General features: G+C 25.3%; 200 protein-coding genes, 7 tRNA genes, 1 rRNA gene, 2 other RNA genes and 10 pseudogenes (2 of these 220 only partly in view). 86 read left to right on the forward strand and 134 right to left on the reverse strand.

The window, feature by feature from the left end; genetic code table 11:
• On the reverse strand, positions 1 to 122 hold the 5' portion of the coding sequence (gene tadA, locus DD681_RS01750) for a tRNA adenosine(34) deaminase TadA (RefSeq protein ID WP_158341300.1). The gene continues 352 nt to the left of window position 1, outside the view; the window shows 122 of its 474 coding nt (coding positions 1-122); it begins with the start codon at positions 120 to 122; the stop codon falls past the left edge of the window.
• 7 nt (positions 123 to 129) lie between these two features.
• Positions 130 to 597: pseudogene (gene smpB / locus DD681_RS01755) on the reverse strand (SsrA-binding protein SmpB); the annotation flags it as partial.
• Positions 598 to 692: 95 nt separating this feature from the next.
• Here smpB and DD681_RS01760 point away from each other — a divergent pair.
• Positions 693 to 971, forward strand: coding sequence for an RnfH family protein (locus tag DD681_RS01760; protein ID WP_158341302.1), 279 nt, complete (start codon positions 693 to 695; stop codon positions 969 to 971).
• 71 nt (positions 972 to 1,042) lie between these two features.
• Here DD681_RS01760 and grpE (DD681_RS01765) read toward each other — a convergent pair whose 3' ends face one another.
• The 5 genes from grpE (DD681_RS01765) to dnaQ form a co-directional block, all read right to left on the reverse strand.
• Positions 1,043 to 1,600, reverse strand: a complete 558-nt coding sequence (grpE, locus tag DD681_RS01765) for a nucleotide exchange factor GrpE (protein ID WP_158341303.1) — start codon at positions 1,598 to 1,600, stop codon at positions 1,043 to 1,045.
• A 93-nt stretch (positions 1,601 to 1,693) separates the two neighbouring features.
• Entirely contained in the window at positions 1,694 to 2,164 is a 471-nt protein-coding gene (gpt, locus tag DD681_RS01770) for a xanthine phosphoribosyltransferase (protein WP_158341304.1), read from the reverse strand.
• A gap of 93 nt (positions 2,165 to 2,257) precedes the next feature.
• A complete protein-coding gene (lpcA, locus tag DD681_RS01775; RefSeq protein ID WP_158341305.1) occupies positions 2,258 to 2,845 on the reverse strand; it encodes a D-sedoheptulose 7-phosphate isomerase in 588 nt (195 codons plus the stop codon).
• 50 nt (positions 2,846 to 2,895) lie between these two features.
• Positions 2,896 to 2,969: transfer RNA gene (locus DD681_RS01780), tRNA-Asp, on the reverse strand.
• A gap of 69 nt (positions 2,970 to 3,038) precedes the next feature.
• The gene (gene dnaQ / locus DD681_RS01785) at positions 3,039 to 3,740 is read right to left on the reverse strand and encodes a DNA polymerase III subunit epsilon (protein WP_158341306.1); all 702 of its coding nucleotides are present in this window, start codon (positions 3,738 to 3,740) and stop codon (positions 3,039 to 3,041) included.
• 49 nt (positions 3,741 to 3,789) lie between these two features.
• Here dnaQ and rnhA point away from each other — a divergent pair, with 49 nt between their 5' ends.
• On the forward strand, positions 3,790 to 4,275 hold the full coding sequence (gene rnhA, locus DD681_RS01790; protein ID WP_158341307.1) for a ribonuclease HI: 486 nt from the start codon (positions 3,790 to 3,792) through the stop codon (positions 4,273 to 4,275).
• 18 nt (positions 4,276 to 4,293) lie between these two features.
• Positions 4,294 to 5,061, forward strand: coding sequence for a hydroxyacylglutathione hydrolase (gene gloB, locus DD681_RS01795; RefSeq protein ID WP_158341308.1), 768 nt, complete (start codon positions 4,294 to 4,296; stop codon positions 5,059 to 5,061).
• Here gloB and DD681_RS01800 read toward each other — a convergent pair.
• From DD681_RS01800 to DD681_RS01810, 3 genes are all read right to left on the reverse strand, one after another.
• A tRNA-Ala gene (locus DD681_RS01800) sits at positions 5,043 to 5,115 on the reverse strand. The two genes, gloB and DD681_RS01800, sit on opposite strands and share 19 nt — an antisense overlap.
• 12 nt (positions 5,116 to 5,127) lie before the next feature.
• Positions 5,128 to 5,204 (reverse strand) — tRNA-Ile (locus tag DD681_RS01805).
• A 59-nt stretch (positions 5,205 to 5,263) separates the two neighbouring features.
• Positions 5,264 to 6,817 (reverse strand): 16S ribosomal RNA (locus tag DD681_RS01810).
• A gap of 247 nt (positions 6,818 to 7,064) precedes the next feature.
• Here DD681_RS01810 and argS point away from each other — a divergent pair.
• Positions 7,065 to 8,801 (forward strand): arginine--tRNA ligase, encoded by a 1,737-nt coding sequence (argS, locus tag DD681_RS01815; protein ID WP_158341309.1) that lies wholly within the window; start codon positions 7,065 to 7,067, stop codon positions 8,799 to 8,801.
• 103 nt (positions 8,802 to 8,904) lie between these two features.
• Here argS and flhA read toward each other — a convergent pair whose 3' ends face one another.
• On the reverse strand, positions 8,905 to 10,995 hold the full coding sequence (flhA, locus tag DD681_RS01820; protein WP_158341310.1) for a flagellar biosynthesis protein FlhA: 2,091 nt from the start codon (positions 10,993 to 10,995) through the stop codon (positions 8,905 to 8,907).
• On the reverse strand, positions 10,995 to 12,143 hold the full coding sequence (gene flhB / locus DD681_RS01825) for a flagellar biosynthesis protein FlhB (protein WP_158341311.1): 1,149 nt from the start codon (positions 12,141 to 12,143) through the stop codon (positions 10,995 to 10,997). Before flhB ends, flhA begins: the two co-directional genes overlap by 1 nt.
• A gap of 161 nt (positions 12,144 to 12,304) precedes the next feature.
• On the opposite strand from flhB, the gene DD681_RS01830 reads away from it, so the two are divergent.
• Positions 12,305 to 14,032 carry a proline--tRNA ligase gene (locus tag DD681_RS01830; RefSeq protein ID WP_158341312.1) on the forward strand — a complete coding sequence of 576 codons (1,728 nt, stop codon included), beginning with the start codon at positions 12,305 to 12,307 and terminating at the stop codon, positions 14,030 to 14,032.
• Between the two features lie 34 nt (positions 14,033 to 14,066).
• On the opposite strand, the gene dnaE is transcribed toward DD681_RS01830, so the two are convergent.
• The 9 genes from dnaE to rpsB form a co-directional block, all read right to left on the reverse strand.
• Positions 14,067 to 17,558: a DNA polymerase III subunit alpha gene (dnaE, locus tag DD681_RS01835; RefSeq protein WP_158341313.1), complete on the reverse strand. Its 3,492-nt coding sequence runs from the start codon at positions 17,556 to 17,558 to the stop codon at positions 14,067 to 14,069.
• Between the two features lie 30 nt (positions 17,559 to 17,588).
• On the reverse strand, positions 17,589 to 18,041 hold the full coding sequence (gene fabZ, locus DD681_RS01840; protein WP_410002856.1) for a 3-hydroxyacyl-ACP dehydratase FabZ: 453 nt from the start codon (positions 18,039 to 18,041) through the stop codon (positions 17,589 to 17,591).
• Positions 18,042 to 18,162: 121 nt separating this feature from the next.
• Entirely contained in the window at positions 18,163 to 20,577 is a 2,415-nt protein-coding gene (bamA, locus tag DD681_RS01845; RefSeq protein WP_158341315.1) for an outer membrane protein assembly factor BamA, read from the reverse strand.
• A 165-nt stretch (positions 20,578 to 20,742) separates the two neighbouring features.
• Positions 20,743 to 21,456 carry a polyprenyl diphosphate synthase gene (gene uppS, locus DD681_RS01850; RefSeq protein WP_158341316.1) on the reverse strand — a complete coding sequence of 238 codons (714 nt, stop codon included), beginning with the start codon at positions 21,454 to 21,456 and terminating at the stop codon, positions 20,743 to 20,745.
• Between the two features lie 78 nt (positions 21,457 to 21,534).
• Complete coding sequence (gene ispC, locus DD681_RS01855) at positions 21,535 to 22,737, reverse strand: 1-deoxy-D-xylulose-5-phosphate reductoisomerase (protein ID WP_158341317.1); 1,203 nt, start codon at positions 22,735 to 22,737, stop codon at positions 21,535 to 21,537.
• A 60-nt stretch (positions 22,738 to 22,797) separates the two neighbouring features.
• Positions 22,798 to 23,355 (reverse strand): ribosome recycling factor, encoded by a 558-nt coding sequence (gene frr, locus DD681_RS01860; RefSeq protein WP_158341318.1) that lies wholly within the window; start codon positions 23,353 to 23,355, stop codon positions 22,798 to 22,800.
• Positions 23,356 to 23,421: 66 nt separating this feature from the next.
• A complete protein-coding gene (gene pyrH, locus DD681_RS01865; protein ID WP_158341319.1) occupies positions 23,422 to 24,147 on the reverse strand; it encodes a UMP kinase in 726 nt (241 codons plus the stop codon).
• A 76-nt stretch (positions 24,148 to 24,223) separates the two neighbouring features.
• Positions 24,224 to 25,036 carry a translation elongation factor Ts gene (gene tsf / locus DD681_RS01870; RefSeq protein ID WP_158341320.1) on the reverse strand — a complete coding sequence of 271 codons (813 nt, stop codon included), beginning with the start codon at positions 25,034 to 25,036 and terminating at the stop codon, positions 24,224 to 24,226.
• Positions 25,037 to 25,139: 103 nt separating this feature from the next.
• A complete protein-coding gene (gene rpsB / locus DD681_RS01875) occupies positions 25,140 to 25,853 on the reverse strand; it encodes a 30S ribosomal protein S2 (protein ID WP_158341321.1) in 714 nt (237 codons plus the stop codon).
• A gap of 360 nt (positions 25,854 to 26,213) precedes the next feature.
• On the opposite strand from rpsB, the gene map reads away from it, so the two are divergent.
• Entirely contained in the window at positions 26,214 to 26,999 is a 786-nt protein-coding gene (gene map, locus DD681_RS01880; protein ID WP_158341322.1) for a type I methionyl aminopeptidase, read from the forward strand.
• Between the two features lie 63 nt (positions 27,000 to 27,062).
• Complete coding sequence (gene dapD / locus DD681_RS01885) at positions 27,063 to 27,887, forward strand: 2,3,4,5-tetrahydropyridine-2,6-dicarboxylate N-succinyltransferase (RefSeq protein ID WP_158341323.1); 825 nt, start codon at positions 27,063 to 27,065, stop codon at positions 27,885 to 27,887.
• Positions 27,888 to 27,934: 47 nt separating this feature from the next.
• Here the strand turns inward: dapD and degP are convergent, their stop codons facing one another.
• Positions 27,935 to 29,365, reverse strand: coding sequence for a serine endoprotease DegP (gene degP, locus DD681_RS01890; RefSeq protein WP_158341324.1), 1,431 nt, complete (start codon positions 29,363 to 29,365; stop codon positions 27,935 to 27,937).
• A gap of 199 nt (positions 29,366 to 29,564) precedes the next feature.
• Between degP and DD681_RS01895 the strand changes: the two genes are divergently transcribed.
• From DD681_RS01895 to speD, 21 genes and pseudogenes are all read left to right on the forward strand, one after another.
• The gene (locus DD681_RS01895; protein ID WP_158341325.1) at positions 29,565 to 30,608 is read left to right on the forward strand and encodes an FAD:protein FMN transferase; all 1,044 of its coding nucleotides are present in this window, start codon (positions 29,565 to 29,567) and stop codon (positions 30,606 to 30,608) included.
• A 283-nt stretch (positions 30,609 to 30,891) separates the two neighbouring features.
• A complete protein-coding gene (locus tag DD681_RS01900; protein WP_158341326.1) occupies positions 30,892 to 32,607 on the forward strand; it encodes an acetolactate synthase 3 large subunit in 1,716 nt (571 codons plus the stop codon).
• Between the two features lie 3 nt (positions 32,608 to 32,610).
• Positions 32,611 to 33,087, forward strand: coding sequence for an acetolactate synthase small subunit (gene ilvN, locus DD681_RS01905; protein ID WP_158341327.1), 477 nt, complete (start codon positions 32,611 to 32,613; stop codon positions 33,085 to 33,087).
• A gap of 188 nt (positions 33,088 to 33,275) precedes the next feature.
• Positions 33,276 to 34,211: a 16S rRNA (cytosine(1402)-N(4))-methyltransferase RsmH gene (rsmH, locus tag DD681_RS01910; protein ID WP_158341328.1), complete on the forward strand. Its 936-nt coding sequence runs from the start codon at positions 33,276 to 33,278 to the stop codon at positions 34,209 to 34,211.
• Positions 34,208 to 34,408 (forward strand): cell division protein FtsL, encoded by a 201-nt coding sequence (locus DD681_RS01915; RefSeq protein ID WP_261788345.1) that lies wholly within the window; start codon positions 34,208 to 34,210, stop codon positions 34,406 to 34,408. Before rsmH ends, DD681_RS01915 begins: the two co-directional genes overlap by 4 nt.
• Before the next feature lie 104 nt (positions 34,409 to 34,512).
• Positions 34,513 to 36,209: pseudogene (locus DD681_RS01920) on the forward strand (penicillin-binding transpeptidase domain-containing protein).
• A gap of 35 nt (positions 36,210 to 36,244) precedes the next feature.
• A pseudogene (murE, locus tag DD681_RS01925) lies at positions 36,245 to 37,740 on the forward strand (UDP-N-acetylmuramoyl-L-alanyl-D-glutamate--2,6-diaminopimelate ligase).
• A gap of 347 nt (positions 37,741 to 38,087) precedes the next feature.
• A pseudogene (locus DD681_RS03185) lies at positions 38,088 to 38,559 on the forward strand (Mur ligase family protein); the annotation flags it as partial.
• The gene (locus tag DD681_RS03140) at positions 38,560 to 39,099 is read left to right on the forward strand and encodes a glutamate ligase domain-containing protein (RefSeq protein ID WP_315968467.1); all 540 of its coding nucleotides are present in this window, start codon (positions 38,560 to 38,562) and stop codon (positions 39,097 to 39,099) included.
• Positions 39,099 to 40,181 carry a phospho-N-acetylmuramoyl-pentapeptide-transferase gene (gene mraY / locus DD681_RS01935; RefSeq protein WP_158341329.1) on the forward strand — a complete coding sequence of 361 codons (1,083 nt, stop codon included), beginning with the start codon at positions 39,099 to 39,101 and terminating at the stop codon, positions 40,179 to 40,181. Before DD681_RS03140 ends, mraY begins: the two co-directional genes overlap by 1 nt.
• Positions 40,171 to 41,491: pseudogene (murD, locus tag DD681_RS01940) on the forward strand (UDP-N-acetylmuramoyl-L-alanine--D-glutamate ligase). Before mraY ends, murD begins: the two are co-directional and overlap by 11 nt.
• Positions 41,439 to 42,656: a cell division protein FtsW gene (gene ftsW, locus DD681_RS01945; RefSeq protein ID WP_158341330.1), complete on the forward strand. Its 1,218-nt coding sequence runs from the start codon at positions 41,439 to 41,441 to the stop codon at positions 42,654 to 42,656. The pseudogene murD and the gene ftsW overlap by 53 nt, the downstream one beginning before the upstream one ends.
• Positions 42,646 to 43,707: an undecaprenyldiphospho-muramoylpentapeptide beta-N-acetylglucosaminyltransferase gene (gene murG / locus DD681_RS01950; protein ID WP_158341331.1), complete on the forward strand. Its 1,062-nt coding sequence runs from the start codon at positions 42,646 to 42,648 to the stop codon at positions 43,705 to 43,707. Before ftsW ends, murG begins: the two co-directional genes overlap by 11 nt.
• A 34-nt stretch (positions 43,708 to 43,741) precedes the next feature.
• Positions 43,742 to 45,195, forward strand: a pseudogene (gene murC, locus DD681_RS01955) (UDP-N-acetylmuramate--L-alanine ligase).
• Positions 45,185 to 46,102 carry a D-alanine--D-alanine ligase gene (locus tag DD681_RS01960; RefSeq protein ID WP_158341332.1) on the forward strand — a complete coding sequence of 306 codons (918 nt, stop codon included), beginning with the start codon at positions 45,185 to 45,187 and terminating at the stop codon, positions 46,100 to 46,102. Before murC ends, DD681_RS01960 begins: the two are co-directional and overlap by 11 nt.
• Before the next feature lie 284 nt (positions 46,103 to 46,386).
• A complete protein-coding gene (gene ftsA, locus DD681_RS01965) occupies positions 46,387 to 47,643 on the forward strand; it encodes a cell division protein FtsA (RefSeq protein WP_158341333.1) in 1,257 nt (418 codons plus the stop codon).
• A gap of 47 nt (positions 47,644 to 47,690) precedes the next feature.
• Positions 47,691 to 48,851: a cell division protein FtsZ gene (ftsZ, locus tag DD681_RS01970; protein WP_158341334.1), complete on the forward strand. Its 1,161-nt coding sequence runs from the start codon at positions 47,691 to 47,693 to the stop codon at positions 48,849 to 48,851.
• A gap of 224 nt (positions 48,852 to 49,075) precedes the next feature.
• Entirely contained in the window at positions 49,076 to 49,420 is a 345-nt protein-coding gene (erpA, locus tag DD681_RS01975; RefSeq protein ID WP_158341335.1) for an iron-sulfur cluster insertion protein ErpA, read from the forward strand.
• 27 nt (positions 49,421 to 49,447) lie between these two features.
• On the forward strand, positions 49,448 to 50,140 hold the full coding sequence (locus DD681_RS01980) for a 5'-methylthioadenosine/adenosylhomocysteine nucleosidase (protein ID WP_158341336.1): 693 nt from the start codon (positions 49,448 to 49,450) through the stop codon (positions 50,138 to 50,140).
• 244 nt (positions 50,141 to 50,384) lie between these two features.
• Complete coding sequence (gene speE, locus DD681_RS01985; protein WP_158341337.1) at positions 50,385 to 51,266, forward strand: polyamine aminopropyltransferase; 882 nt, start codon at positions 50,385 to 50,387, stop codon at positions 51,264 to 51,266.
• A 5-nt stretch (positions 51,267 to 51,271) separates the two neighbouring features.
• Positions 51,272 to 52,078, forward strand: a complete 807-nt coding sequence (gene speD / locus DD681_RS01990) for an adenosylmethionine decarboxylase (RefSeq protein WP_410002857.1) — start codon at positions 51,272 to 51,274, stop codon at positions 52,076 to 52,078.
• An 85-nt stretch (positions 52,079 to 52,163) separates the two neighbouring features.
• Here speD and lpdA read toward each other — a convergent pair whose 3' ends face one another.
• The 4 genes from lpdA to DD681_RS02010 all read right to left on the reverse strand — a co-directional run bounded on the left by lpdA (position 52,164) and on the right by DD681_RS02010 (position 58,794).
• Positions 52,164 to 53,588 (reverse strand): dihydrolipoyl dehydrogenase, encoded by a 1,425-nt coding sequence (lpdA, locus tag DD681_RS01995; protein WP_158341339.1) that lies wholly within the window; start codon positions 53,586 to 53,588, stop codon positions 52,164 to 52,166.
• 43 nt (positions 53,589 to 53,631) lie between these two features.
• On the reverse strand, positions 53,632 to 54,843 hold the full coding sequence (locus tag DD681_RS02000; protein ID WP_261788347.1) for a 2-oxo acid dehydrogenase subunit E2: 1,212 nt from the start codon (positions 54,841 to 54,843) through the stop codon (positions 53,632 to 53,634).
• Positions 54,844 to 54,856: 13 nt separating this feature from the next.
• A complete protein-coding gene (gene aceE, locus DD681_RS02005) occupies positions 54,857 to 57,514 on the reverse strand; it encodes a pyruvate dehydrogenase (acetyl-transferring), homodimeric type (RefSeq protein WP_158341340.1) in 2,658 nt (885 codons plus the stop codon).
• Between the two features lie 215 nt (positions 57,515 to 57,729).
• Complete coding sequence (locus DD681_RS02010; RefSeq protein WP_158341341.1) at positions 57,730 to 58,794, reverse strand: GMP reductase; 1,065 nt, start codon at positions 58,792 to 58,794, stop codon at positions 57,730 to 57,732.
• Between the two features lie 111 nt (positions 58,795 to 58,905).
• Here DD681_RS02010 and coaE point away from each other — a divergent pair, with 111 nt between their 5' ends.
• Positions 58,906 to 59,553, forward strand: a complete 648-nt coding sequence (gene coaE / locus DD681_RS02015) for a dephospho-CoA kinase (RefSeq protein ID WP_158341342.1) — start codon at positions 58,906 to 58,908, stop codon at positions 59,551 to 59,553.
• Between the two features lie 14 nt (positions 59,554 to 59,567).
• Here the strand turns inward: coaE and DD681_RS02020 are convergent, their stop codons facing one another.
• The 5 genes from DD681_RS02020 to truA form a co-directional block, all read right to left on the reverse strand.
• Positions 59,568 to 59,984, reverse strand: coding sequence for an NUDIX domain-containing protein (locus tag DD681_RS02020; protein ID WP_158341343.1), 417 nt, complete (start codon positions 59,982 to 59,984; stop codon positions 59,568 to 59,570).
• 50 nt (positions 59,985 to 60,034) lie between these two features.
• Positions 60,035 to 62,653, reverse strand: a complete 2,619-nt coding sequence (secA, locus tag DD681_RS02025) for a preprotein translocase subunit SecA (protein WP_158341344.1) — start codon at positions 62,651 to 62,653, stop codon at positions 60,035 to 60,037.
• A gap of 468 nt (positions 62,654 to 63,121) precedes the next feature.
• The gene (locus DD681_RS03145; protein WP_261788348.1) at positions 63,122 to 63,793 is read right to left on the reverse strand and encodes a penicillin-binding transpeptidase domain-containing protein; all 672 of its coding nucleotides are present in this window, start codon (positions 63,791 to 63,793) and stop codon (positions 63,122 to 63,124) included.
• A 17-nt stretch (positions 63,794 to 63,810) separates the two neighbouring features.
• Positions 63,811 to 64,818, reverse strand: a complete 1,008-nt coding sequence (locus tag DD681_RS03150; RefSeq protein ID WP_410002858.1) for a transglycosylase domain-containing protein — start codon at positions 64,816 to 64,818, stop codon at positions 63,811 to 63,813.
• A gap of 338 nt (positions 64,819 to 65,156) precedes the next feature.
• Positions 65,157 to 65,948, reverse strand: coding sequence for a tRNA pseudouridine(38-40) synthase TruA (gene truA, locus DD681_RS02035; RefSeq protein WP_158341345.1), 792 nt, complete (start codon positions 65,946 to 65,948; stop codon positions 65,157 to 65,159).
• A gap of 197 nt (positions 65,949 to 66,145) precedes the next feature.
• On the opposite strand from truA, the gene dksA reads away from it, so the two are divergent.
• From dksA to panC, 3 genes are all read left to right on the forward strand, one after another.
• Positions 66,146 to 66,598, forward strand: coding sequence for an RNA polymerase-binding protein DksA (gene dksA, locus DD681_RS02040; protein ID WP_158341346.1), 453 nt, complete (start codon positions 66,146 to 66,148; stop codon positions 66,596 to 66,598).
• A gap of 85 nt (positions 66,599 to 66,683) precedes the next feature.
• Complete coding sequence (panB, locus tag DD681_RS02045; protein ID WP_158341347.1) at positions 66,684 to 67,475, forward strand: 3-methyl-2-oxobutanoate hydroxymethyltransferase; 792 nt, start codon at positions 66,684 to 66,686, stop codon at positions 67,473 to 67,475.
• 15 nt (positions 67,476 to 67,490) lie between these two features.
• Positions 67,491 to 68,342, forward strand: coding sequence for a pantoate--beta-alanine ligase (gene panC / locus DD681_RS02050; protein ID WP_158341348.1), 852 nt, complete (start codon positions 67,491 to 67,493; stop codon positions 68,340 to 68,342).
• Positions 68,343 to 68,351: 9 nt separating this feature from the next.
• Here the strand turns inward: panC and hpt are convergent, their stop codons facing one another.
• The gene (hpt, locus tag DD681_RS02055; RefSeq protein WP_158341349.1) at positions 68,352 to 68,885 is read right to left on the reverse strand and encodes a hypoxanthine phosphoribosyltransferase; all 534 of its coding nucleotides are present in this window, start codon (positions 68,883 to 68,885) and stop codon (positions 68,352 to 68,354) included.
• Between the two features lie 536 nt (positions 68,886 to 69,421).
• Between hpt and thrA the strand changes: the two genes are divergently transcribed.
• The 3 genes from thrA to thrC are packed head-to-tail and all read left to right on the forward strand — an operon-like array spanning position 69,422 to position 74,111.
• Positions 69,422 to 71,863 carry a bifunctional aspartate kinase/homoserine dehydrogenase I gene (gene thrA, locus DD681_RS02060; protein WP_158341350.1) on the forward strand — a complete coding sequence of 814 codons (2,442 nt, stop codon included), beginning with the start codon at positions 69,422 to 69,424 and terminating at the stop codon, positions 71,861 to 71,863.
• A gap of 25 nt (positions 71,864 to 71,888) precedes the next feature.
• The gene (thrB, locus tag DD681_RS02065) at positions 71,889 to 72,818 is read left to right on the forward strand and encodes a homoserine kinase (RefSeq protein WP_158341351.1); all 930 of its coding nucleotides are present in this window, start codon (positions 71,889 to 71,891) and stop codon (positions 72,816 to 72,818) included.
• Positions 72,819 to 72,821: 3 nt separating this feature from the next.
• On the forward strand, positions 72,822 to 74,111 hold the full coding sequence (gene thrC, locus DD681_RS02070; RefSeq protein WP_158341352.1) for a threonine synthase: 1,290 nt from the start codon (positions 72,822 to 72,824) through the stop codon (positions 74,109 to 74,111).
• A 73-nt stretch (positions 74,112 to 74,184) separates the two neighbouring features.
• Here the strand turns inward: thrC and ychF are convergent, their stop codons facing one another.
• The 3 genes from ychF to DD681_RS02085 form a co-directional block, all read right to left on the reverse strand.
• Positions 74,185 to 75,270 carry a redox-regulated ATPase YchF gene (ychF, locus tag DD681_RS02075; protein WP_158341353.1) on the reverse strand — a complete coding sequence of 362 codons (1,086 nt, stop codon included), beginning with the start codon at positions 75,268 to 75,270 and terminating at the stop codon, positions 74,185 to 74,187.
• Positions 75,271 to 75,334: 64 nt separating this feature from the next.
• On the reverse strand, positions 75,335 to 75,865 hold the full coding sequence (gene pth, locus DD681_RS02080; RefSeq protein WP_158341543.1) for an aminoacyl-tRNA hydrolase: 531 nt from the start codon (positions 75,863 to 75,865) through the stop codon (positions 75,335 to 75,337).
• Between the two features lie 124 nt (positions 75,866 to 75,989).
• Positions 75,990 to 76,601: a Fe-Mn family superoxide dismutase gene (locus tag DD681_RS02085; RefSeq protein WP_158341354.1), complete on the reverse strand. Its 612-nt coding sequence runs from the start codon at positions 76,599 to 76,601 to the stop codon at positions 75,990 to 75,992.
• 255 nt (positions 76,602 to 76,856) lie between these two features.
• On the opposite strand from DD681_RS02085, the gene rnt reads away from it, so the two are divergent.
• Positions 76,857 to 77,498 carry a ribonuclease T gene (rnt, locus tag DD681_RS02090; RefSeq protein ID WP_158341355.1) on the forward strand — a complete coding sequence of 214 codons (642 nt, stop codon included), beginning with the start codon at positions 76,857 to 76,859 and terminating at the stop codon, positions 77,496 to 77,498.
• 92 nt (positions 77,499 to 77,590) lie between these two features.
• Here the strand turns inward: rnt and grxD are convergent, their stop codons facing one another.
• Complete coding sequence (grxD, locus tag DD681_RS02095; protein WP_158341356.1) at positions 77,591 to 77,926, reverse strand: Grx4 family monothiol glutaredoxin; 336 nt, start codon at positions 77,924 to 77,926, stop codon at positions 77,591 to 77,593.
• A 112-nt stretch (positions 77,927 to 78,038) separates the two neighbouring features.
• Between grxD and ssrA the strand changes: the two genes are divergently transcribed.
• Positions 78,039 to 78,414, forward strand: a transfer-messenger RNA (tmRNA) gene (ssrA, locus tag DD681_RS02100).
• Between the two features lie 17 nt (positions 78,415 to 78,431).
• Here ssrA and DD681_RS02105 read toward each other — a convergent pair.
• Together DD681_RS02105 and nadK are read right to left on the reverse strand one after the other, a co-directional pair.
• The gene (locus DD681_RS02105; RefSeq protein ID WP_158341357.1) at positions 78,432 to 78,848 is read right to left on the reverse strand and encodes an outer membrane protein assembly factor BamE; all 417 of its coding nucleotides are present in this window, start codon (positions 78,846 to 78,848) and stop codon (positions 78,432 to 78,434) included.
• Positions 78,849 to 78,852: 4 nt separating this feature from the next.
• The gene (nadK, locus tag DD681_RS02110) at positions 78,853 to 79,734 is read right to left on the reverse strand and encodes an NAD(+) kinase (RefSeq protein ID WP_158341358.1); all 882 of its coding nucleotides are present in this window, start codon (positions 79,732 to 79,734) and stop codon (positions 78,853 to 78,855) included.
• A 103-nt stretch (positions 79,735 to 79,837) separates the two neighbouring features.
• Between nadK and grpE (DD681_RS02115) the strand changes: the two genes are divergently transcribed.
• Positions 79,838 to 80,368 carry a nucleotide exchange factor GrpE gene (gene grpE, locus DD681_RS02115; protein ID WP_158341359.1) on the forward strand — a complete coding sequence of 177 codons (531 nt, stop codon included), beginning with the start codon at positions 79,838 to 79,840 and terminating at the stop codon, positions 80,366 to 80,368.
• Between the two features lie 72 nt (positions 80,369 to 80,440).
• Here the strand turns inward: grpE (DD681_RS02115) and ung are convergent.
• A pseudogene (gene ung, locus DD681_RS02120) lies at positions 80,441 to 81,108 on the reverse strand (uracil-DNA glycosylase).
• An 84-nt stretch (positions 81,109 to 81,192) separates the two neighbouring features.
• Between ung and DD681_RS02125 the strand changes: the two are divergent.
• Positions 81,193 to 81,804: a peroxiredoxin gene (locus tag DD681_RS02125; RefSeq protein ID WP_158341361.1), complete on the forward strand. Its 612-nt coding sequence runs from the start codon at positions 81,193 to 81,195 to the stop codon at positions 81,802 to 81,804.
• A 92-nt stretch (positions 81,805 to 81,896) separates the two neighbouring features.
• On the opposite strand, the gene DD681_RS02130 is transcribed toward DD681_RS02125, so the two are convergent.
• Complete coding sequence (locus tag DD681_RS02130; RefSeq protein ID WP_158341362.1) at positions 81,897 to 82,604, reverse strand: DUF2076 domain-containing protein; 708 nt, start codon at positions 82,602 to 82,604, stop codon at positions 81,897 to 81,899.
• 220 nt (positions 82,605 to 82,824) lie between these two features.
• On the opposite strand from DD681_RS02130, the gene gyrA reads away from it, so the two are divergent.
• The 4 genes and pseudogenes from gyrA (at position 82,825) to yfaE (ending at position 89,123) form a co-directional block, all read left to right on the forward strand.
• A complete protein-coding gene (gene gyrA, locus DD681_RS02135; protein ID WP_158341363.1) occupies positions 82,825 to 85,332 on the forward strand; it encodes a DNA topoisomerase (ATP-hydrolyzing) subunit A in 2,508 nt (835 codons plus the stop codon).
• 63 nt (positions 85,333 to 85,395) lie between these two features.
• Positions 85,396 to 87,684, forward strand: coding sequence for a class 1a ribonucleoside-diphosphate reductase subunit alpha (nrdA, locus tag DD681_RS02140; RefSeq protein ID WP_158341364.1), 2,289 nt, complete (start codon positions 85,396 to 85,398; stop codon positions 87,682 to 87,684).
• A gap of 49 nt (positions 87,685 to 87,733) precedes the next feature.
• Positions 87,734 to 88,864, forward strand: a complete 1,131-nt coding sequence (nrdB, locus tag DD681_RS02145; RefSeq protein ID WP_158341365.1) for a class Ia ribonucleoside-diphosphate reductase subunit beta — start codon at positions 87,734 to 87,736, stop codon at positions 88,862 to 88,864.
• A gap of 2 nt (positions 88,865 to 88,866) precedes the next feature.
• Positions 88,867 to 89,123: pseudogene (yfaE, locus tag DD681_RS02150) on the forward strand (class I ribonucleotide reductase maintenance protein YfaE).
• A gap of 5 nt (positions 89,124 to 89,128) precedes the next feature.
• Here yfaE and pta read toward each other — a convergent pair.
• Positions 89,129 to 91,252, reverse strand: a complete 2,124-nt coding sequence (gene pta, locus DD681_RS02155) for a phosphate acetyltransferase (protein WP_158341366.1) — start codon at positions 91,250 to 91,252, stop codon at positions 89,129 to 89,131.
• Between the two features lie 36 nt (positions 91,253 to 91,288).
• The gene (locus DD681_RS02160; protein WP_158341367.1) at positions 91,289 to 92,494 is read right to left on the reverse strand and encodes an acetate kinase; all 1,206 of its coding nucleotides are present in this window, start codon (positions 92,492 to 92,494) and stop codon (positions 91,289 to 91,291) included.
• Between the two features lie 162 nt (positions 92,495 to 92,656).
• On the opposite strand from DD681_RS02160, the gene nadE reads away from it, so the two are divergent.
• Complete coding sequence (gene nadE / locus DD681_RS02165) at positions 92,657 to 93,463, forward strand: ammonia-dependent NAD(+) synthetase (protein ID WP_158341368.1); 807 nt, start codon at positions 92,657 to 92,659, stop codon at positions 93,461 to 93,463.
• 21 nt (positions 93,464 to 93,484) lie between these two features.
• On the opposite strand, the gene sirB1 is transcribed toward nadE, so the two are convergent.
• The 3 genes from sirB1 to prfA all read right to left on the reverse strand — a co-directional run bounded on the left by sirB1 (position 93,485) and on the right by prfA (position 96,323).
• The gene (sirB1, locus tag DD681_RS02170) at positions 93,485 to 94,294 is read right to left on the reverse strand and encodes an invasion regulator SirB1 (RefSeq protein ID WP_158341369.1); all 810 of its coding nucleotides are present in this window, start codon (positions 94,292 to 94,294) and stop codon (positions 93,485 to 93,487) included.
• Positions 94,295 to 94,410: 116 nt separating this feature from the next.
• Positions 94,411 to 95,241, reverse strand: a complete 831-nt coding sequence (prmC, locus tag DD681_RS02175; RefSeq protein WP_158341370.1) for a peptide chain release factor N(5)-glutamine methyltransferase — start codon at positions 95,239 to 95,241, stop codon at positions 94,411 to 94,413.
• Positions 95,241 to 96,323: a peptide chain release factor 1 gene (gene prfA, locus DD681_RS02180; RefSeq protein ID WP_158341371.1), complete on the reverse strand. Its 1,083-nt coding sequence runs from the start codon at positions 96,321 to 96,323 to the stop codon at positions 95,241 to 95,243. The genes prmC and prfA overlap by 1 nt, the downstream gene beginning before the upstream one ends.
• Before the next feature lie 286 nt (positions 96,324 to 96,609).
• Between prfA and DD681_RS03155 the strand changes: the two genes are divergently transcribed.
• The 3 genes from DD681_RS03155 to DD681_RS02190 all read left to right on the forward strand — a co-directional run bounded on the left by DD681_RS03155 (position 96,610) and on the right by DD681_RS02190 (position 98,514).
• A complete protein-coding gene (locus tag DD681_RS03155; RefSeq protein WP_261788350.1) occupies positions 96,610 to 96,867 on the forward strand; it encodes a hypothetical protein in 258 nt (85 codons plus the stop codon).
• 34 nt (positions 96,868 to 96,901) lie between these two features.
• Positions 96,902 to 97,480: a 4-(cytidine 5'-diphospho)-2-C-methyl-D-erythritol kinase gene (gene ispE / locus DD681_RS02185; RefSeq protein ID WP_261788366.1), complete on the forward strand. Its 579-nt coding sequence runs from the start codon at positions 96,902 to 96,904 to the stop codon at positions 97,478 to 97,480.
• 86 nt (positions 97,481 to 97,566) lie between these two features.
• The gene (locus tag DD681_RS02190) at positions 97,567 to 98,514 is read left to right on the forward strand and encodes a ribose-phosphate pyrophosphokinase (protein WP_158341372.1); all 948 of its coding nucleotides are present in this window, start codon (positions 97,567 to 97,569) and stop codon (positions 98,512 to 98,514) included.
• A 163-nt stretch (positions 98,515 to 98,677) separates the two neighbouring features.
• On the opposite strand, the gene DD681_RS03200 is transcribed toward DD681_RS02190, so the two are convergent.
• The 16 genes from DD681_RS03200 to ndhC form a co-directional block, all read right to left on the reverse strand.
• Positions 98,678 to 99,022, reverse strand: coding sequence for a CvpA family protein (locus tag DD681_RS03200; RefSeq protein WP_158341373.1), 345 nt, complete (start codon positions 99,020 to 99,022; stop codon positions 98,678 to 98,680).
• A gap of 24 nt (positions 99,023 to 99,046) precedes the next feature.
• Positions 99,047 to 100,288: a bifunctional tetrahydrofolate synthase/dihydrofolate synthase gene (folC, locus tag DD681_RS02200; protein WP_158341374.1), complete on the reverse strand. Its 1,242-nt coding sequence runs from the start codon at positions 100,286 to 100,288 to the stop codon at positions 99,047 to 99,049.
• Between the two features lie 110 nt (positions 100,289 to 100,398).
• Positions 100,399 to 101,244, reverse strand: coding sequence for a TerC family protein (locus tag DD681_RS02205; protein ID WP_158341375.1), 846 nt, complete (start codon positions 101,242 to 101,244; stop codon positions 100,399 to 100,401).
• A gap of 135 nt (positions 101,245 to 101,379) precedes the next feature.
• Positions 101,380 to 102,849: an NADH-quinone oxidoreductase subunit N gene (locus DD681_RS02210; RefSeq protein ID WP_158341376.1), complete on the reverse strand. Its 1,470-nt coding sequence runs from the start codon at positions 102,847 to 102,849 to the stop codon at positions 101,380 to 101,382.
• 42 nt (positions 102,850 to 102,891) lie between these two features.
• Positions 102,892 to 104,388, reverse strand: coding sequence for a NuoM family protein (locus tag DD681_RS02215; RefSeq protein ID WP_158341377.1), 1,497 nt, complete (start codon positions 104,386 to 104,388; stop codon positions 102,892 to 102,894).
• A gap of 76 nt (positions 104,389 to 104,464) precedes the next feature.
• On the reverse strand, positions 104,465 to 106,318 hold the full coding sequence (nuoL, locus tag DD681_RS02220; RefSeq protein WP_158341378.1) for an NADH-quinone oxidoreductase subunit L: 1,854 nt from the start codon (positions 106,316 to 106,318) through the stop codon (positions 104,465 to 104,467).
• A complete protein-coding gene (gene nuoK / locus DD681_RS02225) occupies positions 106,315 to 106,617 on the reverse strand; it encodes an NADH-quinone oxidoreductase subunit NuoK (RefSeq protein ID WP_158341379.1) in 303 nt (100 codons plus the stop codon). The genes nuoL and nuoK overlap by 4 nt, the downstream gene beginning before the upstream one ends.
• 32 nt (positions 106,618 to 106,649) lie before the next feature.
• Positions 106,650 to 107,159, reverse strand: coding sequence for an NADH-quinone oxidoreductase subunit J (gene nuoJ, locus DD681_RS02230; protein ID WP_158341380.1), 510 nt, complete (start codon positions 107,157 to 107,159; stop codon positions 106,650 to 106,652).
• 11 nt (positions 107,160 to 107,170) lie between these two features.
• Positions 107,171 to 107,716, reverse strand: coding sequence for an NADH-quinone oxidoreductase subunit NuoI (gene nuoI / locus DD681_RS02235; RefSeq protein ID WP_158341381.1), 546 nt, complete (start codon positions 107,714 to 107,716; stop codon positions 107,171 to 107,173).
• A 25-nt stretch (positions 107,717 to 107,741) separates the two neighbouring features.
• A complete protein-coding gene (nuoH, locus tag DD681_RS02240) occupies positions 107,742 to 108,710 on the reverse strand; it encodes an NADH-quinone oxidoreductase subunit NuoH (RefSeq protein WP_158341382.1) in 969 nt (322 codons plus the stop codon).
• Positions 108,707 to 111,436, reverse strand: a complete 2,730-nt coding sequence (gene nuoG, locus DD681_RS02245) for an NADH-quinone oxidoreductase subunit NuoG (protein ID WP_158341383.1) — start codon at positions 111,434 to 111,436, stop codon at positions 108,707 to 108,709. Before nuoG ends, nuoH begins: the two co-directional genes overlap by 4 nt.
• A gap of 72 nt (positions 111,437 to 111,508) precedes the next feature.
• Positions 111,509 to 112,849: an NADH-quinone oxidoreductase subunit NuoF gene (gene nuoF, locus DD681_RS02250; protein ID WP_158341384.1), complete on the reverse strand. Its 1,341-nt coding sequence runs from the start codon at positions 112,847 to 112,849 to the stop codon at positions 111,509 to 111,511.
• A complete protein-coding gene (gene nuoE / locus DD681_RS02255) occupies positions 112,846 to 113,337 on the reverse strand; it encodes an NADH-quinone oxidoreductase subunit NuoE (RefSeq protein ID WP_410002860.1) in 492 nt (163 codons plus the stop codon). Before nuoE ends, nuoF begins: the two co-directional genes overlap by 4 nt.
• Positions 113,338 to 113,356: 19 nt before the next feature.
• Complete coding sequence (gene nuoC / locus DD681_RS02260) at positions 113,357 to 115,141, reverse strand: NADH-quinone oxidoreductase subunit C/D (RefSeq protein WP_261788368.1); 1,785 nt, start codon at positions 115,139 to 115,141, stop codon at positions 113,357 to 113,359.
• A gap of 120 nt (positions 115,142 to 115,261) precedes the next feature.
• A complete protein-coding gene (locus tag DD681_RS02265; RefSeq protein WP_158341387.1) occupies positions 115,262 to 115,948 on the reverse strand; it encodes a NuoB/complex I 20 kDa subunit family protein in 687 nt (228 codons plus the stop codon).
• 62 nt (positions 115,949 to 116,010) lie between these two features.
• A complete protein-coding gene (gene ndhC, locus DD681_RS02270) occupies positions 116,011 to 116,385 on the reverse strand; it encodes an NADH-quinone oxidoreductase subunit A (protein WP_158341388.1) in 375 nt (124 codons plus the stop codon).
• Positions 116,386 to 116,817: 432 nt separating this feature from the next.
• Here ndhC and dnaK point away from each other — a divergent pair, with 432 nt between their 5' ends.
• Both dnaK and dnaJ read left to right on the forward strand, forming a co-directional pair.
• Complete coding sequence (dnaK, locus tag DD681_RS02275; protein ID WP_158341389.1) at positions 116,818 to 118,734, forward strand: molecular chaperone DnaK; 1,917 nt, start codon at positions 116,818 to 116,820, stop codon at positions 118,732 to 118,734.
• A gap of 108 nt (positions 118,735 to 118,842) precedes the next feature.
• The gene (gene dnaJ / locus DD681_RS02280) at positions 118,843 to 119,982 is read left to right on the forward strand and encodes a molecular chaperone DnaJ (protein ID WP_158341390.1); all 1,140 of its coding nucleotides are present in this window, start codon (positions 118,843 to 118,845) and stop codon (positions 119,980 to 119,982) included.
• A gap of 54 nt (positions 119,983 to 120,036) precedes the next feature.
• Here the strand turns inward: dnaJ and rpsT are convergent, their stop codons facing one another.
• Positions 120,037 to 120,312: a 30S ribosomal protein S20 gene (gene rpsT / locus DD681_RS02285; RefSeq protein WP_158341391.1), complete on the reverse strand. Its 276-nt coding sequence runs from the start codon at positions 120,310 to 120,312 to the stop codon at positions 120,037 to 120,039.
• Between the two features lie 145 nt (positions 120,313 to 120,457).
• On the opposite strand from rpsT, the gene ribF reads away from it, so the two are divergent.
• The 8 genes from ribF to DD681_RS02325 all read left to right on the forward strand — a co-directional run bounded on the left by ribF (position 120,458) and on the right by DD681_RS02325 (position 131,604).
• Positions 120,458 to 121,417 (forward strand): bifunctional riboflavin kinase/FAD synthetase, encoded by a 960-nt coding sequence (gene ribF / locus DD681_RS02290; protein ID WP_158341392.1) that lies wholly within the window; start codon positions 120,458 to 120,460, stop codon positions 121,415 to 121,417.
• Positions 121,410 to 124,220: an isoleucine--tRNA ligase gene (gene ileS / locus DD681_RS02295; RefSeq protein WP_158341393.1), complete on the forward strand. Its 2,811-nt coding sequence runs from the start codon at positions 121,410 to 121,412 to the stop codon at positions 124,218 to 124,220. Before ribF ends, ileS begins: the two co-directional genes overlap by 8 nt.
• A complete protein-coding gene (lspA, locus tag DD681_RS02300; protein ID WP_158341394.1) occupies positions 124,217 to 124,687 on the forward strand; it encodes a signal peptidase II in 471 nt (156 codons plus the stop codon). The genes ileS and lspA overlap by 4 nt, the downstream gene beginning before the upstream one ends.
• A gap of 90 nt (positions 124,688 to 124,777) precedes the next feature.
• The gene (ispH, locus tag DD681_RS02305) at positions 124,778 to 125,722 is read left to right on the forward strand and encodes a 4-hydroxy-3-methylbut-2-enyl diphosphate reductase (protein WP_158341395.1); all 945 of its coding nucleotides are present in this window, start codon (positions 124,778 to 124,780) and stop codon (positions 125,720 to 125,722) included.
• The gene (gene dapB / locus DD681_RS02310) at positions 125,722 to 126,537 is read left to right on the forward strand and encodes a 4-hydroxy-tetrahydrodipicolinate reductase (RefSeq protein WP_158341396.1); all 816 of its coding nucleotides are present in this window, start codon (positions 125,722 to 125,724) and stop codon (positions 126,535 to 126,537) included. Before ispH ends, dapB begins: the two co-directional genes overlap by 1 nt.
• Positions 126,538 to 126,685: 148 nt before the next feature.
• The gene (gene carA, locus DD681_RS02315) at positions 126,686 to 127,843 is read left to right on the forward strand and encodes a glutamine-hydrolyzing carbamoyl-phosphate synthase small subunit (RefSeq protein WP_158341397.1); all 1,158 of its coding nucleotides are present in this window, start codon (positions 126,686 to 126,688) and stop codon (positions 127,841 to 127,843) included.
• A gap of 12 nt (positions 127,844 to 127,855) precedes the next feature.
• The gene (gene carB / locus DD681_RS02320; RefSeq protein ID WP_158341398.1) at positions 127,856 to 131,107 is read left to right on the forward strand and encodes a carbamoyl-phosphate synthase large subunit; all 3,252 of its coding nucleotides are present in this window, start codon (positions 127,856 to 127,858) and stop codon (positions 131,105 to 131,107) included.
• Positions 131,108 to 131,169: 62 nt separating this feature from the next.
• Positions 131,170 to 131,604: a dihydrofolate reductase gene (locus tag DD681_RS02325; RefSeq protein WP_261788351.1), complete on the forward strand. Its 435-nt coding sequence runs from the start codon at positions 131,170 to 131,172 to the stop codon at positions 131,602 to 131,604.
• Positions 131,605 to 131,672: 68 nt separating this feature from the next.
• Here the strand turns inward: DD681_RS02325 and DD681_RS02330 are convergent, their stop codons facing one another.
• Genes DD681_RS02330 through DD681_RS02340 form a run of 3 tightly spaced genes read right to left on the reverse strand, consistent with a single transcriptional unit; the run spans position 131,673 to position 134,656 of the window.
• Positions 131,673 to 132,488: a symmetrical bis(5'-nucleosyl)-tetraphosphatase gene (locus tag DD681_RS02330; protein WP_158341399.1), complete on the reverse strand. Its 816-nt coding sequence runs from the start codon at positions 132,486 to 132,488 to the stop codon at positions 131,673 to 131,675.
• Positions 132,445 to 133,329, reverse strand: a complete 885-nt coding sequence (gene rsmA / locus DD681_RS02335; protein ID WP_158341400.1) for a 16S rRNA (adenine(1518)-N(6)/adenine(1519)-N(6))-dimethyltransferase RsmA — start codon at positions 133,327 to 133,329, stop codon at positions 132,445 to 132,447. Before rsmA ends, DD681_RS02330 begins: the two co-directional genes overlap by 44 nt.
• A 40-nt stretch (positions 133,330 to 133,369) precedes the next feature.
• Positions 133,370 to 134,656, reverse strand: a complete 1,287-nt coding sequence (locus DD681_RS02340) for a peptidylprolyl isomerase (protein ID WP_158341401.1) — start codon at positions 134,654 to 134,656, stop codon at positions 133,370 to 133,372.
• A 274-nt stretch (positions 134,657 to 134,930) separates the two neighbouring features.
• On the opposite strand from DD681_RS02340, the gene DD681_RS02345 reads away from it, so the two are divergent.
• Entirely contained in the window at positions 134,931 to 135,692 is a 762-nt protein-coding gene (locus DD681_RS02345) for a DedA family protein (RefSeq protein WP_158341402.1), read from the forward strand.
• Positions 135,693 to 135,707: 15 nt separating this feature from the next.
• Here DD681_RS02345 and rplY read toward each other — a convergent pair whose 3' ends face one another.
• From rplY to folE, 3 genes are all read right to left on the reverse strand, one after another.
• The gene (rplY, locus tag DD681_RS02350; RefSeq protein ID WP_158341403.1) at positions 135,708 to 135,998 is read right to left on the reverse strand and encodes a 50S ribosomal protein L25; all 291 of its coding nucleotides are present in this window, start codon (positions 135,996 to 135,998) and stop codon (positions 135,708 to 135,710) included.
• Positions 135,999 to 136,038: 40 nt separating this feature from the next.
• Positions 136,039 to 136,881, reverse strand: coding sequence for a deoxyribonuclease IV (gene nfo / locus DD681_RS02355; protein ID WP_158341404.1), 843 nt, complete (start codon positions 136,879 to 136,881; stop codon positions 136,039 to 136,041).
• Positions 136,882 to 136,981: 100 nt separating this feature from the next.
• Positions 136,982 to 137,638: a GTP cyclohydrolase I FolE gene (folE, locus tag DD681_RS02360; RefSeq protein ID WP_158341544.1), complete on the reverse strand. Its 657-nt coding sequence runs from the start codon at positions 137,636 to 137,638 to the stop codon at positions 136,982 to 136,984.
• 176 nt (positions 137,639 to 137,814) lie between these two features.
• Here folE and glyQ point away from each other — a divergent pair, with 176 nt between their 5' ends.
• Positions 137,815 to 138,735: a glycine--tRNA ligase subunit alpha gene (gene glyQ / locus DD681_RS02365; protein WP_158341405.1), complete on the forward strand. Its 921-nt coding sequence runs from the start codon at positions 137,815 to 137,817 to the stop codon at positions 138,733 to 138,735.
• A complete protein-coding gene (gene glyS, locus DD681_RS02370; RefSeq protein ID WP_158341406.1) occupies positions 138,729 to 140,807 on the forward strand; it encodes a glycine--tRNA ligase subunit beta in 2,079 nt (692 codons plus the stop codon). Before glyQ ends, glyS begins: the two co-directional genes overlap by 7 nt.
• 71 nt (positions 140,808 to 140,878) lie before the next feature.
• On the opposite strand, the gene yajC is transcribed toward glyS, so the two are convergent.
• From yajC to ydiK, 12 genes are all read right to left on the reverse strand, one after another.
• Entirely contained in the window at positions 140,879 to 141,211 is a 333-nt protein-coding gene (gene yajC / locus DD681_RS02375; protein WP_158341407.1) for a preprotein translocase subunit YajC, read from the reverse strand.
• A 6-nt stretch (positions 141,212 to 141,217) separates the two neighbouring features.
• Positions 141,218 to 142,336 carry a tRNA guanosine(34) transglycosylase Tgt gene (tgt, locus tag DD681_RS02380; protein ID WP_158341408.1) on the reverse strand — a complete coding sequence of 373 codons (1,119 nt, stop codon included), beginning with the start codon at positions 142,334 to 142,336 and terminating at the stop codon, positions 141,218 to 141,220.
• 38 nt (positions 142,337 to 142,374) lie between these two features.
• Positions 142,375 to 143,445 (reverse strand): tRNA preQ1(34) S-adenosylmethionine ribosyltransferase-isomerase QueA, encoded by a 1,071-nt coding sequence (queA, locus tag DD681_RS02385; protein WP_158341409.1) that lies wholly within the window; start codon positions 143,443 to 143,445, stop codon positions 142,375 to 142,377.
• 43 nt (positions 143,446 to 143,488) lie between these two features.
• The gene (locus DD681_RS02390; RefSeq protein WP_158341410.1) at positions 143,489 to 143,791 is read right to left on the reverse strand and encodes an integration host factor subunit alpha; all 303 of its coding nucleotides are present in this window, start codon (positions 143,789 to 143,791) and stop codon (positions 143,489 to 143,491) included.
• A 4-nt stretch (positions 143,792 to 143,795) separates the two neighbouring features.
• Complete coding sequence (pheT, locus tag DD681_RS02395) at positions 143,796 to 146,195, reverse strand: phenylalanine--tRNA ligase subunit beta (protein WP_158341411.1); 2,400 nt, start codon at positions 146,193 to 146,195, stop codon at positions 143,796 to 143,798.
• Positions 146,196 to 146,204: 9 nt separating this feature from the next.
• Positions 146,205 to 147,194, reverse strand: a complete 990-nt coding sequence (gene pheS, locus DD681_RS02400; protein WP_158341412.1) for a phenylalanine--tRNA ligase subunit alpha — start codon at positions 147,192 to 147,194, stop codon at positions 146,205 to 146,207.
• 195 nt (positions 147,195 to 147,389) lie between these two features.
• Positions 147,390 to 147,746 (reverse strand): 50S ribosomal protein L20, encoded by a 357-nt coding sequence (gene rplT / locus DD681_RS02405; protein ID WP_158341413.1) that lies wholly within the window; start codon positions 147,744 to 147,746, stop codon positions 147,390 to 147,392.
• Positions 147,747 to 147,787: 41 nt separating this feature from the next.
• Positions 147,788 to 147,985 carry a 50S ribosomal protein L35 gene (rpmI, locus tag DD681_RS02410; RefSeq protein ID WP_158341414.1) on the reverse strand — a complete coding sequence of 66 codons (198 nt, stop codon included), beginning with the start codon at positions 147,983 to 147,985 and terminating at the stop codon, positions 147,788 to 147,790.
• 82 nt (positions 147,986 to 148,067) lie between these two features.
• Complete coding sequence (infC, locus tag DD681_RS02415) at positions 148,068 to 148,607, reverse strand: translation initiation factor IF-3 (protein WP_158341415.1); 540 nt, start codon at positions 148,605 to 148,607, stop codon at positions 148,068 to 148,070.
• A gap of 3 nt (positions 148,608 to 148,610) precedes the next feature.
• Positions 148,611 to 150,539 (reverse strand): threonine--tRNA ligase, encoded by a 1,929-nt coding sequence (gene thrS, locus DD681_RS02420; RefSeq protein WP_158341416.1) that lies wholly within the window; start codon positions 150,537 to 150,539, stop codon positions 148,611 to 148,613.
• Positions 150,540 to 150,641: 102 nt separating this feature from the next.
• Positions 150,642 to 151,688, reverse strand: a complete 1,047-nt coding sequence (locus DD681_RS02425; RefSeq protein ID WP_158341417.1) for a 3-deoxy-7-phosphoheptulonate synthase — start codon at positions 151,686 to 151,688, stop codon at positions 150,642 to 150,644.
• Between the two features lie 405 nt (positions 151,689 to 152,093).
• The gene (ydiK, locus tag DD681_RS02430) at positions 152,094 to 153,191 is read right to left on the reverse strand and encodes an AI-2E family transporter YdiK (protein WP_158341418.1); all 1,098 of its coding nucleotides are present in this window, start codon (positions 153,189 to 153,191) and stop codon (positions 152,094 to 152,096) included.
• A gap of 195 nt (positions 153,192 to 153,386) precedes the next feature.
• Here ydiK and DD681_RS02435 point away from each other — a divergent pair, with 195 nt between their 5' ends.
• Positions 153,387 to 153,779, forward strand: a complete 393-nt coding sequence (locus DD681_RS02435) for a HesB/IscA family protein (protein ID WP_158341419.1) — start codon at positions 153,387 to 153,389, stop codon at positions 153,777 to 153,779.
• A gap of 36 nt (positions 153,780 to 153,815) precedes the next feature.
• Here DD681_RS02435 and tyrS read toward each other — a convergent pair whose 3' ends face one another.
• From tyrS to DD681_RS02485, 10 genes are all read right to left on the reverse strand, one after another.
• Entirely contained in the window at positions 153,816 to 155,090 is a 1,275-nt protein-coding gene (gene tyrS, locus DD681_RS02440) for a tyrosine--tRNA ligase (protein WP_158341420.1), read from the reverse strand.
• 104 nt (positions 155,091 to 155,194) lie between these two features.
• Positions 155,195 to 157,276: a primosomal protein N' gene (priA, locus tag DD681_RS02445; protein ID WP_158341421.1), complete on the reverse strand. Its 2,082-nt coding sequence runs from the start codon at positions 157,274 to 157,276 to the stop codon at positions 155,195 to 155,197.
• Positions 157,277 to 157,292: 16 nt separating this feature from the next.
• Positions 157,293 to 157,922, reverse strand: a complete 630-nt coding sequence (gene nth, locus DD681_RS02450; protein WP_158341422.1) for an endonuclease III — start codon at positions 157,920 to 157,922, stop codon at positions 157,293 to 157,295.
• 17 nt (positions 157,923 to 157,939) lie between these two features.
• Complete coding sequence (gene rsxE, locus DD681_RS02455) at positions 157,940 to 158,614, reverse strand: electron transport complex subunit RsxE (RefSeq protein WP_158341423.1); 675 nt, start codon at positions 158,612 to 158,614, stop codon at positions 157,940 to 157,942.
• 36 nt (positions 158,615 to 158,650) lie between these two features.
• Positions 158,651 to 159,262: an electron transport complex subunit RsxG gene (rsxG, locus tag DD681_RS02460; RefSeq protein ID WP_158341424.1), complete on the reverse strand. Its 612-nt coding sequence runs from the start codon at positions 159,260 to 159,262 to the stop codon at positions 158,651 to 158,653.
• Complete coding sequence (locus DD681_RS02465; protein WP_158341425.1) at positions 159,259 to 160,257, reverse strand: RnfABCDGE type electron transport complex subunit D; 999 nt, start codon at positions 160,255 to 160,257, stop codon at positions 159,259 to 159,261. The genes rsxG and DD681_RS02465 overlap by 4 nt, the downstream gene beginning before the upstream one ends.
• 50 nt (positions 160,258 to 160,307) lie before the next feature.
• Positions 160,308 to 161,879 carry an electron transport complex subunit RsxC gene (gene rsxC / locus DD681_RS02470; RefSeq protein ID WP_158341426.1) on the reverse strand — a complete coding sequence of 524 codons (1,572 nt, stop codon included), beginning with the start codon at positions 161,877 to 161,879 and terminating at the stop codon, positions 160,308 to 160,310.
• Position 161,880: 1 nt separating this feature from the next.
• Positions 161,881 to 162,378, reverse strand: coding sequence for an RnfABCDGE type electron transport complex subunit B (locus tag DD681_RS02475; RefSeq protein ID WP_158341427.1), 498 nt, complete (start codon positions 162,376 to 162,378; stop codon positions 161,881 to 161,883).
• Between the two features lie 2 nt (positions 162,379 to 162,380).
• Entirely contained in the window at positions 162,381 to 162,962 is a 582-nt protein-coding gene (gene rsxA, locus DD681_RS02480) for an electron transport complex subunit RsxA (RefSeq protein WP_158341428.1), read from the reverse strand.
• 50 nt (positions 162,963 to 163,012) lie between these two features.
• Positions 163,013 to 163,633: a riboflavin synthase subunit alpha gene (locus DD681_RS02485; RefSeq protein ID WP_158341429.1), complete on the reverse strand. Its 621-nt coding sequence runs from the start codon at positions 163,631 to 163,633 to the stop codon at positions 163,013 to 163,015.
• 110 nt (positions 163,634 to 163,743) lie between these two features.
• Here DD681_RS02485 and DD681_RS02490 point away from each other — a divergent pair.
• Both DD681_RS02490 and tilS read left to right on the forward strand, forming a co-directional pair.
• Positions 163,744 to 163,817 (forward strand) — tRNA-Val (locus DD681_RS02490).
• A 177-nt stretch (positions 163,818 to 163,994) separates the two neighbouring features.
• Positions 163,995 to 165,170, forward strand: coding sequence for a tRNA lysidine(34) synthetase TilS (gene tilS / locus DD681_RS03190; protein WP_315968470.1), 1,176 nt, complete (start codon positions 163,995 to 163,997; stop codon positions 165,168 to 165,170).
• Between the two features lie 2 nt (positions 165,171 to 165,172).
• Here tilS and metG read toward each other — a convergent pair whose 3' ends face one another.
• The 12 genes from metG to smrB all read right to left on the reverse strand — a co-directional run bounded on the left by metG (position 165,173) and on the right by smrB (position 177,201).
• The gene (gene metG, locus DD681_RS02500; protein WP_158341430.1) at positions 165,173 to 166,813 is read right to left on the reverse strand and encodes a methionine--tRNA ligase; all 1,641 of its coding nucleotides are present in this window, start codon (positions 166,811 to 166,813) and stop codon (positions 165,173 to 165,175) included.
• Positions 166,814 to 166,926: 113 nt separating this feature from the next.
• Positions 166,927 to 167,508, reverse strand: coding sequence for a dCTP deaminase (gene dcd, locus DD681_RS02505; protein WP_158341431.1), 582 nt, complete (start codon positions 167,506 to 167,508; stop codon positions 166,927 to 166,929).
• 159 nt (positions 167,509 to 167,667) lie between these two features.
• A complete protein-coding gene (gene gndA / locus DD681_RS02510) occupies positions 167,668 to 169,083 on the reverse strand; it encodes an NADP-dependent phosphogluconate dehydrogenase (RefSeq protein WP_158341432.1) in 1,416 nt (471 codons plus the stop codon).
• 302 nt (positions 169,084 to 169,385) lie between these two features.
• Complete coding sequence (gene hisIE / locus DD681_RS02515; protein WP_158341433.1) at positions 169,386 to 170,009, reverse strand: bifunctional phosphoribosyl-AMP cyclohydrolase/phosphoribosyl-ATP diphosphatase HisIE; 624 nt, start codon at positions 170,007 to 170,009, stop codon at positions 169,386 to 169,388.
• A complete protein-coding gene (gene hisF, locus DD681_RS02520) occupies positions 170,003 to 170,779 on the reverse strand; it encodes an imidazole glycerol phosphate synthase subunit HisF (RefSeq protein WP_158341434.1) in 777 nt (258 codons plus the stop codon). Before hisF ends, hisIE begins: the two co-directional genes overlap by 7 nt.
• A complete protein-coding gene (gene hisA, locus DD681_RS02525) occupies positions 170,773 to 171,501 on the reverse strand; it encodes a 1-(5-phosphoribosyl)-5-[(5-phosphoribosylamino)methylideneamino]imidazole-4-carboxamide isomerase (protein WP_158341435.1) in 729 nt (242 codons plus the stop codon). Before hisA ends, hisF begins: the two co-directional genes overlap by 7 nt.
• Before the next feature lie 2 nt (positions 171,502 to 171,503).
• Complete coding sequence (gene hisH, locus DD681_RS02530; protein ID WP_158341436.1) at positions 171,504 to 172,103, reverse strand: imidazole glycerol phosphate synthase subunit HisH; 600 nt, start codon at positions 172,101 to 172,103, stop codon at positions 171,504 to 171,506.
• Complete coding sequence (gene hisB, locus DD681_RS02535) at positions 172,103 to 173,170, reverse strand: bifunctional histidinol-phosphatase/imidazoleglycerol-phosphate dehydratase HisB (RefSeq protein WP_158341437.1); 1,068 nt, start codon at positions 173,168 to 173,170, stop codon at positions 172,103 to 172,105. Before hisB ends, hisH begins: the two co-directional genes overlap by 1 nt.
• A gap of 14 nt (positions 173,171 to 173,184) precedes the next feature.
• Entirely contained in the window at positions 173,185 to 174,267 is a 1,083-nt protein-coding gene (hisC, locus tag DD681_RS02540; RefSeq protein WP_158341438.1) for a histidinol-phosphate transaminase, read from the reverse strand.
• Complete coding sequence (gene hisD, locus DD681_RS02545) at positions 174,264 to 175,571, reverse strand: histidinol dehydrogenase (protein WP_158341439.1); 1,308 nt, start codon at positions 175,569 to 175,571, stop codon at positions 174,264 to 174,266. The genes hisC and hisD overlap by 4 nt, the downstream gene beginning before the upstream one ends.
• 7 nt (positions 175,572 to 175,578) lie before the next feature.
• Positions 175,579 to 176,478, reverse strand: a complete 900-nt coding sequence (hisG, locus tag DD681_RS02550) for an ATP phosphoribosyltransferase (protein ID WP_158341440.1) — start codon at positions 176,476 to 176,478, stop codon at positions 175,579 to 175,581.
• Between the two features lie 180 nt (positions 176,479 to 176,658).
• Positions 176,659 to 177,201: an endonuclease SmrB gene (gene smrB, locus DD681_RS02555; protein WP_158341441.1), complete on the reverse strand. Its 543-nt coding sequence runs from the start codon at positions 177,199 to 177,201 to the stop codon at positions 176,659 to 176,661.
• Positions 177,202 to 177,431: 230 nt separating this feature from the next.
• On the opposite strand from smrB, the gene aroC reads away from it, so the two are divergent.
• From aroC to DD681_RS03170, 3 genes are all read left to right on the forward strand, one after another.
• The gene (gene aroC, locus DD681_RS02560) at positions 177,432 to 178,493 is read left to right on the forward strand and encodes a chorismate synthase (protein ID WP_158341442.1); all 1,062 of its coding nucleotides are present in this window, start codon (positions 177,432 to 177,434) and stop codon (positions 178,491 to 178,493) included.
• Between the two features lie 889 nt (positions 178,494 to 179,382).
• Positions 179,383 to 180,267 (forward strand): 4-hydroxy-tetrahydrodipicolinate synthase, encoded by an 885-nt coding sequence (dapA, locus tag DD681_RS02570; protein ID WP_158341443.1) that lies wholly within the window; start codon positions 179,383 to 179,385, stop codon positions 180,265 to 180,267.
• A 73-nt stretch (positions 180,268 to 180,340) separates the two neighbouring features.
• Positions 180,341 to 180,490: a hypothetical protein gene (locus DD681_RS03170; RefSeq protein WP_261788352.1), complete on the forward strand. Its 150-nt coding sequence runs from the start codon at positions 180,341 to 180,343 to the stop codon at positions 180,488 to 180,490.
• Between the two features lie 123 nt (positions 180,491 to 180,613).
• Here the strand turns inward: DD681_RS03170 and dapE are convergent, their stop codons facing one another.
• The 4 genes from dapE to DD681_RS02595 all read right to left on the reverse strand — a co-directional run bounded on the left by dapE (position 180,614) and on the right by DD681_RS02595 (position 186,132).
• Positions 180,614 to 181,750 (reverse strand): succinyl-diaminopimelate desuccinylase, encoded by a 1,137-nt coding sequence (gene dapE, locus DD681_RS02580; protein WP_158341445.1) that lies wholly within the window; start codon positions 181,748 to 181,750, stop codon positions 180,614 to 180,616.
• Positions 181,751 to 181,846: 96 nt separating this feature from the next.
• Complete coding sequence (gene tkt, locus DD681_RS02585) at positions 181,847 to 183,847, reverse strand: transketolase (protein WP_158341446.1); 2,001 nt, start codon at positions 183,845 to 183,847, stop codon at positions 181,847 to 181,849.
• 45 nt (positions 183,848 to 183,892) lie between these two features.
• Positions 183,893 to 184,843: a transaldolase gene (tal, locus tag DD681_RS02590; protein ID WP_158341447.1), complete on the reverse strand. Its 951-nt coding sequence runs from the start codon at positions 184,841 to 184,843 to the stop codon at positions 183,893 to 183,895.
• Positions 184,844 to 184,914: 71 nt separating this feature from the next.
• Complete coding sequence (locus DD681_RS02595) at positions 184,915 to 186,132, reverse strand: beta-ketoacyl synthase N-terminal-like domain-containing protein (protein ID WP_158341448.1); 1,218 nt, start codon at positions 186,130 to 186,132, stop codon at positions 184,915 to 184,917.
• Between the two features lie 109 nt (positions 186,133 to 186,241).
• Between DD681_RS02595 and rsmI the strand changes: the two are divergent.
• Both rsmI and rnpB read left to right on the forward strand, forming a co-directional pair.
• Positions 186,242 to 187,101 (forward strand): annotated as a pseudogene (rsmI, locus tag DD681_RS02600) (16S rRNA (cytidine(1402)-2'-O)-methyltransferase).
• A gap of 34 nt (positions 187,102 to 187,135) precedes the next feature.
• Positions 187,136 to 187,521, forward strand: an RNA gene (gene rnpB, locus DD681_RS02605) — RNase P RNA component class A.
• A 70-nt stretch (positions 187,522 to 187,591) separates the two neighbouring features.
• Here rnpB and pmbA read toward each other — a convergent pair.
• Positions 187,592 to 188,935 (reverse strand): metalloprotease PmbA, encoded by a 1,344-nt coding sequence (gene pmbA, locus DD681_RS02610; RefSeq protein WP_158341449.1) that lies wholly within the window; start codon positions 188,933 to 188,935, stop codon positions 187,592 to 187,594.
• Positions 188,936 to 189,120: 185 nt separating this feature from the next.
• On the opposite strand from pmbA, the gene ppa reads away from it, so the two are divergent.
• Positions 189,121 to 189,657 (forward strand): inorganic diphosphatase, encoded by a 537-nt coding sequence (ppa, locus tag DD681_RS02615; protein WP_158341450.1) that lies wholly within the window; start codon positions 189,121 to 189,123, stop codon positions 189,655 to 189,657.
• A gap of 31 nt (positions 189,658 to 189,688) precedes the next feature.
• Here ppa and DD681_RS02620 read toward each other — a convergent pair whose 3' ends face one another.
• On the reverse strand, positions 189,689 to 192,568 hold the full coding sequence (locus tag DD681_RS02620; RefSeq protein WP_158341451.1) for a translocation/assembly module TamB: 2,880 nt from the start codon (positions 192,566 to 192,568) through the stop codon (positions 189,689 to 189,691).
• A 211-nt stretch (positions 192,569 to 192,779) separates the two neighbouring features.
• Between DD681_RS02620 and rpmB the strand changes: the two genes are divergently transcribed.
• Both rpmB and rpmG read left to right on the forward strand, forming a co-directional pair.
• Positions 192,780 to 193,001: a 50S ribosomal protein L28 gene (gene rpmB, locus DD681_RS02625; protein ID WP_158341452.1), complete on the forward strand. Its 222-nt coding sequence runs from the start codon at positions 192,780 to 192,782 to the stop codon at positions 192,999 to 193,001.
• Positions 193,002 to 193,011: 10 nt separating this feature from the next.
• Positions 193,012 to 193,179: a 50S ribosomal protein L33 gene (gene rpmG, locus DD681_RS02630; protein ID WP_158341453.1), complete on the forward strand. Its 168-nt coding sequence runs from the start codon at positions 193,012 to 193,014 to the stop codon at positions 193,177 to 193,179.
• A 100-nt stretch (positions 193,180 to 193,279) separates the two neighbouring features.
• On the opposite strand, the gene fliR is transcribed toward rpmG, so the two are convergent.
• The 13 genes and pseudogenes from fliR to fliF all read right to left on the reverse strand — a co-directional run bounded on the left by fliR (position 193,280) and on the right by fliF (position 203,261).
• Positions 193,280 to 194,050 carry a flagellar biosynthetic protein FliR gene (gene fliR / locus DD681_RS02635; protein ID WP_158341454.1) on the reverse strand — a complete coding sequence of 257 codons (771 nt, stop codon included), beginning with the start codon at positions 194,048 to 194,050 and terminating at the stop codon, positions 193,280 to 193,282.
• Positions 194,050 to 194,319, reverse strand: coding sequence for a flagellar biosynthesis protein FliQ (gene fliQ / locus DD681_RS02640; protein ID WP_158341455.1), 270 nt, complete (start codon positions 194,317 to 194,319; stop codon positions 194,050 to 194,052). The genes fliR and fliQ overlap by 1 nt, the downstream gene beginning before the upstream one ends.
• 50 nt (positions 194,320 to 194,369) lie before the next feature.
• Positions 194,370 to 195,104 (reverse strand): flagellar type III secretion system pore protein FliP, encoded by a 735-nt coding sequence (gene fliP / locus DD681_RS03175; RefSeq protein WP_261788371.1) that lies wholly within the window; start codon positions 195,102 to 195,104, stop codon positions 194,370 to 194,372.
• Between the two features lie 30 nt (positions 195,105 to 195,134).
• Positions 195,135 to 195,521 (reverse strand): annotated as a pseudogene (fliO, locus tag DD681_RS03180) (flagellar biosynthetic protein FliO); the annotation flags it as partial.
• Entirely contained in the window at positions 195,521 to 195,916 is a 396-nt protein-coding gene (locus tag DD681_RS02650; protein WP_158341456.1) for a FliM/FliN family flagellar motor switch protein, read from the reverse strand. The gene DD681_RS02650 and the pseudogene fliO, both read right to left, overlap by 1 nt.
• Before the next feature lie 23 nt (positions 195,917 to 195,939).
• The gene (locus DD681_RS02655; protein WP_187151976.1) at positions 195,940 to 196,815 is read right to left on the reverse strand and encodes a FliM/FliN family flagellar motor switch protein; all 876 of its coding nucleotides are present in this window, start codon (positions 196,813 to 196,815) and stop codon (positions 195,940 to 195,942) included.
• A 120-nt stretch (positions 196,816 to 196,935) separates the two neighbouring features.
• Complete coding sequence (locus tag DD681_RS02660) at positions 196,936 to 197,784, reverse strand: flagellar hook-length control protein FliK (RefSeq protein WP_158341458.1); 849 nt, start codon at positions 197,782 to 197,784, stop codon at positions 196,936 to 196,938.
• 74 nt (positions 197,785 to 197,858) lie between these two features.
• Positions 197,859 to 198,065 (reverse strand): hypothetical protein, encoded by a 207-nt coding sequence (locus tag DD681_RS02665; protein ID WP_158341459.1) that lies wholly within the window; start codon positions 198,063 to 198,065, stop codon positions 197,859 to 197,861.
• Positions 198,066 to 198,069: 4 nt separating this feature from the next.
• Complete coding sequence (locus tag DD681_RS02670; protein ID WP_158341460.1) at positions 198,070 to 198,513, reverse strand: flagellar export protein FliJ; 444 nt, start codon at positions 198,511 to 198,513, stop codon at positions 198,070 to 198,072.
• 30 nt (positions 198,514 to 198,543) lie between these two features.
• On the reverse strand, positions 198,544 to 199,905 hold the full coding sequence (locus tag DD681_RS02675; protein WP_158341461.1) for a FliI/YscN family ATPase: 1,362 nt from the start codon (positions 199,903 to 199,905) through the stop codon (positions 198,544 to 198,546).
• Positions 199,905 to 200,570, reverse strand: a complete 666-nt coding sequence (locus tag DD681_RS02680; RefSeq protein WP_158341462.1) for a FliH/SctL family protein — start codon at positions 200,568 to 200,570, stop codon at positions 199,905 to 199,907. Before DD681_RS02680 ends, DD681_RS02675 begins: the two co-directional genes overlap by 1 nt.
• Positions 200,563 to 201,558 (reverse strand): flagellar motor switch protein FliG, encoded by a 996-nt coding sequence (locus tag DD681_RS02685; RefSeq protein WP_158341463.1) that lies wholly within the window; start codon positions 201,556 to 201,558, stop codon positions 200,563 to 200,565. Before DD681_RS02685 ends, DD681_RS02680 begins: the two co-directional genes overlap by 8 nt.
• Complete coding sequence (gene fliF, locus DD681_RS02690; protein ID WP_158341464.1) at positions 201,555 to 203,261, reverse strand: flagellar basal-body MS-ring/collar protein FliF; 1,707 nt, start codon at positions 203,259 to 203,261, stop codon at positions 201,555 to 201,557. Before fliF ends, DD681_RS02685 begins: the two co-directional genes overlap by 4 nt.
• A gap of 205 nt (positions 203,262 to 203,466) precedes the next feature.
• On the opposite strand from fliF, the gene DD681_RS02695 reads away from it, so the two are divergent.
• Positions 203,467 to 203,751 carry a flagellar hook-basal body complex protein FliE gene (locus DD681_RS02695; protein ID WP_158341465.1) on the forward strand — a complete coding sequence of 95 codons (285 nt, stop codon included), beginning with the start codon at positions 203,467 to 203,469 and terminating at the stop codon, positions 203,749 to 203,751.
• A 127-nt stretch (positions 203,752 to 203,878) separates the two neighbouring features.
• Here the strand turns inward: DD681_RS02695 and DD681_RS02700 are convergent.
• Together DD681_RS02700 and gltX are read right to left on the reverse strand one after the other, a co-directional pair.
• Positions 203,879 to 203,951: transfer RNA gene (locus DD681_RS02700), tRNA-Ala, on the reverse strand.
• 66 nt (positions 203,952 to 204,017) lie between these two features.
• On the reverse strand, positions 204,018 to 205,463 hold the full coding sequence (gene gltX, locus DD681_RS02705) for a glutamate--tRNA ligase (RefSeq protein WP_158341466.1): 1,446 nt from the start codon (positions 205,461 to 205,463) through the stop codon (positions 204,018 to 204,020).
• A gap of 204 nt (positions 205,464 to 205,667) precedes the next feature.
• Here gltX and DD681_RS02710 point away from each other — a divergent pair.
• Together DD681_RS02710 and DD681_RS02715 are read left to right on the forward strand one after the other, a co-directional pair.
• Positions 205,668 to 205,743: transfer RNA gene (locus tag DD681_RS02710), tRNA-Val, on the forward strand.
• 11 nt (positions 205,744 to 205,754) lie between these two features.
• Positions 205,755 to 205,827, forward strand: a tRNA-Lys gene (locus DD681_RS02715).
• Between the two features lie 50 nt (positions 205,828 to 205,877).
• Here DD681_RS02715 and ligA read toward each other — a convergent pair.
• Positions 205,878 to 207,884, reverse strand: coding sequence for an NAD-dependent DNA ligase LigA (gene ligA, locus DD681_RS02720; RefSeq protein ID WP_158341467.1), 2,007 nt, complete (start codon positions 207,882 to 207,884; stop codon positions 205,878 to 205,880).
• Between the two features lie 344 nt (positions 207,885 to 208,228).
• Between ligA and cysK the strand changes: the two genes are divergently transcribed.
• The 5 genes from cysK (at position 208,229) to DD681_RS02745 (ending at position 212,841) form a co-directional block, all read left to right on the forward strand.
• Complete coding sequence (cysK, locus tag DD681_RS02725) at positions 208,229 to 209,170, forward strand: cysteine synthase A (RefSeq protein ID WP_158341468.1); 942 nt, start codon at positions 208,229 to 208,231, stop codon at positions 209,168 to 209,170.
• Positions 209,171 to 209,291: 121 nt separating this feature from the next.
• Entirely contained in the window at positions 209,292 to 209,549 is a 258-nt protein-coding gene (locus DD681_RS02730) for an HPr family phosphocarrier protein (protein ID WP_158341469.1), read from the forward strand.
• A gap of 151 nt (positions 209,550 to 209,700) precedes the next feature.
• The gene (gene ptsI / locus DD681_RS02735; RefSeq protein ID WP_158341470.1) at positions 209,701 to 211,416 is read left to right on the forward strand and encodes a phosphoenolpyruvate-protein phosphotransferase PtsI; all 1,716 of its coding nucleotides are present in this window, start codon (positions 209,701 to 209,703) and stop codon (positions 211,414 to 211,416) included.
• A gap of 51 nt (positions 211,417 to 211,467) precedes the next feature.
• Positions 211,468 to 211,971: a PTS glucose transporter subunit IIA gene (crr, locus tag DD681_RS02740; protein ID WP_158341471.1), complete on the forward strand. Its 504-nt coding sequence runs from the start codon at positions 211,468 to 211,470 to the stop codon at positions 211,969 to 211,971.
• A 69-nt stretch (positions 211,972 to 212,040) separates the two neighbouring features.
• Complete coding sequence (locus DD681_RS02745; RefSeq protein ID WP_158341472.1) at positions 212,041 to 212,841, forward strand: undecaprenyl-diphosphate phosphatase; 801 nt, start codon at positions 212,041 to 212,043, stop codon at positions 212,839 to 212,841.
• A 7-nt stretch (positions 212,842 to 212,848) separates the two neighbouring features.
• Here DD681_RS02745 and DD681_RS02750 read toward each other — a convergent pair whose 3' ends face one another.
• Complete coding sequence (locus tag DD681_RS02750) at positions 212,849 to 214,069, reverse strand: tRNA CCA-pyrophosphorylase (RefSeq protein WP_158341473.1); 1,221 nt, start codon at positions 214,067 to 214,069, stop codon at positions 212,849 to 212,851.
• 139 nt (positions 214,070 to 214,208) lie between these two features.
• Here DD681_RS02750 and rfaE1 point away from each other — a divergent pair, with 139 nt between their 5' ends.
• Together rfaE1 and ribB are read left to right on the forward strand one after the other, a co-directional pair.
• On the forward strand, positions 214,209 to 215,156 hold the full coding sequence (rfaE1, locus tag DD681_RS02755) for a D-glycero-beta-D-manno-heptose-7-phosphate kinase (RefSeq protein WP_158341474.1): 948 nt from the start codon (positions 214,209 to 214,211) through the stop codon (positions 215,154 to 215,156).
• 199 nt (positions 215,157 to 215,355) lie between these two features.
• Positions 215,356 to 216,000 (forward strand): 3,4-dihydroxy-2-butanone-4-phosphate synthase, encoded by a 645-nt coding sequence (gene ribB, locus DD681_RS02760; RefSeq protein ID WP_158341475.1) that lies wholly within the window; start codon positions 215,356 to 215,358, stop codon positions 215,998 to 216,000.
• Positions 216,001 to 216,041: 41 nt separating this feature from the next.
• Here ribB and tsaD read toward each other — a convergent pair whose 3' ends face one another.
• Positions 216,042 to 217,049, reverse strand: coding sequence for a tRNA (adenosine(37)-N6)-threonylcarbamoyltransferase complex transferase subunit TsaD (gene tsaD, locus DD681_RS02765; RefSeq protein WP_158341476.1), 1,008 nt, complete (start codon positions 217,047 to 217,049; stop codon positions 216,042 to 216,044).
• Positions 217,050 to 217,255: 206 nt separating this feature from the next.
• On the opposite strand from tsaD, the gene rpsU reads away from it, so the two are divergent.
• The 3 genes from rpsU (at position 217,256) to rpoD (ending at position 221,234) form a co-directional block, all read left to right on the forward strand.
• On the forward strand, positions 217,256 to 217,471 hold the full coding sequence (rpsU, locus tag DD681_RS02770; RefSeq protein ID WP_158341477.1) for a 30S ribosomal protein S21: 216 nt from the start codon (positions 217,256 to 217,258) through the stop codon (positions 217,469 to 217,471).
• Between the two features lie 59 nt (positions 217,472 to 217,530).
• Positions 217,531 to 219,267 (forward strand): DNA primase, encoded by a 1,737-nt coding sequence (gene dnaG / locus DD681_RS02775; RefSeq protein ID WP_158341478.1) that lies wholly within the window; start codon positions 217,531 to 217,533, stop codon positions 219,265 to 219,267.
• 113 nt (positions 219,268 to 219,380) lie between these two features.
• Positions 219,381 to 221,234, forward strand: a complete 1,854-nt coding sequence (rpoD, locus tag DD681_RS02780) for an RNA polymerase sigma factor RpoD (protein ID WP_158341479.1) — start codon at positions 219,381 to 219,383, stop codon at positions 221,232 to 221,234.
• A 55-nt stretch (positions 221,235 to 221,289) separates the two neighbouring features.
• Here the strand turns inward: rpoD and cysE are convergent, their stop codons facing one another.
• The 7 genes from cysE to argC all read right to left on the reverse strand — a co-directional run bounded on the left by cysE (position 221,290) and on the right by argC (position 227,769).
• Positions 221,290 to 222,120: a serine O-acetyltransferase gene (cysE, locus tag DD681_RS02785; protein WP_158341480.1), complete on the reverse strand. Its 831-nt coding sequence runs from the start codon at positions 222,118 to 222,120 to the stop codon at positions 221,290 to 221,292.
• A gap of 76 nt (positions 222,121 to 222,196) precedes the next feature.
• A complete protein-coding gene (gene secB / locus DD681_RS02790) occupies positions 222,197 to 222,634 on the reverse strand; it encodes a protein-export chaperone SecB (RefSeq protein ID WP_158341481.1) in 438 nt (145 codons plus the stop codon).
• 94 nt (positions 222,635 to 222,728) lie between these two features.
• Positions 222,729 to 223,166, reverse strand: a complete 438-nt coding sequence (locus tag DD681_RS02795) for a rhodanese-like domain-containing protein (protein WP_158341482.1) — start codon at positions 223,164 to 223,166, stop codon at positions 222,729 to 222,731.
• Between the two features lie 107 nt (positions 223,167 to 223,273).
• Entirely contained in the window at positions 223,274 to 224,653 is a 1,380-nt protein-coding gene (gene argH, locus DD681_RS02800; protein WP_158341483.1) for an argininosuccinate lyase, read from the reverse strand.
• An 83-nt stretch (positions 224,654 to 224,736) separates the two neighbouring features.
• Entirely contained in the window at positions 224,737 to 225,945 is a 1,209-nt protein-coding gene (locus tag DD681_RS02805; RefSeq protein ID WP_158341484.1) for an argininosuccinate synthase, read from the reverse strand.
• Positions 225,946 to 225,966: 21 nt separating this feature from the next.
• On the reverse strand, positions 225,967 to 226,740 hold the full coding sequence (argB, locus tag DD681_RS02810) for an acetylglutamate kinase (RefSeq protein ID WP_158341546.1): 774 nt from the start codon (positions 226,738 to 226,740) through the stop codon (positions 225,967 to 225,969).
• Positions 226,741 to 226,758: 18 nt separating this feature from the next.
• Entirely contained in the window at positions 226,759 to 227,769 is a 1,011-nt protein-coding gene (gene argC / locus DD681_RS02815) for an N-acetyl-gamma-glutamyl-phosphate reductase (RefSeq protein WP_158341485.1), read from the reverse strand.
• Between the two features lie 144 nt (positions 227,770 to 227,913).
• Here argC and argE point away from each other — a divergent pair, with 144 nt between their 5' ends.
• Positions 227,914 to 229,059, forward strand: coding sequence for an acetylornithine deacetylase (argE, locus tag DD681_RS02820; protein ID WP_158341486.1), 1,146 nt, complete (start codon positions 227,914 to 227,916; stop codon positions 229,057 to 229,059).
• Between the two features lie 49 nt (positions 229,060 to 229,108).
• Here argE and metF read toward each other — a convergent pair whose 3' ends face one another.
• Complete coding sequence (gene metF / locus DD681_RS02825; RefSeq protein ID WP_158341487.1) at positions 229,109 to 229,996, reverse strand: methylenetetrahydrofolate reductase; 888 nt, start codon at positions 229,994 to 229,996, stop codon at positions 229,109 to 229,111.
• 238 nt (positions 229,997 to 230,234) lie between these two features.
• On the opposite strand from metF, the gene murB reads away from it, so the two are divergent.
• Positions 230,235 to 230,686: the beginning of a UDP-N-acetylmuramate dehydrogenase gene (gene murB, locus DD681_RS02830; RefSeq protein WP_261788372.1), read on the forward strand. The gene runs 502 nt beyond the window's last position; 452 of the gene's 954 nt are visible here — the first part of the coding sequence; it begins with the start codon at positions 230,235 to 230,237; its stop codon lies beyond the right edge, outside the window.

A 230,686-nucleotide genomic window follows, 5' to 3' on the forward strand; every position in this document is an offset into this window, starting at 1 on the left:
TTTTTAAAAACTAATACTGCTCCTACAGGTATTTCACCTTTTTTTTGAGCATAACAAGCGTATTGAAAGGCTATTTTCATCCAATTCTGATCTGTATCAGATTCACATTTTTTTTTTATCATAATCAGTTTATTTTAACGATTTTTTAATAATTTTTAATTTATTTCGTGTCCATTCATTTTTTTTTAAAATTTCTCTTTTATCTTTTTTATTCTTTCCTTTTGCTAATGCAAGATTTAATTTACACCATGATTTAGACCAAATCAAAGACAATGGTACAAGCGTATAACCTGTTTTATTTTTTTTAATCAATAAATGATTAATTTCACGTTTGTGTAAAAGTAATTTTCTTTTTCTTATAGGATCACAAAAAAAATTATTTGAAGAAGTATTCAATGGTTGTATAATAGTATTACACAAATACATTTCACGTAGATTATTGTTTATATAACTTTCAGTAATATTTATTTTATTTTGCCTAATAGATTTTATTTCCCATCCATGCAGTACTAAACCAGACTGAAAAATTTCCTCTATAAAATAATTATGGTAAGCTTTTTTGTTAATACAAATATATTTTTTTGAAGATTTTTTTTTTAAATAACATAATTAAATTTAACCTAAAAATAAATTTTGATATTTTTTTAGAAAATTTTGCTTTTATTTCTAAAAAGTAGGAGAAGCTTAAATATATGACGAATATTATTCGTGTAACAATTGTATATGCTTTATCTCATATACAATATATTAAAACAGTAAAACTCAAATTACATTCTACTGTAAAAGATGCTATATTAGCATCAAAATTATTTCATTTAGTGAATTTTAATTTTTATAAAAATAATGTAGGAATTTATAATAAATTAGTACATTTAAACAAAAAAATAAAAAACGGTGATCGAATTGAAATTTATCGAAATTTAATAATAGATCCAAAAGAGCGCAGAAGAAAAAAAGTACATCTCTCTTAAAGAGAGCAAAATTTAAAAATTTTTAGATCTAATAAAAAATTTTATTAAATCTAAAAATATTATTTTAATTTTTATGTAAAATTTCCTTTTTCTTTTGAAACAACAACCATAGCAGGTCTTAATAAACGTGATTGATGAAGTATATAACCTGATTGCATGACTTCAACAACTTGATTGCAAGGTATTTTATCAGTATAACTGATAGACATAGCTTGATGAATTTCCGGATTAAAGGGTATATTTATTTTATTTACTTTAGATATATTAAATTCATTTAATACTTCGTTTAATAAAGAAAAAACATATTCTATATTTTTAATGCACTCTATATATATTTTTGATTCTTCTTTTTTTAATAAATCTAATGCACGTTCAATGCTATCTATAATAGGAAGAAACTCAATAATTATTTTTTCTAAAGAAAATTTTTTTACTTTTTCAATATCATTGTTCATTCTAGTATATAATTTAGAAATTTCTTCTATATTACTCAATTCAATACTTTTTATTTTTTCTTGCATTTCTTTTATATTTTTTTCTTTTCCATCATCTTCTTTTATATTTTTTTCTTTTCCATCATCTTCTTTTATATTTTTTTCTTTTCCATCATCTTCTTTTTCACTTATCATAAAATACCTTTGTGCTATACGTTAATTTTTTAGAATTTTTAAAATTTATTTATATGAAAGCGATTTATTTTTTAGAATATATTTCTAAATAATTTATTTTAATTGTTTAAAAAAAGGGGGGGTGTAAGAAATTGACATGTCCCATGGTTGCTCTATCCATATATTTTGATCAACATCAATAATATAATCATCTACTAATGGTTGGCCCATTGGTTTTGCAAATACAGTAACAAAATAAGCTTTTGGATATAAATTACGAATGATTTTTGCGGTTCCTCCTGTATCTACAAGATCATCTATAATGATACTATTTTGAGTATTTCCCATTTTAGAAATTTTTATTATTTTTCTATTCTTTTGCAAAGAATTATAATTATAGCTTGCAATACATATGGTATCAACACATCGAATTCCCATCTCTCTAGAGAGAATAGCAGAAGGAACTAAACCTCCTCTACTCACAGCAATAATTTCATGCCAAGAATTTATTTTAAGTAATCGATGAGCTAGTTTTCTAATATGAATTTGAAGCATATCCCAAGTAACAATGTATTTCTCACTCATAAAAAATCCAAAATAATAATATTTATTAAAAAAGTGAAAATAATTTGTAGTTATTGTAGGATTTTAATCATTCGAAATAAATGCAAATAAAAATTAATTAGTTTGTATTTTCATTTCTTTTTCAATAATTAATATTAATATATGAATAATTTTAATATGCATTTCTTGTATACGATCTGAATAACCATGATGTGGCACACAAATTTCTATATCAGACAAATCTTTTATTTGTCCTCCATTATTTCCCGTTAGAGAAATTACTTTCATATCTTTTTTATGAGCAGACTTTATCGCTTCAATAATGTTAGGAGAATTTCCTGAGGTAGAAATTGCTAATAGTATGTCGCCTGGAACACCAATGCTTTCTATATAACGTGAAAATACCTTGTGATAACCAAAATCATTTGCTACAGCTGAAATATGTGCTGTATCAGATATAGATATTGAAGGATATCCTGGTCTTTTTGTTTGATAAAGACCTGTTAATTCCTCTGAAAAATGCATAGCATCACAGTGAGATCCACCGTTACCACATGATATTACTTTATTTTTTCTATTAAAGGACTGAGTAATTAAAAAAGCTGCTTTTTCAATATTTTTTATTTGTTTTGAGTCATTTAGAAAATTTTTTAATACTTTGGATGCAATTTTTAATTCGGAAGAAATAATTTTTTTATACATTATTTGAAATTCTTAATTTTTAAAAAATATTTTTTAAATGATATTATCTTCGGTGCGGACGGGACTCGAACCCGCGACCCCCGGCGTGACAGGCCAGTATTCTAACCAACTGAACTACCGCACCTAATTAATAATATTTTTATATTGTACATATTTTAAAAAAATCAGTCAATCATCTTTTTACTGTTATTCGTTATTTATTTTTCATTAAATTTTTTTTTAAATATTTTTTATGTAATTCTAATTCAATTTTATTTGCTTTCAAAATTTTTAAAGGACGAATTTTATTTAATTTAATTTTAAATGATAAAATATTTTTTTTATTTTTAATATTATTATCAAACGATATTGATTCTTGACCACTGGTCATTAAAAGGTATAATTTACCTAATAAAAACGCATCTAAAATAGCTCCATGTAAAACTCTATGCGAATTTTTTATTTTATAACGCGTACAAAGAACATCTAATGTATTTTTTTTTCCAGGAAATAAATCACGAGCTATTTTTAATGTATCAATAATACGGCAATATTTTTTAATATCTATTGTTTGCGAATCTATAAGAAAAAATTCTTGATTAATAAATCCCACATCAAAGGGTGCATTATGAATTATTAATGTAGAATGTTTAATATAATTAAAAAAATTTTTAGCTATATCTTTAAAGAGAGGTTTATCTGATAAAAATTCATTTGTAATTCCATGAACTTTTAAAGCTCGCGTGTCTATTTTTCTATTAGGTTGAATATAAGCATGAAAATTGTTCCCTGTAAATCGACGATTAATAATTTCAACAGCGCCAATTTCAATAATTCTGTGATTTAAATATGGCAATCCTATATTATTCATACCAGTTGTTTCTGTATCTAATACAACTATTCTTTTTTTTTGCATATAATTTTTTAATTTTCTATATAATTTAATCAAGAGATATTTTTAAAAGATGTTAAAATTAATAAAAATATTTACAGATGGATCTTGTTTAGGAAATCCTGGACCAGGTGGTTACGCAACAATATTACGTTATAAGTCATTTGAAAAAATATTAACTTCTGGATTTTTTTTAACGACGAATAATCGTATGGAACTTATGGGAGTAATATCAGGATTAGAATCGATTAAGCAATCTTGTTCTATAAAAATTACAACAGACAGTCAATATGTAAAACAAGGTGTAACTAAGTGGATAGATAAATGGAAGAAAGATCAATGGAAAACTAGTAAAAAAAAATTAATAAAAAATATTGATTTATGGCTACGAATTAATTTTTTTTTAAATAAACATTGTATAGAATGGCTTTGGGTTCGTGGTCATGTTGGACACCTTGAAAATGAACGATGCGATAAAATTGCTCGACAATCAGCTCAAAATCCATTACTTAATGATTTTTTTTACGAAAATTATGTTTTAAAAATAGATAAATATTAAAATTTTAACGGAGAAGTAATGTTTTTAACTAAAATTTCTATATTAAATGATAATTATGTTTGGATTCTTTTTAATCACAAAAAACATTGTATTATTATTGATCCAGGAGAATCAGAAATTACTCTGAGAGAAATAAAATTAAAAAAATTTTATCTTATTGCGATTTTATTAACTCATAATCACTTTGATCATGTAGGAGGGGTTGAAAAAATTTTAAAAAAATTTCCTAATACAATTGTTTTTGGACCGAAAGAAACAATAAAATTTAACATTAATAAAATTGTTAAAAACGGAGATGTAATAAAATTACTTAATGAAAAAATTTATGTTTTTTTTACTCCTGGTCATACATTAGGTCATGTCTCATATTATCTTAAACCATATCTTTTTTGTGGTGATGTTTTGTTTTCTGGTGGATGTGGACGAGTTTTTCAAGAGAAATATTTTGATATGTATCAATCTATTCAATTAATTAATACTTTCCCAAGAAAAACATTATTGTGTTGCTCTCACGAATATACGTTGTCTAATTTATATTTTTCTATGTCTATTTTACCTAATGATTTATTAATTAAAAAATATTTTAAAAAAGTAAAAAATATTATTTTTAATAATCAATCAAGTTTGCCAGTTTATTTATTTCTTGAAAGAAAAATAAATATATTTTTGAGAACAGACGACATCTTTTTAAAAGATTTTTTAAATCTAAAGAAAAAAAGTTCTTTTGAAGTGTTTAAATATTTGAGATTAAAAAAAGATTTTTTTAATGGAGCTAAGCGGGATTGAACCGCTGACCTCCTGCGTGCAAGGCAGGCGCTCTCCCATCTGAGCTATAGCCCCAGACAATTTTAATGGTAGGCCTGAGTGGAATTGAACCACCGACCTCACCCTTATCAGGGGTGCGCTCTTACCGTCTGAGCTACAAGCCTTTAAATAAAGAGCTTAATTAGATAATTTGTGTGGGCACTTCAAAATAAGTTTATTTTTTTAAGGAGGTGATCCAACCGCAGGTTCCCCTACGGTTACCTTGTTACGACTTCACCCCAGTCATGAATCACAAAGTGGTAAACGCCTTCCTTTTGAGGGGTTAGGCTATCTGCTTCTTTTGCAACCCACTCCCATGGTGTGACGGGCGGTGTGTACAAGGCCCGGGAACGTATTCACCGTGGCATTCTGATCCACGATTACTAGCGATTCCGACTTCGTGGAGTCGAGTTGCAGACTCCAGTCCGGACTACGATTTACTTTGTGAGGTTTGCTTGTCTTTGCAGATTTGCTTCTCTTTGTATAAACCATTGTAGCACGTGTGTAGCCCTGGTCGTAAGGGCCATGATGACTTGACGTCGTCCCCACCTTCCTCCGGTTTATAACCGGCAGTCTCCTCTGAGTTCCCGGCCGAACCGCTGGCAACAGGGGATAAGGGTTGCGCTCGTTGCGGGACTTAACCCAACATTTCACAACACGAGCTGACGACAGCCATGCAGCACCTGTCTCATAGTTCCCGAAGGCACTATCTTATTTCTAAGAAATTCTATGGATGTCAAGACCAGGTAAGGTTTTTCGCGTTGCATCGAATTAAACCACATGCTCCACCGCTTGTGCGGGCCCCCGTCAATTCATTTGAGTTTTAGCCTTGCGGCCGTACTCCCCAGGCGGTCGACTTAATGCGTTAGCTTCGGAAGTCACTTCTCTTGGAAACAACCTCCAAGTCGACATCGTTTACGGCATGGACTACCAGGGTATCTAATCCTGTTTGCTCCCCACGCTTTCGCACCTCAGTGTCAGTATTCGTTTAGGAGGCCGCTTTCGCCACAGGTATTCCTCCAGATATCTACGCATTTCACCGCTACACCTAGAATTCTACCTCCCTCTACGATACTCGAGTATTTCAGTTTCAAATGCAGTTCCTAAGTTAAGCTTAGGGATTTCACATCTGACTTAAAAAACCACCTACGCGCTCTTTACGCCCAGTAATTCTGATTAACGCTAGCACCCTCCGTATTACCGCGGCTGCTGGCACGGAGTTAGCCGGTGCTTCTTTTGCGAGTAACGTCAATAGATAAAATTATTAGTTTTATTTTTTTCTTCCTCGCTGAAAGTACTTTACAACCCTAAGGCCTTCTTCATACACGCGGCATAGCTGCATCAGGCTTGCGCCCATTGTGCAATATTCCCCACTGCTGCCTCCCGTAGGAGTCTGGACCGTGTCTCAGTTCCAGTGTGGCTGGTTATCCTCTCAGACCAGCTAGAGATCGTTGCCTTGGTAAGCTTTTACCTTACCAACAAGCTAATCTCATCTGGGCTCATCTAAAAGCGTAAGGTCTTTAAAAAAGATCCCCCACTTTGGTTTTTCAACATTATGCGGTATTAGCTACCATTTCTAGTAGTTATCCCCCTCTTTTAGGTAGATTCCCAGATATTACTCACCCGTTTGCCGCTCGCCGACAAAAAAGCAAAAAGCTTTTTTTCGCTGCCGCTCGACTTGCATGTGTTAAGCTTGCCGCCAGCGTTCAATCTGAGCCATGATCAAACTCTTCAGTTTTAAAACAAAATTTAATACAATTAAAATAAATTTGTACTTAATTTTTTGTGCCCACACAGATTATCTAATTAATTTTTTAAAGAGCGTTGTTTATTTTCTAAACTTTATAAGAGATTACATTTTTTTTATCGTCTTGTCAACCTTTTAATAAAAATTAATTTTATTTCATTAAATAAAATAGTTTTTCATTCAATATATTTATTTGCCATATGTTATAATTTTTATAAAAACAATGTCGGATATTTAAATGAATATAAAATATATAATAAAAAAAGATATTGAACAAGCTTTATCAAAAATTTCTGATAAAAATTATAAACCATTAATTATGCTAACTAAAAATTCAAAATTTGGCCATTATCAAGTTAATAATTTAATTAAAATATCTAATTCATTTAATATAAAACCAAATGATTTATTTGAGAAAATAATATTATTTTTTAAAAAAAACTATATGTATGAAAAAATAAATTTTTCTGAACCAGGATTTATTAATATTTTCATCAATAGCTCTTGGTTATCTGAAGAATTAGAAAAAATTTTTTTTTCTCCGCGTCTTGGTATTAAAAGATTTTCTCCAAAAAATATTATAGTAGATTATTCAGCACCAAATATTGCAAAAGAAATGCATATTGGACATTTAAGATCTACAATAATTGGAGATGTTATGGCAAGAACTTTAGAATTTTTAGGACATAATGTAATCAGAGCAAATCATATTGGAGATTGGGGGACGCAATTTGGTATATTAATTGCATATTTAAAGTATGAAAAATTAATAAATAAATTACAAAATAATCTTCTTACATTAAAAGATCTTGAACATATTTATTGTAAATCAAAAAACAAATATGATTCGGATGAATTTTTTTCAAAAAAATCAAGAGAATATGTTGTAAAATTACAAAATGGCGATAAAAAATGTCATTCTATTTGGAAAAAACTAGTATACATTACTATGAATGAAAACTATAAAATATACAAAAAACTGAATGTGACTCTTAAGAAAGAACATACTATGGGAGAAAGTACATATAAAAAAATGCTTTTAAAAATTGTTCAAGATCTTAAAAGAAAAAAAATAGCTATTGAAAAAAATGGCACTACCATTGTTTATTTAGATGAATTTAAGAATAAATCCGGCAATTCTATGGGCGTCATAGTTCAAAAAAGAGACAAAGGATTTTTATATTCTACGACCGATATTGCATGTTTAAAATATAGATATGAAAAATTGCACGCTGATCGTGTTATATACTATATAGATTCTCGTCAACATCAACATTTATTACAAGTATGGATTATAGCTAAAAAGGCTAATTACATACCAGAAAATCTATTATTGGAACATCATATGTTTGGAATGATGCTATCTAAAAATAAACGTCCTTTTAAAACACGCGATGGAAATACCATAAAACTTTCTGATTTTCTAAATGAAGCAATCAATAGAGCTAAAAAATTAATTTTAACAAAAAAACCCCATTTAACTCATAAAAAAATAATTAAACTAGCAAATACAATCGGAATTAGTGCAATAAAATATGCTGATTTATCCAAAAACAGAAGTACTAATTATATATTTGATTGGGATAAAATGATAAATTTTGAAGGAAATACAGCACCTTATATACAATATGCTTATACAAGAATTATGTCAATTTTAAAAAAATCTACTATTTCAATACATAAATTGAAACAAAAAGTTTTATTAAATAAACCAAGCGAAATAAATTTAGCTATTAAAATACTAGAATTTGAAGAAATTATTCTCTTAATAGCTGACAAAGGAACTCCACATGTTATGTGTAAATATCTTTATGAATTAGCAACATATTTTTCTAATTTTTATGAAGAATGCTCAATTTTATTTTGTAAAAAAATTAAAATTTGTAAAAGCAGGCTTAAATTATCTTTTTTAACTGCAAGAACATTAAAAAAAGGATTAAACATATTAGGAATTAAAACAGTTAAAAAAATGTAATATATTCAAAAAAAATCAATTTACTATAAATAATTTAGTCAGGTGAGGCAGTAATGTCATAATGGCACTACTTAACACCACACCAACTTGCATTTATTAAATATTATTTATTTCCAATTATATTAGTCATTTTTAATTTTTTATCGCTTATAATTTCAAGTTCAGATAAAACACTTAATTCTGGAAAATATTTTCGAAGAAAATTTGATAAAAAAAATCTTAGAGGATGAGATACTAACATCACAATTGGAGCTTGAATTAATTTCTGTTTTTTTATTGCTTTCTGTGTTTCTTTTAATAAAACCTCCGAAAGATTAGGCTCAATAGCATCATTACCTTTTTTTAAATTTTCTAATAAAATTTTTTCTAAATTTGGCTCCAAACCAATTATTTCAATTATTTCTCTTCCATGAAATAACTTTTGCATAATAATTTTACTTAAGGAAATTCGCACAATACTAGTTAATTCCTGAGGATCTTTTTTTATAATTGCATGTTCTGCTAAAGTCTCTAATATAGTTCTCATATCTTTGATTGGAACTGCTTCTGAAAGTAGATTTTTTAAAATTTTATGTAAAGTAGTCAAATCAACAATATTAGGTATTAAATCATCGGTCATTTTGGGTATTACTGTATTAATATAATCTAATAATTTTTGTATTTCGTAACGACTAAATAATTCACTGATATTTTGCGAAATTAAAATGTTTAAGTGAGTTGCTACCATAGAAAAAGAATCTATGACAGAATAACCCTTTTTTTCAGCTTCGTTTTTAAATGATGAATCAATCCAATAACCAGATAGCAAAAAATTAGGCTCAAAAACTTTTTTAAATGGTAATTCTTCTGTCTCTCTTCCGGTCTTAATTGCTACTAATTTTTCAAAAATACAAATACCTTGACTAACTTTTACTCCTTTGATGAAAATTTGATAAGAGTTGCCATTTAAATTTATGTTATTTTTAATATGCACTAAGGGAGGTAAAAATCCAATTTCTTGAGCAATCTTTTTACGTATAATACGAATTCTATCTAATAGATTACCTTTTTTTTGAACATTGACCATAGAAATTAAATTATATCCAATTTCTATTCTAACGGGGTCTTCTAACTCTACATCATTCCAAGAAGCTTCAGAAATAGAATTTTTTAACAATTTATTTTTTTTACTAGAATCTAAAACATCCTTTTTAAATTGATATTTTTTTTTGTTTAACCACCAGGATAAAAATAGTAATAAAATTGCAAACGTTAAAAATATAATATTTGGCATTCCAGGAACTAAGCCAAGAATTCCTAATACAATAGAACTTAAAAAAATTACTTGAGAATTACAAAATAATTGACCAATCATTTGTTCTCCAACATTTTGATTGGTGCTAACACGTGTTACAATAACACCTGCAGCTGTAGAAACAACTAAAGCTGGAATTTGAGCAACTAATCCATCTCCAATAGTTAATAAAGTATAAACTTGAGCAGCTTTACTTAAAGGCATGTTATGTTGAAAAAATCCAATAATTAAACCGCCAAATATATTTAACACCATAATCAAAATTCCAGCAATAGCATCTCCTCTAACGAATTTGCTAGCACCATCCATAGAACCATAAAAATCTGCTTCTTGCGCTATCTTTAAACGACGTTTTTTCGCTTTTTCTTCACCAATCAAACCAGCATTGAGATCGGCATCTATTGCCATTTGTTTTCCTGGCATAGCATCTAATACAAATCTAGCTCCTACTTCTGCTATTCGACTGGCTCCTTTAGTAATTACCATAAAATTAATAATTACTAAAATAATGAAAACAACTATTCCAATAGCAAAATTACTACCTACTAAAAAATGACCAAATGATTCTATTACTCGACCAGCTGCATGAATACCAGTATGACCATTTAAAAAAATAATACGTGTAGAAGCAACGTTTAAACCAAGGCGTAATAATGTAGAAAAAAGTAAAATCGTTGGAAAAGCAGAAAATTCTAAAGTTTTACGAGTAAACATAGAAACTAGCAAAATCAATATTGATAAAGCAATATTAAAAGTAAAAAATACATCTAAAACAAAAGGAGCTAGTGGTAATACCATCATTGACAAAATAATCAATATAAGTATTGGACCAACTAGTATTTGCCATTGATTTTTTCTAAAAGTTTCAATTATTCGAAAAAAAGAAGGAAAATTAATCATTATTTTTTTGTTTCTCCTGTATAAATTAAATCTGATGGTATTGATATATCTTTAGGTTCTTGAGGAAAATTTCCACCTTCTTTTCTCCATTTTTTTACTTTCCAAGACCATGCTAAAACTTCAGCAACAGCTTTATAAAGTGATCCTGGAATATAATGACCTATTTCGGAGTAACGATATAAAGAACGAGATAATAAAGGAGAAGAAATTATAGGAACTTTATGTTTTAAAGCTACACGCTGTATTTTAATAGCTAAATCGCCAACTCCTTTAGCTACTACTTTAGGAGCATTCATTTTGTACATGTCATATTTAAGAGCAACGGAATAATGTATTGGATTTGTTATAACAACATCAGATTTAGCAACATCTATAATCATGCGTTTGCGTAAATTTAATTTCATTAACTGACGAATTTTCATTTTAACATATGGATTTCCTTCTTGTTCTTTAAAATCATTCTTTACTTCTTGTCGAGTCATTTTAATTTTCTTATAATATGCCCATTTTTGCCAAATAACATCTAACAAAACAACTGGAATTAATCCTGAAATTATTATAAAACAAAAAGATACAATAAAATTCCATCCGCAAAATGATGCCGAAATAATATTTTTTGTATTCAATAAAAAGATTTCATTAAAAAAAATCTTTAAATAAAGTAAAAATATACATGTTATAATTAATAATTTTAATACTATTTTAAAAAATTCAATTAATATTTTCTTAGAAAATATTCTTTTAAAACCATCTAATGGATTTATTTTTTTAAAATTTAATTGAAATGATTTAAAACCAAATTTTATCCCACTAAATAAAATAGATGGAAATACACATGTAATTATTAAACACAAAAAAAATGGAAAAAAAATAATTAAAATTTTTTTTAAAATTAAGAACAAATTAAATAATATATTTTTTTCATTTAATAAAATTGTTTTTTTATCAAAACAAAAACTATTGTGCATAATTTGACTAAATTGAACAAAAATTTGATCTCTTAAAAACCATAAACCTAGCATACCAGATATTAAAATTAATAAAGAATTTAATTCACGAGAATACCTTGTTTTTCCTTTTTTTTGAAATTTTTTAATATGGTGTTCAGTTGGTTGTTCAGTTTTATCTTCATTCGTATTAAGATTCATAATTTAATACTCAACTATAATTTTCAATTTTATATAATTAAAATAATTTAAAAAAATTAAATAAGAGTTTATTATATAATAAAACGTTATTAATAATGTAAAATAAATATTTTTTGAATTTATCTAATACTAACAATACTATTGCAATGAGATTATAATACATGCGTACAAGTCAATATTTATTATCAACTTTAAAAGAAATACCTCATGATGCAAAAATTATAAGCCATCAGCTAATGCTTAGAAGTGGCATGATTCGGAAAATATCTTCAGGTTTATATATTTGGCTTCCAACAGGAATTAAAGTATTTAATAAAATTAAGAAAATTATTAGAGAAGAAATGAAAAAAATACAAGCTATAGAAATCTTAACACCTATTATACAACCTGAGGAGTTATGGAAAAAAAGCGGACGCTTAAATTTATATGGAAAAGAATTACTGAAATTTTTTGATCGTAGACAAAACAAATTTGTACTAGGACCTACAAACGAGGAAATTATCACTTATTTTGTAGGAAAAGAAATTAACTCTTATAAAAACCTTCCTTTAATTGTTTATCAAATTCAAACGAAATTTAGAGATGAAATTAGACCTAGATCCGGAATTATTAGAACGCGTGAATTTTGTATGAAAGATGCGTATTCCTTTCATATTAGTCAACATTGTTTACAAAAAACATATGAAAATTTTTATGCAAGTTATATTAAAATTTTTAATAAGATGAATCTTAAATTTTGTATAGCAAGCGCTGACTCTGGTTCAATGGGAGGAAATATTTCCCATGAATTTCAAGCCTTATCAAAAAATGGAGAAGATAAAATAGTTTATTCAAAAAATAAATTATACGCTTCTAACATAAATACAGCACAATCTAAAGAAGCTATTGAATTTTTAAAAAAAGAAAATAAAAAAATTGATATTCATAAAAAAAGCATCAAATCTCTTAAAAATATTAAAAATTTAACACTTCCTATTAATAATTTTATTAAAACTATCTTAGTAAAAGCTAAAATTAATTATTCTTCTCCATTTATTGCTTTATTAATATCTTCGGAGCATGATTTAAATGTATTTAAAGCAGAAAAAATCGATATTATACAAAAACCATTGGTATATGTTAGCGAAAAAGAAATAATTTCATGGATAGGAGTAGAAAAAAAATTTTTAGGACCGTTAGATTTAAAAATTCCTATTTTTGCAGATATTTCCGTTTATCACATGAAAAATTTTACTATTGGATCAAACATTAATCACAATTTTTTTATAAATGTAAATTGGAATATCGATCTTCCAATGCCAATTTTTAAAGATCTTAGAAACGTTACTAAAAAAGATACTAGTCCCGATGGATCAGGACCATTAAAGATTGAAAACAGTATTGAGATAGGACATATTTTTCAATTAGGAAAAGAATATTCTAAAAAAATGAATATATTAACTCAGTGTCAAAATAATGATCATCAAAAATATTTATATATGGGATGCTATGGAATAGGAATAACGCGAATTATTGCAGCTATTATCGAACAAAATTATGATGATAAGGGAATTATTTGGAATGACTCTATAGCACCTTTCGAAGTAGTTATTTTGCCTATTAATGCCACAAAATTTTCTAAAATAAAAAAAACAGCAGAAATATTATATAATATATTTCAAAATGAAAAAATAGACGTTATATTAGATGATCGAGATAAAATAATGCCTGGAATTATGTTTAGTGAAATGGATTTAATAGGTATACCTCATCAAATTATAGTAAGTCCACGTCATATTAATGAAAATAAAGTAGAATATCGCGCAAGAAATAATAAAAAAAGCATTATTTTGAACATAAAAGATGTAATATCTTTTTTTAAAGAAAAAAAGAAAATTATTAAAAGTTAATAAGTTTAAAATAAATTCATTTAAATAAAAATTTTTAATTAAAATTAATTTGAAATTTTATTTCTTCAAGACTTATAAAATCTCTAAAATTGAAAAAAAAATTATTATTTACTTTAATATAGTATTTTTCGGTAAATTTTGAATAAATAGAAACGTCATTAGTATCTAAAAAAACTTGCACAAGAGTCTCTCCTTTATGTTGATTGGTAAAAAATTGAATTAATTTTTTTATGAAAAATTTATTTATTTCCTGTTTTCTTAATATAATCGATAATTTTTTAAGATATTTTTTTCGAGCTAAAGATAAACTTATAATATCATGAGCAATTAATCTATTATGTTTATTAGAAAAATCTGTTTTTAAAGCACCCTTTATAATTAAAATTTTATTTATTTTTATTACACTTTCAAATATATTGAGTTGTTTTTCGAATATAATTACTTCTAAACGATTAAAAGGATTATCTAATATAATAATAGCTACACGATCATTTTTTTTTGTTTTTTTTATTTTTAAAGAAACTACTATTCCAAAAAATATTTTTTTAGCATTTTCTTTAAAATATTTAATTTGTAAAGATGAAAAATATTTTTTATAATAATTTAACTCAGATAAATAATTATTAATAGGATGTCCTGTTAAATAAAATCCTAAAACTTGATACTCATCATTTAGTCTATTCTTATCTAAGAAAGATATATTATTTGATAAAGTATTATTCTTATTTAATACTTTTAATTCATCTTTAAATTCGCCAAAGAGACTCTGTTGTTGTAACATTTGAATTCTATTATGTTCCTTTGACGCTTTAATAGCATCATCAATTAAACTGAGCAAATAACCTCTATTGCTATCAATACAATCAAAACTGCCAGACATAATTAATTTTTCTAATATTCTACGAGTTATCTTATTAGAATCAACACGCATACATAAATCAAATAAATCAGAAAAACATCCATTTTTTTCTCTTTCAGAAACAATATCACGTACTGAATTTTCTCCTATTCCTTTGATAGCTCCAAGTCCATAAATTATATTTTTTTTATTATCTACACAAAATTCATATTTACTTAAATTAATATTTGGAGGTAAAATTTTTATTTTCATTCGAAACACTTCACGTACTAAAATAACAATTTTTTCGGTATTATCTATCTCTGAAGTCATAGTAGACGCCATAAATTCAGAAGGATAATAGGTTTTTAGCCATAAAGTATGATACGAAATTAATGCATATGCCACTGAATGAGATTTATTAAACCCATATCCTGCAAATTTCTCTAATAAATCAAAAATTTTCTCTGCTAAATTTAAATTAATTTTATTTTTTTTTGCGCCATTAATGAAAATAATGCGCTGTTCGGACATATCTTTTAAATTTTTTTTACTTATTGCTCGTCTTAAAAGATCAGCCTTTCCCAAACTAAATCCTGCTAAAACCTGAGCAATTTGCATAACTTGTTCTTGATATAAAATAATTCCATACGTTGATTCTAATATTGGTTTTAAAGAAATATGTTGCCATGTACGATCAGGATATGAAATTTCTTCATATCCATGTTTTCGATTAATGAAATTATCTACCATACCTGATTGTAAAGGTCCCGGTCTAAAAAGCGCTAAAAGTGCAATGATATCCTCAAAACAATCTGGCTGAAGTCTCTTTATTAGATCTTGCATGCCATACGATTCTAATTGAAAAATAGATATAGTTTCGCATTTTTGTAATAAACTAAAACATTTTTTATCATTTAAAGATATCGAGTTGATATCAATTTTTTTCTTATTTAATAATGCAATATTTTTATTAATCATGTCCATTGCACAATTAATAGTAGTTAATGTACGTAAGCCAAGAAAATCAAATTTTAACAATCCAACATATTCAACGTCATTCTTATCAAACTGAGTAACAGGATAATGACCTTTTTCATCGTAATACAATGGACAAAAATCAATAATTTTAGTCGGGGCAATAACTACACCACCTGCATGTTTTCCAACGTTGCGATTAACTCCTTCTAATTTTTTAGATATATCAATAAGATTTCTTACATCTTCATCTTGTTTATATAAATTATATAATTCTGACTCTTTTAAAAATGCTTGATCTAAAGTAATTCCAGGATCTAAAGGAACTAACTTAGATAATCTATTCAGAAATCCATAAGGATAACCTAATACTCTTCCAACATCTCTAATAACAGCTTTAGCAGTCATTGTTCCAAATGTAATTATTTGAGCGACTGCCTCAATACCATAAGTATTTTTTACATGCTCTATTACCTGATCACGTTTTTCCATACAAAAATCAATATCAAAATCAGGTAATGAAATTCGTTCAGGATTTAAAAATCTTTCAAATAATAAATCAAAGAATAAGGGATCAACTTCAGTTATTTTAAGCGCGTAAGCAACTAATGAACCAGCCCCAGAACCCCGTCCAGGGCCTACTGGTATATTATTATTTTTTGCCCATGCTATAAATTCCATTACAATTAAAAAATAACTGGGAAAACCCATTTTATTAATAATATTTAATTCAAAATTCAAACGATTTTTATATTTTTGAAAATTTTTTTCTTTTATATTTTTATAATTTTCTTTTAAACGTTGTTTCAATCCTTGTTTAGCTTTATTTATTAAATAATCTTCAACTCTTTTTTTTCCTGTAGGAAATGTCGGTAAAAAATATTTACCAGATTTTATAAAAACATTGCAACGTTTTGAAATTTCTACACTATTGATTAATGCTTCTGGAATATCACAAAAAAGATCGTGCATTTCTTGAGAATTTTTTAAAAATTGATGTTCGCTGTAATTTTGTTGAATTTTTGAATTTTTTAATGTCTCTCCCTCATTAATAGAAATTCTAATTTTATGAATTTTAAAATCTTCTTTATTTAAAAAACATACATCATTAGTAGCAACAACTGGGATTTTTTCAGAGAAAGATAAATCTATTGCGAGATGAAGATATTTTTCTTCATTTTCTCTTCCTGTGCGAATTAATTCTAAATAATATGATTCAGGATAATATTTTTTATAAAAATACAAACCTTGAGATAATAATGATAAATTATTGCGTAATAAAATTTTTCCAATTTCACCTCGACAACCTCCAGAAAGTAAAATTAATCCAGAGTTGAATTCTGATAACCATTTTTTTTTTATTGTTACCTGTTTATTATAAATACATCCCTTTTGATAAGCACGCGAAATTAATAATATTAAATTTTTATATCCCTTTTGGGTAGCTGCTAATATAGTCAACTCTGTTAATTCATTATTTATTAATTCAGAAAAAAATTTTACCGTCGTTCCAATAATAGGTTTTAATCCTAATTTATGAGAAGTATTATAAAATTTCACAACGCCATATAAATTATTAAAATCTGTTATAGCCAAAGAAGGCATTTCGAAATTAATTGCTGCTTTTATTAATTCTTCAGGTTTAGATAATCCATCAATAATTGAATAATCACTATGTACATGTAGATGTACAAATTCTAATTTATTCATTTATTTTTTCCAAGTAATATAAAATTTATTTTAAATATTTTTTTTACAAAATACTATAACAGATTCACAAACATTTTTATTATTTACTACAGCAAAAACTTTAAATTTTATTAAATTTTTTCTAGATTCTAAAACATTAACTTCAATAAAAATTTGATCACCAGGAAATACATTGCTTTTAAATTTAGCCTTTTCAATTCCAACAAAATAATACAATTTATTAATATTTAAAGAACCTGTACTTTGATATATCAAAATTCCTGCAGCTTGAGCCATAGATTCAATAATTAAAACCCCTGGAAAAACTGGGTCATTAATAAAATGACCTTGAAAAAAATATTCATTTATAGTAGAGTTTTTTAAAGCTTTTAAATATTTAAATGTTTGAAAATCTAAAATGCGATCAATTAATAAAAAAGGATAACGATGAGGCAAAATTTTAAAAATTTTTTTAATATTTAAATATTTTAAATCTGATTTCAAAATGTTTATTCCATAAAATAAAACAATTTCAAAGTATAAATTTTTAATATTTTATTATTAGAAAATTTACTGTTTACATGTAACTTAAAAATTATACTTACTAAGTAAATCAATATTTATTTTACCAACTTCTTCCAATATTAAACTGAAATTTTTCAAATTGATTACTACTGTCTTTATAAATAGGATGAGAATACGAAAAAACTAATGGACCAATAGGAGAAAACCACTGCAAAGAAACACCAATAGATCCATAAATATTCTTTAAAATATTCAAATTAGAAAATTGTAAAAAATTAAAATTTTTTATTTTAGACCAATTAATATCCCAAACATTACCAGAATCTAAAAAAAATGATGATCTAAAAAATTTACTATATTCTTTATTGATAAAAGGAATAGGCACAATTAATTCTATATTAGAAATAAACATAGAATTACCACCAATTGATTCCGTTGATTCACATAAATTACTATTTTTTTGTTCAATACATCTTTGTAAATCGATGTTAGAATAATTTTTTTTGGGACCAAGAGTATTTGTTTTAAAACCACGAATATTATTTAAAGAATCAGTATGAAAATTTTCATAAAATGGTAATTTTTCTTCTCTAAAGCCATTTCCTATACCTGCGTGAAAATGACTAAAAAATATAATGCTTTTTTCTTTATTTAATGGAATATATTGTTCAGTATCAAATAAAATTTTATAAAAGTTATTATCAGAACCAGGAATGGTATTCTTGCCACTAATATATGTTTGATTTCCAGAAATTGGAAAGTTAAAATACTTTAAGGTATTATACATCCATGAATAATTTATAGTAAAATCATCTACAGTACTATTTTTTAAAAAATTATCAGCTGATAAATTATTTATATTTAAATTAATTATTTCTTCTTTTTTAAATTTTTTTTCTATGTTTTTATTTATCAAACTATTATGAGTATACCCAAATCCAATAGCGACTCTATTAAAATTGTTTAATAAAAAACCTAAATTATTTTCAAATCCGAAATTACTCTTAAAAAGAGTCGAAATCATATTTAAATTATATTTAAAATCATTAAAAAATACTCTTGCATTTAAATTAATATTATTATCCATAAAATATGGATGTACTAATGATATTTCGGCATATTTTTGATTACTATTTTTAATGATACTAGCTTTTAGCGAATCTCCAGAACCCCATAAATTATCTTGAGAAATAGACGCGTTTAAACTTAATCCGCTATCTTTTCCATGACCTATTCCAAAATTTATAGAACCAGCAGGTTTTTCTTTAACTCTATAAATTAAATCAACAGCATTATCCTTGTCTAATAAAATGTTTTTTTCTACTGTAATATCACTAAGATATTTTATATTTTCTAAAGCCTCTTTGCTTAATTCTACTAATTTGGAGTTAAACCAAGTTCCTTCTATTTGTCTTAGTTCACGACGTAAAACAAAATCTTTAGTTATATTATTACCTTTAAAATATATTTTATTTACAAAAAAACGTTTTTTAAGATTTATATCAAAATTTAAGGCAATTTCTTTTCTATCAAAATCTATCTCGGGATGAACGTTGATATATCCATTAATATATCCTTTTTCTAATAAAAATTTTTGAATATTTTCTTTAATTGCAAGAATTTTTTCTTTGTTATAAACGTCATTATAATGAATATCAACAATATCTTTAATATCCTTGTAATATTGAAATAAATTACCATTTATAAATATATCAGAGATTTTATATTTATCTCCTTCAAAAATATTGATTAAAATATTTACTTTATTTTTCGAGAAATTTAATATTTTTTTACTTATATCACAGAAGTAATATCCATGATTTAAATAGAAATTATTTAAATTATTTAAATCTTGTTCAAATTGATTTTCATAGTAAACATGTTTTTCTAACATATTCCAAAAAGAACTTTTCTGTGTGAATTTGAATAATGAAATTAATTTTTCTCTAGAAAATTTTTTATTTCCTGTTATTTTAATCTTATTAATAAATGACAAATCATTTTCATGGACAAGTATTTTTAAATGAACAGTATTATTTGGTAAAAAAGTTGTAAATATTTTTATATGAGTTTTATATCTTCCAAGAAGACGGTAAAAATTTTTTATATTCTTTATAAAAATATTTTTTTTAAAATAACTAAAAGACAAACCACTTTTAATGCCTAACTGTGAAAGATACTTTTTAAAAACATCATCTTTAATAATATTATTCCCTATAATAGTAACTTTAGAGATAATTGGTTTTTCTTTAATCTTAAAAATAATAGTTTTATTAGAATAAAAAATTCTAATATCTTCAAATCTTCCCATTTTGAATAATAATTTAATATTATCCGTAATATCATCTTTAGATATTTGACAACCAATCTTAAAAGAAATATTTTTTAATATTTCATCACGTGAAATATTTTTTAATCCTTCCAATTGAATATTTTCTACAATCCATTTATTTTTAGCAAAAGCGCTGATACTAAAAAGCATTAAAAAAATTATAAAACATTTTTTGATCAACATTTTATTACAATTATTCCTACAATCTGTTACAATGTATTTTATTATTATATTGTATAAATCTAATAACACACTTAAAAATTTATAAAATAAATTATAAAATACAAAATTAATTAATTCTAAAACGCTACAATGATTAAAAAAATAATTCTTAAAAAATATTATTATTTATCTAATTTTTCCAAATCGACGTTTGCGCGAAATAAAGAAATTAATAGCTTCTTCAAAATCCAAAACACTAAAATCTGGCCATAAAATATCTGTAAAATATAATTCAGAATAAGCGATTTCCCAAAGTAAAAAATTACTTATTCTCTTTTCGCCTCCGGTTCTAATTACTAAATCGACTGGTAATAAATTAGCAGTAGATAAATATTGAGAAAATTTTTTTTCTTTGATTTGTGAAACTTTTAAATCACCTTTTTCTATTGCAAGAATTATTTTTTTTATTCCTTCCAGGATATCCCATCTGCCCCCATAATTTGCTGCAATATTTAATATTAAACCTGTATTATTAGAAGTTATTTTTTCAGATTGATAGATATAATTTTTTAGATTTTTACTGAAAGAATCTACGTTACCAATAATTTTTAATTGAATATTATACTTATTAATATTTTTAATTTCTTTTTTAAGAGCAAATAAAAATAAATTCATTAATTCTATGACTTCTAATCTTGGACGTTTCCAATTTTCAGTGCTAAAAGCATATAAAGTTAAAATTTTTATTTTTTTTTCAATAGAAAACTTTATTATCTTTTTTACTGTTTTAAATCCTTCTTTATGGCCTAAAGTACGTATTTTGCCTCTTTTTTGAGCCCATCTACCATTTCCATCCATAATAATTGCTATATGATGCAAGTTTATTTTTTTAATATTCATTTTATATATTTATATTGAAATAAAGTAACTTATATAAATTATTTTATATAAAACATGTTCATATCTTTAGATAAGAAGTCAGTTTGAAATCATTAAAGAAGCAATTTTTTTATTGGCTATTATTCTTGTTCTTTTATCAATTTCTAAAACATCTTCAACTGAAGTGGGCTCTAAAAAAGAAGAAGAAATTAAAGTATCACTATTTATTTTAAAAATATCATTAAAACTAATTTTTAATTTTAAAAAAGCAGAAACAGCTACTTCATTAGCAGCATTTAAAACAGTCATTGCTGCCTGTCCTTCAGAAAAAGCATCAATAGCTAATTTTAAACACGGAAATTCAATAAAGCTTGGTTCAGAAAACGTTAAATTATTCATCTTTTTAAAATTTAAAGAATTAGCTCCAGAATTAATACGATTTGGCCAAGACATAGCATATGAAATAGCAATTTTCATATCTGGTATTGAAAGATGCGCCAGTGTAGTACCATCAATATACTGCACCATGGAATGAACAATTGATTGAGGATGAATAATAATTTCAATTTCAGAAGGTGACGCATTAAACAACCATCTCGCTTCAGCATATTCTAACCCTTTATTCATCATAGTAGCAGAATCCACAGATACTTTTTTACCCATCGACCAGTTTGGATGCGAACATGTTTGAAATGGTGTAACAGAAGATAAGAATTTTTTTTTCAAACCATAAAATGGGCCACCAGAAGCAGTGAGTATAATAGATTTAATACCATTTTCACTCAATCTTGAAGTTCCCAAGTTTTTTTGAACCGATTTAGGCAAGGATTGAAAAATAGCATTATGTTCGCTATCAATAGGAAGAATTTTAGCATTGTTCGAAATAACTGCTTTCATAAATATATCGCCACATGTAATTAAAGATTCTTTATTAGCTAATAAAATAACCTTTCCAGCATATATTGCAGATAAGGTAGGTAATAAACCAGCCGTTCCAACAATAGCAGATACTACTTGATCATTTTCTTTTAAAGAAGCTAACTCACATATAGCTTTTGTACCAGATAAAACTTGAGTTTTTATATTCTTCTTTTTTATTTTTTTTCGTAATATTTTAGCAGATTTTTCATCCTTCATTGCTACCCAGTCAGGATTAAATTGCTGACATTGTTTTATCATTATCAAAAAATTTTTATTTGCCACTAAGGCGATTACTTTAAATAAAAAAGGGTTTTTTTTAATAACAGATAAAACACTAATACCAACAGATCCAGTAGATCCTAGAATTGTTATTTTTTTCATACACATTGCGCTATAAATATTATGTTACTAAAATTATAAAAATGTTATTTTGAAAACATTTTAAAAATTTATTAATTCTTTTTCTTTTGAAAAAAGAATATTATCTATTTTTTTAATGCATTCATCTGTTATTTTTTGGATATTATTTTGTGCCGTATATTCATTATCTTTACTAATAGTTTTATTTTTTAAGCATGATTTTATCTTATCATTTGCATTTTTTCGAATGTTACGAATACAAATGCGAGCATTTTCAGCGCTACTACGTGCAACTTTAATTAAATCTTTTCTTCTTTCTTCCGTCAAGCTAGGTATTGGTACAATAATGCTTTTTCCACAAACTACTGGGTTTAAATTAAGATTAGAATTTAAAATTGATTTTTTTATTAAAGTAATATTAGACTCGTCAAATACATTTATTTTTAAAGTATTAAAATTTTCAACTATTATAGCAGATATATTTTTCAAGGGAACGCGAGAACCAAAGTAATCAATTTTAATCGAATGCAGTAATTCTGGAGATGCTCTACCTGTACGAATATTATTTATTTGTATTTGAAAATTTTCAATACACATTTTCATCTTTTCATTACTATAATTTTTAATCTGATTAATCACATATTTACCTTATTTTATAAAATTCATTTAATTGAGAATATACTAATATCGAAAAAAATATATTAATTATACTGTAATAAGAGTTCCTTCATCATATCCAGTAACAATACGATATAAAGAATTAGGTTTATTCATGTTAAAAACTCTAATAGGTAAATTATGATCTCTAGCTAAATAAAAAGCTGATAAATCCATAACTTTTAATTCTTTTCTTAATACATCTTTATATGTTAATTTTTTATAAAAAGTTGCATTAGGATATTTACATGGATCTTCTGAATAAACCCCATTAACTTTGGTGCCTTTTAGAATAACATCTGATCTAGTTTCAATTCCTCGTAAACATGCAGCAGAATCTGTTGTAAATAAAGGATTTCCTATACCAGCAGAAAAAATAACAACAATATTATTATTCAATAAATTAATTGCTTTCTCACAATGATATGTTTCACATATTCCATTCAACGGAATAGAAGACATAACACAAGAAGGGATAGAATAAGAGTGCATTATATCTTTTAATACCAAGCTATTAATGACTGTAGATAAAATGCCTATTTGATCAGCTGCAATTCTATTGATTCCTAATTTAGATAAAGTTGCACCACGAAATAAATTACCACTACCTATTACCAAACCTACCTGTATTCCAATATTTAAAATTAATTTAATTTCTTTAATTATCCTTTTAAAGGCATTCATATCAATACCAAATTTATTAATTCCTTTTAATATTTCACCGCTGATTTTCAATAAAATACGACGGTATATAAATTGTGCATTGGCAGACATATTTAATCCAAATGAAATTTTATGTAATTAAATTTTAATGCATTAAAATAATTAAAAAATATGTATTTATATTTAATTATTTTGGAAATTCAGACTGAATTTCCCCTATTTCAAATCTATTAAAAGACATAATACAACCATTGTTTTCGGAAATAACTTGGCCAACAGTTTTAGTAGGATCCATCACAAAATTTTGACTTGTTAGTGAAATATTACTAATACATTTCTTCATTCGACCGTCAACAATTTTTTTTAAAATATGATCGGATTTATTAGAATGTTTAGATAAATTTAATTGAACTTCATATTCACGCTTAAAAAAAGCACTAGAAACATTTTTCGGAGATAAATATTCTGGTTTACTTGCGGCAATATGCATAGCGATTTTTTTTAATATATCTTTATTTAGATTACGCCCATTAACCAATACACCAATACGACCATTATGTAAATATGAAGCAACAGACTCTCCCTTAATAAAGACAAATCTATTTATCATTATATTCTCACCAGTTTTTAAAATTAATTCCGTTTTTTTTTCTTCAAAATATTTTTTGATATCACTGGGGCTTTCTATATTTTTTGATAATGCTGTGGATATTATTTCTTTTCCTAAAGCAATAAATAAACTATCTTTAGCTACAAAATCAGTTTGGCATTTTAGTTCGAGCATTGCACCAAAATTATTTTTAATATCAATAAATATTTGTCCTTGATCAGTACTTCTATGACTTTTGTTTTGAGCTTGAGTTTTTCCTAATTTTCGTAAATTATCAATTGATGATTCAATATCTCCATTTTCTTCTATTAATGCTCGCTTACATTCCATAAAGCCAGCTCCTGTACGAAGTCTTAATTCTTTAATCAAAGAAATATTGATGTTATTCATGTTTTTTTCTCAAATTTTATTAATAATAAAATCTACTTATTTTTTTAAAAAATATTTTTAATTAATATTAACAAGTTTATATTTATTTTGCACTATTTAAAAATTAGTTTGAAGCTGTATTAAAAATATGAGATTCTTGAAGTTCTGTTCTAGAAATACTCATTAAAACTGCTTTTAAGTATAAAGAAACTGATCTTATAGCATCATCATTTCCTGGTATAATGTAATCCACACCATCGGGATTAGAATTGGTATCTACTACAGAAAATACTGGAATTCCTAAATTATTTGCCTCTTTAATTGCAATACTTTCGTGAGCTGCATCAATAACGAATAAACAATCAGGTAAACCACCCATGTTTTTTATACCACCTAAACTATTTTCTAACTTAGAAAGTTCACGTGTTCTTATTAAAACTTCTTTTTTTGTCAATTTTAAAAAAGTTCCATCTTGAGATTCTATTTCTAAATCTTTTAAGCGTTTAATAGATTGACGCACAGTCTTCCAATTAGTAAGCATTCCACCTAACCATCTATGATTCACATAAAATTGACTGCATTTTATAGCAGTTTCTTTTATTTGCTTACTAGCAGCTCTTTTTGTTCCTACAAACAATATCTTTCCTTTTTTAAAAGAAATTTTCTTTAATTCAGACAAAGCAAAGTGAAACATAGGAAGAGTCTTTTCTAAATTAATAATATGAACCTTATTACGTGCGCCAAAAATAAAAGGTTTCATCTTTGGATTCCAATAACGTGTTTGGTGGCCAAAATGAACTCCTGCTTTTAACATATCCCGCATTGATACTATTTCCATATTATCCCCTTAATTAGATAAATAGTTTAAAAACATCTATAAAATTTTTAAAGTACGAAATTTACATCATAATAATTTACATCATAATAATTTACATCATAATAATTTACATCATAATAATTTACATCATAATAATTTACATCATAATAATTTACATCATAATAATTTACATCATAATAATTTACATTATTTCTTAATAAAAGTAATAACTATTCTAAAATGAGTTTTAATAAAAAGTGATAACAATAAATATTAAAAAAATATTTTAATCGAAAATTTTATTTAAATATTTAAAATCGTTCAATAAATGATAATAAAAATACAACTTAAATTTTATTAAAAAAATTTGGCTAAAATATGATGAATTACACAATAAAAACAGAAACAGAAATAAAAAAAATGCGCAAATCTGGAAAATTAGCAGCAGAAGTGTTAGAAATGATTGAAAAATATGTTCAACCTGATGTAAGTACAGAAGAAATCAATAATATTTGTCATGATTTTATTAAAAAAAGAAATGCTATCCCGGCATGTTTAGGATACCACGGTTTTCCAAAATCTGTTTGTATTTCTATAAATGATGTTGTATGTCACGGAATCCCAAGCAAAAAAGAAATATTAAAAAAAGGAGATATAGTTAATATTGATGTTACTGTTATAAAAGACAACTATTTTGCAGATACTTCTAGAATGTTTTTCGTTGGAGAAACAAATCAATTGTGTAAAAAATTATGTAAAATTACTCAAGAAAGTTTATATGCATCACTTAATATTATAAAACCGAAAATACCATTTTATAAAATCGGTGAAATTATTCAAAATTACGTTGAAAAAAACAACTTTTCAATTGTTAGGGAATATTGTGGTCATGGTATCGGATCAAAATTTCATGAACCACCAAACGTGCTTCATTACAAAAGTTGTAATAATATTTTTTTCGAAAAGGGTATGATTTTTACAATAGAACCTATGGTTAATGCAGGTCATTCTGCTGTTGAATGCATGAAAGATGGTTGGACTGTGCGAACAAAAGATCGTTCTTTATCTGCACAATATGAACATACTATATTAGTAACAGAAGAAGGGTGCGATGTTTTAACATGGCAAAAAAATGAAAAAATACCTTCAAAATTTATTAATAGGTAAATTATTAAAAAATTTTTTTTTATTTATTTAAAAAATTAAATAAAACTACAGAGTAATTTAAATATGAAGAAATTTAAAGAAATTATTGAAAATTTTTATTCCAAAAAAAATGAAGCCAATATTACAAAAATTGATAATCAAGTTCAAGAAACTATCTATCATATAATTCATCTTTTAAACATTGGGAAACTAAGAATTTCCGAAAAAAAAAATAATGTCTGGATTACTCATGAGTGGTTAAAAAAAGCAATTTTACTATACATGTATTTTAAAAAAAATAAAATATTTTCAGGAAAATATAATAATTACTACGATAAAATACCTTTAAAATACCAGGAATATACAAAAGAACAATTTAAGAAAGAAGGTGTCAGAATTGTTCCCCCTGCTACTGTAAGATATGGTGCATTTATTAATTCAAATACTATTATTATGCCATCTTATATCAATATTGGTTCATATATAGATCAAGGAACAATGATAGACACTTGGGCCACTGTAGGATCCTGCGCTCAAATTGGAAAAAACGTTCATTTGTCGGGAGGAGCTGGTATTGGTGGAGTTTTAGAACCTTTACAAAATAATCCTACAATTATCGAGGATAATTGTTTTATTGGTGCGCGTTCTGAGATAGTAGAAGGAGTTATTATAGAACAAGGCTCAGTAATTTCTATGGGAGTTTTTATTGGAAAAAGTACAAAAATTTATGATAGAGAAACAGGAGAAATTTTTTATGGAAAAGTTCCAGCTAATTCTGTAGTAGTTTCTGGAAGCTTGCCATCAGAAAATAAAAAATATAGTCTTTATGCGGCAATTATCGTTAAAAAAGTTGATTCTAAAACACTCAAGAAAGTCGAAATTAACCAATTATTACGTAATATTAAATAAAATAAAAACCGCCCTTATTTGGGCGGATATAAAATTTTTTAAACTTTTTATTCGCTTACTAAATAAATATTATTATTTCCACGTTTTACACTGAAAACCAATATACTTGGTTTAGAATGCAAATAGCTTTTCAAATCTTCTAAATTATTTACTTTTTTTTGATTAATCTGAAAAATAATATCATTTTTCTTAAAACCAATCCTAGATGCAGAAGTATTTAATTTAACACTTTGTACTTTTACACCTTTCTCTTTATTTAAAGAATAATTAATCAAATCCGCACCTTCAATACCTTTATAAACATCTCCCAAACTCACGGTTTGTTTTAAAGATGGTTTTAATTCAACAATAACATTTTTAGTGATTCCATTACGGAACACACCTAATTCCATTTTAGTAGATACCGGTAATGAACCCACTTCAGCTCTTAATGCAGAAAAACTAGAAATATGTTTTTTATTTAAAGATACTATTATATCACCGGCTCGAATTCCAGCTTGAAAAGCAGAAGAATTAGGCAATACCTGACTAACAAAAGCTCCTTTTTGAACCTTTATTTTCATTATTTTTGCTAAATCTGAATTTAATTCCATCCCTATTATACCTAATTCACCTCTTCTTACTTGTCCAAACTGAACCATTTGAGCTGTAAGATTTTTTACCATATTGCCGGGAATAGCAAAACCAATGCCAATATTTCCACCATCTGGAGCCAATATTGCCGTATTAATTCCTATTAATTCGCCATTTAAATTAACTAATGCTCCCCCGGAATTACCGCGATTAATTGCTGCGTCAGTCTGAATAAAATTTTCATAATGTTCAATATTAAGACCACTTCTTCCTAAAGCAGAAATAATTCCAGATGTCACAGTTTCCCCAAGACCATACGGATTACCAATAGCTACAGTATAATCTCCTACCCTTAAATTATCTGAATCAGCAATTTTTATTGCGCTTAAATTTTTTGCATTTTTTAATTTTATTAGAGCAATATCAGAACGTGAATCTTTTCCAATTATTTGAGCATTATAACGACGTCCATCGCTTAATTGTACTTCAATTTTATTCGCGTTTTCTACAACATGATTATTAGTAACTGCATAACCTTCTTTCGAATCAATAATAACTCCTGAACCTAATGCATGAAACTTTTCATGAGTACTATCAGAATTAGGATTAAAACGACAAAAAGGTGAATTTCGAAAAGGTGAATTTCCTTGACAAAAAGGAGAATGATCACCAAAAAATGGTTTAAATTGATGCGGTACACGAGATGTATGCACCACAGTACTACCTTCAATATTAATACTAATTACTGAAGGCATTACTTTTTCTAACATAGGTGCTAAACTAGGAACTACTTGTCCAGAAGATATGTTTTTAGTAGGAATTAAACTATTCCAAGACATTCCAAAAATTATAAATAAAATTGAAATAATCATTATCCCACTTGATATTATATTTGTTTTTTTCATTATTTCTTTCTCGCAAATTACACTTTAATTCTAATAAATTAAAATTACTGCTAAGTAAATAATATAAGTTTTTAGTATACACTTCATCTCCTATTAACTCCATTAATCGTTATACGAAAAGTTTTAATTTTTGATAAATATTTTTATACATAATAAAATTTATTTCCTTAAAACTACTAACAAGAGTAAATATATATTTATGATCTTTAATATCATATTCAATATTTTTTTATCCATATTAATATTTTTTGCATGTATCAATCAAAAAAATTCACACTTTAGTGAGGTAAAATTTACTAAATTAACAGGAAAAACAATGGGAACATATTGGCAAATAAAAGTTCCTATTTTAAAAAATAAAATAGATAAAATATACATAAATAATTTAATAAAAAAAAATTTAAAAAAAGATGAGAAATTACTATCTCCTTGGTACAAAAATTCTTTAGTTTCGAAATTTAATCAACTAAAAAAAAATAAATTACTAAAAATTAATAAAGATTTTTTAAAAATTCTATTAACCGCTATAAAGATAAACAAAAAAACACATGGAAAACTAGATATAACTATTGGTACATTAATTGATATGTGGGGATTTGGTACCAAAGAAAAACCATTAATTTTTCCCTCTTTAAATACAATAAAAAAAAATATAAATTTTTCTGGAAATCGACATCTAAAAATAATTGATAATGTTAATGGAGTATATATAAAAAAAGATATAAATAACTTAAAAATAAATCTTTCTACTTTAGGAGAGGGTTTTTCAACAGATCATATATCTTCAATTCTTACCAAGAAAGGCATAAAACAACATACTATTTCAATAGGAGGAACTGTACTAGTCAAAGCAAAAAATAATGAAAACGCTAAAATTATTGCAATTCAAAAACCTACTGATAAAATGAAGTCCATTCAATTACTCATTAAATTAAAAAACAAATCAATTAGTACAGCAGGAAATTACAGAAATTATTATTTTTTAAATGGAAAACATATTTCTCATATTATTGATCCCCAAAACGGAATGCCTATTAATAATCAATTGGTTTCAGTAAGTGTTATATCATCAACTGCTCTAGAAGCTGATAGTTGGGATACTGCTTTGTTAGTATTAGGTTTTAAAAAAGCAAAAATATTAGCTTTAAAAGAGAATTTAGCTGTATGTTTAATCATAAAAAATAAAAATAAATTTTTAACTTGGCTTTCTCCTAATTTTAAAAAATTTTTGATTAAAAAATAAAATCCTTAAAAAATTTAATTTTTTCTCAATTGATTGATAATATTTAATATATTTGCAATAATAAAAAATACTATTCTTATTTTTTAATGTATTAAACATTTACTAAAAACTAAACTAAAGCAACTAATACATTAGAAAACTAATACACATTTTTATTGTTTTAAAAATAAAGAGTTCTTAAATTACATTATTTTAAAATTTATATTAATAAAAATGTTCACAATAAACTAAAAAATAAGAAATAAGGAAAAACTAATCATTTATCAGTATCCTGGAGGAAAAAATGGAAATATTATCAGGAGCCGAAATGGTCATAAGATCATTAATTAGTCAAGGAATACAACATATATTTGGTTATCCTGGTGGTGCTGTACTAGATATTTATGATGCTTTAAAAACCGTTGGCGGAATTGAACATATTTTAGTACGACACGAACAAGCCGCTACACATATGGCTGACGGATATGCAAGATGTACTGGAAAAACAGGAGTCGTTTTGGTAACTTCTGGTCCAGGAGCTACAAATGCAATCACTGGTATCGCCACTGCTTATATGGATTCTATTCCTATGGTAGTAATATCTGGACAAGTTGCTTCGTCATTAATTGGATACGATGCATTTCAAGAATGCGATATGATCGGTATATCTAGACCAATAGTAAAGCATAGTTTTCTTGTTAAGAAAACTGATGATATACCTATGGTTTTTAAAAAAGCCTTTTGGATAGCATCTACAGGTCGACCTGGACCTGTTGTAATTGATCTTCCGAAAGATATATTGAAAAAAACAAATAAATGTCATTTCCAATGGCCAGAAAATGTACACATTAGGTCTTATAATCCAACTACCAAAGGACATCAAGGACAAATAAGAAAAGCGTTACGTATACTTTTAAAAGCAAATAAGCCTGTTATTTATGCTGGAGGAGGAGTGATTAGCTCTAATAGCAGTGATGAACTAAGGTTGCTTGCAGAAAAAATCAACTGCCCTGTTACAACATCATTAATGGGATTAGGTGCTTTCCCGGGAAATCACCCACAAAGCATTTCTATGTTAGGAATGCATGGTACTTATGAAGCAAATATGACTATGCATAATGCAGATGTAATTTTTGCAATCGGTGTACGATTTGATGATCGAACAACAAATAATCTCAAAAAATACTGCCCTCAAGCTACTATTCTACACATAGATATTGATCCAACATCAATTTCTAAGACAATTTCAGCAGATATACCTATTGTTGGAGATGCAAAATATGTTTTAAAAGAAATGATAGAGCTTTTAACGGAAGAAAAAAAAATTCATTCCTTAAAATCATGGTGGTCTTCTATAGCAGAATGGAAAAATATAAAAAGCTTAGATTATAGTATGAAAAGTAAAAAAATAAAACCACAAAAAGTGATTCAAACTCTTTTTAAATTAACAAAAGGAAAATCTTATATTACCTCAGATGTAGGTCAACATCAAATGTTTACTGCCTTGTATTACGCATTTAGCAAGCCAAGACGCTGGATTAATTCAGGAGGTTTAGGAACTATGGGGTTTGGTTTGCCCGCTGCTTTAGGAGTAAAATTAGCTTTACCTAAAGCCACTGTAATTTGCGTGACTGGAGACGGTAGTATTCAAATGAACATTCAAGAATTGTCTACAGCACGACAATATAATTTACCTATATTAATATTAAATCTTAATAATTCTTCTTTAGGTATGGTAAAACAATGGCAAGATATGATTTATTCCGGAAGACATTCTCATTCTTATATGGATTCTCTGCCAGATTTTGTAAAACTAGTAGAATCATATGGACATGTTGGACTAAAAATAAATACCAATGAAGAATTAGAAGATAAAATGAAATTGGCATTAAAAAAACTATCTGAAGGAAATTTAGTTTTTTTAGATATTAATATAGATGATTCAGAGCATGTTTATCCCATGCAAATTCAAGGCGGCGGTATGAATGAAATGTGGTTAAGGAAAAAAGAGGCGTTTTAAAACATGAGAAGAATTTTATCTATTCTTTTAGAGAATGAATCTGGAGCATTATCGCGAGTAATAGGACTCTTTTCACAAAGAGGATACAATATAGAAACGATTACAGTGGCGCCAACCGAAGACCCTACACTTTCAAAAATGACAGTACAGACAGTAGGAAATGAAAAATCTATTGAACAAATTGAAAAACAACTACATAAATTAATTGATGTCTTAAGAGTTACAAAAATAGGCCAAAACTCTCATATAGAACGTGAAATTATGTTATTAAAAATAAAAATTAATAACTACAAAAATCATGATATTAAGCACGTCACTGAAATATTTAGAGGACAGATTATAGATATAACTTCTACAACATATGTCCTTCAGTTATCTGGAACTGCAAAAAAATTAGATTCTTTTTTAAAAATTATTCGCAACATATCAGAAATTATTGAAATTACTCGATCTGGAATTATTGGCATTTCTCGAGGATAATTATTTAAAAAATACTTACATGTATAAAAAAATATTTCTTTCTAAAAAAAATTATTAATATAATTAATAATTATTAAAAAAATAATTTTTTATTCAACATGGTCATTTGGTTTTAAAATGACCGTGTGTATTTTTCCAATTCACAAATACATTCTATAATGTATATATATTTTCATAATAAATCCAAAATGAATTTAAAAATTAAACATATTGCCGTAATGAAAAAAGAAGTTATTGAATCATTAAAAATTAAAAAAGATGGCATCTACATTGATAGTACATTTGGAATGGGTGGGCATTCTTCTTTAATATTAGAAAAAATAGGAAAAAGGGGGAAATTATACTCCTTTGACAAAGATCCATACTCTGTGTTTATTGGAAAAAAAATTCAAGATAAGCGTTTTTCTATTTTACATGAAAATTTTTCAAATATTTTAAATTATACACAATATAATAATATTGCAGGAAAGGTAAATGGAATTTTATTTGATTTAGGAATATCTTCATTACAAATAGAAAATAAACAAAGAGGTTTCTCTTTTAAAAAAAACGGTCCCTTAGATATGAGAATGAACCAAAATTCTGGTATTTCAGCTGCAGATTGGTTATCTAAAAGCAGTATAGATGAAATTTCTTATGTATTAAAAAAATTTGGAGAAGAAAGATTTTCTAAAAAAATTGCATATTCAATTAAAAATTATCAAAAGAAACAAAAAATAAAAAATACTTTTGAATTAGTAAATATTATAAAAAAATCAATACCTTATAATAAATTTAAACATTCAGCTAAAAGAACTTTTCAGGCAATTAGAATTTATATTAATCAAGAATTAAAAGAAATACAAATAGGATTAGAAAATTCTTTAAAAATATTAAAACCAGGAGGTCGACTCTTAGTTATTAGCTTTCATTCTTTAGAAGATAGAATAGTAAAACATTTTATGCTAAAAAATAGTCAAAAAGCAATTGTACCATATAGTATGCCTATTACAGAAAAAAAAATAAACCAATTAAAAAAATGTAAAATAAAAATTATTGATAGAATTTTACCAACTCATCAAGAAATAATAGAAAATCCTCGATCCCGTAGTTCTATACTTCGCATTGCAGAATTAAAAACATGAAAAACTACTATAATCTACCCAATATTATTAAAAATGATTTTCTAATGCATAGTAAAATACATTTAATTTTATTATTTGCTATTATCATATCAGCTAATTCTATTGTAATAACAGTACAAAATACTCGATTGTTAATTTCTGAAGAAGAAGAGCTTATGTTAATAAAAAAAAAAAAGATAATGAATGGAGAAATTTAATTCTGGAAAAAAATACATTAATTGATTACTACAGTCAAAATTAATCTTAACTTCAATAATAACACATACTTTTAATTATCAAAAATTTTTAAAAAAGATATCTTATGAACATACAAATAAAAAAAAATACTTTTAAAAAAAAAAATAAAATCTATATAAACTGGCGTTTTTTTACATTATTTAGTATTATTTTTTCATTTTTAATAATTTTAACATTACGTATAATATTTATTCAAGTATTTAATTCAAAAAAACTAACATATGAAGGTGATCGTAGAACATTAAGAACAGAATTAATTACGAATACAAGAGGTATTATTACTGATCGTTTAGGATATCCATTAGCAACAACTGTTTTAGTAAATTCAGTATTTATCGATCCTAGTATTATAACTGATACAAAAAATATTATTAATAATATACGTTGGAAAGCGTTGTCAAAAATATTATCAACTTCATTAAATAAAATCATATTTAATATTCATAAGCATCAAAAAAAAAATTTTTTTATTTAGCTAGACACATTACACTAGAAATTGGAGATTATATTAAAGCGTTAAAATTGCCTGGCGTTTTTTTGATAGAAGAATCAAAACGATATTATCCTTTCGGGAAAAATGCTGCTCAATTAATTGGCATAAATAATATAGATGGAGAGGGTATTGAAGGTATAGAAAAAAGTTTTAATACATCTTTAAAAGGAAGATCAGGAAAAAGACAAATAAGAAAAGATAATAAAGGCCGCATCATTGAAAAAAAATATTTGATTAAAAATTTTAACTCTAAAAACTTGACTTTGAGTATTAATAAGAAATTACAATTTATTGTATATCAACAATTACACCAATCAGTGATAAAAAATAATGCAAACTCAGGAATTGCAGTTTTAATTGATATAAAAAGCAATGAAATATTAGCGATGGCTGTTAGTCCTTCATACAATCCAAATTATACACAATACATAACATATTGCAATCTTCGTAATAAAGCTATTACAGATGTTTTTGAACCAGGTTCAACTATTAAACCAATTGTTATTATTTCAGCGCTAGAAAAAGGAATAATCCAAAAAAACTCTATTATTGATACAAACCCTTATTTTATTAAAAAATATAAAATAAAAGATGTATCCTATCATAAAAAACTCGATATAACAGGAATATTACAAAAATCTAGTAATGTTGGAATATCAAAAATTGCATTGTCCATACCTACTTCTGAATTAATTAATACTTATATTAAATTTGGATTAGGACAACCAACTAATTTAGGTTTAGTTGGAGAGCAAAAAGGATTTCTTCCTAAAAAAAATAATTTATCAAATTTAGAAAAAGCTACATTATCTTTTGGTTATGGATTCATGGTAACTCCACTTCAATTAGCACGATTATATTCAATTATTGGAAATTATGGAATTGATCATCCACTTTCTATAATTAAAATTAATCACCCATCAAAGAAAAAACGCATTTTTCCCGAAAAATACGTTAAAAATGTATTAAAAATGATGGAAAAAACTGTTCAGCCTGGAGAAGGCGGAGCGCAAGCAGCGGTTCAAGGATATCGTGTTGCTGTTAAAACAGGAACATCAAAAAAAATTGGAAATAAAGGGATTTATATTAGAAAATATATTGCATATACTGCTGGAATCGCGCCAGTTAGCGATCCTAAATTCGCTTTAGTGATTATTATTGATGAACCAAAAGCAGGAAAGTATTATGGAGGAGCAGTAGCAGCGCCAGTATTCAGTAAAATTATGAAATTAGTATTAAAAACTATGAAAATACAACCAGATAAATAATTAAAATAAAAAATCTTATGATATTTAAACAAATGATGAAGAAAAATAATTTAAAAGATTTATTGTCTCCTTGGATTTTAAATGCACCAAATAAAAAAATTGAAAATTTAATATTAGATAGTCGAATACTAACATCAAAAGATGTATTTTTAGCTGTACAAGGAGAGAAATACCATGGCAATCAATTTATTTGTGAAGCTATTAAGAAAAACGTAGTATCTATAATATCAGAAACTTTAATTTATAAAGAGCACGGACAAATCAACTATATTAATAATATCCCTTTAATATATTTCTTTCAGCTATCTAAAAATCTTTCATACTTATCTAGCAGGTTTTATAATGATCCTGGAAAAAAATTAAAAATTATTGGAGTCACTGGAACAAATGGAAAAACTACTATCACACAACTAATAAATCAATGGCATACATTATTTAAAAAAAAAGTTGGTACAATGGGTACCTTAGGTCATGGATTTTATCCAAAATTAACTCCATCTAAAAACACAACTCCTTCGGCTATTGACATACAATCATTTTTATATTTAGCGCTAAAAAAAAAACGTTAACTACTACTATGGAAGTATCTTCACATGGACTAGTGCAAAATAGACTTTTAGATGTGCCATTTTACATTGCAATTTTCACGAATTTAACACAAGACCACTTAGATTATCACAAAACTATGGAAAAATATGCATTAGCAAAATGGTCTTTTTTTAAAAAATATGAAACAAAAAAAATAATATTAAATATTAATAATCAATATGGAAAAAAATGGTTAAAAAAATTATCTAATAAATATACTGTCGCGGTGTCAATTAAGAATACTAAGTATAAAAAATATGCTAATAAGTGGATTAATGCTACTAATATAAAATTTAATGGAAAATTTACTAATGTAAAATTTGAATCTAGTTGGGGAAAAGGTATATTATCTACTTATTTAATTGGTCAATTTAACATAGAAAATTTGCTGTTATCATTTGCTTCGATGCTAGAAATGAATTATAAATTATCTGATCTTATTTTAACTTCTGTTAAATTAAAACCAATACGCGGTAGAATGCAAATATTTAAAAAAATTGGAAAACCAACTTTTATCATAGATTATGCTCATACTCCTGATGCGTTAAAAAAAGCTCTTACTAGCATTAAACAATGCTATCCCTCAAAAAAAATATGGTGTATTTTCGGTTGTGGAGGTGCGAGAGATGTAAATAAAAGACCTATTATGGGAAACATTGCAGAAAAAATAGCAGATAAATTAATTATAACTAGTGATAATCCTAGAAATGAAAGTTTAGAAATTATTATACAAAATATTATTCAAGGATGTATAAAAAAAAATACAATAAAAATTATTCTTAACAGAGAACAAGCAATATATTTTGCTTTTTTTCATGCAAATATTGAAGATATAATATTTATATCCGGCAAGGGACATGAAAATTATCAAATAATTAATAATCAATATATTTATCATTCAGACATAAAAATAGTACTAAGTTTATTAGGTAAAAAAAAATGATCCCTTTATTATTAACTAAAATTGCAATTATTACTAATGGTAAATTATATGGAAAAAATGAAATTATCAATAATATTAGTATAAACACAAAAAAAATAATATTGCCAAACTGTCTTTTTATTGCATTGAAAGGAAAAAAATTTGATTCTCATATATTCATAGAAGAAGCTATAAATAATGGTTGTATTGGAATTATAACACAAAAAAAAATAAAATTTTTAATTTCATACATCGTAGTAGAAGATACATCTATTGCTTTAGGAAAAATTGCTAATTGGATACGCAAAAAAATAAATCCCAAAATATTAGCAATTACAGGTTCTTGCGGAAAAACATCAGTTAAAGAAATGACTGCATCTATATTAAAAAAAAATGAGAAAACTATATTCACTATAAAAAACTCTAATAATCATATAGGCGTTCCTATTACCTTACTCGAATTAACCAAAAAACATAAGTATGGTGTAATTGAACTAGGAGCAAATAATCCAGGTGAAATTCACTATACTTCAAATATTGCAGAACCAAACATTGCATTAATTAATAATATTTATTATGCACATTTAGAAGGATTTAAATCATTACTAGGTGTATCTAAAGCAAAGTCAGAAATCATATCTGGATTAAAAAATAACGGAACAATTATAATTAACTTAGATAGTAATCACCTTTCACAATGGAAAAAAAAAATTAAAAATAAAAATATTATTTATTTTTCTATCAAAAAAAAAAAAAAGTCATTTTTTTTCTACAAATATTGATGTTAATACAAAAAAAACGTTTTTTACTATGCACACACCATGTGGAAAAATAAATATTTTGTTACCTCTATTAGGTTATCAAAACATATCTAACGCTTTAGCTGCAAGTGCTCTTGCATTTTGCCTGAAAATACCCTTACAACAAATTAAAGTTGGCTTATCAACAACACCAATTATACCAGGTCGATTAGAATCTATTGAGATAAATCCTAATAAAATTATAATTAATGATACTTATAATTCTAATGTATCATCAACAATTTCAGCAATTAAAGTATTAGAAAAAATGCCTGGTTATAAAATATTAGTTATTGGAAATATGGAAGAATTGGGTAAAAATAGTATTTTATATCATAAGATGATAGGAAATATTGCTAGTATTTCAAAAATTGATAAGATTTTTAGTTTTGGCAAGAAAAGTTATACTATTTCTAAAATGTGTCAAAACGGCGTACATTTTTTAGAAAAAAAAAAAATAAAAGAAATTTTAAAGAAAATTATATCCAAAAAAAATAAAATCACAGTTTTAATTAAAGGATCAAGAAAAACAAAGATGGAAACAATAATAAAATATCTTCTTAAGGAGTTAAAAAAATAATGTTTCTTTGGATAAGTGAATATTTTAATTGTAAATTAAAAATATTATATTTTATTCCATATCGTATTATATTCAGTTTATTAACATCTTTTTTTATCAACTTATTCATTATTCCGAAGCTTATTTTTTATTTTCATAAATCAAAGAAATACCAAATAATCCGAAAAAATGGACCAATAAATCATATTTTAAAAAAAAATACTCCTACTATGGGAGGTATCCTAATTATTTTTTCAATATTAATTTCTATTTTTCTTTATTGTGATTTATTTGATATTGACATTTGGTATATTATACTAATATTAGTAGGATATGGATTAATTGGATTTTTAGATGATTACAAAAAGATAAGATATAAAAACAGTTGTGGATTAAAAATACTATGGAAATTTTTTTTGTTGTCAACTATTGCAGTTTTAATTATTTATATTATCAATCATAACAATTATTCTAATAATATTCAAATTTCTATTCCTTTTTATAGTATAGTTTCTTATAAATTTAATTATTTGTATATTTTTTTATCTTATTTAGTAATAGTAGGCACAAGCAATGCGGTAAATTTAACAGATGGATTAGACGGATTAGCAATTATGCCAATCATATTTTTATCATGTGCATTAGGATTGATTTCTTTTTTTAGTTCAAATATATATTTTTGTCAAATAATGAATGTTGTTTTTTTAAAAAATGCTAGCGAACTAGTAATTCTGTGTTCAGCAATAATTGGTTCAGGATTAGGATTTTTATGGTTTAATGCTCATCCATCGCAGATATTTATGGGTGATGTTGGATCGCTACCACTAGGTGGATCTTTAGGAGTAATAGCTATACTATTACATCAAGAATTTCTATTATTTTTTTTAGGAGGAATTTTTGTTATTGAAACTATTTCTGTAATATTACAAGTTATTTATTTTAAAATTACAAAAAAAAGAATTTTTAAAATGAGTCCAATTCATCATCACTATGAAATTAAGGGAGTTTCAGAATCTTTAATTATCGTAAGATTCTGGATAATTTCTTTGCTATTACTATTTATAGCAATAGTATCATTAAGAGTGCACATTAATGTCTCATAATTATTCTGGAAAAAAAATATTAATTTTAGGCATAGGAGTAACTGGTATATCATGCGCTAAATATTTCCTTAAAAAAGGACTCAAACCTAAAATAATGGATGAATCTAAAAAACCTTATTTATTAGATCAATTACCTAAAAATATTGAATATAAATTAGGGGAATTAAAAAAAAAATGGATTTTTGAGTCTGACTTAATTATAATTAGTCCCGGAATATCTTCTTTTAAACCTATCTTAATTTATGCTCGTTCTTTAGGAATTGAAATCATTAGCGATATAGAATTATTCTCTAGAGAGGCAAAATGTCCCATAATTTCTATTACTGGAACAAATGGTAAAAGCACTGTCGCTACAATGATAAAAAAAGTTACTGAAAACTCAGGATACCAAGTTTCCTTAGGAGGTAATATAGGATTTCCGGCATTAGAAATGCTAAAAAAAAAATCTGATTTATATATACTAGAATTATCAAGCTTTCAACTAGAAAATATTTTTAGTTTAAAATCAAAAATTGCTGTAGTTCTTAACGTTACTAATGATCACCTTGACAGATATCCAAAAGGCTTTGAGCAATATAAAAAAGTAAAATTATCAATTTATAATAATGCAGAAATTTGTTTAATTCACTCCAAAGAAATAAAAAATATTTTATCATGTACAAAATCAAAAAATTATATTAGCTTTGGCTCTAAAAAAAGCGATTATTATATCAATTACAAAGAAAAATCTCCTATTTTATTTTATAAAAAAAAAGAAATACTTCACTTTAATCGTACCATTTTATATGGTGATCATAACTATAAAAATGCTTTAATTACATTAGCAATTTCTAATGCAATGAAAATCCCTCAGAAAAATGCAATAAAAGAAATTAGTAAATTCCGAAATTTACCTTATCGATTTCAAATGATACATCAAAGTAATAATATATCTTGGATTAATGATTCTAAATCTACTAATATTGAAAATACTAAAATAGCTTTAAAAAACGTTAAAACCAAAGGAACAATACGATTATTATTAGGAGGAGATGCTAAATCTTCTAATTTTAATATTTTAAAAAAATATTTTCAAACGTTGAAAATAAAAATATACTGTTTTGGGAAAGATGGATATAACATATCAAAAATTTTTAAAAAAAAATCTATTTACTTTGACAGATTAGAAGAAGCAATGCGCTTAATTAAAAAAGAAGTAATACCCAGGCGATGTAGTTCTATTTTCACCTGGATGCAGCAGCAAGGACCAATTCTTTAATTTCGAAGAAAGAGGTAAACTTTTTACAAAATTATCCAAGGAAAAAAAATAATGGTTTTAAAAAAAATAAAAAAAAACCTCATTTTATATTATATGATCGTGTATTAGTATGGTTGACCTTATTTTTATGTATTACTGGATTAATCATGGTAAGTTCTGCATCTATTTCAATAGGCCAAGATTTATATCATGATGCTTTTTATTTTTTAAAAAGAGAGACATTTTATTTTTTATTAATGTTTTTCTTATCTTTTTTGTTTTTAAGAATTCCTATTAAATTTTGGAAAAAAAATAGTAATATTATATTAATAATTACAATATTTCTTCTTATTATCGTATTATTAGCAGGAATTTCAGTAAATGGATCTTCAAGATGGATAAAAATAGGTATATTTAGCATACAACCCTCTGAAATATGCAAAATTTCTTCATTTATTTACTTATCTAGTTATTTATCTAGAAAAATAAATGAAGTTCGAAAATGTTTCTGGGGGTTTTTTAAACCGATGAGTGTAATTTCAGTACAATCTATTTTTTTATTAGCTGAACCTGATTTTGGTACTGTAATTATTTTATTTGTTACTTCTTTATCTATTTTATTTCTTTCTGGGGCTAGAATCAAACAATTTCTTAGTTTTATTATATTTATCATATTAATTATTATTTTTTTGATTTTAGATAAACCATACCGTATTAAAAGAATATTATCATTTTGGAATCCTTGGCAAGATCCATTTGGTAATGGTTATCAATTAACACAATCTCTTATGGCATTAGGTCGGGGTCATTTTTTCGGACAGGGATTAGGCAATTCAATACAAAAACTAAATTATTTGCCTGAAGCACATAGTGATTTTATATTTTCTATTATAGGAGAAGAATTAGGCTATATAGGTTGTTTTGCAATATTATTAATAATTTTTTCTATGTCCTTTCGAGCTATGTATATCGGGCAAAAAGCTTTGAAAAAACAAAAAAATTTTTCTGGATTTTTAGCTTGTTCCATTGGTTTTTGGTTCAGTTTTCAAACATTAATTAATATTGGCGCAGCTACTGGTATATTGCCTACTAAGGGATTGACTCTACCACTTGTCAGTTATGGAGGTTCAAGTTTAATTATTAATTTAATAGCTATTTGCATTTTATTAAGAATTGATTTTGAAATGAGAATCAAAAAATATCAAGCACTTCCTAAGGAATTTTTTAATGAAATCTAAAAAAATTATAATTATAGCAGGTGGAAGTGGTGGACATGTTTTTCCTGGTCTTACAATAGCTCGCGATTTAATTAAAAAGGGATGGAATGTTAATTGGATAGGAGTTAAAAATAAAATTGAAGCAAATATTATTCCTCAAAATAAAATAAAAATTCATTTTATTGATATAATGGGATTGCGTCAATCTAATATAAAGACATTAATTTTATCTCCTATATATATATTAAATGCGTACTTTAAAGTCAAGAAAATTATTAAAAATTTTTCCCCAGATATTGTATTAGGAATGGGTGGATATGTCTCCGGACCAGCTGGATTAGCAGCTTGGAGGTCAAAAATTCCTCTTTTAATACATGAACAAAATAAAATTTCTGGAATCACAAATCGTATTCTTGCTAAAATCTCTACAAAAAATATACAAGCATTTTCTGGATCTTTAGATAACGCAGAAATAGTAGGTAATCCTATCCGAGAAGAAATTATAAAAATACCTCCTCCAATTCATCGTTTCAAAAATAGAAACGGACCATTACGTATTTTAATTATTGGAGGTAGCCAGGGAGCTTCTATTTTAAATAAAATTCTACCTAAGGTATTATATTTATTAAAAGAAAGGATTACTATTTATCACCAAACAGGACATTTTGAATTAGAAAAAACACGACAAAAATATAAAAAATTTGGATTATACAAATATAAAATAACCTCTTTTATAAAAAATATAGCATCTGCGTATTCATGGGCAGATATAATTATTTGTCGATCTGGAGCGTTAACTGTAAGCGAAATAGCTGTAGTAGGATTAGGAGCAATATTTATACCTTATCCACATAAAGATAATCAGCAATATTTAAATGCTCAAATTTTGCAAAAAAAGGGCGCAGCAAAAATTATTCCAGAATCAGAATTAAGTGAAAAATTGATAGTAAAAATACTGTATTCTCTAAACAGAGAAATACTAAAAAAAATGGCTCAAAAATCCTATTTGCTCGGCATAAGAAATGCAACTTTAAAAATCTCTAATATTATTCACAAAATAACTAAAAATTAAATTTTATTATTTAATCAAATATAAGAATTAAAAAATGAAGATAAAAGAAATTAAAAAAAATAATTTTTTTAAAGAAAAAAAATTTGAAAAAATTCATCTGATTGGTATCGGTGGATCAGGAATGAATGGAATTGCTATGATTTTATTAAACTTAGGATACAAAGTAAGCGGATCAGATTTGTTAAAAAATTCTACTATAAAAAATTTGAAAAATATGGGAGCAGTTATTTATTTAAAACATTGTAAGAAAAATATTAAAAATGTTGATTTTGTAATCAAATCAAGCGCTATATTGTCGAACAATCCAGAAATTCAAGAATCTAAAAAAAAAATATTCCTATATTATTAAGAGCAGAAATGCTGCAAGTATTGATGCAATTTAAGTACGGAATAGCGATATCTGGAACACATGGAAAAACTACAACCACTTCAATAATTTTTGATATATTTAACGAAAACCATTTAAATCCTACTGTTATTAATGGAGGCTTAATAAAATCAATTAATTCTCATGCAAAATTAGGAACATCGAACTATTTTATTTCTGAAGCCGATGAAAGTGATCAATCTTTTTTGTATCTTAAACCTAAAATAGCAATTTTAACTAATATTGAATCCGATCACATAAATCATTATAATGATGATTTCTTATTATTAAAAAAGACATTTTTAAAATTTTTAAATCAACTTCCATCAAACGGAATTGCTATAGTATGTATAGATGATAGCAATATTCGTGATATTTTACCTAAAATTAAATGTAAAGTAATTACCTATGGATTCCATAAAAATTCAGAAATTCGTATTGTTAACTATAAACAATACTTATTTGTAGGATGTTTTACAATCATTAGAAAAAATAAAAAAAAAATAAAAGTGACTTTAAATATTCCAGGAAAACATAATGCATTAAATGCAACCGCAGCATTTTCTTTGGCATTATTAAAAAAAATACCACACTATAATATAATAAAATCATTAAAAAAATTTCAAGGTACTCAGAGAAGATTTGAATATCTTGGGATATATAATATTAAAAAAAATAATATTGAAAGCAAAAAAACTATATTAATAGATGATTATGGTCATCATCCCACTGAACTATTAAAAAATATTCAAACTATAAGAACAAGCTGGCCCCAAAAAAGACTAATTATGATATTTCAGCCTCATCGATACACTCGAACATATAATTTATATGAAGATTTTGTTAAAGTATTATCTAAAGTAGACGTTTTATTAATTTTAAATGTTTATTCAGCTCGTGAAAAAAAAATTCCAGGTGCAGATAGTTTTTCATTATATAATGACATTAAAAGAATAAAAAAAATAAATATTATTCTCGTAAAAAATCCTAACTTAATATTAAATTTTCTTTTTTCCGTATTAAAGGGAAATGATATTATTTTGTTACAAGGAGCGGGAAACATAAAAGAGATAATAAAAAAAAAATTATTAAAAAATAAAAAAGTGATATATGAAAAATAAAGTAGCAGTTTTATTAGGCGGAAATTCTTCTGAAAGAAATATATCTATTAAATCAGGATATGCTGTTTTAAATAGTTTATTAAAATCTGGTATTAATGCATATCCAATTGATCCTCAACATTTTCCTATAATGCAATTAAAAACGGAGGGATTTAGTAAGGCATATATTGCTCTTCATGGAAGAGGGGGCGAAGATGGCGTTATTCAAGGAGTTTTAGAATATTTAAAAATACCGTATACAGGAAGCGGAATTTTAGCATCATCTTTATCTTTAGATAAATATAAAACAAAATTAATGTGGAAATCTTCTGAACTTTCAGTATTACCGGATATATATCTCCAAAAAAATGATATCTTAAAATTTTTGCACCATGGAATAGAAAAAAAATTCTTAAAATTAAAATTTCCTATTTTAGTGAAACCAAATACCGCAGGATCGAGTATAGGTATTACTTTGGTTAATTCATTTAATGGATTAAATCAAGCAATTAGAATTGCATATAATTATAGTCATGATATTCTCATTGAGAAATTTTTAGTAGGAGAGGAATATACAATATCAATTTTAGGTAAAAAAATTTTACCTTCCATTAAAATTACAACAAAAAACTATTTTTATGATTACAATGCTAAATATAAATGTTCTTCTACTCAATATTTATGCCCAAGTGGACTAAGTGATGAAAAAGAAAAAGAACTGCAAAAAATAGCAAAATTAGCTTGGAATACCTTAGGATGCAAAGGTTGTGGAAGAATTGATGTAATTTTAGATAAAAAAGATAAGTTTTGGTTATTAGAAGTAAATACTATCCCAGGAATGACAAATAAAAGTTTAGTCCCAATAGCTGCACGTGCATTCAAAATACCATTTGATGATTTAGTATTGAAAATACTAAACGATAAATAGTTATATTATGATAGATTATTTATAATAAAAATTTTATTATTGTTCGTTATATTTAATTTAATTATAATTAATAAATTAAAAATCTTATTTAATAAAATCATTATACTGCATCATTTAATTTATTAAATATATTTTCTATACATAATCATAACGTTAAATGTTTTTATTTTTGTAGAAAATTAAAATAGTGATTATTTTGAATAATTATAATATAAAAAATAAAAATAAGAGATCTTATTTTAAAAGAAAAATGAATAATATTATATAGTGCAGGCCAAAGAATAATGATTATATCAACAAATAAAAAATTAGTAGTCGGACTAGAAATAGGCACTACTAAAGTCGTAACTTTGGTAGGAGAAGTTTTAGTAGATGGCGGAATAAATATTATTGGCATGGGATTATGCCAATCTAAAGGAATAGATAAAGGCAGAATAAATAATTTAGATTCAGTAATTTCATGTATAAAAGAATCAATTCATCAAGCTGAAATTATGGCAAATTGTCAAATTACTTCTGTATATTTATCTTTATCTAATAAATATATTAATTGTCAAAATGAAATAGGAATAGTTCCAATTTCTGAAGATGAAGTAACACAAGAAGACATAGAAAATGTAATACATACTGCAAAATCTGTAAAAATTATTAATGAACATGATATATTGCATATAATTCCACAAGAATATTCAATCGATCAACAATATGAGATAAAAAACCCAATTGGATTATCTGGAACAAGAATGCAGGTAAGAGTACACTTAATTACTTGTCATCAAAATATAGCCAAAAATATTGTTAAAGCTGTAGAAAAATGCAATATAAGGGTAGATCAAGTTATTTTTTCAGGACTAGCTTCTAGTAAAGCTGTTTTAACTGAAGAGGAATGCAAGCTTGGCGTTTGCATAGTTGATATAGGAGGGGGGACAATAGATTCCTGTATTTATATCAATGGATCTATAGAAGATAGTCATGTTATACCATATGCAGGAAATATTGTAACCAGTGATATTTCTTACGCTTTTAGCACATCATATACTGATGCAGAAAATATAAAAGTAAAATATGGATCTGCAACACATGTTACTTTAGATAAATCCAAAACAATTAATTTACCTAATATACATAGTAATTTTCAAAAAAATTTGCAACAAGATTCTGTTGTAGAAGTCATTGAATCAAGATACGTTGAACTATTTTCTTTGATTAATAATAGAATCACTGATATACAAAAAAAACTTTATCAAGAAGGAAAAAAATATCAATTAACAAATGGTATAGTATTAACTGGAGGAGGTGCAAAAATTTTACAATTAAAAGAATGCGCAGAAAAAATTTTTCAAAAAAAAATTCGCATTGCTAAGCCCTTAAATATTACTGGACTAATAGATAATATTATCGAGCCAGATTATTCAACAGTAGTGGGTTTATTACACTATGGAAAAGAATATCACTTAAATCTTAAAAATAAAAAAAAAGAACACTCTTTTATTGAAAGATGGTTTAAAAAAATTAATAATTGGTTTACAAGAGAGTTTTAAATACTTTATAACCTTCTAAAATTAAAGTTAGATAATGGAATTAAATTATGTTTGAACCTGTAGAATTAAGTAATAATGCAATAATTAAGGTAGTGGGTGTTGGTGGTGGAGGCGGTAATGCGGTAGAACATATGGTACGAGAGAAAATTGAAGGTGTCGAATTTTTTGCTGTAAATACCGATGCTCAAGCATTAAGAAAAATAGAAGTAGAACAAACTATACAAATAGGAAATAATATTACTAAGGGATTAGGTGCTGGTGCGAATCCAGAAGTTGGACGCACTTCCGCAGAAGAAGACAAAGAATTATTAAAATCTGCTCTAGATGGATCTGATATGGTATTTATTGCTGCAGGTATGGGAGGGGGAACTGGAACAGGAGCAGCTCCTGTAGTAGCAGAAATTGCTAAAGAACTAGGCATTTTAACAGTAGCTGTAGTCACGAAACCTTTTAGTTTTGAAGGTAAAAAAAGAATGATTGTCGCGGATCAAGGAGTGATAGAGCTATCAAAATATGTCGATTCATTAATTACAATTCCTAATGATAAATTATTAAAAGTGCTAAATCGAGGAATTTCTTTATTAGATGCCTTTAGTGCTGCAAATAATGTACTAAAGGGAGCTGTTCAAGGAATTGCTGAATTAATTACTCGTCCTGGACTAATGAATGTTGATTTTGCTGATGTTCGTACCGTTATGGTTGAAATGGGATACGCCATGATGGGGACAGGAATTTCTTCAGGAGAAAATCGAGCTGAAGAAGCGGCAGAAATAGCAATATCTAGTCCTTTATTAGAGGATATAGATCTATCAGGCGCTCGGGGAGTTTTAGTTAACATTACCGCTGGCTTTGATTTAAAACTAGATGAGTTTGAAACTGTCGGAAATACTATTAGATCTTTTTCTTCAGACAATGCTACCGTTGTAATAGGTACATCTTTAGATCCTGATATGAACGATACCTTACGCGTTACTGTAGTAGCAACAGGAATTGGTATGGAAAAATATTCAGATATTCATCAACAAACAAAAAATAAATCTTCTAAAGAAATGTTAATGGATTATCGATATCAATATTTAAATTTATCATCTACATCATTAGATAAAAAAAAAAATAATAATACGCATAACCAAATAAAAGAAAAATTAAAAAGAAAAGAACCAGAATATTTAGACATTCCTGCTTTTCTCCGTAAGAAATCTGATTAATTTTTTTATATTTTGATCCAATATATTTTTATATAAGATATGAATTTTTAAAAAAATATTATTTACAACCTGCGCCAATAAAAAAATAAATCATCTATCGGCGCAAGGATGAATTTTTTAAAACATTCATCTTATTAAAATTAAAAATATATAAAATTACCTTTTATGATAAAATTAATTTAAAACTTTAAAAAAATTTTAAAATATTTTGAGAATTTATAAAAATGAAAAAAAATTACCAAAAAAATCTAAATTTTAGCAAAAAAGCTACTGAAAAAATAAAAAAAATTATTAATAATGAAAAAAATAAAAATTTAAAATTACGAGTATATATTGTCGGAGGCGGATGTAGTGGATTTCAATATCAATTTATTTTTGAAGAAAAAATCAATGAAAATGATATTTTAATTAATCAATTAAATTTTTCTATCGTTATAGATCCTATTAGTTTGCAATATTTATATGGCGGAACAATAGATTATATAGAAAATTTAGAAGGATCAAAATTTATAGTGTTTAATCCAAACGCAAAAAATACATGCGGATGTGGCGCATCTTTTAGTATTTAAAATAATACATTTATATTTGAATAAAAAATGAAAATTGGAATAGTTGGCGCTTTAGAAGAAGAAATTTCAATAATTAAAGAAATAATACATAACCAAGAAATAAAAAAAAATGGAACATTTAAGATTTATCAAGGAAAAATTAAAAATAACAAAATTTTTTTAATCAAATCAGGAATTGGCAAAGTGTGCGCAAGTATTGCAACAACTATGTTAATTCATTTATATAAAATAAATATTATTATTAATATTGGCTCAGCAGGTGCATTAAAAAATTGTCTTCAAATAGGAGATATCATTATTCCTAAAAAAATATGTTATTATGATGTAAATTTGACCAATTTTGGTTATTCTAAAGGTCAAGTGCCAAAACATCCAAAAAAATTTAATATTGATAAAAATTTATATAATATTTTTAAAAAAATTTTACTAAAATTTAATCTTAGATATTCAAAAGGATTAATTGTTACAGGAGATTCATTTATTAGAGGAGAAATTTCTAAAAAAATAAAATATCAATTTTCTTCTGCAATCGGAGTAGATATGGAATCTGCTGCAATAGCACAAGTATGTTATCATTTCAAAATTCCATATATTATTATAAAATCAATATCTGATTTATCGGATAATCATGCTACTTTAAATTTCAAAAAAAATATTTCTACCGCTTCTTTTCAATCTTCAAAATTAGCTAAATTAATACTAGAAAATATAAATTTTTAAAAAATAAAAAAATAAATTATATTTTTTATCATAAAAAGATATTTTTAAAAATTAATAAAAAAATTTTCTTGTCAATATATTATTTAAATTTTTTTATTTAAAAATATTTATATCCTTATTATATAAAATATTAACTTTAAAAATTTTTATTATAATTTTATTATTATCCTATTTTACAATCTAAAATATACTTTTTTATTATACTTGTATTAAACAACTTATTATATATTTATTAGGAATAGATATGGTTGATAAAAAAATATGGCATGAAACTTTACACCATGATATTGGACAATATTTTTTGATTGAAAAAATATTATATAAAAAAAAAAATAGATATCATGAAATCAAAATTTTTCATAATTCCATTATGGGTAAAATCATGACGATTGATGGAATCGTTCAAACTACCGAAAAAGATGAATTTATATATCACGAAATGTTAACACATGTACCTATACTATCTCATGGATCTGTTAAAGATGTATTAATAATAGGCGGAGGTGATGGAGGTATATTACGAGAAGTTTGCCGCCACAAAAGTATTAATAGTATTACTATGGTTGAAATTGATATTGATATTATTAATTTATGCAAAAAATATTTTCCGAATCATAGTAATAATGCATATAATGATCCACGTCTAAATATAATTATTGATAATGGATGTAATTTTATTAAAAATACAAAAAATAAATTTAATTTAATTATATCTGATTCTACAGATCCTGTTGGTTGTGGAGAAAGTTTATTTTCATCAGAATTTTATTCAAACTGCAAACGATGTCTTGGCTACGATGGTATCTTTGTAGCACAAAATGGAGTATTTTTTCTTCAAAAAAATGAAATTATTCTAACTTTTAAAAAATTAAAAAAATATTTTTTTGATGTTAAATTTTATCAAGCTAGTATTCCTACATATTATGGAGGAATAATGATGTTTGCTTGGGGATCAGACAATTTTGAATATAGAAAAATACATAATAAGGATTTAAAAAAACGCATTCAAAATTCTAAATTAAACTTTAATTATTATAATTCTAAAATTCATATAGGTAGTTTTTACTTACCACAAAATGTAATTAGCATATTGAATAAAAGTAACAACCTTTCTGTGGGAGAGTGAAAAAATTGCAAAAACTCAAACTACATGGCTTTAATAATTTAACTAAAAGTCTAAGTTTTTGTATCTATGATATTTGCTATGCAAATACTGACAATTCAAGAAATAGCTACATTAAATATATTGATGAACAATATAACGGGATTAGATTAACTAAAATATTAAAAAAAGCTTGCTCTATCATTGGTGCAAATGTTTTAAATGTATTTCATCAAGATTATGAACCTCAAGGTGCTAGTGTAACAATTTTAGTATGTGAAGAACCAATAAATTTAGATACAATAAAGATTTTAAAAAATAATAATCAAATTACGTCATCTTCAGTATTAGCTCACTTAGATAAAAGCCATATTTGCGTGCATACATACCCAGAAAGTCATCCCCAAAACGGTATTTGTACATTTCGTGCAGATATTGAAGTTTCAACTTGCGGAGTAATATCACCTCTTAGTACATTAAATTATCTCATACGTCAATTAGAATCAGATATCGTAACAATTGAATATCGTATACGAGGATTTACCAGAGATATTTATGGAATAAAACATTTTATTGATCATGAAATTAATTCTATTCAAAATTTTATGTCATCAGATATAAAATCTATGTATGACATGGTTGATGTTAATGTATATCAAGAAAACATTTTCCATACTAGAATGTTATTAAAAGAATTTCATTTAAAAAACTATTTATTTAATATTAAGGTAAGAGATTTATCTCAAAGAGAGCGTTCCTACATTATAAACTTATTATGGCAAGAAATGAGAGAAATATATCATGGTAGAAATATTCCTATAAAAAAATTTATTTAAAAAATTAATACAATTAAATCAGAACAATAAAAAGATTATAGAAATTTATTTTCTATAATCTTTTTATTGTTCTGATTTAATTATTCTATGAATTATGTTTTTTTAAATTTAACACATCTGTAACTGTACCTTGAAATACTTCAGCACATAAACTAATAGATTCACTTAAAGTAGGATGAGGATGAATAGTAAGCGCAATATCTTCTGCATCGCATCCCATTTCAATAGCTAATCCTATCTCGCTGATTAATTCACTTGCATTCGTTCCTACTATAGATCCACCAATAATTTGGTTATTTTCTTTATTAAAGATTAATTTTGTTATTCCAGACATAGAATTAGACGCGTGCGCTCTTCCCGAAGCATTCCATGGAAATTTAGCAATTTCATAATCTATATTTTGATTTTTTGCTTCTTTTTCACTTAATCCTACCCAAGAAATCTCTGGATCAGTATATGCGATTGACGGTATTACTTTAGGTTCAAAATAATGATTTTTCCCGCAAATTACTTCAGCAGCAATATGAGCTTCATGAATAGCTTTATGAGCTAACATAGGAAATCCTGTTACATCACCAACTGCATAAATATGAGAAATGTTTGTTTTTAATTGCGTATTCACTTCAATAAAACCAAACTCATTTAATTTTATACCAATATCGTTCAGATTTAAATATTCAATATTCGGCTTTCTTCCAATTGCTACTAAAACGTTGTCATAATATAAATCTTTTTCTTCATTGTCCTCTTTTCCTAAGGTTACAAATAATCCCTTTTCTTCAGGTTGAATAGATTTTACATGAGTATTTAGAAAAACGTTGAATCTATCATTAATAGATTTTAAATATATTGCACTAATATCTTCATCAAGTACGGGAAGAAAAGTATTAAATCTATCAACAATATCTACTTTAGATTTCAATGCACTGTATATCGTAGCCATTTCTAAGCCAATAATACCCCCACCTACAATTAATAACTGATTAGGTACTTTTTTGAAAGATAAAGCATCTGTTGAATTCCAAATTCTATCATCTTTGTTAGGTAATGAAGGTATTTCAATAGGATGTGATCCTGTTGCGATAATTGCATTTTTAAAAGAAATAACATAGCTGTTTTTGTTATGTTCTACAAGTAAACTATTCGTGCTAGAAAAACATGCTTTTCCAAAAATTGTATTTATTTTTCTATGTTTTGCCATTTTTAATAAACTATTAGAAAACTGATTAATAATATTTTTTTTCCAATTTTGTATTTTTTCTAAATCAAGTGTAGGGCTTTTAAAAAATACACCTAATTTAGATAATTCTTCTGCTTCTTTTATAACTTTAGCTATATGCAGTAATGATTTTGAAGGTATACAGCCAACATTTAAACAAACGCCGCCTAAATTTTCGTGAAATTCAACTAAAGTAGTATCTAACCCAAGATCAGAGCATCTAAATGCTGCAGAATAACCAGCAGGACCAGATCCAATAACTACAACTTCTGTTTTAATTTCTTGATACATTTTAAAAATCCTTATATGATCAATTAATAAAATAAATTCAATCTTACATAATTAAAAATCTTATATCAGATAACAGTTTTCTAATAAAAGTAATAAATCGAGCAGCATCTGCACCATTAATAATGCGATGATCGTAAGATAAAGACAAAGGCAAAATTAAAGATGGATTAAATTCTTTACCATTCCAAAAAGGCTTTATCACAGCTCTAGAAACACCAAGAATTGCAACTTCTGGGGCGTTAATAATTGGAAAAAACCAACTACCTCCAATACCTCCTAAATTCGAAATTGTAAAACAGCCATCCATCATATCTGACTTCGTTAATTTATTATCATGTGCTTTTTTAGAAAGAGCAATTAATTCGGAAGATAATTCTACTATATTTTTTTTATCAACATCTTTTATTACAGGAACAAGTAAACCTTCTGGAACATCCACAGCGATTCCAATATTAATGTATTTTTTTAGTATAATTTCATTTTTATTTACAGATAAAGAACTATTAAATATAGGAAATTTTTTTAATGCATGCGCAACCGCTTTTATAATAAATACTAATAAAGTGATATTGTATTTTTCTCCATTTTTGTGATGTTCTTTATGATTATATTGTTTTCGAAAATCTTCCAATAAAGTAATATTTACTTCATCTAACTGTGTAACATGAGGTATATTTAACCAATTTTTATGTAAATTTTTTCCAACAACTTTTTGCAAATTTGTAATGGGGATAGTATGCGTTTGTGATAATTTAAGATTATTTAAATTATTATTTTTTAAATCAGATGTATTACGTATCTCAGAATATTTTTTTTTGTACAATTCTAAATCTTGCTTTAAGATACGATTTTTTCGTCCAGAACCAGTAATATCTTGTAAATTAATATTTAAATGACGCGCTAAACGACGAACAACTGGTGTTGCATGAATTAATTTTTTTTCTTTATGTTTATTTATATTAGTATTCATTAATACCGCTGTAGATTTCAAAGGAATTATTTCTTTATTATCTTGATTAAATTCTTCGGATATACAAGTCATTATTAAGCAAGAGGTAGTCACTTTATCTCCTATATTAACATTTATTTCCTTTACAATTCCAGATACAGGAGATGGTATTTCCATAGAAGTTTTATCACCTTCGACAGTAATTAATCCTTGCTCTAATTGAACTTTTTCACCTACTTTAACTAATATTTCAATCACTTCTACTTCATCAAGACCAATATCAGGCATTTTAACTTTATTGTGCACTTTCCTCGTACCTCTAAGCTAAACGTGGGTTAATTTTATCTACATTAATATTAAATTTGATAATTGCTTCTTCTACAACTTTTTTGCTAATACTATCTGATTTAGATAATAAATTTAAAGCTGCTATAACAATATAATGAGCATTAACTTCAAAATGTTCACGTAATTTATCACGACTATCCGAACGACCAAATCCATCAGTACCTAATACGTAATATTCTTTTGACGGAACATAACATCGGATTTGTTCAGCAAATAATTTCATATAATCGGTAGCAGCAACAGTAGGAAAGGAATTCATTATTTTTTTAACATAAGCCACTTTTTTTTTGCCATAAGGATGTAACATATTCCAACGATCACAATCCTGACCATCTCGTGCTAATTCTGTGAAAGAAGTAGCACTGTATATATCTACAGCAATGCAGTATTCGTCATACAAAATAGAGGCGGCTTTGCAAACACAACGTAAAATAGCTCCTGAACCTATCAATTGAACTTGTAATTTAGTATTTTTTCTATATAAAGTTTTTAATTTGTACATTCCCTTACAAATTCCTTCTTCAGAGCCTTCAGGCATGGCAGGCATATGATAATTTTCATTAATTGTAGTAATATAATAATAAATGTTCTCCTGAGATGATCCATACATACGTTTCAAACCATCATGTATAATAACTGCTATTTCATACGCAAAAGCAGGATCATAAGAAATACAATTAGGTATAGTAAGTGATTGTATATGACTATGACCGTCTTCATGTTGTAAACCTTCTCCGTTTAACGTTGTTCTTCCTGATGTACCTCCAATTAAAAAACCTCTTGCTTGTTGATCTCCGGCTGCCCAAAAAAGGTCGCCTATTCTTTGAAAACCAAATATTGAATAATAAATATAAAACGGAATCATGGGAAAATCATTAGTACTATAAGAAGTAGCGGCTGCTAACCAAGATGACGCAGCCCCCAACTCATTTATTCCTTCTTGTAATATTTGCCCTCTTTTTTCTTCTTTATAATAGGCTAACTGCTCTCTATCTTGAGGAATGTACTTTTGTCCACTTGAACTGTAAATTCCAATCATTCTGAATAACCCTTCCATTCCAAAGGTACGAGCTTCATCAGCAATAATTGGGACAATTAAATTTTTAAGAGAATTATTTTTTAAAATTAAATGCAAAACACGTACGAATGCTATAGTCGTAGACATTTTTTTGTTCTGCTCAACTAAAAGAGGTTTAAAATCAATTAAATTTGGAATTTTTATAGTAGTTGTAAACTTAGATAACCGAAAGGGAATATAACCACCCAATTTTTTTCTTTGTTGATGTATATAAAAATATTCTTTAGAATTTTTTTCAAAAATAATATATGGTAATTTTTTAATATTTTCATCAGATATGGGAATATTAAAACGATCTCTAATGTAAGTTATACCATCAATATTAATTTTTTTTATTTGATGTGCAATATTTTTTCCTTCTGCAATAGAACCCATACCGTATCCTTTAATAGTATGAGCTAAAATTACCGTTGGCCGTTCTTTTGTCTCTTTAGCTTTTTTAATTGCATTAAATAATTTTTTAGGATCATGACCACCTCGATTTAGATTCCATATTTCCTCATCTGTCATGTCTTTTACTAAATCACATGTTTCTTGATATTTTCCAAAAAAATATTTTCGAACATAAGCTCCATTTTTTGATTTAAATCTTTGATAATCACCATCTATTGTTTCATTCATTAATTGAATTAATTTTCCAGTTTTATCTTTTTTTAGTAATGCATCCCATTTACTACCCCATATTACTTTAATTACTTTCCATCCGGCACCGTAAAAAAAACTCTCTAACTCATTTACAATTTTTCCATTACCTACTACAGGACCATCTAATCTTTGCAAATTACAGTTAATAATAAAAATTAAATTATCTAATTTTTCACGAACAGCTATAGAAATAGCTCCTTTAGATTCAGGTTCATCCATCTCTCCATCACCTAAAAAAGCATAAACAGTTTGCTTAGAAGTATCTTTTAACTCTCTATTTTTTAAATATTTTAAAAATTTTGCTTGATAAATAGCACAAAGAGGACCTAATCCCATTGAAACAGTTGGAAATTGCCAAAAATTTGGCATTAATTTAGGATGAGGATAAGAAGATAATCCTTTTCCATGTACTTCTTGTCTAAAATTATCGATTTGTTCTTCAGAAAATCGACCCTCTAAAAATGATCTAGCATAAATTCCTGGAGAAATATGACCTTGAAAATAAACTAAATCACCTCCATCGTCTTTATTTTGAGCTCGAAAAAAATGATTAAAACAAACCTCATATATAGTTGCTGACGACTGAAATGATGATAAATGACCTCCTAGCTCTAAATTTTTTTTTGAAGCACGTAAAACCATCATCATAGCATTCCAACGAATAGCTGCGCGAATTTTTCTTTCCAACGCTAAATCGCCAGGATATTTAACTTCATCTTTATAATGAATAGTATTAATATAGTCACTGATAAAAAAATTTGATCTCTTTATTTTAGATTTTTTTAAAATCTTTTTAATTAAAAACTGAGCCCTTTCCAAACCATCTTCCCGAATAACAGATTCAATTGATTCCACCCAATCATTAGTTTCAATTGGATCCACGTCATCATATGAATTTTCTGACATGGTATAAATTCCTTATATATTGTCTATAATAAAATTAGTATTTTATCAAAATATATTAATAGTTATTAACTAATAAACTTATTTTAATAATTTAAATAAATTTTTTTATTGCATTTAATAGAATATTAAATTCTAAAAAAAATCAATAAAATTAACTATAAAAATAATTAATTTTATTGATTTTGTTTTCTAAATTTTTAAAAACGTAATAAATTTTAATCTAGTATATTGGAAGCATTAAAATGATTAAAAACACAATTTTCTTGTTCGCTTACTCTTATAAAAGTAGTTCTTTTGGTTAATTCTTTTAATTTTTGAGCTCCTACATAAGTACAAGCAGATCGAAGACCTCCTAAAATATCACGTATTGTTTTATCTATTTCTCCTCGAAAAGGAACTTTTACTACTTTTCCTTCTGATGCGCGATATCCAAAAATTTTTCCTGTATAACGTTGCATTGCAGGAATAGAACTCATGCCATAAAATAACATAAACTTATTTTCTTTCTCTTCTATTACTTTTCCTGAACATTCAGAGTGTCCAGAAAGCATGCCTCCTAACATTACAAAATCTGAGCCGCCACCAAAAGCTTTAGCAATATCACCAGAAACAGCACATCCACCATCACTAATAATTTGACCATTTAACCCATGAGCAGCATCTGCACATTCTATAATAGCCGAAAGTTGAGGATATCCAACCCCTGTTTTTAAACGCGTTGTGCAAACAGAACCAGGACCTATACCTACCTTAACTATATCAGCGCCAGATAGTATCAATTCTTCTACCATTTCTCCGGTTACAACATTGCCAGCGCAAATAATTTTATCTGAAAAACAATCTCTTACTTTCTTTAAAAAAGATAAAAAAAATTCAGAATAACCATTTGCAACATCAATACAAAGATATTTTATTTTAGAAGATAATAAAAAAATTTTTTTAATTTTTTCAAAATCTAAATTAGAAGTTCCAATTGATATAATTACATGTTCTAATATATTATCAGGAGATGAATTAATAAATATTTCCCATTCTTTAATCGAATAATATTTATGTATCGCAGTTAAAATATTAAACCTTGATAAAGATGTTGCCATTTGAAATGTTCCAATAGTATCCATATTCGAAGCAATAATAGGAATTCCAGACCACTTTAAAGGTGAATACTTAAAAGAAAAATAACGAATAAGATTAACTTCAGAACGACTTTTTAAAGTAGATCTTTTAGGTCTTATTAAAACATCTTTAAAACCTAGTTTAATATCTTCTTCAATACGCATAAATTTAAATTCCTATATTAAAAAATATTAAAATAAAAAAATTTTATAACATTAAATACATCAATTTAAAAAATTATATTTTGAAATTTTTCAAACCTAATTAAGAATACTATGACTTATATTGTAGCACTTACTGGAGGCATTGGTAGCGGTAAAACTATTATTTCTAATAGCTTTAAAAAACAAGGCATTCACATTGTTGATACTGATGTCATTGCAAAAAAAATAGTAGAAAAAAATATGGAAATATTAAATAATATTAAAAAAAAATTTGGAAAAAAAATACTCAATCTAGACAATTCAATTAATAGAATTTTACTTCGAAATCATGTCTTTTCTAATAAAAATAATAAATTATGGCTGGAGAATATACTTCATCCCAAAATTTATGAAGAAAGTAAAAAACAAATTAAATCTACTAAATCATGTTGGTGCTTATGGGTCGTTCCTTTATTATTAGAAAAAAAATTAGAAAAAAAAGTAAATCGAATTCTTTTAATTGATACACCAGTAAAAACGCAAATAAAACGTATAATCAAACGAGATAAAATAAATATTCGAGAAGCTAAAAAAATTATTTCTTATCAATTCACGCGCACACAAAGAATTTCTATTTCTGATGATATTATCTTTAATAAAAATAAAAAAATATCAACATTAAATTTATATACATACTATTTAAACAAATTTTACACTTATTTATCTAAAAAAAAATATTTAATACAAATAAAAAAAAATAATTTAACTAAATTTTACTAAAAATTTTTTTTAATTTATAGTAAAAAATTTTTATTTTTTTTAAATGAATGAAATTTTTCTATTAACAATTTTATAATTTTATAATTTGATTTAGGAAAGTTAAAATATTTTAAACTTTTATAAAAAATCCATTGATATAAATATCCTTCTCTACTATATATCTTTCCTTTCCATTTTTTTATTAAAAAAAAATATAACTTTATATTTTTATTAAAAATTTTTTCATATTTTAAAAAACTGAAATTTAAAATTGTTATTCCTATTTCTTCGCATAACTCTCTTTTTAAAGCATGAATTAAAGTTTCACTCGTTTTTACCTTACCTCCTGGAAATTCCCATAAATCTACACTGTATTTATTTTTTTTACTTTTACTTATATAAATTCTATTTTTCTTTATAATAATTCCGATCACAGCTTTTATATAGTGCATTAAGTATTTTATCCAAATTAAAATTTATACCATAACACTAAAAAAAGATGTTATATAGTTCCATGACAATACTTATATTTTTTTCCAGAACCGCAATTGCACAATGTATTTCGTCCTATTTTATTTCCATTTTCTATTATTAAAGATCTATTATTTAAATCAATATATTTTTTTAAATTTAAAACATCTAATTTACTAAGAAATAATACTACTTCATATTTTAATGATTCTAGCATTTCAGAAAACAGATTAAAAGATTCACGCTTATATTCTTGTTTAGGATCTTTTTGTGCATAGCCGCGCAAATGAATACCTTGCCTTAAATAATCCATAGCACACAAATGTTCCTTCCAAAGTAAATCTAAATTTTTTAACATAACAGACTTTTCTATGATTCTCAGATTCTCGCATCCTATTAAATTCTCTTTTTGAAAATAATTTTTTTGAGCAATACTAACAACTTTTTGTATAATATATTCATCAGTTAAATTAGGATCTACATCTAACCAATCTTTAATAAAAATACTTAAATTAAATTCAATATTTAATTTTTTTTCTAAATCTATAATATTCCATCTATTACGTGAAATTTCCTTAGATACATAAATTTGAACTATTTTAGTAAATACATCTTTAAAAAAATCACAAATAATTTTTTTAATGTTTTGAGAATCTATTAACTTATTACGTTGAGAATAAATTACACGACGTTGCTCATTATATACATCATCATATTCTAATAATTGTTTTCTAATTTCAAAATTTCTGTTCTCTACTTTTTTTTGAGCATTTTCTATCGCTTTTGTAACCCAAGGATGTTCAATAGCTTCATTTAAATTTAGCCCCAGCTTTCGCATCATATTAATAGTTTTATCCGACATAAAAATTCTCATTAAAGAATCTTCCATAGATAAGTAAAAACGCGAAGAACCAGTATCTCCTTGACGACCTGAACGACCCCTTAATTGGTTATCAATACGACGAGATTCGTGACGCTCAGTACCAATGACATGCAATCCTCCAGATGAAACAACTAAATCATGTTCATTCTTCCATTTAATCTTAATTTTTTGAATGTCATTTAAAGACATATTTTCATATATTTTAAAATCTAAATTTCCACCTAATACTATATCTGTCCCTCTACCTGCCATGTTAGTAGCGATTGTAACTGATTTTGATTTTCCAGCTTGAGCGATAATTTTAGCTTCTTGGGCATGAAACTTGGCATTTAAAACATGATGTTTAATATTTAATTTTTTTAATTTTTGTGAAATTATTTCAGATTTTTCAATGGATATTGTACCAACTAATACAGGTCGATTATTTTTGACACAATTTTGAATATCTTTTAAAATAGCATTTATTTTTTCTTTTTCTGTCATATACACTGCATCAGGAAAATCATTTCTTATCATAGGTTTATTTGTGGGTACAGCAATAGTATCTAAATTATAAATAGAACGAAATTCAAAAGATTCAGTAACAGCGGTTCCAGTCATTCCTGAAATTTTTTTATATAAACGAAAATAATTTTGAAATGTAATAGATGCTAATGTTTGATTTTCACTTTTTATAGTTACATTTTCTTTTGCTTCTATCGCCTGATGTAATCCATCTGACCATCTTCGACCTGGAACGGTACGACCTGTATGTTCATCAACAATAATTATATTATCATTTTTAATTAAGTAATCTACATCTCGAATAAATAATTTATGAGCACGTAAAGCTGATATGATATGATGCATTAGTACAATATTATTGGAAGAATATAATGATTCTCCTTTTTTTATAAATTTTTTGCTGATAAATATTTTTTCAATTTTAATTAAACCTCTTTCAGTCAAATATATTTGTCTTGATTTTTGATCTACGTAGTAATCGCCTTTTCCATTAAAAAAATCTGAATCTTCTTGTTTTTGATACATTAGAGATGGTACTATTTTATTAATTTCTTTATATAAATCTGAACTATCTTCTGAAGGACCTGAAATAATTAATGGAGTTCTAGCTTCATCTATCAAAATAGAATCTACTTCATCTATCAAAGCATAATGTAATTTCCTTTGTACTCTTTCTTCGGGAGAAGAAATCATATTGTCACGTAAATAATCAAATCCATATTCATTATTTGTTCCATAAGTAATATCACATGAATAAGCATATTTTTTTTCAGAAAAAGACATGTCAGGCAAATTCAATCCCACCTTCAAACCAAGAAATTCAAATAATAAAGCATTTTTTTTAGCATCTCTTTCTGCTAAATAATCATTCATAGTAACTATATGAACACCTTCTCCCGTTAGCGCATTTAAATAAGATGGAAGGGTAGAAGTCAAAGTTTTTCCTTCACCTGTACGCATCTCCGCAATACAATTTTTATGTAATACTATTCCTCCAAGAATTTGTACGTCAAAATGACGCATTTTAAAAATACGTTTACTTGCTTCTCTAATAGTGGCAAAAGACTCTGGTAGCAAATTATCTAAACTTTCTCCATTTTTTAAACGATGGCGAAACAATTCAGTATTTTTTTTTAATTTTTTATCTGTCCATTTTTCAAAAATACTTTCTAATTCGTTGACAGCATAGACTATTCGATTAAATTTTTTTAAAATGCGATCATTACGATTGCCAAATATTTTGGCTAAAAATTTAATAAACATATAATAGTTCTCACGTTATAATTTATTCATTTGATCTTTCGTATTCATTTAAAAAAAGTGTGCGTTTTCTAATTACAAATTATTAAAATACTACTTATTCAATCAACATCTTTTAATAAAATAAAATATTTAATTTAAAAAAATATTTTTTAATTTTTAAAATTTATAAAATACTTTTTTAGTAAAAATTATTTCTCTGGTAACCATATCGGTAAATATCTTTCATATTCATTATTTTTTTATAATATAACTGACTATTTTGATTCATATAAAACATTTTAATTTCTTTTGGGCCGATTCAATATTAATGGTTTTGGTAGCTGATATTCAAGATATTTTCGATATACCTCCATAGCTCCGGAAAAACCATATAATTTTGTAAACAAATTATTATCTCCACCCATCTAAATAATTATTACTTTTTATCAATTCCTATAAACTAACTATCTACTAAATTAGTAGTAGTACCTATTTTCCTGTTAGGAAAACATTTTTGAAAAGATAACCCAGGGATTTTTCTGTTCCATAATTAACTACATTTTGCATACTAAATAAAGTTAAGTAAACTGCTTCGACGGATTCTATTTTTTCAGGTTGAGATAAATTTTGATATAATACTTTTTCATCAATAGAAATAATAAATCTTATAGAAGATAATGATATTTTATAGCTTTTATTAGCAATAATTTGAAATATTTGAGCTACTTCAATAGGTGTTAAATTAATAGCTCCTAAAGAAATAGCAGGAAAAAAAAATAACCGTCTTTTTAGTGCTCCCCAGGAAATCCAGTGATTTATTAATTTTTTTAGTCTTAACTGTATACTTAAATTTACTGTTGGGATATTTACTGAATTAGCTAGAGCATCTAATAACATAATTTTTCCGATAAAATGATAATTATTATTTTTAGGAATCCAATTTTGACCATTTTGTAACTTAATTGAAATTGGAAAGTTAGGAATCCAAGTATTTAAATGATATTTTTTAAGATTGGATAAAACTGTTAAATAAGTAATAGGTTTAAATAAAGAACCAATAGATCGACAAGTTTTTAAAGCACGATTATAACTAAAAAATTTAAGATTAGAACTGCCAATAAGAAAGTTTACTTCTCCAGTAAATTTATCTGTAACAATCATAGAAATTTCTAAATCTTTTAATTTTTTTTCTTTTTTAATATTGGTACTTCTTTATTAATAGTTTTTTCAACTGAATTTTTCGAAATGACATCCAAAGTAGTAAATATTCTCATACCAGAAAAATTAATTATTTTATTTTTTAACTTTTTTTTTATTTCAATTCGAACTAATTCTAAAAAATCAGGATAATCCGAGATTACATATCCCTTGGGATAAATATTTAATGCCCTTTGAGATAATTTTTCATATATATTTTTTTTAATTAAACCTTGTTTATATAAAGACAACAAAACCAAATTTCTTCTATTTAAAGCAACTTCTGGATTACTCCAAGGATTATACAAAGACGCACCTTTTACCATGCCGACTAATAAAGCATACTGATCTAAATTTAATTCATCAATAGGACGACCAAAATAATGTAGACTTGCCAAAGGAAATCCTCGTATTTGTTCATCACCATCTTGGCCTAAATACACCTCGTTTAAATATAATTCTAAAATGCGATCTTTTTTATAAAAAAAATCTAATATTAAAGCCATATATATTTCATTAATCTTTCTCCATATTGAACGTGTATTTGTCAAGAATAGATTTTTTACTAATTGTTGAGTAAGTGTGCTGCCTCCTTGAACTATTTTTCCAGCCATTAAATTTACTAAACATGCTCTTCCAATAGCAGAAATATTAATACCATTATGGTTATAAAAAAATCTGTCTTCAATAGAAAGCAATGTTTTAATTAAAATATCAGGATATTGATGCCGAGGAATAAATAAACGCTGATTTCGACTGGTATAATTCAATACACTAATTAATTTTGGCTCCAAACGAAAAAAACTAAAATTAAGATTATTTTCAACATTTTGAATTTTCAACAAACAATCTTTTTTAAAAAATAACCTTACATGTAACGCTTTTTCACTTAAATCAGGAAAAATAAAAGAACGCCGTATAAACTCTACATTATCATCCTGAAAGCTATATTCTCCAGGCAACATTACTTTTTTAACTTTTTTATACATGAGATTATTTAATAATTCTATAATTTCCTCTCTAGAAAAAGTACTTCCTGGCTCTAAATTTATTATACGACTATAAATTGATGTAGAAAAATTTGATATTTTGCTATTAATTAAACTCCTAATTTTTGCATATAAAAAAAAACCGTAAAAAAAAAATTAAAAATAATAATAGAAAAAAAATGTTAAATATTTTAATTTTTTTATATCCGCACACACTCATTATTCTCCTGAAATTGAATTTATCTAAAAAAGTAAATTTTTTACTTTTAAAAAATATTTGTTTTTTAAAAAAATTTAAATATTAATTCAGAATTAACGAATAAAAAAAATTATATTTTTTAAAAAATAAAATTACTTTTTAACATAGGTAAATTAAAAGATTCAGGATATTTAATATACCATAAATATAAACCATGAGCTGAAGCAGTTGGTCCTGCATAAAATCTATTTTTTTTTTCTAATATCTTTTTAATACAATTATTTTCTTTTAAAAAACTAACTTGAATTAGAGAGCCGACAATATTTCTTACCATATGATATAAAAAAGAATTAGCAGTAATGTCTATAATGACCCAATTATCTAATCCAAAAATATTTATTTTTTTTATATTTCTCCAACTAGAATACGACTGGCAACCTGATGCTCGAAATGATGAAAAATCATGCTCTCCTAATAACGATTGAGCTTCTTTATACATTTTTTTAATATTTAGTTTTCTATAAACATGATGTGATCTTTCAAATGCAATAGAAGTCCGGCAATTATGATTATAAATTAAATAACGATAAGAGCGATGAATAGCACTATAGCGAGCACTAAAATTTAGCGGAACTTCCCTAATCCATTGAACAGATATGTTTTTTGGTAAATAACCATTGACTCCAACAGTCCAGGAATAATCATTTCTTAATGCAGTTGTCGTAAAATCAATTACTTGTCCTACGCTGTGTACACCAGCATCTGTTCTTCCAGAACATATAACTTTAATATTATGATTCGCAACTTTAGATAAAGCATTTTCTATTTCTTCTTGAATAGTCAAAATATTTTTTTGACGTTGCCATCCATGATAATTGCTTCCATTATACTGAATCCCTAACGCAAATTTTTTCTTCTTTTTTTCCATTATCTAAACACTCAATTATGTATTAAAATAAAAATTCTTTAATAAATTTAATAGTATAAAATATATTTAATTTAAGTTTATGTTAATATTATCAAAATAAAAAATAATTGTTTAAAATGTTAAACATAATAAAAATTTAAAAAATGTACTACTTAATAAACTATTTTAATTTACAATAAATGTATTTTCTGGGAAAAACTATGGAAAAAGAAAAAAATAAAAAAACATCATCTTTAAACGTTCTTTCAATTGCCGGTTTAAAACCATACCAAAAGAAGATAGATGAATTATACATGAATGAAAAACAAAGATTGCATTTTAAAAAAATTCTTGAAACATGGCAAAATCAATTAAGAAATGAAATCAATCATACCTTTCTTTTACAAGAAAAATCTACTAATTTTCCCGATCCCATCGATCGTGCAGCGCAAGAAGAAGAATTTAGCTTAGAATTAAGAAATCAAGATCGCAATCGTAAATTAATTAAAAAAATTGAATTAACTCTAAAAAAAATAAAAAACAAAGATTTTGGTTATTGTGATTCTTGCGGTATTGAAATCGGAATTCGTCGTTTAGAAGCTAGACCAACTGCTAGTCTTTGTATTGATTGTAAAACATTAGCAGAAATTCGAGAAAAACAAATGGCTGGTTAGTTATACAGATCAGGATATTCGATTGATATATTGCACTATCTCGAGTATCCTTTACATAATAAAATTTATAATAAAAATTAAAAAAATGGAATACATTACTATTTCTCATATTTATAATTGGAAAAAAATAAAAAAAAAATTTGCCGCAATTACCGCTTACGATTTTAGTTTCGCAAAAATTTTTTGCAATCAAGGAGTTCCGGTTTTACTAGTAGGAGATTCACTTGGCATGACTATACAAGGCCATGACTCAACGCTGCCAGTAAAAGTAAAAGATATTATATATCATACAAAATGTGTCAGAAAAGGAGCCCCGAACTCTTTTTTAATAGCAGATTTACCATTTATGTCTTATTATGAAATAAATCAAACTTTAAAAAACGCAGCTAAAATCATTCAATCTGGCGCCAATATGATTAAAATAGAAGGCGGAAAATGGCTGATTGAAACAATTAAAGAATTGTCAATGAGATCAATATTAGTATGCGGACATATGGGATTAACACCGCAAAATATTCATTATTTAAGTGGATATAAAGTTCAAGGAAAACAAAAAAAAGAAGCAAACCAATTAATAAATGAAGCTTTATTGCTTGAAGAAGCAGGCATTAAAATGCTAGTTTTAGAATGTATACCTTCCTTGTTAGCTAAAAAAATTACGGAAAAATTGTCTATTCCTGTTATTGGAATAGGAGCGGGCGTTTATACAGATGGGCAAATTCTTGTTATGCAAGATTTACTAGGAATTACTGAAGGAAAAACGCCAAGATTTGTAAAAAATTTTTTATTTAATAGTGGAAGCGTTCAAAACGCGATAAAAAAATATATCAATGAAGTTGAAAATAGTATTTATCCTAACGAAAAAAATAGCTTTTAAATAATGCCATCATATATGAATATAATAAAAAAAATAAAAGTTTTAAATAAAAAAATTCAAGAAATAAAAAAAAATAACAAAACTATTGGTCTCGTAGCAACAATGGGAAATTTACATTATGGCCATATTAAATTAATTCTTTTGGCAAAAAAGTATTCGGATGTCATTATAGTAAGTATTTTTACTAATCCAACTCAATTTGATAGTCTTATAGATTATAAAAAATATCCTAGAACTTTAAAAAAAGATTGTACACTTTTAAAAAAAGAAAACGTAGATATAATTTTTGCACCTGAAGAAAAAGATATATATTTATCCGATAAAAAAATTCATACATATGTTAAAGTACCTAGCTTGTCTAATATTCTTGAAGGAAAATCACGTCCTGGACATTTTATTGGGGTAACAACAATATTATGTAAGTTATTTAACTTAATACAACCAAATTTTTCATTTTTCGGAGAAAAAGATTACCAACAATTATTAATAGTGAAAACACTTATTAAAGAATTAAATTATTCAATAAAAATTATCAGCGCACCTACAATAAGATTGAAAAATGGATTAGCTTATAGCTCAAGAAATAAATATCTAAGCTCTTCAGAAAAAAAAATAGCACCTTTTTTATATAAAATAATTAAAAAGACTACTGATAAAATAATTCAAAAAAAAGGAGAAAATATTAAATTTATTTTAAATGCATCAAGAAAAGATTTAACAAAAAAAGGATTTATTATCGATATATTTGATGTATATAACGCAAAACAGCTTACAAAAAGAAGTGAAAATGATAAAAATAACATCCTCCTTGCATCTGTTTGGCTAGGTAAAACTCGATTAATAGATAATAAAAAAATTATTTTTTAAAAGTAAGGTTTATTTTTTAAACACAACTTTTCCTATATAAGGTAAGTATCGATAAGATTGAGCATAGTCAATTCCATAGCCAACCATAAATTCATCTGGTATAGAAAAACCTATAAAATCTATGTTAATATTTACTTGACGACATTCTGGTTTATCTAATAACGTACAAATAGACAATGATTTCGGATTTCTAAGTTTTAAAATACCTAGGACTTTGCTTAAAGTTTTTCCGGAATCAATAATATCTTCAACAATAAGTACATTTTTATTATAAATATCTTCATCTAAATCTTTTATAATTTTAACATCTCCACTTGATATAATACCGCGACCGTAGCTAGAAGTAGTCATAAAGTCAACTTCATGTTCAATCTTTATACAACGACACAAATCTGCTATAAATACAAAGGAACCACGCAATAAAGCAATTAATATCATCTTATTCTGACTGTTTTTATATTTTTCAGTAATTTCTTTACCTAATTGACGTACTCGAATATCTAATTCTTCTTCAGAAATAATAACTTTAATAGTATGTTTCATAATATTAATTTAATTTAGATTATAGTTTTATTATACTAAAAATATTTATTGATATTGATTTAATATATAAAATATATTTAATAATTAAATATTAATATAAAATTAAAGAACAAAATATTTATTTTTAACTATTGTCTTAATAATAATTATTATGTTATAAAAATTAAATTTTTATATAAATACTTTAATAATATTAAACAAGAACAAACACTGTTTTGTAATCACTTACTATTAATTTTATGATAAAATTAATAATATATACAAATATAAGCTATACTAAAAAATATTTTTACATCAAAAATTAAATACTTATTAAAAATATTTAATAAATGAACTTATTTAAGTATTGATAAATTTTCCTCTAAAAATATCATATAAAAAATGTTAATATCTATTTTACAATCTCTTTTCTATAGAAAAATTATTCTAATTTAGAATAACTGGTAATATGTTGTATAGGGCAATATATATTTAACAAAACCCGCTCAAAAATAATGCGGGTTTTTTATGATATAAATTTAGGGAGTATATTGAAAATGAAAATATTAAAATTTGGCGGAACTTCATTAGCCAATGCAAAATTATTTCTACGTGTAGTAAATATTATAGAAAAAAGCGTAAAAAAAGAACAAACTGGAGTTGTTCTTTCTGCGCCAGCTAAAATTACTAATTATTTAGCTGATATTATTGAAAGTAAAATTTATGATGATTCAATGTTAAAAATAGTTTTTATTTCAGAAAATATTTTTTTTCAATTGATAAAAGATATCACTAATATACAATTGTCTTTTCCTTATAAAGAAGTAAAAAAAATAATTCAAAAAGAATTTAATAAATTAAAAAAAATTGTTAAAAATATTATTCTATCTAAGAAATGCCCAGAAAATATTCAAGCTATTGTATTATCTCGTGGAGAAATACTTTCAGTTATTATTATGAAAAATATATTAAAATCTAAAAAATATAAGATAACTGTTATTGATCCTATTAAAAATATTTTAGCTATAGGAAACTATTTAGACGCCAAAGTTGATATAAATCAATCTAAAAAAAATATTGAAAATATTAATATAAATAAAAATGATATTATTTTAATGCCCGGCTTTATTGGAGGAAATGAAAAAAAAGAATTAGTATTATTAGGTCGCAATGGTTCTGATTATTCAGCTGCAATTTTATCTGTTTGTTTAAACGCAAAACTATGTGAAATCTGGACAGATGTTGACGGTGTTTTCACAGCCGATCCACGAAAAGTATTAAATAGTTATTTATTAAAAAAAATATCGTACCAAGAAGCAATAGAATTGTCTTATTTTGGAGCCGCAGTGCTACACCCACGCACTATTAAACCATTAAAGAAATTTAAAATACCATGTTTAATTAAAAATACTACTAATACTCAATCTAAAGGTACTTTAATTTCTCAAGAAAATGACGTAGAAGAAAATCATTTAAAAGGTATAACACATTTAGATGATATAACAATGATCACTTTACCTGGTTTTATAATTAATAACGAAGAAAAAAAAATATTAAGCATAGTAAAAAATTTTTCTAAAAAAAATATTAAAATTATATTAACTACTCAATCATCTGCTGAAAAAAATATTAGTTTTTGTACTTTTGAAAAAAATATTGATAAAATTTTAATTCTGTTAAAACAAAATTTTAAATCAAAATGTAAAGATATTTTAAATTATATTAATATTAACAAAAATTTATCGATCCTATCTATCATCGGTTCTTGTATATACAAAAAAAATAATTTTTTATCAAAAATTTTCTTTATATTAGATTCATTAAAAATTAATATTTTTGCAATTACACAAGGTTCTTCGAAAAATTCAATATCTATTGTAATTAAGAAAAAAAACATTTTAAAAGCCGTTCAAAACGTTCATAACATATTATTTTCTAAGAAAAAAATAATCAACGCTTTTTTAATTGGAATAGGTGGAGTAGGAAGAGCATTGTTAAATCAAATAATAAAACAAAAAAAAGTCTTAGATAAAAAAAATATAAAAATAAAAGTTTGTGCTATTGCTAACTCAAAAAAAATATTGCTTGAAAATTCAATTAATTTAAAAAATTGGCAAGAAAATTTTAATAAATCTAAAGAAAAATTTAATTTAGAAAAATTAAATAGCTTATTAATAAATAATTCTCATTCAAATTCAGTTATAATTGATTGTACATCTGATCAATATCTATCACAACAATATGTTCATTTTCTTTCTAAAGGATTTCATATAGTAACATCAAACAAAAAAGCCAACACTGATTCATTCAAATATTATAATGAAATAAGAAATACAGCATTTTTAGAAAATAAAAAATTTTTTTATGAAACAAATGTAGGAGCTGGATTGCCTGTCATAAAAACGTTACAAAATTTATTTAATACAGGTGATAAATTAATTAGTTTTAAAGGAATATTATCTGGTTCGTTGTCTTTTATTTTTGGAAAATTAGAAGAAGGTTTATTATTATCAGAGGCAACCAAAGAGGCAAAAAAAAGAGGTTTTACAGAACCAAATCCATATGATGATCTATCAGGAATAGATGTAGCCAGAAAATTACTGGTTTTAGCACGAGAAGCTGGACATTCTATAGAATTAAAAGATATTAAAATAGAGCCAATACTCCCTAAATCATTTCAACAATATAACAATGCTGAAGAACTTTTATTTTATTTAAAAGAATTTGATGCTCAATTTTTACATTTAATTAAAAAAGCTCGTAATGAAAAATGTGTTTTGCGTTTTGTTGGTACTATAGAAAAAGAGGGAAGTTGTTCAGTTAAAATTGAAAAAATAAATAAAAAAGATCCATTATATCACATTAAAAATGGTGAAAACGCACTGACATTTTATACAAATTATTACCAACCAATACCTCTCGTACTAAGAGGATATGGTGCTGGAAATGATGTTACTGCCTCTGGAGTGTTTTCCGACTTACTACATACGATATTATAAATATCAGAGCGGAGTATATATTATAATGATAAAAATTTATGCACCAGCTTCTATCGGTAATGTTGGAGTAGGATTTGATATTTTAGGCGCGGCTATCATACCAATAAACGGTGTTTTATTGGGTGATTGTGTAACAATTAATTTATCAAACAAATTTCAATTATTTAACAAAGGAATTTTTTCTAATAAATTACCAATAAATAAAGAACAAAATATTGTTTGGAAATGTTGGTTTAAATTTTGCAAAATACTTAAAAAAAATATTCCAGTTTCTATAATTCTTGAAAAAAATATGCCAATTGGATCTGGATTAGGATCTAGCGCTTGCTCTATTGTAGCAACTTTAGTCGCCCTTAATAAAATTTGCAATAATCCTTTAAACGCAAAAGAATTATTGTTGCTTATGGGAGAAATAGAAGGAGAAATATCAGGAAGCATACATTATGATAATGTAGCTCCCTGTTACTCAGGAGGAATTCAATTAATATTAGACGATTCTAACATTATTAGCCAAAAAATCCCTAATTTTAAAAATTGGTTATGGATTATAGCATGGCCAGGTATTAAAGTTTCGACAGCAGAAGCAAGAAAAATTTTGCCAAACCAATATTCCAAAGAAATATGTATTCGAAATAGTCGTTATTTAGCAACTTTTATTCATGCATCATATACAAAACAATCTAATTTAGCAGCTAAATATATGAAAGAACTCATAGCGGAACCATATCGTAGTCAATTACTTCCAAATTTTTCTAATACTAAAGAAAAAATTAAAAAAATTGGCGCTATAAGTTGCGGGATATCTGGTTCAGGACCAACTATTTTTGCCGTTTCAGATAACATAGAAACAGCGAAAAAAATATCTTTATGGCTGACAAAAAATTATTTACAAAACAAAACAGGATTTGTGCATATTTGTAATGTAGATTTAAAAGGTGCGCGTCAAATAGGATAAAAAATGAAACTTTATAACTTAAAAAATCATAGAGAAAAAGTAAATTTTGAAACTGCTGTTAAACTTGGATTAGGGCAACAGCAGGGCTTGTTTTTTCCGGTAGAATTGCCTACGATTACACCTTTCGAATTATCAAGAATTCTTAAAATGGATTTTATTACACGAAGCACTGAAATACTTTCTAAGTTTATTTGCTCAGAAATTTCTAAAGAAGAATTGTATAAAAATGTTAAAATAGCGTTCTCATTTAAAAAACCATTAAAAATTTCAATTAATAATAATATAAGTTGTTTTGAATTATTTCATGGTCCTACATTAGCATTTAAAGATTTTGGAGCTCGTTTTATGGCTCAAATGATCTTATCTCTTAATAAAGATAATGAATCCTTTACTATTTTGACAGCCACTTCAGGAGATACTGGAGCAGCAGTAGCGCACGCATTTTATGGAATGAAAAACATCCGAGTTATTATTCTATACCCGAAAGGAAAAATTAGCACATTACAAGAACAATTATTTTGCACTTTAGGAAAAAATATAAAAACTATATCAATAAATGGAAGTTTTGACGATTGTCAAAAACTTGTTAAAAAAGCTTTTGATGACAGAAAATTAAAAAAATTAATCGGTTTAAATTCTGCTAACTCTATTAATATAAGCCGTTTATTAGCGCAGATATGTTATTATTTTGAAGCATTTTCATTAATTTCAGAAAAACAGAAAAAAAATTTGGTTATTGCTGTTCCATGTGGAAATTTCGGAAATTTAACAGCTGGTCTTTTAGCAAAATCAATGGGATTACCTATAAAATCTTTTATAGCATGTACTAATTCAAATGATACAGTACCAAGATTCTTAAATACTGGAAAATGGGATCCTCATAAAACTGTCTCTACGATCTCTAATGCCATGGATATTAGCCAACCAAACAATTGGCCGAGAATTGAAGAATTATTTCGTCGAAAACAATGGAATTTAAAAGAATTAAGATTTGGAAGTGTGTCAGATGATGTTACGAAACAAACATTAAAAGAATTATTCGAATTGAAATATATATCCGAACCTCATGCAGCAATTGCATATAGATTATTATTTGATCAATTAAAGAAAGATGAATTTGGTTTATTTTTAGGAACAGCACACCCATCAAAATTTAAAAACACTGTGGAAAAAATTTTAAAAACTAAAATAGAACTTCCTGAAGAACTTCAAAACCGAGCTAATCTACCTTTGTTATCTTATAATATCAATCCTAGTTTTAAAAAATTAAAAGAGTTTTTATTAGATAAATAAAACAAATTAGAGAGGACAACCTAAAATTTCCTCTCTAATAAATATTTATTTAAACTAGAAATAAATATATTTATTAAATATTAAACAAGAAGTGAACAATATCACCATCTTGAACTTTATATAACTTTCCTTCGCTTCTAATCTTTCCTAGTTCTTTTAATTTTGTTTCATTTTGATATTTTATAAAATCTAGATACTTAATAATTTGAACGCGGATAAATCCCTTTTTGATATCACTGTGTATTTTATGAGCTGCATTAATACTTGTAGTTCCCTTAGATATAGACCAAGCTCGAATTTCTTTTTTACCTACAGTAAAAAACGTTATTAAATTTAATATGTTATAACCAGACATAATAACTTTTTTTAATCCTAAATTTTTTATTTTAAATTCTTTCATAAAAGATTTTTGTTCATTTTTATTCATTTTTATCAAATCTGATTCTAAAGAAGAATGAATAGGAATTACTGAACATCTATCTTTTTGAGCAATCATGTTCAATTGTTTTAAAAAATAAAAAGATTCTTTTTCTTCATTAATATTAGCAATATAAATTATTGGTTTTAATGTTAAAAAACGCAAATAATGGATTAATTTTTTTTCGTTTTCATCTAGAAAAAGAGTTCTTAACATAAAAAAATTTTTTAAATGATTCAGGCATTTATTTAAAACAATTAATAATTTTTCTATATCTTTATTAAATTTTATTTTTTTTTCTAAGCTTAATATAGATTTTTCACATGTTTCAAAATCAGCTAATATCAATTCAGAATTAATAACATCAACATCTCTTTTTGGATCTATATTATTATAAACATGACTAATATTATCATCTTTAAAACAACGAACAACATGGGCGATAGCATGTGTTTCCCGTATGTTACTTAAAAATTGATTTCCTAAGCCTTCTCCTTTGGAAGCGCCTTTAACTAAACCCGCAATATCTACAAATTCTATAAATGCATTTACTATATTTTTTGGGGAAACAATTTCAGCTAGTTTATCAATGCGTGAATCAGGAACTAAAACAACTCCTGTATTTGGCTTGATAGTACAAAAAGGAAAATTAGCGACTGCTGAATTCCCCTTTGTTAAGGCATTAAATAAAGTAGATTTACCAACATTAGGCAACCCTACAATACCACATTTAAAACCCATATTTTACACACCTTAAAAATAAAAAAACTGTTGCAAAAATTTAAAATAATAATCTATTTTATTTTCAAATAGATTTAAAAAAATAATTTTCTTTTATCGCATCTAAAATAGATTTTTTAATTAAAATCATCTCTGAATGAGAAGGAGGTGAAAGAACAAAAGATGATATCTCATTTTTATTTATTGGGCGACCAATACCGATTCTAAATCTGTAAAAATTTATTTTTTGATTATGAAATTCATTAATAATACTTCTTAATCCATTATGACCACTATGTCCATAACTATATTTAAATTTTATTATACCAGGCTTTAAATCTAAATCATCATGAATGACAAGTATTTCACTTAAACGAATTTTATAAAAAAAAGCTATTTTATATATAGCATAACCATTAATGTTCATAAAAATATTAGGAATAAAAACCTTAATATTATTTGACATAATATTTAAAAAAGAAGTAAATCCTAAAAATTTTTTGTCTTCTTTTAAAATGTTAGAATGATATTTAATTAAAGAATAAATGTACCAGGAACCTGCGTTATGACGAGTATTATGATATTTTTTTTTTGGATTAGATAGTCCTACTATCATTTTAATATTATTCAAAAATAATCCTTTAAATATTTTATCTTTAATTGATATAAAAATACTTTTAAAAATAAAAACATATAATATAAAATTATATGTTTTTAACTAAAAAATTCTTAATTGTTAATTATTTTTGTAAACGAGAACTCACTTCGTTCCAGTTTACTACATTCCAAAAAGATTTAATATATTCTAATTTTCTATTTTGATACTTTAAGTAGTAAGCATGCTCCCAAAGATCTATCCCCATAATAGGATTACCATATGTATTTGATATGTATTTCCCCATCAAAGGATTATCTTGATTTACTGTAGAAACTATAGATAAGGTACCATTTTGATTTACTAACCAAACCCAACCAGAACCAAAATGATTTAAAGCAATTTTTTCAAATTGATCTTTAAATGACTCGAAATCTCTAAATTGCTTTTCAATTTCTATTTTTAAGATATCTGGTAATACCGTGTCTTTTTTTAATGTTTTCCAAAATAAAATATGATTAATATGACCACCAGCATTATTACGCAAGGCATCTTTATTTTCTAAAGTAATTTCTTTTAAGATAGATATTAACTCATAAATTGAAAGGGAGGAAAAAGCTGTTTTTTCTAAAATAAAATTTGTATTATTAATATAATTTTGATGGTGCTTTGTATGATGAATCTTCATTGTTTCTTCATCAAAAAAAGGCTCTAAAGAATCATATGAATAAGATAGACTGGGTAATAAATAACTCATTTTATTTCCTTAAAAAATTAAATTAATAATGTAATTCTAAATATTATAACAAGTTACAATCTATTATTAGATTATGAAAATATAAATATATGACATAAAATAAGAATATAAAAAATTCTTATTTTATGTATTTATAAAAATATATTTATTATATAATAATAAATAATTTGTTTTAATAAAATATTATATAGTAAATAAAAAATATAAAAAGTTAAATAATATTTAACAATAAATGTTTTAAATAATGAGAATTTGATGTCTAAAACCGAAGAATGTAATTTATTAAGCAATCGATTTCGTAACTTTTATCCAGTAGTTATTGATATTGAAACAGCTGGGTTTAATCCAAAAACTGATGCAGTTTTAGAAATTGCTTTAATTACTCTAAAAATGGATAAATTAGGATGGTTGCATAAAGAAGATACACTTCACTTTCACATTCAACCGTTTGAAGGTTCTGTCATAAATTCTGACGCAATCGCTTTTAATAAAATAGATCCATTTAATCCCTTACGAGGCGCAATTAGTGAAAAATTAGCCATTACATCAATATTTAAAAAAGTAAAAAAAGGGATGAAATTAGAAGGATGTAATCGAGCTATTATAGTCGCACATAATGCTAATTTTGATTATAACTTTTTAATGGAAATTATACAAAGAGTTAAAATTAAAAATAATCCATTTCATCCGTTTGTTACTTTTGATACAGCGGCATTAAGCGGATTAGTCGTTGGTCAAACTGTATTGGCAAAAGCATGCAAGGCTGCTGGTTTATCATTTGATAATACTCAAGCTCATTCAGCACTATACGATACGCTGCAAACAGCTAAGCTTTTTTGTGAGTTTGTAAATCGTTGGAAACGTTTAGGTGGATGGCCTATTAATATAGATAAATAAAATCATTATAAATAAAATATAGACTTAAATTATTAAGATATGACATTAAAATATTTTAATATAATGTCATATCTTATTTTTAACTTATAAACTTATTTAAGTTGATTTTCATATTTTTTTTTAGTATTACGTATCAATTTTTGCAGTTCTCCATTTTGAAACATTTCTAGCATAATGCTACATCCTCCAATTAATTTCCCATCTACCCATAATTGGGGAAAAGTGGGCCAATTCGCATATCTAGGCAATTCCCTTCTAATATCTAAATGTGTTAAAATATCTACATATGCAAATTTTTCTCCACATTCAGCAAGAACTTGGACAGATTGAGCGGAAAAACCACAACTTGGCGACGTAGGTGTACCTTTCATATATATTAAAATAACATTATCTTTGATTTGTTTTTTAATTTTTTCAATTACGTTCATTATTCAAGTCCATATATAAAATAAAAACATTTTATTTAAGTAACAAATATTTAATAGACAATTTTGTCTTTTTTTGTAATACTATAATATCATAGTAATTATTAAAAACTACGGGGCTGTTGTGGATTCGACAAAATTATCAAACAAATAAAGTGCATGCCGAGGAACGGTTTGCCTCGATAAAAAGCCGTAAAAAAATAGATACAAAGAATAAAAACAACTACGCTTTAGCAGCTTAAAAAACTACATAAAGCCCTTTCTTCTCAAATTTCTTACTCTCTTTTAAAAATGAGAAAATATGAAAGGTTAATTATTAAAGAGAAGCGTGCACACTAGTCTTGGTAGATTTGTGCGTTATTTTTTTACAAGATATAGACTTAAAATGCGTTTTTCCAAATTAAGTAATGAAATATCTAAAGAAAAACTAAGCATGTAGAACCTTTATTTATAGAAATTTTGGACGCGGGTTCAAATCCCGCCAGCTCCAAAAATAAAAAATTTTAAATTACCAAACCGTAAAATACAATACTTTATTCTTCTTAAAAAAAATACTTAGCGTTTTTTTATTACATATATTTCGATTAAATTGATCACAAAAAATATAATGATATGCATTATTAAACGAATCGGAAATGATTGGATTTCCAAAAATATAAATTACTTGATTTTTTGTCATTCCTTTATAATTCTTTTTAAAATTAATTAAATCAAAATAAGAATCATCGACAATATTAGAATTATAATGACTTTTATATGAAAAAGAACAACTTGTAATTAATAAAAAACTAAAAAATAAAAAAATTTTTAATAATATTTTATTAACTAGTAAAATCTGATTTCTCATTAATATATTAATTCCCATAATACTTCTTTGTAAGACTATTAAAACTAAAAAATGTTTTAGTATAAATTTTATTAACATAATTTTATCTAAAAAATTTTTTAGACCAGTTTAATTTTGAATTCAAGGTATCAAAATAATTATAACTTTTAGGATGTATAAGATTCAAATTGTAATTACTCCGACGAATATAAACGTGCTCATTTTTATTAATAGATAATACTATTTGACTATCGCAACTAATTTTTAAATTATTTTCCGTATCAGGGAATTTTAAACAAATAACACTGTCACTATGAATAACTAAAGGTCTTGAAGACAAAGTATGTGGAAACATAGGAACTAATAAAAAAGCCTCAAGAGATGCAGCTATAATGGGACCACCAGCAGAAAGAGAATAACCAGTAGATCCTGTAGGAGTTGATATAATTAATCCATCTGAACGTTGAGAAAATGCGAACTTTTCATCAATATATACTTCAAAATTTATCATATGAGCTATATGTTGAGAATGTAATACAACTTCATTAATAGCTATACTAGTTTGGCAAATTTTTTTTTCTTTATAAATTTTTGCATCTAATAAAAAACGATTTTCTATTAAATAATTACCAGATAAAACATCTGATAATTTCTTAAATCTATTATCTGGATTTAAATCGGTTAAAAAACCTAGATTACCTAAATTAATACCAATAATTTTAATTTTAGAATATGATAAAATTCGAGCAGCAAAAAGAAAGTTTCCATCACCGCCAATAATAATTGCTAAATCACAATATTGGCTAATTTCTATTAACGTAGCAGTATTAGGATTTTTTATTTTTAATTTTTTAGATATATTATGCTCAATAAAAACTTTATACCCTTTTTTTAGCAACCATTGATAAAGTATTTCGTGTATTATTAATGCACTTGAATTACGCGGACATCCGATAATACCAATACAATTAAAATATTTTTTCATTTTATTAAAATTCCTAAAAAAAAAATATATTTTTAATAAAGTAAATTACTTAAAAAAACTAAACAGTCTATATTTAATTAATAATATTCAATAAGGTAACATTATGGATGGTCAAGAAAATAAACTAAAAGATATTAAACAAAAAAAAAATACTGAAAAATTTAAAAAAAAAATTAATGAAGATTTAAATAAAAAATTAATAAATAATCAAAAAAAAATCAATGATATTAATTTAAGACACGCAGCAAATATAGAAAATATTAAAAAAAATACACAAATTAAAATAGAAAAAATAAAAAGCTCAGAAATTGAAAATTTTATCAAAAAAAATATTTTTATAATTGATGCTCTTGAGAATACATTAATAACATGTAAAAAGTTAAATATATCAGATAAACCGTTAATACAAGGAATTAATTTAACTCTCAAATCTTTATTAAAAATGCTATGTAAATTCGGAATGAAAATAGAAGGTCATTTCAAGGAACCATTTAACCCGGAAATACACAATGTTATTGAAATTCAAGAATCAAATATAATAAAACCTAATCATATTATTTCTGTTAATAGAAAAGGTTTTACTTTTAATAAGATTGTATTGCGAAAAGCTAGCGTTATAATCTCTAAAAATTAAAAATTTTTATTTAAGATAAATTTAAAAAAATTATAAAAAATAGAAAAGTTTTTAATATTTTTTTTCTATTTTTTAAATTTTAAACCAATTAATTATTTTTTTTTTGTTTTCAAGCAATATTGAATTCGTTTTAGAAAAATGATTGCAACCAAAAAAACCTCGATGCGCAGATAACGGTGAAGGATGTGATGCTGTAAAAACATAATGATTATTCATATTTATTAAATGACATTTTTTTTTTGCATCATTTCCCCAAAGCAAGAAAACAATAGAACTTCTGTAATAGCTAATTAAGGAAATAACTTTATCAGTAAATATATTCCATCCTATATGATAATGTGATTTTGGTTTTCCCGATTCTACTGTTAAAATACTATTTAATAAAAAAACTCCTTGTTTGGCCCAATTTTTAAGGCAACCATGGTTAAAAATATTATTTCTTTTAAAATTTTTATTTATCTCTTTATATATATTTTTTAAGGAAGGTGGTATAGAACAATTTTTTGGAACTGAAAATGCTAAACCATGTGCTTGATTTTTTGAAAAATAAGGATCTTGACCAATAATAACTACTTTAATTTTACTAAATTCAGTCAATAAAAAAGCATTGAATACATATTTTTTAGGTGGATATATTATTTTTCTTGATCTTTCTCGATGAAGATAATTAATTATATTTAAAAAATATTTTTTTTTTTTTCTTGAGACAAAAGCGCTTTCCAAGTTAAAATATTATTCATAATATTCCTATAATTAAATAAAAACCAGTTGTTATGATACTTAAAAAAATAAATTTTATTTTTTATTAAAATAAGGAAAAAAAAATGGTTTTAGTAGCACAAACAGCCCCTAATTTTACAGCTTCAGCGATTTTAAAAAACGGTAAAATAATAAATAATTTTGATTTAAAAAAATATTCTAATGGTCAATCTATAATACTATTTTTTTGGCCTATGGATTTTACTTTTGTATGCCCTTCTGAAATATTAGAACTAAATAATTCTTATGAAGATTTTAAGAATAAAAATGTAAAAATTGTTGGCATTTCTATTGATAGCGTTTTTGTTCATCAAGCATGGCAGAATACCTCCTTAAAAAACGGAGGAATTGGAAAAATTAAATTCCCAATGGTATCTGATATAAAACACGAAATTCAAAAATCTTACGGCGTTGAACATCCTGAGCTAAACGTCGCATTAAGGGCTTCATTTTTAATTGATGAAAATTGGATTGTACGTCATCAAGTAATTAACGATCTTCCATTTGGACGCAACATTAACGAAATGATACGAATGGTAGATTCTGTAGAATTTCATAATAAATATGGAGAAGTCTGTCCTGCAAATTGGGAAAAGGGAAAAGAAGGTATGACAGCTTCTTTAAAAGGAGTTTCTTCATATTTAGAAAAACATTTTTATAAAAAGTCAAATAATTAAATAATTTTTAAAGTCAGCAAAAAGTATGCTGGCTTTATTTATAGAATATTAAAGTTTTTTAGATATTTTATCTATCACAACGTATTCTAAAATTATATTAAATTATCGTCATTAAAATCGCTGTCATTGCTGTCTTCATCTACTTCATAAGCGTTTGAAATATTTTCAGAAGAATCAAAAATACTGCTCTGATCATCATAATTTATTAAACTATTATCTACATTTTCATGAAAATTAGATTCATCTAAATGAGAAATAGAAGATTCACTTATAGTATCAAATATTTCATCTTCTGGCTTAGTATGATTAAAAACATTCATTAGCATATTTCCTAAAATCATACCTCCTGCTACACCTGTTGCAGTTTGCAAAGCATTTCTAAGAAAACTACTATTACCGCTACTATTAGTTATTGTAGAAGAAGGAGAGGAAAAAATAGTTCCATTAGAAGGCTCTGTGATATTTTGATTTTTTTTCCATATATTATTATCATGAGAAATTTTAGGGGAAATAGAGTCTTTTTTAAAAAAATTTGATAAAAAGCTTGTTTTGTTTTTTGTTTTTTTAGAGTATATCGTTGATATTTTATTTTCTAATTCTTCAATTTTTAAACTCATTTTTTTTATCGCAGTTTCTTGAATCAACATAGTCTGAACCATATAATATGAAGAGTGGGGTTGCTTCTTAACCAAATCCTGAATGAGGATATCTGCTTCATCATCACGCTCAGATGAGTTTAACTCTGTATTTTTCAAGCGATGAAATAAGTTTTCTATTAAATTTTTTTCTTCATCTTTCATAAAAGATCTCGTTATTAATTAAAGTTAAAAATTGCTTATAAAAACTATTTAATAATTTATTTTAATACTTTCATTTAAAATAAACAATATAAAAAATATATTTTCGTTATTAATTAAATACTATTTATAATAGTTTCTTAGATGCGTCTAATCTATTAGTTATGTTATAATTTTGTTTAAATATATTTTATTAATTAATAAAAAAGAGATTAAAATTAATATGAAAGATTTCGCACAAGAAATCACACAAATAACTATCGAAGAAGAAATGAAAAGCTCTTATTTAGACTACGCAATGTCTGTTATAATAGGAAGAGCTCTGCCAGATGTAAGAGATGGATTAAAACCTGTTCATCGAAGAATATTATTTGCAATGCATATATTAAACAATTCTTGGAACAAAACATATAAAAAATCTGCTCGAATAGTAGGAGATGTAATAGGTAAGTATCATCCACACGGCGATTCAGCAGTATATGATGCAATAGTACGCATGGCTCAAAACTTTTCATTGCGTTATGTATTAATAGACGGCCAAGGAAATTTTGGTTCAATAGATGGTGATGCAGCAGCAGCAATGAGATATACAGAAATTCGAATGTCTAAAATAGCTCACGAGCTATTAAATGACTTAGAAAAAAATACTGTTGAATTTATACCGAACTATGACGGAACAGAAACTGTTCCCGAGATTCTACCTTCTAAAATTCCTAATCTCTTAATTAATGGGTCATCAGGAATAGCTGTAGGTATGGCTACTAATATCCCTCCTCATAATTTAAAAGAAATTATTAATGGATGCCTAGCATATGTAAAAAATAATAATATTACATTAGAAGAATTAATTCAATACATTCCAGGTCCAGATTTTCCTACTGCAGGAATAATTAACGGAAAAGAAGGTATTAAAGAAGCATACCGTACAGGAAAGGGAAAAATATATATTCGAGCACGTAACAAAATTGAAATAAATAAAAAAAATAAAAAAGAATCGATTATATTTTATGAAATACCGTACCAAGTCAATAAATCGCGTTTAATTGAAAAAATAGCAGAACTAGTTAGAGAGAAGAGAATTGATGGAATTACTGCTTTACGAGATGAGTCTGACAAAGAGGGCATGAGAATTGTAGTAGAAATTAAAAAAGAGGCAATATCAGAAATAATTCTGAACCAATTATACGCACTAACTCAATTGCAAGTATCTTTTGGAATCAACATGGTAGCACTATGTCGAGGACAACCAAAAACACTATCTTTAAAAGAAATAATACAATACTTTATATCGCATAGACAAGAAGTAATAACGCGACGTAGTATTTTTGAACTACATAAAACGCAACAAAAAACTCATATACTTGAAGGCTTAAATATAGCTTTAATAAATATTAACTCAATCATTAAATTAATAAAAAAATCTAAAAGCATAATAGAAGCAAAAACATTAATGCTCGAAAAAAAATGGAAATCTAAAAATATAGAAAGTATAAGTCAATCTTTAAAAAATAATATAAATAACACAGAAAAACTAAATGAATATTCTTTTACAAAAAAACAAGTGCAAGCTATTCTAGACCTGCGTCTTCATAGACTAACTAACTTAGAGAAAAGTAAAATTTCCTCAGAACACAATAATTTAAATAAAAAAATTATAGAACTAAAAGAAATTTTAAATAATCCTAAACGTATGCTTGACATCATCACAGAAGAACTACTATTAATAAAAAATAACTTTGGAGACGAAAGAAAAACAGAAATTAAAAATGAATATATTGATATTAATATCGAAGATTTAATAAACCAAGAAGACGTAGTAGTTACGCTTTCTCATTCAGGGTATGTAAAATACCAACCTCTTTCTGATTATAATGCTCAAAAAAGAGGAGGAAAAGGAAAATCAGCTGCTAAAATTAAAGAAGAAGATTTTATTGAAAGCTTATTAATAGCAAATACGCACGATACTATATTATGCTTTTCAAGCAGAGGAATATTGTACTGGATGAAAGTGTATCAACTACCAGAATCAAGCAGACATGCTCGTGGTAGACCAATAGTCAATTTATTACCACTGAATACAAAAGAAAGAATTACAGCAATACTACCAATACATGAATATAAAGATAACATTAACATTTTTATGGCAACTGCTTGTGGCATAGTCAAAAAAAGTGCTTTGACAGAATTTAAAAAACCTAGATCCGCAGGAATTATAGCGATTAACTTGCGCACTAATGATGAATTAATTGGAGTTGCATTAACTAATGGACAAAATAACATTATGTTATTTACACAAAATGGAAAAGTAGTACAATTTTTAGAAAAAAGCGTTAGAACAATGGGAAGAACTGCTTCTGGAGTAAGAGGTATTAAAATTTCTAAGAATGATAAAGTGGTTTCTTTAATTGTACCACACAAAAAAGATAGTATTTTGATAGCAACTGATAATGGTTATGGAAAAAGAACAAAAATTATTGATTTTCCTATTAAATCAAGAGCAACGCAAGGTGTTATTTCAATCAAAATTACAAAGAAAAATGGAAAAATAATTGGCGCTATACAAGTAGTAGAAAAAGATCAAATTATGATGATCACTAATGCAGGTACATTAGTAAGAATTCGCGCTTCAGAAATTGGTGTGCTAAAAAGAAATACTCAGGGAGTAATTTTAATAAGAACATCAAAAAATGAAAAAGTTGTTGCTCTACAAAGAATTGTCGAGACTATATAAATATAGGATAATAATATTGTTTTTTAATAAAATTTAGTTATTTTTAAAATAGGTTAATATAATATGAAAAATAATCTATTTGTTACTAAACGTAACGGAAAGAAAGAAAAAATAAATTTAGACAAAATTCATAAAGTTTTAAACTGGGCAGCGAAAGGATTAGAAAACATATCAGTTTCACAAGTAGAACTACGCTCACGAATTCAATTTTACAATAATATTACTACAGTTAATATACATGAAACTATTATTAAAGCCGCAGCAGATTTAATATCTGAAAATACACCAGACTACCAATATATGGCAGCAAGACTTGCTATATTTCATTTAAGAAAAAAGGCATACGGTCAATTCACACCACCAATACTTTATCAACATGTAAAAAAAATGGTTGATTTAGGTAAATACGATACAAGATTATTAGAATATTATTCATTTGAAGAATATTCAAAAATGAATTCTTTTGTGGATCACTGGCGTGATATGAATTTTTCATACGCAGCAGTAAAACAACTTGAAGGTAAATATTTATTACAAAACCGTGTTACTGGAAAAATATATGAAAGCGCTCAATTTTTATATATTTTAATTTCTGCATGTTTATTTTCTAAATATCCTAAAAATATACGCATGAATTATATTAAACGTTTTTATAATGCAATTTCTACATTTAAAATTTCATTACCCACACCTATTATGTCTGGAGTAAGAACTCCAACTAGACAATTTAGTTCATGTGTTTTAATCGAATGTGCAGATAATTTAAATTCTATTAATGCTACCACTAGTTCGATTGTAAAATATGTCTCACAAAGAGCAGGTATCGGAATTAATGCCGGTCAAATTCGAGCTGTAGGAAGCCCCATTCGAAATGGAGAAGCTTTTCATACAGGATGTATCCCTTTTTATAAACATTTTCAAAGTGCTGTAAAATCTTGTTCTCAAGGGGGTGTTCGAGGAGGTGCGGCAACAGTTTTTTACCCAATATGGCACCTCGAAATTGAGAATTTACTAGTTCTTAAGAATAACAGAGGTGTCGAAGAAAATAGAGTTCGCCATTTAGATTATGCTGTTCAAATTAATAAATTAATGTACCAAAGGATGTTATTAGGAAAAAACATTACACTATTTAGTCCTTCTGACGTACCAAAATTATACGAAGTATTTTTTTCTGATCAAAAAAAATTTAAAGAAATTTATATTAAATATGAAAAAACAAGCAATATACGAAAAAAAACCATTAAAGCGATAGATTTATTTTCACTAATCATGCAAGAAAGAACATCTACTGGAAGAATTTATATACAAAATGTAGATCATTGTAATACGCATAGTGCGTTTAACCCTCAATTAGCTTCTATTAAACAATCTAATCTATGTTTAGAAATTACATTGCCTACAAAACCAATCAACGATTTACATGATCAAAATGGAGAAATCGCTCTTTGTACATTATCCGCTCTAAATTTAGGTTTAATTAATAATTTAAAAGATCTTAAAGAACTCTCTACACTTTCTGTGAGAGCTTTAGATGAAATATTAGAATATCAAAATTATCCAATTTTATCAGCGAAAAAGTCTGCTATTGTTAGACGATCCTTAGGAATTGGAGTAATTAATTTCGCATATTATTTAGCTAAAAATAAAGTACGTTATTCAGACGGTACAGCAAAAAATTTAACTCATAAAACATTTGAAGCAATACAATACTATTTATTAAAAGCATCCTGCAGGCTAGCAAAAGAAAAAGGTTCATGCAAATTATTTAATCAAACTAATTACTATTTAGGTAAACTTCCAATAGATACATATAAAAAAGATGTAGATTTAATATGCAATGAACCGTTGCATTTAAATTGGGATCTATTACGCAAAAAAATTAAAAAATATGGTTTAAGGAATTCTACTGTATCTGCTTTAATGCCTTCAGAAACCTCTTCTCAAATTTCTAATGCTACTAATGGAATAGAGCCGCCAAGAGGATTTATTAGTATAAAAGCATCAAAAGATGGAATGTTAAAACAGGTTGTTCCAGAATATAAACGATTAAAATTACAATATGAATTACTTTGGGATATACCAAATAATACAGGCTATTTGGAATTAGTAGCTATTATGCAAAAATTTATTGATCAATCTATCTCAGTTAATACAAACTATGATCCTAAGAAATTCTTAAACGAAAAAATACCCATGAAACAACTTTTATATGATTTATTAATGGCATATAAACTGGGAATAAAAACTTTATATTATCAAAATACTCGAGATGGCGCTGAAGATGATCAAAATTCTAATGAATATAAAAAAATTAAAGAAGATAATTGTACCAGCGGAGCTTGCATTATATAATTTTTTAATATATAAAAGTATGATTGACTAACAAAATTAGGTACAAAAAGTGTCCTATACAATATTTTCTAAAAAAAATAACAACCAACTAAAAGAACCTATGTTTTTTGGACAGCCAGTCAATATCGCTCGTTACGATCAACAAAAATATAGAATTTTTGAAAAATTAATTGAAAAACAACTTTCATTTTTTTGGAGACCTGAAGAAATAGACTTATCTAAAGATAGAATTGACTTTCATAAACTACCATCTCATGAAAAACATATTTTTGTTAGTAACTTAAAATATCAAACGTTACTTGATTCAATTCAAGGCAGAAGTCCTAATATTGCTTTTTTAACAATTGTATCTATTCCTGAATTAGAAACATGGATCGAAACATGGTCTTTTTCAGAAACTATTCATTCTCGCTCATACACTCATATTATTAGAAATATAATAAATACGCCATCAATTATATTTGATGATATTATTTCAAACAAAAATATTAACGACCGAGCGCAAGATATCTCTATTTATTATGACGAATTGATTAACATGATAAATTATTGGCATTTATTTGGCGAAGGAAATCATATTATTAATAATAAAAAAGTTAGTATTAATTTAAATTTATTGAAAAAAAAATTATATCTTTGCTTAATTAGTGTAAATGTATTAGAAGCTATTAGATTTTACGTCAGTTTTGCATGTTCGTTTGCATTTGCAGAAAGAGAAATAATGGAGGGAAATGCAAAAATTATTAGACTAATAGCACGAGATGAAGCATTACATTTGACAGGAACTCAACATATTTTAAATATTTTAAAAAATGAAGAAAATGATGAAAATATGAAAGAAATCATTAAAAATTGCCAAGAAGAAGTAATTCAAATATTCATATCTGCTTCTGAACAGGAAAAAAAATGGGCTGAATATTTATTTCAAAATGGTTCAATGCTAGGATTAAATAAAGAAATATTATGTCAATATATAGAATATATTACGAATATTCGAATGCAAGCAATAGGTTTAAAACCGCCTTTTCCAAAAAAATCTAATCCAATTCCATGGATTAATTCCTGGTTAAATTCTGATGCTATACAAAACGCACCTCAAGAAACAGAAATTAGTTCATATTTAGTTGGTCAAATTAACGCAGAAGTATCTAGTCAAGAATTTAAAAAATTTAAATTATAACTATGAAATATATCACCATTGAAATATTAAATAAAAAAAAAATTTTTATAAAAAAAAAACACTATTAAAAATTCTACAAAAAAATAATATCGAAATAAACTACCAATGTAAATCTGGTTATTGTGGAATATGCCGTATTCAAATTATAAAAGGCGAGGTATCTTATTTAATAAAACAGCCAATGGCTGCTTTATTTAAAAAAAATGATATTTTTCCATGTTGTTGCGAACCTAACGGAAATATTATAATAAAAATTTAAAGAAATTAATAATTTGACTGAATTGATGTTAAAGCGATTGTATAAACTATATCAGTAACTGAAGCACCTCTAGATAAATCATTAACTGGTTTTTTTAATCCTTGTAGCATTGGGCCAAGACAAACTAAATTCAACGAACGTTGGACAGCTTTGTAAGTAATATTACCAGAATTTAAGTCTGGAAAAATTAAAATATTTGCATCACCTAAAATAGAAGAATTTGGTGTTTTTAATTGAGCTACTTTCTTTGAAATAGCAGCATCATATTGAATAGGTCCATCAATAATTAAATGAGGTTTAATTGTTTTTACAATAGAAGTCGCATGTCTAACTTTTTCAACTTGTACTCCTTTTCCGGAATATCCAGTAGAATATGATAGCATAGCTATACGTGGCTCTATACCAAATGTTTGCGCAGAATTAGAAGATTGAATTGCAATATTTGCTAATTGCTGCGAATTAGGATCTATATTGATAGCGCAATCACCATATATTAAAATTTTATCTGGAAATAACATAAAAAATATAGATGATACTAAAGAATTTGATTGATCTGTTTTAATAATCTGAAGTGCTGGACGTATAGTATCAGCTGTAGTATTGACTGCTCCAGAGACTAATCCATCTACTTGACCAGATTCTAATATTAACGTTGCTAAAAAAGTATTATTTTTTAAAATTTTTTCGGCAATATTTTCGTTAATACCCTTATTTTTTCGAAGTTCTAACAAACGTGAAATATATTTATTTCTCACGAATTCAGGATTTATTATTTCAATATTTTTATTTAATTCAATACTATTTTGAAAAGCTATACTATATATTATTTTGGGATCACCTAATAACACGCACTGAGATATTTGCGATGCATAACAAAAAGAAGCAGCTTTTAATATACGAGGTTCATATGATTCAGGCAATATAATACGCTTATTACATTTTCTTGATAAGTCTGTTAATTGATAACAAAATCTTTTAGGAGAATAATTAATTTTATAATTTATTTTCTTATTTTGTATAATAAAAAAATCATTTTTATCAAAAAATCTAGAAATATATTCTAGAACTTTTTTAATATAAAATATACTTTGTTTTTTTAAACTAAAATTAAAAGTTTGTAATTTAGTTAATACTTCTATAGTGTTTTCTTTTGTAAAAAAAATAGGAATCTTCTTATTTATCAAAAAGTCTAATAATTTAATAATATTTTTTTGTAATAAAAAGACCCCTGTTAATAAAACACCGCTAATTTTTTCTTTTTTAATTTTTTTTGACAAAATACTAATCAGTTCTTTTACGCGGCTAAAATCAACTAATATAAAAACATTAGAATAATTTTGTTTTTTTAAAACTAAATAATTTTTATCAAAAATTACTATTTTTTTAATAAAAATATTTTTTATTTTTTCAATCTTAATAAGATGAGCATTTAAAAAACGACAAATGTCTATAGAGAAAGGTTTTATTAAACTTTTATTCCAAGGAATAAATACTATATTATTTAATAAATGATTTTTTAAAAAAATATACCGATTAAATTTATTTTTAAATAAATTTTTTTTTGTATTTCTTAAAATATTTAAATTATCTAAAAAATTATTATTAAATTTAATAAAAGGAGAATTAATATTATTAAAAATAATACCTAAAATATTTTTGTATTTTTTTTCTTTTAAAAAACAATTAATCTTCTCTTCTTTTTTTTTAAATAATTCTTCAGAATATTCTTGTAAATTTTCTAAAAATATTACTTCAGCACCAATATTGCAAGCAATATCACAATTTATTTTATCTGCATAAATATGTTGATTTTTTCTAATACCTGTAATAAATATTAATTCGTTTAAATTTCTTTTATCATAAAAAATTTTACTCATCTTATCAATTAAAGAAAAATATTGATTCGATTCAAAATTTTCTTTTAAGAAATCTACACCTTGTGATATATCTATGGATTTCGAAAAATGTTTTTTAATAATATATAGAGTATTATCAAAACAAAGATTGATAATAGGAAAATAAAAAAAATTTTTTTTGAATTTTTTATTTAGAAAAGAAATAATACTTAAACTAACTGTTGTTAAGGAAACTTTCTCATCTAAAGGCACTAACATTATAATACGTGACATAATTATTTTAATATGTTAATTGAAAAAATGTAAAAACTAAGAAATAATTATTTTCATAGCTTCTCGAGATATTGCCAACTCTTCATCTGTAGGAATGACAAATATTGGATGTGATACATTAGTACTAATTAGACCAGATTTTTTATTTTTTATTAATAAATTTTTTTGAATATCAATTTGAAAACCTAATAAAGACAATTTTTTACATGTTAATTCTCTAATTAATGGAACATTTTCACCAATACCACCGGTAAAAATTACTGCATCTAATCGGCCATCCATCAATGACATATAAGAAGCAATATATTTAGATAATCGATGACAAAATATATCTATAGAAAGTTTTGAACTTTTTTGAGTATTGTATGTTTTTTCAAGATAACGAAAATCACTACTTATTTCACTTAAACCTAATAATCCAGATTTTTTAGTTAATATTTCATGAATATCCTTAATACTAATATTTAAATTTTGATGCATAAAAAAAATAATTGAGGGATCTATATCACCACTCCGTGTACCCATAACTAAACCTTCTAAAGGAGTAAATCCCATAGAAGTATCTACGCATACTCCATTTCGAATAGCAGAAATAGATGCGCCATTGCCTAAATGACAAGTAATGAGATTGAGAGAATTAAATTTTTTATTCAAAATAATAGAAACTTCAGAAGCAATATAAAAATGACTAGTTCCGTGAGCACCATAACGCCTAATTTTATGTTTTTTATAAAAAAAGTAAGGAATGGCATACAAAAACGAAGTTTTAGGCATATTTCGATAAAATGAAGTATCAAATACAGCTACATTTTTTTTTGATAAAAGAGGAAATTTCTTTATAATTTCTTTAATGCAAGCTAAGTTAACTGGATTATGCAAAGGAGCAAACGGAATAGCATATTCGATATACTTAATAACAGAATGATTTATTAATGCTGATTCTTTTATTTTATTTCCGCCGTGAACAACTCTATGCCCTATCCCTATAACATATTTAAAAATGTCTTTTTTTTTAGATAAAATATTATCACAAATAAAGTTCAAAGCTTCTTTATGAGATAAATAATAGCCTATACATTTTTTTGAATACTTTGTTTCCAAACATTTCCATGTAATATATGTTTTTGATAAAAATAAGCATTCCACTAAACCAAATAAATATTTTTTTTTATTATTCGGATTTATTATTGCAAACTTTATAGAAGAACTACCACAATTTAACACAAGAATTAAATTATTCAACTTTTTTTACCAAGTTTTATTGTTAAAATAATTAAATTATTTTAATATAATTGTTCTAAATATAAAATATTAGAATGATTATGTTTAATATACAATAACTTTTTTATAAAATTTTTAAAATAGTGCTAAAATAAAATTTTCAACAAATATTACAAAGAAAATATGAAACTACAAAATCAAATAATTAAAAGTTTAAATATCAAAAACATTATTATCCCCAATGAAGAAATAAATAATAGAACTGAAGGTTTAAAAAAATATTTCCTTAGCAACACTAATTTAAAATCTTTAATAGTAGCTATTAGTGGTGGACAAGATTCGACTTTAGTTGGAAAATTATGCCAATTAACAATACAAAAAATTCGAAAATTAACAAAAATAAAATCTTATGAATTTATTGCATTAAGATTACCATACGGGATACAAGCAGACGAAAAAGACTGTATAGATGCGTTAAATTTTATCAAACCAGATAAAATAATTGAAATTAATATTAAAGAAGCTGTTTTAAGCAGCACAAAATCTCTAAAAGATGCAGGTATTATAATTTCAGATTTTATCAAAGGAAATCAAAAAGCAAGAGAAAGAATGAAAATACAATATAGTATCGCTTCTATCAATAATGGATTAATTATAGGCACAGGAAACGCCGCTGAAATTATTACTGGTTTTTTTACGAAATACGGAGATAACGGAGTAGATATTAACCTGATTTCTGCATTGAATAAAAGACAAGGAAAATTATTATTAAAACATTTGAATTGCCCGAAGCACTTATATTTAAAAACTCCCACAGCAGATCTCGAAGATGAAAAGCCACAACAACCAGATGAATTAATTTTAAATATAAAATATAATGAAATTGATGAATATTTAGAAGGAAAAAAAGTAGATATTAAAATTCAAAAAAAAATTGAAGCAATGTACTTAAAAAGTATGCATAAAAGAAAAGTATTTTTTATAGGATAAAAAAATAAGTTCTATTATAATTTAATGTAATATCATTTTCTTTTGCTCAATTGAATGAATTTGAATCTTAATTATTTCGCTGATAGGATCTTCGGGGCAATTTTCCACAAAATAAATTAAATCTGTTAAAGCTACATGATTACATTCTAATTGCGCATATATTAAACCTCTATCGCGAATTTCATATGGATCATTAGGATCAATTTGTAATAATAAATTACTTACTTTCAGAGCTAATTCCATTTTTTTTTCTTCCATTAACGCGGCCTTTAATGTGTCTAACATTTTTCGAATAACTGCAATAGGTTCAGATTTATGCAAATCATTTTCGTATAACTCCGCAGTCGGACTAATATTTCCCTTTAACCATACTTCTAATGTATGTTTATCTAAAATATCTCCATTAAATGGATTGATTAACCATTTTTTTTCATCAATCCAATCAGCTCTTAAAATTAATTGCGTAGGAAAAATTACAGGATTTAAAGGTAATTGCAATTCTTTTGCAATATGTAATAATAGAATTCCCAAGGATACTGCTGTTCCTTGACGTGTCTTTAATACATTATCGATCCATAACACATCTGATAATTTATATATTCCACTACCTCCTCCAAAATTCCATTGTTTATAAAATAATTTTAATAATTTTTTTAATTTTAAATTTAAATTTGCTTCAGAAGAAATATAAGACTGCGCTTCTTTGATTCTACTATGCAACTCTGAAATTACATAATCACGAGGAAAATCTTCTCGAATTACTTGAAAGGCAGTAATTATAGAATCTAAAAGCGATAATTTAGAAAAATTAATATTAAAAACAGATTTCATATTATTATATAATGATATTATAGGTTGTAAAAATTTAAAATGTATAAAATTTATAAAAATAAATTTATATTTTATATTATATAACATTTTTTGTAAAAACAATTTTTAAATAAAATTTATTTTTTTTTTCGGCCTATAGTAACTCGATAATTTCCTGCGTAATCTTTATAAGATTCTATATTAGAAAAATTTTCACTTTTTAAAAAATTTTGAACGTTTAATCTCTGTTGCCAACTATGTTCTATGAATAACCAACCACCATAAAATAAATATTTTTTTGATTTTTTTATAATATATGCAATATCTGATAATCCATTTTTTTTGGAAAATAAGGCAAAAAATGGTTCGAAAAAAATATCTTTCTCTAAAGATTTAATTTCTTTCATGCTGATATATGGAGGATTGCTAATAATAACATGAAATTTTTTTTCAATATTTGAAAACCAATCACTATAAAAAAAAGTAACATTTTTTATATTTAATTCTAATGCATTTATTTTAGCTATTTTAATTGCTTCATGTGATTTATCAACACCAAAAATTTTCCAATTAGAACAAATACTAGCTAAAGATAGCGCAATAGCTCCACAACCTGTACCTAAATCTAAGATAGATTTCTTATCCATATCAATTTTAGATAAAACTTTTTCTATTAAAATTTCTGTATCAGGTCTTGGAATAAGTGTGTCATATGAAACACGAAAAGATAATGACCAAAATTCTTTTTTACCTGTAATATAAGCTATGGGTTCTCCCATAGATCTTCTATAAATAAAGCTTTTTAATTTATGATATTCGGATAAATTTAATTTTATATCTTCTAATAAAATAATCGAACTATATGTACGATTTACAACATAACTTAGCAATAATTTAGCTTCATATCGAGGATTGTCGAGATGAGACAATATTTTGACAGTTTTTTTTAACCATTTATTTATATTCATTATTTAAACTTAGATAAAGAAGACAGCATATCGGCTTGATATTCTTGAATAATAGGATTAATAAGAAAATCTAATTTTCCTTCTAAAACCTCATCTAATTTATATATAGTTAAGTTAATTCTGTGATCAGTTATTCTATTTTGAGGAAAATTATACGTTCTATTTTTGCTAGACCTTTCTCCGCTTCCTAATAAAAAACGTCTAACAGAGGAATTTTTTTCTTGATTTTTTTGTAGTTTAGCAGCATGTATACGGGCAGATAAAATAGATAAAGCTTTTGCTTTATTTTTATGTTGCGATCTTTCGTCTTGACATTCTACTACATATCCAGTAGGAATATGAGTGATTCGAATAGCAGAATCGGTAGTATTTACATGTTGACCACCAGCCCCAGAAGAACGAAAGGTATCAATTTTTAAATCAGCAGGATTAATTTTTTCTTTTACAATTTCGGGACTAACTGGTATTACAGCTACTGTACAAGTTGAAGTATGAATTCTTCCTTGAGATTCTGTCGCTGGAACTCTTTGAACACGATGTCCTCCAGATTCAAATTTTAAACGACTACAAGATTGTTTTCCAGTAATTTTTGCTATTATTTCCTTAAAACCACCTCTTTCATTCTCACTGGCATTCATTATTTTAACTTTCCATGTATAACTTTCGGCATATCTTGAATACATTCGAAATAGTTCGCCGGCAAAAATAGAAGATTCATCACCACCTGTTGCAGCTCTAATTTCAATAAAACAACTATTTTGATCATGAGGATCTACAGGTAATAACAAAAATTTAATGTAATTTTCTAAATTTCTTTTTTTCTTTTCAAGAGAATTAATTTCATCTTTAGCAATTTTATGCATTTCTGGATCATTAAGCAAATACATAGTATTTTTCAAATCTACTTCTAATTTTTCCCAACAAATAAAATTCTTAACAACATTAGATATTTTAAAATATTCTTGAGACAACTTTTTTAGCTCTTCTTGATTTGAAATAACATCTTTTTGAGTTAATAAAATTTCAATTTCTTTATATCTATTTTTTAAAAATTCTAATTTTTTAATAATAGAAGAGTTCATAAAATATTATCCTATTTAAAAAAAGTATTTAAAAAATATTTTATATCTTTAAATAAAAACATCATATAAAAAATGTATGCATCAAAAAAAATATTTAATACTAATTATAAATTAGTTAAAATATATAAGATTGCTTTAAATAAAATATTTATAAAAAATTTTAAATTTAATTTGATAAATTAAAAAAATTGAGATATTTGATTAAAAATAATTATATCATTTTAAAAAAATTCCGTATAATTTTCATAATAATTAAAATTATAAATATTTATTTTCAAGTAAGATTATGATATATAAATGGCCATCTCCTGCAAAAATTAATTTATTTTTATACGTTACTGATATTCGTTCTGATGGATATCATAATATACAAACTTTATTTCAATTTCTTGATTACAGCGATACATTAAAAATTATACCTAATAAAAGTGGAACAATTAAACTATTTTCTAAAAAAAATTTTTCTTTAAATAAAGAAAATATCATTATTACCGCTGCTGAATTATTAAAATATAAAGCTCATTATTATCAAAAAAAAAACTAATTTTCTCGGAGCAAAAATATTTTTAAATAAAAAAATTCCTTTAGGCAGTGGATTAGGAGGAGGGTCTTCTAATGCTGCAACTACTTTAATTGCTTTAAATAAATTATGGGATATAAGATTTACATTAAAAGAATTGGCTTCCTTTAGTGTGAAAATTGGTGCAGATATACCAGCCTTTATTATGGGAAAAACTGCTATTGTTGAAGGTATAGGAGATATTTTACATCCAATTCAAAGAAAGGAAAAATGGTATCTAATCGTATATCCTCTTATTCAAATTTTAACAAAAAATATGTTTAAAAGCCCTTATCTCAAAAAAAATAATTCAAAAAAATCAATGTCATCATTACTTAAATTACCGTTTAATAACGATTTTGAAAATATAGTAAAAAAAGATTCTAGAATAATTAAAGAACTTATTTCTATGTTATCTTTCTATGCTCCAACGCGTATCACTGGAACTGGATCTTGTATTTTTTCAGAATTCGATAATAAAGAATCGGCTCAAAAAATATTCTCTCTAATTCCTAAAAACATGAAAAAATTTATTGCTAAAAGTATGAATACTTCATTAGTACATCATTTTTGTAAAAAAATAAATTTTATTTATTAAAAATATTTATAAATAAATATTTGTATTATAGAAAATATACTAATATATTTCACAAACATTACATAATATAAAAAATAAGGTTTTCTATGCCAGATATGAAATTATTTGCCGGAAATTCTATCCCTAAATTAGCAAAGTTTATTGCTCAAAGACTATATATAAATCTAGGAAATGCAGCAGTCGGTCGATTTAGTGATGGCGAAATTAGCGTCCAAATTAATGAAAATGTTAGAGGTAGCGATGTCTTTATCATTCAATCTACTTGCGCACCTACTAATGACAATATTATGGAGTTAGTTGTAATGATTGACGCGCTAAGAAGAGCTTCAGCAGGTAGAATTACTGCGGTAATTCCATATTTTGGATATTCTCGACAAGATAGACGCGTAAGATCAGCTCGCGTTCCAATAACAGCAAAAGTCGTCGCTGATTTTTTATCTAGTATTGGAGTAGATCGCGTTTTGACAGTAGATCTTCATGCAGAACAAATACAAGGATTTTTTGACGTTCCCGTAGATAATGTTTTCGGAAGTTTAATTCTTTTAGAAGATATGTTACAAAGAGAGTTAAAAAACCCAATTGTAGTTTCTCCGGATATAGGAGGAGTAGTTAGAGCAAGAGCTATCGCTAAACTACTTTATGATACAGATATGGCAATTATAGACAAACGCAGACCTCGACCAAATATATCAAGAATTATGCATATTATTGGTGACGTAGCAAATAGAGATTGTATTTTAGTTGACGATATGATCGATACAGGTGGAACATTATGCAAGGCTGCAGAAGCTTTAAAAGAAAGAGGTGCCAAAAGGGTATTTGCATATGCAACACATCCTATTTTTTCTGGAGAAGCTTTAAATAATTTAAAAAGCTCAGTTATTGATGAAGTAGTAGTATGCGATACCATTCCTCTGCAAAATAAAATTAGATTACTACCAAATGTTAGAACTCTAACGTTAGCAGGCATGCTAGCAGAGGCAATAAGAAGAATTAGTAATGAAGAATCGATTTCTGCTATGTTCGAACATTAAAATTTTTTAAGTCAGTTAAATATAATTTTCTAAGCACACTATTTTAATTAATGTGCTTAGTTATATAAAAGTTATATTTTAAAAAATATTTATATAAAGAAAAAACTAACAAAAATTGATTGTTTAAAAATATTAAAATAATGCAAACGAATGATAAAAAAGATTAAAAAAAAACCAACGTTGTACCTCTAAAAAAACCAAATAAACCGCCTAAGATAAAATTGCACTTCGAAAATCTTTTTTTGATAATAATTTTTTTTATAAAAAAATTTAATATGAACTTTAAAATGATAAAAAAAATGATTAAAATAATTAAAAATATTTTTTCTTTTAATAAAGAACACGATTTTTTTATAAAAAAAGAATTAAAATAATAATAATTACCTATAAAATAAATATTAAATAACCAAAAAACAGAAGAAATTAATTCTTGAATTAAACCATTCAAAAAACCTAAAAAAATAGAAAGAAAAATAATGAAAAAAATAAAATAATCTATTAAAATCATGATCTATCCAAAAAATTATATATTTTAATTTTTATTTTTAGCAATAATAAACTCAGAAACAGTAATAAAAGAACCAAAAACTAGAACAACATCTTCCTTGCAAAGTATTTTTTTAATATTTTTCCAAACATTATATATACTATCAAAAAAAATAGTATTATTTTTCGGCATATTTTTTTTTAATTCATACATATTAGCAGTACGATAATTTTTTAGTACTGAAGCGTACCAATAATAAACTTGATTTTTTAATGGCTCAATAATTTTTAAGATATCTTTATCTCTTAAAACGCCAATTATTGCATATAATTTTCCTTTTATTTTTAATTTTCTAATTCTTTTAGACAAATATAAAGAAGCGTTGAAATTATGAGCAACATCAAGAATAATACGAGGAAATCGAGAAATAGTTTGAAATCTTCCTGGTAAAGAAACTTGAGAAATAGAATTTTTTAAATTTTTTAAATTTATTTTAAAACCAGAGTAATATAAAGCTGCTAAAGAAATAGCAGCATTAGGCAATGGTATTTTTGGAAGCGGTAAATTATACAATTGAATATTTGAATTAAAAAAGTTCCAACTATCATGATTTTTATTCCAAGACCAATCTATATTAATTTTTTTTAATATTGCTTTTTTTCTTTGTGCTATAAATTTGACAGAATACGGAATTTTTTCTTCACCAATCACCGCAATCTTATCTTGTCGAAAGATACCAGATTTTTCGCGACCAATACTAGTTCGATTTTTCCCCAAAATATAAGTATGATCTATACCAATGTTTGTGATAACAGATAAATTTGCATCTATAATATTTGTAGCATCCAAACGACCTCCAACACCTACTTCTAATATTATGATGTCTAATGAATACTGTTTAAATAAAAATAAAGCAGAAAGTGTAATAAATTCAAAATAAGTTAAAGGAATATTACCTTTTACACATTCAATATTTAAAAATGAAAAAATATGATAATTTTCATCAAGACATACACCATTAATTTTAACTCGTTCTGTATAATTCATCAAATGAGGTGAAGTATATAATCCAACTTGATAACCTGAATTTAAAAAAAACTTTTCTAATAAAGCACATGTAGTACCCTTACCATTAGTTCCACCAACAGTAAAAAAAAAAGATCTTAAGTTCAATAAACCTAATTTTCTCGCAATTAATCTTAAATCAAAAAGATTTTTTCTCTCTTTTTTTTCTAATTTTTCCAAATATTGTAACCACATGGAAAAAGAATATTGATTCTTATTCATATTATTTATTCGCATTTTATTCGTAAAACGATATAATTTTTTATATATTGGTTAAAAAATTAATCAAATAAAAGATAGAATTTTAATTCCTAAAAATAGAATTTAAGAAATTATTTAAAAGATATAAACTTACTCATTAAAAATATAATTAAAAAGGAAATTAATATAAAAATAAGAGTAAAAAAAATAGGAAGGACTAAAAATTTTTCGATTAATATTTTTATTCCGATAAAAATTAAAACAAATGATAAAACATGCTGCATTATAGGAAATCTCTTAAGCATAAAAGATGTTAATAAATAAGTAAATCTCAGCCCTAAAACAGCGAAAACATTTGCAGAAAAAATAATAAATACATTAGTAGTAATAGAAAAAATAGCAGGAATGCTATCCAACGAAAACATGATATCACTCAATTCTATACAAATTAGACATAAAAATAACGGAGTAATAAAAATTTTATCTTTTATTTTTACAAAAAAATTTTCTCCATGAATATTTTTAGTTATTCTAAAAATTTTATAAATCCATAAAAATTTTATACTTTTATTTTCACTATTTTCAATATTCGGGAAAAATATTGTCTTTATACCAGTTAATATAAAAAATACTCCAAATAAATAGAATAACCAATGAAATTTTTTAAAAAAAATACTTCCACAATAAAAGATAATAGAGCGTAATATAAATGCGCCAAATAAACCATATAGTAAAATTTTTTTTTGAAATAATATTGGTATATTAAATTTTTTAAAAATAATAAACCACACAAATACATTATCTACAGAAAGAATAATTTCTAATACATAACTTATCAAAAACAAAAAAATATTTTTATTTGCAACTAAAAAACCACTTCTATTATAAGAAAAAAACCAAAAAATAAATAAAAAAAACAATAAAACAAAAACATAATAAAAAAAATATTTATTCAAATAAAAAATTTTTTTTTTCATATACTTACTAAAAATTTATTTAATATAAAATAGCAAAAATAAAGAAAGCAACTTAAATAAAATAAAAAAGTTACTTATATAAAATCACTTAACTTTCCTAAATAATTAATTATTTAAAAATTTTTATTATAAAATTTATTTTGTCAAAAAAATCCATAAATTAGGACAAATACCTAAAAATAATATTATTATGCTGAAAAAAAGTATTATTATTCCTGAAGGATGATAATACCAATTGTAAGGAATATTAATATCATTAATACAATTAACGCTTTTTAAAGGAGTTAAATAAAAATTTATTATCACTCTTAAATAACCTAAAAAACCTATTATTGTACCAATAAAAAATAAAAAAATTAATGGCCATAAATGATTTTTAATAATAATAGATAAAATGTACAATTTCCCCCAAAAACCTAAAGTCATTGGCATTCCTGCTAATGATAAACAAGTAATAATCATTATTGATGATAAAAGAGGCTGTGACCAAAATAAACCTTTATATGCATCTATTGAATAAATTTCTTCACACAAGTGATTGCGATTATAATAATTTGAAATTAAATTGATAACACCAAAATATACTGTTCCAGATAATAAATAACTTAATAAATAAATACCCCCTGCCTCTAAAGAAAAATGATAATCATTTTTTGTAACTAAAAAAATAATTAACAAATAGCCCATTTGTGAAATAGAAGAATACCCAAAAAATTTCTTAATATTCTTTTGAAAAAGAGCCATAATATTACCAAAAAATATTGAAAAAATACTTATTAATAATATTATTAAAGTTAATTTTTTATTATTTAAAATAGAAGGATATGAAAAAAAATATAATAAAAAACTAAAAATAGCAATTTTACTAGAAACAGAAAAAAAAGTTAAAACGGGTGAAGAAGTTCTTCGATATATATCAGAAATCCATAAATGAAAAGGAACAAGGGATAATTTAAATAAAAACGACATTAATATCATTGTTGTACCAAAAAAAATAATTAAAAAATTAGTACTAGATGGATTATTAAAAACACTGTTTATAGAAGAAATTGAAAGATTTCCAGTAACTGCATATATCCAGGATATCCCAAGCAATAAAAAAGATGAAGTAACTCCAGATAAAACAAGATACTTAAAAGATGTTTCTAAAGAGTACTTTTGATAATGAGCATAAGCAATTAAACCAAGATATGGTAAAGACATAAGCTCCATACTAATAAATAAAGACAACATATTGCTAGATATAGATAAAGCAATAGCACCAAGCGTGGAAAGCAAAATTAGCAAATAAAACTCTTCTTTATTAAAAGGATAATGTAACAACCAAAAATACGCAAAAATACAAGTAGAAAAACTAGAAATAATAATCATACCAATATATAAAATTGAATATCGAGTGATATAAAATAAATTATTAATATCAATGGGAACAATTTTAATTAAAAAATACAATGAAACAAATGATACTATTAAACTTAATACAGTGGATGTAGCAACAAAAAAGTGATTTCGATTATAAGAAATAGACAACATAACTATTACTAAAGCTAATATTAATACTAAAAAAGGAAATAATGCTGTTAATTTTTGTAGATTGATTATCATTATTCATCATAACCTTATTATCTTGAAAACAGAATAAGTAAATTACTTTTTGAAATTATATATAGAATGAATAACTTCAAAAGAAGAACACAGTATATTTTGAGGTATCAATCCTAATAAAATGACTGAAAAAGCAAGAATAATCAGTATCAAAAACTCTTTTATATGCGGAAAAAATATTGAAATAATCTGTTTTTGTTTTCCAAAATATATTTTTTGAATCATATTTAAAGAATATAAAGAAGAAAAAACAATACTTATTACAGCAATTAAAGATATTATTGGATACGTCTTAAAAGTTCCAAATAACATTAGAAATTCTCCAGAAAAGTTACCTGTTCCAGGAAGTCCTAGATTAGCCAGAGAAAAAAATAAAGAAAATCCTGGGATCCAATAAATAGATTCCCATAAACCTCCCATTTGACTAATATCTTGTGTTTTTAAATATTTATAGATTTGACCAGAAATAATGCATAAAGCTGCAGTAGAAATACTATTCGATAAAATTTCAATAACTGCTCCTTTAAAAGCTATTTCATTATTACTATAAATTGCAATTAAAATTAAACCCATATGAGAAATTGAAGAATAAGCAATTAAGCGCTTGATATCTAATTGAGAAAAAGCTGCCCATGCACCATAAAATAAAGTGAAAAGACCTAATAAGATTATTATAAAAGAAAATTTTTCTGAAACATGTGGAAAAAATACTCTACTATATCTTAAAAGTCCATAAGGAGCAATTTTTAATAAAACACTAATTATATCTACTGTTCCACAGTATATAGATTTAGCGTGAAAATCTAATAACCAATCATGAAATGGAAAAATAGGCATTTTTATTGCAAATGCTAAAAAGAAACCCAACATAGAAATATATTCAATCTTGGAATCTATAGATCCAGTTAATAATATATCGTAATTAAAAGTTAAAATATCAGTATTTTTATAATGACTAAAAACTAATAGTAAAATTGATACCAACATCAACAAACCTGATATTTGAGAATATATAAAAAATTTATTTGCAGTATTTATAGATTTATGGGATTTATTTTTGTCTCGATTCCACAATGAAATTAAAAAATAAATTGGAATCAGTACAACTTCCCAAAAAAAGAAAAATAAAAACAAATCACACGCGATAAAAATACCAATAATTCCAGTAATAACAAGCATGACATTAAAGTAAAAAAAACCTTCATTCTTTTTAATTTCACACCAAGAAACTAAAATAGCTATTATTCCCAAAAAAGAAGTTAAAAATAACATAATTTTTGAAAAACTATCGATAGCAATATGAAAATCAATTCCTAAAATAGGTATCCAAGGTAATATTAATTGCTCATCCCAACAAGGATACTTTTCAATTTGATGACTAGAATAATTGCTAAAAAAACACATTTTTATAACAATTAATAACGTTATTGTTATCCCTGTCAACGCAATCCAACGAGGAATATCTTTATTTATTCTAAACGAAAAAAATGAAAAAATACCACTAAGAAAAGGCGTAATAAGTAACAGAGAAAGCAGCATTAGACATATATTCCTATTATTTATTAGAACTATTTAATTGATCACAATTAAACACATTAATTTAATTAAAAAATTTTTATAAAAGTAAAATTATCATAAATATCAAAGTAATACCCAATAACATCGAAAATATATAGTATTTTAAATTCCCATTAACTGTTTTTAGTAAAATAAAATTAAAATTTTTAATCAAATAGACAAAAATTTTGCAAAAATAATTAAATGGATTACGAAATAAAATCCTCGATACATATAAATAAAAATTAACAAAAAAAATCTTATAAAACACATCAATATACCATCCATTTAATAAACATAAGCGAATCAATTTAACAAATTTAAATTGATATACTTTATCCATCCAAGGCGGGCAAATAACCCAGAAATAATAAGATAAAAAAATTCCTGAAAAAGATATTAAACTGGATATTATTTCAAATATAAATTTTCCATCCTGCGATTTTGGAGATAATGGAAATAAATGAATTAAGGGAGGTAGTAAATAAATGCCTATTATACTAGATAAAATCATAAGAATTAATAAAGGAAAATCATGACTTAATTTTTTTTTAGAAAATAAATTGCAAACATCTTTTATGTTTAAAGTATTTCTTAATTTAAAAACTATAAAAATCATTCTAAATGTATAAATAGATGTTAAAAAAGAACCAATTAAACCTATTAAAAATAAATTATTATAACCATTTTGAAGAACATTAAATAAAATATTACCTTTGCTATAAAACCCTGAAGTAATTAAGGGAAATGAAATTAAAGAAGCCCCACCTATTAAAAAACTAAAGTATAAAATAGGAGATTGCGGAGATAAACTACTCATTTTAAATATATTTTTTTGATTATTACAAGAAAAAATTAAAGAACCTGAAGATAAAAATAAAAGAGCCTTAAAAAAAGCATGAATAATTAAATGAGTAATAGCAGCAATCCAGGCTTGGCAACCTAAAGCTAAAAACATATATCCTATTTGGCTCATAGTAGAATATGCTAAAATGCGTTTTATATCAGTTTGAACTAATGCTGAAAGACTCGAAAGACAAACCGTTATTATACCAATAATACTTATTGTATACAAAATATTAGGAGTTAATAAAAATAAAAAGTGTGTTCTAGCTATCAAATAAACTCCTGCAGTAACCATAGTAGCAGCATGTATTAATGCTGAAACCGGTGCAGGACCGACCATTGCATCAGATAACCAAGTATGTAATGGTAACTGTGCTGATTTTCCAAGAACGCCAATTAATAAAAATAATGTAAGTATATTTAAATTAAAAGAATTGTTTATTTTTAAAAAACTTGATAAAAAATGAATCTCCTCAAAATTAAAAGTACCATATATTTTATAAGCCATAAAAAATGCAATAATTAAGAAAATATCCGAAATACGAGTTAAAATAAAAGCTTTAAAAGCACATAAATTATTTTTAGTATTTTTATAATAAAAATTAATTAATAAATATGAACAAACGCTTACCCCTTCCCATCCTAAATACATAAATATAAAATTGTCTGCTAACACTAATAATGACATACTTGATATAAATAAATTAGTATAAGCAAAAAAACGAGAATAACCTTTCTTTTTTTTCATGTACCAACTTGAAAATATATGTATTAATAATCCTATTCCAGTAATTATTAATAACATACTCAAGCTTAATCCGTCTAAAATTAAATCAAAATTAATTTTTAATTCATTTATAAACGCCCAATTCCATAATTTTTGGCGAATAATATTAGATGGGTCATACATAAAGGTGAGGGCATAAAATAAAGTAATAATAAATGATATGAATATTGAAAAAATACCTATTTTTGTTGCATTTTTTTCTAATATTTCTCCTTGTGTAAAAGATAAAAATAAAAAACTAATTAATGGAAATAAAATTATTAAAAAAATAATATTCATCCACTTATCTCGCTTAAATTATTAATATTTAATGTTTTTTTTCTTTTATATAATTGAAGCAATAGTGCTAATGCTATACTAGCTTCTGCTGCTGCTGTAGTTATTGCAAGTACATACATAACTTGACCATCAATTTGTTGCCAATAAGATCCAACTATAACTAATGATAATGAAGCAGCATTTATCATAATTTCTAAACTAATCAGCATAAATAATATATTACGACGCATAACAAGAGATATTAAACCTAAAATAAATATTACTAACGATACAAATAAACCAAAAAATAAAGAGATCATGTATTATTTATCCTTTTGTAATATCAAAATTTCTAATAATCTTTTTTATTTGTTTTTTTATTCATTCCAATATGAAAAACAATAATTAAAGCACATAATAAAAGCAAAGAAGCAATTTCAACTAAAAAAACATAAGGACCAAATAAACTAATTCCAATAGATTTTGGTTGCATTAAAAAAAATTTTATTTTTTGATTGGTTCCAAAAAAAATGGAATATGTCATAGTTATAAATAAAACTAATAAAAGCAAACCTGATCCAATAAAATAAATAGGATTTAAACATTTTTTTTCTTTTAAATTCTTTTTATTTTCAAGGTTTAAAGTCATAATAACAAAAATAAATAAAACAATAATAGCTCCGGCATAAATAATTACCTCTAAAGCACCCGCAAAAAAAGCTCCAAGAGAAAAAAATATACCAGATATAGACAATAAAGAAACTATTAAATATATCAAAGAATAAATAGCGTTTTTTTGAAAAACAGTAAAACATGTAGAAATTATAGCTATAAAAGAACATATAAAAAAAGCAAAATTCATTATTAAATTCCTTATGGCAATAAATCTTTCACATTGATAGGAATTGATCTGATCTCTTTTAATTTATTCGTATCACTACTATCTATATTTATGCCCGAAACGCTATAAAAATTATAATCTGGATACTTTCCTGGGCCTGAAATTAATAAATCTTCTTTTTCGTAAACTAAATTTTTTCTCTTAAAATCTGATAATTCAAAATCTGGTATTAATTGAATAGCAGCTGTAGGACAAGCTTCTTCACATAAACCACAAAAAATACAACGAGAAAAATTAATTCTAAAAAAAATAGGATACCAACGACTATTTTTTTTTTCAGATTTTTGCAAGGAAATACAACCAACTGGACACGCTACTGCACACAAGTTACAAGCCACACAACGTTCTTCGCCATCAATATTACGAGTTAATATAATTCGACCTCTATATCTAGGCGGTAAATAAACTTTTTCTTCTGGATACATTTTCGTTTCGGATTTAGAAAATATATTAATAAATACCATCCATAGACTTCTTATTTGTACTAAAAATCCAATAATAATTTTTTTTATATTCATAAATAAAATATCTCTTAAAAAAAAATTATATTAATATAAAAAAAGACGTTAAAAGTAAATTTAATAACGTTAAAGGTAAACAAAATTTCCAACCTAAAGACAATATTTGATCATATCTAGGTCTTGGCAAAGCAGCTCGCACTAAAATAAAAATAAAAATAAAAAAAAATGTTTTTAAAAAAAATAAAATAAAACCATAATTACCAAAACTTAACCAACCACCAAAAAAAATTGATGTTATTAATAACGCAATAGTAATCATTGAGACATACTGGCCAATGAAAAATAAACCAAATTTCATACCAGAATATTCAATATGATAACCATCAGCTAATTCTTGTTCAGATTCGGGTTGATCAAAAGGATGTCTATGACAAACAGCTAAACCTGCTATAAAAAAACATAAAAAACCAAAAAACTGAGGAAAAATATTCCATATGTTTTTTTGACTATTAACAATATCTATTATATTAAAAGATCCGCATCTGACAACCGCTCCCATTACGGATAGACCTAAAAAAACCTCATAACTTAAAGTTTGAGCAACAGCCCGGATAGCTCCTAGTAAAGCGTATTTATTATTACTTGACCAACCAGCAAATAAAATTGAATATACAGATAAACCTGCCATCATCAAAAAAAACAAAATACCTATATTTAAATTAATTATTAAAAAATTACGAGAAAGAGGAATAATTGAAATCACGAATAATAAAGCAATAAAAGATATAATAGGAGAAATAAAAAAAATTAATTTTCTACTAAACGGCGGTATCCAATCTTCTTTAAATAAAATTTTAATCATATCAGCACATAATTGCAAACTTCCATGCCAACCCACGCGATTAGGGCCATGTCTATTTTGAAAAAAAGCTAATAATTTTCGCTCTAAAATACTTAACATAGCTGCAAAAAATATTATAAGTAACACAATTGATGCTATCTGTATAATTTGAAGTAACATTTCAAACATATTTTTTTCCAAACAGTTCATTTAACATATTCCTGTAAATACTCAACTTTTTCGCCTACAAGAGACATAGGAAATCCTTTTCTACCTATAGGTAATCCGATCTGTTTTCGACTTAAAAATTTAGATAATCGTATAGGCAAACAAAACATTTTTTTTAAACAAAAAAATTTAATCATGGAAGTTTTTTTACAACCTAATTCAAACGCATCTAATTCATTAATTAAAAGATATTCTGATGGTATATTATCTTGAATAATAGAAGAATATTGTGTTAACTCTTCACTTCCAAAAATATGATAATATGGTATTATACGCCAATATTTTTGTTGAAAAGATACTTTTGAAAAAATATCAACGTACAAATCTTCAATTTTCCTATTATCGCGAAACAAATGAACACCTGAATCACCTGATAAAGATTTTTTTCCTACTTCTTTTTGAAATTTGTTCCATGCTTGCGGTGAATTCCATCCTGGAAACCAAGCAAATGGAATATGCGAAATAAGTTTATTTGGTTTGCTATACCCTTCCATGGAAAATGAAAACATAGTATTTATATCTTCAGGTTGAGCCGGTTCATGTACATTAATATGAGACCTTAAAGCAGTTCTACCGCTAAATCGATGAGGGGAACGAGCAATTTTTTGACCATGAATTCGAAAAGAAGAATCTGGTTCCGATATGTTTATTTTTTTAAAAATTTTATATTTTTGGCAATATGAAGAAACTACATCATCTAAATTTATCCAAGAAATTTGTTTTTTTTCAAATTTTCTTTTAATAAAATGCAACCATTTCCAACTTGGATGAATACAATATTTTTTATCATAAAAAGAAGGACTATATACTTGAAAAAAACGCTGTGCTCGACCTTCAAAATTAATAATAGTACCAGAGCTCTCTGTATAATTTGCTGAAGATAAAGAAAGTTCAGATTTTTTATAAGTTTTAGTATACTGATGATCTAGAGTTAAAACATTTTTTTTATTTTTAAAAAAAGCATCACAATCACTTTTTGGCAGATAGCGGTATAAATCGTATTCCATAAATATTATAGCATCTGCTGTTTTTTGTGATAATTTCTCTAATGCCTCTTCTATCGAAAAACCATCCATCAATCCTAATCCCAAAGCATTTGAAGAAGCAGTTAATAAAGTTACACCAATATGATTGATATTTTTCTTTTTAATTATTGTAGCTATATTTATAGATGCCTTAATAAGTGATACACTAAAAGAATGCGAACCTGAAACTATTAATGATTTTTTTGATGAAATTAACTTATCTGCAATGTAAAATGCTTTCTTTATTAAATCATCATGAATATTTTTAATATTCGGTAATTTCTTATCAAGTGCATGAGAAATAGCGCATAATAATTTTACTTGCTGATCAATAGAACCAAAGTAGCACCATTCAGCTACATCATCTAGTTTTGTCTCATGAGTATTCATAATATAAAGAGAATTTCGATGATTTTCCGTAGTATTAGAAATAGGAGATGCATTCCATTCAGGTATCCCATTTGATACAGCTAATTTCTTTGCTTTATTTTTTATAGCTTGACGTATCGCTAATGCAACACGAGGTGATGTCTGTGTTAGATCTTCGCCAATTACTAAGATTGTATCGTAACTTTCAATTTCCTTTAAAGATGGGACGTATAAATTATTATTTTTTAAGGTACTTAAAATCAATTGAATACAACGATGTTCTTTATTAGACATTCCATTAGAAAAATTGTTTTTTCCCACTAATTCTTGTAGTGCAAAATTATTTTCTATGCTAGCACGAGAAGAACCCACTCCAATCACTCTCTTATAATTATGAAAAAAATTTACACAATTTTCTATAGATTGATCAAAATTTAATATATCAGCTTTATTGTCAATACCTTTTGATGGCCGCGTAGGACGATTTTTTAAAGTCGTATGCGAATATCCAAAACGACCGAGATCACAAATTAAATAATGATTTATACTTTCATGATATCTGTTTTCTATACGACGTATTTCGCCATATCTCTCTCCAATACTAACATTGCAACCAACACTACAATACTGACATATTCCTGGTGCATATTGCATATCCCATTTACGATTATATTTCTTAGAATGCGTTTTATCGGTAAACACACCAGTAGGGCAAATTTCTATCAAGTTACCTGAATGCTCATTTTCTAAATTACCATCTTCTATACGACCAAAATAGATGTTGTTATTAGCACCGTATACATCAAAATCAGAACCATCAGCATAATCTTTATAGTATCTAACACAACGATAACAACCAATACAACGATTCATTTCATGTTTGATAAAAGATCCTAAATATTGATTCGTATGAGTTCTTTTCAAAAATCTATAGTTACGAAAACTATGCTGAGTCATTACTGTCATGTCCTGTAAATGACAATTGCCACCTTCTTCGCATACCGGACAATCATGAGGATGATTCGCTAATAAAAGCTCTATAATATTTTGTCTAAATAATGTTGAAGCACGATCATTGATCGAAATATTCATTTCTTTAGAAATAGGAGTAATACAAGACATTACTAAACGCCCTTGATCTTCAAAACAACTATCATGCTGAGTAACAGCGCACTGTCGACATACTCCAACACTTCCTAAAATAGGATGCCAACAAAAATAAGGAATATTTAAACCAAATGATAAACAAGCTTGTAATAAATTATCTGATTCATTTGCGTAATAAATTTTGCCATTGATATAAATTTTAACCATAAGAAAAAATCCTAAAATTCTTACTTTTTAAAAAACAAATATCTTAAAATAAAAATTATTTCTCTTAAAATATTAAATATTTGAAATTGCTTGATTTGATTGAATACCATTTACACTTTTACCACAGTACGAATCTTTTTTATTAATGCCATCTTCAAATTCTGAATAAAAGTATTTCATTGCACTGTATAAAGGCTCTATTGCTCCCGGGGCATGGGCGCAAAATGTTTTTCCCGGTCCTAATTGAACACATAAACGATGCAGATCGTCTAAATCATTTTTTTTACCATTTTTTTTCTTTAAATCATATAATATTTTTACAATCCATGGCAAACCTTCTCTACAAGGTGTACATAAACCACATGATTCACGAGAAAAAAATTTTTCTATATTATATACTAAAGAAACCATATTAATTTTATTATCTACAGCCATTGCAATAGCTGTTCCTAAGCGACTACCTGCGTTTTTAACGCTAATAAAATCCATAGGAATATCTAAATGTTTTTCAATTAAAAAATCTGTGCCAGCTCCTCCAGGTTGCCAAGCTTTTAAAAAAAAACCCGATTTCATTCCACCAGCATATTTTTCTAAAATTTCTCGAGCAGTAGTACCAAAAGGCAGCTCCCAAACACCAGGATTATTTACTTTTCCTGAAAAACCCATTAATTTAGTACCAGAATCTACACTTTTAGATAATCCTTTATACCAATTAAATCCATTTAAAATAATACACGGAACATTAGACAATGTTTCAACGTTATTAACGCAGGTAGGTTTTCCCCATAATCCGAATATAGCAGGAAAAGGAGGCTTTAATCTTGGATTTGCTCTTCTACCTTCTAATGAATTAATTAGTGCGGTTTCTTCTCCGCAAATATAACGTCCAGCACCAGTATGTAAAATTATTTCTAAATCAAAACCACTATTGAGAATATTTGAACCAAGATATCTATAATTTGTTGCTTCTTCTATAGATTTTTTTAATATAGACGCTGCTTTAGTATATTCTCCCCTTAAAAAAATATAACTACGGGAAACATTTAAAGCAAATGATGCCAGTATAATACCTTCAATCAATTGATGTGGTAATTGTTCAAGTAATAGTTTATCTTTATAAGTACCTGGTTCCATTTCATCTGCATTACATATTAAATAACGGGTTTCATGTAAATTTATTTTAGGCATCAAGCTCCATTTTAGACCTGTAGAAAATCCCGCACCTCCTCTTCCTTTTAAGCCCGACTCTTTTATTAATTTTATGACACAGCTCGGAGACATTTCATTTAAAGCTTTTTTTAAAGCAGAATAACCATTCTTATTACAATATTCTTGAATAAAAACAGTATCTTGATCGTCTCTTAATCGCCAAGTAAGAGGATGAGTTTCTTCACGTCGCATAAATTTATTCATTTGTATGATTCCAATAAACTTATTGTAGATTCTGGAGTTAGATGAGAATATAAATCTTCATTTATCATTATGGCAGGACTTTTATCACAATTTCCTAAACAACATACTGGTAATAAAGTAAATTTACTATCTTTAGTAGTTTGTCCGATTTGAATAGACAAATAGTTCTCTAAAGTTTTTTTAATCTTTTTATAACCCATTATATAGCAAACTACGCTATCACAATAACGAATTATATTTTGACCTACAGGTTGACGATAAATCTGACTGTAAAATGTTGCCACGCTTTCTACTTCACTTGCGTTAAGATTGAGTATTTTAGAAATTTCGTAAATCGCTTGATCAGAAATCCAACCTCGTCGTTTTTGAACAATTTTTAATGCTTCAATCGACACTGCTCTTGAATTTTCATAACATTTTTTATGTTTTTCAATTTCGTTAATTTCAACAAAACTTAATGAAAATTTTGTAGAAATTTCTCTTAATATTTTTTTTTTTTATGCATAATCATCTATCCACGTCTGACATGACAAAATCTATACTCCCTAAGTATACAATTAAATCTGATATTAAACTACCACGAATAACTGAAGGTATTTGTTGTAAATGAGGAAAACTAGGTGTTCGTATTCTTGTGCGATAACTCATTGTACCACCATCGCTAATTAAATAATAACTGTTGATTCCTTTAGTAGCTTCAATCATCTGAAAACTTTCATTTACTGGCATTACAGGTCCCCATGAAACTTGTAAAAAATGGGAAATCATAGTATCAATATCATTCAGCACAAGTTCTTTAGGGGGAGGAGTAGTCAATATATGTTCTGCTTTAAAGGGTCCATCTGGCATATTATTTAAACATTGTTTTAAAATAGATAAACTTTGATAAATTTCTTCTACTTTAATCATAACTCTTGAATAACAATCACTTACTCCACTTCCAGTTGGAACCTCAAAAACATAATTTTCATATCCAGAATAAGGACGTGATTTTCTTACGTCAAAATTGCATCCAGTAGCACGCAAACCAGACCCTGTCACGCCCCATTTTAATGCTTCTTTCTTATTATATTTCGCCACTCCCTTTGAACGATTGATTAAAATTGTATTTTTTAAAGACAATTTTATATAATATTTTAATCTACTAGGCATCCATTTAAGAAAATCTTTTAATAAAATATTCCACCCTTTTGGAAGGTCATGAGCTACCCCTCCAATTCGAAACCAAGCAGGATGCATGCGCGCACCAGTAATAGATTCAATTAAATCATAAATTTTTTGACGATCAGTAAAAGCAAAAAATACTGGAGTCATACAACCAACATCTTGAATAAAAGTCGAAATATATAATAAATGACTATTAATACGAAATAATTCAGATAGCATAACTCGAATTACTTCTACTTTTTTTGGAACAGAAATATTTGCTAATTTTTCAATAGCTAAAACATAAGGCATTTCATTAATGCATCCGCCCAAATATTCAATGCGATCTGTATATGGAATATAGCTGTGCCACGATTGTCTCTCTGCCATTTTTTCTGCTCCGCGATGATGATATCCAATATCAGGAACGCAATCTATAATATTTTCACCATCTAATTGTAAAACAATTCTAAAAGCTCCATGAGACGACGGATGATTAGGGCCTAAGTTTAAAAACATAAAATCTACATTATCATTTTTACGCTTCATACCCCATAATTCAGGTTTAAATTGTAAACTATTCATTTGTAAATCTTCTTTTTTTTCATCGAAAAAAAAAGGTGTACACTCAGTTGCTCTAGCCGGATGATCCTTTCGTAAAGGGTAACCTTTCCACCAATGCGGCATAATAATTCTAGTTAGAAAGGGGTGATTATCAAATACAATTCCAAACATTTCCCACGTTTCTCGTTCATACCAATTAGCATTCGGAAATACTTTTGTAAAAGTAGGGACAACTAAATCATCACTAAATAAAGGAACTTTAATCATTAGATCAGAATTACGATCAAAGGATATTAAATGATAAAAAACTGAAAAATCTGCTTGAGGTAAACCATCTCGATACGAACGAAATCGTTCATCTACTCCATGCAAATCAAACAACATGCTGTAAGGTCTGGATAAGTTATATAAAAATTTACCAACTTTTAATAAAAATGTTTTATTTATCCATATTATTGGAAAGCCAATCTTGCTTTTTTGAAGAACACAAAAATCCTCTCCAAAAGCGTTTTTTAACTCATCAATAATCAACAAATTTTTTTTATTGTCTTGAACTAAAAACTTATCTATTTTTTGCACCATATCTTTCATGGATTTCTCGGTTACTCGTTAATAAATTAAAATAAAAAGCTTTAAAGAGTATTAAAAAAATTTTAAATAACTATGAAAAATATTTAAAACATATTTTTATTCAAAATAAAATTAGATTTTTTCTGTAGTTGGAAGATTAACAATAGAAATTACTTTATTTCTTTTTTTATTTTTTTCTGAAGGCATTTTTTTTTGATATATTCCTTGCTCTCCTATCATCCATGAAAGCGGTCTTCTTTCTTCATGAATAGCATCTTGAAGTAACGTGAGAGCTTGCATATAAGCTTCAGGTCTAGGAGGACAACCTGGTATATAAATATCTACTGGTAAGAACTTATCTACTCCTTGAACAACAGAGTAAATATCATACATACCACCTGAGTTAGCACATGCTCCCATAGAAATAACCCATTTTGGTTCTAACATTTGATCATATAATCTTTGAATAATAGGCGCCATTTTAATAAATGGTGTACCAGCAATTACCATTACATCTGCTTGTCTTGGTGAAGCTCTTAATACTTCTGATCCAAAACGCGCAACATCATGCACTGAAGTAAAAGATGTAACCATTTCCACATAACAACAAGATAACCCAAAATTATATGGCCATAAAGAATTTTTTCTCCCCCAATTTACTACTCTATGTAAAATTTGACTAATTTTCCCCATAAAAACATTTTTTTTTAAATAACTTTCTATAGGATCCGTAACAGATTCTCTAATTCTCCGAGGATAATGCTTATTACTATTAATCTCTTCGTCTACTTTTGTTAAAGTATAATTTTTGTATTCCATTGATTTTAAATCCTAATTTATTTAAATCTTGTGCACACTAATGAATATTTAAATTCGTACCATTATATCCAATTTAATGCTTTAATACGAATTAAATAAAACAATGATAATAAAAGCAAAGCTATAAACATAGAACCTTCAAAAAATCCTGTCCATCCGGTTTCTAAAACACTTGTAGACCATGCATATAAATATAATGCTTCCACATCAAAAACTACAAAAAACATTGCAATAAGGTAAAATTTTATAGAAAAACGAAGGGATGTATCACCTACTGCAGTAACGCCTGATTCAAAAGGAATATTTTTATATCTTGATTTTGATTTACCTCCTAAAAAATAACTTAAAAACAACATAAAAAAACATAAAAATAAAGAAAAAAAAATAAACCAGAAAAAAGAAAAATATTCATTAATTCCTGAGATTTGATTTAACATGAATAAACTCCTATCATTACATTTTAAAAAAAAATACTTATTTTCAAAATATATATGTATTATCTAAAAATACTCCTGCATTAAAAAATATATTTAATAATATTATAAACCATTTAATAAAAAATAAATATTCAATATATATTAAATACTTAATCAATAAATTAAATTTTATTGAGAAATATTATTTTTTTCAAAAAAAGTGTTGTATTATCAAATAGTTATTACAAAAATTACTATTTAAAATATCTTTCGTTAGGTTAATTTTTTTACAGCTAGACCTTGATGCCTTAAAAAAAGTCCCCATTTAGTAATCATTCAACTTTATAGATAAATATTTTACAATACAATCCTATGTAGCTAATTAAAAGCCAAAAAAATGGCCGCATAAAGGTTGCAAACCCAATTTATCAAAATAAAATAGGAGAAAATTTAATGGGCAAAATTATTGGTATTGACTTGGGAACAACCAACTCTTGTGTTGCCATTATGGATGGCAACAAACCACGCGTATTAGAAAATTCAGAAGGTGATCGCACTACACCTTCAATCATTGCGTATACACAAGAAGGAGAAATTTTAGTAGGACAACCTGCTAAACGCCAAGCTATTACAAATCCAAAAAATACACTATTTGCTATAAAACGATTAATTGGAAGAAAATTTAAGGATGATGAAGTACAGCGTGATATAAAAATTATGCCATATAACATTGTTAATTCTAATAATGGTGACGCTTGGATTAATATAAAAGAAAAAAAAATAGCACCTCCTCAAATTTCTGCAGAAGTATTAAAAAAAATGAAAAAAACTGCAGAAGATTACTTAGGAGAATCTATTAAAGAAGCAGTGATTACAGTACCGGCATATTTTAATGATGCTCAACGACAAGCCACTAAAGATGCGGGTAGAATAGCAGGATTAGAAGTTAAAAGGATTATAAACGAACCTACAGCTGCAGCGCTTGCTTATGGATTAGACAAAGGTCAGGGAAATAGAACAATAGCAGTATATGACTTAGGAGGAGGAACTTTTGATATATCCATTATTGAAATTGACGATGTTGATAAGGAAAAAACATTTGAAGTACTCTCAACTAATGGGGATACACATCTAGGTGGAGAAGATTTTGATAGCCGATTAATTAACTATCTCGTAGAAGAATTTAAAAAGGAACAAGGAATAGATTTAAGAAACGATCCATTAGCTATGCAAAGACTTAAAGAAGCTGCAGAAAAAGCAAAAATAGAATTATCATCAGCACAACAAACAGACGTAAACTTACCATATATTACAGCAAATTCTAGCGGACCTAAACACCTTAACATAAAAGTCACTCGTTCAAAATTAGAATCCTTGGTAGAAGATTTAGTACTTCGATCAATTAAACCATTAAAAATGGCTTTAAAAGACGCAGAATTATCTATATCTGATATAAATGATGTGATATTAGTAGGCGGTCAAACACGTATGCCTATGGTACAATCTAAAGTTGCAGAATTTTTTGGCAAGGAACCTAGAAAAGATGTGAATCCCGATGAAGCTGTTGCTGTTGGTGCTGCAGTACAAGGAGGCGTACTTTCAGGTGATGTTAAAGATGTTTTACTACTTGACGTAACACCACTCTCACTTGGAATTGAAACTATGGGGGGAGTAATGACTTCTTTAATTAATAAAAACACTACTATCCCCACTAAACACAGTCAAGTTTTTTCAACAGCAGAAGATAATCAATCAGCGGTAACAATACATGTTCTTCAAGGAGAGAGAAAAAGAGCTTTAGATAATAAATCATTAGGACAATTTAATTTAGACGGAATTCAACCAGCTCCAAGAGGAACCGCTCAAATTGAAGTAACATTTGATATTGATTCTGATGGAATATTACATGTATCTGCAAAAGATAAAAAAACTGGAAAAGAGCAAAAAATTACTATTAAAGCTTCCTCTGGACTTAATGAATCAGAAATTAAAAAAATGATTAATGACGCTGAAGCGCATGCAGAAGCAGATAAAAAGTTTGAAGAATTAGTTCAAATAAGAAATCAAGGCGATCAATTAGTTCATAATACAAAAAAACAATTAGATGATAACAAGAAAAAAATCGAAAAAACAGATCAAGAAAAAATTAAATCAGCTTTAGATGAATTGGAAATATCATTAAAAGGAGAAGATAAATCTGAAATCGAAAAAAATATACAAAATCTCTTAAAAATTTCATCTAAACTTTCAGAAATAAATCAAAATCAAACAGAAGAAAATATAAAAAATGAAAACCAATCATCTAAATCAAAAAAAGATGAGAACGTAGTAGATGCAGAATTTGAAGAAATAAAAGATCCTAAAAAATAATATCTTCTAATCAAAAATAGAAAAATTACAAACTATCTCCAAACTCGCACGGGCGTAAATAAATTTTTACGCCCGTGCACTTATTTGAAAATCAGGAAGTACTATATAATGCCCAAAAAAGACTACTATCAAATTTTAGGAATTTCCAAATCAGCTGAAGATCGAGAAATTAAAAAAGCATATAGAAAATTAGCTATGAAATATCATCCTGATCGCAATCAAGGAGATAAAAATTCTGAAAATAAATTTAAAGAAATAAAAGAAGCCTATGAAGTTTTAATAAATGAAGAAAAAAGAAGTGCATATGATCAATACGGACATGCAGCATTTGAAAATGGAAATAACCAACAAAATACTTATAGCACTTTTACTAGTTCTTCGGATTTCGGAGATATCTTTGGAGACGTTTTTGGTGATATATTTGGAAATAACAGTAGAAACCAGAGAGTAAAAAAAGGATCAGATTTATGTTATAACATGGAAATATCTTTAGAAGAAGCAGTAAAAGGTGTGATTAAAGAAATTCGCATACCAACATTTCAAAAATGTAATAGTTGTTATGGCACTGGATCAAATAATGGATCTAAACCAAACAGATGTTCAATGTGTCAAGGAAAAGGGCAAATTCACATGAGAAAGGGATTTTTTACAGTACAGCAATCATGTCCTTCGTGCCAAGGACAAGGTTCTGTAATAAAAAATCCATGTCGAATATGTCGCGGACAAGGAAGAATTAAGACACATAAAAATTTATCGATCAAAATTCCGCCTGGAATTGATACTAATGATCGAATTCGCTTAAATAACGAAGGAGAAGCAGGAATTAATGGCGCAGAACCAGGAGATCTATATGTTCAGATGACTGTTAGCAAACATCATATTTTTGAAAGAAAAGAAAACGATTTGTACTGTGAAGTGCCAATTAATTTCGCTATGGCCGCATTAGGCGGAGAAATAGAAGTGCCAACATTAGATGGTAGAGTAAAATTAAAAATACCATCTGAAACACAATCCGGAAAACTATTCCGTATTCGAGGAAGAGGTGTTAAATCAGTACAGAATAGAAGTCAAGGTGATTTATTATGCCGTATAGTCGTAGAAACACCGGTAAATCTTAATACACAACAAAAATATCTTTTAAAAGAACTAGGAAATAGTTTAAACAGTATTCAGAATAATAAAAACAGTCCACGATCAAAAAGATTTTTTGACGGTGTTAAAAGATTTTTTGATGACTTAACTAAATAAAATATTATAAAGTATTGCTTCTGAATGAAATTAGAGGCAATACTATAAAAAAATTTAATGTTTTTTATTTTTTAACTTTAAAATCTGTAATGATAAATTAGATTTATATCGAGCTGCTTTATTTTTATGTATTAAACCTTTAGTCGCATATTTATCAATAATAGGCTGCATATTTTTAAAAGCATACTGTGCTTTTTCTTGATCTCCGGAAATAATAGCTAAACGTACTTTTTTTATAAAAGTCTTTATTTTTGAGCGTTGACTTGTATTGTTTTTGCGACGTTGTTCAGATGTTATGGAATCTTTTTTAGCAGATTTAATATTTGCCAATTTTTTCTCCTAAATCGAAAAGATAAATTATAAAAAATTTTTAAAATATATTAAAGCACTATATAGATATAATGATATTATATATCATCAAAGTAGTACAGAAATTTATTACCACGAAATTACTTCATTTAAATCAGGTAAAAAAATGAAGCTTATACGAAATATTAATAATACAAATATAATTAACCCTTCGTCTATTGTAAGTATTGGAAATTTTGATGGAATGCATTTAGGACATCAAAAAATATTTTCTGAATTATGTACAATAGGAAAAACAAACAATATATCAAAAACGATAATTATATTTGAACCGCAACCATTAGAATTTTTAAATAAAAAAAAAGCACCAAAAAGGCTTATGCAGTTTCAACAAAAAATTAAATATATCCAAAAATGGAAAATTGATACCATCTTATGTATTAAATTTAATAAATATTTTTCATCTTTAAGTCCAGAAATATTTATTGAAAAAATTTTAATAAAAAAACTAAATACAAAATATATAATTATCGGAGAAGATTTTAAATTTGGATCAAAAAGACATGGAAATATTTCTTTATTAAAAAAACTTGAAGAAAAATATCAATTCAAAGTTATTGAAATTCCTTCCATATATAAAAAAAATAATAAAGTTAGCAGTACCAATATTAGAAAATATTTAATAGCGGATAAAATTGAATTAGCTAGATCATTACTTGGTCGTCCATTTAGCATTTTAGGTCGAGTTATCCATGGAAATAAAATCGGAAGAAAAATAGGTTATCCCACAGCTAATATTCTGTTATATCCTAACAATCCTATACAAAATGGAGTATATGCAGTAAAAGTTTCTTGTTTTCAGAACATAAAATTTATAGGTGTATGCAACATTGGAATCAAAAAAAATTATATTACTCAAAAAAAACAAAAAATTCTCGAAGTGCACTTATTTGATACAAATATAAATTTATATGAAAAAAAAATAGAAATATTTTTATATAAAAAAATAAGAAATGAATTTAATTTTTCTTCAATAAAATTTTTAAAAAATCAGATATCTAAAGATGTTCAATTTACTCAAAAATATTTTAAAAAAATAAAAGAAAATAAAAAAAAATATGAATGATTATAAAAAAAGCTTGAATTTACCTAAAACAAAATTTTCAATGAAAGCTAATCTTTCTGTAAAAGAACCAAAAATCCTATACAATTGGCATCAAAATAATATTTATGAATTAATTCGTACAAAAAAGAAAGAAAAAAAAATATTTTTTTTACATGATGGGCCTCCATATGCTAATGGAAATATTCATATAGGACATGCAGTCAACAAAATTTTAAAAGATATAATTATAAAATCAAAAAATATGTCAGGATTTGATGCACCCTATATACCATCGTGGGACTGTCACGGTTTACCAATTGAACAAAAAGTTGAGGAAATAATAGAAATTCAAAAAAAAGATATAAATATTGCCGAATTTCAAAAAAAATGTAGAAAATATGCGAAAAAACAAGTAAAAAAACAAAAAGAAGACTTTATTCGATTAGGAATTATCGGGGATTGGGAAAAATCTAATCTTACAATGGATTTTAAAAACGAAGCAAATATTATTAGAACATTATCTAAAATTATTAAAAAAAAATATTTATATAGAGATTTTAAACCTGTTCATTGGTGCTTAAAATGTCACTCATCCTTATCAGATGCAGAAATTGAATATTTTGAAAAAAAATCAGATTCAGTTTTTGTGGCAATGAAAAATAATCAAGAAAATTTTAAAAAAATATTTAATATTCAAATATCAAATAATAAAGATATATGTCTTCCCATTTGGACTACGACGCCATGGACACTCCCTTCTAGTCAAGCTATTGCAATTCATCCCGATTTTGAATATCAATTAATAGAAACTGAAAAATATAATTTTATTTTAGAAAAAAAATTAGTTGATAAAGTATTAAATCTTTTCAAGATAAATCATTGGAAACTTTTAACTTCTTTTTTAGGAAAAAAAATAGAGGGAATAAAATTTTTACATCCATTTCTTTCAAGGAAAGTTCCTGTAATATTAGGCGAACATGTAACTAATGAATCGGGTACAGGAGCTGTTCATACATCACCTGATCATGGACAAGATGATTATCTTGTCGCGCAAAAATATAATATAAAAACACTTAATTTAATAAATTCTAAAGGTTTTTATAAAAAAAATACTCACCCTAAATTAGATGGTATCAATATATTCCAAGCTAATAAAATAATTATTAATTTGTTAATTGAAAATAATTGTTTATTAAAATACACAACCTTAAAACATAATTATCCATATTGTTGGAGACATAAAACACCTGTTATATTTAGAGCTACACCACAATGGTTTATTAAAATTAATAAAATACTTCGCAAAAAAACTCTGGAAAAAATAGAAAAAGTTTTATGGATTCCTGAATGGGGGAAATCTAGAATATCAGAAATGATAAAAAAAAGACCCGACTGGTGTATTTCCAGACAAAGAAGATGGGGTGTTCCAATGTCTATTTTAATAGATAAAAAAACCAAAGAAATTCACCCTAAAAATTTTTTTATTATGGAAAAAATAGCACAAAGGGTAGAATTAGAAGGCATTGAAGCATGGTGGAATATAAATTTAAAAAGTATTATTAATGAAAAACATCATGAATATTATCAAATATTCGATATATTAGATGTATGGTTTGAATCAGGAAATACTCATACGACAATAAAGTATCACAATAAAAAATATTCTACAAATAGAGCAGACATGTTTTTGGAGGGTTCTGATCAACATAGAGGTTGGTTTATGTCGTCGTTAATTATATCTATGTTGATAAACAAAAAAGCACCATATTCTGAAGTGTTAACACATGGATTTGTGGTTGATGGAAAGGGAGAAAAAATGTCTAAATCTATAGGAAATACTATTAGTCCTAATGACATAGTAAATACTTTAGGAGCAGATGTTTTAAGATTGTGGGTAGCTTCGTCTAATTATTCTAACGATATTTCAATATCTCAAGAAATATTAAAAAATACTTCAGATATTTATCGAAGAATAAGAAATACAATACGTTTTATGTTAGCAAATATTTATGATTTTGATCCTGAAATACATATTGTACCTAATGAAAAAATGATTTTTTTAGACACATGGATCATTCATCAAGCAAAAAAAACACAAGAAGAAATCATTCGCTCATATTCTAAATATAATTTTCATGCTGTAATACAACGTTTAATGTACTTTTGTTCTATTGAAATGGGTTCTTTCTATCTTGATATTATCAAAGATCGTCAATATACATTAAAAAAAGATAGTTTAGCACGAAGAAGTTGTCAAACAGCTATATATTATATCATTCATGCTTTTGTTCGTTGGATAGCTCCAATATTGTCATTTACTGCTAATGAAACTTGGGACTTTTTACCAGGACAAAAATCTCAATACGTATTTACAGAAGAATGGTCTGATAAATTATTTTATTTAAAATCAAATAATATATTTAATAATGATTTTTGGAATCAATTAATTTCTATTAAAAATGAAGTTAATAAGCTTTTAGAAGAAGAAATTAAAAATTATAATATAAAGAATTCATTAGAAGCTTCAATTACATTATATATTTCGTCAAAAATACGAGATAAATTAAAAATTTTAGGCGATGAATTAAAATTTTTATTTTTAACATCACACGTAATAATTAAATCATATGATACCGCACCAAAACACGCAAAAAAAAGCAATATTATATCTGAATTAAAAGTATCTTTAAAAAAAGTCAAAGCAAATAAATGTCCAAGATGCTGGCACTATAATATTACTGTAAAAAATACTCAAAATTCTAAAATTTGTACACGTTGCATTTCAAATACAGTAGGAAATGGTGAAAAACGATTATTTATATGAAAAAAAAATATGTTATTAAAAAAAATTATTGGATACATATTGCCCTAATGGTACTAATATTATCAATAGATATCTATAGTAAAAAATGGATCTTAAAAAATTTATATATATATGAAAAAAAAAATATTTTCTCAGTATTAAATTTTTTTCATGTTCATAATTATGGAATAGCATTTAGCATATTTTCAGATCAAGAAAAATGGCAAAAAAACTTTTTATTAACTTTTAATATAATTATTATAATTTTTATTATAAATACTTTCTTAAAACTAAAAAAAAAACTTTTTTCTTATTCTCTAGTTATTGCAGGTGCAATAGGAAATCTAATAGATCGAATACAATATGGATTTGTAATAGATTTTATTGATTTTCATATTAATAATTGGCATTTTGCTACATTTAATATAGCTGATAGTAGTATTTTTATTGGTATATTGATAATTATTAAAAATAACTATTATCGTTAGAAAATTCTATATCATAAAATTTTTTAGTCATATATTATATTTTAAATAAAATATATTAATTTAATTAATAAAAAATATTTGGAATAATTTATGGAAATTATACTGGCTAATCCAAGAGGTTTTTGCGCAGGAGTTAAAAGAGCTATTGCAATAGTAGAACATGCTTTAAAATTTTATAAATCTACTATTTATGTAAAACACGAATTAGTACATAATCAATATGTCATAAAAGATTTTAAAAAAAAAGGAATAATTTTTATTGAAAATATTTTAGATGTTCCAGATCATTCCGTCATAGTTTTTTCAGCTCATGGAGTATCAAAACAAGTAGAACAACAAGCAATAAAAAAAAAATTAATTATTTTAAATGCAACTTGTCCATTAGTTAAAAAAGTTCATGTTGAAGTTTCGAAAGCAAGTAAAAAATCTATAGAAACAATTCTTATTGGTCATCAAGGACACCCTGAAATAATAGGCACACTAAGTAGATATGATAATAAAAAAAGAAAAATACACCTTATTGAAAATATCCAAGATATTAAAAAATTAAAAATTGATAAAAATAAAAAAATAAAGTTTTTCACCCAAACCACCTTGTCAGTTAATAATACAAAATCTATAATTTCAGCTCTTAGAAATAAATTCCCAAATATTTCTGGGCCTAAAACAGAAGATATATGCTACGCTACAACAAACCGACAAAAAGCAATGATTCAATTAACACAAATAAGTGATATAATATTTGTAATAGGTTCTAAAAATTCATCGAATTCCAATCGCTTGACAGAATTAGGCAAAGAAATGAAAGTACCTACAAAACAAATTGAATCATTTCTTGATATCAAGAAAAAATGGTTAAAAAATATAAAATATATTGGCGTTACAGCAGGAGCATCGGCGCCTAATATTTTAATAGAAGAAGTTATTAAACATTTAAAAAAAATAGGCGCAAAAAATATAAGAGAAATTCAGGGAATCAAAGAAGAAAAAATATTCAAAATACCTAAAAACTTAATATACATGAAGAAAAAATAATGAATAAAAATATAACTCGTATTGCAATTTCTGGTGCTACAGGTCGAATGGGTCAAACATTAATTAAAGCGATTAAAAAAAATAAAAATACTTCTTTAATTGCTGCTTTAGTTGAAAAAAATCATCCTTCAATTAATCAAGATATCGGAGAAATTATCGGAATAGGAAAAATCAATACATTAACTAGCGATACTTTAGATATTAAGAAAAATGATTTTGACGTTTTAATCGATTTTACACATCCCAGTGGAACGTTAGAATACTTAAAATATTGTAAAAAATTTAAAAAAAATATTATTATCGGAACAACTGGATTTTCCAAAGAAGAAATTAAAAATATTAAATTATATTCTAATGATATTGCTTTAGTAATGTCTTCAAACTTTAGCATAGGAATTAATTTATTATATGAATTAGTTCATCAAACCACTAAAGTTTTAGGAAAAAATTCAGATATTGATATTATAGAATTTCATCATCGCAATAAAATAGACATTCCCTCAGGTACTGCATTAACTATTGGCGAGAAAATATCAGAAACAATGCAATGGAATCTTGAAGAGCATTCATTATATTATAAAAAAGGAATCAAAAAAACTCGAGAAACAAAAAAAATTGGATTTTCTAGTATAAGATCAGGAGAAATTATAGGAAAGCATAGTACTATTTTTTCAAATTCTTTTGAAGAAATTAAAATTACTCACACTGCTTTTAATAGAGAAGCTTTTGCTCAAGGCGCTATAGAAGCAGCTATATGGGTGAACGCAAGAAAAAAAGGATTGTTTAATATGCAAGATGTACTAAAGAAAAACTAAAAAATATTTTGTTTTTCTTAAAATACAAATATTCTCTACTATAATTAGACAAGAATATTGATTTTAGTTAAAATAAAATACATTTTTTAATAAATTTTAATAATTCTCATGCTATATATTTAAAATTTAATTAATACTATATTTTTTAATGGAGGCTGCTTTGGGTCAATTAGCAGTATTAGTTTTGGAAGATGGAACCAGGTTTCACGGACGTTCCATTGGGGCTAAAGGAAGCACTGTAGGCGAAGTCGTTTTTAATACATCAATCACTGGTTATCAAGAAATAGTCACCGATCCTTCGTATTCACATCAAATCGTTACGTTAACTCATCCGCACATTGGCAATGTTGGAACTAATTATTATGATGAAGAATCATCTAAGCTTCATATAAGAGGTTTAATTATCCGTGATTTGTCAAGAATCTCTAGTAATTATCGAAGTGAAAAAAATCTTTCTTCTTATTTAAAAAAAAATAATATTGTTGGAATATCTGATATTGATACGAGGAAATTAACGCGAATTTTGCGTACTAAGGGTTCTCAAAATGGCTGTATTATGGAAGATAAAAAAGAAAATTATATTATCGCACATAAAAAAGCGAAAAATTTTTTAAGTTTACAAGGATTAGATCTAGCAAAAAAAGTTAGTACAAAGGTTGTTTATAATTGGGATAAAGGCAGTTTATTGCTTCATGAAAAAAAACCTCTTTTTGAGAAAAAAAAGAAATTTTTATTTCATATTGTTGTATATGATTTTGGGGTTAAAAGAAATATACTAAGAATGCTTGTGGATAGAAGATGTTATTTAACAGTTATTCCTGCTACAACAAGTGCCGAAGACGCTCTAAAGTTATCTCCTGACGGAATTTTTTTATCCAATGGACCAGGTGATCCTAGACCTTGTCAATATGCTATAAATGCAATTAAATATTTTCTTAAAATTAATATTCCAATCTTTGGAATATGCCTAGGGCACCAACTTCTTGCATTGGCTAGCGGAGCTAGTATCATTAAGATGAAATTTGGTCATCACGGGGGAAATCATCCTGTTAAAGAAATAAAAACAAACCGAGTAATTATTACCTCTCAAAATCATAGCTTTACTGTTGACAAAAAAAATATGCCTAAAAATATATTTATAACACATAGCTCTCTTTTTGACGGAACCCTGCAAGGTTTATCTTTTACTAACAAACCAGCTTTTAGTTTTCAAGGTCATCCAGAAGCTAGTCCTGGTCCGCATGATGCTGCATATTTATTTGATCATTTTATCAAATTACTCAATCAATCAAAATTTCGTAATTAATTCGGGAAAAAAATGCCTAAATCTACCAAAATAAAATCAATTTTAATTCTCGGTGCTGGACCAATAATAATCGGTCAAGCATGTGAATTTGATTATTCTGGCGCACAAGCATGCAAAGCATTAAAAGAAGAGGGTTATAGAATTATTTTAGTTAATTCTAATCCAGCTACTATTATGACAGATCCCTGCATGGCAGATGCAACATATATTGAACCTATTTACTGGAAAATAATAAAAAAAATTATAAAAAAAGAAAATCCTGATGCATTGTTACCAACAATGGGCGGTCAAACAGCACTTAATTGTGCTTTAGAATTAGATCGACGGGGAATATTAAAAAAACATAATGTAAAAATTATTGGAGCAACAATTAATGCAATCAATAAAGCTGAGGACAGAAAGCTATTTGAAAAATCAATGAAAAAATTGCACTTAAAAACTGCAAAATGCGGTATTGCACATAATATTGAGGAAGCTTTGTTTGTTTTAAAAAAAGTAGGTTTTCCATGTATTATAAGACCTTCTTTTACTATGGGTGGACATGGTGGTGGAATTGCTTATAATCAAGAAGAATTTGAAGAGATTTGTGAAAGAGGATTAAAATTATCCCCAACAACAGAACTTTTAATTGATGAATCACTTATTGGTTGGAAAGAATACGAAATGGAAGTCGTACGAGATAAAAATAACAATTGTATTATTGTCTGTTCAATAGAAAATTTAGATCCTATGGGAATTCATACCGGAGATTCTATTACTGTAGCGCCAGCTCAAACGCTAACAGATAAAGAATATCAAATCATGAGAAATGCTTCCATGGCAATTTTATGCGAAATAGGTGTGGAAACGGGAGGCTCTAACGTTCAGTTTGCAATCAACCCCAAAGATGGACGCATGATTGTCATAGAAATGAATCCTCGTGTTTCTCGATCTTCCGCATTAGCATCTAAAGCAACTGGTTTCCCTATAGCAAAAATAGCTGCTAAACTAGCTATTGGATATACATTAGATGAACTTGCTAATGATATAACAGGTACAAATACTACAGCATCATTTGAACCTTCAATAGATTATATAGTTACTAAAATTCCTAGATTTAATTTTGAAAAATTTTTAGGATGTAATGATAGATTAACTACGCAAATGAAGTCTGTAGGCGAAGTAATGGCTATTGGGCGAACTTTCCAAGAATCTATACAAAAGGCTATTTGTGGATTAGAAATTGGCATGAGTGGTTTTGAATCAAAAATCTCACATTTAGAAAAAAAACAAGGCTTAATAAAAATCAGACATGAATTAAAAGATCCTGGTGCTGAACGTATTTGGTATATAGGTGATGCTTTTAGAATTGGAATGTCTGTAAATGATGTATTTGAATTAACATCAATTGATCCTTGGTTTCTTTCTCAAATTCACGAAATTATTAGTTTAGAACAAAAAATTATAAAAAGAGGATTTATTGGTCTAGATTATAATTTTTTTTATTTTATTAAGAGAAAGGGATTTTCAGATTTACGAATAGCTATGTTAACTGATACAAAAGAACGCGAAATACGCCACCTTCGATATAAATTAAAATTACATCCTGTATACAAAAGAATTGATACGTGTTCAGCAGAATTTTCAACTGAAACGGCATATATGTATTCAACATGGGAAGACGAATGCGAATCACATCCTAATAAATATAGCAGGAAAATTATTGTAATAGGCGGCGGCCCAAATAGAATCGGACAAGGAATAGAATTTGATTACTGCTGCGTGCATGCAGCTCAAGCATTAAGAGAAGATGGATTCGAAGCTATTATGATAAATTGCAATCCAGAAACTGTATCAACAGATTATGATATTTCTGATAGACTTTATTTCGAACCAATTACCTTAGAAAACGTTTTAGAAATAGTTGAAGTTGAAAAACCTCAAGGAATTATTATTCAATATGGAGGTCAAACACCATTAAAATTAGCTCGTGAGTTTGAAAAAGAAGGAATACCTATCATCGGAACAAGCCCTGATTCAATTGATAAAGCTGAAGATCGCAACCGTTTTCAAAAAATTGTAACTAAATTAAAATTAAAGCAACCTTTAAATGCTACAGTTTTAACATTAAAAGAAGCGAAAAAAAAAGCATTAAAAATTGGTTACCCTATTATGGTTCGACCATCATATGTTCTAGGTGGAAGAGCAATGGAAATTGTCTATGAACCATGTAACTTAGACTCTTACTTTCAAAAATTTTTAAAAGAAGATAATAAAATACCTATTTTACTAGATCAATATTTAAACTATGCTATAGAAGTTGATGTGGATGCAATATGCGATGGAAAAACAGTATTGATCGGAGGTATCATGGAACATATTGAACAAGCTGGAGTACATTCAGGAGATTCAGCATGTTCCTTACCAGTTTATACGTTAACAAGTACTATTCAAAATAAAATAAAAAAACAAGTAAAAAAATTAGCTTTTGAATTATCTGTTAAGGGATTAATGAATGTACAATTTGCTATTAAAGATAATGAAATATACATTCTTGAAGTTAATCCAAGAGCTGCACGAACAGTCCCTTTTGTATCAAAAGCAACTGGTTTAGCTTTAGCAAAAATTGCTTTACGAGTAATGTGTGGGAAAACACTATTTGAACAAGGATTTTGCAAGGAAATTATTCCTCCATATTTTTCAGTTAAAGAAGCTGTTTTTCCATTTGATAAATTTACAGGTGTAGATCCTATTCTAGGACCTGAAATGCGTTCTACAGGAGAAGTAATGGGAATTGGAAAAAATTTTTCAGAAGCATTTTCTAAAGCTATGCTTGGCGCGCATACAAACATGAAAAAATCAGGTCGTGTTCTTCTTTCAGTAAGAGATAATGATAAAAATAGTGTTATTAATTTAGCAGTTAAATTAAAAAAATTTGGATTTAAAATAGATGCTACGAAAGGTACATCTATAGCTTTGAAAAAATCCGGCATTGAATCCCGATTAGTCAATAAAATGCATGAAGGAAGACCTCATATACAAGATCGTTTAAAAAATGGAGAATACGCATATATAGTAAATACAACTTCTTGTCACCAAGGAATAAAAGATTCAAAATTAATTTGCCGTAGTGCATTACAATACAAAGTTCATTACGATACTACACTTAATGGTGCTTTTGCAACTGTTATGGCTTTAAATGAAAGTCCAACAAAAAATATTATTTCTTTGCAGGAAATGCATCAAAATATTTATTCAGTTAGATTAAATAATAAATCGAGTTAAAATTAATAAATTGTATACATATATTATAAAATATATTTATAAAATGAGATAAAGAAAAATATATGAATATCAGCCTAATTGCAGCTATATCAAATAACTTGGTAATTGGTAGAAATAACAAAATACCCTGGTATATGCCAGAAGATCTAAAATGGTTTAAAAAAAATACAATCCATAAAGTTGTAATTATGGGTCGTTTAACTTGGGAGTCTATTTTACGTCCTTTACCAATGAGAATAAACATAGTTATTAGTCATAAAAAAATAAAACAAAAAGGAATTATATGGGCTGATTCTATCACTAACGCTATCATTATTGCTATACAATATAATCAAGAAATCATGGTCATTGGTGGTGAAAAGATATATAAAAAAATGTTGTTTTATGCAAATAAATTATATTTAACATATATAGATCTTGACATTATAGGTGATACTTATTTTCCCCAATATCAATTATATAAGTCTTGGAAAATAATATTTAAAAAAAAATACTAAAAAATAGTAAAAACCCCTATAATTTATGTTTTAAAATATTATTAAGATAAATATTTTTTTAAATATGTTTATTTTTGGAGATAAGGTTGATAAAAATATTTTTTATCTTCCCATCTCATTACCATTAATTCACCACCCCAACAACAACCATGATCTAATGCAAAAAAGGGAGCATCTATATGAACTCCTCTTAAAGATGACCAGTGACCAAATACAATGGAATATTTCCTAGAAAAAGAATTTTTCATTTTAAACCAAGGAATTAAAGGATATGAATTAATATTAGGAGATTTTTTATATGTAAAATTTAATTGACCATTAGGATAGCAATATCTCATTCGAGTAAAAGAATTAATGGAATGTCTTAAATGATTTATTTTATTAAAATATTTTTTTGAATTACAAATCTTATCATCATAAATATTTTTTAAAAAAAAACGAAAGTCGTCACTTAACAAATGTGATTTAATTTCTAAAGCATATTTCTTTGCTAAATTTATATTCCAAGCTGGATTGATGCCAGCATGCACCATAATAATTCTTTTTTGTTTATCAATACATAAAATAGATTGAGATCGTAACCAATTAATTAATTTTAAACTGTCTTTTGCGGACAAAAAAGCATCAAAAAAGTTTTCTTTTTTATTTTCTTTAACACCAAAATATACAGAAATTAAATTTAAATCATGATTTCCAAGAACTATTTTTATTCTATTTCTTATAGAATAAAGATATCTTAGTACTTCAAGAGAATTATTTCCCCTAGAAACTAAATCTCCTGCTATCCACAAATAATCTTTTTTAGAGTCAAAAGATAATTTTTTTAAAATTAACCGTAATTCATCGTAACAGCCATGAATATCGCTGATTAAATAAGTGCTCATTTTTTTTCTTTAATGTATTTTTAGAATTATTGTTTAAAATATTATTTTTTACAACATAGTTAGATAGTCTACAATACTGCGATATGGAAATATTTTCTGCTCTTAATCTTGGATCAATATCTAATTTTATTAAAACGTTCTCAGAAAATATTTTTTTTAAACTATGGCGTAACATTTTTCTTCTTTGTTGAAAAGCAATATTTGTAATATAACTTAAAATATTAATATTATGCGTAAAATATGGAACATTCGAAGTATGAGGCGTTAAATTAACAAAGGAAGAATGAACTTTAGGAATTGGCCAAAAACGTTCTGGAAAAATATTTAACAATATTTTTATATCACAATAATATTGAGCAATAATACTTAAACGACCATATAATTTACTTCCTGGAACAGCAACTAAACGCTCAGCTACTTCTTTTTGTAACATAAAATTCATATCTTTAATAATATTTATATTTTTAAATAAATAAAAAATTAAAGTTGTAGAAATATGATATGGTAAATTTCCAAAGATACGAATTAATTTATTTTTTTTATTATATAAATCTAAATAATCAAATTTTAAAGCATTCTGACAAAAAATATTTAATTGAGAATAAAATGAATATTTTTTTAAAAAATTTAACAAATTCTTATCAATTTCAATTACTATTAATTCTTTGATTAAACGACAAATTGGTTTAGTCAAAGCAGCTAAACCTGGACCTATTTCAATTAATATTTCATTTGACTTAGGATTGATTATTTGAACTATTTGAGCAATTATATCTTTATCAATAAGAAAATTTTGACCTAATTCCTTAATAGGAAAGTGATATTTTTTTATTCGATTCATAGTAAGAAATATCTAATATTTTTTTAAAAGTGAAATACCGTTAAACAATTTTTATATAAGAGATATCTTTAAGTTCTTTTATCCATTTTTCTTTTTCTTTCTGTAATTTATGTTTTAATAAAAAAAATCGTATTCTATCTTTTTCTAAGTTAAAATTAGAATTTATTTTACGTATATCTAATAACTTTATTATATGCCATCCAAATTTAGATTTAACAGGTTTACTGATATTATTTTTTTTTAAAAAAAATAAAATATTTCCTGAAATACCGTCAAAAAAATCTTTTTGAATCCAACCTAAATCACCTTTTTTTTTAGAAGAGTAAACATCATGAGATAAAAATTTAATAGCGTAATCAAAACTATAATTATTACTTTTAATATTATTATATATTTTAAAAATTTTTTCTTTTGCCTCAATATCACTTAAAATAATAGAAGGACGTATCAAACAATGTTGTATATGAAATTCATTGACAACTTTTTCTTCATTATCAATGATGCGATCTATTTTAAAAATATAAATACCTTTCGTGTTCACAATAGGACCTAATACTTGGCCTTCTCTTAAAAAATCTATTTTGCTTGAAAAATTTTTTTGAACATCTTTTAATGATATTGATAATATTTTTTTTACAAAAAAAATACTGCTAATACGTTTTTTTTTAAAGTTATTATAAAAATAATCAAAAGAAAATTTTTTTTTAATACTAATCATTAAATTATTTATTAATAATTTTTTATTAAATTTTATACTATTTTTCTGAAAATTGGGCAAATAAATATACCTCAAATTCACTCTTTTTAATTGATTTCTAGATTTAATTGTTTTATTAAATAATAAATAAATTTCTTTTTCTGAAATACGAACTCTTTTTTGTAGCTCATAATCTTGCATTATTTTAATAGTTAATAATTTTTTAATATTTTTAATATAATCATTATAACTGATAAATTGATTAACTTCTTTTGAAAGAATATATTGTTTTAACTCACTAATAGTAAGATTTTTACGGAGTGCAGTTTCTTGAAAAATATTGTTTAACTGATCGTTAGTTACAGTAACATGAAATTTTTTTGCCTCCTCTAATATTAAAGCATCAGTAATTAATTTATTGATTATTTGATCTTTTAAAAAATTAACTTTTAAAGGTATTCTAACAGGTAAATATTCTTTTTTAAGAAAATGTATTTCTTTATCTACATCACTTTCTAATATAACTTGGTTATTTACAATAGCAACAATTTTATCTAATTCTTCTGAGTGAATATAAAAAAAACTCCAAAAAATATATAAAATTAAAAAAAAACATACTTTCATTATCATCCTTATTTTTTTATGTATTTAAAAACTAATATATATTTAATTTATTAAAAATTAAAAAAACTAAATTTTAATATTTTATGTAAAAGATTTAAATATATTTATTGAGATTGTATTAAAAAGAAAATAAAATAAAAATATGTTATTTTTAATAAAAAATTTTATCATTTATTATTAAATAGAATAAAATCTATTAAAATAATAAAATTAAATTGATAATTTTATAAAAATTCTTTATTTTATATTCATTAATAAAAAAATTCAAAAACGAGTATTTATGGAATCTTGGTTAACGTCTTTAATTACACAATCTTTAGGATACTCCGTATTTATAATAGTTATTATTTCTTTTTTAGAATCTCTTGCATTAGTAGGATTATTACTACCAGGGATAGTATTTATGTCTATTATAGGAACCTTTATAGGAAATGGAAAATTACTTTTTTATCCATCTTGGATAGCAGGTTCAATTGGTTGTTTTCTAGGAGATTGGTGTTCATATTATATAGGTTTATATTTTAAAAATTATTTATATAACCTAAAATTTTTAAAAAAAAATTATAATTTATTAAAAAAAACACAAGATTTACTATATAGACACAGTATAATAACAATATTAATAGGTCGTTTTATCGGCCCCACACGACCCCTCGTACCTATGGTTGCTGGAATGCTAAAATTACCAACAAAAAAATTTATTTTTCCTAGTACATTAGGATGTATATTATGGCCTCCAATATATTTCTTTCCTGGAATTATTACAGGAATAGCTATTAATATACCACAAAATCCTGAAAATAATTACTTCAAATGGTTTTTATTAGCTATTTCTATTTCAATATGGATGGGAATATGGCTAGCCTCAAAATGGTGGAAAATGAGAAAAATAAAAAATAAAAAAGATGTAAGTTTTATTAAAAAACATATTGGATGTATGACATTAGTAACTCTATTAATCGGAATTAGTGGATTAATATTAATACAATTTCATCCTACAATGATAATCTTTAGAAAATTTTTTTCTGCTATATTATTATAGCAGTTTTATAAAAAATTATTTTTTGAAATACATAAAATCAATATGTAATAATTTCAACTTAAACGAATGTCTTTGTATTGCGTGTACTTTAACAATATATTTCTTATCGTCAATTGATAAAAAAAAACTTTTATTATAAAAATCTATTTTTTTTTGAAAATTAAGTACAGTATTATGATCTAAAATAAGAGAAACAGGATCTTTGTCTAAACCATATAAAATCCCAGGTATTTTATCTTGCATACGTAATCTTCGACTAAAACTTTTTCCTTTTTGGTATCTAATTTTTGCTCTTAATACTATCATATTATTTTCTCCGTAAACAAAACTTTATATTTTATTATATTTATTTTTTTAAAGATTTTAACCAAATAATTTCTTCTTTCCATATTTTAGAGTTAATTGTTTCTAATATCATAGGAAGATTATCAAAATTATTATTTTGCATGATCCATTCAAAAGCTACTGTTCCAATTTCCCCTAATCCCAGACTATTATGTCGGTCCACACGACTATTTAATTTCTTTTTAGAATCATTTAAATGAAATGCTTTTAAATATTTTAATTCAATGAAATTAAAAAATTTTTTAAAAGTTTCTTCACAATCTTTTTTAGTGCGTAAATCATACCCTGCTGCAAATAAATGGCAGGTGTCTAAACATATTCCAATTCTAGACTTATCATCAACTTTATTGATTATTTCAAATAAATGCTCAAAGCAATATCCAACATTAGTGCCCTGTCCAGCAGTATTTTCAATTACAGCAATTACATTTTCTGTATTTTCCAAAGCTATGTTAATAGACTCAGAAATTCTTGATAAACAATTAATTTCAGAAATTTTATTTAAATGACTTCCTGGATGAAAATTTAAAAAACATAAACCTAATTGATTACAACGCATCATTTCATCTATAAAAAACGCACGTGATTTAGCCAATAAATTATCTTCAGGATGACCTAAGTTAATTAAATAACTACTATGAGGTAAAATTTTATTGAATAAAAAGTTATACTCAATACAAGATTTTTTAAATTTATTTATTTCTTCATCTACTAGAGGAGCAGAATTCCATCGTAACTGATTTTTAACAAATAATGAAAAAGCTGTTGCTTGTATTTTAAAGGCTCGCAATACCGCTTTTTCTAACCCTCCAGAAGAACTAACATGTGCGCCAATATAATTCATTTTTTTCTTTTAAAAAATCAAATAATTAACATATTAAAAAAATTTTATCATACTTAAAAAAAATATTCTAATTATTAAAATTCAATCAATATTTTATTAATTATTTTTTCAAAAAAAACTCATTTCGAACATTTATATTAGATTTAAATAAACCTGAAAAAAAAGATGTAGAAGTACTACTCGTGGTATCGCATATTCCTCGAGCTTTTACACAAAAATGATCCATATGCATAATAATAGCAACATGTTCAGTGTTTAATAAAGCTTTTAAAACTACCAATATTTGTTTCGTCAACCGCTCTTGCATTTGAGGTCTTTTTGAATAAAATTGAGCAATTCTATTAATTTTAGATAAACCAATAATTTTATTTTTTGGAATATATGCAATATTAGCTTTCCCTTTAATCGTAATAAAATGATGTTCACAAGTACTCATTAAAGATATATCCCGTACTATGATCATTTCATTAAATTGCATTTTATTATCTATTAGTGTAATTTTCGGAAAATTTTTATAATCTAAACCTGAAAAAATTTCATTAATATACATTTTTGATATACGAATTGGTGTTTTTTTTAAACTATCATTATCTAAATTTAAATTTAATACTTTCATAATTCTACGCATGCATCGTTCAATTAGCAATTTTTTTTCTCTTATCGATATATTATTATGTTTTGAAAAAATTGGATTTTCTAAACCTTTTGATACTAATGTAGTATATGCTAAATTAGCTTCTTTACTAATTTCAGTCATCATTTAAAATTTTTCCTTAGCACTTGGAATATATCTTCAAAATAATTTATAGATATATCATATAATCTTTTCCATAATAAAATATATACAAGAAATAGTATTATAATATATAATCTGTAATCTATTATAATATATAAAATAAAATATATCTAATACCATTCCTTTTTGGATATAAAATGAAAAAAAATCATAATACTTTTTGTAATTTAATCGAAATTTTACAAAAATATTGGAAAGATCAAGAATGTATAATTTTTCAACCATTAGATTTGCCAATAGGTGCAGGTACATTTCACAACAGAACGTTCTTTGAAACCATTGGGCCTGAACCTATTAAAGCAGCATATACACAATCTTGTCGTCGACCAACAGATGGAAGATATGGAAATAGCCCTAATAGACTGCAACAGTATTATCAATTTCAAGTCATTATCAAACCTCCTATAGAAGATATTCAAAACGTTTATTTAAATTCTTTAAATGTATTAAAAATAAGCGAAAAAAAACATGATATACGTTTTGTAGAAGATAATTGGGAAAATCCAACTTTAGGTGCATCAGGAATTGGCTGGGAAGTTTGGTTAAATGGAATGGAAATTACTCAATTCACTTATTTTCAACAAGTCGGAGGTTTAGAGTGCAATCCTGTAACTATAGAAATAACATATGGTTTAGAAAGGATAGCTATGCATCTGCAAAATCAATCTGATGTGTATAATTTAATTTGGGACGAAAATAATTCTAAAAAAGTTACCTATGGAGATATCTTCAAGCAAAATGAAATAGAACAATCTAAATATAATTTTCAATATGCAAATATTAATTGGCTATTTGAGTATTTTGAAAAATATTTGTCAGAAGCTAAACAACTTGTTGAATTTAAAGATCCATTATTATTAATTTCTTATGAAAAAATATTACAAGCAAATCATATTTTTAATTTATTAGACGCGCGAAAAGCAATATCTTCTAGTGAACGTCAAAACTATATTTTAAAAATTAGGGAAATAACTAAGATTATTGCAAAAAAATATCTATCCTTTAAAAAAGGAATAGGTTTTCCAGTATTCTATAAAAGAGAAAACAAAAAATGCTAAAAAAAACATTTTTAGTTGAAATAGGAACAGAGGAATTACCTGCACAAATTCTATATAATTTAATTTGTGCTTTTTTAAAAAATTTTAAAAAAGAATTAAATACATATAACATTTTATATAAAAAAATTAATTATTTTGCGACACCAAGACGACTAGCATTAAAAGTTATAGATATTGATACTTCAGAAAAAATAAAAAAAATTCTTAAAAGAGGACCATCAGTAAAGAACTCTTTCAATCAAGTTGGAAAACCAACATCAATTTTAAATCACTGGATTAAGCAATATAATATTGATATTGATAAAACTCATAGAATAAAAACATCTAAAGGAGAATGGATAGGATACTTAATTGAAGAAAAACAAGAAAAAATAGAATCTTTAATACCGAAAATAATAGAAAAATCTCTTAAGAAAATTACTCATAATCATTTTATGAAATGGAATTCAAGTCAAACAAAATTTTGCCGCCCGATTAGAAATATAGTAACTCTATTGGATAGTCATCTTATTGAACAAAAAATATTTAATATTATTCCTAAAAATATACTTCATAATCATATTTCTTCTAAAAATAAAAAAATTTATATCTATGAAGCAAAAGATTATCCTGAAATCTTATTCAGAGAAAATAAAATTATAGCTGATTATCAACAAAGAAAAGAAAAAATAATCAAAGAAGCAGAAAAAATAGCTAAAAAAGTAAAAGGATTTATAAATAAAAATATTACTTTAATTGAAGAAATAACTTCTTTGGTTGAATCGCCCAAGATTCTTTTAGGAAAATTTTGTCAAAGGTATATTAAAGATATACCACAAGAAATACTTTCATATACTATTGAAAAAAAACAAAAATGTTTTCCAATATATAATTCAGAAAAAAAAATTTTACCATATTTTATTTTTATTGCTAATATTCATCCAAAAAAAATTAAAGAAATTATTTACGGAAACGAAAAAGTTATAAATGCGCGTTTGTCAGATACAGTATTCTTTTTAAAAAAAGATAGAAAAATAAAATTAGAAAATCGCCTAATATTTTTAAAAAAAGTTTTATTTCATAAAAATTTAGGAACTTTATACGATAAAACAATGCGTTTAAAACTATTAACAGAATGGATATCTTCTTACGTCACAATTAATAAAAATAATTTAATTCGAGCTTCTTTACTATCGAAATGCGATCTCATCACTGATATGGTATCTGAATTTCCAGAATTACAAGGAATAATAGGTATGCATTATGCCCTGCAAGATAGAGAAAATAAAGAAGTTTGCGAAGCTATAAAAGAACAGTACCTTCCATCTTTTTCAGGCGATCAACTCCCTTCAAGCCTTATCGGCTGTATATTATCAATCGCAAATAAAATAGATACTTTATCCGGAATGTTTTATATTAACCAAATCCCATCTTCTGAAAAAGATCCATTTGGATTACGACGTGCAACTTTAGGAATAATACGTATTATCATTTTAAAAAAAATACCTTTAAATATAAAAGATTTAATTTTTAAAAGCTTAAACATATACGATAAAAACAAAAATAACTTTTTACAATTGAATAAAATAGAAAATTTTTTTATAGGAAGATTATTATTTTTTTATGAAAGTCAAGGATATAATTCTTCAATTATTCAATCGGTGCTATCTTCTGGATTATCTGATCTCTTAAATATTGATAAAAAAATTAAAGCTATATCAAATTTTCAAAAAACAGATAGATACGAATCAATAATATTAATAATTAAAAGAATATCAAATATATTGAAAAAAAATAATAATGAAAAACTTAAAAAAGATCAATTTAACATTGATTTAATACAAGGAAAAGAAGAAAAAAAATTATTTCAAGAAATAGAAAAATTTAATAAACAAACAAAAAAACTATTTTTACAGAAAAAATATATAAAAATTTTACTAAAAATAATAATTTTAGAAAAACCTATAAACAACTTCTTTAATACAACTAAAATAAATCACAAATGTTGTAATATTCGCAAAAATAGATTAATCTTGCTTATGACATTAAAAAAAATATTTTCTAAAATAACAGATTTTTCTTTTTTGTATTAAATAAAAATAAGCAATTTTGTTATAAATAAATATTAATTTTTTCTAATATTTTTAGAAAATATTTAAATAACCTATAAAGATTTTAAAGTTCCCTTAGGAATTAATGAAACTATAAAATCTTTTTTGATAAAAACTTCTGTTTTATCATTTAATTGTAGTAAAATATATCCATTTTCTTTAATTTTAGAAATACGCCCTAAAAATCCACTTTTTGTCATAACTTCGTCACCTAAAGAAAGTGAATTCATAAGAATTTTATGTTGTTTATCTTTTTTTTGTTGAGGACGAAAAAGAAAAAAGTAAAAAATTATCAAAAATGTTAATAATACAAAAATTAAAGAATAAGAATTATTGTCTAATGATTCACTTACTGCAGCGTTAGCATTTTCAAAAAAAATATTCATCTACTTTTATCCTTTTAATATAATGCGTCTTTTATTGTAAAAATTTGATATAAATTCATTAAATTTTTTCTTCTTAATAGATTCTCTAATGTTTTTCATAAGCGTATGATAATAATGTAAATTATGTATTGTGTTTAAACGAGATCCTAACATTTCATTACAAGCATCTAAATGATGCAAATATGATCGGTTATAATGACAACAAGTATAGCAAGAACACTGATCATCTAAAACAGATAAATCAGTTTTATATTTTTTATTTCTAATTTTAATTATTCCATTAGTTACAAACAAATGACCGTTCCTAGCGTTTCGCGTAGGAATTACACAATCAAACATATCTATACCTCGGTAAACAGATTCTATTAGATCTTCTGGTTTTCCTACTCCCATTAGATATCTAGGTTTATTTTTAGGCATCTGAGGAACAATATGATCTAATAAATTATACATTTCTAATTTAGATTCTCCAACAGCTAAACCACCTATAGCATAACCATCAAAACCTATTTTTTTTAATTCTCTACAAGAGATATCACGCAAAGATTTATATATTCCGCCATGAATAATCCCAAATAATAAATTTTTGTTTTTTATGTTTAAATCAAAATATGAACGACTTTTTTGAGCCCAATATAAAGATTTTTCCATAGATAATCGCGTTTTTTCAATATTTTGATTATATGCAATACATTCATCAAAAATCATGATAATATCAGAGTTTAAGCTTAATTGCATTTTTATTGAAATTTCAGGAGTTAAAAAAAATTTTTTACCATTGATATGATTTTGAAAAATAACTCCATCTTTATTAGATTTACAAAATTTTGAAAGACTAAAAATCTGAAAACCACCTGAATCAGTTAAAATAGGATTTTTCCAATTCATGAATTTATGCAATCCTCCATGCATTTTTATTATATCTTCTCCTGGCCTTAAAAACAAATGTAGAGCATTTGCTAAAATAATTTTGCTACCTGTATCTTTAATTTCTTCTGAATTAAGCGATTTTACAGACGCATAAGTACCAACTGGCATAAAAAGAGGAGTTTCTATGATATTTTTATCAAATTTAAAAATACCACATCTTGCACAATTATCTTCGTGAGTAATTTGAAAATTCATCTGATCCTCATAATTTTTATTTAAAAAATTATATATTTTTAATATATATTTTCATACGGAGCTAACTTATTATAAGTTATATACATAGCATCACCATAACTAAAAAAACGATACTTTTCTTTAATAGCTTCATAATAAGCATTCATAGTGTTTTTGTAACCTAAAAAAGAGGATACTAAAATTATTAAAGTAGATTCGGGAAAATGAAAATTAGTAATGAGAGCGTCAACAATATTATGTTTATAACCAGGTTTGATAAATATATTTGTTTGACCAGAATAATTTGTAGTTTTCTTCCAAGAAGATAGATGATAAACGCTTTCTAAAGCACGCAGCGTGGTTGTTCCTACAGCTATTACGCGACCACCATTTTTTTTACATATTTTAATTTTATTAATTACGTTTTGAGAAACATTAAAAAATTCAGAATGCATAGTATGATTTTCTATTTTTGACGATTGAATTGGTTGAAACGTACCACTTCCTATATGCAAAGTAATATAATCTATACTTACCCCTTTTTTCTTTATTGCTTCTAGCAAGGGAAAATCAAAATGCAAACCAGCAGTAGGGGCTGCAACAGAACCTAAATTTTTTTTATATATAGTTTGATAAAGATCAACATCTAAATTATTATTTAATCTTTTAATATATGGTGGTAAAGGTGTACATCCGATATATTTAATAATTTCAATAGCTGAATTCAAACTATTTAAAAAAGATATTTTATAAAAAGGTTTTTGATAACTTAGTATATTGGCTTGAATTTTTTTGTTTTTTCCAAAAAATATATTAGAATTTATTTTTACTGAATTAGATGATTTAATGCGCACTAAAATATCTTTTTTATTCAATACTTTTTCTAATAAAACTTCTATTTTCCCGCCACTTTCTTTGTACCCGAATAAACGTGCTGGGATAACTTTGGTATCATTAAAAATAATTAAATCGCCAGGGTTAATTTCGTTTAAAATATTAAAAAAAAATTTATGATGTATATGCCCCGTATTTCCATTAACAACTAATAAACGACAACTACTTCGAATTAAACAGGGATAAAATGCTATAAGCGATTTAGGTATATTAAGTGAAAATTTACTAAGATGCATATAATGTTTTCTTTAAAAAAATTAATTATATAAATAAGTACTATTAGTGTTTTATTTTAGAAGAAGAAAATTTAATTGTATTTTTTAATTTTTGACCAGCTTTAAAAACAACTACACGTCTTGAGGGAATAAGAATAATTTTGCCAGTTCTTGGATTTCTCCCAGGACGAGATTTTTTATCTTTTAATATAAAATTCCCAAAACCAGACAATTTTACATTTTCTCCTCTTTCTAAAGATTTACTCACTTCTTCAAAAAAAAAATTTACAAATTCTTTTGAATCGCATTTAGTTAAGTCTAATTTTTTAAATAAATTTTCTGAAATTTGATTTTTTGTTAACACCATATAGTCACATCCTTAAGGTAATATTCAATTCATCTTTTAATGCTTTAACGCACCCATCAATCATTAAATTAATTTCATTTTCTTCCAGTGTTTTATTTTGATCTTGAAAAATAAAACTAATTCCTAAACTTTTTTGTTCATTAGAAGTATCATGAGGAAAATATACATCAAATAAATTAATATCTACCGCTTGATTTAAAAAAAATTTTTTACATATTTTTATAATTTCAGAAAATAAAATATCTTTTTTTACTAAGATTGCTATATCGCGACGACTTTCAGGAAATTTAGAAACTTTTTTTATTTTAAAAAAAGGAGCAATCGGAATATTATTTAATGATAACTCAAATAAAAAAGTTGAGGAGTCTAAATTTAATTGCTTTTCTAACCTTGGATTTATTTTTCCCATGCGCCCAATAAATAAATTATTTATATAAATTTTTGCACTTTGTTCTGGATGCAAACTTGGTATTTTTGAATTTTTAAATTCTATATTTTTTTTATTGTGTACTAATTCTAATACAGACTCAACATCACCTTTCAAATCATAGAAATCTAATTTTCTACGTTTTGAAAACCAATTTTCTTTTTCTTTAAAACCACTTATTATTCCAGCTAAAAATAGCTCTTGATTTACTCCTAAAATTTTATTTTTATCAATTGAAAAACAAAAACCACGTTCAAATAAACACATACTATCTTGTCTACGATTAGAATTATATACAACACTCTTAAGAAGTCCAGGCCATAATGATAAGCGCATAGATGATAAATCTTTAGAAATGGGATTAGAAAGTAATAACGAATGAATATTAGGAAACATAATACTTTGTAAATCTGGATTAACAAACGAATAAGTTATTATTTCATGATAACCTCTAAAAGCTAAGAAAGAAGTTGCTTTATCTAATAAATCTTCTTGAAAATCTTTTTTTTGAGTAAAAATTAATTTTTCTTTTATTGGAGAGAACAAAATATTATTATAATTATAAATACGCAGTATATCACTAATTATATCTTCTTCAATTAAGATATCTGATCTCCATCCAGGTGGTATAACTTCAAGATATTCTTTTTGAACATCTAATACAATATATTCAAGACGTGATAAAATGTTTAAAATTAAAGAAAATTGAATAGTATGACCAACTAATTTTTTGAATTTATTTAAATTTAATTTAATTTTTTTTACTAATATTAAATTAGTATCTTGTTTCTGTACCTTTTTGCTAATAGGACCAACTTGACCACCACATATTTTAATAATTAAATTTGTAGCATATTGTAAGGCATATTTTTGTAAATTAGGATCAATTCCATAATTATGGTAATCTAAAATTTTATTATTATTTATTTTTTTAAGTATATTTAATGTAAATTCTCTATCAATATAATATGAACATAAAAATATACTTGTAGTTTTTTCATTTATCTCTACAGATTGAGAATTTATATTGCCAGGTATAAATAATATTTTTTTATTATCGGAAAAAGATAAAATGTTTTTATTTAAAATTATTTTTGGATAAGCATTTGAATGTAAAAATTCTTTTTCGTTAGACATACTAATTTGAATAAAGCGATTTATTTTATTGGCATCAATTATATTTAAAGGTTGACCAATTTCAATTAAAACATAATTAATAATATTATCAATAATATTTTTTGATAACAAATCACAAAAAAATAATTTTTTTTTCATCCAAAAAGGAGTACTTACATTTAAGTTAGTATTTTTAATAATACGACCAAAAAAATTAATATTTTTTTTTCTAACATTAATATTAATTGGAAATTTATCTACAATTTCTTCTGAAAGAACATTTAATTTTAATTTAATTTTTTCTAAATTATTTATCACAGCTATATTACGCGCTATTCCTAAAATACTTAAACTGTCTGCACGATTTGGCGTAGCAGAAATTTTAATAATATTATCTTGAAGCAAAAAATAATCTTTAATTTGAGCGCCAACAGGAGCTTTTTTAGGAAGTTCTATAATATCATTACTATAATTATTAAATAAACCTAACTCAAAAAAAGAACAAAGCATGCCTTCAGATTTTACCCCTTGAATTATTTTTAAATCAATTTTGAATTGATTTCGTAAAACACTACCAATAGTAGCTACCACTACTTTAATGTTATTTCGGCAATTAGGAGCTCCACAGACAATATTTAGTACTTTTTCACGACCTATATCTAATTTAATAATTTTTAGTTTTTTAGATTTTGGATGATTAAAACAGCTAATTATTTTTCCAACGATAACACCTTTAAAAGTAGGATTAAAAAAATTAACTGATTCAATTTCTATTCCGGAATCAATTATTTGATTTTGTAAAGTAATACTATCAATATTTGGATTGACCCATTCTCGTAACCAATTTTCACTAAATTTCATTTTATCTCGCTAAATATATTTAAATTGCTTTAAAAATTTTATATCATTTTCAAAAAAAGATCGAATGTCAGAAATGCCATAACGCAACATAGTTATCCTTTCAACACCTATGCCAAACGCACAACCTGAATAAATGTCTGAATCAATATTAACTTTTTTAAAAACTAAAGGATGAACCATTCCGCATCCCAATATTTCTAACCACTTTCCATTCTTGTTCATAATATCTACTTCTGCAGAAAGAACTGTAAAAGGAAAATAAGACGGTCGAAATCTAATAGAAACTTTTTTATTAAAAAAATAATATAAAAAATTGTATATAATCCACTTTAAATTTGAAAAATTAATTTTTTTATTAACTATCAAACCTTCAACTTGATGAAACATTGGAGTATGTGTAGCATCGTAATCATTACGATACACTTTTCCAGGGAAAATAGATTTAATTGGAGGTTTTTTTTCTTTCATTAATCGAATTTGCATGCTAGAAGTTTGAGTGCGTAATAATCTATTATTATCAAACCAAAAAGTATCATGAGTATTACGAGCAGGATGATTTTTAGGTATATTTAAAGCATCAAAATTATGATATTCGTCTTCAATTTCAAAACCATTAACTGATTGAAATCCTAGTTTATCAAAAAAGTGTTTTATGCAAATAATACTCTGATTTATTGGATGAAAAGAACCATTATTTACATGTCGCCCTGGTAAGGATACATCAATCTTTTCCTCTTTAATACGCTTATTTAAAAAAAAATTATTTAATTCATCTTTTTTAGAATTAATTTTTAATATAGTTTTTTTTTTAATTTTATTAATATCAAGACCATAATTTCTTTTTTCTGTATCAGAAAGATATTTAATTTTTTTTATATACTCTGAAAAAATTCCTTTCCTACCTAAGTATTTAATTCGTATTTCATCTAATTCTTTCAAGTTATTTACATTATTTACTTCATTTTTAATAATGAAAAATAATTTTTTTAAATCGAACATATTTGTACTCTTTTATATTTTTTTATTCATGTTATATAATTTACAGCTTATAAAGCTTCCATAAAGGAAGCTTAGTGTTTTAAAATTTTAAAAATTAATACAAATTCAATTTAAAAAATGTAAAAAATAAAAATTAAATAGTATTTCAATAAGAAGGGAGATAAATTCCCCCTTTTATATTTTAAAAATATTTTTTTATAATAAAGCTTCTTTTGATGTTTTGACTAATGAATGAAATGAAAATTTATCAAAAATAGCAATATCAGATAACATTTTTCGATTAATATTAATAGAAGCTTTTTTTAATCCATGCATAAAACTACTGTAAGACATTTGACTTTGTCGAACTGCAGCATTAATACGAGCAATCCATAATGTGCGAAAATGTCTTTTTCTTTGACGTCTATCACGATAAGCATATTGACCAGCTTTAATTACTGCTTGGCATGCCACTCTATAAACACGAGAACGAGCTCCATAGTAACCTTTAGCTTGTTTTAAAATTTTTTTATGACGAGCGTGAGCAGTCACACCACGTTTTACACGAGCCATTAATATCCTTTCCTATTTATAAAGTTTTATATAAAATAAATTTATACATATGGTAAAAAAGATTTAACTTTACTCATATCCCCTTTAGATACTAAAGTTTTAGATCGAAGATGACGTTTTTTAGTTGTTGTTTTTTTGGTTAAAATATGACGTAAGTTTGCTTGTTTACGCTTAAATTTACCAGATGCAGTTTTTTTAAAACGTTTTGCTGCACTTTTTAAAGTTTTTATTTTTGGCATACAATATTTCGTTGAAATTGTTAAAATAAAAAGTAAAAATTTATAAAGATATATTTATTTTAAATGTTTTTAATTTAAAATATTATTTCTTTTTGGGCGCTAATACCATAATCATTTGGCGACCTTCAATTCTAGATGGAAACGATTCAACAACAGCTAATTCAATTAAATCATTTTTTACTCTATTTAATACATTAATGCCAATTTTTTGATGCGCCATTTCGCGACCTCGAAAACGCAAAGTAATTTTTACTTTATCACCGCATTCTAGAAAGCGAATTAAATTACGTAATTTAACTTGATAATCTCCTTCATCTGTACTAGGTCTAAATTTTATTTCTTTCACTTGAATTATTTTTTGCTTTTTTTTCTGCTCTTTAGATGATTTACTTTTTTCATAAAGAAATTTTCCATAATTCATAATACGACAAACTGGTGGTTCTGAATTTGGACTGATTTCTACTAAATCCAGTCCTAGATCTTCAGCTTTTTCCAACGCTTCACGCAAATGAACTATACCTATTTGATCGCCTTCAGAACCTGTAAGGCGAACTTTTTTCGCACGGATTTCATTATTAATACGATTTGGCCGTGTAAATTGCATTTTTTTTCCGCCTTTGATACTTTATTCCTCCATTTGAAAAAAGCTATGCGTAATAATTTCTTTTTGCAGCTTTTTAATAAAATAATCAATATCAATACAATTTAAATTCATACCATTTCTGCTTCGAATAGATATTTTTTCAGATTGAATCTCTTTTTCTCCGCAAATAAGTATATATGGAATTTTATGTAATATATGTTCACGAATTTTTAAACTTATTTTTTCGTTTCTTGTATCTGAATCAACACGAATATTAAAACTCGAAAATATTTTTACTAATTTTTGAACGTAATTAATTTGGGCCTCAGTAATACTTATAATTACTACTTGAATAGGAGATAACCATGTAGGCAAACTACCAGAGCATTCTTCAATTAAAATACCAATGAAACGTTCGATCGAACCTAATACTGCGCGATGAATAATTATAGGAAACTTTCGTTCATTATATTTATTGATATAAAAAGCATTTAAACGAACTGGTAAATAAAAATCAAGTTGAATAGTTCCACATTGCCAATCACGATTCATAGAATCTTTTAAAACAAATTCTATTTTAGGCCCATAAAAAGCTCCCTCTCCTTCTTGATGTTCATAATTTAAATTATTTTGAATTAATACTTCAGATAAATCCTTTTCTGCTTTGTCCCAAATAATATCTTCTCCGATACGATGTTTTGGGCGTGTCGAAAGTTTTACTAATATTTTTTTAAAATTAAATACGCTATATATATCATATATCATTTTAATACAATTATTTATTTCTAATCGAACTTGCTCATGAGTGCAAAATATATGTGCATCATCTTGCGTAAAATTACGAATTCTCATAAGTCCATGTAATGACCCAGAAGGCTCGTTACGATGACAACTCCCAAATTCAGCCATACGAATAGGCAAATCTCGATATGATTTTAATTGTTGATTAAAAATTTGAACATGACCAGGACAATTCATTGGTTTAATACAGTATTCGCGGTGTTCAGATGAACTTGTAAAAATAGCATCTTTATAATTATCCCAATGACCGCTCTTTTTCCATATTAATGAATCTATTAATAATGGTGTTTTAACTTCTTTATATTTGTATTTTATTAGCTTTTTTCGAATAAAACTTTCTAATTGATTAAAAATTATCCAACCATTATGATGCCAAAAAATCATTCCTGGCGATTCTTCTTGCATATGATATAAATTTAAAAAATGACCAATTTTTCTATGGTCTCTTTTTTTTAGTTCATCAATATATTTTAAATATTGATCTAATTCTTTTTTAGTAATCCAAGCAGTACCATAAATACGCTGCAACATTTTACTCTTAAAATTACTCTTCCAATATGCTCCTGAAACTTTTTCTAATTTAAAATTTTTGCAAAAATCAATATTTAAAGCTTGCATTCCAGTATCAAAATCTATGTAACTTTCATGATAATACAAAGAAATAAAATTATTTTTTTTAACGATTTTTTCTATTAAAAATAATTTATATATTTCTTTTTTTTCTTTAAATATTCTTAAAGCATCATCAAATAATACTAATTTGTTAAAAATATCATATTTTTTTTTAACAAGATTCCTCATATTTTTTTCTAATAAAAACAGATCATTTTTTTGAAAATTATTTGAAAAATCTATATCACAGTAAAAACCATATTTTGTAATACCACCTTCTCCAATTTTACATGAAGGCCAAGTTTTTTTAGCTGCATAAGCTAATAACTGTACACAAGAATTTCGAATAATATTTAATGCTTTAACATCTTTTTGACTAAAAAAAACAATAAAAGAATCGTTTTTTATTATAGTATTTAGACTTGAAAAAATACCATTAATAGAAACAGAAACAAGAGATTTAATTAAATTACATTTTTTATTTTTTATAACTTCTCTTAATGAGATAGAGTGATTATATACCTGCTGACTTCCATCACAAAATCTTATTACAGGCATTTTTAAGTCCTTGATTGAAAAAATCTGTTTGATAAAAATTTTAAAAAATTTATTTTTTTTAATTAATAAAATATGCTAGTCAAAAATGACTAGCAATTTTAATTAAAAACGACGATCCACTGCATCTGCTAATTGCTTAATAATTAAAATACTATCCTCCCAGTTTAAACAAGCATCAGTAATTGACTGCCCATATACAAGAGGTTTATTTTTTTCCACAATTTGAAAACCTTCTTTTAAAAAGCTTTCAATCATTACTCCAAAAATACTTTTTGAACCTTGAGAAATTTGCTTACAAATAGATTTAGCTACATTTTTTTGACGAAGATGTTCTTTTAAACAATTTCCATGACTAAAATCTACCATTAAACGTTCAATTAAATTAAATTCACGTAAATTTTTAATAGTTAATTCAATATCACTAGCATGATAATTAGGAGTAAGCCCGCCTCTCATAATTATATGTCCATACGGATTTCCACTAGTATGATTAATAGTCATTTGACCATCTTTATTTGGAGCTAAAAATAAATGACGAACTTGCGCCGCTCTAATGGCATCAATTGCAATCCGTGTATTTCCATCTGTACCATTTTTAAAACCAACTGGACAAGAAAGAGCAGAAGCCATTTCTCTGTGAATTTGGCTTTCTGTAGTTCTAGCTCCTATTGCACCCCAACTGATTAAATCTGCAATAAATTGACCAATCACCATATCTAAAAATTCTGTAGCAGCAGGCATGCCTAACGCATTAACATCTAATAACAATTTACGCGCTACAGCAAGTCCATGATTTACTCTAAAAGTACCATTTAAATCTGGATCTGAAATTAACCCTTTCCAACCGACTACTGTTCTTGGCTTTTCAAAATATGTACGCATTATTATTTCAAGACGATCTTGATATTTAATGCGTAAATCATATAGTCGATGAGCATATTCAACTGCAGCAATAGGATCATGAACAGAACATGGACCTATTACAACAAGCAACCTTAAATCTTCACCAGTCATAATACGAGCTATATTTTGTCTTGCCGTAATAACATTATCCATTACTTCTGATGTGATAGCGTATTTTTTTGCTAATTCAGATGGAGTAATTAATGGATCAATTCGTATTGTACGTAATTCATCTGTTTTTTTCATTTTGTTCTCTAAATGATTTTTTTATCCTGAAAAGAATAGCAAGATGTGATAAAATCACGATAAACTAACTAGTCATTAACTCTTTATTCAAAAAAATTATAAAAATTCTGAATTATTGAAATATTAAAAAACATGATTTTTAAAAAACATCAATAGTATACTTTTTAATACAATGACAGAAGTTTAAAACAGGAAATAAAATGAAGATAAAATCTTAAAATAGTATTATTATATAATATTTTGGCAATTTTTATTATTAAATATAATTAAGTTATTCCGCATAGTATTATACGCTCTTTTTAAGAATATTGTTTTTATTTTTATAGTAACATGGATCGATTGTAATTGATTTAATTTTTTAAATATTAAAAAAGCAATTTTAGATAAATATTTAATGAGAATAACTTAATTATTCTTAGATTTAAAAATAGTATGATGCTCTAAAAAAGAAGAAATAGGAATGCCATAGATCCATGATATTATTAGACGATATAATATTACTAATACTACTGGTCCAACGAATAAACCAATCATTCCAAAAGCAAGTAGTCCGCCAATGACTCCGGATAAAATTAAAAAAGCAGGTAAATCTGAACCGATTCGAATAAATATCGGTCGTAATATATTATCTAAAATAAAAACAAAAAAACTCCAAACTAATAATAATGTACCCCAAGTTGGATTGCTATTCCAATATAGCCATATTACGGAAGGTATTAAAATCGGTAAAGGCCCTAATTGTATTAAACATGAAAAAACAATTAAAATTGTTAACAATGTCCAATATGGAACACCTGAAATTAATAAGCCTAAACCTGATAATACAGCTTGAATTAAAGAAGTTACAACTACGCCTAAAGCGATAGCTCTCACTGCCTGAGATGCAAGAAAAACAATAGTTTCTCCATTTTTAGAGTTAAGACGAAAAGCAAATTGAAAAATAATACTACTAATTTTTTCGCCATTCCAATATAAAAGCACACTAAACAGCAGCATTAAAGTTAAATGCATAATAAATAATCCAAAATTTTTTGCTTGAATAATAAAAAATTCTGTGGTACGCCCCATGTATGGTCTAACTTCGCGAATTAATTCACCTCCATCACTATCTAATAACTTTTGATAACTAATAAAAACTTTCTTTCCAATAAGTGGTATATTTTGAAGCCAAATGAGTTCTGGAAATTCTAAAGTATTTGAACTAAACCAATGAATAAGAGGTATAGTAGTTTCAATTAAACTATTTACTAAAAATACTATTGGTAGTATAAATAATAATAGCAAAATAATCATCATACTTGCAACGGCGACTAATCGTCTACCTCCTAATAATTTTTTTATTTTTAACATTAAGGGCCATGTTGCAATAACAAGCATACTCGCCCATGAAAATCCTAATATAAAAGGTCGCATAATTAAAAAACTAGTAACGCTCATAGCAATAATAAATATTAGTGATAAAATAAACTGCGAGAAATCCATTTTTTCTTTTGGATTTTGCATATAATTGTTTCACCTCAATATTTTATATTATAAACAAATTTAAAAATAAAATTTTTACTTTATTAAAAAAATTATAACATTAAAAATTATAAAAATAATCTATAAAAAATATTTTTATTAAAAATAGAATAATTTTTTATATCCTATATAATTTTATGTAATTTTGTCTGCATATATTTAAATAAGAGATAATATATGAAAAAAAATGAAATAAACACTCATATTCCAGAAACAACTAAATGGAAAGAAATTTCAATAACTAATAAAGCAAAACAACAAATATTGTATTTAATGAGTCTTAATCCCGAAAATAAAGGAATAAGACTAAGTATAAAAAAATCTGGATGTGCAGGTTTTCGTTATTCAATGAAATTTATAAAAAATCAAAAAATTATACAAAAAAACAATCAAGAAGATAAAATATTTTATTGTGAAGATATATTGATACATATTTCTTGGAAAGAAATAATATTTTTTAATGGAATAAAAATTGATTTTATAAATGATAAAATAAATAAAGTATTTAAATTTTATAATCCAAAAATAGAAAAATTTTGCGGTTGTGGAGAAAGTTTTTCAATATATTAATAAGTATATTAAATGTAAAAAATGATTTATATAAATTTAATTCCAATATATAAGACAATGATGTTTTTTTCCTCTAGTTAATAGAGTAAACTGATTAAATAATTTATCATTGTCATGAATAATATAATTTTTATCGACTATTTTTTTGGAATTAATAGAAATTGCATTCGATTCAATCATATTTTTAGCTTGAGTTCTAGATTTTGCAAGAGAAGATAGTATTAAAGCTTCTTGAATATCTTTTATTTGATTTACTTCAATAGAGGGTATACCATCTTTTTTTAATTGCTTCAAATCTGATTTTTTTATGTCATTAATTTTTTGAAAAAAAAGAAATTTTGTAATTCGTTCTGCAGCTAATAAATTTTTTTTTCCATGCACTAAGGCTGTTATGTTTTTTGCTAAAAAAGATTTATCTTCAAAAATTTGATTTTTATCAAATTTGTTTTTTTCGCGTTGATTGATATCTTTAATATCTAAAAAAGTAAATAATTTTAAAAAATTATATACATGTGAATCTTCTATATTCTTCCAAAATTGATAAAACTTATATGGAGTAGTTTTTTTTGGATCTAACCAAATAGTTCCTGATTCTGTTTTTCCGAACTTAACACCATTAGATTTTAATAATAAAGGAATAGTTAATCCATAAGCTTCTTTTTTAGAAATTCGATTGATTAAATGCATACCTGAAGAAATATTTCCCCACTGATCAGATCCTCCAATTTGTAGAGATACTCCATATTTTTTATTTAATATAAAAAAATCATATGCTTGTAAAAGATTATATGAAAATTCAGTAAAAGATATTCCTTGATCTACTCTTTTGATACGCTGCTTAACAGACTCTTTATTAATCATAGTATTAATTGAAAAATGTTTTCCAATATCACGAAGAAATGACAAAAGACCAGCTTTTTTAAACCATTTTTTATTGTTTAATAATAATGCAGGATTAGAAAAACAATGAAAATCTAAAAAAGAAGATATTTGTTTTTTTATTTTCAAAGACCATTCATCAATAATATTATTAGATTGCAGCAACCTTTCTTTTTCTTTGAAACTAGGATCACCAATAAGACTTGTTGCTCCTCCTATTAAAGCTATAGGTTTATGACCAAAAATTTGAAATCTTTTAAGAATTAATAAAGGCAATAGATGACCAACATGTAAACTATCTTCTGTAGGATCAAACCCACAATAAAGAGAAATACAATTATTGTGCATTAATTTTACTAATGCCTCTTTATTTGTAATATAAGATATTAAACCCCGTTGGTTTAAATCATCAATTAAATTATTCGAAAGCATTAAAAAAATCCCCCTTAAAATAAATTTATATTTAAAAAATTCTATTTAATATTTAATAGTATTTAAAAAATTGCTTTTATTAATAAAATATATATTAAATATTTTTAATTAATATCAAAATCTATAAACCATTGTACATTTTGAAAAACTGAAAAACACTCAATAATACCTATCGCTTGTCTCAACATATTTTTTAAAAAAATACATGAAGAACATTGTATAAGCAATTGATAAGAAAATTTTATTGAATTTCTTTTAAAAAAAGTAGGATGAGGTCCTATAAACCATAAAGAAGTATTATGTTTTTTAAATTTATTTTTTAAAATTTTTTGTATAACTTTTAAGAAAATCAGATCTAGATTAATTTTTTTGCTTTTAGAATAAATTATTATTTGATAATTCCAAGGTGGTAAGGAAAATTGTTTTCTCAAAAGTAATCTTCTACGTGCAAAATAAAAATATTCATTTTTAAGTAGTTCACTTAAAAATGGATTATCAAAAGATGAAGTTTGTATTAATATTTTTAATTTTTCTGAATTTTTTGAAACTAAATTAGTTAAATTAAAATAAAATTGAGCAAAATAATCTATTGCATAAAAATTAAAAGAAAATAAATAATAATCAATATTCGTGAAACCAATTAATTTAACGTAAGGAAAATAGTAATTCTGTGCTACTTTTGTCGTAGTAATAATTATACAAGCATTAGAAATAGGAATCGTAAAAAAATTAACATATGATTTTTTTGTTAATTTAGAATTTTTATTCAATAAAAAAAATAAAGGTATTTTGGGAAAAATTTTTTTAATATTTTCTTTTACTCTCTTTATTCCAAATTTAAATATAATTAAAGATAAATTTTTACAATTTTGACAAAATAATGGTTTTTTTACATTAATCAAGCAATGACGACAAAATAAAATATTACTATTTTTTTTCATTTCAAAAATATCATCACAGATATTACATTTAAACGCCCATTTACAATAACGACAAATTAAACCAAAAAAAATAAAATCTAATTTATGAAAAATTAATAACACTGGATAATTTCTTTTTAAAGTTTTAAAAACCTTACATATAAAAGATAAAGACAATCCGCTTTTAATTTGTTCTTTTTTTAAATCAATAATATTTTTTTTTAAAATAAGAGAACAGTAATTTTTTTGATTAAAACTGATAAAGGTACATTTTTTATGTATCACTCTATGCAAAATTTTAAGAGAAGGCGTTTTTGAGTCTAAAATAATAGGTATTTTTTCTTTATATGACCTTAATATTCCTAAATTTCTTACATGATATCGACATTGATTTAAATTTTTATAAATTGGATGATGCTCTTCAGTAACGATTATTAAACCTAAATTTAAAAAAGGAAAAAAAACACTTTTATTCGTACCTATTACAATAGAATTTTTTCCATTTTTTGTTCTAATCCATTTTATTAAATAATCTTTTTCATTTATTTCTGAATGAATAACATCAATATGCACATTAAAATATTTTTTTAAAAAAAATAATATTCTAAATACATCTTTAATAACAGGAGTTAAAATTAAAATTTGTAAATTTTTATTTAAAACTTTTTTAATCAATCCCAAATAAAATTTCACTCTTAAAAATAAATTTGTTTTAGTGACTAAATATGAAGAAAAATAATTTTTTTTTAAAATAGAATTAATTTGAAAAATAATTTTTTTATTCAAAAAAATATTTTTTTTAACCTTTAATTTATACTTTATATTAAATATATTTTCTTTGTAAGAATTTTTTTTATGCAATTTATTCAAACATTTTTTAAAAATTTTTTTAATATAAATTTTTTCTCGTTTAAAAAATATTTCATAATCTTCTTTAGGAATTATATAATCTTTAGTTAAATATCTAGGTAGTACTTCAAAAAAAATTATTCCTATAGGACAAAAATAAATCTTATCTAACCACGTTAAAATATATAATAAAGATTTACTATAAAAAGATTGATTATCAATAGATTGTTTAATAAATTTAAAATTTAAATTATCTATATTTTTAATATTAGAATAAGAAATTATAATTCCCATTCTATTTTTAGAACGAAACGGGACAATAACGCGACCGCCAATTACTGGTTGCATTGCATCAGGCATAAAATATTTAAATGATTTTCTAATAGGAATAGGTAAAATAACATCTAATATAATCACTTATATACCCACATAATTATAATTTTTTACTAAATTCACATAATTTATTTATTAAACAAATATTGCATTTTAAAGCTCGCGATCTACAAATATATCGACCATGCAAAACAAACCAAAAATGAATATTTTTTTTAAACAGTGATGGAACTACACGATTTATTTTTTTTTCAACTTTAGCAACAGAATTTCCTCGAGCAAATCCAGTACGGTTAGATACTCTAAAGACATGTGTATCTATAGGAATAGTTTTTTTATGAAATAATATATTTAAAATAATATTCGCTGTTTTTCTACCGACTCCTGGTAACGATTCTAATTCAATACGGTGTTTAGGAATTTTATTATTATATCGATTAATAAGAATTAATGAAGTATTAATAATATTTCTTGCTTTTTTATTATATAAGCCAAGGCTGTTAATATAATTTCTTAATTTTGTATAACCTATCTGTAAAATAGATTGAGGCGTATTAGCTACTTTAAACAATTTTCTAGTAACTTTATTCACCATAATGTCAGTGGACTGGGCAGATAATATTACTGATATTAACAATTCAAAACCAGAAGAAAAAATTAATTCAGTTTTTGGAGTAGGATTATTTTTATAAAACAATGATAAAATTTTATAACGTTTTTCTTTATTCATAATTACTTAATAAATTATTATTTATGTTTAGAAAAAGAACATTGCAAACATTTTTTTTTTAATTTTTTTCCATTCAAATAATTTTTAAAAGCAATAATACATCCTAATAAAAAGAAACCACCCGCAGGCAATATAGCAAAAATAATTGTGGAATTTTGATTTATTAAAATTAAATTATATGAAGAATGAAACATATTAAAAAATTTGTTTATACCAAACAAAAAAGTGCCATTTCCAAGCATTTCTCGTATAAAACCTATTAAAAACATTGCAAATGTCGATCCTAATCCTATTAAAAAACCATCACTGATAGAAAAAAGAAACGAATTATTATAAGCAATAAAATCAGCTCGTCCAATAATGATACAATTAGTTACTATTAATGGAATAAAAATCCCTAAGGATTGGTACAAGTAAAAACAATACGCATGTAATAACATTTCTATACAAGTTACTGATGAAGAGATAATTATTATATAAATAGGAATTCTAATATCTTTAGGAATAATTTTTTTAAAAATAGAAACAATTCCGTTTGTTATAGTCAATATAAAAGTAGTCGTTATACCCAATCCTAAAGAATTAATTGCATTAGTAGTAATAGCTAATACCGGACATAACCCTAAAAGTTGTACTAAAGAAGAATTATTATTCCATAATCTATTTCGTAAAAATTTTTTAAATTTATACATATTTTATATTCTTATTTGATTTTTATAAAAATAGTTTTATAAAGAAAATAATAATGGTATTTTTTTTATAAAAATTACTGTTCTTTTTACAGCATTTGAAACAGATTGCGGTGTAATAGTAGCACCTGTAAATTGCTCAATTTTTCCGCCATACTTTTCAACTAAAAAATGATGATCATTTAAATTTTTTACGCGCATATTATTAAATTTAGTAATCCAATTGGAACGAGATATTTCAATATTATCTCCAATTCCTGGCGTTTCCTTGTGCGACAATACTCTTACACCAATAATTTTTCCATTAAAATACGCTGCAACTAAAATATGAATAGATCCGGAATAACCATCTGGAGCAATGCTTTCAACAATAGCGCCTTCTTCTTTATGATTATTATTTAATAATAACCATACGTTATGATTATTTTTGTCTCCCAATAAATTATCTTGTACTAAATACGAATTTTTTCTGATATGATTTCGCATATTTAATGGTAAAACTTGTTCTAGAAACACTTTTTTTTCCTTTTCTTGTTGATATAATATTTTCTCTTTTGTTAAGTAATTAACATAAACTACAATAGATAAAAAAATAGAAGAAAAAATACTGATCAAAAATGAATTTATTAATATTTCTTTAAAAAATTTCATATATTTTTATGACCATATCCAGGTGTTTTTATAAAATGATCAATTAAAGGAACAAGCATATTTGAAAATAATACTGCAAATGCAACTCCATCAGGATAATCGCTGTAATTTCGAATCAACCAAGTTAAAATTCCAATAATTCCAGCAAAAATTACTTTTCCTAAATTAGTAGATGCAGTTGTAACTGGATCAGTCGCAATAAAAAAAGCACACATCATTGTGCCCCCTGAAAAAACATGAAATAAAGGAGAAAGAAAAAAACTCTTTGATAAAAAATAACTTATACTGGAAAGTATAGTAAAAACAGTCAAAAAACTAAATGGAATGCGCCAACAAATAATTTTTTTATATAACAAATATAAACCTCCTAACAAAAAACCTATATTTATATATAAACATGAAGAAATAACCGTTTTATCGTTTTTGATTATTAATTTTTCTTGATAACGATGATCAAAGTGAGATTTAGTTTTAAAGTTATCTAAAGGAGTAGCTTCTGTAAAAAATTCAGGACATATCTTTAGATTATTATTACGCTCTTTTTGCTTCACCAAAATTGTACAATGATCATTGTTATTTTTATGCCAAGAATTAATATATAAAGGAAATGATATTAATAATACAACGTAACCAATCATTGCTGGATTAAAAATGTTTTGCCCTAATCCTCCATATAAATGTTTAGAAACAATAATAGAAAAAAATGAACCTATAAAAATTATCCATAAAGGTAATAAAGGTGGTATACTTAAACTGAGCAAAATACTACTAACAAAAGATGAATTATCAAATAAATGATTTTTTATATCTTTACTACCTAGTTTAAGAGCAATAAATTCAAATAATAAAGAAATTGATGAAAAATAAAATAACTGGATTAATACATCCCATCCAAAAAAATATAATTCAACTAAAAATCCAGGAAAACAAGCTAAAACAACTAAAAACATTATTTTTCTGACATTGTAAGTATTACAAATATAAGGAATATTCATTTTAATAAATTATCGTATTTAATAGAAAAAGCGTGGTAGAAGAATATATTTTATTTTTTTAGTTTTGCGCGTTCTATAGCTTCATGTAACATTTTTCTTCTAATTTCTTTTTGTTCTTTTTTTACATTTTCTATATTTTTAGAAAAACTTTGTTTAGATTTATGCAGAGAACCATCTATAAAAGAATTCTTTTTTTGGTTAAATAATCTTTTTTCTCTATTCTTGAAGCAAGATAAAAAAAATTTTTTACGATTATTTTCTAAATTTATATCTTTTTGTATTCTTTTTTCTTTTTTAAAGTATTTAACTAAAGGAATATTACTAGGACATACTTTGTCACATATTCGACATTGAATGCAATCCATAATATTTAATTTTTGTGTCATTTGATGATTATTATTTTTAGAATATAAATACATTTTTTGAGGAATTAAGTTTACTGGGCATAAATTAGTACAATATCCACAATTAATACATGGATACTGAATGATATTTTCATTATTTTTTTTATTTTTTATGTAAATACAATTTGTACCTTTAAATATAGAATCATTTAAATCAGTTATAATATTACTCATAAAAATACCTCCAGAACATATTTCTTGATGTATATTATTCGTAATATTAAGATGATTTAAAAAAAAACGAACAGGGGTTCCTATTTTAACCCAAAAATTTTTAGAAAAAGTATTATTTTTATTGTTATTTAAAAAACTAACAACTCTTTGAATAAGAGGCTCACCGTTAATAATAGCTCTTTTGATAGCATATACAGTAGAAACGTTAAAAACAAGATACCCTATGTTAATAGAGTGCTTTAAATGAGGCACTTCTTTTCCTATTAAAGATTTGATAAGTATTTTACTGCTACCACCAGGATATTTTTTTTTCATAATAAAAATTTTAAAAAATGGCTTATTTTTAATTTTTCTTTTTATATCTTTTATTAAATTTACTTTATCTTGTTGTATAGCAATTAAAATATTTTTAGTTTTAGATATCCAAGATATAATTTCACATCCTAGAATAATTTCATTGAGATAATTTTTTATCAAAGAAAAATCTGCCGTGATATATGGATCGCTTTCAACAGCATTTATAATTAATGTATGTGCTTTGTTAATACTTAATTTTAATTTTCTAGAAGATGGAAATTGACCACCTCCAAGACCAACTATTCCTAATTTATGAATTTTTTTAATTAAATTTTCAGAAGTATATTTTTTATAATTCGTAATTTTTTTTAATCTAATCCATTGATCTAAATAGTCAGAAATGATAACAATTTTTATTTGTTTTTTAGAGCTATGAGAAATTTTTTTTATCCAACCAGAAGTAGGTGAATGAATAGGGACAATATAATCATCTCCAGAAGTTAGAGGTTGACCACATAAAACTCTTTGATTAATTTTTACATTTAATTTTATTTCTTTAAAATTACTGCTGTTTAAAAAAATATAAAATTCTTTAGGTAAGGGCACATAATTTAAAAAATATTCACTGTATTTTTCTTTTATCGGAAAACATTGAACGCCACCTTTAAAATTATATATTTTTTTCTTTTTAAAAAAATTAACAAATAGTTTTTTTAAAAATTTTATAAAAAAAAATAATTTTAACATTTCATGTTGTTCTTTTAATTATTTGTATACAATTTGTTGGACAATGCAATAGACAAATATTACAACCAGTACAATTATTTGGTAAAACTGTATGTATAAAATTAGGCGCTCCAACTATTGCATCTACTGGACAAAACGATGCACATTTAGAACATCCTACACAATTTTCTTCATTAATCCAGACAATAGTATTTTTCTTTTTTCTGCCTTCTTCGCTTATATTTTTAGATACATTCTCTATATTTAATACTTGAGAAATCTTTAATATTAAATCATTTCCACCAGGTAAACATTTATCAAATTTTTCATTTTTATTTACTATTGCTTTTGCATAAGGAAAACATCCAGAATAACCACATTGTCCACATTGACTTTGAGGTAATAACTGATTAATTGCTTCTATAATAGGATATTTTTTTTTCGGAAAAATATATATACTAAAACTAAGTAAAAATCCTAATAAAAATAAAAAAATAGAAAATATGATAACTATGTACATAACTAATTTTTTATTAAACCTCTAAAACCCATAAATATAAGAGACATTAAGCTAATAGTAATAAGCGCAATAGGAGCTCCTTGAAAAATTAAGGGTACATCTGATAAAGATATACGCTCACGTATACTAGAAAATATAATCATAACTAAAGAAAAACCTAAAGACGCACTAATTCCATAAAATAAAGAATCTAAAAAAACGTGATTTAAGTAAAGACTAAATAATGGAATCGCCAAAACGGCACAATTTGTCGTAATCAAAGGTAGATAAATACCAAGTATACGATATAAAAGAGGACTGGCATTTTGTAAAAATATCTCTAAAAATTGTACTCCACATGAAATAATTAACATATATATTATAGTTCTCAAATAAAATAAATTAAATGGAATTAAAATAAAAAAGTTAATTAACCATAATAATATTGTTGAAATTATAATGACGAAAGTAGTAGACAAACTGATACCAATAGCCATTTCTAATCGACTTGAAGCCCCTAAAAAAGGACATAAACCTAAGAACTTTACTAAAATAAAGTTATCAATTAATATATTTGATAAAAATAAAAAAAAATAAAATTTCATGAAATAATTCCATAAATTTATATAAAAAATATTTTTATTCAATAAAATTCTTATAAAATAAAATTATTCTTTTTAAGAAAACGCTCTGTTGTATCTACAATAATTTGAGTACAAGAATCAATTTCAATATTTACTAAATAACCAACTTTTTTTTGACTCATAGTTGTTGATAACAACGTTTCCGGTATAAAACTTACGGAAAACATATTATTTATAATTTTCCCAACAGTTAAACTAATGCCATCTATACAAATAAAACCTTTATAAAAAATATACTTCATCAAGTAAGAATCTGACATTTGAAACCATAAAGTATAATTTTCATCTAATTTTAATATTTTATTAATTATCGCGGTATTCATAACATGGCCTGATATTATATGTCCTCCAATTTCGTCTCCATATTTTATAGACCTTTCAATATTAACATAATCTCCTATATTTAAAATACCTAAATTAGTGCTTTCTAAAGTAATCTGCATAATATCAAAAATAACGTTAAATTTATCAATACCTTTTACAGTTAAACAACATCCATTATGAGCAACAGAATCACCAATCTTTAAATCTTTTAATAATGCAGGAGAAAACCTTACAGTATAAGTATGAAATTTTTTCTTCTTCTTAATTTCAATGATCTTTGAGATACCACCAACAATACCTGAAAACATAACATTCCTTTAAGATAAAAATTTAATATGTTGATAAATTTTAAAATACTATTTGTATAAAATACAAATACTATTATATAATAAAAAATTAATTTCTTTTTTTTAAATTTACGTTCGTAGCTCAACAGGTTAGAGCGCTACCATGACATGGTAGAAGTTAGTGGTTCAAGTCCACTCGAACGTATATAAAAAATAAAATACTTTTTAAAGATAAATAATTAATGATAATTAATACTATTAAAAAACATAAAGAAAAAAAATTTTTAATAGCATACAGTGGTGGCATGGACTCTACAGTACTATTGTATAAAATGTTAAAAATAAAAAAAAAATACCTGATATTCAAATACGTGCTATTCACATCGACCATAATCTTTACTCAAACTCAAAAAGTTGGAAAAATCATTGTATAAATACTTGTAAAAAAAACAAAATACCATTAATAATTGAAAAAATTTTTTATGATTTAAAAAAAATTTCTGAAGAAGTATTGAGAATAAAAAGATATAATCTTATTTACAAACATTTATACTTTGATGAAATATTATTAACAGGTCATCATTTAAACGATCAATGCGAAACATTAATTTTAGCTTTAAAAAGAGGTAGCGGGCCTACTGGAATCTCCGGGATGTCTAAAAAAAATAACTTAGGAGAAAAAAAAATAATACGACCTTTGTTAAAAGAAACAAAAAAAGAACTAAAAAAATGGGCACAGAAAAATAATTTAACGTGGATTAAAGATTTTAGCAATTACAATATTAATCATGATCGTAATTTCATACGACATAAAATCATTCCAATATTAGAAAAAAGATGGCCTTTCTTTTTAAGAAATTGCTTCCGAACAACTACTATATGTAAACAAGAAGTAAAATTAAAAAATATATTTTTAGAAAAAAAAATAAAAAATTTTATTAATTCAAGTAACGATTTAAATATTAAAAAATTTAATCAAATGCCTAAAGAAATAGTTAAAGAACTCATCAGATATTGGATATTGTCAAAAAATGTTAAAGCTCCATCATACAAAATAATTAAATGTATTTACAAAGAAGTTATATTTAGTAAAAAAGACGCTAATCCAAAAATTATTATTCAAAAAAATACAATTAGACGTTATAAAAATTTTCTTTATTTTATAAAAAACCAGGAAAAAATTAATAATATTTTATTATTTTGGCATGATACAGAAAAAAAAATTAATCTTCCAAATAACCTAGGTTATTTAGTAAAAAATAATCAAGGTATAAAAATTCCTGCTCCTAAAAAAAGTCAATTAATTAATATTCGATTTCAACATGAAGGAAAAATATTGATTTTAGGTCGTGATAAAAGAAGAAAAATGAAAAAAATTTGGCAAGAACATAACGTGCCACCATGGTTTCGCAATCAAATTCCTCTTTTATTTTATGACGATTATTTTATTAGTGCATTAGGTATATTTACCGTTATAAACGAAAAAAAATATAAGAATTCTTGGAGAATATCTTGGATAAACAAAATAAAAAATAATAATTCATTTTTATTTTATTAATTTTAATATTTATTAATATAATTTAAAAATTCTTTAGCATTAATTCGCTCGTATAATTTATGAAATTTATTAATTTTATGAGATAACAAAGGTTTTTCAATATTCTTCCAAGTTAGTTTAGACATTAAAAAAAGTTCTGATTTTTTGGCTAAAACTGGAATAATTGGTTTTAAAAAAATTATAATTATTCTAAACAAATTAATTCCCATGGTACAAATCATATGAACAGTATTTGTATTCCCATTTTTAACGTTTATCTTCCATGGTTTTTTTTTATTAATATATTGATTAGCTACATCTAATAATTTCATACATTCTCGAACAACTAAATTAAAATTACGATTTTCAAAAAATTCTTCAATGCTTTTTTTCGAATTTACAAAATTTTTATATAATTTATAATTTTCTAATTCATTAGATAAAAAACCATCAAAATACTTATAAATAAATACAGAAGTTCTAGAAGCTAAATTAACTAGTTTATTAACAATATCATTGTTGATTTTATAAATAAAATCATCTACATTCATTTCAATATCATTAATATTATTTGTTAATTTACTAGCATAATAGTAACGTAAACTATCAGAATCAAAGAATTTAATCCAATCCGAAGATTTAATTAATAAACCTCTAGATTTTGATAGCTTCGAACCATTAACAGTTAAATGACCGTGAACAAAAATACCGCTGGGCTTACGAAAAGAAGAAGATTCTAATATCGCTGGCCAAAACAAAGTATGAAAGTAAATAATATCTTTTCCAATAAAATGATATATTTCACATTGAGAATCTTGATTCCAAAACTCTTCAAAATTTATATTTTTATTTTTATAACATAAATTTTTAAAAGCACTCATATAACCAATAGGAGCATCTAACCAAACGTAAAAATATTTATTTGAAAAATTTGGCACTTTAAAACCAAAATAAGGAGCATCTCTAGAAATTCCCCATTCTTTTAAACCTATTTTTAACCATTCTTCAGTTTTTTTGACTACTGATTTACTTAAAACCCCAGAATGTATCCAAGAATTTAACATATCAGAAAAAATCGGTAAATTAAAATATAAATGCTTTGTACTTTTTAAGACCGGAGTAGCACCAGAAATAACAGAAACAGGATTTATTAAATCTACAGGTTCATAAGTAGAGCTACATATTTCGCAATGATCTCCGTATTGATCTTTAGCACTACAAAGAGGGCAAATTCCTTTAATAAATCTATCTGGTAAAAAAATATTTTTTATATTATCATAAAATTGAAAAATTCTTTTTTTAAAAACAAGTTTTTTCTTGGTTAAAGATAAAAATATCTTTCTCAATAAGAATAAATTTTCTACGCTATGTGTAGTATGATAATTATCATGAAAAATATTAAAATTTAAAAAATCTTTTTTATGCTCTTCTTGAATTTTTTTAATTAATTTTTTTGGTGAAATACCTAAACTTTGAGCTTTTAAAATAATAGCAGTACCATGAGAATCATCTGCTGAAACAAACCAAACTTCATTATTGCGCATTCTTTGATAACGCACCCAAATATCTGCCTGAATATGTTCAAGCATATGTCCAATATGAATAGAACCATTGGCATAAGGTAAAGCGCAAGTTACTAAAATTTTTCTAAATGCGTGAGACATGATATTTTATATCTTTAAAATAAAATGATATAATATACAAAATTTAATGAATCGTAAACTATTCATTTAAAGACGTAATAAATATTTTAATTAAAAATTCAAAAATAAAAAATTTATTCTTTATAAATACGACTTGGAACAACACCTTTTTGAATTTTATATTTTGCTTCATAACGAGAGTTATAAGGATGTCTCACTGATTGAGAAAGTAACTCAAAACTCAATGCTGCAATCTTTATTCCAGGACTTAAAACCAAAACTAAACTACCTGCATTAAATATTTCTAAAACAATATTTCCATTCCAACCTGGATCAATACGATGGGATGTTACATGAATCATTAAACCAAGTCTTGCTAAAGAAGAGCGACCATCCAACCAACCAACTAAATTATCAGGTAAAGTAATGCTTTCTAAAGTAGAAAACAAAGCTAAAGATCCTGGTTTTAAAAAAAAAGGTTTTTCTTTAGAGAAAATTTCTTCCTCGCTCATAGAATTTTTTAAATCTAAATCAATTTTTTTTTGAGAATTTGTTAAATCAATACAAGAAATAATATGATCATAAAAAATACGAAATTTATTACCAAGATGAAGATCAAGCGTCACTCCATTAATCACTTCATTTTTTGGATAAGGCGTAATAATTAATTTTTTTTTATTTAGCCATATTTTAATATCTTTGTCACACAATCGCATTTTCTTACCTATGCATAAATATATGTTATCAAATAATATCATTAATAGCAGATAGATATATGTTTTATATTATCTTCTGCTATTCTGAATAGTTAATTATTTATAAAATGTTATGATTAATATTTTCTAATAAAAATTTATATTGATTTTATTAAAAAATTAATCTTTAACTAACCAATCAGTATGAAAATATCCTTTCTTATCAATTCTTTGATAAGTATGAGATCCAAAATAGTCTCTTTGCGCTTGAATCAAATTAGCTGATGAAACGGGTGTTCTATAACTATCATAATATGATATAGCAGATAAAAAAGCGGGAATAGGAATACCATATTTAATTGCATGTATATTAACATTACGCAATGCGCTGTGATATTCATTAGATATTTTTGAAAAATAAGGTGTAAGTAATAAATTAACAACGTTGTGATTACTATCAAACGCATCTGTAATTCTTTCTAAAAAACCTGCTCGAATAATACAACCAGATCTAAAAATTTTAGCAATTTCACCATACTTTAAGTTCCAAGAATACTTTTCAGAAGCTCTCTTCAATTGAGAAAAACCTTGTGCATAGGAAATAATTTTTCCTAAATATAAAGCTCTTCGAACTTGTTCAATAAAATCATTTTTATTTTTGATTAATGTTTTCTTTAAAAGGGGCCCATTTAATATTTTTGCCGCTAAAATACGCTGTTTTTTTAAAGAAGATAAATATCTTGAAAATACAGATTCTGTAATTAAAGAAAGTGGTTCTCGTAAATCTAAAGCATTTTTACTAATCCATTTCCCAGTACCTTTGTCTTCTGCTTCATCTAAAATAGAATCTATTAAATAGTTTTCTCCTTTATCTTTTCTTGAAAAAATATTTTTTGTTATTTCAATCAAATAACTATTTAATTCTCCTTCATTCCAATAAGAAAAAGTATTAGATAATTCTTCGTTACTCATGTTTACTAAGTGTTTTAATATAAAATATGATTCTGCAATTAACTGCATATCACTATATTCAATCCCATTATGAATCATTTTAACATAATGTCCTGAACCGTTAGGTCCGATATAACTTACACAATCTTCACCTTTAAATTTTGCAGATATTTTTTTTAGCATAGAAGAAATAAGATTGTATGCTTTTTGAGAACCTCCTGGCATAATAGATGGACCATGTAACGCTCCAAATTCTCCTCCAGAAACTCCCATGCCAATAAAATGAATACCTATTTTCAATAAATCATTATATCTTCTTATAGTATCCTTATAAAATGTATTACCTGCATCAATTAGTATATCTCCTTGATTTAAATATGGAAGTATTGATTCAATAGTTTGATCTGTAGCTTTTCCAGATTGAACCATTAATAAAATTCGTCTAGGTTTTTCTAAAGAGTGAATAAAATCTTTTATAGAAAAATATGGAAAAATATTTTTTCCTTTATTATTATTTATCACTTCTTCTGTAACCAATCGAGTTCTATTAAAAATAGATACACTATATTTATTTTTTAAAAAGTTTAGAGCTAGATTACGCCCCATTACTGCCATACCTACCACGCCAATTTGTTTTTTAGACATTCTTACTCCAATATAAAACATATAATATTTATGAATAAATATCTTTCAAGTATTAGTTTACTAAATACTAAAAATTACACAATAAATAATATTATAACTATTTTAAATGTTATCTTGCATAAAAAATTTTTTAAAAATTATAAAAATTTTTTGACAAGAAAATTATATTAACTTTAATTAAAAACATAATTGGCAGATTTTAATTGTTTAAGAAAGAAAAAATTTTTATACATATATTAAATTTTATTTGACATTTTTATTAAAAATAATATAAATTGAGCGTTTTTTATTAATTTAAAAACTTATAATTTTTTCATTTTTCTTTTTTTTAAATTTTCAATAACCAAATTAAAATTTAAATTTTGATCATGTAATAAAACGAGTAAATGATAGATTAAATCAGATGATTCATTAATAATTTCGTTTGAATCTTTTTTCATTGCTGCTAATATTGTTTCTATAGCTTCCTCACCTACTTTTTGAGCTATGCGTTTAGTTCCAGAATTATATAATAGCGAAGTATATGAATTTTTTATATGAGATTTTTTTCTATTTTCTATAATCTTTTCTAACTGATAAATAAAATTTAAATAGCTCTTATGAAGAGAAAAACAGCTATATTTATTTAAATGACATGTTTTTCCAATAGGATTAACAAATATTAATAACGCATCAAAATCGCAATCCATATTTATATTAATAACTTTTAAAAAGTTTCCTGATGTTTCCCCTTTTGTCCATAAACGTTTTTTAGTTCTAGAATAAAAAGTTACTAATCCTTCTTTTTCTGTTTTTAATAACGCTTCTTTGGTCATATATCCATGCATTAAAACTTGATTAGATAAGTGATCTTGTATTATAGTTGGTATAATACCTTCTGTTTTTTTCCAATTTAATTTATCAAGATAACTGTTATTATTTAACATATTCTAATTTCTATACCTTGTTGTACTAAAAAATTTTTTAATCTTTTTATATTTACTATTTTTTTATGAAATACTGAAGCTGCTAAAACACCATCTACATTTGTATAATGAAGAGCATCATAAAAATGTTCCATTTTACCAGCACCTCCTGATGCAATTAATGGAACTTTGCAGATTTTTCTAACATCATTCAATTGTAGTAAATCATAACCTTTTTGTAATCCATCTTGATTCATCATATTTAAAACTATTTCTCCAGCACCATTTTTTTGTACTTTTTCTATCCAATCTAGTGTTTCCCACTCTGTTTGATATGTTTTTTGCACATCTCCTGTATATTGGTAAACCATGTAGGATCGTTTTTTTTTATCAAACCACGAATCAACTCCAACAACTACACACTGCGTTCCAAATTGATCTGCAATTTTCGTAATTAATTTAGGATTCATTAACGCTGCTGAATTTATTGATATTTTATCAGCACCAAAAGATAAAATATTTTTTGCATCTTCTATACTTTTAATACCTCCAGCAACACAAAAGGGAATATCAATTACCTCTGCAACTTTTTTAACCCAAGATTTATCAACTAATTTATTTTTAACAGAAGCAGAAATATCATAAAAAACAAGTTCATCAATACCTTCTTTGGTATAACGTTTAGACAAATGTATAATATCACCTACAATCTCATGATTTTTGAATCTAACACCTTTTACAACCCTTCCATCTCTTACATCAAGACATGCTATTATGCGCTTTGCTAGCATTTTAATGCCTCTTCTATTGTAAATTTTTTTTCTAATAAACCACGACCAATAATAATACTATCTACTTTACTTTTTTTTAAGTTTACAATATCTTCTAAATTACCTACTCCACCTGATGCTTGAAATTTTATATTTTTAAACTTTTTTACTATGTCTTTATATAATAGAATATTAGGACCAGATAAAGTGCCATCTTTAGATATATCCGTACATAAAACATGTTTTAAACCAAAAGGTAAGAAAAAATCAATGATTTCTTCTAAAAGAAATTTAGTATTTTCTTGCCAACCATGAATTGCTACTTCTTTTTTTTGATTTACAGTATCAATACGAATATCTAAGGCTAAAACAATGGACTCTGAACCATAAATTGTTAACCATTTTTTTACTTCTCTTTTATTAATAATTGCCGCAGAACCTATGACAACTCTTTTAATACCTAACTTAAAAAGTGTGTTTATATCATTTTCATTTCTAATTCCACCTCCTAATTGAATCGAAATATTAATTTTTGGAATAATATCTTTAAAAAATTCTAATTGTTTTTTTTCTGAATTTCTTGCTCCATCTAAATCCACAAAATGAATAAATTTTATACCTTTAGATGCATATAATTTTAAATTTTCATATAAATCAATATCGTATTTTTTTTGATTTAGATAATTGCCTTGGTATAAACGAACAACATTACCATTAATAAGATCAAATGCTGGAATAATCATATTTATAATTGCATCTCTAAAAAATTTTTTAATAATTGAGCTCCGACACTACCGGATTTCTCAGGGTGAAATTGAACGCCAAAAAAATTTTTCTTTTGCATGACAGCGCTGAAAGAAACTTCATAATTAGATGTAGCTAATGTGTATTTATTTAAAGGAATAATATAACTATGAACAAAATAAAATCTTGAATTTTTGTTAATATTTTTAAATAATGGTTGGGAATCATCAAACGAAATATTATTCCAACCAATATGAGGTAACGGAAAATTAGTCGTTTTTAAAAGATGTGCAGAACAATTTTTAAAAATCCCAATAGTTTTTGTTCCTATGCATTCTTCGCTAAAATCGCAAAAAATTTGCATTCCAAGACAAATACCTAAAGTAGGGTGTTTTAAATTTTTAATAGTGTTAATTAAATTTTTTTTATGTAGAATTTTCATAACTGTTGCGGCATTTCCTACCCCAGGCAAAAAAATCTTTTGAGCTTTTAAAATTAAATCAATATTAGAAGTGATGACAGAAGTATAACCTATTCTTTTGATAGCTACTTGAATTGAAGTCAAATTAGCACAACCAGTATCTATTATCACTATATTCATTATAGAATGCCTTTTGATGTTGGTAATGCATTGCCTTCTATTTTTATTGCTTGACGAAGAGCTTGACCAAATACTTTGAATAAACTTTCAACACAGTGATGATCATTTTTTCCTAAAACACTTAAATGTAACGTAATTTTCATAGAATAACACAGAGAATAAAAAAAATGCTCAACCATATTAGCATTTAAATCTCCTACCATTTTATGTTGAAAATTAGCTTGAAAATTTAAATATGGACGATTAGATATATCAATACTACATTTTGCTTCGCTTTCATCCATTGGTAAAACGAAACCAAATCTACGTATACCATTTTTATTATTCAATGTTTTAAATAACGCTGATCCTAAAACTATGCCTACATCTTCTACAGTATGATGATCATCAATTTTTAAGTCGCCATTAGCTAAAATATACATAGATATACCACTATGTATTGATAATTGATCTAACATATGGTCAAAAAAATTTATTCCAGTACTAATAGAAGTAAAATTCATTAAATCTAACCATACTTTTACGTGCACATACGTTTCTTTTGTTTCTCTAATAACTTCTGCATATCTATTTCTTTTAAGGATTTCGCAAGTAATTTTTTTCCAATTACATTTTTTTTCATGATATTGTATTCCCATCAATCCTATATTTTTTGCTAATTCCATATCCGTTTCTCTGTCCCCAATTACATAACTGCGTTTTAAATCTATATTTTTTTCATTCAACCATGGAAGTAATAATTGAAATTTAGGTTTACGACATTTACAATTATCACTCGATAAATGAGGACAAATTAAAACATCTTCAAAAATTATTCCTTCTGAACGAAATACATCTAACATAAAAAAATGCGGTATATCAAAGTTTTTTTTAGGAAAAGATTTACTTCCAAGGCCATCTTGATTAGTAACAATTATAAATTTATAATTAAATCTCATTAATTTTAATAACGAAGAAATAACAAAATCCTTAAATTTAAGCTTATCAAGTGTATCTACTTGAAAAGTAGAAATCGGTTCATCAATTAAGGTTCCATCTCGATCAATAAATAATATTTTTTGTTTCATTAAATTAAAATACCTCATAAAATATTTTTTTTAGACACACGCTTTAATTCATTGATTAAACGTAAACATTCTACGTCTGATCCTACCGATATTCTCAAACAGCGTTTTAAATTAATTTTATGATTTTGATTTCTTAAAATTATGCCTTTATGCCATAAACTCCAAAATACTTTTTCAAAATGAAAAAGCTTGACCAAAATATAATTTGCGTGACTTTTAAAAATTTTTTCTATAAAAATTATTTTTTTTAATTCATTTACTAAATAAGAGCGATTAATATTTATTTGGTTCACTCTATTTTTCATGTCTAAAATAGCGTTATCATGCAACGCTTGACAAGCAATATCTGCAATAAGAGAAGAAATTGGATAAGGACTAATTACTTTATGTAAAATATTAATAATTTCTTTGGAGGCTAATACAAATCCGCAACGAATTCCAGCTAAAGAAAAAGCTTTAGATAAAGTTCTTAAAATAATTAAATTAGAATATTCTTTCAAAAAATTTACCATGCTATTTTTGGAAGAAAATTCAATATAAGCTTCATCTATTACTAAAATGGCACGACCTAATGTTGCCTTTAATAAAATTAACAAATCTTTAGAATGAATAAGGTTTCCAGTGGGATTATTAGGATTACAAATATATATTAATTTGACTTTATCAAGGTTAGATATAATATTTGATATATCTATTTTCCAACTATTTTTTAGCATAAGAATTTCTTTAATCTCAATCCCGAAAATTTTTGCGTTAATACCATACATATCATAAGTTGGAGGACAATAAATAATTGCATCTTTACCTGGTTCACAAAAAGATTTCATTAATAATTCAATACCTTCATCTGCGCCTCTAGTAATTAATATTTGATCTTCAGATATATTTACATATTTAGAATATAATTGAATTAATTTTTTAGGTTGAAATTCTGGGTAACGATTAAATGATTTTATATTTGAAAAAAAAGAAATAGGAGTAGGAGACTCATTTGCATTTAACCATACCTCTCCCTTTCCTCCAATTCGTCTTGCAGATTGATAGGGTTCTAATTTTTGTATATTTTTTCTAGCTAAATGAAGAATATCAACTGTCATTTTTTTTCCTTAAGTCGATTTACCCTAATTTTTACAGCGTATTTATGTGCTTCAAGATTTTCAAATTCAGATAACACTTCAAGAGTTTTAGACAGGTTCATAAACCCTTTAGATGTTAATTCTTGAACTAAAACTCTCTTTTTAAAATCATACAAACCTAATGCAGAAGTAGATATAGATTTCCCATAAGTGGGTAAAACATGATTTGTACCAGAAGCATAATCACCAGCAGATTCCGGCGACCAAGATCCTAAAAAAATAGAACTAGCATTTAATACATTATTTAATATTAATCTTGGATTTTGCGTATTAATAATTAAATGCTCAGGAGCATACATATTAGATATTTCAGTACATTCGGATAAATTTGTAGTCAAAATAATTATACAATTTTTTAATACATGTGGTATTTCAAATGATTTGGATAAATTTTTTAGTTGTTTTTTAAGATAAAAAATTACTTTTTTCGCTACTTTTATACATGTAGTCACCAGTATAACTTGAGAAGATATACCATGCTCTGCTTGAGATAATAAATCTGCAGCTATAAAATCGGGATCAGCTGTTTCATCAGAAATAATTAATAATTCTGATGGTCCAGCCAACATATCTATCGATGGTCCATTTAAATAAGAACTTACTTGTAATTTTGCTTCTGTTACATATGCATTTCCAGGTCCAAAAATTTTATTTACTTTAGGAACGCTTTTTGTTCCAAAAGCAAGCGCTGCTATAGATTGAGCTCCTCCAATTTGAAATATTCGATCAACACCGCAAATATTTGCTGCATACAATATTTCAGAACAAATAGGAGGAGGAGAGCAAAGAATAATATTTTTACAACCAGCAATTTTAGCTGGAATAGAAAGCATTAAAACGGTAGAAAGCAATGGCGCTATTCCACTAGGAATATAAATGCCAATAGAATCTAAAGGACAGTAAATTGCTTGACAACGAACTCCATGTTGGGTCTCAATATCTACATCAGGAATGTTTTGAGCTTTGTGAAAAATAGTAATATTTTTCTTGGCAGTTTCAATAGCACTTTTTAAATCATTACTAACATATGATGAAGAAAGTAATATATCTTTTTTACATATTTCAAATTCTTCTATATTATTTTTCTCAAATAAAATAGAGTATTTTTTTAACGCTGAATCTCCATAATTTTTAACATTATCTATAATTTCCATAACTTTTTTTTTAATAGAAAAATTTTTTTTAAAAATAGGCCTCAACAAAATATCTTTTTTTTCTTGACAATTTAATTCATCCCAATAAATAATTTTTTCAAAATTCTGCATAAAAAATTTACTCCATCATTTTTTCAATAGGCAAAACCAAAATAGAACTAGCACCCAAAGATTTTAATTTTTCCATTGTTTCCCAAAATAAGGTTTCACTACTAACCATATGCATAGCTACCTTTGTATCATCACCTGCTAACTTTAAGACAGTTGGTTTTTCTGCTCCATGCAGTAATGATATTACCGCTTCTAACTGATTAATGGGGGAATGCAACATAATGTATTTAGATTCCCGCGCCTTAATTACTCCTTTTATCCGATCCATTAATTTGTTAATAACTTCTTTTTTTGAAATACTAATACTGCCAGTTCTACAAATAAGACATGCATGAGAACGGAAAATTACCTGCACTTCACGTAAACCGTTTGCTTCTAACGTGGCTCCAGTTGAAACCAAATCACAAATTGCATCTGCTAATCCAGCTCTGGGTGCAACCTCCACAGAACCATTTAACATGCATAATTTAAAGGAAACATTTTTTTTATCTAAGTATTTTTTTAATAAATGAGGATAAGAAGTAGCAATACGAAAATTTTTTAAACATCTTATATTATCATATGGAGTATTAATAGGAATTGCTAAAGACAATCTACAAATACCAAAATCAAGGCGTTTTAAAGTTAAGTAAGAATTCTCTAAATTTTGTGAAGTGCGATGTAATAATTCTTCCTCTAAAACATTTTCGCCTACTATTCCTAAATCTACTACTCCGTCCATTACTAATCCTGGAATATCATCATCACGTACTAACATAACATCAATTGGCATATTTTCAGCAAAAGCAATTAATTTTTGTTGATTTAAATTAATTTTTATTCCACAACGTGTTAATAATGTTATTGATTCACTACTTAAACGACCTGTTTTTTGCATCGCTATACGCACGCGATTATTATCTAACATTTTTCAAGTCCTATAAAAGTTTTTAACTTATTAAAAAATTATTGTTTCATTTAAAAAAAAAACCCAAAATCAGGGTTTTAAAGAAATAATATCTAAAAAATAGAGAGATTTAATAAAAATTGAATAGATATATGTATAAATTAATTATTATTGATATTTTTAAATATTTTTTATATATATTTATTCCATTCGATCATCTATTTCAATTATTACTATGATAGCAGCATCACTTCCAAATATTTTCGGTGCTTGATGAAAAGCTATTATATCGGGATGTTGAGATAACCAAAAAGGTATTTGTTGTTTTAAAATTTTTTTTCCATGGCCGTGCATAATATGCGCACAAAAAAATTTTTCTTTTTGACATATTGCAATTAAATTACCTAACTCTTGCGTTGCTTGATATTGATTTAAACCATGTAAATCAAGAAAAATATCTGGATAATATTTTCCTTGCTTTAATTTTTTTAAGATATTATCAGCATACTTATTTCTCATATAAGAAACTGGATTTTCTTTAAAAAAAATATTTTTTGTTTTATATTGCGAAAAATAATAAGTATGTACATTTTTTTCAAAAAAAGAACGTTTTACAAATATATTAGCCTTACTTGTTTCAAGTCGAGAGTGAAAGATAGTATCCTGTACTATTTCGCGGGTTCCATTTAACCATTGACGAAATAAAATATTATCTTTAATAGGAAGTGGTTGATTTTTATTCATAGTTTATCACCAAAAAAAATTAATAAATTTTTTTAATTTTTATTGATTATATAATTTAGTTTTTATAAAAACAACAAATAAAATTTATCATTATACAAATTTAAAAAATGATTTTTTATTAAAAAATAATTTTTATATTTATCATTTTTAACATTAAAACCTGTAAAAAATTTATTTTTATAAATATTTTCTGTATAGTTATATTAATTTAAATTATTAATGATAAAAAAATGGCTGGAAATACAATCGGAAAAATTTTTCGTGTAACTACTTTTGGTGAATCACATGGCGTTTCATTAGGGTGTATAATAGATGGTATGCCACCAGGATTAGATTTATCTATTCAAGATTTACAAAATGACCTAAATAGAAGAAGACCTGGGAATTCTCGATATACTACTGAGCGTCGTGAACTAGACCAAGTAAAAATACTTTCAGGAGTATTTAATGGTTTTACAACTGGTACAAGTATTGGTTTAATTATTAATAATACTGATCAACGTTCAACAGATTATGATCAAATAAAGAATTTATTTAGACCAGGGCATGCAGACTATACTTATGAAAAAAAATATGGAATAAGAGATTACAGAGGCGGCGGAAGATCCTCAGCTCGTGAAACTGCAATGAGAGTAGCAGCGGGATCAATTGCAAAAAAATATCTTTATAATCAATTTGGAATTAAAATACGAGCTTATTTATCAGCGATGGGGCATATTAAATGTTCCTTTAAATCATGGGAAGAGGTTGAAAAAAACTCTTTTTTTTGTGCTGATTCAAAAAAAGTTATATATTTAGAAAATTTAATTAAAAAATTAAAAAAATCAGGTGATTCCATCGGTGCAGAAATAACAATTGTTGCAGAAAATGTTCCAATAGGATTAGGTGAACCAGTATTTGATAAATTAGACGCAGATTTAGCTCATGCATTAATGAGTATTAATGCGTCTAAGGGAGTAGAAATAGGAGATGGTTTTTCAGTAATCAATCAAAAAGGTAGTGAACACCGTGATGAAATTGACTCAAAAGGGTTTAAAAGTAACCACTGTGGTGGAATTTTAGGAGGAATTAGTAATGGCGAAAAAATATTATTAAAAGTTGCATTTAAACCTACTTCAAGCATCCGAAAAATAGGAAATACAGTAGATTTAAAGAACAAAGAACAAAAAATTATAGTTAAAGGTCGTCACGATCCATGCGTTGGAATCAGGGCGGTTCCTATAACAGAAGCAATGGTAGGAATTGTACTGATGGATCATTTATTGAGATTTCGCGCCCAATGCAGTAAATAACTATTTCAAAAATATTTAATACTATTATTGCTACTAATATATTTAGTAGCATATAAATATTTTATAATTTTATTTATTATTTAATAATAATTGATATCCTATTTTTTATTCAATTATGATAAAATAATTTTGTAAAAATCTTTGTACTTAAATTGAGTAAAAAAAATTTTAATAAATTCATAATTATTAAATGAAAAAAACTAGAATGATGAATATCAAAATATTTTTTCTCATAAATAATTTTTACCTTACATACCAAATATTTTACTAATAATTTTCTTATCAAAAAATAAAGTAAAAAATTTAATATTTTTTAATAAAATTAAATAACTTATTAGTCAAATCTAAACTAATTCCTACAATATTAACTTTCTTTTTTAAACTAATCTAAATTATTTCCAATATTACACACTTCTACTGTACAAGCAGAAGTCATACCTTTTGAATAAAAATAAAGAAGAACTTTTTACTTAAAAAATGTGATAATTTTATTAATTAATTATTTTAATTAGAAAGAACAAATTGAGGAGCAATGTCACCAGATTTAATTTGAAAAATTATATAATAAACTTCCGTATTACATAAAAAATAAAAATATACTATATTAGTATATATAGCATAATTTTTTAAAATTGAATGAAACTTAAAATGATAAAATTTTAATTAAAATAATACGTTTTTAAAAATATAGATAATAATTATTTAATACAAGTAATAAATTTATAAAATAAAAAATTAATTATTTAAAATTTATTAGCTTGTTAAATGAAACAACTTATTCATAATATTTTTTTATTTAAATTAAATATTAAATTTATAATTTTATGTATTCAGTTTCAATTTAAACTTAAAGTATTATAAATATTATTTATGCAGGAGAATAAAAATAATGTTCACAGGAAGTATTGTTGCGCTAATCACTCCAATGAATAAAGAAGGTAAAATTTGCCATTCTAGTTTAAAAAAATTAATTGACTATCATGTCTTAAGTAAGACAAAAGCTATTGTCTCTATTGGGACTACTGGAGAATCTGCTACTTTAAGTCAAGAAGAACATATTAAAATAGTTATGTTAACTTTAGAATTAGCTAATAAAAGAATTCCTATTATTGCCGGAACAGGAGCAAATGCCACAACAGAAGCTATATCTCTGACAAAAAGATTTGAAAATTCTGGAATTGCAGGATGTCTTACAGTAACTCCATACTATAATAAACCTACCCAAGAAGGATTATATCAACATTTTAAAGCTATTTCAGAAAGTACAGAACTACCTCAAATACTATATAATGTTCCTAGTAGGACTGGATGCGATTTATTACCTTCAACAATTTCTAGGCTCGCTGAATTTAAAAATATTATTGGAATTAAAGAAGCAACAGGTGATTTATCAAGAATTAATAAAATCAAGAAATTAGTTAAAAATAATTTTTTGTTAATTAGCGGTGATGACGCGACAGCATTAGATTTTATGCAATTAGGAGGTCATGGAGTAATATCTGTAACAGCAAATGTAGCTGCAAAAGAGATGGTTGAAATATGTTCATATGCACTAAAGGGTGATTTTCTTCAAGCAAGAATTATGAATGAACGTTTAATGCCATTACATGAAGCTTTATTTATAGAATCTAATCCAATTCCAATAAAATGGTTGGCAAAAGAAATGGGTTTAATAAAAAATGATACATTGCGATTACCTATGACTCCAATTTTAGATTCAACCCGTATACAACTTAAAAAAGCCCTTCAAAATGCTAACATTAAAAATTCATAAATTTTTTTTTAATACAAGTATTATTATTTTTTATATTTTAATTCTATTTTTTGCAACATCATGCTCTTTAAAAATGCCGCAAAAAAAAAGCTTTTTTTTAAAAAAATTAATTATACCAAAAGATATTAATTTTCCTTCTCAAGATAAAGAATATTATATTCCGTATACACAAGATGATTTAAATAAAAAAAATTATGATATATTTCCTCCTGAAATAAAATAGCTTTTTTTAAAAAAATTATTCTAAAAAATTAATCTTTATTATAATCTTTAAATTATAGATATAAATCAGGTGCAGACTATCTCAAATGATATTTCTGCATCATAAAATCTATTAAAAATATATTTAAGAAATGTTAACAAGTAAGTTTTTCATAATACTTTCATAAATTAAACTCAATTTTTTTAAATCAGATACTTTTACACATTCGTTAATTTTATGAATGCTATTATTTGTTAAACCTAATTCTACTATTTCAGATTTCATTAAAGCAATAAAACGACCATCTGAAGTCCCACCATCGGTAGACAATATAGGTTGTACATCATTGAACTCTTTAATTGATTGAATAGTTTTATTTATTAATAATCCATTTTTCGTTAAAAATGGCTTCCCAGAAATATACCATTCTAAAGAATAATTAATATTACTATCTTTTAAAATTTTTACAAATCTTGATTTAATCTCATTTTCTGAAATTGAAATTCCAAAACGAAAATTAAATTGAACAAACAAAGATCCCGGAATAACATTATTACTTCCCTCACCTGAATGAATATTTGAAATATTTACAATACTGGGAGAAAAAAAATGATCACCATGATCTAACTTAACAGACAACAATTTTAAGATAATTGGTAAACTTTTATGTATCGGATTATCTGCTAATTGGGGATATGCAATATGACCTTGAATACCATAAATTTTTAAATTTGCCGTAATAGAACCTCGTCGACCATTTTTTATAGTATCACCAATAGTAACATTACTAGAAGGTTCTCCTACTATACAATAATCAATTTTATCATTTTTAGAAATTAAATAATCTACGACCTTCTTGGTTCCATCTAAAGCGGAAGATTCTTCATCTGAAGTAATTAAAAATGCTAAACGACCTTGATACAGTGGAAATTTTTTTATAAAGCGCTCAGAAGCAATCATCATTGCTGCTAAAGCACCTTTCATATCTGAAGCTCCTCTGCCAAATAAAAAACCATGATTTATTACCGGATCAAAGGGATTATTAGTCCATTGAGAATATTCACCGGGAGAAACTACATCTGTATGTCCAGCAAAGGCTAAAGTTTTTCCAGACCCTCTTGTAGCCCAAAAATTTTTTGTATTATTTACATTAACTCTTGTTACTTTGAAATCAAGATTACGAAAAAAATCAATCATAATATCCTGACAACCTAAATCTTGCGGACTGATAGAAGGTATTCGAATTAATTTTTTTGTCAGTTCAACAATTGAAGAAATCATATACACTCTCATAAAAATTTTTTATTTAAATATAAATTATATCTACTAAATGGGGCTATATATAAGCCCCCTTAAACTATCAAAATAATTTTTGAATTAATGATTTAAAAAAATTTTTGATTTATTAACTATATTATCTACAGTAAAACCAAATTTTTCAAATAATATTTCTCCTGGCGCAGACTTTCCAAATGTTTCCATTCCAATAATTAAACCATCTATACCTACATATTTATACCAAAAATCTTTAATACTCGCTTCTACTGCCACTCTTTTTGTTACATAAGATGGTAATATGGATTCTTTATAAATATCATCTTGTCGATCAAATACATTGGTAGAAGGCATAGAAATAACGCGCACAGAATATCCTAACGACTCAATTTTTTTCGCTGCAATTAAGGTAATTTGAACTTCGGAACCAGAAGAAATAAAAATGATATCAACCAGCTCTTCTTGAGAGTTATATAATATATATCCTCCATAAGAAATATTTTCTAATTGGGTATTATCTCTTGGAAATTGAAATAAATTTTGGCGTGATAAAATTAATGCAGTTGGACCTTCTTTTTTTTCAATAGCATATTTCCACGATATAGCAGTTTCCACTTGATCACTTGGTCTCCAAACATCTATATTGGGAGTTGTTCGTAAACTTGATAATTGTTCGACTGGTTGATGTGTTGGACCATCCTCGCCTAACCCAATAGAATCGTGAGTATATATAAAAATATGATGAGTATTCATTAATGCCGCCATTCGAACTGCATTTCGAGCGTATTCTACAAACATTAAAAATGTTGAAGTATATGGAATAAATCCTCCATGATGCGAAATACCATTAGCAATAGCTGTCATTCCAAATTCGCGTACACCATAATGAATATAATTTCCTGAAGAATTTTCTTTTATAGAAACAGAAGATGAACACATTGTTAAGTTGCTAGGAGATAAATCAGCTGATCCACCTATTAATTCAGGTAAAAAAGCATTAAATTTTTCTAAAACGTTCTGAGAAGCTTTACGACTTGCAATATTTTGAGGATTTTTTTGTAAATCAACAATATATTCTTTAGTATTTTTATACCATTCTTTAGGTAGTTCTTTTTGCATTCTTCTTGAATATTCTTTTGCAAGATCAGGATACTCAGATTTGTAAAAATCAAATTTTTCTTTCCAAGCATTTTCGAGAATTAAACCTTTTTCAATACAATTCCATTGCTTGTATATTGAATTTGGTATTTCAAAAGGTAAGTAATTCCAATTTAAATTTTTTCGTGTTAAAAAAACTTCATTTTCTCCGAGAGGAGCTCCATGCGATTCAGACGAACCAGATTTGTTCGGAGAACCAAATCCAATAATTGTATTACAAATAATAAGCGATGGTTTATCTTTTTCCAATTTCGCTTGTTTAATAGCTCTTTGGATTGACTTGTAATCATGTCCATCTACTGAATCTAATACATGCCAATTGTAAGCTTTGAAACGCATTGCAGTATCGTCTGTAAACCAATTAGAAACATCTCCATCTATTGAAATTCCGTTATTATCATAAAAAACAATTAATTTTCCTAATTTTAAAGTACCAGCTAAAGAACAAACTTCGTGAGAAATTCCCTCCATTAAACAACCATCTCCCACAAATACCCAGGTATAATGATCAACTATATTAAAACTTGGGCGATTAAAATAAGAACTTAATATTTTTTCTGAAATTGCCATACCAACGGAATTTGCTAATCCCTGCCCTAAAGGACCTGTTGTTGTTTCAATACCGGGAGTTTCGCCTACTTCAGGATGCCCTGGAGTTTTTGAATTAAGTTGTCTAAATTTTTTTAATTGATTTATAGGTAAATCATATCCTGTAAGATGTAATAAACTGTATAACAACATAGAACCATGACCATTTGATAGTACAAAACGATCACGATTATCCCAATGAGGATTTCGAGGATTGTGTTTAAAAAAGTCTCTCCACAAAACTTCTGAAATATCTGCCATGCCCATGGGCATTCCAGGATGACCTGATTGAGCTTTTTGAACAGAATCAATACTTAATATTCGCACTGCATTAGCTAACTCTTTTCTTGAATGCATATTTTTTTCCTAATGTAAATTTTTTAAAAAATTTTACTTAATATCTTATATTAATTTAGAAAAAATATTTTCTAAACATACCTGATCTTTTCCAAAATTTCTTATGCCTTCTGATAATTTATTTACTGCCATTTCATCTTGATTATGTTCCCATCGAAAATTTTCTTCCGAAAGTGGTAAAGGAGGTTTGACAAAATTACTTGGAGGAGTTAACTGTCTAGTTAATTCTTTAGAACTAGATTCTAATTTATTTAGTAAAAATGGAGAAATAGTTAATCTATCACATCCAGATAAAGCTAAAATTTGTTCAACATTTCGAAAACTTGCTCCCATAATTATTGTTTTATAATTATGTTTTTTATAATAGTTATATATTTTATGAACAGATAAAACACCAGGATCTATTTCAAAAGATAATTTTGATCCTGAATGGTGCGATACATGCCAATCATAAATACGTCCAACAAAAGGTGATATGAGAAATACATTTGATTCCGCACAAGCTCTAGCTTGAGCAAAAGAAAATAAAAGAGTTAAATTACAAGAAATATTTTCCTTTTTGAGTTCTTCTGCAGCTTTAATACATTCCCAAGTAGAAGCTAATTTAATTAATACTCTGTTTCTTGGAATGCCTTTTTTTTCATACATATTAATAATTTTCTTAGCTTTTAAAATACATTTCTCTTTATTAAAAGATAATCGAGCATCAACTTCACTAGAAATATAACCTGGTATATTTTTTAAAATTTCTACGCCAATATCAACTAAAATCTTATCAGATGCGTTAGTTATTTTATCTTTTCTTGATCCTCCTTTTTTTTTAGCATAACTTACTGCTCGATTGAGAAATTTGTTATAAGATTTCGAGCTTACAGCACTAAGTATCAATGATGGATTGGTAGTTGCATCACTCGGTTTGTATTTACAAATAGATTCTATATCACTTGTGTCTGCAACAATTGTTGTAAATTTCTTTAAAGCCTCTAATTGATTCATATTTTAATCCTTTACAATGTAAATAAATATATATAAATTTTTTTGATTTTATTAAATTTATACCTTTAATATTATTCATATCTTTTAATAATTAAAGAAACGTTATTACCACCAAATCCAAAGCTATTAGACATAGCTGTATTAATTTTTTTAGTAATAATTTTTTTTATAATATTCATATTTTTTGCATATGGTTCTAAACATTTAATATTAATACTTGGAGCTATAAAATTATATCTTAACATTAATAATGTATAAATAATTTCATGAACTCCAGAAGCTCCTAAAGAATGCCCAGTCATCGATTTCGTTGCTGAAATTATTGGTAATTTTTCATTATAAAAAGATTTTTTAATAGATTCTAATTCTATTAAATCACCTAATTTTGTAGAAGTTCCATGAACATTTAGATAATCAATAGATAAATTTTTTTTATTTTTTACTAAATTCATACAACGTATTGCTCCTTCTCCTGAAGGAACAATCATACTATTACCATCAGATGTTGTTGAATATCCAATAATTTCAGCATAAATTTCAGCAGACCGAGAAAGTGCAGAATGCAAATCTTCGATAACTAATATTCCCGCTCCTCCAGATATAACAAAACCATCTCGATTGATATCGTACACACGTGATGCTTTATCAGGAATATGATTAAAATGACTAGAAAGTGCTTTCATTGAATCAAACTCATATGCTAGCTGCCAACTAACTTCTTCACCACCACCTGCAAAAATTAAATCTTGTTTTCCAGATTTTACTAATTCAAATGCATGACCTATACAATTTCCAGAAGTTGAACAAGCTGAACTAACAGAATAACTTATACCATAAATTTTAAAACAAGTAGATAAACAAGCTGATATTCCCGAAGTCATAGATTGAATGGCTGTATAAGGACTTATAGTCTTTAAAAGACAACTATTTTTTTTAAAACTTATACCTTTACTAAGTTTTCGCGCTCCTCCGCCAGAACCAACAATTAAACCAACACGTTGATTTTTTTGATATTGTTTAATTTTTAAATTAGAATCTTTAATAGCTTCTTCCATTGATAATAAAGCATAAACAGAACCATCACTCATAAAACGAACATTTCTATTTTTTACTATATCTTTAATTTCTAATTTAATGTTTCCCCAAACTTGACTTCTCATACCGAAATCTTTCATTTCTTGAGAAAATGTAATTCCTGAAATTCCATTTAACAAAGAATTCAACACTTCTTTTTTATTATTACCAATACTTGAAATAATACCAAAACCTGTAATTACTACTCTTCTCACTGACTATTCCTTAAATTTAAAAAATTTGCTATAGTAAAATACTACAAAATAATACTCATATAATAAATCATGAATATTTCTTATTAAAAATACATATTTGGATAAAAAAGTGAATTTATTCGATACTAACAATGGTATTCTCTATATTGTTCCAACACCTATTGGTAATTTATCTGATATTACTTATCGAGCCATAGAGATTTTAAAAAAAGTTAATTTAATAGCAGTTGAAAACATCCGACATACTAACATCTTACTAGAACATTTTAATATAAAAAATGTTTTAACCACTTTAAATAAAAATAACGAACTGATAAAAAGTAATTATTTAATTCAAAAACTAAAAGAAGGAAAAAATGTTGCCTTAGTATCTAATGCAGGAACACCACTCATTAATGATCCAGGCTATTACTTAATAAAAAAATGTCATTTTTTAAATATTAAAATTATTCCTCTTCCCGGTCCTTGCGCCGCTATTACAGCATTAATTGCCTCCGGAATATCTAGCAATCGCTTTTGCTATGAGGGCTTTTTACCATCAAAAAAAAAACTAGATGCGATCTATTATACTCTTTAAGAAAAGAACAACGAACAATGATCTTTTATGAAACAAAACACCGAATTATTCAAAGTATAAAAGATATTATTGAACAAATTAGTAAAACTAGATACTTAGTCATTGCTAAAGAAATTACAAAAAAATGGGAATCTATTTACGGTACAACTGCGGATAACATGTTAACTTGGCTAAAATCAGATAAAAATCGTTATCAAAAAGGAGAAATGATTATTATTTTAAATGGCTTTCAAGAAATAAAAAATAAAAATATTTCAGAAAAAATTATTAATACATTTAAAATATTAAAAAATTCACTTTCTTTTAAAGAATCTATACTAGTTACTTCTCAAATATATAAAATTAAAAAAAATAAATTATATCGTTACATGTTAAAAAATAAAGAGCAATGACATTCTTATTAAAATAATATATAATTAAATTTTTAAAGTTGATAAAACAGTCGCTGTTTAGTTTTTTAATAAACTAAAAAGAGGAAAGTCCGGGCTCCATAGAGCAAAGGTGCCAGGTAATACCTGGAAAGCGAAAGCTTATGACTAGTGCAACAGAAAAAAAACCACCTTATTTTATAAATTTATTATTATAAATATACGGAAAGGGTGAAAAGGTGCGGTAAGAGCGCACCGCATAGTTGGCAACAACTTATGGCAGGGTAAACTCCACCTGGAGCAAAGTCAAATATAAGTTAATATTCTAGAAGTATTGCTCGTACTTTAAAAAAACCTGGGTAGACTGCTTGAATTAATAAGTAATTATTAATCTAGATGAATGACTGTTTAAAACAGAACCCGGCTTATATATCAACTTACTAATAAAAAAAGATTAAAATTAAAAGGTAATAAATTTATTACCTTTTTTTTTAATTTTTAAAAAATAAAATTATTAATTTCCTGAAATTTGTATTTCAGATAATAATATCGAACCACATTGAATGTTATTATATATGTTTATATCGTTACTAATACTGACAATACTATTCCACATAGTTTTTAAATTACCCGATATCGTCACTTGATGTACTGGATATTTAATTTCTCCATTTTCCACCCAAAATCCTGTCGCGCCACGAGAGTAATTACCAGTGACAATATCTACACCTTGACCCATTAATTCAGTTATTAATAAACCTGATTTCATATTTTTTAATAATTGTTCAAAAGATATATTTTGATTTGAAATTAACCAGTTGTAAATTCCTCCAGAATGCCCTGTACTAATTAATCCTAATTTACGTGCATTATAAGTATTTAATAACCAAGTTTTTAAAATCCCATCTTTAATAATATCTCTTTTTGCAGAATAAACACCTTCATTATCAAACGGTTTACTCCCTAATCCTTGTTTAATATGAGGATCTTCTATGACATTCAACCATTTAGGAAAAATTTTTTTATTTAATTTACGTAATAAAAAAGTAGATTTTTTACAAATGTTGTCACCACTGATAGCGGAGATAAGATAAGAAAAAAAATGAGCAGATATTTTATTAGAAAAAATAATAGGAGATTTTATAGTTTTTATCTTTCGTATTCCTAATCGAGATACAACGCTTTTAGCAGTTTTATAACCAATTATTTTAGATGGTTCTAAATTATCTATTTTTCTTGCAATAGAATAACTAAAATCTCTCTGCATAGAGAAATTATCTTTAGCTATCATACAAATATAGTTTGAATAACGAGTTGAATTATATTTTCCTAGCATTCCTAAACTATTAGCAAAAATATTTATAGTCATATGACTACTAAAAAAACTACCTTCACTATTAATAATTCTTGCATCAAATTGAAAAGCTTCATTTTCTGCTTGAATAATATCATCAATTTTTCTTTTAATATTTATTTCTTCAGGATGAAATAAATCTAAATTTTTCGGATGAAAGCATAATGATTCTATATTTGGAAGACCTGAAAAAAAATCAGAAGAAGAATATTTAGAAATATTAATAGCAATATCTAACATCTTTTTAATTCCGTTAACAGTAAAATCCCTGGATGAAACACTACCTTTAGAAAATTTATTATAAACTGTAATAAAAAGAGCGCCATCATTATTAAATTCTACATTATCTAATATTTTATTTCTTATATTTATATTCATTCCTATAGTTTTTTTAATAAAAATTTCAATAGGAAAGTTGACTTTTTCTTTAGCTAAATTTAAAGTATTCTTGACTGTATTAAGAAGAAACATTTCTTCTTTTTTGATTTGATCAATAAGATTCATATATAAGTTCCTTGAATTATTATATATAATTTAAGCTCAAAATTTTTTTAAAAATGCATTGAGATTATTTTAAATATACGCAATTATATAAAAAAAATGCTTTTTTTCCAAATAAATTACTTGATATAAAAAAGAAACTTTTCAATTCAAAAAATAAGTTTTTTTATAAAATAAGGAATTCACAAATGAATGTAAAAAATATAGTTGCAGGAAAAAATATACCTAATGACATATATGTTATTATTGAAATATCATCTAATTCTTCACCTATTAAATACGAAATAAATAAAGAATCAGGGATGTTATTTGTTGATCGATTTATAGCTACTCCAATGTTTTATCCTTGTAATTATGGATATATAAATGAAACTTTATCGCTTGACGGAGATCCCTTAGATGTTTTAGTACCTTCTCCTCATCCAATACAATCTAATTCGGTAATTCGTTGCAAACCAATTGGAATGTTAAAAATGCTAGATGAATCTGGAGAAGATAATAAAATAATAGCTGTACCAAAAAGTAAAATTTGTGAAGAATATAAAAATATAAATGATATATCAAATTTATCAAAATTACTTAAAAAACAAATTTGGCACTTTTTTAAATATTATAAAAAAATAGAACGAACAAAATGGGTTGAAATCGTTGGATGGGAAAATAATGAACAAGCAAAATTAGAAATCAACACATCATATAATCGATTTAAAAAAATTAATATTTAAAAAAATTGATGTTTAAAAAAATAACTATTTATTAAAAATAAATATCTTGTTCATTAATTTTAAAAACAAAGAAAAAAAATTTTAAATAACCTATTAAATTATATTTTGATAAAATATAACTTAAACTTAATTGAGAAGAAAATGAAATTATCGTTTTAGGTATAATAGAAACTGCTACTTTATCGCTGCTGAATATAGCATTCCATATAACATTAGAAAATTTACCATCATTAATAAAATTTAATTTAAACAATATATTACCCTGGTTAATTAAAATTTTTTGATTTGTTGAAACATTTTCTATACTTTTGGGAATATAACGAAAAAATAAAATCATATATTTTAATATATTATTACTTTTAATGTATATATTATTTAAATGAATATTAGCTATTATTTTTGGATGATATAAATCGCCTAAAAAATACGTATTACCTTTTAATAATCCATCAAATTTTACAATATCATTTATAAAAAAATTTAAAAAAGAAAATTGTACGTTGGAAAAAGTTATTTTCCCTTGTAATTCTTTTCTATTATAAATATCACGAATATTCAAGATGCCAAATATTTTATTTTTTAATGATTTTTGAAATTCATTTATTTTCCATTTAGTTATAATTGTATTTTTTTTTAATTGCAAATAAAAATCCAGATAATCTATTCTTTTAGTAAAAATTTTATCTTTTATTTTTCTTTTTAGTTCTATATTATTGCCTTTTAAAAAAAAATTCATATCAGAAATACTTTTTCCTAATTTCCAATTAAAATTAATATTAAAAAATACATCAGTTTTAAACTTGATTAATGATTGGCTAATGCATTTTTTTAAGAAAAAGTTTATTTTATTTTTAATATTAGAAGAAATATTTTTTATTTTGTAAAGATCGTCTTTGCAGTTGTTATTTTTTACAATATTTTTTTTATAAAAAAATGCCAAAGAAGTATCTTTGATAATCCATTTTCCCCAATATGTTTTGATATAAATTTTTTTTAGCAAACCCTTCCAAAGACCTGATGCGTAATTATTACGACCCATTAAAATACATCTTATAGATACATCTTTATTTTGTTTAAGAAAAAAATTAAAATTTTGTGTATTATGATTCCATTGGCCCTGAAAATTAAAAGAATTAAGATTAACTGATAAAAAATGTAGTTTTTTTATATCAATGTTTATACTATTTAAAATTTTTTTTGGGGAATTTATATGAGTAGAAATTTTTATATTATCTAGTTTAACATTATTCCAACGAATATTTTTCCCCGAAAGATTACCAGAAAATACAGGTGAATAAAACAAACCGTATATGTTAAAAGTAGTGGTTATTACACCCTTTAAATTAGGTAGAAAAAAATCTAAATTATTAAAATTAATAGAAGAAAAAATATTCATTCTTTTTGATATTAAACCAGATAAAAATCCTCTGTTTTTTCCTAATAAAAAACTTATTTTAGGAATTTTAATTTCATCAAATTTTTGATAATTTAATAAACCAAATATAGATATTCTGCGTTTTATTAAATTATTGGGAATATTAAAATAGTATTTAAAAAAATCATGCAATTTTTTATGAAGATGATCTATCGTATCTATTTTTTTTCGAAATAAATATTTATTTAAATTATTTTTTTTAGGACATACTAAGTTTTTATTTTTAATATCTTGAATTAAAGGTTGAAAAAAAATTTTTTTTAAAAAAATTTTTTTTAAATTTCCATGACCTAAAATTTTAACAAATATAGAAGGAGTTCCCGATATATTAAAAATATTTTTTATAGAAAAAAAATAATTACTCGTAGTTCCTTTTAAAGAAAACATAATATCTTTCATATGTATTTTAAATTTTTTATTCAAAGAAAAAATAAAAGAGTAAATTTTAGAATTTAGATAAATGGGATAATTTTCTTTGTTTAATATAATTTTGCCATATGTGTAAAATTGAAATAAAGAATTTCTTGATTTTATTTTAAATGTAAAAATATCATTAATAGTTCCTTGTAATAAGATTTGTATAAATTTGTTATGAAAATTTTTTAAGAAAAACTTATTTTTAATAAAAAAAGAGATAGAAGAATTTTTTTTATAAAAAATTTCTCCTTGGGAATTAAGCTCAAAATATTTTGAAAAAAATTTTATCTTTTTTATTTTTAATACACTTTCTTTTAATTTAGCATTTAGCTCTATTTTAGATAAATTTACTGAATTTTTTTCGAATAACTTCATTTTTTGGCATTTTACTGACTTTAAAGTAATATTTTTTGAAATAAAAAAATTTTTAAAATTTGAAAAAAAAGATTTAAAATCATCTACTTTTTTAGCATTAAAAACATTTTTTTTATAAAAAAAATGTTTTATATAATTATTTGAAGATTTAAAATAAATAGAATAAATATTAGTAGGATAAATCATTAAATGATTATTAAAATTTTTTATACTACTGTGTACGTTAAAAAAAAATATATTACTTTTTTTTATTTTTAACAAAATTTTATCGCAATAAATTTTTTCAAAAAAAATAGGTTTTTTGAAAAAAAATTTTTTTTTGGGTTCAAATATATCTTTTTTAAAAGAAAAATTCTTTTTATTTTTTTGTAAAAAAATTATTAAATTTTTGGTTTCTATTTTTTTAAAGATAGTCGTCATTCGAAACAAAGACATTGGATCAATTATAATATGAATGCTATCTGCTTGAATAGACGTATTCAAAAAATTATAACTAATATTTTTTAAAGTAAAATCTCTCCAATTTCCTGATATTTCTTCTTTTTTTAATCCTAAAAAATAATAATTAGTAATATTAAAAATCCATTTAAATCCAATATTAATTTCTAAAAAAAATAATATTAAAAATGAGAATATAGAAAGAAAAATCAAAGATTTAGATAAGTATCTCTGATACACAGCCATAAAAATTATCCCAATTTCCTATAATTTTAAAAAATTAACTGATGATTGATTATATACAGTCTTAATTTAATTTTTAAAATATTAAAATATTTTTTATGAAAAATTAAGTTAATAGTGCAATAAGACCTCTATTATGGTAATTTATGATATATTAGTATACTAATTAATAGAATTTTATTAAATTATTTATCTATTAAAGGATATTTTAAATATGTCTCGTATATGTCAAATTACAGGAAAAAAAAGAATGATCGGAAATAATCGATCACACGCCATGAATGCAACAAAAAGACAATTTTTACCAAATATTCAATATCATAGATTTTGGATACCTGAAAAAAAAAGATTTATTAAATTACGCATCTCTGCTAAGGGAATGCGTTATATAGATAAGAAAGGGATAGAATCAATAATAAAAAATATCAAAAAATAAAGGTTATATTATGGCAAAAAAAAATAGAGAAAAAATAAAAATGATTTCTTCTGCAAAAACAGGTCATTACTACACTACTACTAAAAATAAAAGAAATACACCAGATAAACTACAATTAAAAAAATATGATCCAATCGTTCGAAAACACGTATTATATAATGAGGGAAAAATTAAATAAAAAATAATTTTATATAAAAAATCTTTTAATTAATTAAAGTATAATTTTTACAAATTATACTTTATATAAAAAATATCTTGAAAAATAAAAAAATTAATTTTTAAAAAGTATGAGATATAAATAAAAACAACTCATTAAACATACCCTGAAAAAAAGAAATAGAATTAGATGTTAAATAATATAGCATCAAGATTCCTATTGATAAATTTAATGGAAAACCAATAGAAAAAATAGATATTTGGGGAGACAATCGATTTAGAAAACTCATCATTAAATTAGATAATAATAAAAAAATCATAATTGGTAAAACAAACATCACACTATTTATAAAAATTGAACTAGAAAATTTCAATAAATTAGAAAAAATATTAATATTAAAATAATTAATAGAAATAGGTATACTATAAAAACTATTAATTAACGCAGATATTAAATAAAGATGCGCATTGACAGCTAAAAATAAAAATAAAACTAAAATATTTAATATACGTGATAAAACAGAAGAGCCGATATTATAATTATTTCCACTAAAGAATGTCGCAAAAGATAAACCCATTTGCAAACCAACTACCTCCCCCGAAAAATTAATTGCACTAAATAAAAATTGAGATACAAAACCTAATGCCACACCAATTAAAACTTGCTGCAAAAGTAATAATAAACCAATAAAAGAGAACAAATTAAAATCTACATGAGGCAAAAAAGGTGATATGATCGCGCTAATTATCGCAGATAAAATTATCTTAATTTTTTTATTTACGTGCTGATGATTAAAAATAGGACCTGTTGAAATAAAAGCAAGAATTCTCACAAAAGGCCAAAATAAATTGCCAATTAAAATTAATAACTGAAAATTATTAAAAGTTAACATTATCTTGCAACTACAGATATATTGTTGAATAAATTATGCATATAATCTAACATGATTCCAAGCATCCAAGGACCAAGAATAGTTATTACAGAAAAAATAGCAATAATTTTAGGAATAAATGAAAGAGTTTGCTCATTAATTTGCGTAGCAGCTTGTAATATACTTACAATCAAACCACTAATTAAAGAAGATAACAATAAAGGCGACGAAATCATTAAGATTACTTTCATAGCCTCATGAAATAATCCCATGACATATTCTGGTGTCATAAAATGTTCCTTTTCTTCTATAAATATATTTTAAGATTTATAAATATTTTTTACATATTAAAACTTTGTGATAATGAAGTTATTAAAATTTTCCATCCATCTACTAATACAAACAACATTAATTTAAATGGCAATGATATAGTAGAAGGGGGAACCATCATCATACCCAAAGCCATCAATACACTAGCTATAACTAAATCAATAATTAAAAAAGGAATGAAAATAGTAAAACCTATTTGAAAAGCAGTTTTTAGCTCACTAGTAATAAAAGATGGCAATAAAATACGCATTGGAATATCTGCTTTATTTTTATAAAAAGAAACATGCGCTAGTTTAGAGAATAGTTCTAAATCAGAAGTTCTTGTTTGATGTAACATAAATGTTTTAAATGGAATAGCACCCTTTTCAATAGCTTCGTTCATATTAATTTTTTCTTCGCTAAAAGGAAGATACGATTCTTTATAAACTTGATCAAAAGTGGGACTCATTATAAAAAAAGTTAAAAATAGCGCTAATCCTAATAATATTTGATTTGGTGGGGCATATGGAGTGCCTATAGCATTTCGAAGTAAACCAAAAACAATAATAATTCTAGTAAAACTAGTCATCATCAAAATGAAAGCAGGCAAAAAAGTCAATAAAGTTAAGAATACTAAAGTTTGAATTGGTAGAGACCATGCTTGACTGCCATCAGATAAAGAATGACTTATTGGTCCAGGAATATCTGCATATACTAAAGGACAAAATAGAAATAAAAACAAAAACGGAATTATTCGATAAAACATTGTATTTTTCCAAAATATTTTAGCAAAATTTTTTAAACAATTAAAAATATTTTTTTTAGGTAAAATAGATTTTTCTTTTTTAAGAAATTTATCTTTTTTATCATATGGTAATGTATATAAATGAGCAATACTATTTTTTGTTACTCCTAAAATTAATTTAGCATCCTTTACTTTTATAATTAGTAAAGATTCATTCGATCCTATTTTTATTTTATCTAATATTTTCAGATAAGAATCTTTTTTAACAACATTAAATAAAGAAATTTTTTTTATTAGCCAACTTAAAACCAATATTAATAATATGATTTGAATTAATGAACTAAATATATGAAAGAAATTTACACTATTAAACATTGGTTCAAGAATATTTGAAGTCAATTGAGAATACTCATCATATTTCATATAATGTAAATTCATTATTGATTATTCACAGAATTTAGATTTTTTTTCATACTTATAATTCGAATACCATATTTCTTTTGTGACACTACAATTTCTCCTAAACCAATTAATTTTCCATTGGCAAAAATTTTTAAAAAATCCTCTGGACTTTCATTTAATGATAACATTGTGCCTACAGAAAAATTTAATAAATCTTTTATTTTTACCTTTAATCCTCCTAATTCAACAGCTATATTAATAGGAAGATTTAAAATTTTTTCATTTTTTTCTATCAATTTATCAACGATATTTGACTGATTTTGTCTTGAATCAGAAGATAGATCTTCTTTAACAAGATTTGTATCATTATTATCTTGAATTTTAAAATCATCAGATGTATTTGAATCATTTACTTTTTCTATTAAATTCACTTAAGCATTCCTTTTTTTATTTTTTACTTTTCTGAATAAATCTTTTCTAAAAAAATAACAGATTTTTGATTAAATTTTTTATAGCTGCATTGAAATATAGGTTTTTTTTCTATATAACCAATCACTTTATCAGGACATGTAATTTCTAAAACATCTCCAATAGATAAATTTTTAAATTGATGTTCAGTAATATAAAAATCTAATAATCGTACAATCATATTTAATTTAACATCATGTATATTTTTAAGAAAAATATTTTTTTTAAAAATTTTTTCTTTTGAAAGTAAATTTCTATTTTTTTTAGTAATCTGATTTTTACTATATTCCTTGAATATTGATAAAGGAACTAAAATTACAAAAAAAATATCTATATTTTTTATTTTTAAATTAAAATAATGAGTAATAAAAGTTTCATTTAAGCTAATTTTTTTTTCATATCTATCTACTATTTTCACATTTAATATTTTTATATTTATAGAAAAAAACTTTTTACATATAGAACAATAAGTATCAATAATTAATTGAACTATTTTTTCATTGATATAATTCTCTATGTAAGTAAGATTCTTTCTTATACATAAATTACGATTATTTTCATAGCTGCTATTTCCTCCAAATAAAAAATCTGTAAAAACAGACAAAAAATTATCAGATAAATATAAGAAAGATTTTATTTTTAAAGGTAAAAATTCAATATTATTAGAATATAAATATTGAGTATTTTCATGCTTATCAAAAGAATTAATATCTATAAAAAAATTATTTATTTGAATATCTTTCTGAATAATATTGGAAATTTTTATTTCAATTTTCTTTATAAAATTATTATTAATAACTTTTATCTTTTCTACTATATCTTTCTTTAAAAAATTATCTAAAGTTTCTTTTTTATAACTCATTTGATATTTTCTAGTCATACTGTTAATTTTGCCAATTTATTAGACGCGTTATAGATAAAAGTTGCTTGAATTAAAAATTAATTATATTAATTAAGATAAATATAATTTAAAAAAATTATTTTAAACATACATATCAATAAATTTATCTTGCGGCAATGTTATATATTGTTTTTTAGAATTAATATTTTCTTTGAATAAAAGTTCATTTAAAAAAATACTTTTTATATTATTTTTATGTTTTTCAGAATAGATTTTCTTAGTACAAAATGAATCATAAATATTAATTTTATTTAATTGAATACCATTTTTAATTAATGAATCAATCAAGAGAGGAATACAATTATCTAAAAAAATTTTAATTTCTTGATTCTTAGAAAAGAAATTTAATGTTACATAATTTTTTTCTATTTTCATTTTAATATATATAGAACCAAAAAAATCAGATTTTAGATGCATTTCTGCTTGTTTTTCTTTCTTGGAAATAGATAGTAATATTTGTCGATTAATTACTTTTTTCCATTTAACATTCAAATCTAAATTAGAAAAAATAAAAGATTTTAAATTCGATTTAGATCGACTAATTTTATCATTAGAAAAATTTATTAACTTAGTTATATTTTCTATTTTATTTGTATTTTTAAAAAGAAAACTATTTTTTTTATAAATGGGATTACTCGTACAATAAAATGCATTTATATCGTTTTTTAAAATTTTTTGATTATTTTTATCGTTAGTACGAGCATCTAAAAAATGGGGTATTTTTTTAAAATATTCATTAAATTTTTTATTAAAAACATTACAATTCTTTGATTTATATAAATGATGCATTTTTATCGATTTTGAAGATAAACTTTGAATAATATATTTTTTATTTTTTCTTTTATAATCTATAATTCTATTTTTTTTTGAAATATTAAAGAAACTTAGAGAAGCTGATCGAATTGCTTTTTTTAATTTGTTTTTATTCATATTTTTATAATTATTATTAAAATTAAAACACAATCTTGAATATTTTTCATTTAAAAGATTGAGCAAATTAAAAATTATAAAATTTGAAGATATAGTAATGTTATTATCTTTTTTTTTTTAGTTGAAATATTATCAAATTCTATTTCTTTATTTAGTAAGCATTTTTTAAAATTATTTAAAACGGATATAAACGAATTATTTTTATGATTCATATTGTGCATACTATAATCTTTATGCAACGTTTTTTTTTCTAAAATGATATTATTAAAATTTATTAACATAATATTACCTTTTTTTAAAAATTTTTAATTGAGCATACTCATGATTTAGTATATTTTCTTTTAAAAACTTTCTTCTGATCATTTTTTTTTTATTTTTTTGGATAAAATAATTCCAAGTATTTAATTTCATTTTACTTCTAGACCATTCAATAATATTTTTGTTAATCATTACATCATAATTCTTAATTATATTTTTATTATCAGAAATAATATCACGTAATTTAGAAATAAAAATATTATAATTTTTCCATTGATTTACAGATATACCTAATTTAAATTCAGATTTTAATTGTGCAACATATTCATTTTGATAGCTTATTAATAATTTTAATTGCTCAATAGATTTTTTTTTTTGAAGGTATAAATTATTAATATATTGCACCTTCTTCTCTATATTTTTTTTTTCAACGCTCTCTAAAAGAGAAAATAAAGTACTTTTAAACTTCATAAAATTAATCCAACAATATTTTTTAAAAAACTAAATAAATATTTTATTTAATTCATTATAAGAATTTAAGTAATTACTTTTTTCTGCTTGTTTTTGTTGTAAAAAATTTTGTAGTAAAGGCCACATTTTAATAGCACGATCTAAAATAGGATCATTCCCAGAAACATAAGCGCCTATATTAATTAAATCTTTATTTCTTTGATATACAGAAACTAACTGCTTAAAATAACAAGATTGACGATATTGTTGATCATTAACAATTTCGGGCATAACACGACTAATAGAAGATTCAATATCAATTGCAGGATAATGCCCCAAATCTGCATAGTAACGAGACAATAAAATATGACCATCTAATATAGAACGACAAAGATGCGCAATAGGATCTTCTTGATCTTCTTCGTTTTCAGTTAAAATTGTATAAAAAGCAGTAATAGATCCATTATTACTTAAATTTCCAGCACGCTCTACTAAAATCGGGATTTTTGAAAATATAGATGATGGATAACCCTTGGATACTGGAAGCTCGCCCAACGATAACGATACTTCTCTTTGTGCCATTGCATAACGTGTTAACGAATCCATAATTAATAAAACATTTTTACCTTTCTGACAAAAATATTCTGCTATATTTGTAGCATATGATGCAGCTTCAATTTGAGATAAAGGCGATACATCCGCTGGGGCAGCAATAACAACAGATTTTAACAATCCATCTAAACCTAATATGTTTTGTATAAAATATTTTACTTCTCTTCCTCTTTCTCCAATTAAAGCAATAATAATAATATCAGCTTGAGTATATCTTGACATCATACCAAGTAAAATGCTTTTTCCAACACCTGAACTAGAAAAAATACCTATTCTTTGACCAAGACCAATAGTAATAAGACCGTTTATAGCACGTATACCAGTATCTAAAATTGTATTAATTGGTTTTCTATCTAATGGATTAATATTATTTTTTTTTGGAATTTTAAAAATTTTTTGATCAAATTCAGGCTTTCCATCCAATGGGTTACCCCTGCTGTCTAACACTCTTCCTAATAATTCTATTCCTAATGGAATTTTATTAAAAATATAATTCATATTTTTAGATATTTTTAAAAATACTCGAGCTCCAGGAAAAACACCATAAATTTCTTCAAAAGAAAATAATAAAGTCTTTTCTCCTTTAAATCCAACTACTTTAGCGTTAATATTTGATAATTTTCCATCTATTATTCTTTCGATAAAACAGTGAGCTCCAATTGGAGCATTTAAACCCGTAGTTTCTAATACCAAGCCATTAATACTAATGAGACGACCATAATAAATAATATTAGACAATTTATTAACTTTATTTTCGAACAAAGAAATTTTTTTTAATATTTTAGAAAATCTTAATTTCATTAAAATTCCTCTGAGTAAATAAGACGACTTAATTCCTTATATCTCGCATTAATAGTATTTTCCAAGTTACTATTTTCTGATTGAATTTTAAATCCATTAATATCTATATCAGTACTATAAACTAATTGAAATTTATAACTACTTAAAGAATCAACTAATATTTTTTCTAATATTTTTTTATTATTTGGATGAATAAATAATTTTGGTTTTATCAGAAAAGTATTGCTATTAATAGTATTTCTTATTTTTTCTGATAAAATAGATTTATCTATATCAATTTTTTCTCCAATGATATAAGAAGAAAAAATTAATGCTGTTTTTAACAAACGCGAAAATAAAATTTTTTCGAATTCGGAAATAGCATGATCTAAACTTTTACACAATATATTTAATTTATTTTTTAAGAATTTATTATTCTCGATTTGTTTTTGAAATCCATCTTGAAATCCTAATTTATATAAATTTTTATCAGTTGATTCATTACTAATATTTTTTATTTGATTATTTTCATTTTGATCATTTTTAAATTTTTTAATAATATGAAAATCTTTTTTTGTAAAAAAACCTAAATCATACAATACGTTATCAATGTTTTCATTATTTTTTAAAGCAATCTCTTGAGGATACCATTTGTTCCATTTTCTTTGAACATCTGTGTCAAACATAATATTTTCCTAAACTGTCTAACGCAAAAACTCCATTATCTATAATATTTTTAGCCATCATTAAAACTAATTTTTGTTCATTTTGTATAGCTTTTTTAGAAATATATGACTTTTTTTCTAAATGTATAGATAATTCTTTTGCTCGTTCTTGGTTCATATTCTTAAAAAACTTTTCTCTTATCATTAAATCAGTACCTTGCAAAGCAATATATAACTTTTCTTGATCTAAGTTTTCTATCAAGCAGCTGATCACTGTATCATCTAAATGTATTATATTTTTAAATAAAAACATTTCTTTAATAATCTGACAGGATATATTTTTATTATGTAAACTAATTTTTTTTAAAATATTTTTTTCATATTCTATTTTCATAGAATGTAAAATTTTTGCGACACATTTTATGCCGCCTTTATCTGAAAAAAGATTATTTTTTTCTTGTAAAAAATTATCTATTATATTATTTAAATCAGACAAATTAGATTCTTTAATACCATTAAACTCAACCATTCTTAAAATTATTTCAGAACATTTTTCTTCATTAAAATGCGAAATAATTTTAGCAGCATGTTTTTTTTCTAAATTAACTACTATACTAGTAATAACTTGAGGATGTTGCTGATCTAATAAATGCGCCACCTTTTCTGATGGCATGGAATTTAAAGTTTTAATACAATTTTTTATTTTTTGAAATTCTAATACTTTATTTAATAATTCGTTACCTTTTTGATTACCCAAACACTTAGTCAGAATATCATTAATATAATCCGTACTATTATTAGAAATAACACTATTATTTTTAATAAAAAGATGGTGACATTCAGATAATACTATGTTCAAAATTGAATCAGGCACTTGATTACAATCAAGCATAGAAATAACTAATTCTTGTACTTCAAAAGGAGTTAAATATTTTAATATCTCTGATGCTTGATCTACCCCAATTGACATTAACAAAATTGCACTTTTTTTAACACCATTTAAATTCATTTTTTATCACTCATCCATTGACGAATAATCGACGCTATAATACGTGGATTTTGATTAGATATATTACAAATTTGATGAATTAATTTATCTGTACTCAATTTTTTTTCAGTATTTGAAATATTTAATTTAGAAAATTTACTATCTTTTTCTAAACTTTTATTCTCCTTCTTTTTATTCTTTTTGTCTAATTCATTTTTTAAAATATTTTTTTCTAAATTACGATTTAAAAAAGAAGAAAAGAGACATTTTTTTAAAAAAAGAATGAAAAAAATGACAGAAATAAACCATGGTAATAAATCTAAAAATATGTCTTTAAAAAAATTCAATTGATTAGAATTACGCGATTTAATAGAAAAAATTTGATTTTTTTGAGAGAAATTTTCGTTAATAACGTGTACAGTATCACCTCTTAATTTAGAAAAACCTATTGATTCGCATACTAAATTTTTAATATTTTTTATTTGCTCTAAAGTTAATGGAACTAATTTTCCCTTTTTATCTTTTACGTAATTTATAACTACTGCAGCTGACAATCTTTTTACCTCTCCTATATTAGATTGAATATGGGATACAGTATGATTCAATTCGTAATTTATTGTATTATCACGATTAATATTAGAATTTAATAAAATATGATCATCTTTTAATTTTTTATTATCTTTTGCAGTATTAAAATTTTTTTGATTTTTATCATTGGATTGATAAATATGATTATTTATATTTTTTTTAAAAAAATTTTCTTTTTTTGGTAATACATTATTAAAATAATCTTTTTTTTCATTTTTTATTTCATCATGAATAATACTTTGGCGGGATCTTATTGATTGCTTCCCATAACGTGTATTCGGTGCGTAACTTTCTTGCGTCTTTTCTCTAGAGTTAAAATCTATTTGCGCTACAACTTGAGCATGAACATTACCTATTCCGAATAATGGTTCTAGAATACCTTTAATCTTGTTGCGATAACGAGATTCAACTTCTTCAGAATATTTTAGTTTTAAATCATTTATTTGATTTGGTTCCAAAAAAGAGTGGTTTAGAAGTGTTCCGAATTGATCTACTATTGTTATATTATCTGTTGATAGACCAGATATGCTACTAGAAATTAAATGCAATATGGCATTTGTTTGTTTTAAATCTAATTTTGCACCAGGTTTTAAAATTAAAAAAACAGAAGCAGATGGTTTTTTTTGATCTTGTAAAAATAATGAATCTTTTGGTAAAGCTATATGTATTCTAGCGTTTTTGATAACATTCATTTTTTGTATAGTACGAGAAATTTCTCCTTCTAAAGCACGTTGATAATTAATTTGTTCACTAAATTGACTTACTCCAAATTTTTCTTTATCTAATAATTCAAAACCAACCGAACTACTTGGGAGATTGTTTTCTGCCAAATATAAACGAATATTGTATATATTTTCTTTCGGAACTAATAATTGCTTAGAATCTTCAGAGATTTGATAAGGAATTTTCATTTCGTTCAACTGATTTATAATAGCTCCTCCATCTTCACTAGATAAATTACTATATAATACTTGATAATCCGGAGATTTTCGCCATACCGAAATTGAGATAGCAATAACTACTGATAACATTAATAAAATAATTAAAATGCGTGAATTTTTAAAAAAATAGGATAAAAAATTACCAAATTTTTTTTTCTCTTCTGAAATAGACTCTTCTATAGCACTAAAATTCATAAAATCTTCCTAATATAATAAGCTAATATAATGGTATAATTCACTTATAATTAAATTTCACTTGAAATAAAAACATTTCCTGATAAATTAGATATCTACAAAATTGTACTAATACACATTAATTATAAGGTCATTTCAAATAGTAATTTAAAAAATTTTTATAATAAGATATGAATTAAGACTAAAAAAAATTTACGAGGAAGATATGTTTATTGAAAATATTAAAGATCAAAGTATCTCTAAAGCAAGCAACTTATTAGAAAACAATTTAAATAAAAACAAAAAAAACAAAAAATTTTTTAATTGTTTTCAAACAGCAATAAATAATGCTCATAACATCGAAAAAAATGTTAAAAAAAATTATTCTGATATTTCTTTAAATGATGCAATGATAAATTTACAAAAAGCTTCTATTTCAATAGAATTAGCCATTCAGATAAGAAATAAAATTGTTTCAGCATATAAAGAAATAATGAACCAACAAATATAATTAAAAAAAATCCTGTTGTACTTTATTTTTTTAAGTACAACATAATATTTCAAAATACGATATTTTTAATTTTATATGCAGTAAAATTTTTTAATTTATAAAAAATTATTTAAATAAATTTTATTTTTGGAGCTAAGCGGAATCGAACCGCTGACATCTTGCATGCCATGCAAGCGCTCTTCCATCTGAGCTATAGCCCCAAAATATTACAATATAAAAACCCATGAATTCTGTCAATTCATTTTTCTATAAAATTATATTCCTCTTTAAATAGATAATATTTCATTTTTTGAAAAATTTTTATTACTATTCTCGTTTTCAATAAAATAAATTGCTTTTTTTAATCTCAATAAAATTTTTTTCTTGCCAACTAAAAACATTACAGAACTAATATTTGGAGAATACATATTTCCTGTTAGTACAACGCGTAATAACATATTAATATCTTTTATTTTAATATTAAATTCAATCAATAAACTATTCATTATTAATGATAATTCTTCTATTTTCCAAATAGACATTTTTTTTATTTTTTTATAAATATTTTTTAAAATATCATAATTATTTTTAGTTAAATATTTATCAGCTGCTATTTTATCAAAACTTTCAAAATCTTCATAAAAATATTTACAAGATTGTGCAAGTTCTTTCAAAGTATGATAACGCCCTTTAAATAGTTCTAGTAAATACTTTAAATCTGGTCCATTTTTTATATTGATATTTATACGACTCATATAATTTTCGAAGATTTTAGAAATATACTTCGTCGGTAAATGATGTAAATAATATCTATTCAACCATAAAAGTTTTTGCATATTAAAAATACTAGAAGATTTACTGATAGAATCTAAAGTAAATAATTCTTGCATTTCTGATACATTAAAAATTTCTTGATTTCCAAAAGACCAGCCTAATCTTACTATATAATTAAGTAATGCTTCTGGTAAAAAACCCTCTTCATAATACTTAATTATATCCATAGCGTGATTTCTTTTAGAAAATTTTTTTCCATTTTCATCAAATATCATAGATACATGTGCATAAACAGGTATTTTAGCTCTTAGAGATTGTAAAATATTAATTTGACGAGGTGTATTATTTATATGATCTTCACCTCGAATGACATGAGTTATTCCCATATCTAAGTCATCTATCACTACGCAAAAATTATAAGTAGGAATTTTATTAGAACGTTGAATAACAAGATCATCTAATTCTTTATTATTAAAAGTAATTTTACCTCTAATTTTATCCTTAAAGGTAACTTGACCAAAAAGTGGATTTTTAAATCGAACTACATATTTTTCACTAATACTTTTTTGTTGCTTTAATTCTCTACATGTTCTACTATAACGTGGTTTTTCTCCTCTCGAAATTTGTTCTATGCGTTCTCTTTCTATTTTTTGAGGAGAGCAAAAACATTTATAAGCACTTCCTTGTTCTAACATAGTTTGAATAACTTCTTTGTATCTTTCTAACCTTTTAGTTTGAAAATAAGGGCCTTCGTCCCAATCTATACCTAACCACTTTAATCCTCTTAAAATTGATGCGACAGAAATTGATTTAGATCGTAAAGAATCTGTATCTTCTATACGAAGTATAAATTTTCCATGATAATGACGAGCAAATAACCATGCATATAAAGCAGTACGAATGCTACCAATATGCAAACTCCCAGTAGGACTAGGCGCAAAGCGAGTTTTAACTTTCATATACCCCTTAATAAGTTATTAAATTATATTTTTTAAAATTTTTTAAAAAAAATATTAATTTTTTTAAAATTTACTAAATACATTAAATTTTAGATATAAATTTCATCGTAATGATTAAATTTACAACAAATAAGTGTTTTTTTAAAAAAAAAGATTGACTCTATTTTTCTTATCTTTACAATAAAAGAATAAACAAATAAATCGGGGTGATTAGCTCAGTTGGTAGAGCTCTTCCTTTACACGGAAGAAGTCGGCGGTTCGAGTCCGTCATCACCCACCAAAAATTCTTAAGGGTCGTTAGCTCAGTTGGTAGAGCAGTTGACTTTTAATCAATTGGTCGCAGGTTCAAATCCTGCACGACCCAAAAATGTACTATATTTAACTTAATTAAAACATCTTTCATACTCTACAATATCAAATTAAAAAAATCTTTAATTCTTCTTCATTTATCATATGAATTTTTAGTTGACGTGCTTGAAAAAATTTAGAACCAAAATTTTCTCCATAAATTAATAAATCTGTACTTTTAGAAACTTTATTTAAAATTTTAGCACCAAATTCAATTAAAATATTTTTTATTTCACTGCGTGAAAAAGAAACAAACTTGCCTGTTAAAACTATTTTTTTACCAATAAAAAATTTTTTTTTATATTTTTTTTGTTTTGTTCGATTTACAGAAAAACGTATTTCTTTTAGTAATTTTATTACTAAGACTCGGTTTTTTGAAATAGAAAAATAATTAAATATATTAAACGCGATAATTTTGCCAATTCCATCAATGTTTTCTAACTCGATTAATGTAGAATGAATTAATGCATCCATAGACTCATATCTTTCAGATAACTTCTCTGCTATTCTTTCACCCACCGAAAAAATTCCTAAAGCATAAATAAAATTTCTTAAACTAGTATTTCTCGATTGATCAATAGTACTAATTATTTTAGTACTTTTTTTGTCACCTATTTTATCTATTTTTTTTAAATCATCTTTCTTAAGATAAAAAAAATCTATAGGACTATTGACAAGATTTTTTTTTATTAATTTACTAATTATTTTAGGGCCTAATCCATTAATAAATAACGCATTTTTAGAGAAGAAATGATGTAATGATTTTTCTTTTTGTGCTGTACATAATAACCCAGAATTACAGCGTACTATTTTTTCTTTTTCATCTTCTAATAACTTAGATCCACATATCGGACAAAAAAGAGGAAAAATAATTTTTTTAGAATTATTATCACTCTTATTTTTAATAATTCTTATAATTTTAGGTATAACGTCGCCACAACGACGTACAATAACAAAATCATTAATACACAATTGAAACTTTTCAATTTCATTTTTATTATATAAAGAAGCTTTTCTTATTTTCACTCCAGATATATAAATAGGATCAAAATACGCAACTGGAGTAATTATTCCTGTTCTACCAACTTGGAATTTTACTTTATTTAATCGAGTTATTATTTCCTTAGAAGAAAACTTAAACGCTATTGCCCATCGAGGATGCTTCGCATTAAAACCTATTTTTTTTTGTAATTCTATAGAGTTTACTTTTATTACAATACCATCTATATCAAAATCAATAAAAAAACGTTTTTTTTCAAACTTTTTGTAAAAATTAAATATTTCTAAATAACTTGAAGTAATAAAAATATTTTTATTAACCGGAATACCCCATTCTAATAATTTCATTAATCTATCATAATGAGTTTTAATAAATTCCATTCCTTTAAAAAAACCATATCCATGAGCAAAAAACATCAAATTTCTTGCAGCAGTTACTTTAGAATCAATTTGACGCAACGAACCTGCTGCTGCATTTCGAGGATTGGAAAAAAATTTTTCTTTATTACTTTTATTCGTCTGATTTAATGATTTAAAATCAGACTTTAGCATAAATACTTCACCTCGCACTTCTAATCTATCGGGTATTTTAGATCCTTTCAATATTAAAGGAATTGATTTAATAGTATAAACATTTTTTGTAATGTTTTCACCTACATAACCATCGCCACGAGTCGATGCACGAGTTAATATACCTCTTTCATAAATTAAACTTACAGCTATTCCATCAATTTTTAATTCACAGCAATAATTCACTACAGAATTGCTAACCAATTTTTTAATTCTAGTTTCGAATTCTAAATAACCTTTTAAATTAAATGCATTATCTAACGAAAGCATAGGAAAAAAATGAACCGATTTTTTAAATTTATCAATTAAATTTGAACCTATTCTTTGAGTGGGTGAGTCAGAAGTAATAAATTGTTTATTTTTTAATTCTAAACTATACAATTGACTTAACAAGTAATCATATTCTGCATCAGAAACAATAGGTTGATCTAACTTATGATAAAAATACTCATATTTTAAAATTTTTTTACGCAATTGATCGATTTTATTTTTAATTGATTCCATAATTTTATTAAATTTTTTACCAAAAATAACATTTAGTTATTTTAAATTTTTTATATTAATGATATTGATATTACTCATAATGCTGTTTTTTAATATATAAAAAAATAAATTTTTATAAAGATTAAAATTTCAATTAAAATATACAATTTGATAAATTAAAAAATTTATGAATAAAAAAATCGTAATATTAATTATTTTAATTTTTTAAAATAGACTTCTATGATATTCGTGAAAAGCAGTATAATAAAGATAAAAATTTAAATATTAAAAATGCAATCAAGATTTTTATTTTACATCAAATTCGTACAAATATTTAATTAAAATTAACTAAAAATAGGAACAAAATGAATAAAATATACGAAGATAATTCATTAACAATTGGAAAAACACCGCTAGTTAGATTAAATAACATAGGAAAAGGAAATATTTTAGCAAAAATCGAATCTAGAAATCCAAGTTTTAGCGTGAAATGCAGAATTGGTGCTAATATGATATGGGATGCAGAAAAAAAAGGCTTATTAAAGAAAAATACAAAATTAATAGAAGCTACTAGCGGTAATACGGGAATAGCTTTAGCATATGTAGCAGCATCAAGAAATTATCAACTGACCCTAACAATGCCTGATTCAATGTCTATTGAAAGAAAAAAATTATTAAAATCTTTAGGAGCGAATTTAATTTTAACAAATAGTCAAGATGGTATGCGAGGTGCTATTAATAAAGCTAATGAAATTGCATCTTCAGATATTAAAAATTATCTTTTATTAAAACAATTTGAAAATCCAGCTAATCCTGAAATACATGAAAAAACTACTGGTCCAGAAATATGGAATGATACTCTTGGAAATATAGATGTATTGATTTCTGGTGTAGGAACTGGAGGAACCATTACAGGAATTACGCGATATATAAAAAATAAAAAAAATAAAAAAAACTTTATTAGTATCGCAGTAGAACCCTCCGAATCTCCTGTAATTACACAGTTTTTATCAGGTAAAAAAATACAACCAGGAGTACATAAAATACAAGGAATTGGAGCTGGTTTTATTCCTAAAAACTTAGATTTGTCATTGATTGACAAAACAATAACTGTATCAAGCACAGAAGCAATATTAAACGCTCGACGCATAATGCTCGAAGAAGGCATACTGGCTGGTATTTCTTCTGGTGCTGCTATAGCTGCTGCCTTGAAAATACAAAATCAAAAAAAATTTTTTAATAAAAATATAGTAGTAATATTACCTTCATCTGGAGAACGTTATTTAAGTACTGAATTATTTTCATGATTATTTCAAAAGTAGTAAAAATTTTAACTAATACAATTTTTTTAATAAAAAGGATTTATTTTTTTATTATAAAAATTGTATTTATAAAAATGAAAAACCAGAAAATAAATAGGAAAAGAAAATGTTACAAAATAAAATCACTATTAACTCATTACATGGATTACATACTCGCCCTGCAGCAGAATTTGTAAAAGAAGCAAAAAAATTTGTTTCTGAAATTTTTATTATTTATAAAGGAAAATCTATTAATGCAAAAAGTTTATTTAAAATTCAAACATTAGGTTTGGTTCAAGGTAGTATTATTACATTATCAGCAGCAGGGAAAGATGAAAAAAAAGCTATTAAACATTTATCTAAAATAATGACAGAATTAGAATAAATCATAATTAAAGAAATAATTTATGAATTTTTTATAAAATACCGGAGGTTAAAAATTACTTCCGGATCATATTTATAAAAATAATATATTCGCCTGACACTAAATGTTTTCCCTTATCTAAATCAATAAATTTATAGTCAAAGGTAATGTTATGATTTCAGGCATTTTGGCATCACCGGGTATAGCTTTTGGAAAAGCTCTTTTATTAAAAAATGAAGAAATTATTATTAGCCGGAAAATAATTACCACTAAAAATATTACTTCAGAAATAAACAAATTTCTAAATGGTAGAAAAAAAACAATCAAACAGTTACAAGAAATAAAAAAAACAACAGGAAAAAAACTTGGCAAGAAAAAAGAAAGTATTTTTGAAAGTCATATTATTCTCCTTGAAGACGAAGAATTAGAAAAAGAAATAATTAACTCAATCAAAGAAAAAAAAATATCCGCAGCAGCTGCAACCGAATTTGTCATTGAAGAACAAGCCAAAACGCTTGAGAAGATTACAGATGAATATTTAAAAAATAGAGCAATTGACGTAAGAGATATTGGACAGCGCTTATTAAAAAATATACTCAATATAAATATTATTGATTTAAATAATATAAAAAATAAAGTCATTTTAATTGCAAAAGAGCTTACTCCATCAGAAACAGCGCAAATGAATCTAAAATATATTTTAGGATTTATTACTGACTTAGGCGGTCCAACATCACATACTTCAATTATGGCAAGATCGTTAGAAATACCTGCTATTGTAGGAACTGGAAATATTACACAAATAGCTAAAAACAATGATTTTATTATTTTGGATTCTATTAACAATCAAATTTTTATAAATCCATCAGACAAATTAATCAATGAAAAGAAAACAATAGAAAAAAAATATTTTTTTAAAAAAAATAATTTAATAAAGTTAAAAAATTTAAATGCCGTAACTACTGATGGCCATCAAATAAAAATTGGCGCAAATATTGGAAACGTTCAAGATATTAATTCAGCAAAAAAAAATGGAGCAGAATGTATAGGACTTTATCGAACAGAATTTTTATTCATGGATCGCAATGAACTACCAACGGAAGATGAACAATTTCAAGCATATCAGGAAATTGCAAAATCCATGAAAAATAGTTCTGTTATAATAAGAACAATGGATATTGGTGGGGACAAAGATCTTCCTTATATGAATTTACCAAAAGAAGATAATCCCTTTTTAGGGTGGCGAGCAATACGCATTTTAATAGATCGTAAGGAAATATTAAACGCTCAATTAAAAGCTATTTTAAGAGCTTCTGCATTCGGCAAGATATATATTTTATTTCCCATGATTATTTCAGTAGAGGAAATTAGAATTTTAAAAAATGAAATTAAAAAAATTCAACATGAATTAAGTCAAAATAATATAAAATTTGATAAAAATATTAAAATCGGAATTATGATCGAAACACCAGCATCAGCTATAATAGCAGAATATTTAATAAAAGAAGTAGATTTTTTCAGTATTGGAACTAATGATTTAACACAATATACTTTAGCTGTTGATAGAGGAAACGATCTAATTTCCCACCTTTATAATCCTATTAGCCCATCTATTTTAAAATTAATAAAAAAAGTTATTGATATTTCTCATAAATATGGAAAATGGACTAGTATGTGCGGAGAATTAGCTGGAGATGAAAGAGTTACTGCATTATTAATAGGAATGGGATTAGATGAATTTAGTATGAGTGCAACTAGTATTCTTAAAATTAAGAAAATTATTCGAAGTATATCTTTTTCAAAGTCTCAAAAATTAGCTAAAAAGGTATTAAACGTAGTGACTTCAGAAGAAATATTTTACTTACTAAATAAATTTTTTAAGGAGTAATTTGATCTTAAAAATAAAAATTTAACAATAGAGGTTATTCAGGAGAATAAAATGAGCTTTTTATCAAATTTATTTACTAATAAAAAACTTAAGTTTTCAAAAAAAATTGATATTTTTGCGCCTATATCAGGTGAAATAATAAATATTGAAGATGTACCAGATGCAGTTTTTTCTAAAAAAATTGTAGGAGATGGAATAGCTATAAAACCCTCAGGAAACAAAATGCTTGCTCCAATTAAAGGAACTATTGGAAAAATACTTGATAGTATGCATGCATTCTCAATTATTTCAGAAGATGGAGTTGAATTATTTGTTCATTTTGGAATTGATACAATAAAACTTAAAGGAGCAGGTTTTCAAAAAGTAGCTAAAGATAATCAAAAAGTTAATATTGGTGATACCATCATCCTTTTTGATTTAAATTTTTTAAAAGAAAAAGCTCGTTCTATTTTAACTCCCGTTGTAATCTCTAATATAGAGAAATTTAAAAAATTAGAAAAATCATCTGGTAATATCATTTCGGGTAAAACAATTATCATGTCTTTGTATAATTAACTTTTAATATAAAAACGGTGCTATTATTTAGTACCGTTTTATACAAAAAGAAATATATGAGAAAAATCAATGATTTATATTAATGAAATGATTAATTCTATTATTTTAGGAATAATAGAAGGAATAATAGAATTTTTTCCTGTTTCATCGACAGGGCATTTAATTATTATTACTCATTATTTTGATATAGGCAATCAAGAATTAAATGCATTAGAAATATTTACTCAACTTGGATCTTCATTAGGAATGTTGATATGTTTTTATAAAAAAATAAAAAAAATATTAAAAATAAATAAAAACAAAAAAAGAATAATAAAACATTATATATATGTATTACTTGTCTCTATTGTACCTACAATTCTCATAGGACTAACTTTTTATACATCAATTAAATTATTATCTAACGTAGTTCATGTAATATATGGATTATTATTCGGTGGATTTCTTCTTATTTTGTCTGAAATATTTAAACCAAAAAAATCAATAACAAATACTTTAAAAAAAATAAACTTGATTCAATCATTTATAATCGGATGCTTTCAAGTTTTATCGCTATATCCAGGATTTTCAAGATCTGGATCTACTATATCAACTGGAATATTATTAGGTCTAAAACGTTCGGTTGCAATAGATTTTTCTTTTATTATATCAATGCCACTTATATTAGGAGCATCAATTTTTGATTTAATAAAAAATATTCAAAATATAAACTTAATAAAAATTCCTTATTATTTTGGTGCATTTTTTACATCTTTTATAATATCACTGATATTTTTTAAAATTTTAATAAATCTTTTAAAAAAGATATCATTAATTTTTTTCGCCATTTATCGTATTTTATTATCATTTTTAATTTATTTTGATAGTTAAAAAACTTTTAAATAACATGTATTTTCTTACGCCAAGACTGAAGTTTTTGAACTCTTATTCGATTTAATTCGTTTTTAATTTCTAATCCCTTAAAACCTTGACTTAAAATTAATTTAATAGAAATATTTTTAATACTTTCAAAAGATTTTTTTAAAAAAAAATATTTTTTACTATTATTTTTTTTTTCATAAAAATAATTAAAATTTGTTAATAAAGATAATTTATCAATACGATCTGGCTTCCGCCAAGCATCTATCTTTAAAAAAAAATTCACAATATCCTGAGAAGACTGATAGTAGATATTTTTTAAAAAAATATAAAAGCCTGCGCTTAAAGTTGCTATTTCTCTTATGTGAGACGGAATATTAAGACGATTACATAAATTCTTAACAAGACAAGCAGCACTTTTATCGTAAAATTTTTTAATAGAAAAAAAAACGCTATCTTTACATAAAAATTGACATAAATAAGAGAAACGTACAGCAATATCTTCAGTTAAAATAGATATTTTTGATAATCTCATAAATAAAATAGAATTATTATATAAATTTTTAAAAAAATTTAACGAGAAAAAATTTTTTTCTTCAAATAAAAAAGATATTTCTGGAAAAATATAATAAAGCGCATGGCACGCATGCAATACTTGAAAATAAACATGAGGATTTAAAGTTTTAAGGGCTTTTTCAGTTTCTATCCATATTCGATTAGATGTTAAATGTAATAATTCTTTATTTTTAACCATAGAAATCATTAACATCATCGTTTCTGGGACAATCTGAAAACCTAAATGCATCAAAGAAGCTGCAAGTCTTGCTGTTCGTAAAACACGCAAAGGATCTTCTACAAACGAATGCGAAACATGACGTAATAAACAATTTTTTAAATCTTTTTTTCCTTGAAAGGGATCAATATAATTCCCCTTTTTATCTTGAGCAATAGCATTAATTGTTAAATCACGTCGAATTAAATCTTCTTTTAATGTAACATTTTTGTCAAAAATAAATTTAAAACCAGTATATCCTACACCTGATTTTCTTTCTCTACGCGCTAAAGAATATTCTTCATGTGTTTTTGGATGCAAAAATACTGGAAAATCTTTTCCAACTTGTTGAAATTTACTTTTTAATAATATCTCTTTTGTTCCGCCTACTACGACCCAATCTCTATCTGTAATGGGTAATTGCAATAATTTATCACGAACCGCTCCCCCTACTAAATATATTTTCATAAAAATGATCCTATACTAAAAAATAAAATTCTATGTCTATAAATTCTATTCTATAATAGAAAATTATTACTTATAATATTTTTTTAAAAAGTGCATAAAACTATATTTTTTAAAAATTATTTTAAATTAAGAAAATATCATGAAAAAAAATTTAATTGATTTTAAAAATGCTCTTGTTCTTGTTGTTGGAGATCTTATATTAGATTGTTATTGGTATAGTAAAAATTACTATGTATTACAAGAACAATCATTACCAATTGCCTCAATTTCAGAAATAAAACAACAGCCTGGTGGCGCTGCTAATGTTGCTAAAAACATCGCTGAAATTGGTGGAAATGCAAAAATTATTGGATTTATTGGAACAGATAATGAAGGATTAATTTTAAAAAAATTACTTCATCATATCAGAATTTGTCCTGATTTAATTACTATCAAACAAAATAAAACAATTACAAAAATTAGAATATTATCAGATAAAAAACAGTTAATCAGATTGGATTTTCAAGAAAAATATATTTGTAAAAAATTTAATTTATTATATAAAAAAATTATAAATTCATTAAAATATTATAAAATTTTAGTTTTATCAGATTATGCAAAAGGCACATTATCTAACGTAAAAAAAATTATTGAATTAGCAAAAGAAATGTCTATCCCTATACTTATAGATCCAAAGGGGGTAGATTTTGAAAAATATTCTGGAGCTAGTTTATTAACACCAAATCTTACTGAATTTGAAAAAATAGTTGGCGAGTGTAACGAAGAAAAACAATTATTAAAAAAGGGAATAAAATTACTATCCGATTTAAAATTAGAAGCTCTATTAGTTACTCGTTCTAAAAATGGAATGACTTTATTTCAACCCAAAAAAAATCCTATACACTTTCCAGCGAAATCTAAAAAAGCATGCGATGTAACAGGAGCAGGAGATACAGTAATTTCCATTATTGCCGCATCTTTAGCTGCTGGATATTCTTTAGAAGAATCTTGTTTTTATGCAAATATAGGAGCCGGTATAGTTGTTGAAAAAATTGGCACTGAAACAGTTAATATACAAGAATTAAACAAATTTTTAAACACTAAATAAATATATAAAAAATTTTATATCTAAGTATTTTTATAATAGTTAGATATAAAAATTAATAAATTATTAATAAATTACATATTTCTAGATTGCTCTTAAATTTTATTCAATATATAATAAAATTATCAATAAATAAATATAAAAAAAATTGATTAATAAATTTTTTAAAAATTTAAAAAATTAGTTATAAAAGGTTTTCAAAATGAATCATAAAAAATTACTTTCTGAATTTGGAAACCCCGTAGAACGTATTGAACAAGCAATACATTCCTTGCAATCTGGCCATGGAGTTATTATACTTGACGATGAAAAAAGAGAAAATGAAGGAGACCTTGTTTTTTCATGCGAAAAAATGACAGTAGAACAAATGGCTTTAACAATTCGATATGGCAGCGGAATTGTATGTTTATGCATTACTGAATCTCAACGGAAAAAATTAAATTTACCTATGATGGTAAAAAAAAATACCAGTACTTACCGCACTGGATTTACAGTAACAATAGAAGCTGCAAAAGGAATTTCTACTGGTGTTTCAGCACACGATAGACTAACTACTATTCAAGCAGCCATGGCAGATGATGCTAAACCTACAGATCTAAACAGACCAGGGCATGTTTTTCCTTTGCGAGCAGATACTGGAGGCGTTTTGGCTAGAGCCGGGCATACAGAAGCAGCAATTGAAATAGCATTACTCGCGGGCTTTAAGCCGGCTGGAGTAATTTGTGAGCTGACTAATAGAGACGGATCAATGTCTAGAACACCAGAAATTATTCAGTTCGCTAAACTTAAAAATATGAAAATATTTACTATAAAAGATTTAATTTTTTACATTCAAAATTATAAATAAATATTTTGATTAAATGTTTAAAAAATACAATTTCAGAAAATTTACAAATCACTTATTGACCATTTTGATTTAATAAATATTTCTAAAGGGAACATTCGTGCTTGCTTATAATATAAAAATCCAAGATGTGCTATCATGGCACCATTATCAGTGCAAAATTTTGGTTCAGCATAAAATGCTTGTCCACTAAATTCATTTTTCATCATGATGCGTGCTTTTTTACGTAAAATTTTATTTGCACTTACACCACCTGCCACCACCAATTTATTCCAACGTTTTTTTACTAACGCTTTTTTCGTTTTAATTAGCAAAATATCAATTACAGCATCTTCAAAAGCTAAAGCTATATCAGCTTTTTTTTGTTCATTTAAAATATTTTCATTAATAATTTTTGCAGTAAAGGTTTTTAATCCTGAAAAACTAAAATTTAAATTTTTATGATGAATCATAGGCCGAGGAAAATGAAATTTATCTTTTATTCCTTTAGTAGCTAAATTTGATAATTCATTTCCATTAGGAAATTTTAGTTTTAACAATTTTGCTATTTTATCAAATGCTTCACCTGCAGCATCATCTAAAGAACTTCCAAGAATTTCGTACTTTCCCACATTATGAGCTGCAATAATTTGAGTATGTTTACCTGAAACTAACAATCCAATAAATGGAAATTTAATTGACTTGTAATTTAACATTGGCGATAATAAGTGAGCTTCCATATGATTAACAGCAACAATAGGAATATTTAAAGAAATGCTAAAAGAATGAGCAAAAGTAGCTCCAACTAATAAAGAGCTATAAAAACCAGGCCCTGCAGTATATGCAATTAAATCAATTTCCTTCATAAAATTTATATGCTTTCTTTTTATTTTATCTAATAATCGCACTATGTTTTTCATATGCATCCGAGATGCTAGCTCTGGCACAATTCCTCCATATTTAGAATGTATCTTTTTCTGATTACTAAGCTCGTTAATCAATAATCCTTTAGAGCTATCATATAAAGCTAAACCTGTATCATCACAAGATGTTTCAATACCCAGCACTTTCATTTCTTTAGCCTTAAACAATCTTAATAATAATTAATGTATAATACACTTATTTTGAATCAATTGAAAAAAAAAGAACAAAAAATCACATTTAATATAAATGATACTTTACAAGCTTATATCAATTAAGATAGGATTTATAATTTAAGTATATAAAAACTATTATCCATTATTATTTTATAAGTCAAAAAATTAAGGTAATTTATCAAATGCCTATTATAAAAGTACGCGAAAATGAACCATTTGATGTCGCATTACGTCGTTTTAAGAGATCATGCGAAAAAGCAGGAATATTAGCAGAAATTCGAAGAAGAGAATTTTACGAAAAACCTACTACTGAACGCAAAAGAGCTAAAGCATCAGCTATAAAGCGTCTAGCGAAAAAATTAATGCGAGAAAATTCAAGACGCATTCGAATGTATTAAAATTATTTAATAAATTTAAAACCGTTTCTTTGAGAAACGGGATTTTTTCATCTAAATATATGTCTGGAAAAATACCTAAATATTTTATTAATGAGATATTATTTCGCACTGATATTGTTGCGCTTATTAATACAAAAATAAATTTAAAGAAATCTGGAAAAAATTACCAAACTCACTGTCCATTTCATAATGATAAAACTCCATCATTTACAGTAAGTTATGAAAAACAATTTTACTATTGTTTCGGATGCAATGCTCATGGAAACGTAATTGATTTCTTAATGAACTACGAACATTTAAACTTTATAGAAAGCATTGAAGAACTTGCAATATTACATGGACTTGATATTCCATTTGAAAAAAAAAATATAATTGAACGAAACAATTACTCAAAAAAACAAAAAGTTTATTCGTTAATAGAAAAATTATCTAATTTATATAAAAAAAATATATTAATTACTAATACTCCATATCAATACTTAAAAAAAAGAGGTATTAGTAATAATATGATTAATTTTTTTTCTATTGGTTTTTCAAGTTCTACCTGGAGTGCATTTTCTAAAAAATTAAATATCTCAAAAAAATTTGAAAAAGATCTATTAAATCAAAAAATTATTTCTATAAATCAATATAAAAAAATATATGATCCTTTTCAAGGGCGTATTATTTTCCCTATTTTTGATCAACATAATAGAACTATTGGATTTGGTGGGCGTTCAATAAATAATTTTTCACCAAAATATATTAATTCTCCTGAAACAAATATTTTTCAAAAAAGAAAACAAATTTACGGATTAAATCAAGTTATAAAAAAATATAAAAAACCTGAATATTTATTAGTCGTAGAAGGTTACATTGATGTTATTATGCTCACACAATATCGTATTAAATACGCTGTTTCATCCTTAGGAACATCTATAACAAAAGAACACATACAAGTTCTTTTTCGAAATACAGATACAATTATATATTGTTACGATGGCGATCATGCAGGGAGAGATGCCGCTTGGAGAGCTTTGAAAATTACATTACCGTACATATCTGATAAAAAAAATATGAAATTTATAGTGTTACCCAAAGATGAAGATCCTGATACTATAGTCCAAAAAGAGGGAAGAGAAAAATTTGAATTACGTATTAATAAGGCATTAACAATGTCAAAATATTTTTTTAAAAATATCCTAAAAAATATTGACTTATCGTCTAACGATGATAAATTTCATTTAAGCGTACGTACTTTACCTTTAATTAACTCTATACCTAGCGATACAATAAGAATTTATTTTCGTCAAAGATTAGCGAGAATAATAGGAATTTTAGATGATAATCAATTAGAAAAATTTTTATATGAAGAAGAAAGAAAAAATGAAAATGTAACATTTCAAATTAAAAAAACTCCCATGCGCATTTTAATAGGATTACTTATTCAGAATCCTTGCTTATCTGAATTAGTACCCTCAATAAAAAAATTTAAAAATATAAAAATAAAAGGTTTATCTATTTTTTTAGAAATTCTAAAAACATGCTTAAATAATCCAACTTTTAATACAGGCCAATTATTGGAATTCTACAGAGATAAAAAAATAATTAATATTATAAAAATTTTATCTAAATGGGATCATATGATAGTTCAAGAGGAAATTCAAAATATGTTTACAGATCTTTTAAAAAATATATACAAAAAAGATCTTGAACAAAAAAGAGATGATTTAATTTCTAAAGAAAGGTTAATAGGATTAACAAAATATGAAAAAGAAGAGATTTGGTCTATTAATAAAAAATTGTGTAAAAAATAATTTTTTTAATTTTTATTAATTGCCTTCTTTATTAAGAAATCAAAGTAATTTTACATATTTTTTTGAACAAATAGTCAATTAATACTTACTAAATAAAATTTGGATACATTCCTATGGAGCACAATCCGCACTCACGACTCAAACTGCTTGTTACACATGGCAAGGAACAAGGATACTTAACCTATGCCGAGGTTAACGATCATCTTCCGGATGATATTATAGATTCCGAGCAAGTCAATGATATCATTCAAATGATCAATGATATGGGAATTCCAGTCGTAGAAGAAGCACCTGATGCAGATGATTTGATGCTAAATCACATTCATTCGGATACTGACGAAGACACAGTAGAAGCTGCTACTCAAGTATTATCTAATGTCGATTCTGAACTAGGAAGAACAACGGATCCCGTCCGTATGTATATGCGAGAAATGGGAACTGTCGAATTACTCACAAGAGAAGGTGAAATTGACATAGCTAAACGTATTGAAGATGGCATTAATCAAGTACAATCTTCTGTTTCAGAATATCCAGAAGCAATTAATTATCTTTTAGAACAATATGATCGAATCAAAACAGGTCAAATTCGATTATCCGATATAATTACAGGTTTTGTAGATCCAAATGCAGAAGAAATTTTTTTCCCTCCTACAATTATAAATATTAACACTGAAATACTAGAGGATGTTATAAATAATGAAGATGATGAAAACGAAGACCACAACCAAAACAATAACTCGGATGAAGATGAAAATACAATTGATCCAGAATTAGCAAATGAAAAATTCTCAGAATTGCGGAAACAATATAATAATACAAATAATATTATAAAAAATAAAAATAGAAATCATAAAGATGCTTTACTGGAAATTTATAATTTGTCTGAAATATTTAAGCAATTTAGATTAGTACCTAAACAATTTGACCACTTAGTCAATAATATGCGTAATATGATGGATAGAGTAAGAACGCAAGAAAGAATTATTATGAAATTATGTACTGAAGAATGCAAAATGCCTAAAAAAAAGTTTATTAATATTTTTTCTGGAAAAGAAACAAGTTATTATTGGTTTAAAAAAGAACAAAATGCTAATCAACCTTGGTCGAAAAAATTAAAAAAAATTAAAGATAAAGTCTTTATTAGTATAGAAAAACTAATTCAAATAGAAAAAGAAACAGGCTTAAAAATAGAACAAGTAAAAGATATTAATAAAAGAATGTCTATTGGAGAAGCAAAAGCTCGTCGTGCAAAAAAAGAAATGGTAGAAGCTAATTTAAGATTAGTAATCTCCATTGCCAAAAAATATACTAACCGTGGATTACAATTTTTAGATTTAATTCAAGAAGGAAATATTGGTTTAATGAAAGCAGTTGATAAATTTGAATATCGTCGAGGTTACAAATTTTCAACATATGCCACCTGGTGGATTCGACAAGCAATTACTCGTTCCATTGCAGATCAAGCACGAACTATTAGAATTCCTGTTCATATGATAGAAACCATCAATAAACTTAACCGTATTTCTCGACAAATGCTGCAAGAGATAGGAAGAGAACCAACACCAGAAGAATTATCTGAAAAAATGTTAATTCCTGAAGATAAAATTAGAAAAGTTCTTAAAATAGCTAAAGAACCAATATCTATGGAAACACCCATTGGAGATGATGATGATTCTCATTTAGGTGATTTTATTGAAGATACAACGTTAGAACTTCCACTAGATTCAGCTACATCTGAAAGCTTAAGATCAGCAACACATGATATTTTATCAGGTCTTACAGCACGTGAAGCTAAAGTTCTTCGTATGCGATTCGGAATAGATATGAATACAGATCATACTTTAGAAGAAGTTGGAAAGCAATTTGATGTCACTCGAGAAAGAATAAGACAAATAGAAGCAAAAGCACTAAGAAAACTGCGCCACCCAAGCAGATCAGAAGTATTACGTAGTTTTTTGGATGATTAAAATAGAGTGATATACAATAAAATCAATAGTATTTAAATTTAAAAAATTAAAACAATTAAATGCCATCACCATGCTGAAAAAATTCCATACATAAAACTGAATTTTTTTTATTTTTCTCAAAAAAATTAATATTTTTATCATGTAATTTATTAACAATTTTAGCAGGAACACCAGCAACTGTCACATTTGGTGGAACATTTTTTATAACTACAGCACCAGCACCTATTTTTGATGCTAGACCAACTTCAATGTTTCCTAATATTTTTGCTCCAGCACCTATACTAACTTTTTTTCTAATAGTAGGATGTCTATTTTTACCATTAATTTTACCTGTTCCACCTAAAGTAACAGAATGCAGTATTGAAACCTCATCTTCTATAACCACACCTTCTCCAATCACAATGCCAGTAGCATGATCAAGCATAATTCCAGACCCTATATATGCAGCAGGATGAATGTCTACTGAAAAAACAGTGGATATTCTACTTTGCAAATAAATAGATAAATCATATTTTTTTTTATTCCAAAGATAGTTACTTAGCCGATATGCCTCTAAAGCATGAAAACCCTTTAAGTATAAAAAGGGGATTAAATAATTATTCACTACTGGGTCTTTTTGTAGTATAGCTTTAATGTCTTTAATTACAGAATTTAATATAGATGAATTATCTAAATATATTTTATTAAAAATACTTCTCATTTCCACTTTAGATACCATGGAATTAGCAAGTTTATTAGCTAATATATAACTCAAAGAATGATTTAGATTGTGATGTCTAAGTATATTTTTTTGATAAAAATTAAATAAAATTGGTTCTTTTTCGATCGAAATATTAGCTTCATGTAAAATATTATTCCACACTTTTACTGCTTCTGAAAAACACATCTTTTCTCCTAAATAAATGATTTTAATAAAAAAATATTTAATTAAATTTAAAGTATAAATTTTATATTAATATTATTTAATCTATTTTATCTTTTAAATTTTTATAAAAAATATCATCGAAATTAATTGGTGCAAGATTTAATTGCGGAAAACTTCCATAAGATACTAAAGTAGATATACATGTTCGAGCATATGGAAATAAAATATTTGGGCAATAAGCACCTAAACAATGTTTTAATTCATCTTTTTTTAGGTTTAAAATAAAAAAAATACCGGCTTGATAAACGTCACACAAAAAAAATAATTCTTTTTTATTTTTTACTATTACTTTTACTTGTAAAATAACTTCAAAAACATTTTTTTCTAATTGATGCGCAATACTGTTTAAATCAAATTTTATGATAGGGTTCCATTCTTTATGAAAAATATTTGGAGTTTTTGGAGCCTCGAAAGAAACATCTTTTATATAGATTCTTTGAATCTCAAAAAATTTCTTTTTTTGATTTTTATCCATAAGAAATCCGAAAGTATTAAATAATAAAAAAATTTTATATTTGATTATTATGAAAAATTATTAATAATTTTTCTAAAAATTATATTTTAGAAAATTACTTTTTTTTTGAAAAAATAATAGGTAAATTATCTTGGTTCCATAAATCCATTCCATTTTTTAAAATATAAATATCATTGAAGCCATATTTAATAAATTTTTTAATATATTTATTATGATTTTCTAATGTATTAATAATAAGAATAATAGGAGAAGATTTAGATATATTTAATTCTTGCATTACTTTTGAACAAATTTTTTCAAACGGAATATGAAAAGCATTAATGATATGCCCTGATTCATATAATTGCAATGATCTTGTATCAATAACAATAGCATTTTTTTTATTAATTAACTCTATAGCAAAAAAATTATTAATTAATTTAGATTGAAGATACAAATGTTTAATACTAAAAATTACTGCTAAAAAAAAAGAAATACACCAAACGAAACTGAGAAAGAAGTGATTCATAACAAAAAAAACTAAATCTTGCATATAGATCAATCCTTAAAATTTTTTATTAATATTAATTAAGGCATTTAAAATAATTTAAATGCCTATTAAAAGATTAAAGAAATATCTTTAAAAATATATAAAATATTTTAAATAATATTTAATCGATTTTTTTCTTTTTGTATTTCATTAAGAACTTGATCCGGAGAAACACCACCTTGAGAAAAACGTTTCTCAAGACATGCCTTTAAAGTAATATTTGAATATATATCTTTTTCAATAACAGAGCTATATTTTTGAAATACAGATAAATCAAGATCATTTAAAGATTTTTTTTCTTTAATTGCTCTAAGTACTAATTTACCCGATATATCATGAGCTTTTCGAAAAGGAATGCCTTTTTTTACCAAATAGTCTGCAATTTCAGTCGAATTAGAATAACTTTTTTCAGCAGCTTTTCGACATGATTGATTATTTACTTGAATATTTTTTAAAATTAAAGAAGCCATAGATAAACAATCGTTCCATGTTTTCATGGAATCAAATAAACCTTCTTTATCTTCTTGCATATCTTTATTATAGGATAATGGAAGAGATTTCAAAACTACTAAAATAGAAATCATAGAGCCATAAACTCGACCACATTTTCCGCGTATTAATTCTAAAGCATCTGGATTCTTTTTTTGAGGCATTAAAGATGATCCGGACGTAATAGAATCAGACAATTCAATAAAATTAGCTTCATTAGAATTAAAAAAAATTAAATCTTCAGAAAAGCGAGATAGGTGCATCATACCAATAGAAGCAAAAGATAATAATTCTACTACATAATCTCTATCAGAAACACTATCCAGTGAATTATTAGTGGCAGATGAAAAACCCATAGATAGTGCAAGTTTATCACGATTAATATTCCATGCAGTCCCAGACAAAGCTCCAGAACCTAACGGACTAACATCTATTCTTTTTAAAAGATCTTCTAGACGACTAACATCACGTTTTAACATCTGTAAATATGATAAACACCAGTAAGCAAAAGTAATAGGTTGGGCACGTTGCAAATGAGTATACCCTGGCATAATAACATTATGATTATTACTAGCAGTAATAACAAAAACTTTTTGTAAATTAATAATATTTTTTAATGTAACATGAATTATATTTTTACACCATAATTTTAAATCAGTTGCGATTTGATCATTTCTACTACGTCCAGTATGTAGCTTCTTTCCTAAATCTCCTACTTCTTTGATAAGATTTTCTTCTATCCAACTATGAATATCTTCAGAATTACTTTTTAATATCTCTTTAGCATTATTTAAAATTTTTTGTTTTAAAAAAAGCAACGCTGATTCTATTCTTTTTTGTTCGCTTTCAGTAAGAACACATGCCTCAACAAGAGAACGAGACCAAGCAACTGATGCTAATATATCACACTCAGCTAAAATATAATCAAAAGATAAAGAAGAATTAAACTTTTTGAAAAATTTATCAGATTCACCAAGAAACCTTCCACCCCATAGCGCCATATATTTTCTCTACTTTATATAATTAATTAATCAAATAAAATGCATTAATGTTTTTAAGAATTTTTAAAAATTAAATATCAACATCATTTTAATTTATTTTGAGCACGTATTTTTGAGGAAAGAGAAAAAAGACGAATAAAACCCTTAGCATCAGAGTGATGATAAACTTCATCTTTTCCAAAAGTAGCATATTCTTCAGAATATAAAGAATTTGGAGATCTTTTTTGAACTGCAATAACTGTTCCTTTATACAATTTTAATACAACTTCACCATTAACTGTTTTGGACAACACGTCAACTGAAGCTTGCAAAGACTCTCGAAGTGGAGTAAACCAACGACCATCATAAATAACAGAAGACATTTCTAACGCAATTTTTTCTCTCCATTGAAAACTTTCTCTATCCAAAACTAATTGTTCAATCGATCTAATAGCTGCATTTAAAATAGTACCAGCAGGCGTTTCGTAGCATCCTCTAGATTTAATCCCAATAATTCGGTTTTCAACAATGTCAATTCTTCCTATAGCATGTTTTGAACCAATTATATTTAATTCATTTACACATTGCAAAGGATTTAATTTTTTATTATTAATAGATACTACAGATCCTTCTTTTATTTTTAATAAAATATATTCTGGTACTTCCGGGGCATTTTCTGGTTCCTCTGTCCAACTCCAACAATCTTTATCTGGCTGATTCCAAGGATTTTCTAACCGACCGCCTTCAGTTGAAATGTGCCAGGAATTTTCATCTTTACTATAAATTTTTTCTAAAGTAGCTGTTGTAGAAATTTTTCTTTTTTCGAGATATTTTAATAATGACTCTCTTGAATTAAGATTCCATTCACGCCATGGAGCAATAACTTTTAAATGAGGGGCTAATGCAGCATAAACTATTTCAAAACGAACTTGATCATTTCCCTTTCCAGTCGCTCCATGACACAAAAATGAAGCTCCAATATTCAATGCAAATTCCACTTGTTTTTTAGCAATAACAGGTCTTGCAATTGCTGTGCCTAATAAATAATTACCCTCATATAGCGCACCAAATTTCAACATAGGATATACATAATTTTCTATAAAATCTTCTTTTAAATCAAACACATGACAACTATGAGCACCAGATTCTAATGCTTTTTTTTCTATATCTTTTAGATCGTTTTGAGATTGACCAATATCAGCAACAAACGCAATAACATCAACATTATAATTTTCTTTTAACCATGGAATAATTGCTGAAGTATCTAGACCGCCTGAATATGCTAATACAACTTTATGAATATTTTTTTTCATTTTTTATAAAACCTATTTAAATTAAAATAAAACTCTAGTACCAATATTAATTCCATTAAATAACAATTTTAATTGCTCTGTATTTTGCCAACTTGCAATATCAACTGGACGTTTTAATGCGTATGCTGCTTCTAGAGCCGCATTTACTTTAACGACCATACCATTAGTAATAATACCTTGTTCAATTAACTTTTTAGCTTGTATACTATCTATTTCTGGAATTCTTTGCCCTTTACCATCTAGTATCGAACTTATATCAGATAATAAAATTAAATGAGCCCCTAAGGTAGTTGACAAAGCAGTAGCAGCTAAATCAGCATTAACATTCATTAATAATCCATCTTCTGTTATTCCTACGGAACTAATAATAGGCAGCATACCTTGATTACAAAGTTGTTTAAGAAAAACTGGAGATCCGGGCATCGCTTGGCCTACATTTCCTAAGTTTTTATTTAATTGTTTTACAATTACACTTTTTCCATCAGCTAAACATAAACCAACAGAATCTATTTTATATTTTAATGCCCATGAAAGAAGAATTTTATTAGCTGTTCCCGATAATACCCCTGTGATAATATTAATATATTCAGCTGGAGTAGTTCGTAAGCCATTTCTTTTTTCAATAGGTATGGATAGTTTATCCATCAAATCATCTATTAATCTACCCCCTCCATGAACAATTAAAATATGTCGTTTATTATATTTTTTATACTCGAGAAGCGCTTGGAATAAACGGTTCATTGCGGTATCGCTTTCAAGAAGAACACCACCTAATTTAATAACTAATGGACTTATCATTAAAAAAATACCTTATTAACTATAAAGAATTGATTCTGTTTCAGAAAATCCAAAACGAATGTTAAAACATTGCACCGCTTGTGCAGCTGCACCTTTTAATAAATTATCTTCTGCAACAACAATTACTATATATTTATCTTTTATAGTAAAACCAATGTCACAAAAGGGTAACTTTGCAACAGATTTAATACTAGGAAGATATTTTTTGTATATTCTAATCAATGACTTATCTTTATAAAAATTATTATAAATATTATAAATATCTATTAGTTCTAAATTACATTTTAGCTGGCAAGTAATTGTAGCAATAATTCCTCGAGGAAAAGGACCTAAATGAGGAATAAAAATTATTGGAATACCTAAATGCTCTATAATTTCGGGAGTATGACGATGCTTAAAAATATTATACGGCTGCAGACTCACTTCGCAAAAACTATTATTCATATTAGGATTTTTACCAGATCCACTCACACCACTAATAGCATTGACAATAGGTATATACTTAGAAGATAAAAAATCAGCCTCTAAAATAGGCTTTAATGCTAATTGAACACATGTTGCATAACATCCTGGAACTGAAATTAATTGAGCTCTACGAATTTTTTTTTGATTCCATTCAGCTAAACCATAAACAGAATTTTTTAAAATTTCTGGATATTTATGAGAGAATCCATAATATTTTTTATAAACTTCAATATTTTGCATCCTATATGAACCAGATAAATCTAATACCACGCAATTTAAAGATAAAAAAAAGGGAACAAGAAAATGGCTAATATGATGATCTGTAGCTAAAAAAACAGCATGAATATCTTTATTTATAATGCTTGACTTATTTATTTCTTCGAATGGTAGATCAATTATATTAGTGAATTCTTGATGTAATTCTGAAAATAATTTTCCTGAATTTTTACTATTTTTTGCAACAAATATTTTTCTTATTTTAGCAAATGTATGACGATGAATATAATTGACTAATTCTGCACCAGTATATCCACTAGCGCCAACAATTAAAACATTTAACATAAAAGTAATAAACCTTGAATAAAATATAACTATTTCTTATGAAGTAAAAATTTTAGAATATTAGCTATAATGTTTTATTAAATATATTGATATCTTTTATAATGTGATATTATTAATTTACAATTTGTCAAAAAATCTTTATATATGACTAGAAAAATACCTTCTTTTATTGAAATATATAAATCACTAATCAAAATACCTACAATTAGCAGTGAAAATAAATTAATTGATCAAACTAATAAAAATTTAATTTATTTACTATCTAATTATTTTTCTGATTTAAAATTTTTAATAAAAATTAAAAATATACCATATACTAATAAATTTAATATGTTAGCGTCCATCGGATATGGCGAGGGAGGTCTTTTGCTTTCCGGCCATACAGACACCGTAAATTTTGATGATACATCATGGACACAAGATCCTTTTCAACTAATCGAAAAAAATAATAAATTATATGGATTGGGTGTAGTAGATATGAAAGGTTTTTTTGCTTTTATACTAGATATAATATCATCTATAGATTTAAAAAAACTAAAAAAACCTCTTTATATCCTTGGCACCGCAAATGAAGAAACAGATATGTCAGGCGCAAGATATTTTATTCAATCTACAAATATTAAACCAGACTGTATCATTATTGGAGAACCAACATCATTAGAATTAATTACAGCTCATAAAGGACATACGTCTTACTCCCTAGAAGTAATCGGTAAAACAGCTCATTCTAGTAATCCTGCTATTGGTATTAATAGTATTGATATTATGCATAAAATTATAAATAAATTGATTTCTTTAAAGAAATATTTTAAGAAAAAATATTTTCATAAAGATTTTTCTATTTCATACCCTACTATGAATTTTGCTTCTATACAGGGAGGAGATGCAATTAATAAAATTTGTTCATCATGTATTTTAAATTTTGAAATAAGACCTACACCTGGATTAACTGTAAAAAAAATTGAAATTTTAATTCAAAATAAATTAAAAAAAATTATAAAAAAATGGCCTGATCGTATTATTTTAAAAAATCTTTTTTTTTCCGTACCTTCATATGAATATTCATCAGAAAAAAAAATACTTAACACTATAGAAAAATCTTGCAAATTAATAAATAAAACAGTTGATTATTGTACTGAAGCTCCCTTTTTTCAAAAAATTGCACCCACTTTAATACTAGGTCCTGGTTCAATTCAACAAGCTCATTGTTCTAATGAATATTTAGATTGTCATTTTATCCAGCCAACTAAAAATATTTTTGAAAAAATAATAAAAAAATTTTGCTATTAAAATAAAAAATAATTTTTTAATAATATTAATTATCTAAAAGTTTAGAATTTTATAAACTTAATGATTTAAGAAAGTAACACGTAGAATATACTACATCTGATTTATTTAAACTATAGAAATGAAAATTTTTTACACCTTCTGTAAATAATTTTTTTACAATATCTATTAATATATTTACACCTATTAATCTTTGAGTGGTTAAATCATCCTCTAATTTATTAAACATCTTAAAGATCCATTTTGGTATAGTGACATTAGTCATTGTAGAAAATTTTTTCAATTGTTGAAAGTTATAAATTGGCAATATTCCTGGTATAATTTCGACATTAATACCATTTTTTATACATTGATCACGAAAATTTAAATAACTATCAATATTAAAAAAAAACTGAGTTATAGCGCGATTAGCACCTGCATCAATTTTCTTTTTTAAATTTAAAATATCATCTTTCATATTATCTGATTCTGGATGTCTTTCTGGATAAGCGGCTACAGAAATATCAAAATCAGCAATTTTTTTAAGAAAAGTAACTAAATCTGCAGCGTACATAATATGTTTATGCATCTTATTTTTTGCATCACCTCGCAAAGCAACTATATTTCGTATACCGCTTTTCCAATACAATCGCGCTATTTTTTCTAATTCTATTGGCGTATTATTCACGCAAGTTAAATGCGGAGCCGTAATAACACCCGTCTTTTTATATATTTTTTGAACTATTTCATATGTTTTTTTTTCTTCTCCATTATTCGCTCCATGAGTGACAGAAAAAAAAGAAGGATTTAATTTAATCAATTTTAAAATTGAAAGATATAGTTTATTCTCTAAATCTATGTTTTTAGGAGGAAAAAATTCAAAAGAAAATTGTAAAGTATTTTTTAAACTTTCTAATCTGTTATGAATAGTTTCTTGATAATGCTTATTTAAAAAATTCATTTTTATTAACCTTGAATTATAATATGTACATTATAATAATATTATACTAAATAATTATACTAATAATTAAAAAATTTAATTTAAATTTTCAAGATATATATAATATTTTATTATTATTTAATTTCTTAAAAATATTAAACTTACTTTCAAAAGAATTTATAATGCATAAAAAAAAACTTTTTACAAATCTTTAAAATATTTAAACACATTCAGAATTAATGTAACAGCAAAAAAAATTATTTTCGTTACAACAATTCAATTACTACTTGATATATGGAAAAAATACAGATTAAAAAACATTCCTTGTATTATTTTAGGCGAAGGTAGTAATGTTCTTTTTTTAGAAAATTATGAAGGAATAGTAATAATTAATAGGATTAAGGGAATTAAAATTAAAGAAAAAAAAAATTTTTGGTCGCTACATATTTTATCAGGAGAAAAATGGAGTGATTTAGTTAGTTATACATTACGAATTAAAATATTTGGATTAGAAAACTTAGCTTTAATACCAGGATGCATAGGATCTGCTGCTATCCAAAATATCGGTGCTTATGGATTAGAATTTAAAGAAATTTGCGAATACGTTGATGTAATTTCATTAAAAAATGGAAAAATTATAAGAATGCAAAATAAAGAATGTAATTTTTCTTATCGAAATAGTATTTTTAAAAATAAATATAATTATGGTTA

Origin of the sequence: Buchnera aphidicola (Melanaphis sacchari), from assembly GCF_003096055.1 — a bacterium.
GTDB lineage: Bacteria > Pseudomonadota > Gammaproteobacteria > Enterobacterales > Enterobacteriaceae > Buchnera > Buchnera aphidicola_P.

Excerpts from the sequence above, each read along its gene's own strand:
- DD681_RS01760 (WP_158341302.1), top strand. The coding sequence starts at position 693 with ATGACGAATATTATTCGTGTAACAATTGTATATGCTTTATCTCATATA.
- grpE (WP_158341303.1), bottom strand. The coding sequence starts at position 1,600 with ATGATAAGTGAAAAAGAAGATGATGGAAAAGAAAAAAATATAAAAGAA.
- gpt (WP_158341304.1), bottom strand. The coding sequence starts at position 2,164 with ATGAGTGAGAAATACATTGTTACTTGGGATATGCTTCAAATTCATATT.
- lpcA (WP_158341305.1), bottom strand. The coding sequence starts at position 2,845 with ATGTATAAAAAAATTATTTCTTCCGAATTAAAAATTGCATCCAAAGTA.
- dnaQ (WP_158341306.1), bottom strand. The coding sequence starts at position 3,740 with ATGCAAAAAAAAAGAATAGTTGTATTAGATACAGAAACAACTGGTATG.
- rnhA (WP_158341307.1), top strand. The coding sequence starts at position 3,790 with ATGTTAAAATTAATAAAAATATTTACAGATGGATCTTGTTTAGGAAAT.
- gloB (WP_158341308.1), top strand. The coding sequence starts at position 4,294 with ATGTTTTTAACTAAAATTTCTATATTAAATGATAATTATGTTTGGATT.
- argS (WP_158341309.1), top strand. The coding sequence starts at position 7,065 with ATGAATATAAAATATATAATAAAAAAAGATATTGAACAAGCTTTATCA.
- flhA (WP_158341310.1), bottom strand. The coding sequence starts at position 10,995 with ATGATTAATTTTCCTTCTTTTTTTCGAATAATTGAAACTTTTAGAAAA.
- flhB (WP_158341311.1), bottom strand. The coding sequence starts at position 12,143 with ATGAATCTTAATACGAATGAAGATAAAACTGAACAACCAACTGAACAC.
- DD681_RS01830 (WP_158341312.1), top strand. The coding sequence starts at position 12,305 with ATGCGTACAAGTCAATATTTATTATCAACTTTAAAAGAAATACCTCAT.
- dnaE (WP_158341313.1), bottom strand. The coding sequence starts at position 17,558 with ATGAATAAATTAGAATTTGTACATCTACATGTACATAGTGATTATTCA.
- bamA (WP_158341315.1), bottom strand. The coding sequence starts at position 20,577 with ATGTTGATCAAAAAATGTTTTATAATTTTTTTAATGCTTTTTAGTATC.
- uppS (WP_158341316.1), bottom strand. The coding sequence starts at position 21,456 with ATGAATATTAAAAAAATAAACTTGCATCATATAGCAATTATTATGGAT.
- ispC (WP_158341317.1), bottom strand. The coding sequence starts at position 22,737 with ATGAAAAAAATAACAATTCTAGGATCTACTGGATCTGTTGGTATTAGT.
- pyrH (WP_158341319.1), bottom strand. The coding sequence starts at position 24,147 with ATGTCTGCCAATGCACAATTTATATACCGTCGTATTTTATTGAAAATC.
- tsf (WP_158341320.1), bottom strand. The coding sequence starts at position 25,036 with ATGAATAACATCAATATTTCTTTGATTAAAGAATTAAGACTTCGTACA.
- rpsB (WP_158341321.1), bottom strand. The coding sequence starts at position 25,853 with ATGGAAATAGTATCAATGCGGGATATGTTAAAAGCAGGAGTTCATTTT.
- map (WP_158341322.1), top strand. The coding sequence starts at position 26,214 with ATGAATTACACAATAAAAACAGAAACAGAAATAAAAAAAATGCGCAAA.
- dapD (WP_158341323.1), top strand. The coding sequence starts at position 27,063 with ATGAAGAAATTTAAAGAAATTATTGAAAATTTTTATTCCAAAAAAAAT.
- degP (WP_158341324.1), bottom strand. The coding sequence starts at position 29,365 with ATGAAAAAAACAAATATAATATCAAGTGGGATAATGATTATTTCAATT.
- DD681_RS01895 (WP_158341325.1), top strand. The coding sequence starts at position 29,565 with ATGATCTTTAATATCATATTCAATATTTTTTTATCCATATTAATATTT.
- DD681_RS01900 (WP_158341326.1), top strand. The coding sequence starts at position 30,892 with ATGGAAATATTATCAGGAGCCGAAATGGTCATAAGATCATTAATTAGT.
- ilvN (WP_158341327.1), top strand. The coding sequence starts at position 32,611 with ATGAGAAGAATTTTATCTATTCTTTTAGAGAATGAATCTGGAGCATTA.
- rsmH (WP_158341328.1), top strand. The coding sequence starts at position 33,276 with ATGAATTTAAAAATTAAACATATTGCCGTAATGAAAAAAGAAGTTATT.
- DD681_RS01915 (WP_261788345.1), top strand. The coding sequence starts at position 34,208 with ATGAAAAACTACTATAATCTACCCAATATTATTAAAAATGATTTTCTA.
- mraY (WP_158341329.1), top strand. The coding sequence starts at position 39,099 with ATGTTTCTTTGGATAAGTGAATATTTTAATTGTAAATTAAAAATATTA.
- murG (WP_158341331.1), top strand. The coding sequence starts at position 42,646 with ATGAAATCTAAAAAAATTATAATTATAGCAGGTGGAAGTGGTGGACAT.
- DD681_RS01960 (WP_158341332.1), top strand. The coding sequence starts at position 45,185 with ATGAAAAATAAAGTAGCAGTTTTATTAGGCGGAAATTCTTCTGAAAGA.
- ftsA (WP_158341333.1), top strand. The coding sequence starts at position 46,387 with ATGATTATATCAACAAATAAAAAATTAGTAGTCGGACTAGAAATAGGC.
- ftsZ (WP_158341334.1), top strand. The coding sequence starts at position 47,691 with ATGTTTGAACCTGTAGAATTAAGTAATAATGCAATAATTAAGGTAGTG.
- erpA (WP_158341335.1), top strand. The coding sequence starts at position 49,076 with ATGAAAAAAAATTACCAAAAAAATCTAAATTTTAGCAAAAAAGCTACT.
- DD681_RS01980 (WP_158341336.1), top strand. The coding sequence starts at position 49,448 with ATGAAAATTGGAATAGTTGGCGCTTTAGAAGAAGAAATTTCAATAATT.
- speE (WP_158341337.1), top strand. The coding sequence starts at position 50,385 with ATGGTTGATAAAAAAATATGGCATGAAACTTTACACCATGATATTGGA.
- lpdA (WP_158341339.1), bottom strand. The coding sequence starts at position 53,588 with ATGTATCAAGAAATTAAAACAGAAGTTGTAGTTATTGGATCTGGTCCT.
- aceE (WP_158341340.1), bottom strand. The coding sequence starts at position 57,514 with ATGTCAGAAAATTCATATGATGACGTGGATCCAATTGAAACTAATGAT.
- DD681_RS02010 (WP_158341341.1), bottom strand. The coding sequence starts at position 58,794 with ATGCGTATTGAAGAAGATATTAAACTAGGTTTTAAAGATGTTTTAATA.
- coaE (WP_158341342.1), top strand. The coding sequence starts at position 58,906 with ATGACTTATATTGTAGCACTTACTGGAGGCATTGGTAGCGGTAAAACT.
- DD681_RS02020 (WP_158341343.1), bottom strand. The coding sequence starts at position 59,984 with ATGCACTATATAAAAGCTGTGATCGGAATTATTATAAAGAAAAATAGA.
- secA (WP_158341344.1), bottom strand. The coding sequence starts at position 62,653 with ATGTTTATTAAATTTTTAGCCAAAATATTTGGCAATCGTAATGATCGC.
- DD681_RS03145 (WP_261788348.1), bottom strand. The coding sequence starts at position 63,793 with ATGATTGTTACAGATAAATTTACTGGAGAAGTAAACTTTCTTATTGGC.
- DD681_RS03150 (WP_410002858.1), bottom strand. The coding sequence starts at position 64,818 with ATGTATAAAAAAGTTAAAAAAGTAATGTTGCCTGGAGAATATAGCTTT.
- dksA (WP_158341346.1), top strand. The coding sequence starts at position 66,146 with ATGGAAAAAGAAAAAAATAAAAAAACATCATCTTTAAACGTTCTTTCA.
- panB (WP_158341347.1), top strand. The coding sequence starts at position 66,684 with ATGGAATACATTACTATTTCTCATATTTATAATTGGAAAAAAATAAAA.
- panC (WP_158341348.1), top strand. The coding sequence starts at position 67,491 with ATGAATATAATAAAAAAAATAAAAGTTTTAAATAAAAAAATTCAAGAA.
- hpt (WP_158341349.1), bottom strand. The coding sequence starts at position 68,885 with ATGAAACATACTATTAAAGTTATTATTTCTGAAGAAGAATTAGATATT.
- thrA (WP_158341350.1), top strand. The coding sequence starts at position 69,422 with ATGAAAATATTAAAATTTGGCGGAACTTCATTAGCCAATGCAAAATTA.
- thrB (WP_158341351.1), top strand. The coding sequence starts at position 71,889 with ATGATAAAAATTTATGCACCAGCTTCTATCGGTAATGTTGGAGTAGGA.
- thrC (WP_158341352.1), top strand. The coding sequence starts at position 72,822 with ATGAAACTTTATAACTTAAAAAATCATAGAGAAAAAGTAAATTTTGAA.
- ychF (WP_158341353.1), bottom strand. The coding sequence starts at position 75,270 with ATGGGTTTTAAATGTGGTATTGTAGGGTTGCCTAATGTTGGTAAATCT.
- pth (WP_158341543.1), bottom strand. The coding sequence starts at position 75,865 with ATGATAGTAGGACTATCTAATCCAAAAAAAAAATATCATAATACTCGT.
- DD681_RS02085 (WP_158341354.1), bottom strand. The coding sequence starts at position 76,601 with ATGAGTTATTTATTACCCAGTCTATCTTATTCATATGATTCTTTAGAG.
- rnt (WP_158341355.1), top strand. The coding sequence starts at position 76,857 with ATGTCTAAAACCGAAGAATGTAATTTATTAAGCAATCGATTTCGTAAC.
- grxD (WP_158341356.1), bottom strand. The coding sequence starts at position 77,926 with ATGAACGTAATTGAAAAAATTAAAAAACAAATCAAAGATAATGTTATT.
- DD681_RS02105 (WP_158341357.1), bottom strand. The coding sequence starts at position 78,848 with ATGTTAATAAAATTTATACTAAAACATTTTTTAGTTTTAATAGTCTTA.
- nadK (WP_158341358.1), bottom strand. The coding sequence starts at position 79,734 with ATGAAAAAATATTTTAATTGTATTGGTATTATCGGATGTCCGCGTAAT.
- grpE (WP_158341359.1), top strand. The coding sequence starts at position 79,838 with ATGGATGGTCAAGAAAATAAACTAAAAGATATTAAACAAAAAAAAAAT.
- DD681_RS02125 (WP_158341361.1), top strand. The coding sequence starts at position 81,193 with ATGGTTTTAGTAGCACAAACAGCCCCTAATTTTACAGCTTCAGCGATT.
- DD681_RS02130 (WP_158341362.1), bottom strand. The coding sequence starts at position 82,604 with ATGAAAGATGAAGAAAAAAATTTAATAGAAAACTTATTTCATCGCTTG.
- gyrA (WP_158341363.1), top strand. The coding sequence starts at position 82,825 with ATGAAAGATTTCGCACAAGAAATCACACAAATAACTATCGAAGAAGAA.
- nrdA (WP_158341364.1), top strand. The coding sequence starts at position 85,396 with ATGAAAAATAATCTATTTGTTACTAAACGTAACGGAAAGAAAGAAAAA.
- pta (WP_158341366.1), bottom strand. The coding sequence starts at position 91,252 with ATGTCACGTATTATAATGTTAGTGCCTTTAGATGAGAAAGTTTCCTTA.
- nadE (WP_158341368.1), top strand. The coding sequence starts at position 92,657 with ATGAAACTACAAAATCAAATAATTAAAAGTTTAAATATCAAAAACATT.
- sirB1 (WP_158341369.1), bottom strand. The coding sequence starts at position 94,294 with ATGAAATCTGTTTTTAATATTAATTTTTCTAAATTATCGCTTTTAGAT.
- prmC (WP_158341370.1), bottom strand. The coding sequence starts at position 95,241 with ATGAATATAAATAAATGGTTAAAAAAAACTGTCAAAATATTGTCTCAT.
- prfA (WP_158341371.1), bottom strand. The coding sequence starts at position 96,323 with ATGAACTCTTCTATTATTAAAAAATTAGAATTTTTAAAAAATAGATAT.
- DD681_RS03155 (WP_261788350.1), top strand. The coding sequence starts at position 96,610 with ATGATATATAAATGGCCATCTCCTGCAAAAATTAATTTATTTTTATAC.
- DD681_RS02190 (WP_158341372.1), top strand. The coding sequence starts at position 97,567 with ATGCCAGATATGAAATTATTTGCCGGAAATTCTATCCCTAAATTAGCA.
- DD681_RS03200 (WP_158341373.1), bottom strand. The coding sequence starts at position 99,022 with ATGATTTTAATAGATTATTTTATTTTTTTCATTATTTTTCTTTCTATT.
- folC (WP_158341374.1), bottom strand. The coding sequence starts at position 100,288 with ATGAATAAGAATCAATATTCTTTTTCCATGTGGTTACAATATTTGGAA.
- DD681_RS02205 (WP_158341375.1), bottom strand. The coding sequence starts at position 101,244 with ATGAAAAAAAAAATTTTTTATTTGAATAAATATTTTTTTTATTATGTT.
- DD681_RS02210 (WP_158341376.1), bottom strand. The coding sequence starts at position 102,849 with ATGATAATCAATCTACAAAAATTAACAGCATTATTTCCTTTTTTAGTA.
- DD681_RS02215 (WP_158341377.1), bottom strand. The coding sequence starts at position 104,388 with ATGCTGCTTTCTCTGTTACTTATTACGCCTTTTCTTAGTGGTATTTTT.
- nuoL (WP_158341378.1), bottom strand. The coding sequence starts at position 106,318 with ATGAATATTATTTTTTTAATAATTTTATTTCCATTAATTAGTTTTTTA.
- nuoK (WP_158341379.1), bottom strand. The coding sequence starts at position 106,617 with ATGATCTCTTTATTTTTTGGTTTATTTGTATCGTTAGTAATATTTATT.
- nuoJ (WP_158341380.1), bottom strand. The coding sequence starts at position 107,159 with ATGAATTTTGCTTTTTTTATATGTTCTTTTATAGCTATAATTTCTACA.
- nuoI (WP_158341381.1), bottom strand. The coding sequence starts at position 107,716 with ATGAATATAAAAAAAATTATTATTGGATTTTTAGTACAAATAAGAAGT.
- nuoH (WP_158341382.1), bottom strand. The coding sequence starts at position 108,710 with ATGAACTGTTTGGAAAAAAATATGTTTGAAATGTTACTTCAAATTATA.
- nuoG (WP_158341383.1), bottom strand. The coding sequence starts at position 111,436 with ATGGTTAAAATTTATATCAATGGCAAAATTTATTACGCAAATGAATCA.
- nuoF (WP_158341384.1), bottom strand. The coding sequence starts at position 112,849 with ATGAATAAATTTATGCGACGTGAAGAAACTCATCCTCTTACTTGGCGA.
- nuoC (WP_261788368.1), bottom strand. The coding sequence starts at position 115,141 with ATGGTGCAAAAAATAGATAAGTTTTTAGTTCAAGACAATAAAAAAAAT.
- DD681_RS02265 (WP_158341387.1), bottom strand. The coding sequence starts at position 115,948 with ATGGAATACAAAAATTATACTTTAACAAAAGTAGACGAAGAGATTAAT.
- ndhC (WP_158341388.1), bottom strand. The coding sequence starts at position 116,385 with ATGTTAAATCAAATCTCAGGAATTAATGAATATTTTTCTTTTTTCTGG.
- dnaK (WP_158341389.1), top strand. The coding sequence starts at position 116,818 with ATGGGCAAAATTATTGGTATTGACTTGGGAACAACCAACTCTTGTGTT.
- dnaJ (WP_158341390.1), top strand. The coding sequence starts at position 118,843 with ATGCCCAAAAAAGACTACTATCAAATTTTAGGAATTTCCAAATCAGCT.
- ribF (WP_158341392.1), top strand. The coding sequence starts at position 120,458 with ATGAAGCTTATACGAAATATTAATAATACAAATATAATTAACCCTTCG.
- ileS (WP_158341393.1), top strand. The coding sequence starts at position 121,410 with ATGAATGATTATAAAAAAAGCTTGAATTTACCTAAAACAAAATTTTCA.
- lspA (WP_158341394.1), top strand. The coding sequence starts at position 124,217 with ATGAAAAAAAAATATGTTATTAAAAAAAATTATTGGATACATATTGCC.
- ispH (WP_158341395.1), top strand. The coding sequence starts at position 124,778 with ATGGAAATTATACTGGCTAATCCAAGAGGTTTTTGCGCAGGAGTTAAA.
- dapB (WP_158341396.1), top strand. The coding sequence starts at position 125,722 with ATGAATAAAAATATAACTCGTATTGCAATTTCTGGTGCTACAGGTCGA.
- carA (WP_158341397.1), top strand. The coding sequence starts at position 126,686 with ATGGAGGCTGCTTTGGGTCAATTAGCAGTATTAGTTTTGGAAGATGGA.
- carB (WP_158341398.1), top strand. The coding sequence starts at position 127,856 with ATGCCTAAATCTACCAAAATAAAATCAATTTTAATTCTCGGTGCTGGA.
- DD681_RS02325 (WP_261788351.1), top strand. The coding sequence starts at position 131,170 with ATGAATATCAGCCTAATTGCAGCTATATCAAATAACTTGGTAATTGGT.
- DD681_RS02330 (WP_158341399.1), bottom strand. The coding sequence starts at position 132,488 with ATGAGCACTTATTTAATCAGCGATATTCATGGCTGTTACGATGAATTA.
- rsmA (WP_158341400.1), bottom strand. The coding sequence starts at position 133,329 with ATGAATCGAATAAAAAAATATCACTTTCCTATTAAGGAATTAGGTCAA.
- DD681_RS02340 (WP_158341401.1), bottom strand. The coding sequence starts at position 134,656 with ATGATAATGAAAGTATGTTTTTTTTTAATTTTATATATTTTTTGGAGT.
- DD681_RS02345 (WP_158341402.1), top strand. The coding sequence starts at position 134,931 with ATGGAATCTTGGTTAACGTCTTTAATTACACAATCTTTAGGATACTCC.
- rplY (WP_158341403.1), bottom strand. The coding sequence starts at position 135,998 with ATGATAGTATTAAGAGCAAAAATTAGATACCAAAAAGGAAAAAGTTTT.
- nfo (WP_158341404.1), bottom strand. The coding sequence starts at position 136,881 with ATGAATTATATTGGCGCACATGTTAGTTCTTCTGGAGGGTTAGAAAAA.
- folE (WP_158341544.1), bottom strand. The coding sequence starts at position 137,638 with ATGACTGAAATTAGTAAAGAAGCTAATTTAGCATATACTACATTAGTA.
- glyQ (WP_158341405.1), top strand. The coding sequence starts at position 137,815 with ATGAAAAAAAATCATAATACTTTTTGTAATTTAATCGAAATTTTACAA.
- glyS (WP_158341406.1), top strand. The coding sequence starts at position 138,729 with ATGCTAAAAAAAACATTTTTAGTTGAAATAGGAACAGAGGAATTACCT.
- yajC (WP_158341407.1), bottom strand. The coding sequence starts at position 141,211 with ATGAATATTTTTTTTGAAAATGCTAACGCTGCAGTAAGTGAATCATTA.
- tgt (WP_158341408.1), bottom strand. The coding sequence starts at position 142,336 with ATGAATTTTCAAATTACTCACGAAGATAATTGTGCAAGATGTGGTATT.
- queA (WP_158341409.1), bottom strand. The coding sequence starts at position 143,445 with ATGCATCTTAGTAAATTTTCACTTAATATACCTAAATCGCTTATAGCA.
- DD681_RS02390 (WP_158341410.1), bottom strand. The coding sequence starts at position 143,791 with ATGGTGTTAACAAAAAATCAAATTTCAGAAAATTTATTTAAAAAATTA.
- pheT (WP_158341411.1), bottom strand. The coding sequence starts at position 146,195 with ATGAAATTTAGTGAAAATTGGTTACGAGAATGGGTCAATCCAAATATT.
- pheS (WP_158341412.1), bottom strand. The coding sequence starts at position 147,194 with ATGTTCGATTTAAAAAAATTATTTTTCATTATTAAAAATGAAGTAAAT.
- rplT (WP_158341413.1), bottom strand. The coding sequence starts at position 147,746 with ATGGCTCGTGTAAAACGTGGTGTGACTGCTCACGCTCGTCATAAAAAA.
- rpmI (WP_158341414.1), bottom strand. The coding sequence starts at position 147,985 with ATGCCAAAAATAAAAACTTTAAAAAGTGCAGCAAAACGTTTTAAAAAA.
- thrS (WP_158341416.1), bottom strand. The coding sequence starts at position 150,539 with ATGCCTGTAATAAGATTTTGTGATGGAAGTCAGCAGGTATATAATCAC.
- DD681_RS02425 (WP_158341417.1), bottom strand. The coding sequence starts at position 151,688 with ATGAAAAAAACAGATGAATTACGTACAATACGAATTGATCCATTAATT.
- ydiK (WP_158341418.1), bottom strand. The coding sequence starts at position 153,191 with ATGCAAAATCCAAAAGAAAAAATGGATTTCTCGCAGTTTATTTTATCA.
- DD681_RS02435 (WP_158341419.1), top strand. The coding sequence starts at position 153,387 with ATGAAAAAAAATGAAATAAACACTCATATTCCAGAAACAACTAAATGG.
- tyrS (WP_158341420.1), bottom strand. The coding sequence starts at position 155,090 with ATGCTTTCGAATAATTTAATTGATGATTTAAACCAACGGGGTTTAATA.
- nth (WP_158341422.1), bottom strand. The coding sequence starts at position 157,922 with ATGAATAAAGAAAAACGTTATAAAATTTTATCATTGTTTTATAAAAAT.
- rsxE (WP_158341423.1), bottom strand. The coding sequence starts at position 158,614 with ATGTATAAATTTAAAAAATTTTTACGAAATAGATTATGGAATAATAAT.
- rsxG (WP_158341424.1), bottom strand. The coding sequence starts at position 159,262 with ATGAAATTTTTTAAAGAAATATTAATAAATTCATTTTTGATCAGTATT.
- DD681_RS02465 (WP_158341425.1), bottom strand. The coding sequence starts at position 160,257 with ATGAATATTCCTTATATTTGTAATACTTACAATGTCAGAAAAATAATG.
- rsxC (WP_158341426.1), bottom strand. The coding sequence starts at position 161,879 with ATGTTAAAATTATTTTTTTTTATAAAATTTTTAAAAAAACTATTTGTT.
- DD681_RS02475 (WP_158341427.1), bottom strand. The coding sequence starts at position 162,378 with ATGTACATAGTTATCATATTTTCTATTTTTTTATTTTTATTAGGATTT.
- rsxA (WP_158341428.1), bottom strand. The coding sequence starts at position 162,962 with ATGAAATTTTATTTTTTTTTATTTTTATCAAATATATTAATTGATAAC.
- DD681_RS02485 (WP_158341429.1), bottom strand. The coding sequence starts at position 163,633 with ATGTTTTCAGGTATTGTTGGTGGTATCTCAAAGATCATTGAAATTAAG.
- metG (WP_158341430.1), bottom strand. The coding sequence starts at position 166,813 with ATGTCTCACGCATTTAGAAAAATTTTAGTAACTTGCGCTTTACCTTAT.
- dcd (WP_158341431.1), bottom strand. The coding sequence starts at position 167,508 with ATGCGATTGTGTGACAAAGATATTAAAATATGGCTAAATAAAAAAAAA.
- gndA (WP_158341432.1), bottom strand. The coding sequence starts at position 169,083 with ATGTCTAAAAAACAAATTGGCGTGGTAGGTATGGCAGTAATGGGGCGT.
- hisIE (WP_158341433.1), bottom strand. The coding sequence starts at position 170,009 with ATGTTAAATAATAACAGTTATCTTGATAAATTAAATTGGAAAAAAACA.
- hisF (WP_158341434.1), bottom strand. The coding sequence starts at position 170,779 with ATGCTAGCAAAGCGCATAATAGCATGTCTTGATGTAAGAGATGGAAGG.
- hisA (WP_158341435.1), bottom strand. The coding sequence starts at position 171,501 with ATGATTATTCCAGCATTTGATCTTATTAATGGTAATGTTGTTCGTTTA.
- hisH (WP_158341436.1), bottom strand. The coding sequence starts at position 172,103 with ATGAATATAGTGATAATAGATACTGGTTGTGCTAATTTGACTTCAATT.
- hisB (WP_158341437.1), bottom strand. The coding sequence starts at position 173,170 with ATGAAACAAAAAATATTATTTATTGATCGAGATGGAACCTTAATTGAT.
- hisC (WP_158341438.1), bottom strand. The coding sequence starts at position 174,267 with ATGACAGTTGATATTCTTCATTTAGCTAGAAAAAATATACAAAAATTA.
- hisD (WP_158341439.1), bottom strand. The coding sequence starts at position 175,571 with ATGCAGAATTTTGAAAAAATTATTTATTGGGATGAATTAAATTGTCAA.
- hisG (WP_158341440.1), bottom strand. The coding sequence starts at position 176,478 with ATGTTAGATAATAATCGCGTGCGTATAGCGATGCAAAAAACAGGTCGT.
- smrB (WP_158341441.1), bottom strand. The coding sequence starts at position 177,201 with ATGAATAAAAATCAACCACTTCCTATTAAAGATAATATTTTATTTCGT.
- aroC (WP_158341442.1), top strand. The coding sequence starts at position 177,432 with ATGGCTGGAAATACAATCGGAAAAATTTTTCGTGTAACTACTTTTGGT.
- dapA (WP_158341443.1), top strand. The coding sequence starts at position 179,383 with ATGTTCACAGGAAGTATTGTTGCGCTAATCACTCCAATGAATAAAGAA.
- DD681_RS03170 (WP_261788352.1), top strand. The coding sequence starts at position 180,341 with ATGCCGCAAAAAAAAAGCTTTTTTTTAAAAAAATTAATTATACCAAAA.
- dapE (WP_158341445.1), bottom strand. The coding sequence starts at position 181,750 with ATGATTTCTTCAATTGTTGAACTGACAAAAAAATTAATTCGAATACCT.
- tkt (WP_158341446.1), bottom strand. The coding sequence starts at position 183,847 with ATGCATTCAAGAAAAGAGTTAGCTAATGCAGTGCGAATATTAAGTATT.
- tal (WP_158341447.1), bottom strand. The coding sequence starts at position 184,843 with ATGAATCAATTAGAGGCTTTAAAGAAATTTACAACAATTGTTGCAGAC.
- pmbA (WP_158341449.1), bottom strand. The coding sequence starts at position 188,935 with ATGAATCTTATTGATCAAATCAAAAAAGAAGAAATGTTTCTTCTTAAT.
- ppa (WP_158341450.1), top strand. The coding sequence starts at position 189,121 with ATGAATGTAAAAAATATAGTTGCAGGAAAAAATATACCTAATGACATA.
- DD681_RS02620 (WP_158341451.1), bottom strand. The coding sequence starts at position 192,568 with ATGGCTGTGTATCAGAGATACTTATCTAAATCTTTGATTTTTCTTTCT.
- rpmB (WP_158341452.1), top strand. The coding sequence starts at position 192,780 with ATGTCTCGTATATGTCAAATTACAGGAAAAAAAAGAATGATCGGAAAT.
- rpmG (WP_158341453.1), top strand. The coding sequence starts at position 193,012 with ATGGCAAAAAAAAATAGAGAAAAAATAAAAATGATTTCTTCTGCAAAA.
- fliR (WP_158341454.1), bottom strand. The coding sequence starts at position 194,050 with ATGTTAACTTTTAATAATTTTCAGTTATTAATTTTAATTGGCAATTTA.
- fliQ (WP_158341455.1), bottom strand. The coding sequence starts at position 194,319 with ATGACACCAGAATATGTCATGGGATTATTTCATGAGGCTATGAAAGTA.
- fliP (WP_261788371.1), bottom strand. The coding sequence starts at position 195,104 with ATGTTTTATCGAATAATTCCGTTTTTGTTTTTATTTCTATTTTGTCCT.
- DD681_RS02655 (WP_187151976.1), bottom strand. The coding sequence starts at position 196,815 with ATGAGTTATAAAAAAGAAACTTTAGATAATTTTTTAAAGAAAGATATA.
- DD681_RS02660 (WP_158341458.1), bottom strand. The coding sequence starts at position 197,784 with ATGAATAAAAACAAATTAAAAAAAGCAATTCGATCAGCTTCTCTAAGT.
- DD681_RS02665 (WP_158341459.1), bottom strand. The coding sequence starts at position 198,065 with ATGTTAATAAATTTTAATAATATCATTTTAGAAAAAAAAACGTTGCAT.
- DD681_RS02670 (WP_158341460.1), bottom strand. The coding sequence starts at position 198,513 with ATGAAGTTTAAAAGTACTTTATTTTCTCTTTTAGAGAGCGTTGAAAAA.
- DD681_RS02675 (WP_158341461.1), bottom strand. The coding sequence starts at position 199,905 with ATGAAATTAAGATTTTCTAAAATATTAAAAAAAATTTCTTTGTTCGAA.
- DD681_RS02680 (WP_158341462.1), bottom strand. The coding sequence starts at position 200,570 with ATGTTTGACACAGATGTTCAAAGAAAATGGAACAAATGGTATCCTCAA.
- DD681_RS02685 (WP_158341463.1), bottom strand. The coding sequence starts at position 201,558 with ATGAATTTAAATGGTGTTAAAAAAAGTGCAATTTTGTTAATGTCAATT.
- fliF (WP_158341464.1), bottom strand. The coding sequence starts at position 203,261 with ATGAATTTTAGTGCTATAGAAGAGTCTATTTCAGAAGAGAAAAAAAAA.
- DD681_RS02695 (WP_158341465.1), top strand. The coding sequence starts at position 203,467 with ATGTTTATTGAAAATATTAAAGATCAAAGTATCTCTAAAGCAAGCAAC.
- gltX (WP_158341466.1), bottom strand. The coding sequence starts at position 205,463 with ATGAAAGTTAAAACTCGCTTTGCGCCTAGTCCTACTGGGAGTTTGCAT.
- ligA (WP_158341467.1), bottom strand. The coding sequence starts at position 207,884 with ATGGAATCAATTAAAAATAAAATCGATCAATTGCGTAAAAAAATTTTA.
- cysK (WP_158341468.1), top strand. The coding sequence starts at position 208,229 with ATGAATAAAATATACGAAGATAATTCATTAACAATTGGAAAAACACCG.
- DD681_RS02730 (WP_158341469.1), top strand. The coding sequence starts at position 209,292 with ATGTTACAAAATAAAATCACTATTAACTCATTACATGGATTACATACT.
- ptsI (WP_158341470.1), top strand. The coding sequence starts at position 209,701 with ATGATTTCAGGCATTTTGGCATCACCGGGTATAGCTTTTGGAAAAGCT.
- crr (WP_158341471.1), top strand. The coding sequence starts at position 211,468 with ATGAGCTTTTTATCAAATTTATTTACTAATAAAAAACTTAAGTTTTCA.
- DD681_RS02745 (WP_158341472.1), top strand. The coding sequence starts at position 212,041 with ATGATTTATATTAATGAAATGATTAATTCTATTATTTTAGGAATAATA.
- DD681_RS02750 (WP_158341473.1), bottom strand. The coding sequence starts at position 214,069 with ATGAAAATATATTTAGTAGGGGGAGCGGTTCGTGATAAATTATTGCAA.
- rfaE1 (WP_158341474.1), top strand. The coding sequence starts at position 214,209 with ATGAAAAAAAATTTAATTGATTTTAAAAATGCTCTTGTTCTTGTTGTT.
- ribB (WP_158341475.1), top strand. The coding sequence starts at position 215,356 with ATGAATCATAAAAAATTACTTTCTGAATTTGGAAACCCCGTAGAACGT.
- tsaD (WP_158341476.1), bottom strand. The coding sequence starts at position 217,049 with ATGAAAGTGCTGGGTATTGAAACATCTTGTGATGATACAGGTTTAGCT.
- rpsU (WP_158341477.1), top strand. The coding sequence starts at position 217,256 with ATGCCTATTATAAAAGTACGCGAAAATGAACCATTTGATGTCGCATTA.
- dnaG (WP_158341478.1), top strand. The coding sequence starts at position 217,531 with ATGTCTGGAAAAATACCTAAATATTTTATTAATGAGATATTATTTCGC.
- rpoD (WP_158341479.1), top strand. The coding sequence starts at position 219,381 with ATGGAGCACAATCCGCACTCACGACTCAAACTGCTTGTTACACATGGC.
- cysE (WP_158341480.1), bottom strand. The coding sequence starts at position 222,120 with ATGTGTTTTTCAGAAGCAGTAAAAGTGTGGAATAATATTTTACATGAA.
- secB (WP_158341481.1), bottom strand. The coding sequence starts at position 222,634 with ATGGATAAAAATCAAAAAAAGAAATTTTTTGAGATTCAAAGAATCTAT.
- DD681_RS02795 (WP_158341482.1), bottom strand. The coding sequence starts at position 223,166 with ATGCAAGATTTAGTTTTTTTTGTTATGAATCACTTCTTTCTCAGTTTC.
- argH (WP_158341483.1), bottom strand. The coding sequence starts at position 224,653 with ATGGCGCTATGGGGTGGAAGGTTTCTTGGTGAATCTGATAAATTTTTC.
- DD681_RS02805 (WP_158341484.1), bottom strand. The coding sequence starts at position 225,945 with ATGAAAAAAAATATTCATAAAGTTGTATTAGCATATTCAGGCGGTCTA.
- argC (WP_158341485.1), bottom strand. The coding sequence starts at position 227,769 with ATGTTAAATGTTTTAATTGTTGGCGCTAGTGGATATACTGGTGCAGAA.
- argE (WP_158341486.1), top strand. The coding sequence starts at position 227,914 with ATGACTAGAAAAATACCTTCTTTTATTGAAATATATAAATCACTAATC.
- metF (WP_158341487.1), bottom strand. The coding sequence starts at position 229,996 with ATGAATTTTTTAAATAAGCATTATCAAGAAACTATTCATAACAGATTA.